The organism is Arthrobacter sp. MDT1-49-2 (assembly GCF_059090185.1).
In genome coordinates, this window is record NZ_JBNHFK010000004.1 from 56,076 (window position 1) to 286,761 (window position 230,686).

199 protein-coding genes, 3 tRNA genes, 1 pseudogene and 1 riboswitch (2 of these 204 only partly in view) are annotated in these 230,686 nt (G+C 65.8%); of the genes and pseudogenes, 56 read left to right on the forward strand and 147 right to left on the reverse strand.

Annotated elements, in window-relative coordinates:
- The 4 genes from AC5RTS_RS07040 to AC5RTS_RS07055 all read right to left on the reverse strand — a co-directional run.
- Window positions 1-769: the 5' portion of an FtsK/SpoIIIE family DNA translocase gene (locus AC5RTS_RS07040; RefSeq protein ID WP_493991357.1), read on the reverse strand. Its footprint begins 2,132 nt before the window's first position; only the first 769 of its 2,901 coding nucleotides appear in the window; the start codon lies at window positions 767-769; its stop codon lies off the left edge, out of view.
- Window positions 770-876: 107 nt separating this feature from the next.
- Complete coding sequence (locus tag AC5RTS_RS07045; RefSeq protein WP_493991358.1) at window positions 877-2,568, reverse strand: ribonuclease J; 1,692 nt, start codon at window positions 2,566-2,568, stop codon at window positions 877-879.
- Window positions 2,569-2,573: 5 nt separating this feature from the next.
- The gene (gene dapA / locus AC5RTS_RS07050; protein ID WP_493991359.1) at window positions 2,574-3,491 is read right to left on the reverse strand and encodes a 4-hydroxy-tetrahydrodipicolinate synthase; all 918 of its coding nucleotides are present in this window, start codon (window positions 3,489-3,491) and stop codon (window positions 2,574-2,576) included.
- An 89-nt stretch (window positions 3,492-3,580) separates the two neighbouring features.
- Window positions 3,581-4,390: a helix-turn-helix transcriptional regulator gene (locus tag AC5RTS_RS07055; protein WP_493991360.1), complete on the reverse strand. Its 810-nt coding sequence runs from the start codon at window positions 4,388-4,390 to the stop codon at window positions 3,581-3,583.
- An 85-nt stretch (window positions 4,391-4,475) separates the two neighbouring features.
- Here AC5RTS_RS07055 and AC5RTS_RS07060 point away from each other — a divergent pair, with 85 nt between their 5' ends.
- Both AC5RTS_RS07060 and AC5RTS_RS07065 read left to right on the forward strand, forming a co-directional pair.
- Window positions 4,476-5,141, forward strand: coding sequence for an SDR family NAD(P)-dependent oxidoreductase (locus AC5RTS_RS07060; protein ID WP_493991361.1), 666 nt, complete (start codon window positions 4,476-4,478; stop codon window positions 5,139-5,141).
- A gap of 61 nt (window positions 5,142-5,202) precedes the next feature.
- Window positions 5,203-6,405 carry a heparan-alpha-glucosaminide N-acetyltransferase domain-containing protein gene (locus AC5RTS_RS07065; protein WP_493991362.1) on the forward strand — a complete coding sequence of 401 codons (1,203 nt, stop codon included), beginning with the start codon at window positions 5,203-5,205 and terminating at the stop codon, window positions 6,403-6,405.
- 83 nt (window positions 6,406-6,488) lie between these two features.
- Here AC5RTS_RS07065 and AC5RTS_RS07070 read toward each other — a convergent pair whose 3' ends face one another.
- The 9 genes from AC5RTS_RS07070 to modA all read right to left on the reverse strand — a co-directional run bounded on the left by AC5RTS_RS07070 (window position 6,489) and on the right by modA (window position 13,859).
- The gene (locus AC5RTS_RS07070) at window positions 6,489-6,962 is read right to left on the reverse strand and encodes a hypothetical protein (protein WP_493991363.1); all 474 of its coding nucleotides are present in this window, start codon (window positions 6,960-6,962) and stop codon (window positions 6,489-6,491) included.
- Window positions 6,963-6,970: 8 nt separating this feature from the next.
- The gene (dapB, locus tag AC5RTS_RS07075) at window positions 6,971-7,729 is read right to left on the reverse strand and encodes a 4-hydroxy-tetrahydrodipicolinate reductase (RefSeq protein ID WP_493991364.1); all 759 of its coding nucleotides are present in this window, start codon (window positions 7,727-7,729) and stop codon (window positions 6,971-6,973) included.
- A gap of 20 nt (window positions 7,730-7,749) precedes the next feature.
- On the reverse strand, window positions 7,750-8,187 hold the full coding sequence (locus tag AC5RTS_RS07080) for a molybdenum cofactor biosynthesis protein MoaE (RefSeq protein ID WP_493991365.1): 438 nt from the start codon (window positions 8,185-8,187) through the stop codon (window positions 7,750-7,752).
- On the reverse strand, window positions 8,177-8,677 hold the full coding sequence (locus AC5RTS_RS07085; protein WP_493991366.1) for a MogA/MoaB family molybdenum cofactor biosynthesis protein: 501 nt from the start codon (window positions 8,675-8,677) through the stop codon (window positions 8,177-8,179). The genes AC5RTS_RS07080 and AC5RTS_RS07085 overlap by 11 nt, the downstream gene beginning before the upstream one ends.
- On the reverse strand, window positions 8,674-9,099 hold the full coding sequence (moaC, locus tag AC5RTS_RS07090; RefSeq protein WP_493991550.1) for a cyclic pyranopterin monophosphate synthase MoaC: 426 nt from the start codon (window positions 9,097-9,099) through the stop codon (window positions 8,674-8,676). The genes AC5RTS_RS07085 and moaC overlap by 4 nt, the downstream gene beginning before the upstream one ends.
- A 144-nt stretch (window positions 9,100-9,243) precedes the next feature.
- Complete coding sequence (locus AC5RTS_RS07095) at window positions 9,244-10,527, reverse strand: molybdopterin molybdotransferase MoeA (protein ID WP_493991367.1); 1,284 nt, start codon at window positions 10,525-10,527, stop codon at window positions 9,244-9,246.
- Window positions 10,528-10,571: 44 nt separating this feature from the next.
- Window positions 10,572-12,107 (reverse strand): molybdopterin-dependent oxidoreductase, encoded by a 1,536-nt coding sequence (locus AC5RTS_RS07100; protein WP_493991368.1) that lies wholly within the window; start codon window positions 12,105-12,107, stop codon window positions 10,572-10,574.
- 106 nt (window positions 12,108-12,213) lie between these two features.
- A complete protein-coding gene (gene modB, locus AC5RTS_RS07105) occupies window positions 12,214-13,092 on the reverse strand; it encodes a molybdate ABC transporter permease subunit (RefSeq protein ID WP_493991369.1) in 879 nt (292 codons plus the stop codon).
- Complete coding sequence (gene modA / locus AC5RTS_RS07110; RefSeq protein ID WP_493991370.1) at window positions 13,092-13,859, reverse strand: molybdate ABC transporter substrate-binding protein; 768 nt, start codon at window positions 13,857-13,859, stop codon at window positions 13,092-13,094. The genes modB and modA overlap by 1 nt, the downstream gene beginning before the upstream one ends.
- A 56-nt stretch (window positions 13,860-13,915) precedes the next feature.
- On the opposite strand from modA, the gene moaA reads away from it, so the two are divergent.
- Window positions 13,916-15,052: a GTP 3',8-cyclase MoaA gene (moaA, locus tag AC5RTS_RS07115; protein ID WP_493991551.1), complete on the forward strand. Its 1,137-nt coding sequence runs from the start codon at window positions 13,916-13,918 to the stop codon at window positions 15,050-15,052.
- Window positions 15,053-15,313, forward strand: coding sequence for a MoaD/ThiS family protein (locus AC5RTS_RS07120; protein WP_493991371.1), 261 nt, complete (start codon window positions 15,053-15,055; stop codon window positions 15,311-15,313).
- 9 nt (window positions 15,314-15,322) lie between these two features.
- On the opposite strand, the gene AC5RTS_RS07125 is transcribed toward AC5RTS_RS07120, so the two are convergent.
- From AC5RTS_RS07125 to truB, 8 genes are all read right to left on the reverse strand, one after another.
- Complete coding sequence (locus tag AC5RTS_RS07125; RefSeq protein WP_493991372.1) at window positions 15,323-16,720, reverse strand: M16 family metallopeptidase; 1,398 nt, start codon at window positions 16,718-16,720, stop codon at window positions 15,323-15,325.
- Window positions 16,721-18,946, reverse strand: coding sequence for a polyribonucleotide nucleotidyltransferase (locus AC5RTS_RS07130; RefSeq protein WP_493991373.1), 2,226 nt, complete (start codon window positions 18,944-18,946; stop codon window positions 16,721-16,723).
- A 344-nt stretch (window positions 18,947-19,290) separates the two neighbouring features.
- Complete coding sequence (rpsO, locus tag AC5RTS_RS07135) at window positions 19,291-19,560, reverse strand: 30S ribosomal protein S15 (protein WP_227904415.1); 270 nt, start codon at window positions 19,558-19,560, stop codon at window positions 19,291-19,293.
- 134 nt (window positions 19,561-19,694) lie between these two features.
- The gene (locus AC5RTS_RS07140) at window positions 19,695-20,678 is read right to left on the reverse strand and encodes a bifunctional riboflavin kinase/FAD synthetase (protein ID WP_493991374.1); all 984 of its coding nucleotides are present in this window, start codon (window positions 20,676-20,678) and stop codon (window positions 19,695-19,697) included.
- A 101-nt stretch (window positions 20,679-20,779) separates the two neighbouring features.
- Window positions 20,780-21,472, reverse strand: a complete 693-nt coding sequence (locus AC5RTS_RS07145) for a DUF4345 domain-containing protein (protein ID WP_493991375.1) — start codon at window positions 21,470-21,472, stop codon at window positions 20,780-20,782.
- 84 nt (window positions 21,473-21,556) lie between these two features.
- Window positions 21,557-22,042 (reverse strand): hypothetical protein, encoded by a 486-nt coding sequence (locus tag AC5RTS_RS07150; RefSeq protein WP_493991376.1) that lies wholly within the window; start codon window positions 22,040-22,042, stop codon window positions 21,557-21,559.
- Window positions 22,039-22,407 (reverse strand): hypothetical protein, encoded by a 369-nt coding sequence (locus tag AC5RTS_RS07155; RefSeq protein ID WP_493991377.1) that lies wholly within the window; start codon window positions 22,405-22,407, stop codon window positions 22,039-22,041. Before AC5RTS_RS07155 ends, AC5RTS_RS07150 begins: the two co-directional genes overlap by 4 nt.
- A 2-nt stretch (window positions 22,408-22,409) precedes the next feature.
- Window positions 22,410-23,318, reverse strand: coding sequence for a tRNA pseudouridine(55) synthase TruB (gene truB / locus AC5RTS_RS07160; RefSeq protein ID WP_493991378.1), 909 nt, complete (start codon window positions 23,316-23,318; stop codon window positions 22,410-22,412).
- A 72-nt stretch (window positions 23,319-23,390) separates the two neighbouring features.
- On the opposite strand from truB, the gene AC5RTS_RS07165 reads away from it, so the two are divergent.
- Entirely contained in the window at window positions 23,391-24,560 is a 1,170-nt protein-coding gene (locus AC5RTS_RS07165) for a pyridoxal phosphate-dependent aminotransferase (protein WP_493991379.1), read from the forward strand.
- Window positions 24,561-24,615: 55 nt separating this feature from the next.
- On the opposite strand, the gene rbfA is transcribed toward AC5RTS_RS07165, so the two are convergent.
- From rbfA to rimP, 5 genes are all read right to left on the reverse strand, one after another.
- Entirely contained in the window at window positions 24,616-25,089 is a 474-nt protein-coding gene (gene rbfA, locus AC5RTS_RS07170; RefSeq protein WP_493991380.1) for a 30S ribosome-binding factor RbfA, read from the reverse strand.
- Window positions 25,090-25,263: 174 nt separating this feature from the next.
- A complete protein-coding gene (infB, locus tag AC5RTS_RS07175) occupies window positions 25,264-28,182 on the reverse strand; it encodes a translation initiation factor IF-2 (RefSeq protein ID WP_493991381.1) in 2,919 nt (972 codons plus the stop codon).
- A 132-nt stretch (window positions 28,183-28,314) separates the two neighbouring features.
- Window positions 28,315-28,716, reverse strand: coding sequence for a YlxR family protein (locus AC5RTS_RS07180; RefSeq protein WP_493991382.1), 402 nt, complete (start codon window positions 28,714-28,716; stop codon window positions 28,315-28,317).
- A 49-nt stretch (window positions 28,717-28,765) separates the two neighbouring features.
- Entirely contained in the window at window positions 28,766-29,737 is a 972-nt protein-coding gene (nusA, locus tag AC5RTS_RS07185) for a transcription termination factor NusA (RefSeq protein ID WP_493991383.1), read from the reverse strand.
- A complete protein-coding gene (rimP, locus tag AC5RTS_RS07190) occupies window positions 29,738-30,307 on the reverse strand; it encodes a ribosome maturation factor RimP (RefSeq protein ID WP_493991552.1) in 570 nt (189 codons plus the stop codon).
- Window positions 30,308-30,493: 186 nt separating this feature from the next.
- On the opposite strand from rimP, the gene AC5RTS_RS07195 reads away from it, so the two are divergent.
- Both AC5RTS_RS07195 and AC5RTS_RS07200 read left to right on the forward strand, forming a co-directional pair.
- Window positions 30,494-31,654, forward strand: coding sequence for a DUF4439 domain-containing protein (locus AC5RTS_RS07195; protein WP_493991384.1), 1,161 nt, complete (start codon window positions 30,494-30,496; stop codon window positions 31,652-31,654).
- 30 nt (window positions 31,655-31,684) lie between these two features.
- Window positions 31,685-32,674 carry an aminoglycoside phosphotransferase family protein gene (locus tag AC5RTS_RS07200; RefSeq protein ID WP_493991385.1) on the forward strand — a complete coding sequence of 330 codons (990 nt, stop codon included), beginning with the start codon at window positions 31,685-31,687 and terminating at the stop codon, window positions 32,672-32,674.
- A gap of 28 nt (window positions 32,675-32,702) precedes the next feature.
- Here the strand turns inward: AC5RTS_RS07200 and AC5RTS_RS07205 are convergent, their stop codons facing one another.
- The 7 genes from AC5RTS_RS07205 to AC5RTS_RS07235 all read right to left on the reverse strand — a co-directional run bounded on the left by AC5RTS_RS07205 (window position 32,703) and on the right by AC5RTS_RS07235 (window position 38,952).
- Window positions 32,703-33,500, reverse strand: a complete 798-nt coding sequence (locus AC5RTS_RS07205) for a sulfite exporter TauE/SafE family protein (protein WP_493991386.1) — start codon at window positions 33,498-33,500, stop codon at window positions 32,703-32,705.
- Between the two features lie 5 nt (window positions 33,501-33,505).
- Entirely contained in the window at window positions 33,506-35,305 is a 1,800-nt protein-coding gene (locus AC5RTS_RS07210; protein WP_493991387.1) for a proline--tRNA ligase, read from the reverse strand.
- A 132-nt stretch (window positions 35,306-35,437) separates the two neighbouring features.
- Window positions 35,438-36,328, reverse strand: coding sequence for a GNAT family N-acetyltransferase (locus tag AC5RTS_RS07215; RefSeq protein ID WP_493991388.1), 891 nt, complete (start codon window positions 36,326-36,328; stop codon window positions 35,438-35,440).
- A complete protein-coding gene (gene ispG, locus AC5RTS_RS07220; protein WP_493991389.1) occupies window positions 36,303-37,469 on the reverse strand; it encodes a flavodoxin-dependent (E)-4-hydroxy-3-methylbut-2-enyl-diphosphate synthase in 1,167 nt (388 codons plus the stop codon). Before ispG ends, AC5RTS_RS07215 begins: the two co-directional genes overlap by 26 nt.
- Before the next feature lie 137 nt (window positions 37,470-37,606).
- Entirely contained in the window at window positions 37,607-37,897 is a 291-nt protein-coding gene (locus AC5RTS_RS07225) for a YciI family protein (RefSeq protein WP_493991390.1), read from the reverse strand.
- A gap of 45 nt (window positions 37,898-37,942) precedes the next feature.
- Complete coding sequence (locus AC5RTS_RS07230) at window positions 37,943-38,293, reverse strand: hypothetical protein (RefSeq protein WP_493991391.1); 351 nt, start codon at window positions 38,291-38,293, stop codon at window positions 37,943-37,945.
- A complete protein-coding gene (locus AC5RTS_RS07235; RefSeq protein WP_493991392.1) occupies window positions 38,290-38,952 on the reverse strand; it encodes a MarR family transcriptional regulator in 663 nt (220 codons plus the stop codon). The genes AC5RTS_RS07230 and AC5RTS_RS07235 overlap by 4 nt, the downstream gene beginning before the upstream one ends.
- 126 nt (window positions 38,953-39,078) lie before the next feature.
- On the opposite strand from AC5RTS_RS07235, the gene AC5RTS_RS07240 reads away from it, so the two are divergent.
- Together AC5RTS_RS07240 and AC5RTS_RS07245 are read left to right on the forward strand one after the other, a co-directional pair.
- Window positions 39,079-39,429 (forward strand): PadR family transcriptional regulator, encoded by a 351-nt coding sequence (locus tag AC5RTS_RS07240; RefSeq protein WP_493991393.1) that lies wholly within the window; start codon window positions 39,079-39,081, stop codon window positions 39,427-39,429.
- Window positions 39,422-39,964, forward strand: coding sequence for an HAAS signaling domain-containing protein (locus AC5RTS_RS07245; protein ID WP_493991394.1), 543 nt, complete (start codon window positions 39,422-39,424; stop codon window positions 39,962-39,964). Before AC5RTS_RS07240 ends, AC5RTS_RS07245 begins: the two co-directional genes overlap by 8 nt.
- Here AC5RTS_RS07245 and AC5RTS_RS07250 read toward each other — a convergent pair.
- The 10 genes from AC5RTS_RS07250 to AC5RTS_RS07295 form a co-directional block, all read right to left on the reverse strand.
- Window positions 39,961-41,310, reverse strand: coding sequence for a M50 family metallopeptidase (locus AC5RTS_RS07250; RefSeq protein ID WP_493991395.1), 1,350 nt, complete (start codon window positions 41,308-41,310; stop codon window positions 39,961-39,963). The two genes, AC5RTS_RS07245 and AC5RTS_RS07250, sit on opposite strands and share 4 nt — an antisense overlap.
- Window positions 41,311-41,370: 60 nt before the next feature.
- Window positions 41,371-42,648: a 1-deoxy-D-xylulose-5-phosphate reductoisomerase gene (gene dxr / locus AC5RTS_RS07255; protein ID WP_493991396.1), complete on the reverse strand. Its 1,278-nt coding sequence runs from the start codon at window positions 42,646-42,648 to the stop codon at window positions 41,371-41,373.
- Window positions 42,649-42,730: 82 nt separating this feature from the next.
- Window positions 42,731-43,408: an SDR family oxidoreductase gene (locus AC5RTS_RS07260; protein ID WP_493991397.1), complete on the reverse strand. Its 678-nt coding sequence runs from the start codon at window positions 43,406-43,408 to the stop codon at window positions 42,731-42,733.
- Window positions 43,409-43,472: 64 nt separating this feature from the next.
- Window positions 43,473-44,285 carry an HpcH/HpaI aldolase/citrate lyase family protein gene (locus tag AC5RTS_RS07265; RefSeq protein WP_493991398.1) on the reverse strand — a complete coding sequence of 271 codons (813 nt, stop codon included), beginning with the start codon at window positions 44,283-44,285 and terminating at the stop codon, window positions 43,473-43,475.
- 77 nt (window positions 44,286-44,362) lie between these two features.
- The gene (locus tag AC5RTS_RS07270) at window positions 44,363-44,911 is read right to left on the reverse strand and encodes a MaoC family dehydratase (protein WP_493991399.1); all 549 of its coding nucleotides are present in this window, start codon (window positions 44,909-44,911) and stop codon (window positions 44,363-44,365) included.
- Window positions 44,901-45,542, reverse strand: coding sequence for a CoA transferase subunit B (locus tag AC5RTS_RS07275; protein WP_493991400.1), 642 nt, complete (start codon window positions 45,540-45,542; stop codon window positions 44,901-44,903). Before AC5RTS_RS07275 ends, AC5RTS_RS07270 begins: the two co-directional genes overlap by 11 nt.
- 1 nt (window position 45,543) lies before the next feature.
- Window positions 45,544-46,311, reverse strand: a complete 768-nt coding sequence (locus AC5RTS_RS07280) for a CoA transferase subunit A (RefSeq protein WP_493991401.1) — start codon at window positions 46,309-46,311, stop codon at window positions 45,544-45,546.
- A gap of 28 nt (window positions 46,312-46,339) precedes the next feature.
- Window positions 46,340-47,503: an acyl-CoA dehydrogenase family protein gene (locus tag AC5RTS_RS07285; RefSeq protein ID WP_493991402.1), complete on the reverse strand. Its 1,164-nt coding sequence runs from the start codon at window positions 47,501-47,503 to the stop codon at window positions 46,340-46,342.
- On the reverse strand, window positions 47,490-49,637 hold the full coding sequence (locus tag AC5RTS_RS07290) for an acetyl/propionyl/methylcrotonyl-CoA carboxylase subunit alpha (RefSeq protein ID WP_493991403.1): 2,148 nt from the start codon (window positions 49,635-49,637) through the stop codon (window positions 47,490-47,492). Before AC5RTS_RS07290 ends, AC5RTS_RS07285 begins: the two co-directional genes overlap by 14 nt.
- A 6-nt stretch (window positions 49,638-49,643) precedes the next feature.
- A complete protein-coding gene (locus tag AC5RTS_RS07295; RefSeq protein ID WP_493991404.1) occupies window positions 49,644-51,248 on the reverse strand; it encodes a carboxyl transferase domain-containing protein in 1,605 nt (534 codons plus the stop codon).
- A 141-nt stretch (window positions 51,249-51,389) separates the two neighbouring features.
- Between AC5RTS_RS07295 and AC5RTS_RS07300 the strand changes: the two genes are divergently transcribed.
- Window positions 51,390-52,019: a TetR/AcrR family transcriptional regulator gene (locus AC5RTS_RS07300; protein WP_493991405.1), complete on the forward strand. Its 630-nt coding sequence runs from the start codon at window positions 51,390-51,392 to the stop codon at window positions 52,017-52,019.
- Between the two features lie 73 nt (window positions 52,020-52,092).
- Window positions 52,093-52,560 (forward strand): GNAT family N-acetyltransferase, encoded by a 468-nt coding sequence (locus AC5RTS_RS07305; RefSeq protein ID WP_493991406.1) that lies wholly within the window; start codon window positions 52,093-52,095, stop codon window positions 52,558-52,560.
- Between the two features lie 86 nt (window positions 52,561-52,646).
- On the opposite strand, the gene AC5RTS_RS07310 is transcribed toward AC5RTS_RS07305, so the two are convergent.
- From AC5RTS_RS07310 to pdhA, 3 genes are read right to left on the reverse strand one after another with little or no spacing between them, the layout of a single operon-like run.
- Entirely contained in the window at window positions 52,647-54,032 is a 1,386-nt protein-coding gene (locus tag AC5RTS_RS07310; protein ID WP_493991407.1) for a dihydrolipoamide acetyltransferase family protein, read from the reverse strand.
- Complete coding sequence (locus AC5RTS_RS07315; RefSeq protein ID WP_493991408.1) at window positions 54,032-55,057, reverse strand: alpha-ketoacid dehydrogenase subunit beta; 1,026 nt, start codon at window positions 55,055-55,057, stop codon at window positions 54,032-54,034. Before AC5RTS_RS07315 ends, AC5RTS_RS07310 begins: the two co-directional genes overlap by 1 nt.
- On the reverse strand, window positions 55,054-56,181 hold the full coding sequence (gene pdhA, locus AC5RTS_RS07320; protein ID WP_493991553.1) for a pyruvate dehydrogenase (acetyl-transferring) E1 component subunit alpha: 1,128 nt from the start codon (window positions 56,179-56,181) through the stop codon (window positions 55,054-55,056). Before pdhA ends, AC5RTS_RS07315 begins: the two co-directional genes overlap by 4 nt.
- A 182-nt stretch (window positions 56,182-56,363) precedes the next feature.
- Between pdhA and AC5RTS_RS07325 the strand changes: the two genes are divergently transcribed.
- The gene (locus AC5RTS_RS07325; protein ID WP_493991409.1) at window positions 56,364-56,831 is read left to right on the forward strand and encodes an Lrp/AsnC family transcriptional regulator; all 468 of its coding nucleotides are present in this window, start codon (window positions 56,364-56,366) and stop codon (window positions 56,829-56,831) included.
- 143 nt (window positions 56,832-56,974) lie between these two features.
- Here the strand turns inward: AC5RTS_RS07325 and AC5RTS_RS07330 are convergent, their stop codons facing one another.
- The 7 genes from AC5RTS_RS07330 to AC5RTS_RS07360 all read right to left on the reverse strand — a co-directional run bounded on the left by AC5RTS_RS07330 (window position 56,975) and on the right by AC5RTS_RS07360 (window position 67,064).
- Complete coding sequence (locus AC5RTS_RS07330; protein ID WP_493991410.1) at window positions 56,975-57,394, reverse strand: hypothetical protein; 420 nt, start codon at window positions 57,392-57,394, stop codon at window positions 56,975-56,977.
- A 39-nt stretch (window positions 57,395-57,433) separates the two neighbouring features.
- Window positions 57,434-57,778, reverse strand: coding sequence for a hypothetical protein (locus AC5RTS_RS07335; RefSeq protein WP_493991411.1), 345 nt, complete (start codon window positions 57,776-57,778; stop codon window positions 57,434-57,436).
- A 111-nt stretch (window positions 57,779-57,889) separates the two neighbouring features.
- Window positions 57,890-58,585 (reverse strand): hypothetical protein, encoded by a 696-nt coding sequence (locus tag AC5RTS_RS07340; RefSeq protein WP_493991412.1) that lies wholly within the window; start codon window positions 58,583-58,585, stop codon window positions 57,890-57,892.
- Window positions 58,586-58,673: 88 nt separating this feature from the next.
- Window positions 58,674-64,286 (reverse strand): DUF6531 domain-containing protein, encoded by a 5,613-nt coding sequence (locus tag AC5RTS_RS07345; RefSeq protein WP_493991413.1) that lies wholly within the window; start codon window positions 64,284-64,286, stop codon window positions 58,674-58,676.
- A gap of 219 nt (window positions 64,287-64,505) precedes the next feature.
- Complete coding sequence (locus AC5RTS_RS07350) at window positions 64,506-64,787, reverse strand: pyrophosphorylase (protein ID WP_493991414.1); 282 nt, start codon at window positions 64,785-64,787, stop codon at window positions 64,506-64,508.
- A gap of 283 nt (window positions 64,788-65,070) precedes the next feature.
- Complete coding sequence (locus AC5RTS_RS07355) at window positions 65,071-66,627, reverse strand: monocarboxylic acid transporter (RefSeq protein ID WP_493991554.1); 1,557 nt, start codon at window positions 66,625-66,627, stop codon at window positions 65,071-65,073.
- Between the two features lie 65 nt (window positions 66,628-66,692).
- Window positions 66,693-67,064: a DUF485 domain-containing protein gene (locus AC5RTS_RS07360; RefSeq protein ID WP_227904377.1), complete on the reverse strand. Its 372-nt coding sequence runs from the start codon at window positions 67,062-67,064 to the stop codon at window positions 66,693-66,695.
- Between the two features lie 209 nt (window positions 67,065-67,273).
- Between AC5RTS_RS07360 and AC5RTS_RS07365 the strand changes: the two genes are divergently transcribed.
- The 4 genes from AC5RTS_RS07365 to AC5RTS_RS07380 are packed head-to-tail and all read left to right on the forward strand — an operon-like array spanning window position 67,274 to window position 71,166.
- Entirely contained in the window at window positions 67,274-68,485 is a 1,212-nt protein-coding gene (locus tag AC5RTS_RS07365) for a sensor histidine kinase (protein ID WP_493991415.1), read from the forward strand.
- Between the two features lie 10 nt (window positions 68,486-68,495).
- Window positions 68,496-69,236, forward strand: coding sequence for a LytR/AlgR family response regulator transcription factor (locus tag AC5RTS_RS07370; RefSeq protein ID WP_493991416.1), 741 nt, complete (start codon window positions 68,496-68,498; stop codon window positions 69,234-69,236).
- Window positions 69,233-69,622 carry a DUF485 domain-containing protein gene (locus AC5RTS_RS07375; protein WP_493991417.1) on the forward strand — a complete coding sequence of 130 codons (390 nt, stop codon included), beginning with the start codon at window positions 69,233-69,235 and terminating at the stop codon, window positions 69,620-69,622. The genes AC5RTS_RS07370 and AC5RTS_RS07375 overlap by 4 nt, the downstream gene beginning before the upstream one ends.
- A gap of 32 nt (window positions 69,623-69,654) precedes the next feature.
- Entirely contained in the window at window positions 69,655-71,166 is a 1,512-nt protein-coding gene (locus AC5RTS_RS07380; protein WP_493991418.1) for a sodium/solute symporter, read from the forward strand.
- Here AC5RTS_RS07380 and AC5RTS_RS07385 read toward each other — a convergent pair.
- The 6 genes from AC5RTS_RS07385 to rpsB all read right to left on the reverse strand — a co-directional run bounded on the left by AC5RTS_RS07385 (window position 71,163) and on the right by rpsB (window position 76,378).
- Window positions 71,163-71,741: a DivIVA domain-containing protein gene (locus AC5RTS_RS07385; RefSeq protein WP_493991419.1), complete on the reverse strand. Its 579-nt coding sequence runs from the start codon at window positions 71,739-71,741 to the stop codon at window positions 71,163-71,165. The genes AC5RTS_RS07380 and AC5RTS_RS07385 overlap by 4 nt on opposite strands.
- Window positions 71,742-71,911: 170 nt before the next feature.
- On the reverse strand, window positions 71,912-72,889 hold the full coding sequence (locus AC5RTS_RS07390; protein ID WP_493991420.1) for a phosphatidate cytidylyltransferase: 978 nt from the start codon (window positions 72,887-72,889) through the stop codon (window positions 71,912-71,914).
- Complete coding sequence (frr, locus tag AC5RTS_RS07395; protein WP_227904371.1) at window positions 72,889-73,446, reverse strand: ribosome recycling factor; 558 nt, start codon at window positions 73,444-73,446, stop codon at window positions 72,889-72,891. Before frr ends, AC5RTS_RS07390 begins: the two co-directional genes overlap by 1 nt.
- A 228-nt stretch (window positions 73,447-73,674) precedes the next feature.
- Window positions 73,675-74,406: a UMP kinase gene (pyrH, locus tag AC5RTS_RS07400; RefSeq protein WP_493991421.1), complete on the reverse strand. Its 732-nt coding sequence runs from the start codon at window positions 74,404-74,406 to the stop codon at window positions 73,675-73,677.
- A 140-nt stretch (window positions 74,407-74,546) separates the two neighbouring features.
- Window positions 74,547-75,386, reverse strand: a complete 840-nt coding sequence (tsf, locus tag AC5RTS_RS07405; protein ID WP_227904369.1) for a translation elongation factor Ts — start codon at window positions 75,384-75,386, stop codon at window positions 74,547-74,549.
- Between the two features lie 131 nt (window positions 75,387-75,517).
- Entirely contained in the window at window positions 75,518-76,378 is an 861-nt protein-coding gene (gene rpsB / locus AC5RTS_RS07410; RefSeq protein WP_493991422.1) for a 30S ribosomal protein S2, read from the reverse strand.
- Between the two features lie 471 nt (window positions 76,379-76,849).
- Between rpsB and AC5RTS_RS07415 the strand changes: the two genes are divergently transcribed.
- Window positions 76,850-77,431 (forward strand): M23 family metallopeptidase, encoded by a 582-nt coding sequence (locus AC5RTS_RS07415; protein ID WP_493991423.1) that lies wholly within the window; start codon window positions 76,850-76,852, stop codon window positions 77,429-77,431.
- 72 nt (window positions 77,432-77,503) lie between these two features.
- Here AC5RTS_RS07415 and AC5RTS_RS07420 read toward each other — a convergent pair whose 3' ends face one another.
- From AC5RTS_RS07420 to dusB, 15 genes are all read right to left on the reverse strand, one after another.
- Complete coding sequence (locus tag AC5RTS_RS07420) at window positions 77,504-78,688, reverse strand: acyl-CoA dehydrogenase family protein (protein WP_493991424.1); 1,185 nt, start codon at window positions 78,686-78,688, stop codon at window positions 77,504-77,506.
- A gap of 185 nt (window positions 78,689-78,873) precedes the next feature.
- Window positions 78,874-78,947 (reverse strand) — tRNA-Ile (locus AC5RTS_RS07425).
- Between the two features lie 77 nt (window positions 78,948-79,024).
- Window positions 79,025-80,224: a glycosyltransferase gene (locus AC5RTS_RS07430; RefSeq protein WP_493991425.1), complete on the reverse strand. Its 1,200-nt coding sequence runs from the start codon at window positions 80,222-80,224 to the stop codon at window positions 79,025-79,027.
- Window positions 80,225-80,235: 11 nt separating this feature from the next.
- On the reverse strand, window positions 80,236-81,159 hold the full coding sequence (locus AC5RTS_RS07435; RefSeq protein WP_493991426.1) for a DMT family transporter: 924 nt from the start codon (window positions 81,157-81,159) through the stop codon (window positions 80,236-80,238).
- 63 nt (window positions 81,160-81,222) lie between these two features.
- On the reverse strand, window positions 81,223-81,864 hold the full coding sequence (locus tag AC5RTS_RS07440) for a CDP-alcohol phosphatidyltransferase family protein (RefSeq protein WP_493991427.1): 642 nt from the start codon (window positions 81,862-81,864) through the stop codon (window positions 81,223-81,225).
- 39 nt (window positions 81,865-81,903) lie between these two features.
- Window positions 81,904-82,689: a phage holin family protein gene (locus tag AC5RTS_RS07445; protein ID WP_493991428.1), complete on the reverse strand. Its 786-nt coding sequence runs from the start codon at window positions 82,687-82,689 to the stop codon at window positions 81,904-81,906.
- Window positions 82,690-82,790: 101 nt separating this feature from the next.
- A complete protein-coding gene (locus AC5RTS_RS07450) occupies window positions 82,791-84,227 on the reverse strand; it encodes a sugar porter family MFS transporter (protein WP_493991429.1) in 1,437 nt (478 codons plus the stop codon).
- A gap of 375 nt (window positions 84,228-84,602) precedes the next feature.
- Complete coding sequence (locus AC5RTS_RS07455) at window positions 84,603-85,793, reverse strand: NAD(P)-dependent malic enzyme (protein ID WP_493991555.1); 1,191 nt, start codon at window positions 85,791-85,793, stop codon at window positions 84,603-84,605.
- 297 nt (window positions 85,794-86,090) lie between these two features.
- The gene (locus tag AC5RTS_RS07460; RefSeq protein WP_493991430.1) at window positions 86,091-87,470 is read right to left on the reverse strand and encodes a cation:dicarboxylate symporter family transporter; all 1,380 of its coding nucleotides are present in this window, start codon (window positions 87,468-87,470) and stop codon (window positions 86,091-86,093) included.
- Between the two features lie 144 nt (window positions 87,471-87,614).
- Window positions 87,615-87,690: transfer RNA gene (locus tag AC5RTS_RS07465), tRNA-Asn, on the reverse strand.
- Between the two features lie 247 nt (window positions 87,691-87,937).
- Window positions 87,938-88,010, reverse strand: a tRNA-Asn gene (locus AC5RTS_RS07470).
- 72 nt (window positions 88,011-88,082) lie between these two features.
- A complete protein-coding gene (gene dnaG, locus AC5RTS_RS07475; RefSeq protein WP_493991431.1) occupies window positions 88,083-90,101 on the reverse strand; it encodes a DNA primase in 2,019 nt (672 codons plus the stop codon).
- 107 nt (window positions 90,102-90,208) lie between these two features.
- Entirely contained in the window at window positions 90,209-93,919 is a 3,711-nt protein-coding gene (locus tag AC5RTS_RS07480) for a thioester domain-containing protein (protein WP_493991432.1), read from the reverse strand.
- A gap of 156 nt (window positions 93,920-94,075) precedes the next feature.
- Complete coding sequence (locus AC5RTS_RS07485) at window positions 94,076-95,359, reverse strand: deoxyguanosinetriphosphate triphosphohydrolase (RefSeq protein WP_493991433.1); 1,284 nt, start codon at window positions 95,357-95,359, stop codon at window positions 94,076-94,078.
- An 8-nt stretch (window positions 95,360-95,367) separates the two neighbouring features.
- Complete coding sequence (dusB, locus tag AC5RTS_RS07490) at window positions 95,368-96,540, reverse strand: tRNA dihydrouridine synthase DusB (RefSeq protein WP_493991434.1); 1,173 nt, start codon at window positions 96,538-96,540, stop codon at window positions 95,368-95,370.
- Between the two features lie 234 nt (window positions 96,541-96,774).
- Between dusB and AC5RTS_RS07495 the strand changes: the two are divergent.
- The 4 genes and pseudogenes from AC5RTS_RS07495 to AC5RTS_RS07510 all read left to right on the forward strand — a co-directional run.
- Window positions 96,775-97,026, forward strand: a pseudogene (locus tag AC5RTS_RS07495) (TIGR00366 family protein); the annotation flags it as partial.
- 22 nt (window positions 97,027-97,048) lie between these two features.
- On the forward strand, window positions 97,049-98,164 hold the full coding sequence (locus AC5RTS_RS07500; RefSeq protein WP_493991435.1) for a TIGR00366 family protein: 1,116 nt from the start codon (window positions 97,049-97,051) through the stop codon (window positions 98,162-98,164).
- 127 nt (window positions 98,165-98,291) lie between these two features.
- Window positions 98,292-98,876, forward strand: a complete 585-nt coding sequence (locus AC5RTS_RS07505) for a TetR/AcrR family transcriptional regulator (RefSeq protein ID WP_493991436.1) — start codon at window positions 98,292-98,294, stop codon at window positions 98,874-98,876.
- 71 nt (window positions 98,877-98,947) lie between these two features.
- Window positions 98,948-99,928: a S41 family peptidase gene (locus tag AC5RTS_RS07510; RefSeq protein ID WP_493991437.1), complete on the forward strand. Its 981-nt coding sequence runs from the start codon at window positions 98,948-98,950 to the stop codon at window positions 99,926-99,928.
- Window positions 99,929-100,020: 92 nt separating this feature from the next.
- Here AC5RTS_RS07510 and AC5RTS_RS07515 read toward each other — a convergent pair whose 3' ends face one another.
- The 3 genes from AC5RTS_RS07515 to AC5RTS_RS07525 all read right to left on the reverse strand — a co-directional run bounded on the left by AC5RTS_RS07515 (window position 100,021) and on the right by AC5RTS_RS07525 (window position 103,501).
- Window positions 100,021-100,929, reverse strand: a complete 909-nt coding sequence (locus AC5RTS_RS07515; protein WP_493991438.1) for a GNAT family N-acetyltransferase — start codon at window positions 100,927-100,929, stop codon at window positions 100,021-100,023.
- Window positions 100,929-102,317, reverse strand: a complete 1,389-nt coding sequence (locus tag AC5RTS_RS07520) for a glycine--tRNA ligase (protein ID WP_227904353.1) — start codon at window positions 102,315-102,317, stop codon at window positions 100,929-100,931. The genes AC5RTS_RS07515 and AC5RTS_RS07520 overlap by 1 nt, the downstream gene beginning before the upstream one ends.
- 215 nt (window positions 102,318-102,532) lie before the next feature.
- On the reverse strand, window positions 102,533-103,501 hold the full coding sequence (locus AC5RTS_RS07525) for a DMT family transporter (protein ID WP_493991556.1): 969 nt from the start codon (window positions 103,499-103,501) through the stop codon (window positions 102,533-102,535).
- A 159-nt stretch (window positions 103,502-103,660) separates the two neighbouring features.
- On the opposite strand from AC5RTS_RS07525, the gene AC5RTS_RS07530 reads away from it, so the two are divergent.
- Window positions 103,661-103,891 (forward strand): RNA-binding S4 domain-containing protein, encoded by a 231-nt coding sequence (locus AC5RTS_RS07530; RefSeq protein ID WP_493991439.1) that lies wholly within the window; start codon window positions 103,661-103,663, stop codon window positions 103,889-103,891.
- A 21-nt stretch (window positions 103,892-103,912) separates the two neighbouring features.
- Here the strand turns inward: AC5RTS_RS07530 and AC5RTS_RS07535 are convergent, their stop codons facing one another.
- The gene (locus AC5RTS_RS07535; RefSeq protein WP_493991440.1) at window positions 103,913-104,560 is read right to left on the reverse strand and encodes an alpha/beta hydrolase; all 648 of its coding nucleotides are present in this window, start codon (window positions 104,558-104,560) and stop codon (window positions 103,913-103,915) included.
- 174 nt (window positions 104,561-104,734) lie between these two features.
- Between AC5RTS_RS07535 and AC5RTS_RS07540 the strand changes: the two genes are divergently transcribed.
- Window positions 104,735-105,514: an SGNH/GDSL hydrolase family protein gene (locus AC5RTS_RS07540; RefSeq protein WP_493991441.1), complete on the forward strand. Its 780-nt coding sequence runs from the start codon at window positions 104,735-104,737 to the stop codon at window positions 105,512-105,514.
- On the opposite strand, the gene AC5RTS_RS07545 is transcribed toward AC5RTS_RS07540, so the two are convergent.
- The 4 genes from AC5RTS_RS07545 to AC5RTS_RS07560 form a co-directional block, all read right to left on the reverse strand.
- Entirely contained in the window at window positions 105,511-105,864 is a 354-nt protein-coding gene (locus AC5RTS_RS07545; RefSeq protein WP_493991442.1) for a hypothetical protein, read from the reverse strand. The genes AC5RTS_RS07540 and AC5RTS_RS07545 overlap by 4 nt on opposite strands.
- Before the next feature lie 36 nt (window positions 105,865-105,900).
- Window positions 105,901-106,317 carry an SRPBCC family protein gene (locus tag AC5RTS_RS07550; RefSeq protein ID WP_493991443.1) on the reverse strand — a complete coding sequence of 139 codons (417 nt, stop codon included), beginning with the start codon at window positions 106,315-106,317 and terminating at the stop codon, window positions 105,901-105,903.
- Window positions 106,318-106,423: 106 nt separating this feature from the next.
- Entirely contained in the window at window positions 106,424-107,548 is a 1,125-nt protein-coding gene (gene metX, locus AC5RTS_RS07555; RefSeq protein ID WP_493991444.1) for a homoserine O-acetyltransferase MetX, read from the reverse strand.
- Between the two features lie 7 nt (window positions 107,549-107,555).
- Entirely contained in the window at window positions 107,556-108,872 is a 1,317-nt protein-coding gene (locus AC5RTS_RS07560; protein ID WP_493991445.1) for a bifunctional o-acetylhomoserine/o-acetylserine sulfhydrylase, read from the reverse strand.
- Window positions 108,873-108,951: 79 nt separating this feature from the next.
- A riboswitch (SAM riboswitch) is annotated at window positions 108,952-109,068 on the reverse strand.
- Between the two features lie 161 nt (window positions 109,069-109,229).
- Here AC5RTS_RS07560 and AC5RTS_RS07565 point away from each other — a divergent pair.
- Together AC5RTS_RS07565 and AC5RTS_RS07570 are read left to right on the forward strand one after the other, a co-directional pair.
- Entirely contained in the window at window positions 109,230-109,880 is a 651-nt protein-coding gene (locus AC5RTS_RS07565; protein ID WP_493991557.1) for a VOC family protein, read from the forward strand.
- Between the two features lie 262 nt (window positions 109,881-110,142).
- Window positions 110,143-111,090: a hypothetical protein gene (locus AC5RTS_RS07570; protein WP_493991446.1), complete on the forward strand. Its 948-nt coding sequence runs from the start codon at window positions 110,143-110,145 to the stop codon at window positions 111,088-111,090.
- Between the two features lie 145 nt (window positions 111,091-111,235).
- Here the strand turns inward: AC5RTS_RS07570 and AC5RTS_RS07575 are convergent, their stop codons facing one another.
- The 8 genes from AC5RTS_RS07575 to AC5RTS_RS07610 all read right to left on the reverse strand — a co-directional run bounded on the left by AC5RTS_RS07575 (window position 111,236) and on the right by AC5RTS_RS07610 (window position 121,941).
- On the reverse strand, window positions 111,236-113,095 hold the full coding sequence (locus AC5RTS_RS07575) for a glycoside hydrolase family 2 protein (RefSeq protein ID WP_493991558.1): 1,860 nt from the start codon (window positions 113,093-113,095) through the stop codon (window positions 111,236-111,238).
- Between the two features lie 5 nt (window positions 113,096-113,100).
- The gene (locus tag AC5RTS_RS07580) at window positions 113,101-114,498 is read right to left on the reverse strand and encodes an MFS transporter (protein WP_493991447.1); all 1,398 of its coding nucleotides are present in this window, start codon (window positions 114,496-114,498) and stop codon (window positions 113,101-113,103) included.
- Between the two features lie 72 nt (window positions 114,499-114,570).
- Window positions 114,571-115,359, reverse strand: coding sequence for a CPBP family intramembrane glutamic endopeptidase (locus AC5RTS_RS07585; protein WP_493991448.1), 789 nt, complete (start codon window positions 115,357-115,359; stop codon window positions 114,571-114,573).
- Between the two features lie 42 nt (window positions 115,360-115,401).
- Entirely contained in the window at window positions 115,402-116,628 is a 1,227-nt protein-coding gene (gene hutI, locus AC5RTS_RS07590; RefSeq protein ID WP_493991449.1) for an imidazolonepropionase, read from the reverse strand.
- On the reverse strand, window positions 116,625-118,034 hold the full coding sequence (locus AC5RTS_RS07595) for a formimidoylglutamate deiminase (RefSeq protein WP_493991450.1): 1,410 nt from the start codon (window positions 118,032-118,034) through the stop codon (window positions 116,625-116,627). The genes hutI and AC5RTS_RS07595 overlap by 4 nt, the downstream gene beginning before the upstream one ends.
- Window positions 118,031-119,242 carry an allantoate amidohydrolase gene (locus tag AC5RTS_RS07600; protein WP_493991451.1) on the reverse strand — a complete coding sequence of 404 codons (1,212 nt, stop codon included), beginning with the start codon at window positions 119,240-119,242 and terminating at the stop codon, window positions 118,031-118,033. Before AC5RTS_RS07600 ends, AC5RTS_RS07595 begins: the two co-directional genes overlap by 4 nt.
- A gap of 10 nt (window positions 119,243-119,252) precedes the next feature.
- Window positions 119,253-120,938 (reverse strand): urocanate hydratase, encoded by a 1,686-nt coding sequence (gene hutU, locus AC5RTS_RS07605; RefSeq protein WP_493991452.1) that lies wholly within the window; start codon window positions 120,936-120,938, stop codon window positions 119,253-119,255.
- 169 nt (window positions 120,939-121,107) lie between these two features.
- Window positions 121,108-121,941, reverse strand: a complete 834-nt coding sequence (locus AC5RTS_RS07610) for an IclR family transcriptional regulator (protein WP_493991453.1) — start codon at window positions 121,939-121,941, stop codon at window positions 121,108-121,110.
- A gap of 165 nt (window positions 121,942-122,106) precedes the next feature.
- On the opposite strand from AC5RTS_RS07610, the gene hutH reads away from it, so the two are divergent.
- Both hutH and AC5RTS_RS07620 read left to right on the forward strand, forming a co-directional pair.
- Window positions 122,107-123,678: a histidine ammonia-lyase gene (hutH, locus tag AC5RTS_RS07615; RefSeq protein ID WP_493991454.1), complete on the forward strand. Its 1,572-nt coding sequence runs from the start codon at window positions 122,107-122,109 to the stop codon at window positions 123,676-123,678.
- A 69-nt stretch (window positions 123,679-123,747) separates the two neighbouring features.
- On the forward strand, window positions 123,748-124,041 hold the full coding sequence (locus AC5RTS_RS07620) for an acylphosphatase (RefSeq protein ID WP_493991455.1): 294 nt from the start codon (window positions 123,748-123,750) through the stop codon (window positions 124,039-124,041).
- 223 nt (window positions 124,042-124,264) lie between these two features.
- On the opposite strand, the gene AC5RTS_RS07625 is transcribed toward AC5RTS_RS07620, so the two are convergent.
- The 9 genes from AC5RTS_RS07625 to AC5RTS_RS07665 form a co-directional block, all read right to left on the reverse strand.
- Window positions 124,265-125,170: a hypothetical protein gene (locus tag AC5RTS_RS07625; protein ID WP_493991456.1), complete on the reverse strand. Its 906-nt coding sequence runs from the start codon at window positions 125,168-125,170 to the stop codon at window positions 124,265-124,267.
- 185 nt (window positions 125,171-125,355) lie between these two features.
- Window positions 125,356-126,471: an NAD(P)/FAD-dependent oxidoreductase gene (locus AC5RTS_RS07630; RefSeq protein ID WP_493991457.1), complete on the reverse strand. Its 1,116-nt coding sequence runs from the start codon at window positions 126,469-126,471 to the stop codon at window positions 125,356-125,358.
- Window positions 126,468-127,268, reverse strand: a complete 801-nt coding sequence (locus tag AC5RTS_RS07635; RefSeq protein WP_493991458.1) for a hypothetical protein — start codon at window positions 127,266-127,268, stop codon at window positions 126,468-126,470. Before AC5RTS_RS07635 ends, AC5RTS_RS07630 begins: the two co-directional genes overlap by 4 nt.
- On the reverse strand, window positions 127,269-128,171 hold the full coding sequence (locus tag AC5RTS_RS07640) for an aminoglycoside phosphotransferase family protein (RefSeq protein ID WP_493991459.1): 903 nt from the start codon (window positions 128,169-128,171) through the stop codon (window positions 127,269-127,271).
- 80 nt (window positions 128,172-128,251) lie between these two features.
- The gene (locus AC5RTS_RS07645) at window positions 128,252-128,905 is read right to left on the reverse strand and encodes a bifunctional 4-hydroxy-2-oxoglutarate aldolase/2-dehydro-3-deoxy-phosphogluconate aldolase (protein ID WP_493991460.1); all 654 of its coding nucleotides are present in this window, start codon (window positions 128,903-128,905) and stop codon (window positions 128,252-128,254) included.
- Window positions 128,906-128,911: 6 nt separating this feature from the next.
- Window positions 128,912-130,057 carry a galactonate dehydratase gene (dgoD, locus tag AC5RTS_RS07650; protein ID WP_493991461.1) on the reverse strand — a complete coding sequence of 382 codons (1,146 nt, stop codon included), beginning with the start codon at window positions 130,055-130,057 and terminating at the stop codon, window positions 128,912-128,914.
- 3 nt (window positions 130,058-130,060) lie between these two features.
- Entirely contained in the window at window positions 130,061-130,936 is an 876-nt protein-coding gene (locus tag AC5RTS_RS07655; protein ID WP_493991462.1) for a carbohydrate ABC transporter permease, read from the reverse strand.
- Window positions 130,933-131,856 carry a carbohydrate ABC transporter permease gene (locus AC5RTS_RS07660; protein WP_493991463.1) on the reverse strand — a complete coding sequence of 308 codons (924 nt, stop codon included), beginning with the start codon at window positions 131,854-131,856 and terminating at the stop codon, window positions 130,933-130,935. The genes AC5RTS_RS07655 and AC5RTS_RS07660 overlap by 4 nt, the downstream gene beginning before the upstream one ends.
- Window positions 131,857-131,925: 69 nt before the next feature.
- Entirely contained in the window at window positions 131,926-133,212 is a 1,287-nt protein-coding gene (locus AC5RTS_RS07665; protein WP_493991464.1) for an ABC transporter substrate-binding protein, read from the reverse strand.
- A 135-nt stretch (window positions 133,213-133,347) separates the two neighbouring features.
- Between AC5RTS_RS07665 and AC5RTS_RS07670 the strand changes: the two genes are divergently transcribed.
- Window positions 133,348-134,115, forward strand: a complete 768-nt coding sequence (locus tag AC5RTS_RS07670; RefSeq protein ID WP_493991465.1) for a FadR/GntR family transcriptional regulator — start codon at window positions 133,348-133,350, stop codon at window positions 134,113-134,115.
- A gap of 50 nt (window positions 134,116-134,165) precedes the next feature.
- Here AC5RTS_RS07670 and gatB read toward each other — a convergent pair whose 3' ends face one another.
- The 7 genes from gatB to ligA form a co-directional block, all read right to left on the reverse strand.
- Window positions 134,166-135,683 carry an Asp-tRNA(Asn)/Glu-tRNA(Gln) amidotransferase subunit GatB gene (gene gatB, locus AC5RTS_RS07675; RefSeq protein WP_493991466.1) on the reverse strand — a complete coding sequence of 506 codons (1,518 nt, stop codon included), beginning with the start codon at window positions 135,681-135,683 and terminating at the stop codon, window positions 134,166-134,168.
- Complete coding sequence (gatA, locus tag AC5RTS_RS07680) at window positions 135,684-137,186, reverse strand: Asp-tRNA(Asn)/Glu-tRNA(Gln) amidotransferase subunit GatA (protein ID WP_493991467.1); 1,503 nt, start codon at window positions 137,184-137,186, stop codon at window positions 135,684-135,686. It lies immediately after the preceding gene.
- An 8-nt stretch (window positions 137,187-137,194) separates the two neighbouring features.
- Window positions 137,195-137,491, reverse strand: coding sequence for an Asp-tRNA(Asn)/Glu-tRNA(Gln) amidotransferase subunit GatC (gene gatC / locus AC5RTS_RS07685; RefSeq protein ID WP_146363477.1), 297 nt, complete (start codon window positions 137,489-137,491; stop codon window positions 137,195-137,197).
- 180 nt (window positions 137,492-137,671) lie between these two features.
- Window positions 137,672-138,166 carry a GNAT family N-acetyltransferase gene (locus AC5RTS_RS07690; protein ID WP_493991468.1) on the reverse strand — a complete coding sequence of 165 codons (495 nt, stop codon included), beginning with the start codon at window positions 138,164-138,166 and terminating at the stop codon, window positions 137,672-137,674.
- Window positions 138,167-138,283: 117 nt separating this feature from the next.
- Window positions 138,284-138,730 (reverse strand): TraR/DksA family transcriptional regulator, encoded by a 447-nt coding sequence (locus AC5RTS_RS07695; protein ID WP_493991469.1) that lies wholly within the window; start codon window positions 138,728-138,730, stop codon window positions 138,284-138,286.
- A 229-nt stretch (window positions 138,731-138,959) separates the two neighbouring features.
- On the reverse strand, window positions 138,960-139,754 hold the full coding sequence (locus tag AC5RTS_RS07700) for an inositol monophosphatase family protein (RefSeq protein WP_493991470.1): 795 nt from the start codon (window positions 139,752-139,754) through the stop codon (window positions 138,960-138,962).
- Window positions 139,751-141,991, reverse strand: coding sequence for an NAD-dependent DNA ligase LigA (gene ligA / locus AC5RTS_RS07705; protein WP_493991559.1), 2,241 nt, complete (start codon window positions 141,989-141,991; stop codon window positions 139,751-139,753). The genes AC5RTS_RS07700 and ligA overlap by 4 nt, the downstream gene beginning before the upstream one ends.
- A 333-nt stretch (window positions 141,992-142,324) precedes the next feature.
- Here ligA and AC5RTS_RS07710 point away from each other — a divergent pair, with 333 nt between their 5' ends.
- The gene (locus AC5RTS_RS07710; RefSeq protein WP_493991471.1) at window positions 142,325-144,667 is read left to right on the forward strand and encodes an FdhF/YdeP family oxidoreductase; all 2,343 of its coding nucleotides are present in this window, start codon (window positions 142,325-142,327) and stop codon (window positions 144,665-144,667) included.
- 8 nt (window positions 144,668-144,675) lie between these two features.
- On the opposite strand, the gene AC5RTS_RS07715 is transcribed toward AC5RTS_RS07710, so the two are convergent.
- From AC5RTS_RS07715 to AC5RTS_RS07740, 6 genes are all read right to left on the reverse strand, one after another.
- Window positions 144,676-144,996 (reverse strand): DUF6457 domain-containing protein, encoded by a 321-nt coding sequence (locus AC5RTS_RS07715; protein WP_493991472.1) that lies wholly within the window; start codon window positions 144,994-144,996, stop codon window positions 144,676-144,678.
- Window positions 144,997-145,059: 63 nt separating this feature from the next.
- Window positions 145,060-145,869: a PP2C family protein-serine/threonine phosphatase gene (locus AC5RTS_RS07720; RefSeq protein ID WP_493991473.1), complete on the reverse strand. Its 810-nt coding sequence runs from the start codon at window positions 145,867-145,869 to the stop codon at window positions 145,060-145,062.
- Window positions 145,870-145,996: 127 nt separating this feature from the next.
- A complete protein-coding gene (locus tag AC5RTS_RS07725) occupies window positions 145,997-147,046 on the reverse strand; it encodes an adenylate/guanylate cyclase domain-containing protein (RefSeq protein WP_493991560.1) in 1,050 nt (349 codons plus the stop codon).
- Between the two features lie 91 nt (window positions 147,047-147,137).
- A complete protein-coding gene (locus AC5RTS_RS07730) occupies window positions 147,138-147,707 on the reverse strand; it encodes a PH domain-containing protein (protein ID WP_493991474.1) in 570 nt (189 codons plus the stop codon).
- A gap of 51 nt (window positions 147,708-147,758) precedes the next feature.
- Window positions 147,759-148,643 (reverse strand): biotin--[acetyl-CoA-carboxylase] ligase, encoded by an 885-nt coding sequence (locus AC5RTS_RS07735; protein WP_493991475.1) that lies wholly within the window; start codon window positions 148,641-148,643, stop codon window positions 147,759-147,761.
- A 59-nt stretch (window positions 148,644-148,702) separates the two neighbouring features.
- Window positions 148,703-149,560 (reverse strand): SDR family oxidoreductase, encoded by an 858-nt coding sequence (locus AC5RTS_RS07740; RefSeq protein WP_493991476.1) that lies wholly within the window; start codon window positions 149,558-149,560, stop codon window positions 148,703-148,705.
- 250 nt (window positions 149,561-149,810) lie between these two features.
- Between AC5RTS_RS07740 and AC5RTS_RS07745 the strand changes: the two genes are divergently transcribed.
- The 5 genes from AC5RTS_RS07745 (at window position 149,811) to AC5RTS_RS07765 (ending at window position 155,825) form a co-directional block, all read left to right on the forward strand.
- Complete coding sequence (locus AC5RTS_RS07745) at window positions 149,811-151,406, forward strand: acyl-CoA carboxylase subunit beta (protein WP_493991477.1); 1,596 nt, start codon at window positions 149,811-149,813, stop codon at window positions 151,404-151,406.
- On the forward strand, window positions 151,403-151,639 hold the full coding sequence (locus AC5RTS_RS07750; RefSeq protein WP_493991478.1) for an acyl-CoA carboxylase epsilon subunit: 237 nt from the start codon (window positions 151,403-151,405) through the stop codon (window positions 151,637-151,639). The genes AC5RTS_RS07745 and AC5RTS_RS07750 overlap by 4 nt, the downstream gene beginning before the upstream one ends.
- Window positions 151,640-151,684: 45 nt before the next feature.
- The gene (locus tag AC5RTS_RS07755; protein ID WP_493991479.1) at window positions 151,685-153,412 is read left to right on the forward strand and encodes a DUF885 domain-containing protein; all 1,728 of its coding nucleotides are present in this window, start codon (window positions 151,685-151,687) and stop codon (window positions 153,410-153,412) included.
- Window positions 153,413-153,593: 181 nt separating this feature from the next.
- Window positions 153,594-155,021 carry a dicarboxylate/amino acid:cation symporter gene (locus tag AC5RTS_RS07760; protein ID WP_493991480.1) on the forward strand — a complete coding sequence of 476 codons (1,428 nt, stop codon included), beginning with the start codon at window positions 153,594-153,596 and terminating at the stop codon, window positions 155,019-155,021.
- Between the two features lie 168 nt (window positions 155,022-155,189).
- Window positions 155,190-155,825, forward strand: a complete 636-nt coding sequence (locus AC5RTS_RS07765; protein ID WP_493991481.1) for a Maf family protein — start codon at window positions 155,190-155,192, stop codon at window positions 155,823-155,825.
- Between the two features lie 114 nt (window positions 155,826-155,939).
- Here AC5RTS_RS07765 and AC5RTS_RS07770 read toward each other — a convergent pair whose 3' ends face one another.
- Window positions 155,940-156,509 (reverse strand): putative endonuclease domain-containing protein, encoded by a 570-nt coding sequence (locus AC5RTS_RS07770; protein ID WP_493991482.1) that lies wholly within the window; start codon window positions 156,507-156,509, stop codon window positions 155,940-155,942.
- A 706-nt stretch (window positions 156,510-157,215) separates the two neighbouring features.
- Between AC5RTS_RS07770 and AC5RTS_RS07775 the strand changes: the two genes are divergently transcribed.
- Window positions 157,216-159,024: an acetyl/propionyl/methylcrotonyl-CoA carboxylase subunit alpha gene (locus tag AC5RTS_RS07775; RefSeq protein WP_493991483.1), complete on the forward strand. Its 1,809-nt coding sequence runs from the start codon at window positions 157,216-157,218 to the stop codon at window positions 159,022-159,024.
- Between the two features lie 74 nt (window positions 159,025-159,098).
- On the opposite strand, the gene AC5RTS_RS07780 is transcribed toward AC5RTS_RS07775, so the two are convergent.
- On the reverse strand, window positions 159,099-160,517 hold the full coding sequence (locus tag AC5RTS_RS07780) for an MFS transporter (protein WP_493991484.1): 1,419 nt from the start codon (window positions 160,515-160,517) through the stop codon (window positions 159,099-159,101).
- Window positions 160,518-160,695: 178 nt separating this feature from the next.
- Window positions 160,696-162,102 (reverse strand): NAD(P)H-quinone dehydrogenase, encoded by a 1,407-nt coding sequence (locus tag AC5RTS_RS07785; RefSeq protein ID WP_493991485.1) that lies wholly within the window; start codon window positions 162,100-162,102, stop codon window positions 160,696-160,698.
- Between the two features lie 92 nt (window positions 162,103-162,194).
- Between AC5RTS_RS07785 and AC5RTS_RS07790 the strand changes: the two genes are divergently transcribed.
- Together AC5RTS_RS07790 and AC5RTS_RS07795 are read left to right on the forward strand one after the other, a co-directional pair.
- Window positions 162,195-162,995 (forward strand): purine-nucleoside phosphorylase, encoded by an 801-nt coding sequence (locus AC5RTS_RS07790; protein ID WP_493991486.1) that lies wholly within the window; start codon window positions 162,195-162,197, stop codon window positions 162,993-162,995.
- Between the two features lie 42 nt (window positions 162,996-163,037).
- A complete protein-coding gene (locus AC5RTS_RS07795) occupies window positions 163,038-164,801 on the forward strand; it encodes a phospho-sugar mutase (protein ID WP_493991487.1) in 1,764 nt (587 codons plus the stop codon).
- Between the two features lie 63 nt (window positions 164,802-164,864).
- On the opposite strand, the gene AC5RTS_RS07800 is transcribed toward AC5RTS_RS07795, so the two are convergent.
- The 3 genes from AC5RTS_RS07800 to AC5RTS_RS07810 form a co-directional block, all read right to left on the reverse strand.
- Window positions 164,865-166,439 carry a putative bifunctional diguanylate cyclase/phosphodiesterase gene (locus AC5RTS_RS07800; protein WP_493991488.1) on the reverse strand — a complete coding sequence of 525 codons (1,575 nt, stop codon included), beginning with the start codon at window positions 166,437-166,439 and terminating at the stop codon, window positions 164,865-164,867.
- The gene (locus AC5RTS_RS07805; RefSeq protein WP_493991489.1) at window positions 166,436-166,882 is read right to left on the reverse strand and encodes a DUF7793 family protein; all 447 of its coding nucleotides are present in this window, start codon (window positions 166,880-166,882) and stop codon (window positions 166,436-166,438) included. The genes AC5RTS_RS07800 and AC5RTS_RS07805 overlap by 4 nt, the downstream gene beginning before the upstream one ends.
- Before the next feature lie 157 nt (window positions 166,883-167,039).
- Window positions 167,040-168,068 carry a hypothetical protein gene (locus AC5RTS_RS07810; RefSeq protein WP_493991490.1) on the reverse strand — a complete coding sequence of 343 codons (1,029 nt, stop codon included), beginning with the start codon at window positions 168,066-168,068 and terminating at the stop codon, window positions 167,040-167,042.
- Between the two features lie 503 nt (window positions 168,069-168,571).
- Here AC5RTS_RS07810 and deoC point away from each other — a divergent pair.
- The 3 genes from deoC to AC5RTS_RS07825 all read left to right on the forward strand — a co-directional run bounded on the left by deoC (window position 168,572) and on the right by AC5RTS_RS07825 (window position 169,815).
- The gene (gene deoC, locus AC5RTS_RS07815; RefSeq protein ID WP_493991491.1) at window positions 168,572-169,246 is read left to right on the forward strand and encodes a deoxyribose-phosphate aldolase; all 675 of its coding nucleotides are present in this window, start codon (window positions 168,572-168,574) and stop codon (window positions 169,244-169,246) included.
- Window positions 169,247-169,286: 40 nt separating this feature from the next.
- Complete coding sequence (locus AC5RTS_RS07820) at window positions 169,287-169,538, forward strand: hypothetical protein (RefSeq protein WP_493991492.1); 252 nt, start codon at window positions 169,287-169,289, stop codon at window positions 169,536-169,538.
- A 139-nt stretch (window positions 169,539-169,677) separates the two neighbouring features.
- Window positions 169,678-169,815: a hypothetical protein gene (locus tag AC5RTS_RS07825; RefSeq protein ID WP_493991493.1), complete on the forward strand. Its 138-nt coding sequence runs from the start codon at window positions 169,678-169,680 to the stop codon at window positions 169,813-169,815.
- A gap of 33 nt (window positions 169,816-169,848) precedes the next feature.
- On the opposite strand, the gene mfd is transcribed toward AC5RTS_RS07825, so the two are convergent.
- Together mfd and AC5RTS_RS07835 are read right to left on the reverse strand one after the other, a co-directional pair.
- Complete coding sequence (gene mfd / locus AC5RTS_RS07830) at window positions 169,849-173,448, reverse strand: transcription-repair coupling factor (RefSeq protein WP_493991494.1); 3,600 nt, start codon at window positions 173,446-173,448, stop codon at window positions 169,849-169,851.
- A 196-nt stretch (window positions 173,449-173,644) separates the two neighbouring features.
- Window positions 173,645-175,318, reverse strand: a complete 1,674-nt coding sequence (locus AC5RTS_RS07835; RefSeq protein WP_493991495.1) for a M28 family metallopeptidase — start codon at window positions 175,316-175,318, stop codon at window positions 173,645-173,647.
- Between the two features lie 357 nt (window positions 175,319-175,675).
- Between AC5RTS_RS07835 and AC5RTS_RS07840 the strand changes: the two genes are divergently transcribed.
- From AC5RTS_RS07840 to nhaA, 4 genes are all read left to right on the forward strand, one after another.
- Entirely contained in the window at window positions 175,676-176,299 is a 624-nt protein-coding gene (locus AC5RTS_RS07840) for a hypothetical protein (RefSeq protein ID WP_493991496.1), read from the forward strand.
- Window positions 176,300-176,409: 110 nt separating this feature from the next.
- Window positions 176,410-176,913 carry a DUF2505 domain-containing protein gene (locus tag AC5RTS_RS07845; RefSeq protein ID WP_493991497.1) on the forward strand — a complete coding sequence of 168 codons (504 nt, stop codon included), beginning with the start codon at window positions 176,410-176,412 and terminating at the stop codon, window positions 176,911-176,913.
- Window positions 176,914-176,921: 8 nt separating this feature from the next.
- The gene (locus AC5RTS_RS07850; protein WP_493991498.1) at window positions 176,922-177,143 is read left to right on the forward strand and encodes an SCO4848 family membrane protein; all 222 of its coding nucleotides are present in this window, start codon (window positions 176,922-176,924) and stop codon (window positions 177,141-177,143) included.
- 187 nt (window positions 177,144-177,330) lie between these two features.
- Entirely contained in the window at window positions 177,331-178,704 is a 1,374-nt protein-coding gene (gene nhaA / locus AC5RTS_RS07855; protein WP_493991499.1) for a Na+/H+ antiporter NhaA, read from the forward strand.
- 19 nt (window positions 178,705-178,723) lie between these two features.
- Here nhaA and AC5RTS_RS07860 read toward each other — a convergent pair whose 3' ends face one another.
- The 5 genes from AC5RTS_RS07860 to AC5RTS_RS07880 all read right to left on the reverse strand — a co-directional run bounded on the left by AC5RTS_RS07860 (window position 178,724) and on the right by AC5RTS_RS07880 (window position 182,240).
- Window positions 178,724-179,356, reverse strand: a complete 633-nt coding sequence (locus AC5RTS_RS07860; protein ID WP_493991500.1) for a hypothetical protein — start codon at window positions 179,354-179,356, stop codon at window positions 178,724-178,726.
- Entirely contained in the window at window positions 179,349-180,263 is a 915-nt protein-coding gene (locus tag AC5RTS_RS07865; RefSeq protein WP_493991501.1) for a hypothetical protein, read from the reverse strand. Before AC5RTS_RS07865 ends, AC5RTS_RS07860 begins: the two co-directional genes overlap by 8 nt.
- Before the next feature lie 41 nt (window positions 180,264-180,304).
- Complete coding sequence (locus AC5RTS_RS07870; protein WP_493991502.1) at window positions 180,305-181,042, reverse strand: signal peptidase I; 738 nt, start codon at window positions 181,040-181,042, stop codon at window positions 180,305-180,307.
- 20 nt (window positions 181,043-181,062) lie between these two features.
- Window positions 181,063-181,623 (reverse strand): hypothetical protein, encoded by a 561-nt coding sequence (locus tag AC5RTS_RS07875; RefSeq protein ID WP_493991503.1) that lies wholly within the window; start codon window positions 181,621-181,623, stop codon window positions 181,063-181,065.
- Between the two features lie 86 nt (window positions 181,624-181,709).
- The gene (locus AC5RTS_RS07880) at window positions 181,710-182,240 is read right to left on the reverse strand and encodes an alternate-type signal peptide domain-containing protein (protein WP_493991504.1); all 531 of its coding nucleotides are present in this window, start codon (window positions 182,238-182,240) and stop codon (window positions 181,710-181,712) included.
- Window positions 182,241-182,461: 221 nt separating this feature from the next.
- Here AC5RTS_RS07880 and AC5RTS_RS07885 point away from each other — a divergent pair, with 221 nt between their 5' ends.
- The 4 genes from AC5RTS_RS07885 to AC5RTS_RS07900 all read left to right on the forward strand — a co-directional run bounded on the left by AC5RTS_RS07885 (window position 182,462) and on the right by AC5RTS_RS07900 (window position 185,888).
- Window positions 182,462-183,040 carry an arsenate reductase/protein-tyrosine-phosphatase family protein gene (locus AC5RTS_RS07885; protein WP_493991505.1) on the forward strand — a complete coding sequence of 193 codons (579 nt, stop codon included), beginning with the start codon at window positions 182,462-182,464 and terminating at the stop codon, window positions 183,038-183,040.
- Window positions 183,041-183,042: 2 nt separating this feature from the next.
- A complete protein-coding gene (locus AC5RTS_RS07890) occupies window positions 183,043-183,504 on the forward strand; it encodes a VanZ family protein (RefSeq protein WP_493991561.1) in 462 nt (153 codons plus the stop codon).
- A gap of 121 nt (window positions 183,505-183,625) precedes the next feature.
- Window positions 183,626-184,120 carry an Hpt domain-containing protein gene (locus AC5RTS_RS07895; protein ID WP_493991506.1) on the forward strand — a complete coding sequence of 165 codons (495 nt, stop codon included), beginning with the start codon at window positions 183,626-183,628 and terminating at the stop codon, window positions 184,118-184,120.
- 97 nt (window positions 184,121-184,217) lie between these two features.
- Complete coding sequence (locus AC5RTS_RS07900; RefSeq protein WP_493991507.1) at window positions 184,218-185,888, forward strand: ATP-binding protein; 1,671 nt, start codon at window positions 184,218-184,220, stop codon at window positions 185,886-185,888.
- A gap of 101 nt (window positions 185,889-185,989) precedes the next feature.
- On the opposite strand, the gene AC5RTS_RS07905 is transcribed toward AC5RTS_RS07900, so the two are convergent.
- Window positions 185,990-186,823, reverse strand: coding sequence for a response regulator transcription factor (locus tag AC5RTS_RS07905; protein WP_493991508.1), 834 nt, complete (start codon window positions 186,821-186,823; stop codon window positions 185,990-185,992).
- 158 nt (window positions 186,824-186,981) lie between these two features.
- On the opposite strand from AC5RTS_RS07905, the gene AC5RTS_RS07910 reads away from it, so the two are divergent.
- On the forward strand, window positions 186,982-188,616 hold the full coding sequence (locus AC5RTS_RS07910; protein WP_493991509.1) for a sensor histidine kinase: 1,635 nt from the start codon (window positions 186,982-186,984) through the stop codon (window positions 188,614-188,616).
- Between the two features lie 67 nt (window positions 188,617-188,683).
- Window positions 188,684-189,994: a UDP-glucose dehydrogenase family protein gene (locus AC5RTS_RS07915; protein ID WP_493991510.1), complete on the forward strand. Its 1,311-nt coding sequence runs from the start codon at window positions 188,684-188,686 to the stop codon at window positions 189,992-189,994.
- Window positions 189,995-190,044: 50 nt separating this feature from the next.
- Here the strand turns inward: AC5RTS_RS07915 and AC5RTS_RS07920 are convergent, their stop codons facing one another.
- From AC5RTS_RS07920 to AC5RTS_RS07935, 4 genes are all read right to left on the reverse strand, one after another.
- Window positions 190,045-191,043: a GDP-L-fucose synthase family protein gene (locus AC5RTS_RS07920; protein WP_493991511.1), complete on the reverse strand. Its 999-nt coding sequence runs from the start codon at window positions 191,041-191,043 to the stop codon at window positions 190,045-190,047.
- Window positions 191,036-192,064, reverse strand: coding sequence for a GDP-mannose 4,6-dehydratase (gmd, locus tag AC5RTS_RS07925; protein WP_493991512.1), 1,029 nt, complete (start codon window positions 192,062-192,064; stop codon window positions 191,036-191,038). The genes AC5RTS_RS07920 and gmd overlap by 8 nt, the downstream gene beginning before the upstream one ends.
- A 141-nt stretch (window positions 192,065-192,205) precedes the next feature.
- On the reverse strand, window positions 192,206-192,664 hold the full coding sequence (sufU, locus tag AC5RTS_RS07930; protein ID WP_493991513.1) for a Fe-S cluster assembly sulfur transfer protein SufU: 459 nt from the start codon (window positions 192,662-192,664) through the stop codon (window positions 192,206-192,208).
- The gene (locus tag AC5RTS_RS07935; RefSeq protein WP_493991514.1) at window positions 192,665-193,981 is read right to left on the reverse strand and encodes a cysteine desulfurase; all 1,317 of its coding nucleotides are present in this window, start codon (window positions 193,979-193,981) and stop codon (window positions 192,665-192,667) included. It lies immediately after the preceding gene.
- 304 nt (window positions 193,982-194,285) lie between these two features.
- Between AC5RTS_RS07935 and AC5RTS_RS07940 the strand changes: the two genes are divergently transcribed.
- Entirely contained in the window at window positions 194,286-196,532 is a 2,247-nt protein-coding gene (locus AC5RTS_RS07940; protein ID WP_493991515.1) for a LamG-like jellyroll fold domain-containing protein, read from the forward strand.
- A 138-nt stretch (window positions 196,533-196,670) separates the two neighbouring features.
- Complete coding sequence (locus tag AC5RTS_RS07945; RefSeq protein ID WP_493991516.1) at window positions 196,671-197,051, forward strand: VanZ family protein; 381 nt, start codon at window positions 196,671-196,673, stop codon at window positions 197,049-197,051.
- Here AC5RTS_RS07945 and AC5RTS_RS07950 read toward each other — a convergent pair.
- Window positions 197,048-198,532 (reverse strand): glycerophosphodiester phosphodiesterase, encoded by a 1,485-nt coding sequence (locus AC5RTS_RS07950; RefSeq protein ID WP_493991517.1) that lies wholly within the window; start codon window positions 198,530-198,532, stop codon window positions 197,048-197,050. The two genes, AC5RTS_RS07945 and AC5RTS_RS07950, sit on opposite strands and share 4 nt — an antisense overlap.
- Window positions 198,529-198,981, reverse strand: coding sequence for an FAD synthase family protein (locus tag AC5RTS_RS07955; RefSeq protein WP_493991518.1), 453 nt, complete (start codon window positions 198,979-198,981; stop codon window positions 198,529-198,531). The genes AC5RTS_RS07950 and AC5RTS_RS07955 overlap by 4 nt, the downstream gene beginning before the upstream one ends.
- 251 nt (window positions 198,982-199,232) lie before the next feature.
- Here AC5RTS_RS07955 and AC5RTS_RS07960 point away from each other — a divergent pair, with 251 nt between their 5' ends.
- The 3 genes from AC5RTS_RS07960 (at window position 199,233) to AC5RTS_RS07970 (ending at window position 204,591) form a co-directional block, all read left to right on the forward strand.
- Complete coding sequence (locus tag AC5RTS_RS07960; protein WP_493991519.1) at window positions 199,233-202,316, forward strand: CBM96 family carbohydrate-binding protein; 3,084 nt, start codon at window positions 199,233-199,235, stop codon at window positions 202,314-202,316.
- Window positions 202,317-202,375: 59 nt separating this feature from the next.
- Window positions 202,376-203,077 carry a hypothetical protein gene (locus AC5RTS_RS07965; protein ID WP_493991520.1) on the forward strand — a complete coding sequence of 234 codons (702 nt, stop codon included), beginning with the start codon at window positions 202,376-202,378 and terminating at the stop codon, window positions 203,075-203,077.
- A 68-nt stretch (window positions 203,078-203,145) separates the two neighbouring features.
- A complete protein-coding gene (locus AC5RTS_RS07970) occupies window positions 203,146-204,591 on the forward strand; it encodes a tyrosine-protein kinase domain-containing protein (protein WP_493991521.1) in 1,446 nt (481 codons plus the stop codon).
- Between the two features lie 126 nt (window positions 204,592-204,717).
- On the opposite strand, the gene AC5RTS_RS07975 is transcribed toward AC5RTS_RS07970, so the two are convergent.
- Genes AC5RTS_RS07975 through AC5RTS_RS07995 form a run of 5 tightly spaced genes read right to left on the reverse strand, consistent with a single transcriptional unit; the run spans window position 204,718 to window position 210,302 of the window.
- Window positions 204,718-205,950: an MATE family efflux transporter gene (locus AC5RTS_RS07975; protein WP_493991522.1), complete on the reverse strand. Its 1,233-nt coding sequence runs from the start codon at window positions 205,948-205,950 to the stop codon at window positions 204,718-204,720.
- Entirely contained in the window at window positions 205,951-206,799 is an 849-nt protein-coding gene (locus AC5RTS_RS07980) for a CDP-alcohol phosphatidyltransferase family protein (RefSeq protein WP_493991523.1), read from the reverse strand.
- Window positions 206,796-208,253 carry an O-antigen polymerase gene (locus AC5RTS_RS07985; RefSeq protein ID WP_493991524.1) on the reverse strand — a complete coding sequence of 486 codons (1,458 nt, stop codon included), beginning with the start codon at window positions 208,251-208,253 and terminating at the stop codon, window positions 206,796-206,798. The genes AC5RTS_RS07980 and AC5RTS_RS07985 overlap by 4 nt, the downstream gene beginning before the upstream one ends.
- Entirely contained in the window at window positions 208,250-209,467 is a 1,218-nt protein-coding gene (locus tag AC5RTS_RS07990) for a glycosyltransferase family 4 protein (RefSeq protein WP_493991525.1), read from the reverse strand. Before AC5RTS_RS07990 ends, AC5RTS_RS07985 begins: the two co-directional genes overlap by 4 nt.
- Entirely contained in the window at window positions 209,460-210,302 is an 843-nt protein-coding gene (locus AC5RTS_RS07995; protein WP_493991526.1) for a glycosyltransferase family 2 protein, read from the reverse strand. Before AC5RTS_RS07995 ends, AC5RTS_RS07990 begins: the two co-directional genes overlap by 8 nt.
- A 247-nt stretch (window positions 210,303-210,549) precedes the next feature.
- Between AC5RTS_RS07995 and AC5RTS_RS08000 the strand changes: the two genes are divergently transcribed.
- The gene (locus AC5RTS_RS08000) at window positions 210,550-211,158 is read left to right on the forward strand and encodes an SGNH/GDSL hydrolase family protein (protein ID WP_493991527.1); all 609 of its coding nucleotides are present in this window, start codon (window positions 210,550-210,552) and stop codon (window positions 211,156-211,158) included.
- A 29-nt stretch (window positions 211,159-211,187) separates the two neighbouring features.
- Here AC5RTS_RS08000 and AC5RTS_RS08005 read toward each other — a convergent pair whose 3' ends face one another.
- The 10 genes from AC5RTS_RS08005 to AC5RTS_RS08050 all read right to left on the reverse strand — a co-directional run.
- Window positions 211,188-211,709 (reverse strand): LbetaH domain-containing protein, encoded by a 522-nt coding sequence (locus tag AC5RTS_RS08005; protein WP_493991528.1) that lies wholly within the window; start codon window positions 211,707-211,709, stop codon window positions 211,188-211,190.
- Between the two features lie 194 nt (window positions 211,710-211,903).
- A complete protein-coding gene (locus AC5RTS_RS08010; RefSeq protein WP_493991529.1) occupies window positions 211,904-213,214 on the reverse strand; it encodes a glycosyltransferase in 1,311 nt (436 codons plus the stop codon).
- Between the two features lie 245 nt (window positions 213,215-213,459).
- The gene (locus AC5RTS_RS08015) at window positions 213,460-214,902 is read right to left on the reverse strand and encodes a sugar transferase (RefSeq protein ID WP_493991530.1); all 1,443 of its coding nucleotides are present in this window, start codon (window positions 214,900-214,902) and stop codon (window positions 213,460-213,462) included.
- Window positions 214,903-215,349: 447 nt separating this feature from the next.
- Window positions 215,350-218,088: a helix-turn-helix transcriptional regulator gene (locus AC5RTS_RS08020; protein WP_493991531.1), complete on the reverse strand. Its 2,739-nt coding sequence runs from the start codon at window positions 218,086-218,088 to the stop codon at window positions 215,350-215,352.
- Window positions 218,085-220,877 (reverse strand): helix-turn-helix transcriptional regulator, encoded by a 2,793-nt coding sequence (locus AC5RTS_RS08025; protein ID WP_493991532.1) that lies wholly within the window; start codon window positions 220,875-220,877, stop codon window positions 218,085-218,087. The genes AC5RTS_RS08020 and AC5RTS_RS08025 overlap by 4 nt, the downstream gene beginning before the upstream one ends.
- 286 nt (window positions 220,878-221,163) lie before the next feature.
- A complete protein-coding gene (locus AC5RTS_RS08030; RefSeq protein ID WP_493991533.1) occupies window positions 221,164-223,491 on the reverse strand; it encodes a LuxR C-terminal-related transcriptional regulator in 2,328 nt (775 codons plus the stop codon).
- Window positions 223,492-223,905: 414 nt separating this feature from the next.
- Window positions 223,906-226,605: a helix-turn-helix transcriptional regulator gene (locus AC5RTS_RS08035; RefSeq protein ID WP_493991534.1), complete on the reverse strand. Its 2,700-nt coding sequence runs from the start codon at window positions 226,603-226,605 to the stop codon at window positions 223,906-223,908.
- A 22-nt stretch (window positions 226,606-226,627) separates the two neighbouring features.
- On the reverse strand, window positions 226,628-229,240 hold the full coding sequence (locus tag AC5RTS_RS08040) for an AAA family ATPase (RefSeq protein ID WP_493991535.1): 2,613 nt from the start codon (window positions 229,238-229,240) through the stop codon (window positions 226,628-226,630).
- Between the two features lie 404 nt (window positions 229,241-229,644).
- Entirely contained in the window at window positions 229,645-230,229 is a 585-nt protein-coding gene (gene pth / locus AC5RTS_RS08045; RefSeq protein ID WP_493991536.1) for an aminoacyl-tRNA hydrolase, read from the reverse strand.
- A gap of 6 nt (window positions 230,230-230,235) precedes the next feature.
- Window positions 230,236-230,686 carry the 3' portion of a 50S ribosomal protein L25/general stress protein Ctc gene (locus AC5RTS_RS08050; RefSeq protein WP_493991537.1) on the reverse strand. 158 nt of this gene lie beyond the right edge of the window, so only the last 451 of its 609 coding nucleotides appear in the window; the start codon falls outside the window, past its right edge; the stop codon is at window positions 230,236-230,238.

Below are 230,686 nucleotides of genomic sequence, written 5' to 3' on the forward strand. Positions count from 1 at the left end.
CCGGCGCCAGGTCCTGGCCCATGAGGTGCTCGTAGAGGGCCCGCAGTCGCAGCGGGATGTGCCGGAAGGGAGTCGCAGTGACGATCAGGATGCTCACGAACACCAGGAAGGACAGCAGGATCACCACCGGCCAGGTGGTGAGGGCCGCCGACAGCGGCCCGGCCACAAGGAATCCGACAATGCCGCCCGAGGCCCACAGCCGGTCGAAGCCGTCCGAGAGGGCGGGCGAGCCCCCGACAATGTGGGTGATGCCGGCGCCGGCGAGCAGCATAATGACCAGGCCGATGCTGATCCTGCTGTTGGCGCGGTGGCGTTCAGGGTATCGGAACAGGCGGACCGCTCCGGTCAGGAGCATAAACGGAAGGACAAGGGCCATCCAGCCGAAGGTGCCGGCTGCCCCGGCGTGGATGACGTCGGCAACGGGTCCGCGCAGTGCCCACCATTCAACGGTGGCCACGGCCAGCGCCAGCAGGATCAGGAAGAACCCGGTGCCGTCGCGGCGGATGTCGCGCTCCGGGGAAACGTCGGTGCCGAGTTTCCGGATGCCGGCACCGGCGATCCGTGCCACTCCCATCCAGGCGCTTTCGATGGCGCGGAGCGGCAGGGGCAGCTGCTCCGGCGGCGGAGACTGGCGCGACGTCCCCCGGCCCCCGCTTCCGCCCCGCGGAGTGCCTTTGCCTGATGTCTTGCTGGTGCTGCCGCCGGTGCTGCGGGCCTTTGTGGGGCCGGAAGCACCGCTGCGTGCGGCAGGGGAAGTACGAGTCGCCATAAGAGCCACGCTACCTGATGGGCCGCTCGATCCCTTGAATTTACGCGGTCGGGCGGCACTTTTGCGGGCATTCTCCGCCGTATCCGCCCAGGTCGGCAGGTACCGGATCAGGCTTCGACGACTACCGGCACAATCATCGGCCGGCGCCGCAGCCGGCGGTTGACCCAGGTGCCGACCACGCGCCGGACCACCTGCTGGAGCTGATAGGTGGTGTGGTCGGTGTTGGACCGAACCGCCTCCTCCAGGGCCACGCTGATCTTGGGGATGATCTCGTCGAAGACCGCGTCTCCTTCCGCGAAACCGCGGGCATGGATCTCGGGCCCGGAGACGATGGTCCCGGTGCTGCGGTTCACCACGGAGATGATGGAGATGAAGCCTTCCTCGCTGAGGATCCGCCGGTCCTTCAAATCCGTATCGGTGATGGCTCCCACGCTGGAGCCGTCCACGTAGACGAATCCGCATTCGACCTCGCCGACCACGCGGGCCTTGCCCTCGCGCAGGTCCACGACAGTGCCGTCGTCGGCCAGGATGATGTTCTGTTCCGGGACGCCGGTGGCAGCGGCCAGCCGTCCGTTGGCAATCAGGTGCCGGGTTTCCCCGTGCACCGGCATGGCGTTCTTCGGCCGCAGGATGTTGTAGCAGTAGAGCAGTTCCCCCGCAGCAGCGTGGCCGGAAACGTGGATCTTCGCGTTGCCCTTGTGCACGACATCGGCGCCCAGGCGCATCAGTCCGTTGATCACGCGGAAAACAGCGTTCTCGTTACCCGGAATCAGGGATGAGGCGAGGATGACGGTATCCCCCTTCCCGATGCTGATCCGGTGGTCGCCGTTGGCCATCCTGGACAGGGCGGCCATGGGCTCGCCCTGCGATCCGGTGGACATCAGCACCACCTTGTCGTCGGGCAGCTCGTCCACGTTTTTCAGGTCCACCAGAATGCCCTCGGGCACGTTCAGGTACCCCAGCTTCTCGGCGATGGCCATGTTCCGCACCATGGAACGGCCCACGAAGCACACGTAGCGTCCGTGGGCGGCAGCGGCGTCGAGGACCTGCTGCACTCGGTGGATGTGGGAGGAGAAGGAGGCAACGATGATCCGCTTGCTGACTTTGCCGAAGAGTTCGTTCAGCACAGGGCCGATTTCGCGTTCGGCGGTGGTGAAGCCGGGGACGTCGGCATTGGTGGAGTCCGCCATGAACAGGTCCACGCCTTCCTCACCCAGCCGGGCGAAGGCGCGCAGGTCGGTGATCCGGCCGTCCAGCGGCAGCTGGTCCATCTTGAAGTCGCCGGTGTGCAGCACGGTGCCGGCTTCGGTGCGGATGAACACGGCCAGGGCGTCGGGGATGGAGTGGTTGACGGCCACGAATTCGCATTCGAACGGGCCGAGGTGTTCCACCTGCCCTTCCTTCACGGTCAGGGTGAAGGGCTTGATGCGGTGTTCCTGGAGCTTGGCTTCCACCAGGGCCAGGGTCAGCTGCGACCCGATCAGCGGAATGTCGTTCTTCAGCCGCAGCAGGTACGGCACGGCCCCGATGTGGTCCTCGTGGCCGTGGGTGAGCACAACACCGACCACGTCCTCCAGCCGGTCCTCGATGTAGGAGAAATCCGGAAGGATGAGGTCAACGCCGGGCTGGGTTTCCTCCGGGAAGAGCACCCCGCAGTCAACGATCAGCAGTTTGCCGTCAATCTCGAACACGGCCATGTTCCGGCCGATCTCCCCCAGTCCGCCCAGGGCGACAATCCGCAGGGTTCCCGGTTCCAGAGCCGGCGGGGTGAGCAGCGCGCTGCCCGGCGTGACGCTCATGTCCGCTACGCTCCGATCCGGGAGAAATCCATGCCGGCTTCGGCGAGGTCGGTGTAGACGGCCTCCATTTCGACGGCGTCCGGTGCCACCAGCGGCAGGCGGACGGCCGCGTTGGGGATGACCTTCTGCAGGGCGAGGATCTGCTTGGCGGAGACGGCGCCGGGGATATGCGTCATCACGGCGCGGATCAGCGGATCAAGTTCGAAATGGATCCGGCGGGCGGTGGCGAAGTCGCCCGCTGCCGCCGCGTCCACCAGCGCACGGAACTGTGCCGTGGCGATGTGTGCCGAGACGCTCACCACGCCCACGGCACCTGCCGCCATCCACGGCAGGGTCAGCCCGTCATCCCCGGCGTAAACATCCAGTGTGGTGTTGGCCAGCACACGGGTGATTCCCGCAAAGTCAGCCTTGGCGTCCTTCAGGGCGAGGATTTTGGGGTTATCCGCGAGCCGGATGAGGGTGGCGGTGCTCAGCGCGATGCCGGCGCGGCCGGGAATGTCGTAGATCATGACCGGCAGGTCCGTGGCTGCGGTCACGGCGTCGAAGTGGGCCAGGACTCCGGCCTGGGTGGGCTTGTTGTAATACGGAGTCACAACGAGCTGTCCGTCGGCGCCTGCGCGCTCGGCGCGGCGTGCCATCTCCACCGAGTGCGAGGTGTGGTTGGTTCCGGTGCCGGCAATGACCTTAGCCCGTCCACCCACGGTTTCGGCTACCACCCGGAACAGATCTTCCTTTTCGCTGTCCTCCAGGGTGGAGGTTTCACCGGTGGTGCCGGACACCACCAGGCCGTCGCAGCCGTCTTCGACGAGTTTGTTCGCCAGGTAGGCGGTGGCGTCAAAGTCCACCGCGCCGTCCTCGGTAAACGGGGTCACCATAGCGGTGACAAGGGTGCCGAAGGGAAGCATGCGGTTTAGTGAATCCATGGGTAAAACGTTACCCGCAACGCAGTGCAAAGGGACAACGCCCCCGTGGTCCGGATGTTGGCGCAGTCAGGTGACCCGGTGAGGTGCTCTCACGGACGTCGGGGTGCCTGCAGCGCCCTCAGTGCGGCACTCGACGGCGATCCCGGTTCAGCCCGGTACACCACCAGTTCCTGTCCCGGCGCGGACCGGACGTCAAAAGCCTGCAGGTGCAGGTCCAGGTCCCCGGCCAGCGGATGGCGGAAGCGCTTGCTGGTCAGGCGGCTCCCACGCATCTCGGCGCCGGTCCAAAGCGCCGCGAACCGGGGGTCGGCGGCCAGCAGATTTGAGCGGACCTCGGCAATCCGGGACTCCCGGGGCTGGGCGGCGTCCAACAGCCGGAAGCTGGCCACCATGCTGGCCGCCACTGTGTCCCAGTCCCGGTACAGCACGGCCGCGGCGGGGTCCAGGAACACGGATTCCAGCAGGTTGCGGGTGGGGCCGAAGCCCAGGAACAGGGCTTCGGCCAGCGGGTTGGCCGCGAGGACATCAAAAGCCTGGCCCAGCACCATGGCGGGGTGCTCCGGCCCTTCGTTCAGGAACGCCGCCAGCTGGGGGTCCACGGCGGCGGCGGTTGGGATGGTGCGCGGCGGAGTCAGCCCGGCCAGGCGGTACAGGTGGGGCAGCGCGTGTTCATCCAGTTGCAGGGCGGTCCCGATGGCTGCGGCAACCTGGGGCGACGGCGAGGTTTCGCGGCCCTGTTCCAGGCGCATGTAGTAGTCAACGCTTACATCCGCCAACTGGGCGACCTCCTCCCGGCGCAGGCCGGGCACGCGGCGCCGGCCGTTGCCGGTCAACCCCACATCGGCGGGCTGGAGGCGGGAACGGCGGAGGATAAGGAATTCTCCCAGCGGCGAGGGCACAGCAGCAGTGTAGCGAGGGTGGGTGCCGCGCACCCGGGAAAGGTAGGGCGTTCCCAGGCCGCCGACGGCGCGCCAGCATAAAACCATGGGCAACGAGCTGCACAAAACGCTAATGATCATCGGTGCCGGGCCCGGAATCGGGCTGTCGACTGCACGGCGGTTCACTGCTCCGGGAGCCGCGGTTGCCCTGGTGGCCCGCTCTGCGGAGCACCTGCGCAGTCTGGCGCAGACGCTGCAGGTGGAGGGCACAACGGTTCATTGGGAGGCGGCGGATGCTTCCGATCCCGCAGCACTGCAGCTGGCCCTGAAGCTGCTGATTGCGCGGGCCGGTCCCGTTGAGGTCATGTGCTTCTCCCCGCTGCCGGACCTGGACCTGATCCGCCCGGTATTGGAGACCGGGGCAGAGGAGTTCCTGACATCCCTTGCGCTCAACGTGGGCGGCGCCGCCACCGCGGTACGCGAAGTGGTGCCCGGCATGCTGGAACGGGGCAGGGGCAGCCTGCTCTTCACCACCGGCAGCGGTGCGGTGCACCCCTCACCGGAGCGTGCGGCCAGCGCCGTCACCACGGCAGCAGAGACGGCGTTCGTGGACCTGCTCCACCGCCGGCTCACACCGGCCGGGATCCGCGTGGCCCAGGTGGTGATATCCGGACCCGTAGGTCCCGGGCTCAGGCACGGGCCCGACGACGTGGCACAGGCCCTCTGGGCGGCGCACCGCGCGCCCGGCCCGGCTGTGACAGTCCTGGCGTAGCGCCGGGAATCAACCCAAGCCGGCACCGGACCGGCAGAGGCCGCACCGCGGGAGCGGTGCGATGCGTGAGACGATTCTGTCCATGACCCAACGCCGCCTCACCGGCATCGATGCTGCCCGCGGGATAGCCCTGCTGGGAATGATCGCCACCCACACCCTGCCGCTGTACAACCAGGAAACCGGCTACGGCACGTTCACGGGCCTGGTCTTCTCAGGCCGGTCCTCGGCCCTGTTCGCGGTGGTGGCCGGGGTCGGGCTGGCGCTGCTGACGGGCGGCAGTCAACCGCACGAAGGGAAGGCGGTGAACCGGGACCGCCGCGGAATCGCGGTCCGGGCACTGATCATTGCCCTCATCGGCCTGGCCCTGGGCGGGTTGGAGACCAACATCGCCGTCATCCTCTTCCACTACGCGGTGCTGTTCCTGCTGGCGCTGCCCTTCGTCGGGATGCCGCTGCGGCGCCTGGCCGTGTGGGCGGGGGCATGGTTGCTCGCCTCCCCCGTGCTCGCCTACGTGCTGCGCGGCTGGCTGCTGGAGAATCTCTCGCCCGCGGAGATCGATGGAAACATCACCTGGGATGCGTTCCTCTCCCCGGCAACCTTGGCCGCGGATGTGTTTGTGACCGGTTTCTACCCCGTCCTTCAATGGCTGAGCTACATCCTGCTGGGCCTGGTCATCGGCCGTTTGGCGCTGACCAACCTGCCGGTACAGGTGGGGCTGCTCGCAGGCGGCATTTTCGCCGCGGTCACCTCGAAATTCCTCTCCTATTACCTGCTGGGCTCACTCGGCGGGTTCGACGCCCTGGAGGCAACCGGGTCCGGTCAGCGGTGGCCGCTGGCCCGCATGCTGGAAGTGAATCTCAGCCCGGTGGAACAGACCGGCTCCTGGTGGTGGCTGGCGCTGGCCGGACCGCACTCCAATACGAGCCTGGACATGCTGCACGCCGGCGGCACCGCGGCCGCGGTACTGGGGGCCTGCCTGCTGCTCACCCGGGCACGTCCGAACCTGCTGCTGCCGCTCTCCGCGGCCGGCGCCATGACGCTGACGCTCTACAGCCTGCATGTGTGGGTCATGAGCGTGGTGGACCAGCAGGTTCCGCCGCTCGAACCGATGCCGGTGTTCTGGATCCAGGCCACGTTCTACGTGGTGCTGGCCATCCTGTTCCAGCGCATCGAGGCGCGCGGACCGCTGGAATTCCTAACCTCCGGCGCGTCCCGGCTGGCCCGTGGCAAAGCAGGGGCGGGCACCGCGGCACGCAAACGCTGAACCCTCCCCACCGGCTGTACAGCAGCCGCGAGCCGAGCCTGCGAGCTGCAGGCCGGCGAACTGCGGAAAGGATCCGGAGCGGGTCAGTTGCCCTTGGCGCCGAACAATTTCCCGGCCTGCCGCATGGCACGCCGCGCCCGGGTCCGGTCCCCCGCGGCGTCATACGCGCAGGAAAGCCGGAACCAGCTGCGCCAGTCCGCCGGGGCTGCTTCCGTTTCGGCCTTGTACTGCGGGAACTGCGCGTCGGCAGCGGCGCGCACAATCCTTCCGCCCGGAGTCCGGGGCAGGTCATCCACCGGGAGCCTGCCCTCCTCGGCCAGGATGGAGGCCATCTTCTCCGTCCGGGCGCCGAAGGTCAGTTCACGGATGAGGGCCCACGCGCCTACCACCGGCAATACGAGGTAGGCGGCACCCATGAGTTTGGCCGGGATTTCCGGGGAGGTCAGCAGCAGCCAGCCGCGCTGCGCCGAGACCACCAGGTAGAAAAGCAGCAGCAGGGTCACCAGGGCCACGCCAAGTTTGGCGCGGTTGGAAAAAAGGCCGGAGAAGAAAGACAACGTGTTCCTTAGTCGTTCAGGTTGAGGTAGCCGTCAAGTCCGACGGTCAGTCCGGGATGATCTGCCACCTGCCGCAGTCCCAGCAGCACGCCGGGCATAAAGGAGGCCCGGTCAAAGGAATCATGCCGGATGGTGAGCTGCTCGCCGGGACCGCCCAGGAGTACTTCCTGGTGGGCCACGAGCCCGCGCAGGCGGACCGAGTGCACATGGACACCGTCCACCTCGGCGCCGCGGGCACCGGGAAGGGCCTTGGTGGTGGCGTCCGGGGACGGTGCCAGCCCTGCCTCTTCGCGTGCCTGCGCGATCAGTGAGGCGGTGCGTACCGCGGTGCCCGACGGCGCGTCCACCTTGTCCGGGTGGTGCAGCTCGATCAGTTCCACTGATTCGAAGTAGCGTGCGGCCTTCGCTGCGAAAGCGGAGGCCAGCACCGACCCGAGGGCGAAGTTCGGGGCGATGAGCACACCGGTTCCCGGGGAGGCCTGCAGCAGGGTTTCCAGCCGGGACAGCCTGTCGGCGTCCCACCCGGTAGTGCCCACCACGGCGTGGATTCCATGTTCGACGGCGAACTGCACGTTGGCTTCGGTGCTGTCCGGCACGGTCAGGTCCACAATGTAGCGCGCGCCCGCGGAGACCAGCGTTTCCAGCGGATCAGTCCGGCCCAGGGCTGCCACGAGCTCCATGTCTTCTGCTGCCTCGACGGCGGCCACGGCTTCGGAGCCCATCCGGCCCGAGGCGCCGAGCACGGCTACGGCAAGTTTTTCCTTCATAGGCTCAAGATTACCGGTGCTCACGGCCGGTCGCTGACGCCCACCCACTCGGTGCTGCCGTCGGTGAAGCCCTGCTCCTTCCAGATGGGCACATTCGCCTTGACCGCGTCCACGAGGGCCGAACAGGCGGCGAACGCGGTGCCGCGGTGTGCGGAGGCGACGGCGGCGACGAGGGCGGCGTCACCGATGTCGAGGGCGCCGGTGCGGTGCCCCACCCAGATGCGCACGCCGTCGTACGCCGCAGCGATCTCCTCCGCCACCTGTGCGAGCACAGCGGCGGCCGTGGGGTGCGCGCTGTAGCCGAGGGAGGTGACCGTTTTGCCGTCGTCGTGGTTACGGACAATGCCGCTGAAGAGCACTACGGCACCGCATTCGGGTGACCAGGCCTGGCGTTCTGCGTCGGCGGTGCTCAGGGGTTCGTCGGAGACTGTGGCCCGCAGGACTTCGCTAGTGTTCACGTTTGCCTTCCAGCTGGCCGCAGATGTGGCCGATGATCGGTTCCAGCACGGCAAGCCCGTCCGCGACGGCGGAAGGGGACCCGGGCAGGTTCACAATGAAGGTGCTTCCGGCGGTTCCGGCGTATCCGCGGCTGATCGCTGCCATGGGCGTGGAAGCCAGTCCCTTGGCTCGGATGGCTTCCATGACCCCGGGCAGCTGCCGGTCCAGCAGCGGCTCGGTCAGATCCGGCGTGACGTCGTCGGGGCTCAGGCCGGTGCCTCCGCTGGTCAACAGGACCGACGGGGCCAGTGCCAGGATCCGCCGCAGGGACGCGGCGATCTCCTCGCCGTCGGGCACCACTTCGGCCAGCACCAGGTCATAGTCCAGGGCGTACAGCCAGTCGGCGATCAGCGGGCCGCATTCGTCTTCGTAGACGCCGGCCGCAGCCCGGGTGGAGGCAATCAGGACGGCGGCGGTACGGCGCGGAGCCGGGGTTGCGGGGGTGTTCACAGCGTCCAGTCTCCGCTCTTGCCGCCGGACTTGGCCAGCACCATGGTGTCGGTGATCCGGGCGTGCTTGTCCACCGCCTTGATCATGTCGTACAGGGTCAGGGCGGCCACCGAGGCAGCGGTAAGGGCCTCCATTTCGACGCCGGTAAGCCCCTTGGTCTTGACCGTGGCCTGCACCAGCACGTCCTGCTCCCGCGGAGTGAAATCCACCGTCACCTTGGTCAGCGGCAGCGGGTGGCAGAGCGGAATGATGCTTGAGGTCTGCTTCGCTGCCATGATCCCGGCCACCCTGGCGACGGCGAGGGCATCACCCTTGGGCAGGCCGCCCTCGGCAATCAGCCGGAGGACTTCGGCAGTGGTCACCAGCACGGCCTGTGCCGTGGCCTCCCGCGTGGTCTCGGCCTTGCCGGAGACATCCACCATGTGCGCGGAGCCGTCATCGCGGACATGGGTCAATCCGGCGGGCTGGAGGTTCTTCGAGTCGGCGCTCACGGGGGGCGTCCTTTCAGTGCACGGCACCCGGATGGGGGCGCCCTGGGGCGGTTCGGCTGCTAGTCCGGAAGCGATCTAGTCCAAAAGCAATACTGTCACTTCCGCGTCTTCGGGGAGGTTTTCGGTGCCAACGGGAACCGAGATGAGGGCATTGGATGAGGCCAGGGCGTGGATCAGGTGCGATCCCGGGCCGCCTACCGGCACCACCGAACCGTCCGTGTACCTGCCGCGGCGGATCTGCTGCTTCCCGGCCGGGCTCTGCAGCGGTTCTGCCAGCCGTGCGGTTACCTGGGCCCGCGGCCGGGGCGCACCCGTGACGGCTCCGAGGGCCGGGCGCAGAAACATTTCAAAGGACACCAGGGAGCTGACCGGGTTGCCGGGGAAAGCGAGGAAGGGCACCCCGTCCACGGTGCCGATCCCCTGCGGCCCGCCCGGTTGCATCGCCACGGACAGGAACTGAACGTCGGCAGCTGCCAGCGCCTGGCGCACCACCTCGTAGGCTCCCTTGCTGATCCCGCCCGAGCTCAGCACGAGGTCGGGTGCCTCCGCGGTGATGTCCGCCCGCAGCCGTTCAATGAACTCCGCCGGCGAGTCGGCCAGGATCCGCGAGCGAAGCACGCGGGCACCGGCGGCTTCCAGCGAGGAGCGGAGCAGGGTGGTGTTCGCGTCATGGATCTGCCCCGGGCCCAGCGGTTGGCCCGGTTCGCGGACTTCGTCACCGGTGGTCAGCAGCAGCACCCTGACCCGGGGGCGGACGCCAACGCGGTCCAGCCCCAGACCGGCGAGCAGGCCCAGCTGCAGCGGACCGAGAAGGGTCCCGCCGGCCAGGGCCAGGGCTCCCGCGGCAATGTCGCTGCCGGCCCGGCGGACAAACCGTCCCGCCGGGACGCCTGCGGGAAGCTGCACGCTGCCCCCGGTTCCCGACGGCAGGAAATAATCGGGATCGCAGGCTTCAATGGGGACGACGGCGTCCGCTCCCTCGGGCAGCATGGCCCCGGTCATCACGGGTGCGGCCGTCCCGGGCTGCAGCGGGGCCGGGGCGCTGCCGGCCGGAATATGCGCGGCTGTAGCCAGGCGGATCCGGGGTGCAGGGCCCGCCGGCCCGTCTGCCGCGGCGGGCTGGTGCCCGCCGGGCCCGGCCAGGTCTGCGGAGCGCACCGCGTATCCGTCCATCTGGGAGTTGGTGAACGGCGGCAGGTTCCCCGGCGCGTGCACATCGGCAGACAGGACCCGGCCTGCGGCCTCCGTCAGGGGCACCGTTTCAGCCGCCGGCGGGTGCTCCTCGAACCAGTGCCGCAGCAGCTCCGCTACGGCCTTTTGGTGGCCCGCAACGGTCTGCGGGCCGGGTTGTGCGGACATGGTGCTCCTTGCTGATGCGGTGCGCGGCCGGACGGTTTTATGTTTCACCGTACAGTCACCCGAAGTGTATGCAGTCCGGTGGCGCCGTCGGGCAGCACAGGGCGTTTTTCCTCCGCCTGCCTGTTGCCGTTGGCGTCCACGGCCCGGACAGTCAGATCATGTCCTCCCGGGGTCAGCTCCACCGGCAGTGAGTACTGCCGCCAGGTATCCGCTGAGATGCCCGGTGCCAGCTGCGCATCCTGCCACTCGCCGTCATCCACGCGGACCTGCACGGCGCTGATACCGGTGTGTTGCGCCCAGGCCACCCCGGCGACGGTGACGGTGCCGGCGGACACCGGGCTCCGTCCGGGGACGTCGATGCGCGAGGAGAGCTTGACCGGACCGCGCTCGCCCCAGCCGCGCTCCGTCCAGTACGCCGTTTCCTCGGCAAAGCGGGTCACACGCAGCTCGGTGACCCATTTGGTGGCGGAGACGTAGCCGTAGAGTCCCGGGACCACCAGACGGACCGGGAAACCGTGCTCCAGCGGGAGCGGGTTCCCGTTCATTCCCACGGCAAGCAGGGCGTCCCGGTTATCGGTCAGTGCTTCCAACGGCGTGGAGGCGCTCCACCCGTCCCTGCTGGTGGACAGGACCATGTCCGCGCCCGGCCGGATGCCCGCCTGCGCCAGGAGCTCGCGGACGGGCCAGCCCAGCCACCGGGCGTTGCCAATCAGGTTGCCGCCCACTTCATTGGAGACACAGGCCAGGGTGACGTAGCTTTCCTGCAGCGGCTTGGCCAGCAGGTCCGCGAACGTCAGCTCCACCTCGCGGTCCACCATTCCCGTGACCCGCAGCCGCCACTGCCCCGGATCGATGACCGGGACGCTGAGGGCAGTGTCAATGCGGTAGAAGTCCGCGGCCGGCGTCACCAGCGGCGGAAGCCCCTGCACGGCGAGTTCGGCACCGGCCGGGACAGGCGCTGCGGCGCGGGCCGGCACCGGCAGCCGCACGGCGTCGCGCAGGGCGAGCACCCCGGCCTGGCCGCCCCGTGCCACGGCTGAAAGCGCCGTGCCGAGCAGGGCCACTGCCGCTCCCCCGCCCACTGCGGCAAGAACGGCACGGCGTGCGGTACCGACGGCGTCGGGGGTCCGTGCGTCCGCCAGGCGACGGACGCGCGCGGTGAGGGCCCGCAGGATGAGGACGGCGAGGACGCCGGCCGCGACCGGGGGAAGCACCGCCAGGATCCCGCCCTGCGGCCGGGTGAGTACGGCGGCCAGCCCGGCAGCGCCGAAGGCCCCGAGGATCAGCGACCCGGCCGGCGGGCGGCGAAGCTCCAGCCATCCCGCGGCGACGGCTGCCACGGCAATAATCAGGGCCATGCCCGTCAGCAGCGCCGCTTTGTCGGCCGTGCCGAACAGGGCGATCGCAGCATCCTTCACGGGGCCGGGAACGGCGTCGATCACTGTAGAGCCGACGGCGGAGACCGGTGAGAGGGACGGGCTCAGGATCGCTGCCAGCTCTCCGCCGGCCACGCCCACCGCTGCGGCCACCAGCCCGGATGCCATGGCCCATCCCCGTATATGCCGCGGCGTCCGGGTCATGGCTGTTCCATTCCTTTGTGTACCGGCGTGCCCGGAGTGTTTCCGGAGCGGCACGGCTTCTGCGGCGTTGTTAGTGTCATCGCGGCTAGTGTCATCGCGGTTAATGTCATCGCGGCAGCAGCCGTCCGGTGCCCAGCCGTGCGAGCAGAAGCACCAGCAGGTACAGGGCAATCAGCATCAGGCAGATGCCCAGTGCCGCCTGCGGCTGGTTGGAGTTCAGGCTCAGTTCTATCTGCAGGGGCAGCGTCCGGGTGCGTCCCTCGATGCTGCCGGCAAAGGTGATGGTGGCGCCGTATTCACCCAAGGACCGGGCGAAGGCCAGCAGTGCCCCGGCTACGATGCCGGGCAGTGCCAGCGGCAGGGTGATGTGCCGGAGGATGGTGGTGGGTCCGGCTCCGGAGGTGGCCGCGGCCATCTCAATATCCTTGTCCACGGCCGAGAGGCTGTTCAGGGACGCCACGACAAAGAACGGCAGCGAGACGAACACCTGGACAATAACGACGGCGGCCGGCGAATAGCCGACATCCACGCCGGCTGAGCCCAGCAGTTTCCCGGCGATCCCCTGACGCCCCCAGAAGTAGAGCAGTGCGATGCCCGAGACCACCGGGGAGAGGACCAGCGGGATGAGCAGCCCTCCCCGCATTAGCTGGATCCAGGGCCCCTGCAGCTTGCTGAACAGGACGGCCAGCGGCAGCCCCAGCAGCACACAGATCAGCGTGGAGCACAGCGACGTGGCAAGCGAAAGTCCCAGTGCGGTACGTGCCGCCCCGGATTCCAGCAGCTCGGGCAGCGAGGTCCACGGCACGTTGAGCAGAAGCGCCGCGACGGGACCGGCGCACAGCAACAGTGCGATTCCGGCGGGAATCCATAGCCAGCCCGGGGTGGTGGCGCGTGCCTCCCGGGTGAGCGGGGCACCCTTCCCGGTGACCGTACGTGCGGGCATGCTTTTGCGGACCGCTTCGTCCCGCAACGGCTTCAGGGACATCAGGCACCGTCCCCGGCGGGCATAAACCCGGCCTCGTCGAGGATGGCCGCCGCTTCAGGACCCCTCAGCCATTCATAGAAGCCCGCCGCGGCATCATTGCCGGCGCCAGCGGATGTCAGGGCGGCCGGATACAGATTCGGTGCGGCATCGGGAAGAGGGAGATAGGTGACACCGGAGTCCGCCGCGGCCAGCGCATCGGTGCGGTAAACAAACCCGGCATCCGCCTGCCCGGTGGACACCTTGGTGAGCACCGAACGCACGCTGTCCTCAAGGCTCGGTCCGGCGAGCTGCAGATTCGCGGTTTCGAGCACGTGGTCCGCGGCCCGGCCGCAGGGAACCGCCGGGGCGCACAGCGCCGTCCGGACTCCGTCCGCCGACACATCCCGTAACACTGCTATGCCGGCGGGGTTGCCCGGCGCGAGGGCCAGGACGAGCTGATTGGCGGCTAAAACCGATTCCCTGGACAGCTCCGGGCGCACCGGGTCCAGAGCTTCGGTGTCCGCGGTAATAATGACGTCGGCACGCGCACCGGACTGGATCTGTGCCACGAGTTGGCTGCTGGAGCCCACGTTGATGCGGAGCCGGCCGCCGCCGTCGTAAGCGGCATCAAAGGCCTCCACCACATCGGTGAGCGAGGACGCGGCAAAGACCGTGATCCCGCCAGTCCCCTCTTCGGAGTGGCCCCCCGCACAGGCGGCGACCGTGGAAGCGAGCATCAGCGCGGCGCACGCGGCCATGGTCCGGCGGGGCCGGATGACAAAGCGCATTTATAGAGCCTAACTGTGAAAGGGCGTAACCTCGAGGGATGGGAATACAGCTGGGAATGCCTGCCGTCGGACCTTCCCGCCTGCCTGCGGGATCCCATCCCGCAGAAACCAGTACACCAGACAGCGCGCCTGCCTCCGCGCAGGGAGCATCCCCTGTGCTCTCCGCCGCGGACGGGCTGCTGGACCGTTACGGGCGGCGCGCCACCGATATGCGCCTGTCCCTGACGGATAAATGCAACCTGCGCTGCACGTACTGCATGCCGGCCGAAGGCCTGGACTGGCTCGCCCGGGACAAGGTCCTCTCCCGCGATGAGATTATTCGCCTGGTGCGTATCGGTGTGGACCGGCTGGGGGTGCGCGAGCTGCGCCTGACCGGCGGCGAACCCCTGGTGCGTGCCGATCTGGTGGAGATTGTGGCCGGGATCCGCGCCAACCATCCGGACCTGCCGGTTTCCCTGACCACCAACGGACTGGGGCTGGACAAAAAGGCGCAGGCACTCAAGGACGCGGGCCTGACCCGCATCAATGTTTCCCTCGACTCGCTGCATCCGGATACCTTTGCCCAGCTCACCCGCCGCCCGTTCCTGGACCGGGTGCTTCGCGGTGTGGAGGAAGCGGCCCGGGTGGGGCTGGGGCTGGTAAAAATCAACGCCGTCCTGATGCGCGGAATCAACGACGCCGAGGCGCCGGACCTGCTGGAATGGGCCGTCAGCCACGGCTTCGAACTGCGTTTTATCGAGCAGATGCCGCTCGACGCGGACCATGGCTGGACACGGGACGGAATGATCACCGCCGCCGAGATGCGGTCCCTGCTGGAACGCGACTTTGTCCTGACCCCGGATCCCCGGGAACGCAACGGTGCACCGGCCCGGCGCTGGGAGGTCCGCCGGCACGCGGACCCGGCCACCGTAGTCGGGACCGTGGGTATTATTGCCTCCGTCACCGAACCGTTCTGCGCCGAGTGTGTGCGCACCCGGATTACCGCCGAAGGCAAGGTCCGCAGCTGCCTCTTCTCCCACGAGGAAACTGACCTGCTGGCGCTGCTGCGCAGCGGCGTGGATGATGACGCCGTGGTGCGCCGCTGGCAGGAGGCAATGTGGGGCAAGCCCAAGGCCCACGGCATGGGCCACGCCGGGCTCGGGGACGCGGATTATGTACAACCGGAACGAACCATGAGCGCGATAGGCGGCTAGGTGCTGATCAGATACTTCGGCGCTGCGAAGGCAGCAGCCGGCATAGAAGAAGAAACCTTCAATGAAGGACCGCTGCAGCTCGGCGAACTGCTGGAGAAACTGGCGGCGGCACACCCGGATGCACCGGAGGGGACGCCTGTCCTGGCAACCGTCATAGGGCGCAGCACCTTTTTGGTCAATGAGGTGGCGGCACGGGACCGCTCACGCCTGCTCGGCCCGGAGGACGTAGTGGACGTCCTCCCGCCCTTCGCCGGCGGCTAGGACGCCCGGCTAGTAACCGAGTTCCGCCGCGGATTCGAACGGGCCCACCACGGTGATGGTCCGGGGCGCGGCAGCCAGCTCAGCGGCCAGCGCCTGAACCTGTTCAGCCGTCACGGACTGGATCCGGCGCAGCGACTCATCAATGTCGATGAACTCCCCGCTCACCAGTTCGGCGCGGCCGAGACGGGACATCCGTGAGCCGGAGTCCTCCAGACCCAGCACCATGCCGCCGGAGATCTGGCCCAGAGCCTTCGCAAGCTCGGCAGGTTCCACGCCGTCGGCGGCCAGACGCTCGAGTTCACTCCCGAGCAGGTCGATGACCTGGCGGGTCTTGGCCGGCGAGCAGCCGGCGTACATGCCGAAATAGCCGGCGTCGGCGTAGGAAGCCGAGAAGGAATAGGTGGAGTACACCAGGCCGCGCTTCTCCCGGATTTCCTGGAACAGGCGCGAGGACATGCCTCCGCCCAGGATGGTGTTGAGCACGCTCATGGCGAAGCGGCGGTCATCGGTGGCCGTCAGGGACGGGCAGCCCATCACAATGTTGGCCTGCTCCACCGGCCGGTTGAACACGTGCACGCCCGCGGTACCGGAGATCTGCGCCGGTTCGGTGTTGCGGCGCGGCGACGGAGTGGCGGCGGGGTCCAGTTCCCACCCGGCGGTGCGCAGGGCAGCCAGGACGAGGTCGCAGACCTGGTCATGGTCCAAGCCCCCGGCGGCGGTGATGACCAGCTCGTCGGGACGGTAGTAGCGCCGGTAGTGGTCCAGGACGGCCTCGCGGGACACGCTGCGGATCGCTTCCGGGGTGCCGCCGATGGGACGGCCCAGGGGGTGGTCCCCCAGCACGGCTTCGGAGAATTTTTCGTGGCAGAGATCAGCCGGGTCGTCATTGTCCATGGCGATCTCTTCAAGAATGACGTCGCGTTCCTGTTCCAGTTCTTCCGGATCCAGGACGGCGGAGGTGACCATGTCGGTAATAACGTCGATGGCCATGGGCAGATCGGTGTCCAGCACGCGTGCGTAGTAGCAGGTGCTTTCCTTGGCAGTGGCGGCATTGGACTCGCCGCCCACCTCGTCAAATGCCGAGGCGATATCCATCGCCGAACGGCGGGTGGTGCCCTTGAACAGCAGGTGTTCAAGGAAGTGTGTGGAGCCGTGCCGGCCCGCGGCTTCATCCCGCGAGCCGACACCAACCCAGAATCCGATGGCCGTGCTGCGCTGGCCCGGCATTTCCTCCGTCAGGACCCGGACGCCGCCGGGCAGCACGGATCGGCGCACAACGGCGCCTCCCGGCGTGCCGACTACCAGAGTCGGGTCGGAGGGCAGGGTGGTCAGCGGAAGCTGGACAACCGTCCCGTGCTCCTTCGAAGAAGGGGTCACGGGACGGTTTCCATCGGAAAAGTCCGGCATTTACTCTGCAGACTCGGTTTCTGCTGCCTCGGCGCCTTCGGCGTCCTCGGCAACGACCGGGGAGAGCGAAAGCTTTCCGCGGTCATCGATCTTGGTGATTTCCACCTGTACCTTCTGGCCCACGGAGACGACGTCGTCGACGTTGTCCACGCGCTTGCCGCCGGCGAGCTTACGCAGCTCGGAGATGTGCAGCAGGCCGTCCTTGCCCGGGGTCAGGGAGACGAAGGCACCGAACGTGGTGGTCTTGACTACCGTGCCGAGGTAACGCTCGCCGATCTCGGGGACCTGCGGGTTGGCGATCGCGTTGATCGCCGAGCGGGCAGCCTCGGCGGATCCGCCGTCGGTTGCGCCGATGAGGACGGTGCCGTCATCTTCGATGGAGATGTCAGCGCCGGTGTCCTCCTGGATCTGGTTGATCATCTTGCCCTTCGGGCCGATGACTTCGCCGATCTTGTCCACGGGGATCTTCACCGAGATGATGCGCGGAGCGAACTCGGAGAGTTCGTCCGGAGCGTCGATGGCAGCCTGCATAACATCCAGGATGTGCAGGCGTGCTTCGCGGGCCTGCTTCAGTGCTGCTGCCAGCACGGAAGCGGGGATGCCGTCGAGCTTGGTGTCCAGCTGGATGGCCGTGACGAACTCGGAGGTACCGGCAACCTTGAAGTCCATGTCGCCGAAGGCATCTTCGGCGCCGAGGATATCGGTCAGCGCGGCGTAACGGGTTTCGCCGTCAACCTGGTCGGAGACCAGGCCCATGGCGATACCGGCAACCGGAGCGCGCAGCGGCACACCTGCGTTGAGCATGGACAGCGTCGAGGCGCAGACCGAACCCATGGAGGTGGAGCCGTTGGAGCTCAGGGCTTCGGAGACCTGGCGGATGGCGTACGGGAATTCTTCACGCGAGGGCAGCACCGGAACCAGGGCGCGCTCGGCGAGGGCACCGTGGCCGATTTCGCGGCGCTTGGGCGAACCCACGCGGCCGGTCTCACCGGTGGAGTACGGCGGGAAGTTGTAGTTGTGCATGTAGCGCTTGCGCGTTACCGGGGACAGCGAATCGATCTGCTGTTCCATCTTCAGCATGTTCAGCGTGGTGACGCCCAGGATCTGGGTTTCGCCGCGCTCGAAGATGGCCGAGCCGTGCACGCGGGGCAGAACCTCAACCTCGGCGGTCAGCTGGCGGATGTCCGTCAGGCCGCGGCCGTCGATGCGTACCTGCTCCTTGAGGATGCGCTGGCGCACAACCTGCTTGGTGACGGAACGGAAGGCAGCGGAGATTTCGCCTTCGCGGCCTTCGAACTTCTCGGACAGCTCAGCCTTGACTTCGTCCTTGAGGACATCGGCGGCGGCGTCGCGCTCCTGCTTGTCGGCGATGGAGAAGACCTGGGCCAGCTTGTCAGCGGCTGCGGCTTCAACGGCCTCGTACACGTCATCCTGGTAATCCAGGAAGATCGGGAACTCGACGGTGGGCTTGGCGGCGCGTGCTGCCAGGTCCGACTGGGCGTCGCACAGGACCTTGATGAACGGCTTTGCCGCTTCCAGGCCCTCGGCAACGATCTCTTCGGTCGGGGCGGTGGCGCCCTCGTCCTTGATGAGGTTCCAGGCGTTGTCGGTGGCTTCGGCCTCGACCATCATGATGGCGACGTCGTCACCGGCAATGCGGCCGGCAACCACCATGGAGAAGACTGCGCGCTCCAGTTCGGAGTGCTTCGGGAAGGCAACCCACTGGCCGTCGACCAGGGCAACGCGGACGCCGCCGATCGGGCCGGAGAACGGCAGGCCGCTCAGCTGGGTGGACATGGAGGAAGCGTTGATCGCGACGACGTCGTAGAGCACGTCGGGGTTGATCGCCAGCACGGTCACGACAACCTGGACCTCGTTGCGCAGGCCCTTGACGAAGGCGGGGCGCAGCGGGCGGTCCATCAGGCGGCAGGCCAGGATGGCTTCGGTGGACGGACGGCCTTCGCGGCGGAAGAACGAGCCCGGGATGCGGCCGGCAGCGTACATACGCTCCTCGACGTCCACGGTCAGCGGGAAGAAGTCGAAACCTTCACGCGGGGACTTGCCGGCGGACGTGGCCGAGAGCAGGGCGGTGTCTTCGTCAATGTAGACCATGGCCGCGCCGGCTGCCTGCTGGGCAAGGCGGCCGGTTTCGAACCGGATGACGCGCTTGCCGTATTTGCCGTTGTCAATGACGGCTTCTGAGAACTGAATTTCGGGACCCTCCATATGAGAGCCACCTCCGTTTCTTCTGTGGGCGGAGGCACCCAGCACCGTTTCAAAACTTCCTTCCGCACGGCATGGGCCGTACGTTCAACACCCGGTCTTCGATCGAGGTCCACGGGCTGATATCTCCCGGAGACCACTACCGAGGACCGCGAATGCTGCGATGCTGGCTGACTCCTGTGGTGTTTTGCTGTACTTCGCTTTATTTCTTTGCGGGTCCCCGCAGCTTTACTGCAGGGACCGTTCGCGATTCAGACAGGTGCGCTTCCGGTTTTCCCGGTGTCCATGCCTGCCTGCGCAAAAGGCGGCTCCCCGTGCGGATGCACAGGTGCCGCCTTCCACAAAGACTATCGACGCAGGCCGAGGCGCTCGATGAGCGCACGGTAGCGGGCGATGTCGGTCTCGCGCAGGTAGGTCAGCATACGACGACGGCGACCAACCATGGCCATCAGGCCGCGGCGGGTGTGGTGGTCATGCTTGTGGGTCTTCAGGTGCTCGGTCAGGTCGAGGATGCGCCGTGACAGCACAGCAACCTGAACCTCGGGGGAACCGGTGTCCCCTTCAGCCCGAGCGAACTCCCGAATGATTTCCTGCTTGACGGCGGGATCGAGTGCCAATGTAACTCCTAGAGTTGTGCCGTGAGGCCCGAGTCAGCACTTCGCTGCCGGGAATCTTCGCGTTCCAAGGACGTACGTCCTCAAGACACAAAGAAATTCAGCCGCCACGGACCGCAGCCGAATTTGAATCCAGTTTACCCGGCCATGCCGCTTTCTGTCGAAAGGACTTCCCGGGTGCGTTCCACGTCCAGGCGCATCTGCTCCACCAGGGCCTCCGGTCCGGTGTAGGCCACCATGCCGCGCAGCCGGTCCACGAATTCCACCACCACATGCTGGCCGTAGAGGTCAAAGTCCTCGACCTGCTCTGCCGGGCGGTCAATGACGTGCGCCTCCACCTGCCGGCTCACGCCTTCAAACGTCGGATTGGAACCGACGGACACGGCAGCGGGCCAGCGTGCTCCGGACTCGTCCACCAGCCAGCCGGCGTAAATACCGTCAGCCGGGATCAGCCCGGAGGCATCGGTCGCGAGGTTGGCTGTGGGGAAGCCCAGTTCCCGGCCGCGTGCCGCGCCGTGGACCACTTCGCCGCGCATCCGGTGGGTGCGGCCCAGCAGGCGGGCGGCGGTCCTGACATCCCCTTCGCGGAGGGCTTCGCGGATCCAGGTGGAAGAGCAGCGCCGTCCGGACGCCGGCCCGTCCGGCAGGGCGCCGAAGTCATCCACGGCCTCCACGCCGAAGCCCAGTTCCCGGCCGAGTTCGCGCATGGTCTCCAGGTCTCCGGCGTTGCCCCGGCCGAACCGGACATCGTGGCCGATAACCACCGTTTTGACGTGCAGGACGTTCACGAGCACCTTCCGCACGAATTCCTCCGCGGTGAGGGCTGCCAGGTCCAGGGTGTAATGCATCATCAGCAGCCCGTCCAGGCCGGTGTCCGCCAGCGCCTGGACACGGTCCACGGTGCCCATGATCAGTTCCGGGGCACTCTCGGGGCGGTGGACCTGGGCGGGATGCGGGTCAAAGGAAATGGCTACCGCCGCGGCGTCCTGCTCGCGGGCGGCCTTCACGAGCCGGGCCAGGACATGCTGGTGGCCCAGGTGCACGCCGTCGAAGTTTCCGATGGTGATTACTGTCGGACCAATGCCGGCCGGTACCTCCGCCAGGTCATTCCAGTAGTACACGCAGGCTCCTTCAGAATTTTCCAGTGCCGGTCGAACGGCCGGTTCAGCCTCCGGGGCGTTGGCCGCGCCGGGACCTATCCATTATGTCCGATCAATCCCGGTCAGCGGGCACCGCTTCCGGTTCCGGGCTCGGCTCCCCCGGCATCCGCATTTCCCTGCCCGCTGTATTCACGGCGCAGTTCGCTCGTCTTGGCAATGAAACGGTGCCAGACCAGCAGGGCCGGCGGGAAGGCGAGTTCGACGATCATCAGCACAATGAAGGTGAAGTGGGGCGTGCCGGAGAAGGCCCAGGAGAGCACCCGGCCGATGCCGCCCAGGAAGACCATCAGACAGACCAGCCAGAGCATGTTGGCCCACTGGAACTTCACGGCAATGGCGACAAAGGCCGCGCCTACACCCACCATCATGGCGGAGAAGAACCGGAATTGGCTCTCCAGGGTCGGGTTGACCTCTCCCCCGCTGCCGTCCGGCAGTCCCGCTGTTCCGGTGATCAGGTTGTAGAGGCCGAAACCGGCCACCAGCACCCCGACGCCGATGACCACGGCGCGGAACACACCCCAGTCATCACTGGTTTTGTAGGGCTTGGGTGCTTTGGTGCGGCCGGGTGTCTTGCCGCCCGTGGTCCGGCCGGCGGACGCGGACCCCTGCCCGGCGGTTCCTCCGGCGTCCGCTTCCGGCGGGCGGGTGCCTGCGGATGCCGCGTCCCGGGACGGCGGCCGTTCTGCTCCCCTGCCGCCGGCCTGCGGGGTCTGGCGGCCCGGTGTTTCTCCGGGCGTTGGCGCTGCGTTGCTCATGGCTTCCCCTGACGAAATCGGCACTGCTGCTTGTTCCTGCCATCGTCTCACGCCGCCGCGCCAATCAGGTAAGCATGCTTATTTCTACTGCCGGGCGTCGCCCCGGTGCCGGTAGAGCCACCAGAGACCAATCGCCGGAAGCACCAGCGGCACATAGCCGTACCCGCTGCCGAACCCGGACCATACCGTGTCATCGGGCAGGGCGCCGGGATCGAGCAGACCCAGGAAGCCGACGGCGAGCACACCGGCCATCTCCACCCCCACGGCTGCTACTGACACCTTGTAGGCGGTGGGGCCGGAGCGGGCCAGGCCCACGGTGGCGACAATGTAGACCACCGCCGCGAAGGCGGAAAGCAGGTAGGCCAAGGGGGCATGGTCGAATTTGGTGGCGATCTGGAAGGCTGCCCGAGCGGTGGCCGCCAGGGCGAAAATCGCGTACACGGCTACCAGCAGGCGTCCCGGCCCGGCGTTGCGTGCTGCGGGGGCCGCTGAATCGCCGTTGCCGGCTTTTCCGGCGGCGCTGCCGCGGTTGGCGCCGGTGATACGGTTTGCCCCGGTTTTACGGTTCATAGCTGGTTTACTCCATCCCAGATCTGCTCCATGCGGAACAGCATGACAAAAACGGTGAGGCCCACGGCCGAGAGCACAATGTTGCTCCAGCGGCTGCGGTCCATCAGTGACCACCAGACCGCACCGACCGGAATGACCATGGCGGTCAAAAGGTAGCCCCAGAACTCCCAGGGTTCCCCGGCAATGCCCTGCCCGCCCGCAAGCCGGACCAGCGACACGACGCCGTAGACCAGCAGTAACAGTTCCACCGCGGCTGCCGAGAGGATCGTCAGGTCATTCGGTCCCTGCTTCAGGATGGCCGCCCCGAGGCACAGCACCACCGACACCAGGCAGACCAGCGAACCAATAATAAAAAGCGGATCCACGGCTACGCCTTCTCGTTCCCGGGAGCGAACACCAGCAGTGCCTTGGCTTGTTCACCCTTATCTTCGAGCAGGCCCACCACGTGGCCCTGCGGGTCCATTGCGGCAACCGGGGCGCTCACGTCGCTTCCGGTGGCGCTGATCCGGCGGCCGTGGGAGAGGTCATCCGCCTCGGCGGCGGTAAGGTGACGGACCGGGAAGAGGTCCGCCGCGGCGTCGTCGAGGTCCGTGACGCGAAGCTCTTCGGCCAGCTGGTCCAGCGTGGAGGCGGCATCGATGCCGAACGGACCCACCTGGGTGCGCCGCAGCGCCGTCAGGTGCCCGCCAACGCCCAGGTGGGCGCCCAGGTCCCGCGCCAGGGCACGGATATAAGTGCCGGAGGAACATTCCACCGTCACGTCGACGTCGCGCAGCTTGCCGCCGTTCTCCCGGCGGATGTCATGGATCTCGAACCGGGAGATGGTCACCGGCCTGGCCGGCAGGTTCACCTCGCCGCCGGCACGCACCTTGGCGTAGGAGCGTTCCCCGTTGACCTTGATGGCACTGACGCTGCTGGGCACCTGCTGGATCTCGCCGGTCAGGGTCAGTACAGCAGCCCGGATATCCTCATCGGTCACTGCTGCGGCGATGGTTTCGGCGGTCACATCGCCCTCGGCGTCATCGGTCACCGTGGACTGGCCCAGCCGGATGGTGGCTTCATAGGTCTTGGAGGTGCCCACAATATAGGTGAGCAGGCGGGTGGCCTTGTTGATCCCGACCACCAGCACTCCGGTGGCCATCGGGTCCAGGGTGCCGGCGTGCCCGACCTTCCGCGTACCGGCGAGCCTCCGCAGGCGTCCGACCACATCGTGGCTCGTCCATCCCTGCGGCTTGTCCACAATAATCAGTCCTGAACGGACCTGCCCTGAATTCACGCCTTTCAGTATATGTTGCGGCGCGCTGCCTCCGGGGCACGCCCGCCCGGGCCGCAGCGATAGCATTCGACTATGGCACAGCTTGCACCCCATGTCCGAAGCGTCCCGGCGAACCAGATCCGGGAGATCACCCAGGCGGCGTGGGCCCGGCCGGACTCCATTGTCCTGAGTATCGGCGAACCCGGCTTCCCTACCCCGGTCCACATCCTGGATGCGGCGCGGGCCACGCTGGACCGTGACGAAACGGGCTACACCCCCAATGCCGGCATTGCGCCGCTTCGGCAGGCCTTCGCCCGGCGTACAGGTGACGGCATCGGCCAGGACATTGACCCCGGCCGGGTCTTTGTCACCGCAGGGGCCCAGCAGGGACTGCACCTGGCCATGAGCGTGCTGCTGGATGCCGGTGACGAGATCCTGGTCCCCAACCCGGGATACCCCACCTTCGCCATGACTGCCGGTCTGCTGCACGCGGTCCCGGTGGAATACCCGCTTTATCCGGAACTCGGGTTCCAGCCGCGCATCGAGGACATTGAAGCGCTGCTCACGCCGCGCACGCGGGTGCTTCTGCTCAATTCCCCGTCCAATACCCTGGGGGCAGTGTTCAGTGCCGAGCTGACGCGGGATCTGGTGGCCCTCGCCCGGCGGCATGATCTGTGGATCATTTCCGACGAATGCTATGAAGCGTTCACCTTTGACGTGCCGCATGTGAGTCCGTTGGCGTTCGACGGCGCGGACGGGGAACGCGTGATCGCCTCGCTGACGCTGTCCAAGACATACGGACTGACCGGCCTGCGCATCGGCGCCCTGGTGCTTCCCGCGGGACTGGAGCCGGTGATGAACACCGTGATGGAATCCATCGTCTCCTGTGTCGCCTCGCCCTCGCAGTACGCGGCGCTGGCGGCCCTGACCGGTCCGCAGGATTACGTGGAGGAAGCGTCCGCCCATTACCGGGCCAACCGTGATGCCGCGGCCGCCGTGCTGGCGGCAAAAGGCATCCGGTTCCTGGAGGCTGAAGGTGCCTTCTACCTGTGGGCGGATGTCTCGCATGCCAGCGGCGGAAACGTGCGGGAGTGGACCTTCCGTTTCCTGGCGGAACAGGGCGTGGCGGTGGCGCCGGGAACGGCGTTCGGGTCCATTGGCGAGGGGTGGATCCGCATTGCCCTGTGCGGAGACCGCGGCGAGCTGATCCGCGGGCTCGGCCGCCTGCCGGAACCGGCCAGGATCGCCGAGGCGGCCGGTTAAACAATGGAGGGAACGGTTCCTTCCGGAACCGCTCCCTCTGGTACGCCTCTTGCAGTTATTTGGCGTCGGAATCTACCGAAGCGTCTGAGTCTTCATCGTCGTCCTCGAAGTCCTCGTCCTTGCGGTAGGGATCGGCGTCGCCGGCGTAGGCGGCACCCTGCTTCAGCGCTGCGAGTTCCTCGTCGCGCTTCTTGGCCTCCCGGATCAGTTCCTCGAGGTGGCTGGCGTTCACCGGGATCTCGTCAGCGACGAATTCCAGGGTCGGGGTGAGCCGGACGGTGATGTTCTTGCCAACCTCGGCGCGCAGGATTCCGCGGGCGGATTCCAGTGCGGCCTTAGTGTCGGCCTGCTGTGCCTCGTCCCCGAATACCGTGTAGTACAGGGTGGCGTGCTGCAGGTCATTGGTAACCCGGGCATCGGTGATGGTCACGAATCCCAGCCGGGGATCCTTGATCCGCCGCTCGAGCGCCTGGGCAACTACCACCTTGATGCGGTCAGCGAGTTTCGCAGCGCGTGCTGGATCTGCCATTACCTCTCCTTAGATAAAGATGTGGGTTCGCAACGAAGGCGGCCGGTGAGGGCCGCCGTCGTGCGCTGGTATGCCCCGAAGGCCAGCGGAATACTGCAATCTCTGACCGGGACGGAGCGGGCGGAAACGCCCGCAGGCAGGGGCCGCCGGTGACGGCGGCCCCTGGCCGGGGAGTTAGACCCGCGGCTTTTCGCGCATCTCGAAGGTCTCGATGATGTCGCCTTCCTTGACGTCATTGAACGAGCCCAGGCCGATACCACATTCGAAGTCGGTACGGACTTCGGTGGCGTCATCCTTGAAGCGCTTGAGCGAGTCCACGGTGAGGTTCTCACCGATGAGCTTGCCGTCGCGGGTAACCCGTGCCTTGGCGTTGCGTCGGATGACACCGGAGCGGACGATCGAGCCGGCGATGTTTCCGAACTTGGAGGAACGGAAGACTTCGCGGACCTCGGCGGTGCCGAGCTGGACTTCCTCGTACTCAGGCTTGAGCATGCCCTTGAGGGCGAGCTCAATGTCATCGATGGCTGCGTAGATGACCGAGTAGAAGCGCATGTCCACGCCTTCACGCTCGGCCAGGTCGGCAACGCGCTCAGCCGGCTTGACGTTGAAGCCGATGATGATCGCGTTGTCCACGGTCGCCAGGTTGACGTCGTTCTGCGTGATGGCACCAACGCCGCGGTGGATGACGCGCAGCTGCACGCCTTCGCCGACGTCGATCTTGAGCAGCGAGTCTTCCAGGGCTTCAACGGCACCGGACACGTCGCCCTTGAGGATGAGGTTGAGGGTGTCAACCTTGCCCTCGGCAACGGCCTTGTCGAAGTCTTCCAGGCTGATGCGCTTGCGGCGCTTGGCCAGGGCGGCGTTGCGGTCCGCAGCCTCACGCTTTTCAGCGATCTGGCGGGCGGTACGCTCGTCGTCGGTCACGAAGAAGGTGTCGCCGGCGCGGGGAACGTTGGACAGGCCGAGCACCTGGACCGGGCGTGAAGGCCCGGCTTCGGTGACGTTGTCGCCGTTCTCGTCGAACATGGCGCGGACGCGGCCGTGGGCCGTGCCTGCCACAATCGTGTCGCCGACCTTCAGCGTGCCGGACTGGACCAGCACGGTTGCCACCGCGCCGCGGCCCTTGTCCAGGTTGGCTTCGATGGCGATGCCGCGGGCATCCTTATCCGGGTTGGCGCGCATGTCCAGGGCAGCGTCTGCGGTGAGCAGCACGGCCTCGAGCAGGGCGTCGATGTTGAGGTTCTGGCGGGCCGAGACCTCAACGAACATGGTGTCGCCACCGTATTCTTCGGGAACCAGGCCGTATTCGGTCAGCTGGCCGCGGACCTTCTCCGGGTTGGCGCCTTCCTTATCGATCTTGTTCACTGCCACGACGATCGGCACGTTGGCCGCCTGTGCGTGGTTGAGTGCTTCAACCGTCTGCGGCATCACGCCGTCGTCGGCTGCGACAACCAGGACCGCAATATCGGTGACCTTCGCACCACGGGCACGCATGGCGGTGAACGCCTCGTGGCCCGGGGTATCGATGAAGGTGATGGCCCGCTCGGTACCCTCGTGATCGAAGTCGATCTGGTAGGCACCGATGTGCTGGGTAATGCCGCCGTGTTCGCCTTCAACAACGTTCGAGTTGCGGATGGCGTCGAGCAGGCGGGTCTTACCGTGGTCAACGTGACCCATCACGGTGACTACCGGAGGACGGGCTTCGAGTTCATCGTCGCCTTCGGCTTCCAGTTCGGCCTCGAAGTCGATGTCGAAGCTGCTCAGCAGTTCGCGCTCTTCGTCTTCGGGGGACACAACCTGGATCTTGTAGCCCAGCTCCTCGCCGAGAACACCGAAGGTCTCCTCGTCCAGGGACTGGGTGGCCGTTGCCATTTCACCGAGGTGGAAGAGCACGGTCACCAGTGCTGCCGGGTTTGCCTCAATCTTGTCGGCAAAGTCCGTGATGGACGCGCCGCGGCGCAGACGGACAACAGTGTTGCCGTCGCCGCGGGGTACCGAAACGCCGCCCAGCGACGGAGCTGACATCTGCTCCAGTTCCTGCCGCTTTGCCCGCTTCGACTTGCGCTGCTTGCCGCGGCCTGCGCCGCCCTTGCCGAAGGCACCGGCAGTGCCGCCGCGTCCGCGGCCACCCTTGCCGAAGCCGCCGCCAACGGGTGCACCGCCACCGGTACCCGGGGCTCCGCCCGGTCCGCGGCGGGGTCCGCCACCGGCACCCGGACGACCCGGGGCTGCCGGACGCTCGGTGCGGTTAGGCATCATGCCCGGCGTAGGCCGGGTTCCGCCGGCACCGGCCGGACGGGGTGCGCCACCCGGACGCGGTGCGCCCGGACGGGGTGCGCCGGGGCGGGGTGCTCCCGGACGGGGTGCGCCGGGACGGGGTCCACCTGCACCGGCAGCGGGACGGGGGCCTGCGGCACCGGGCATACCCGGGCGTTCGGTCTCGTCACGGCGTCCACCCGGACGCGGCATGCCCTGGGAGGTGGCAAACGGATTGTTGCCCGGACGCGGTGCGCCGGTTCCACGTTCGCCTTCGCCACGGCCGCGCGGCCGGGGCATGCCCTGGGAGGTGGCAAACGGGTTGTTGCCCGGACGGGGACCGCCGGCGCCGGGACGCGGAGCGTTTCCGGGACGGGGAGCCTGTGCGGCGGGCTTGTCGGCCTCTGCTGCGGGGGCTGCGGTTTCCGCGGCCGGAGCAGGTGCTGCCGGCGCGGCGGTTTCCGCGGCCGGAGCTGCGGGAGCCGGAGCTGCAGGTGCAGGGGCTGCCGGAGCGGGTGCTGCCGGGGTGCTTGCCTGCTCGGCTTCCGGTGCTGCGGGAGCGGGTGCTGCCGGAGCCGGCTTGCCGGGCTTGGGGGATGAAGATGCTGCGGGACGCGGCGTGGAATCGCCGGCTGCAGGCTTGGATTCGGTCGCCGTGGATGCGGCGGCCTTGTTCTCAGACGCCGGGAAGGCGCCTCGAAGCTTCTTTACTACCGGGGCCTCAATGGTGGAGGAAGCGGAACGGACGAATTCGCCCAGTTCCTGCAGTTTTGCAACTGCATCCTTTGAGGTAATGCCGAGCTCTTTAGCAAGCTCGTGTACGCGGACCTTGGCCACATTTCTCCTGTCTCGGTCCGCACCGAGCCAGGTACGAACCGTCTATTTGCTGCGGGCTTCCACTGCAGTTACAGCGGGGCCCATCACAGAGCACAACAAAGTACTCATCGCTGGGTACTCATCGGGTTTCCATCAGATTTCTGACCCGCTTTCAGGTTGGACGGTTTCGAGTCCGTTCCCGGTCGGAACGTTCTCAAGGGCCTTGAACCACCGTTCAACGTCCGTTATTCCCACCTGACCCTTGAAGGCCCGGGGAAATGCCGATCGTTTCACTGCCAGTCGCAGGCATGCTGGGTCGGGATGCAACCAGGCACCCCTGCCAGACACGCGGCGACGTTCATCGACACGGACGGCGGAAACGCCTTCCATGCTGACACGCGCCAGCCGCAGCAGAACAGCCTGATCACTCTTTTTCCTGCACCCGATGCATGTTCGCTGCGGAACGTGCGGGCGCCGGCGCTGTTCGGTTTCCGAGGCAGCGGCCGAAGCGGCTGCCGGTGCCTGAACGGCGGAAAGTGATCCGGCCTTATACATTCTAGCGCCTTTCCTGCCCGGCGCCGCATCGGCTTCCGGCACTGCCGGCCTAGGAGGCCTTGGCGTCGGAAACGATGTCGATCCGCCACCCGGTCAGCTTGGCGGCCAAACGGGCGTTCTGGCCTTCCTTACCGATGGCGAGGGAAAGCTGGTAGTCAGGGACCACCACACGGGCCGAACGCATGTCCTCGTCCGTGATGGTGACCGAGTTGACGCGCGACGGCGAAAGCGAGTTGGCGATGAACGTCGCCGGGTCCTCGCTGAAGTCGACAATGTCGATCTTCTCGTCGTGCAGTTCGTTCATGACCGCGCGGACACGCGACCCCATCTCGCCGATGCACGCGCCCTTGGCATTGATGCCGGGCACGTTGGCCTTGACCGCGATCTTCGTGCGGTGTCCGGCCTCGCGGGCCAGCGCCACAATTTCGACACTGCCGTCGGCAATCTCCGGAACTTCCAGTTCGAACAGCTTGCGCACCAGTCCCGGGTGGGAGCGGGAGAGTGTGATGGACGGGCCCTTGAAGCCGCGGCGCACGTCCACGACAAAGGCACGCAGGCGGGAGCCGTGGGTGTACTTCTCCCCCGGCACCTGCTCGGGCGGGGGCAGCAGCGCCTCCACGGATCCGAGGTTGACCTGGATCATGTGCGGGTTGTTGCCCTGCTGGATCTGGCCGGAGACCAGCTCCCCCTCACGGCCCTTGAACTCGCCGAGGATGGCGTCATCCTCAACATCGCGCAGGCGCTGCAGGATGATCTGGCGGGCGGTGCTGGCGGCAATGCGGCCGAAGCCGGCCGGGGTGTCGTCGAACTCCCCGACGGCGGTTCCGTCGTCGTCGACCTCCGTGGCCCAGATGGTCACGTGGCCGGTCTTGCGGTCCAGCTCAGCGCGTGCGGTGTCCTGCGCGCCGGTGGTCTTGTGGTAGGCAACCAGCAGAGCCTGCTCAATGGTCGGAATGAGCAGATCCAGGGGGATCTCCCGTTCACGTTCCAGCAGCCTCAGTGCACTCATATCTATATCCATCTAGGCCTCCTCAGCTGTGGTTTCATCATCCGGGGCGTCCTCGCCTGCCGGGTCGTCTTCAAGGTGGGCGAATTCAACCTCTACGCGCCCCTTGCGGATGTTGGCGAAGGGCAGGTGGACAGGGTCCCCCTGCTTGGCCTTCATCCCTTTCTTGACCGGAATTTCCGGTATCAACGTCACGCCGTCGTCATCGACGGAAACTATGCGGCCCATAACGTCGTCTCCGCGGCTTGCGGAGACGGAGACCATGCGTCCAACGTTCCGGCGCCAGTGGCGCGGTTCGGTCAGGGGCCGGGACACACCGGGGGACGAAACCTCCAGGCTGTACGGCCGGCCGTCGTCGTGGGGATCGTTGTCCATTGCGTCCGATACTGCCTGGGCTGCCACGGAAATCGCATCCAGGCTCACGCCGCCGGCCTGGTCCTCAGGAAGATCCACCACCACGTGGACCGTGCGGTGGGCACCGGCCATCTTGATTTCGATGTCTTCAAGGAAAAGGCCCTGCATCTGTACCGTGGGAGCCAGGTAAGTCTTGAGCCGCTGCGTCTCTGCGGCTACTTCCGCACGCATCGCGTTCTTACGGTAATCCGATGCCGTGTCTTTTTTGGGGTTGGGCCGAACCGCCATAGCTGCCTCCCACTAGATGTTGTTGTAGTACCTAGACTACCGACTTTCCGGGACCGGTTAGGCATCGATGCAGACCGGAGCGGCTTCGTGACATCATCAGGTGTTGTGAAAAAGCCTTTGGAAGACCCCGTGAACGAGCCGGGACACACCCGTACCCGGTCACGGGTGGGTGCCGTTCTGGGGCGCGCTGTGTTGTTTATCGCATTGGCTGCGGTGGTTCTCAGCTTCGGCATGGTGGCCGGAACACCGGGCTCCCGGGATATTCCCCGGACTTTCTCCGAGATTGCGCTTACGGAGGCCCGCGCCACCGCCCGCAGCCTCGCTGCCGAAGCCAGGGTGCTGGCCGAGGGTACGTCCGGCCGGACCGCGGCGGAACTGGAGGGGCAGGTGGATGTACTGCGCGAGCAGGCGGCACTGCTCACCGGGCCGGGCCGGACTGCGGGCGGCACCGGGTATCGCTCCAGTACCGAGGAACTGCTGTTTCCCTCCGAGGGCGCCTCCGACCCGGCCACGGAAAAGCCCGCGGCGGACGCACCGGACGCCGGCACGGAAGCCGCCGAACGGTATGTCCGCCAGCTCGCCGAATCAGCCCGGACCAGCCTGCATTCCGCCTGGCGGGCAGATGCCGAAACCGCGCGCCTCCTTGCCTCCACGGGGGCATCCCAGCAGGTCCTGGCCGAGCGGACAGCGGAACTTTATGACCTCCCGCCATCCGTCGCTGACGCCGGCGCCGGCACTTCCACGGTGCCGGACGGTACAGCGACCGCGTCTCCGGACGGGAAGAGCCGGACCGGCAGCCCGGCCGGAGAAGACTGCCCCGCCCCCTCCGGCACCGTTCAGGCGGCACCGGAGACGGTCGACGCCGCCGCTGCGCTGAACGCCGTGATCGATGCGGAACTGGGCACCGCCTACGCCTATGAGGTTGCTTTGGCCCAGGATCCGCGGGCCGCAGACTACGGCGCACAATGGCGCCGGCTTGCCGACGCCCACGAGGCAGGCGGCACGGCGGCGGTGCCCTTCCTGGCCGAGGTCTGCCTGCCCGTTGTCCCTCCGGTGGCGGCCTACCGGCTGGACGGGGATTTCCTGCTGGACCCCGCCGGCTCCCTGACTGCGCTGGAAGAGCGCCTGCCCTCCGTCTACGCTGACTTGGTGGCGTTGTCCGAGGGCACGCTGCGCGGCTGGGCCATCGAGCGGCTGGGCGCCGTCTCCGCTGACCTGTACCGTGATGCGGAAGCCGTTCCGGCCGCCCCCGGCCTGGCCGCCGTCCCCGATGATCTCCCGTGGAACTGATTTCCCGTCCCCAACTGCCAGGAGGCGCTTATGGCACCGGCCGTCGTCGTACCTGATGCCCTGCGGCAGCGCTATCTCGGAACCAGGGCCGGGCGCACCTGGCTTCAGGAGCTCCCGGACCGCGTCGAGGCGGGCCTGGCCGCATTCGGGCTTGTCCCGGATCCTGCCGCCGCCGGGCAGCCCTGGCACGGGCACGGCGCCCTCGTGCTTCCCGTGCGCTCCGCAGCCGGCAGCCCGGCGGTCCTCAAACTCCCGTTTCCCCATCCCGAGGCGGCGACCGAGGCAGCTGCCCTGCAGCTGTGGAACGGCCGCGGCGCCGTCCGGCTGCTGGACCAGGATGCCGCCGGGACCTGCCTGGTGCTCGAACGCCTTGATCCGGAGCGGACACTGCTGGATGTGGATCTGCCTGAAGCGGTGCGCGTATGGGGATCACTGATGCGGGTGCTGAGCGTGCCCGAAAGCGATTCACCGCACTGGGCTGCCATTCCCTCGCTGGCCGAACAGGCCGAACAGCTGTCCGACGAGCTTCCGGCGGAGTGGGAAGCCCTGGACCGGCCGTTTGAACGCTGGCTCCTGGAGGCCGCCCTGCAGGTGTGCCAGACCCGCGGCGCGGTGGGCAGGCGCTCCGCCCGGGATGTACTGGTGCATGCGGACCTGCACTACGCCAACGTACTGGCCAGACCCGGTACCGGCACCGACTACGCAGCCATTGACCCGCAGGCGGTGTACGGCGAGCCGGAATACGCCGTGGCACCGATGTTGTGGAACCGACTCCAGGATCTGGACCCCGAGGCACCCGAAGAGTCCCTGCTGGCGCGGCTGGAAGGGCTCTGCGCAGCCGCAGGCCTGGACCGGAGCGCGGCGGTGGACTGGAGCATCCTGCGTGAGGTCGCCAACGCCCTGGACTACGTCCGGCTCGGACTGGAGGGAGATGCCGCCCGCTCCGTGTGGGTGGCATCGGCGCTCACCGGCCGCCGGCATCCCGGCCTCCCCGCGGTTGGGGACCTGCCGGCGGCCTAGGGGCTTCCGGGGCGGGGGCCGCGAGGCATTACCCGCCCAGGTTCTCCACCCACACATCGTGGCCAAGCTTGATGATGAGTGCGCCCACCACCGCCAGGAAGACCACGCGGATGAACTTGCTGCCCTGCTTCACGGCCATCCGCGCGCCGATGTAGCCGCCGACCATATTGGCCAGGCCAAGCACCAGTCCCAGGCCCCACAGCACGGAGCCGTGCGGAAGGAAAAACGCCAGCGCACCGATATTGGTGGCCATGTTGACGATCTTGGCTTTGGCGCTGGCGGCGAGGAAGTTGTAGCCCAGGAGGGCAACCATGGCAATGATCAGGAAGGAACCGGTGCCGGGCCCGATCATGCCGTCGTAAAAGCCGATCACCAGCCCTATCGCCACCGCCGTCGCATAGTGGCGGCGCCCGGAGTGCCGGAGCTTCGTCAGCTCACCCACGGTGGGCTTGGTCGCGGTAAAGATGGCGACGGCGACCAGTGCCGCCACAATGATCGGTTTGAAGACCGAGGAGGGCAGCGACGCCGCCACCACGGCGCCTCCCATGCTTCCGGCCAGGGCAACGCCGGCCATGGGCAGGGCTGTCCGCAGATCCGGATGGGCGCGCCGGTAGTAGGTCACGGCACTGGTGGTGGTGCCGAACACCGACCCCATCTTGTTTGTTGCCAGCGCCTGGACCGGGCTGATGCCGGGCACCAGCAGGAGCGCCGGAAGCTGGATCAGCCCTCCCCCGCCCACCACGGCATCCACCCAGCCGGCCGCCAGGCCTGCCACCACCACGAGGGCGATGGTGGCAAGCGTGACGTCCTCGAGACCTGAAAGCACCGGGGTTACTGCGCGGCGGCGCGGCGCACGTACTCCACCGCTTCGGCCACCGGCACGTTTTCGGCAACGCCGGTGGCGCGGTCCTTGATCTCCACGACGCCGTCGGCCAGTCCGCGGCCGACCACCAGGATGGTCGGAACGCCGATCAGCTCGGCATCACCGAACTTCACGCCCGGAGAGACCTTGGGGCGGTCGTCGTAGATGACCTCCAGCCCGGCAGCCTCCAGCGCTTCGGAGAGTTCGGCAGCGGCGGTGAAGATTTCCTCGCCGCGGCCGGTGGCCACCACGTGGACGTCGGCCGGAGCCACGGAGCGGGGCCAGACAATGCCCTTCTCGTCGTGGTTGGACTCGGCCAGCGCGGCCACGGCGCGGGTGACGCCCACGCCGTAGGAACCCATGGTGACGGTCACCAGCTTGCCGTTCTTGTCCAGGACCTTCAGGCCCAGGGCCTCGGCGTACTTGCGTCCCAGCTGGAAGATGTGGCCCATCTCGATACCGCGGGCCGCTTCGAGGGCTCCGGATCCGTCGGGGGCTTCGTCGCCTTCGCGCACCTCAACGGCTTCGATGACGCCGTCCCAGGCGAAATCACGGCCGGCGACCAGGCCAATGACGTGCTTGCCGGGCTGGTTGGCGCCGGTGATCCAGCGGGTGCCTGAGACGACACGGGGATCCACCAGGTACAGCAGGCCGGTGGCCGATTCGGTGCCCAGCACCGGTTCGTCCACCGAGAGGCCCGGGCCGATGTACCCCTTGACCAGCCCGGGGTGCTTCTTGATGTCTTCGTCGGTGGCAGCTTCGACCTCCAGCTCCCCGCCGATCTCCACGTGCGCGGCAATGTTGGCTTCGATGCGCTTGAGGTCCACCGCACGGTCCCCGGGCACGCCGACGACGACGACGCGGCGTTCGCCGGTCGGCAAGGTCACGGCCAGGACCACGTTCTTGAGGGTGTCGGCGGCGGTCCATTCGCCGTCCTCCCGCGGGAAGCGGGCATTGACGTCGGCCACAAGGGTTTCGATGGTGGGGGTGTCCGGGGTGTCCACCACCTTTGCCTCGGGCGCGTTGGCGTAATCGATGGCGGCCGGAACAACGGTGGTGACCGCTTCAACGTTGGCAGCGTAGCCGCCGGCGGAACGGACATACGTATCCTCACCGACCGGAGTCGGGTGCAGGAATTCCTCGCTCTTGGAACCGCCCATGGCTCCCGAGACAGCGGAGACAACCACAATCTCCAGGCCGAGGCGCTCGAAAATGCGCAGGTAGGCGCCGCGGTGCGCCTGGTAGCTGGCTTCCAGACCCTCGTCGTCAATGTCGAAGGAGTAGGAATCCTTCATGATGAATTCGCGGCCGCGGAGCAGTCCGGCGCGGGGACGGGCCTCGTCGCGGTACTTGTTCTGGATCTGGAACAGGGAGACGGGCAGGTCCTTGTAGGAGCTGTACAGGTCCTTGACCAGCAGCGTGAACATTTCCTCGTGGGTGGGGGCCAGCAGGTAGTCGGCGCCCTTGCGGTCCTGCAGCCGGAACAGGTTGTCGCCGTATTCCGTCCAGCGGTTGGATGCTTCATAGGGTTCGCGCGGCAGTAGGGCCGGGAAGTGGACTTCCTGGGCGCCGATCGCAGCCATTTCCTCGCGGATGATGGTCTCGACCTTGCCCAGTACGCGCAGGCCCAGCGGCAGCCAGGAGTAGATGCCCGGAGCTGCCCGGCGGATGTAGCCGGCCCGGACCAGGAGCCGGTGGCTGGCGACGTCGGCGTCAGCCGGGTCTTCGCGCAGGGTGCGCAGGAAAAGGGTGGAAAGTCGAAGGACCACGCGAGGAATCCGTTTCTGCAGCGGTACGGCTGCATCTTCAGGGGATGTATTCCCTACTAATCTAGCGCGTGCCGCTGCCGGCTCCGGACAGATGAGGATAACGACACAGCCCTGTCCGGCTGCGGGCCGCGTTCAGAAGAGGATGGTGGCGAACGTCCCGACCTGGTCAAACCCCACGGCCTCGTAGGTGGCACGGGCGGGCGCGTTGTAGGAGTTCACGTAGAGGCTGGTGACGGGGGCGACGTCGAGGGCCGCGGACACCACTGCCGACATATAGGACCGGCTCAGTCCCTGGCCGCGGTATTCCGGGTTCATCCAGACACCCTGCACCTGCACTGCCTGGCGGGACACCGTCCCCAGCTCGGCTTTGAAGACCACCTGGCCGGCGGCGTCGAGGTCCAGCAGGGACTGGCTGCGCTCGATGAGGCCCTTGACCCGCTGGCGGTAGTGCCTGTCTCCGTTCGAGACCGGCGAGTAGCCGACTTCCTCCTCGAACATGGCCGTGCATGCAGGAAGCAGGACGTCCAGTTCTGCGGGGCGTGCGGGGCGGAGCCCCGGGGCCGGAGCAATCTGGGATGGCCCGGTCATCTGCAGCAGCGGTTGGTCCGGGCGGACGTCAAAGGGTTCGGCCGAGGAATGCCGCAGCTCGGACCAGATCGACAGGACCGCTTCGGACGGACCGAAGAGGGACGAAAAGCGGTTCCGCGACCGGGCAAGGTAGCGCCCCACTTCGGGGCCGGTCTCGGCATCAAGGCCCACGGGCACCACGTTGACCCCGAACCAGCAGGCACCGATCAGGGTACCGGCGTCGAACACGCCGACAACCCGTCCGCCGGCTGACGTGGGCGCGGCAGTTCGGGTCGTCTCCAAATGGGAGAGCATAAAAATATTGGCCACCGGGTCAGCGGCAGCCAGGTCCCACAGCGCGACAGTGTCTTCGTCGCGCAGGATCCGCAGCGCCGCACTGGAGGCGGCGCTGCGGATATCGCCCGCAGGCTTAGCTGACGGTAACCATGGGGCCACCCGTCCCAGCATCCTCACCTTCGGTTTCCCCCATCTCTTCCGCGATCCTCATCGCTTCTTCGATAAGGGTTTCCACAATCTGGTCCTCGGGGACGGTCTTGATGACCTCGCCCTTGACGAAAATCTGTCCCTTGCCGTTACCGGAGGCTACACCCAGATCGGCTTCGCGTGCTTCACCCGGTCCGTTTACTACGCAGCCCATCACGGCCACTCGCAGCGGGATGGTCATCCCCTCGAGGCCGGCCGTGACTTCTTCGGCGAGGGTGTACACGTCCACCTGGGCACGGCCGCAGGAGGGGCAGGACACGATTTCGAGCTTGCGGGGGCGCAGGTTCAGCGACTGCAGGATCTGGTTGCCCACCTTGATTTCCTCCACCGGCGGGGCGGAGAGGGACACGCGGATGGTGTCGCCGATGCCCTTGGAGAGCAGTGCGCCGAAAGCGGTGGCGGACTTGATGGTCCCCTGGAAGGCGGGCCCGGCCTCCGTGACGCCCAGGTGCAGGGGCCAGTCGCCGCGCTCAGCGAGCAGCTCGTAGGCACGGACCATGACCACCGGGTCATTGTGCTTGACGGAAATCTTGAAGTCGTGGAAGTCGTGTTCCTCGAACAGGGACGCTTCCCAGACGGCCGATTCCACCAGCGCCTCGGGCGTGGCCTTGCCGTACTTGGCCAGCAGGCGCGGATCCAGCGAACCGGCGTTGACGCCGATGCGGATGGACACACCTGCGTCCTTGGCCTCCCTGGCGATCTGCTTGACCTGGTCATCGAACTTGCGGATGTTGCCCGGGTTTACGCGGACACCGGCACAGCCGGCTTCGATCGCTGCATAAACGTACTTCGGCTGGAAGTGGATATCAGCGATGACCGGGATCTGCGACTTCTTGGCGATGATCGGCAGCGCGGCCGCGTCATCGGCGCTGGGGCAGGCAACCCGGACAATGTCGCAGCCCGACGCCGTTAGTTCGGCGATCTGCTGCAGCGTGGCGTTGATGTCCGTAGTGGGCGTGGTGGTCATGGACTGGACGCTGACGGGCGAGTCCGAGCCAACTCCTACCGATCCCACTTTGATCTGACGGGTTTTGCGTCGCGGCGCGAGAGTGGGCGGCGGTGCAGCTGGCATTCCAAGGTTGACCGAGGTCAAAACGTCCTCCATGTGCCGGTACGGCAGGTATTTGGCTGTGAAACGCGCGTAGAAAAACGCGCCCTTCCTATTATCACCCCGGCCCGGACCGGGACGGCGGTGCAGGGGTGAATATCACTCAGGGCTTAGCAGCCCGGTTAGGCGTGATCGGCAAAAGCACCGATCGCAGGCTTCCACGCAGTGGTCTTCATGCCGGAAATGGCACCCACGGTGGCAAACGGATCTTCCTTCAACAGGTCATGCAGGCCCGCTTCATCGGCGGCAACAACCAGCAGCAGCGCACCGGCACCGTCTTCGAAAGCACCGGCGGAGAGTACGCGGCCTTCGTCCGCCAGCCGCTTCAGCCACTCGCGGTGGGCGGGACGGTGCTCGTTCCGCAGCTCGGAGGAATCGGCGTCGTAGACATACTCAACTGCAAAAATACTCATGCTCACAAGCCTACGGGATGCCCGGACTGCAGCAGGCCAGGCTGTCTACAGCAGGTAGAGACGAACGGGCACTGCCACGGCGGCAGCCCAGAGCATGGAGGTGAGCGTGCCGATGATAAAACGCTCGGCCGCTGCGGGGGTTTCCTTCAGCTCCGCATAGCGCCCCAGACCCTTGACCGCTACAACATAGGCAATGGCCACCGGCTCGTTGGCCAGGACGGCGGCCGCCACGGCCAGGCGTTCAAGCATTCCGATGGCGAGACCGCCGCGAAGGACAGCGGGTGGCGGGGGCGGCGGGTTGCCGACGTCGCGGGCCAGCCGGAGCACGCCGGCAGTCACCGGCCAGCCAAGTACCGCTGCCGCCAGCAGTGCAAGTACCACCCACAGGAAAGTCACTGCCTGTCCGCCTTCGCATCCGTTCCGTCTCCTACCGGCCCCGTTGCCGAACCCGCTTCCGGGGCCGCGGCAAGCTCCTCCGCCCGCTGCAGGAGGACGGCGGCCGCCGGCCGGGCAGCCCATTCCTCCTGCCAGCCCGAGCGCGCTACTGCTTTGCTCACTGCCTGGGAGCTGATGCCGAGCATACGGGCGGCCGTGGTCTGAGCTCCCCATTTGCCGGGTTCGACGTGTTGCAGGATCCGCCATTCAGCCTCGGTACGCTCGGCCACAAGCCTGCCCAGCAGAACCAGCACCGCTTCCGCCTCCGGAGCGCCGGGAGAACCCTCCACCGCGACAGGCGGCCGGTCCCCTGTTTTCTTGGCCCGGTCGACGGCGCGCCGGGCGGCGACGAAGGCCGGGCCGCCCGCCTCACGGGGGCTGTGCGGCAGGGGTTCGTGCACCCTCCCAACGCCGATTCCGGCATACCAGTTCCCGTACCGCAGGACCCGGAGTACGGCGTCAACGGCGGTTTCGGCGCTGCTGCAGATACCTTGGATTTCATCACCGACCGACCGCTCGAAACCACGGACCATGGGCAGGTCCGCCAGGGCAGCCAAAAGCTCAGGGACACGGTCCCCGCTTCGCTGGCTGTTGCGCTGGTCAATCGTAAGGACAAACATTTTGCAACCGTAAGCGTATGCAATTCAAATTGCAACCTCTAAGGGGTTCATTTGTAGGTACAACCTACTGCTGCATATAGGCGAACAACCCTTGTGGACGCCCACTATTTATGTTTCATTACTACTATGTCCAGAATTCAGGCGCAGCAGGACGCCCAGCTCATCCGGGCGGCCCTCCCCCTGCTCACGCTCACCCTGATCAGCCAGGACGAGTCGTATGGCTACCAGCTCGTGGAACGGCTGGCCGATCACGGCCTGCAGGTCACCACAGGACTGGTTTATCCGCTGCTGAGCCGTCTTGAGCGGGACGGCCTGGTCAGCTCACGAATGGTTGCTTCCACCTCAGGACCGCCCCGGAAGTACTTTTCCCTCACGGCAAACGGAGAAGCTGCCAAGGCATCTGCCGAAGCCCAATGGCAGCTTGTGTCCGCCGTTGTCGGGGAAACCATTGCAAAGGAGCATCCCCGAAATGACTGACATCCTGCGGTCCGCCGCACCCTCCAAGCGTTCACTTTCCGGGCGCTGGCAAACGGAAATGTATCTCACCCGCCTGGAATGGCATTTGGAGGGAGTCCTGCCGGGAAAGGAACGCAGGGGGATCATTCGGGAACTGCGTCAGGCGCTCGCCGCTGATCCCCGGGATACCGCCGCAGCCCTGAGCGATCTGGGATCGCCCCGCTCCCTGGCACGGCAGTATGCCGAGGACGGTGCCCGCCGGCCCTTTTGGTCAGTTGGCGCCATCACCGCCGGCGCGGCCCTGCTGGTCTATTGGACGGTTTTCCTGGCATTTACGTTCGGAATGCTCGCCGCCGTCGAGTCGACCGGACAAGCCGAGGCACACGGCCGCTTCCTCTTTGTCGATGTGCTGGCGTTCTCCGGGGCGGACGGGACGGGCATCGGGTGGACCAGTGAATGGGCGTGGCTCGTTGTACCGGCCGCCATTGCCCTGGCAGCCTTCCTGCTGGGCGCCCGGGCCTGGCGCGGTGCAGGCGGACAGCGCACACGCACCTAGTTGAACAGGCTGACCGGCTTCACAATGTCGGCATAGATCAGCAGGGCACCCATACCCATCAGCAGCACCGCCACCGCGTAGGTCACGGGCAGCATCTTGGCCATGTCGAAGGGTCCCGGATCCGGCCGGCGGAACAGCTTGGCAACACGCCGGCGCAGGCCTTCCCAGAGCGCCCCCGCTACGTGCCCGCCGTCCAGGGGCAGCAGCGGAATCAGGTTGAACACAAACAGGGCAAGGTTCACGCTGCCGACCAGGCCGATCAGTGTCGCCACCCGGGATTCCACCGGAATAACGTCCTGCGAGGAGATTTCGCCGGCGATGCGTCCCACGCCCACCACGCTCATGGGCCCGTTCGGGTCCCGCTCCTCGGAGGAGAAGGCAGCCTGGGCCACGTCCACCAGCCGCTGCGGAAGGTTGATCACCACGCCGCCGATGTTGGCCAGGTTCTCCCCCACCGCCGGCAGCACGGCGCTGGCCGGCTGGTTCACCAGGGCCTGTTCCGCACCGACGCCGATGAACCCGACCTCCTGCGTGAGGTACTTGCCGTCCTCATCGGTCTGCACGGTGCCGTCCTCGCCCACCACCGGCCGCTCGGTAAGCAGCGGGGTGATGCTGGTCTGTTTTTCCTCACCGTCGCGAACGTACGTCAGCGGGACGCTGCGCCCGGCGGCGTCCCGGATCCAGGCGGAGAGCTCGTCCCAGGAGGTGACCTCCCTGCCGTCAAACACCGTGATGGTGTCCCCCGGGAGCAGGCCTGCCTCGTAGGCCGGGGCGGCGGGGTCTTCGGCGGTGCACTCGGTCTGCCCGGTGGCGGCCTGCTGCTCGGCGGAGATCACGCACTGGTTCACGGTGGCCAGGGTGGTGGTGGTCTGCGCGGTGCCGAAGCCCATCAGCAGCACCGCAAAGAGCACGACGCCGATCAGCAGGTTCATCAGCGGCCCGCCGAGCATAATGATGATGCGTTTGTAGATCGGCAGTTTGTAGAAGACCCGGTTTTCATCGCCTTCCACCAGCCGGTCCGTTTCAGCCTGGCGCGCTTCGGTGGCCAGCTGCTGGAACATGCCGGTGCTGGATTTGCGCACGGTCCCGTCGTTGGCCGTTTCCTTGTTGGGCGGGAACATCCCGACCATGGACACATAGCCGCCCAGCGGCAGCGCCTTGACGCCGTACTCAGTTTCCCCGCGGGTGCGGGAAAACACGGTCGGCCCGAAGCCGATCATGTACTGCGTGACCCGCACCTTGAAGGCCTTGGCCGGCAGCAGGTGTCCTACCTCGTGCAGGGCGATGGACACGGCGATGCCCGCCGCCACGAACAGTACGCCGAGGATGAAAAGCAGAATGGTCAACGGGCTTCCTTCATTTGAACTGCACCTGGTTCCAACGCATGCCGGGCGGTCAGGGACCCGCTATCTTCCACAACGAGCCCGTGCAGCACCGCGTGCCCACTTCTCCGCCGCCAGCAGCGATTCAAGGGTGAGCGGCCCGGAGTCCGGGGACTCTTCCAGCACGGCGGCGATCGTATCAACTATGTCTGTGAACCCGATGAGTCCGTCGTGGAACGCGTCCACGGCTTCCTCATTGGCCGCGTTGTAGACGGCCATACCGGTTCCGCCGGCTGCGGCGGCGCGTTTGGCCAGTGCGACGGCCGGGAACGCTTCCTCGTCCAACGGCTCGAACGTCCATTCCGTGGCTTTGGTCCAGTCGCAGGGAGTGGCTGCACCGGGCACGCGGTGCGGCCAGCCCATGCCCAGGGCAATCGGCAGCCGCATATCCGGCGGCGAGGCCTGGGCAATAGTGGATCCGTCTACAAACTGGACCATGGAGTGCACGATTGACTGCGGATGGACCACAACGTCGATCCGCTCCAGCGGGATATCAAAGAGCAGGTGCGCCTCGATGACCTCCAGCGCCTTGTTCACCATGGTGGCCGAGTTGGTGGTGACCATGCGGCCCATTTTCCAGGTCGGGTGCGCCAGTGCCTGCTCCGGAGTGACGTTGGCCAGGTCTGCGCGCCTAAGGCCGCGGAACGGGCCGCCCGAGGCCGTGACCACCAGCCGGTCCACCTCCTGGTAGGTGCCCGAGCGCAGCGCCTGGGCGAGGGCGGAATGTTCGGAGTCCACGGGGACGAGCTGGCCGGGAGCGGCGGCCGCCTTCACCAGCTCGCCGCCCACAATCAGGGATTCCTTGTTCGCCAGGGCAAGGAGGTGACCCGCGGCCAAAGCAGCCAGTGTGGGTTCCAGGCCGATGGATCCGGTGATGCCGTTCAGGACGACGTCTGCTTCGGGCCAGGCGGCAACAGCGGTGGCCGCGGACCCGCCGACGAAAAGTTCCGGGTCATACCCGGTGACGCCGTCGGCCGCAGCGGCCTCGCCGATATGCCGGCGCAGGGTAGGCAGGTCGACGGCGGCGCAGCCCACGGCTTCGGCCCGGGTATGGACGGCCTGCCGGGCCAGCAAATCCAGGTTGGATCCCCCGGCGGCCAGCGCCACAATGCGGAACCGCTCCGGCGCACCGTCTGCAACGTCGATGGCCTGCGTGCCGATGGATCCGGTGGATCCGAGCAGGACCACCCGTCGGGGCACTCCGGCGTCCGGCTCGGAGCGGTGGTCGAGAACATAGTCGTAGGCCGGGCTGCCGGCGCTGCTCGAGGGGGTGCTGGACGTGGTGCTGGGCGTCTGCTGCATGGTTCCAGTATCCCCCAGTGTGCCGGCCCGGGCGGGATACCGATGCCGCTGCGTCCGAGTCGCGCATCCGGCCCGGCCGGGGTTACCTGCCGGGCTGCAGTGCCTGTACGGCGTCAGGGATGGGTGTGGTTCCTGTGACCAGACCCAGTGCCTGGTGGACGCCGGCGCCGGTGCGCAGCAATTCAGCCAGGACGGCGGCGACGTCGTGGCGCGGGATCGATGCGTAGGGCACGTCCGGTGCCAGTTCCACCAGCCCCTCCCCTGCGTCATTGGTAAGGACCCCCGGGCGGACGATGGTCCAGTCCAGCTGGCTGCGTGCCATCAGGTCTTCTTCCGCGGCCAGTTTGGCCACCAGGTACGCGTACATCACCTCGTCCAGCTCCTCCGGCCGCCGGCCGTCCCGAACGGCGTCCAGCCCGGCTGAGGAGACCTGGAGGAAACGGCCGGCACCGGCCTGCTCGGCCGCTTCGGCCAGCAGCACGGCAGCGGCTCGGTCCACACTGTCCTTCCGGGCGGCACCGCTGCCGGGGCCCGCTCCGGCGGCAAACACCGCAGCGTCGGCGCCGGTGAGCACCTGCACCAGGTCTTCCAGGGTGCTGTTCTCCAGATCCAGCACAACCGGGGCAACCTGGTCGTGTTCCAGGTCCGCTGCCTGTTCCGGATTGCGGATCAGCCCGGCGACATCGTGGCCGTCTGCGGCCAGCAGGCGTCCGAGTTCGCGGGCGATTCTTCCGTGGGCTCCTGCTATGACTATGCGCATGTCAGCTCAACGGTTCCCGTCTGCGGATGATTCCCTTCGCCGGGAGCGGGCTGCCGGGCGCGCACTAGGAGCGGGCCCGCCGCAGCGTCTGCTCGGCCTGCTTCAGCAGCGGACCGTCGATCATGTTGCCGCGGAAGTTGAAGACTCCGCCGTGGTTTTTGGCTTCCGCGAGGACCTGCTCGGCGTAGGTCACGTCCGCCGGGTCCGGAGCGTAGGCGGCGCGTACCGCCGCCACCTGTCCCGGGTGGATGCAGGCCTTGGCCGCGAATCCCGAGGCAACGGCGTCCTTGGTCTCCAGTTCCAGCCCTTCGATATCGGGGATGTTTCCGTAGATCGAGTCGATGGCTCCCTTGCCGAAGGCTCCGGCGGCCAGCAGCACCGCGGACCGGGCCTGGACCGCAACGCTGCGGTAGGAACCGTCATCGCGGCGGCTGGATTCCCCGCCGAGGGACGCCAGCAGGTCCTCGGCGCCCCACATCAGCGCTGCCACGTTCTCCGCGGCGGCAATCTCCGCCGCCCGCACGACGCCGAGGGCGGTTTCCAGCAGTGCCACCACGCTGAAGCCTGCGAGCGCCTCGGCGACGGCAGCGGCGTCCTCCGTTTTGGCCAGCATCACGGTGCGGTACGGGGTTTCCTGCAGGACGGCAAGATCCTTGGCGAAGTCCTCCGTGCCCAGCGGGTTGACCCTCACGATGGTGGTTGCCGGGTCCAGCTCCGCGGCCAGCAGGTTCTTCCGGGCAGCGTCCTTATCCCTCGGGGCCACGGCGTCCTCCAGGTCCACGATGACGGCGTCAGCCCGCTCGGCGGCCTTGCCGAAACGTTCCGGCCGGTCCCCCGGGCAGAAGAGCAGTGCGGGTCCCATGGGGAAGGTGGTCATTGGCTGAACTCCTCGATATTCCGATTACCGGTTTTCCTGCACAGCAGTCACACCTGTCACTGCTGTGCGCTTACAACCTATCGCGGTCCGGCCGGCAGTTCCTGCGCGGCAAACCCTTCGGACGTCCACATCAGCGCGGTGCGCCGGAAGGTGGCCACCACCTCGCCCTCCTGGTTCCGGCCGGTGTGCTCGAACTCCGCGATCCCCTGCCCGGGCCGGGAGGCAGAGAGCCGGGTACCGGCCACGAGGGTTTCGCCGTACAGGGTGTCACCGTGGAACAGCGGATGCGGGAACCTGATGTCCGTCATACCCAGCTGGGCCACCAGGGTGCCCTGCGTCAGCTGTCCCACGGACTGCCCCACAATGGTGGAGAGCGTAAACATGGAGTTGACCAGCCGCTGCCCAAACGGCGCCGAGGCGCTGAAGGCGGCGTCCAGGTGCAGCCCCTGGTTGTTCATGGTCAGCGTGGTGAACAGGACATTGTCCGCCTCGGTGACCGTGCGGCCCGGCCGGTGCAGGTACACCGTTCCTGCTTCGAGCTCGTCCAGGAACAACCCCCGCTGGATGACCACCTTCGGTTCGGTGGTGACTCCGGTGCCTTCCCCGGCGGTTGACTCAGAGCGCATGGGTCACCTCCAGCGGGGCGCCCGTTGCCGCCACTACGTCCTCCACGCTGACGCCGGGGGCGGTCTCGCGCAGTACCAGCCCCTCCGGTCCCACCTCAATGACCGCCAGGTCCGTGACGATCAGGTCGACGCAGCCTTTGCCGGTCAGGGGCAGGGAGCAGTCGGTCACAATCTTGGGCTGTCCGGACCGGTCCACGTGTTCCATCATGACGATCACCCGTTTGGCGCCGAAGACAAGGTCCATGGCTCCGCCCATGCCCTTGACCATCTTGCCCGGAACCATCCAGTTGGCGAGGTCGCCGTTGGCCGCCACTTCCATGGCGCCGAGCACGGCCACATCCACGTGGCCGCCGCGCACCATACCGAAGGAAGCGCCTGAGTCGAAGAAGGAGGCACCGCGGTTCACGGTGACAGTCTCCTTGCCGGCATTGATCAGGTCCGGGTCCAGTGCCTCCTCGGAGGGATAGGGTCCGACGCCGAGGATGCCGTTTTCGGAGTGCAGCACCACTTCCACTCCGTCGGGGATGTAGTTGGGGATCAGGGTGGGCATGCCGATCCCCAGGTTGACGTATTCGCCGTCGTGCAGCTCGCGTGCCACCCGCGCGGCGAGTTCATGCCTGCTCAGTGCCATTTCAGGCCTCCTTGTTGGTCGGGGTGCTCACGGTGCGTTTCTCGATGCGCTTCTCCACGTCCGGTGCCAGCACCACGCGCTGCACGAAGATGCCCGGGACGTGCACGTGCTCCGGATCCAGTTCTCCGGGTTCCACCAGTTCCTCCACCTCGGCAATGGTGATCCTGCCGGCAGTGGCACACAGCGGGTTGAAGTTCATGGCCGTGGCGTGGAAGACCAGGTTCCCGTGCCGGTCCCCCTTGGCGGCATGCACCAGGGCGAAATCCGGGGTCAGGGATTCTTCGAGCACGTAGTCCGCGCCGTTGAAGCTGCGCACCTCCTTAGGTTCCGAGGCGAGCGCCACGAGGCCTTCGGCGTCGTACTTCTGCGGCAGGCCGCCTTCGGAAACCTGTGTGCCCACACCGGCCGGGGTATAAAAGGCCGGGATGCCCGCTCCCCCCGCTCGCAGCTTCTCCGCCAGCGTGCCCTGGGGCGTGAGCACCACTTCGAGTTCCCCGGACAGGAACTGACGGGCAAACTCCTTGTTCTCCCCCACGTAGGAACTGACGGTGCGGCGGATGCGGTGGTCCGCGAGCAGCCGGCCCAGGCCCCAGTCATCCACCCCGCAGTTGTTGCTCACCGTTTCCAGGTCCGTGGTGCCCTGGAGATGCAGTGCGTCGATCAGCGCCACCGGGATGCCGCACAGGCCGAAGCCGCCCACGGCGAGGGACGCCCCGTCGGGAATGTCCGCCACGGCGGCCGCCGCGCTGGGGTACACCTTGTCGATCATGACCTGTTCCCTTCCTTGTTCCTCATCCTCACAGGCCCATACTGCGGGCAATCAGCATCAGCTGCACCTCAGTAGTTCCTTCGCCGATTTCCAGGATCTTTGAATCCCGGTAGTGCCGGGCCACGGGGAAGTCGTTGATGAAGCCGTAGCCGCCGAAAATCTGGGTGGCGTCGCGGGCGTTGTCCATGGCCGCCTCGCCGGCGATCATCTTGGCCATGGCGGCCTGGGTCTTGAACGGTTTGCCGGCCAGCATCCGGGCGGCGGCGTCGTAGTAGGCCAGCCGGGCGGTGTGCGCGCGGGACTGCATCCGGGCGATCTTGAAGGAGATGGACTGATAGGTGCCGATGGGCGCTCCGAAGGCGGAGCGTTCCTTGGCATACTTCAGGGATTCCTCCACGCAGCCCTGTGCGGCACCCGTGGCGAGGGCCGCAATGGCGATGCGGCCTTCGTCGAGGATCTGCAGGAAGTTCGCGAACCCGCGGCCCGCGGCTCCCAGCAGGTTGGCCTCCGGCACCCGGACGTCGGTGAGGGTCAGCGGGTGGGTGTCCGAGGCGTTCCAGCCCACCTTGTTGTACGGCTTCTCGGCGGTGAAACCGGGCGTGTCCGTTGGCACCAGGATGGTGGAGATCTTTTTCCGGAAGGTGCCGTCCGCTTCCGTCACCGTGTCGGTGACGGCGGTAACGGTGACCAGGCGGGTGATGTCGGTGCCGGAGTTGGTGATGAACTCCTTGCTGCCGTTGATCACCCATTCCCCGTTTTCGAGCCGGGCGGTGGTTTTGGTGCCGCCGGCGTCGGACCCCGCTTCGCTTTCGGTCAGGCCGAAGCCGGCGAGCGCCTCGCCGCTGGCCAGCAGGGGCAGCCACTGCTGCTTCTGTGCCTCGTTGCCGAAGCGGTAGATGGGCATCGCGCCAAGCGATACACCTGCCTCCAGGGTGATGGCCACCGATTGGTCCACCCGGGCAATCTGCTCCAGGGCAAGCGCCAGTGCGAAGTAGTCGCCGTCCATGCCGCCGTACTCCTCCGGGAAGGGGAGCCCGAACAGGCCCATCTCGCCCATCTGGGCCACCACCTTGTAGGGGAAGCTGTGTTCGGCGTCGTGCTGGGCGGCGACGGGGGCGATGACCTCATCGGCGAAATCACGCACCGTGTCCGAGAGGTCCTGGTATTCCTCGCTGAGTTCAAAGTCGGGCATTGTCTGCTCCTTCGGGGGTTTCGGCCGTGGCAGGACCTGTGCTGGGTTCGGGGGTACCGGGGCCGGCACCGCCGGGCTCGGGGATGAGGGTGGCCAGGACCTGGTCCGCCTTGACCAGGTCCCCCGGAGCGAGGCTGAGGCTGACAACGCCGTCCATCGGGGCGCGCAGCTGGTGCTCCATCTTCATGGCTTCCACGCTCAGCAGCGGGTCCCCGGCGCTGACGCGGGTGCCGTCGGCCACGGCGACGGCCACTACCGTCCCAGGCATCGGCGAGCGCACCACCGGGTCAGCGGCACCGGCCTCCCGCCCTGCCTCGGCGAGCTGGCGTTCGAGCTGTTCACGGCGGGAGCGGAGGCGCAGGCGCACGGTGAACGGTCCGGTTTCTGCGTATCCGGCAAGCCAGAGCGCGCCGGAGCCGGGTTCGGCCGCCACCGTGAAGGTGTGCAGCACGCCGTCCAGGCTCAGCTGCACCCGGCTGCCTGAAGTGAAGGTGCGTCCGGTCAGTGGCGGCGGGTCCAGCAATGCGGCGCTGCGCACCGGGCCTCCGGCAATCCGGATGCGGGCCCCGGCCGCAGTGCCGGTGACGCCCACCTCGACATCCGTGCCTTCCGGCGAGGGCGCGGCGAAGGTGAGGGGCAGTTCAACGGCTCCGCCCACCCGCCATCCGTCGGCACGCTGCCAGGGTGAGGCAGGGCTGGCCAGGGAGTGCAGGTGCAGCAGTGCTGCCGCGGCCAGCTCCGGGTCCTGGGCGCTGCGGAAGCGGAGCTCCGGCAGCCTGCGCTGGATCAGCGTGGTGTCCAGCCGTCCGGCCCGCACGTCCGGGTCCGCCAGCAGCAGCCGCAGGTACTCCACATTGGTGCCGATGCCCAGAACGGCGGTTCCGGCCAGCGCCGAGTCCAGCCGCGCCAGTGCGGCGGCACGGTCCGGGCCCCAGGCAATGACCTTTGCCAGCATCGGGTCATAGCTGGAGGACACCGCCAGCCCGGGCAGCAGGGAGGAATCCACCCTGATGCCCTCACCGGAGGGTTCGCTGAGCCACTGCACGGAGCCCGAGGTCGGCAGGAAGTCCCGTGCGGGATCCTCCGCGTAGATGCGGGCCTCCACGGCGTGCCCGGTCAGGACCACGTCCTCCTGTTTGAGTGACAGCGGGCGCCCGGCGGCAATACTGATCTGCTCCGCGACCAGGTCCACCCCGGTGACCATTTCCGTCACGGGGTGTTCCACCTGCAGCCGGGTATTCATCTCCATAAAAAAGAACTCGTCCGGCGACGCGTCCGAGACCAGGAACTCGACGGTACCGGCCCCGGTGTAGTCCACGGAACGCGCGGCGTCGCAGGCGGCCTGGCCGATGCGTTCCCGGGTGGCGGCATCCAGCAGTACCGACGGTGCTTCCTCAATGACCTTTTGGTGCCGGCGCTGCAGCGAGCATTCCCGTTCACCCAGGTGGATGACGTTGCCGTGGGTATCCGCGAGGATCTGCACTTCAATGTGCCGGGGCGAGGAGACAAGGCGCTCCAGGAACAGCGTGTCGTCACCGAAGGCGGAGGCCGCCACCCGGCGGGCGGTCTGCAGTGCCGCCGGCAGGTCCCCTGGCTGCTCCACCGCCTGCATGCCTTTGCCTCCGCCGCCGGCCGAGGGCTTGATCAGGATTGGATACCCGACCTCGGCTGCCGCTGCCAGCAGCTGCTCATCGTCCAGCCCCGGCTCGGCGATGCCGGGAACCACCGGCACACCGTGCGCCTGGACGTGGTTCTTGGCCCGGATCTTGTCCCCCATCAGGTCCAGGGAGTGCACTCCCGGGCCGATGAAGGTAATGCCGGCCTCGGCCAGGGCCCGGGCGAAGTCTGCGTTTTCACTGAGGAATCCGTAGCCGGGGTGCACTGCCTGCGCCACGGTACTGCGGCAGGCGGCCAGGACGGCCTCCACGGACAGGTAGCTCTGCCTGGCAGGCGCCGGCCCCAGCCGGACCGCCGTGTCCGCCTCCCGGACGTGGCGGGCACCGGCGTCGTCATCGCTGTAGACCGCCACGGAGCGGATACCGAGCTGCCGCAGGGTGCGGATCACGCGGCAGGCGATTTCGCCGCGGTTGGCCACCAGGACCGTGTCGAAGAGCGGAGCGTCAAAGGTTCTCATAGGGACTCACATCCGGAACAGGCCGAAGGAGGTCTCCGGCAGCGGGGCGTTGGCGCAGACATCAAGGGCCAGGCCGAGGACGGTGCGGGTGTCAAGCGGATCGATAATGCCGTCGTCCCACAGCCGCGCAGTGGAGTAATACGGACTTCCCTGCGCCTCGTAGGTCTCCCGGATGGGCGCTTTGAAGGCTTCTTCCTCCTCCGCCGGCCACTCCTCGCCACGGGCCTCAAGCTGGTCGCGCTTGACCGTGGCCAGGACCGAAGAGGCCTGCGCCCCGCCCATCACGGAAATACGGGCGGCGGGCCACATCCACATGAAGCGCGGCGAGTAGGCCCGCCCGCACATGGAATAGTTGCCGGCCCCGAAGGAGCCGCCCACCACCACGGTCAGCTTCGGCACCCGGGCCGTGGCCACGGCGGTCACCATCTTGGCGCCGTTTTTGGCGATGCCGCCTGCCTCGTAATCCCGGCCGACCATAAACCCGGAAATGTTCTGCAGGAACACCAGGGGAATGCCGCGCTGGTCGCAGAGCTCGATGAAGTGCGCACCCTTGAGCGCAGATTCGCTGAAAAGCACCCCGTTGTTCGCCACAATTCCGATCCGGTGGCCGTGCAGCCGGGCGAACCCGGTGACCAGGGTGGTGCCGTATTCCTTCTTGAATTCGTGGAACTCGCTGGCATCCACCAGCCGGGCAATGAGTTCGCGGACATCGTAGGGTGTCTGCAGGTCGGTGGGGACCACACCGTAGATCTCGGCCGGGTCCTCGGCCGGCGGTCGGGTCTCAATGAGGTCCTCCGCGGGGCGCTGCTGCGGGAAGGTCTCCACAATGCTGCGGACAATTTCCAGCGCATGGGCATCGTTTTCGGCCAGATGGTCGGTGACGCCGCTGATGCGTGAATGCACGTCTCCGCCGCCGAGTTCCTCGGCCGTGACAATCTCGCCGATGGCCGCTTTGACCAGCGGGGGGCCGCCCAGGAAGATCGTGCCCTGGTTGCGCACAATCACGGTTTCATCGCTCATGGCCGGAACGTAGGCGCCGCCGGCGGTGCAGGAACCCAGCACGGCCGCAATCTGCGGAATCTTCCGGGCGGACATCTGTGCCTGGTTGAAGAAGATCCTGCCGAAGTGCTCCCGGTCCGGGAAGACCTCGTCCTGCCGGGGCAGGAACGCTCCGCCGGAGTCCACCAGGTAGATGCAGGGCAGCCGGTTCTCCAGGGCGATTTCCTGCGCGCGGAGGTGTTTCTTGACGGTCATCGGGTAGTAGGTGCCGCCCTTGACCGTGGCGTCGTTGGACAACACCATCACCTGCCTGCCGGAGACCCGGCCGATGCCCGCGATCAGCCCGGCACCGGGGCACTCACCGTCGTACATGTCTTCGGCGGCCAGCGGTGCGATCTCCAGGAAGGGGCTGCCGGGATCCAGCAGCCGCGTCACGCGGTCCCGGGGCAGCAGCTTGCCTCGCCCGGTATGGCGTTCCCGAGACCGCTGGGGGCCGCCCAGCGCTGCTGCCGCCAGCCGGGAACGAAGTTCCGCTGCCAGCTCCTGCTGTGCGGCGGCGTTTTTGGCGAAGCCGCTGCCTGCCGTGTCGAGCCCGGATTTCAGTGTCTCCATTGACGTCTTTCTGCCGAGTTGCGAGGGTCAAAAGACCTAAAGCCCAAGTTAATAACCACTAACCCAAGTTAGGTTATTGGTTATTAACTGGTCTGTCCACCAGAATGGAGAGAAATATGCGGTCCAATCGGAAGGGTGGGAATGGACGCAGCAAAACATGACACAGAAACGGAGGCTCCCCGGATTACCGGGCGCAGCCTCGCCAAGGCCTCACGACGGGCCGCCATGCTCGACGCGGCGGCTTCCCTGTTCGCGGAGCGCGGCTACAACGGCGTGTCCATCGAGGAGCTGGGCGCCGCGGCCGGTGTCAGCGGTCCCGCCGTGTACCGCCACTTCAGCGGCAAGCCCGCCGTCCTCTCCGCCCTGCTGGTAGGCGTGAGCCGGGACCTGCTCGAAGGCGGGAAGGCGGTGGTCGCGGAATCCGCGACACCGGAGATCGCCCTTCGCGGACTGGTCGAATTCCAGGTGGACTTCGCCCTTCGCCAGGCGGATGTCATCCGGGTCCAGGACCGTGATCTGGGCAGCCTGCCCGAAAACGATGAACGGACCGTCCGCTCCCTGCAGCGCCAGTACGTGGAAGTGTGGGTGGACGCGCTCTCGGCCCTGCACCCCGGCTCGGACCTGCCGCTGCTGCGTCACCGGGCGCAGGGCGTTTTCGGGCTGATCAATTCCACCTCCCACACCGTCCACGGCCGCACCAGTGCCCGCGAGACGGCAAAACTGCGCTCGCTCCTCGATAGGATGGCGTGGGCTGCCCTGAACGCCAAGTAGTTTTCCATTTGTCCGTTCCGGGCAAACCCTCCTTGTAGGCTGACAACAAATCCCCCGAGCAGAAAGACCTGCTGTGATCGAGCTTCGTGCCGTAGTTCCCGCCGACCTGGAGGAGTTTTTCTCCCACCAGCTGGACCCCAGCGCCAACCATATGGCGGCATTCACCGCCAAGAACCCGGCGGACCGCGGGGTCTTTGACCACCACTGGCAGAGCATCCTCAATGACGAGAGCATCACTGTCCGGACCATCGTGTCCGACGGCGAAGTAGTGGGCAGCATCCTTGCCTACCGGGACGGCGACATTCCCGAGATCAGCTACTGGATCGACAAGGCGCGGTGGGGCCAGGGCATCACCACGGCCGCCGTCGGCCTGTTCCTCGAGGAGTTCACGGAGCGTCCCATCCGCGCCCGCGCCGTTGCGGACAATGTCAGCTCCATCCGCATCCTCGAAAAATACGGCTTCACGGTCATCGGCGAGGCCCGCGGTTTCGCCAATGCCCGCGGCACCGTGGTCCGCGAACTCGAGCTCGAACTGAACTAGTTCGGGCGTTCCCAGGCAGTTGCCCGCCACGGCGAAGGGCCCGTTCCGCACCGGAACGGGCCCTTCGCCTTTGCCGTGCCGGCGGGTTACATCAGAGCCAGGGCCAGTGCCGGTTCGGCCAGCACCGCGCCTACGTCGCTGAGGAACCCTGCCCCCTGTTCCCCGTCCACCAGCCGGTGGTCGAAGGAGAGACTCAGCGTCATGACCTGCCGCAGCGCGATCTCTCCGTTGTACTCCCACGGCTGCCGCCGGACAGCCCCGAGGGCCAGGATCGCGGCCTCCCCGGGATTCAGGATCGGGGTTCCGGCATCCACGCCGAACACCCCCACGTTGGAGATGGAGATGGTTCCGCCGGTCAGCGCGGCAGGCGTTGTCTTTCCCTCCCGTGCCGTTTGTGCCAGCTCTGTCACCGCCGCGGCGAGTCCGTGCAGGCTGAGGGCCTGTGCGTCCTTGATGTTGGGAACCATCAGCCCCCGCGGTGTGGCAGCGGCAATGCCCAGGTTCACGTAGTTGTACCGGATGATCTCCCGGGCCGGCTCATCCCAGCGTGAGTTCAGCGCCGGGAAACGCTTCAGTCCCAGGCAGACGGCCTTGGCGGCAAGGGTGAGCGGGGAGAGCTTGACCCCGTCAAAGGCCGGCTGCTTACGGAGCCGGGCCAGCAGGTCCATGCTTGCGGTGACATCCACGGTCAGGAAAACCGTTGCGTGCGGGGCCGTGAAGGCACTGGCCACCATGGCGGCGGCGGTGTGCTTGCGGATACCCGAGACGGGGATCCGTTCCTCGCGGCCCGGGTCCGCTGCCGGTCCGGACACCGGCTCCACCGCCTCTGCCGCCATGATCTGCACCGCGTCGAGTGTGGCTGCCGGTGAGGCGGCGCGTACGACGTCGGCACGCACCACCAGCCCGCCGGGCCCCGTTCCGCGCACTTGGGTGAGGTCCACGGAAAGATCCCGGGCCAGCTTGCGGACCGGCGGGGTGGAGCGGGGACGTTCCTGCGCGGGTTCGGCAGGCCGGGGCGGTTCCGTGACGGAGATTGAAACCGGGGCGGCCGTCGGGACGGGCGGCACTTGGTCCTGGGGCACCCCGGCCGCCGGCTCCACCGGGACGGACCGCCGGCGCCGTGCCGGGCGCCCCGCGGCATCCGGCATCGCGCCGTAGCCCACCAGGTTCGGTTCCCGCTTGGCGGGCGCCTCACCGGCCGGACCGGCGTCCGCCTCTTCGGGGGCGTCACCGGACGGTACTTCGAAGGAGACAATCGGCGAGCCCACCTCCACCACGGTCCCGGGCTGTTCGTGCAGCCGTGCCACCACACCCGCATACGGCGAGGGCAGTTCGACCACCGCCTTGGCTGTCTCGACGTCGGCGATCACCTGGTTCAGCTGGACGCTGTCCCCCACGGCGACGTACCAGTTCACGATTTCGGACTCAGTGAGCCCCTCCCCCAGATCCGGGAGGCGGAATTCCCGCAGCATCAGCCCACCGCCGGCACAGCGGTGAGGATGGGGGCGGTGAGGGAACTGGGCCGGTCCAGCACACAGTCCACCCCGTCCAGGATCCGGTCCAGGTCCGGCAGATGGTGGGATTCGAGCCGTGCCGGCGGATACGGGATGTCGAAGCCGGTGACCCGTACCGGTGCGTGCTCGAGGTAGTTGAAGCAGCGCTCGGTGATGCTGGCGGCAATCTCTGCCCCCAGCCCGCCGGACTGCGCGGCTTCATGGGTGATCACCAGGCGGCCGGTCTTCCGGACGGAGGCCTCCACGGTGGCGAAGTCGATGGGCGCCAGCGAGCGCAGGTCGATGACCTCCACCGAGACGCCCTCGTCGGAAGCAGCCACGGCCGCGTCGCGTGCGGTGGGAACCAGCGGTCCGTAGGTCACCAGGGTGACGTCGGTGCCGGTGGTCAGCACCCGTGCCGAGCCCATGGACAGCTCCGGCTCCGCGGCCAGGTCCACCTCGCCCTTCACGTGGTAGCGGCGCTTCGGCTCGAAATAGAGCACCGGGTCATTGGAGGCGATGGCCTGCTGGATCATGGTGTAGGCGTCCTGCGGGTTGGACACACTGATGACACGCAGCCCCGAGGTGTGGGTGAAGTACGCTTCGGGTGATTCCGAGTGGTGTTCCGGTGAGCCGATGCCGCCGCCGAACGGCACGCGGATGGTCAGCGGCAGCGAGACGGCACCTCTGGTGCGGTAGTGCATTTTCGCTACCTGGGACACGATCTGGTCAAAGGCCGGGTAGATGAACCCGTCGAACTGGATCTCCACCACGGGGCGGTAGCCGCGGAACGCGAGTCCGACGGCGGTCCCCATGATGCCGGATTCGGCCAGCGGGGTGTCCACCACCCGCTGGGGCCCGAAGTCCTGCTGCAGCCCGTCGGTGATCCGGAAGACGCCTCCGAGTTTGCCGACGTCTTCGCCCATCACCAGGACCTTGGGATCCTTCTCCATCGCGCGCCGCAGACCGGCAGTGATGGCTTTGCCGAAAGTCATGGTGGTCATGGGCGGTTCTCCTCAGGCGCGAAACCGTTGAGGTAGCGCGAGTACTGCTCCTGCTGGCGGTCCAGCCAGGAGTTCGGTTCGGAATAGACGTGGGCGAAGACATCCGCGGGCACCGGGTCCGGCATGCCGAGGCACGCCGCACGTAGTTCGGCCGCTGCCGCGTCCGTCCGGGCGGCGACGTCGGCGGCGAAGTCGGCACCGAACAGTCCCATCTGCGTCAGCAGCGCCTCGATCCTGCTCAGCGGGTCCTTGGCCTTCCAGGCGTCCAGTTCGGCTGCGTCCCGGTAACGGGTGGGATCATCGGCCGTGGTGTGCGGGCCCATCCGGTAGGTGACGGCCTCAATGAAGGTCGGGCCGTGCCCGGAGCGGGCACGTTCCAGCGCTTCCCGGGTGGCGGCCATGACGGCCAGGACGTCATTGCCGTCTACCCGGGTGGAGGGGATCCCGAAGCCGGGCGCACGGTTGGCAATGGGCACCTGTGCCTGCAGGGTCACCGGTTCAGAGATGGCCCACTGGTTGTTCGTGCAGAAGAAAATGACCGGTGAGGTGTAGCTCGCCGCGAAGACCATGGCTTCATTGACGTCGCCCTGGCTGGTGGCGCCGTCACCGAAGTAGCTGATGGCGACGTCGTCGGTACCATCGCGGGTGATGCCCATGGCAAACCCGGCGGCGTGCAGGGCCTGGGCCCCGATGATCACCTGGGTGGGGGCCATATTCACGGCATACGGGTCCCAGCCGGCGGCGGCGTTGCCGCGCCACACGCGCATCAGGTCCTCCATGCCCACACCGCGGCAATACGCCACGCCGTTTTCGCGGTAGCTGGAGAACACAAAGTCCGAGGTGCGCAGCGCCCGGGCCGAGCCGATCTGGGCGGCTTCCTGCCCGAGCAGCGGCGGCCACAGGCCCAGCTCCCCCTGGCGCTGCAGGGCGGTGGCTTCGGTATCGATCCGCCGGATCACCGCCATGTCGAGATAGAGCTCGCGGAGCCGGGCGCCGTCGATGTCCTCGACCCAGCGGTCATAGATCGGATCGGGGACGCGGGTGCCGTCCGGTGCGACGAGCTGGACATAGGGATCGGTGGGGGAACTGCCGGAGTTTTCCGGGTGCCGCACCGGGGTATGCAGGGACACTGGGATTCGTATCCTTCCGGGTTGGGCCCCAGGGTTGGCGGGGCCGAACTGATCCCGGGCTCCATTGCCCGGGTAATGTGACCCTACTCACACCCGGCATGTGGCACAACCATTCCCCGAAAGACCGAGCATCCTGCCCTATAAAGCGGCCAGGGGGCGTGCTAGCGTTGCGCACTATGCTCCTCGACGCCACCGACCGCCGCCTGCTTCTGGCGCTGGCGGAAGATCCCCAGCGCACGGCGGTGGCGTTGGCGGCCGTACTGGGCCTGTCCCGCAACACTGTGCAGGCCCGGTTGGCGGGTCTGGAACGCAAGGGCGCGTTCCTGCCGTTCGAACGCCGGATCAACCCGGCTGCCCTCGGTTATCCGCTGATGGCGTTTGTCCACGTGCATGTCCATCAGCCGGCGCTTGCCCGGATCACCGCGGATCTGGCGGAACTTCCCGAAGTCACCGAAGCGCACGGACTCACCGGGGATGCCGACATCCTGCTGCGGGTGGTGGCCGCCGACGCCGAGGACCTGTTCCGGATCAACAAGCAGATACTGGCGGTGGACGGGGTGCAGCGCTGTGACACCAATCTGGCCATGGGTGAGCTGATCCCGCTGCGGGCCGCTCCCCTGCTGCAGCCGCGATCAGGGCGCTAATCTGGCCGAAAGTCCGGCATGTCCTCCCCGGATATCCGGGGAATGCGCATGCTGCCTCTCGCATGTGGTGAGCGCCCGGTTGTCGGGACAGCCTTCATTCGATGAGGAGATACAACCTTACAGCTTCACATCCGTATGAACGGCTAGGCCGCTAACACCCCTGCTTCAACCAGGATTGCATGCGCCATGGCCCACTGCGCCCCGACGAAGGCGAGGATCAGCACGGCTCCGAGGCTCGGCACCCTCACACGGGCGCCCTTGCTCAGGTGGTGTGCATCCGGCTTCTTCGTTGCCCTCCACAGGCCTGTAAGGACCAGGAAGACGGCAAGCATCGCGATGGGCATGGGAATCCCGTTCCGGCCGAACTGCCCGTTGTACGGCAATTTGGTATCCAGGGGGACGCTCGCAAAAACAAAAACCGCAATACCTGCGCAGACCGCAAGGGCAGCCAGGCACATGATTTCGATGACCCTGACCGTTTTCTTTCCCAGCAGGAGGTCCTCTTCGCTCAGCTCTCTGGCGGGGCGTTCAGGCCCGGGCGCCGGTTGCTTCTCAATTTTCACCGCTGGCCCCAAGTCCATGTATGTCGATCCCGTGGGTTTTTAGAATGCTCCACCTTCAATCAGTATCGACCGGGCCATCACCCACTGACCAATAACGCAGCCGGCCACCATTGCGCTTCCGAGGGTGTACACGCCAAAACGCGCCTTCCTGCCCATATGGTGCGCGTCCGGTTTCTTACCGGACCCCCACAGCCCAAAAAGGACCAGCAGCGTTGCCCCCATAGCGACGGGCCAGGGAATACCGCTCCGGCTGAACTGCCCGCTGTAAGGCATGCGTGTCCCGAGCGGAAGGCTGAATGCCACGAAGACAGCTATCCCCGTGCAGACCGCTATGGCGACCAGACACAGCAGGTCAAGATATCGGCTGGCCTTTTTGCCCAGCACTAGATCCTGCGGGGTCAAATGGCTCGGCGGTTCATCATTTTTGCGGGGCGTCCTGCCCAGGTGGTGGTCGCCCGATTTCCCCCGCCCGCGCCAGACATAGGATTTCACCCGCTAGCCGTACCGAAGGTCCAGCACGTCCTCCCCGGACACCCAGGAAAGGCGCGGATCCGGACCGCGGTAATGGAAGAAGCCGTGCAACGCCTGGCTGACGGTCTCGAGGTCAACCACGACGCCGCCTGGTGCAAAGGCAGGGCCGGAAGGCATCCGGATTTCCTTCTCGTCCCGGCGCGTCAGGCTGCCGAGTAGCTGCCAGCCGGCGTCGTCACGGTAGTCAGCGGTGCAGTGCACTATGAAACCTGTCGCCGCATTGCCCACGGCCTCAAACCGTCCGTTGTTGCGGCCGACAACAAACCTGCCACCCGTCCTGCTGTCCCAACGCGACAGCTCCCCGGTCGCAGAAGCCTCTGCCAACTCCGCGCTTTTTTCCTCGCGGCCGTTGATGACCCAGGCGTCCACAATCACCGGGCGACGCCTCACCGCACGCGCCTCGCTGAGTACCTGCCCTAGGAGTGCTCCACCACCGTTGGCAGGAATAATGAGGGCTGATAAGGACGACCAAGGTTCGGAGAGTTGCCCCAGGAGGACGTACTCCGCCACGACCAGGACAACAAGCACAGCCAGTCCCCTGCCGGCCGGCAGGCTTCCCGTCACCGCGGCGCCGCCTGCCAGCCCGACGGCAAGCAGGACCAGGGCCTCGCCCGGCGGGGGCCCGCCGACAGCGATCGAGATACTGGCCAGAAGTACCACTAAACCAAGGGCAACGAGCGTTAAGCGCGGCCATGCAAACGGGGCCACATTGCGCAGCCAGGCGGAGCCTTTCAAAGTTCTTATATCCTCAGTTCTGCGGTAGGAAGTGCTTTCCAATGTCTAGCATGTTTGTGGTTCCGGCACCCAGCCCGGCAGAGCGTACAAGGGCCGCGGCGTTTGGCCCCTGTCTCAGCAGACCTTCCCATGTGGACGGGTTTGTCCGCGCAGCTTGGGAAAGGGTGCTCGATGCGGTGGGACCCCCGCCCATATGGGTCAGGAAACCGCCGGTGACGCCCGACCAGCCCAGGTCCGAAGCAGTGATCTCCCCTCCGGTAACAGCCTTGTCCGTAACCATGCCGATAATCGAACCGCCGGCTCCGAACCCGGTGTGGCTCCAGAATGCCGGTGCTGTCTGTCGGGCGGTGCCGCTGGCAAGGGTGTACGCGGAGTGTCCGCCGGCCTTGGCCAGGGTGCCGCCGGCAGGTCCGGCCAGCCCGCCGATGGCGCTGCTGACTCCGCCGCCCAACATCGCTCCGGCAAGCCCCCGCCAGCTGCCGTTGCTTCCGTTTTTGATGCCGTAGGCGAGCCCGCCTGCTGCGGCACCCGTGGCTCCGTTCACCCCTGCGTTGACAGCTACATACCCGCCGAGCCTGGACAAGGATGAGGACGTGGCCATGGCCGTTCGGGACGCGACAAGTCCCGCCCCGCCAACCATGCCGGTCACGCCGATGGCTGCCGACTGGGCCCAGTTCACTTCTCCCGTCGTCGCCTTCTGAATCACGACATCGGCGCCGAAGCTCATCAGACCGGCGCCAACGACCTGACCTCCGGGGACGAACATCAAGACGGCCCCGCCGACAATTGCGGCACCGCCAATCAGGTAGTCCTTGTTCTCCTTGACGAAGTCCCACGCCGCCGCCAGCGCACCGCCGTTCGCCGCGTCGTAGGCCTTCAGATCCTCATCGGTGAGCGGGCGCAGACCCGTGGGATCAGTGGTGTTGAGCGGATTGTTGCCCGCATAGGAATACGGGTTGCCGTCCCAGCCCGCGCCCAGGACCGGTGCGAGCGGGTCCGTGGACAGGAAACCGCGCGTAGCGGGGTCATAGGCGCGGGCCCCCAGCCATTCCAGGCCCGCAATGTCCAGGCCGCCGTTGCCGGTCAGCCGGATCCCTGCGGACAGCTCCCCTGCCAGTCCGGGAGCCACACCGGCTGCACCAGCAGGTTCAGGGAGTACCGGACTTCCAAGGACCGCCCAGGGGTCGGCCTGGTCCGTGGGACGGGCCGCCCGCCAGCCGGCCACCGTCCACGCATCACCGATACCCGTGATCCCGCCGGGCAGGTTCAGCACCTGCTCGCCGTCGATTCCGGCCAAGGTGGGGACCGGGTTGGCGGTGTCCCACCACGCCTGGCATCCGTCCACGGAAGCCAGCTCACCCAGGGCATCCACCCACACCTCGTGCCGGGACGTCTCGGTCCCGTCACGATCCCGGTCAACTGCGGCCCGGAGGAACCCGGTGGGGCTCCAGGCGTACTCGGTCCAGGACCCGTCCGGACCGATCAGCCGGGACCGGCGGCCGAGCCCGTCATAGAGGTACTCGGTCCGTGACCCGTCCGGCTCCGTGACGGACGTCAGTTCCCCGGCGACGTCATAGGCATACGTCCGCGGACCGGCCGGGGTGATTTCCCGGATCAGGCGGCCGCCGGCGTCGTACTGCCATTCCGAGACCAGCGCACGGGCGGAGGCCCCCGCCCCCTCGCCGCGGGTGGTGGCGGCAGCTGCCAGCTGGCCGGCGTTGTCATAGGCGTAGCGGGTCACCGCTCCGGCCCGGGTGAGGCCGGTGATGCGTCCGTCTCCGTCGCGGCCGATCAGGGTGATGTCCGCGGAGGCGTCCGAAGCGGAGCCCATCCTGCGCGTGTGCTCGGTCAGATAGCCGTTGCGGTATTGCCATTCCTGGACCAGGGCACCCGCGGTGGCGGCAACCAGCCGTCCTGCCGGATCATAGGTGAACGCTGCCTCCCCCAGACGGGGGTTGTGGACGGTTTTCACGCGGCCGCCGGCGTCACGAACGTAAGTGGTGGTGGTACCGACGGTGTCGGTAAAGGACGTGCGGTGCCCGTCCGCGTCATAGCTCCAGGAGAGCCCCCGGTCGCCGCGGGTACGGGAAGTCAGCTGGCCCCGGCGGTTGAACCCGAGCTCATGCTCCACGGCCAGCCCGTCCTCGCCGGTGAAGTCCGCAATGACAACCCGCCGGGACAACGGGTCCCGGTCTATGCGGGCCAGCGGCCTGCCGTTGTACGAGGTGGCGAGCTGCGCTCCGGAGGGACCATAGGTCCAGCTGGTTGTGTTCCCGTCCGGGTCGGTCAGGGAGAGCTGCCGGCCGGCCGGGTCGTAGGTTGAGGTGGTGACCCGGCCCAGCGGGTCCCGAACCGACGCGACTCTGTCAGTGTCCGTGTACGTTCGTTCGGTGACGCCGCCCAACGGATCGGTGATCCGCACCAGGCGTCCCCGGACGTCGTACTCGAACCGGGTCCTCCCGCCCAAGCCGTTGACCGACTCGATAAGCTCGCCGGCCGTGTTGTATTTAAACCGGCGGGTGCCGTACCAGGAGTCCTGGGAGAAATTCAGCCGGCCGGCCTTGTCGTAGCCGTAGCGGGCTGCGCCGTTTCCGGGCGTGACGCGCAATGCCAGGCGCCCGGCGGCGTCGTACTCGAACATTTCGGCTTCGCCGGTGGGCAGGATCCGGGCTGCCACGCGCTGATCGGCGTCGTACACCAGTTCGGTGACCGCCCCCAGCGGGTCCGTCGCTTTCCACGGCCGGCCGCAGAGATCGTATTCGTACCGGGTCACCGCCCCTGAGGGCGAGGTGATGGAGGTGATCTTTCCGGAGAGATCCCGTCCCAGCAGGGTCAGCCCGCCTTCGCCGTCTACCAGTTCGACCGGGTTGCCGGCTGCGTCATAGGTGATGAGTTCCGCGGAGCCGTCGGGTGCTTCGGCCCTTACGGGGCGGCCGTACTCGTCGAAGCTGTAGGTGGACGTGGAGAACGCATCCGACAGAACAGCCGTGCCGGTTTTCCGGTCCGTACTCGCCTCCGAGCGGACTCCCGTCGGGTCGACGACGGCGGTGAGGTTGCCGATCCTGTCGTACTCCCGGATCCAGTCGTGCCCTGCCGGGTCGGTGATTCCGGTGATCCGGGAGAGGGTGTCGTGCGTGAAGCCCCAGCGGGCTCCGTCGGGCAGGATGGCTGCGGTGACGTTGCCGAGTTCGTCGAAAACCCGCTCAATGGCCCGGCCGAGCGGATCGATGGTGCGGACCAGTTCGCCGTTGGCCGCGTATTCCAGTTCGGTACGGCCCCCGTCCGGGGCAATGGACGCGGTGACCCGCCCCGCCGCGTCATGCTCAAAGGACCAGACCGCTCCGTCGGCGTCCTCGCGCCGGACCAGCAGCCCGGCAGCATTGTAGGTGAATCGGGTGGTGGCGCCCGAGGGGGTAATGGCTGCCACCGGTCGGCCGGCCGGGTCGCGGAGGACCCTTGCCGTGTCCCCGACGGCGTTGCGGGTGGCGATCAGGTCCCCATAGTCGTCGTAGTCGAACTCGACGGTCACCCCGGCCGGGTCGGTAACGCGGGTCAGCAGCCCCCGGTCCCAGGCCAGTTCGGTGCGCCCGCCCAGCGGATCGAGGATCACCGACGGGTCACGGGACAGATCATCGGCGTATTCATAGGTGATGACGGAGCCCGATTCAGTCACCAGCGTGGTGATCCGGTCCATCTCGTCCCACCCGTAGGTCAGGTCTGCGCCTTCGGGCGTCACGGTCCGGATCTTCCGGCCGCGGTCATCGTAGGCATGTACCGTGACGGACCCGTCACGTTCAGTGAAGGACACCAGGTTGCCGTACCGGTCATAGGCCATGGACTGGCGCTGATCATGGGAATCCAGCACGCCGACGAGACGGCCTTTGGCGTCGGCGATCCAGGAGTTGGACCGGGTGCCGTCCTCATCCGAAACCACGGTGACCCGCCCGGGCAGGTAGGCGAAGCGGGTGCGGCGGCCGTGCTGGGTCAGCTGCAGGATGACCCGGCCCTGCTCGTCGTACGTGTTCTCCGCTTCCAGCACACCGGCGGCGGAGTAGACGGCGTCGATCAACCCCTGCTCGTTCCAGCGGTACGTCCGCGTTCCGGTCTCCGTGGTGACGGAGACGAGCCGGCCGGCGTCGTCGTAGCCGTACTCGACCCGCCGACCGTCCGAGGCGTGCACTACCGCGGCACGGCCGTCGATGTAGTCCACGTCGATAAACCGGCCGCAGGCATGGGCGAGCTTGGACACCCGGGCGGAGGCGCCGTCGTCGTCGGCGCCGTCCGGCGCAGCCTCGTGGTGGACGGAGACGGTGCGGCCGGGTCCGCGCCCGGCGCCGAGCCACGCACCGGTGAGACTGTAGGCCCACCAGGCGCCCTGGTTGTCCCGGACCACCAGCAGTTCCGTGCTCCCCTCGGGCAGGGCCAGGCCCGACAGTGACGCAGCCGCTGCGGGTTCGCGGGTGATCCAATAGTTCTCTCCCACCGCACGTCCCCAGCCCTCGCCTTCGCGGGGGAAATCCACGGCGCGGCCGTCAGCCAGCACCCAGCGGCAGCCCTCATCCGAGAGCACCAGGTGCTGGTCCAGGACCGAGGCCCACCCGGGGCCGAACACACCGGGGGCCTCGAGTCCGGAGGGCAGTGAGTTGTACATCCGGGTCAGGGCCAGATTGGATGCCTTCCCGGCGAAGGCCAGGTCCGTTTCCGGTTCAATGAAGTTACCCGTGGCCGTGTTCACCGGATCATTGGCGTATCCGGTGGTCGGGATCGCCCCGGCAGCGGTGGGCGGGTCTATAGTCAGGGCGCTCCGGCTGGTGTCCACACCGGCTGCGGCCAGGGCAGCGGCCAGCGCTGCATCCGAAAGCGTTGAAACGTTCCCGTCTCCCCCGGCTGCGGCGAAGGCGTCCGCAACGGTGATGGCCCATCGGGCGTCGTTTTCGTTGGCGGTCAGATACGCGCGGTAGGCGCGCAGGACGCCCGCGGCGTCGATGGTTCCCCAGTTGCACTGAGCAGCGAACGTGGAGAGGTGGCTTTCCAGGCTGCCGGGGGCACCGACCAGCTCTGCGTCCAGGCCCCGGGCGCCCACCGCGAAACTTCGCAGGTTCGACGGCCGTGCCGAGGACGTCCCGCCGCCGTTGCCTCCGGCGTTGCCGGACGGCGGAGTCCTGCGGTTTCCGGTGACCGCGGTAGCCGGCGCGAAGGTAGGTGCCGGTCCCCGTTCCTGGTTGGGCCGCTCCCCTTCGCCCCAGATCCAGTCGCCGACTTCCTCCAGCCAGCTGCGGTTGTTGTGCCGCCAGACCCATTCATTGTTTTCCCTGCGCCTGGCATCTTCTTCCCGTGCCAGCGGGATCATCTCCCCGGCATATCGGGCGACCGTGCGAAGCGCCCCGGCCAGGTTCACGGCGTCCGCCGCTGCCGTCGCGGCATTCTCCTGGAAAATATCCGAGAACACGCCTTTGAAGTCCTCGATACCCGTGGACACAAACGATGCCCGGGAGCCTGCCTGTCCCTCGATCCGTGCCGCCGCGTTGTCAAACGCCCGCTTAAGCTCTTCAGCTACGGAGTAGACAAACCGTCCCTGCGCATCCTCCGGCAGTAACGGAACTTCGACAAACTTAGACTCGGACATAAATCAGGGTCCCCCACTGCAATAACTTGAAAAGAAAACTTCGACAACCTTGGCGTACCTGCGGGGACGAATCACCAGCGCCGGAACGTCAAGGGAAAAACTGATCAAAGCCGGGCGGCCCGTCGGCCGGCCGGAGCCTGAACGGATGCCCGGGCCAAAGCGCGTGACGGCCGGACAGCTTTCGGCTGCTGGGAAAGCTGTCCGGCCGAGACGGGCTGATTAAGCGCCGCCGCCTGCGGAGAAGATGTCCTGGGAGATCTTCTGGAGCTGGGTGCGCAGCTCCTCGAGTTCCTGGCGGGCCTTATCCAGGGCGGCCTTGGTCTCCGGCCACGTGGATCCGCGGAACTGGGCAGCCAGCGGACCGTCCCACACATTCGGGTCGGACAGGATCTTGCCCTGCGCATCCAGGGCCGAGATCTGGTCGGTGAAACCGCCGTTGATGATGGACTGCACCTGGTTGATAGCAGATTTGGCCTGCTCGGTGGACAACACGCGTGACATATGGATTTCCCCCTCTAGAGACAATGGCTCCGCCGCCGAATGAAATCCGTTGAACATTATCGTTGGCACGGATTCCGCTAACCTCTCGGGCAACGGGGCGATGAAGACAGTGGTAACAGACACACACAATACCAATACGGGACGCCGGATTCCCTTTTTTGCGTGGGCTTTTCAGCGGTTTTACCGGTGCCGGGCCGATCCGCCGGCCGGACACACTTTCAGGGCAAACAAAAAGGCAGGACCCGCGTAAACGGGCCCTGCCTTTTTCGTTGCTACAGCTGCCTTAGTGGTCGACAGCCTTTTCAGCGCCGACGCCGGTGAGCGAACGAACTTCCATTTCCGCCTGCTTGGTGGCGGATTCGGTGTTCTTATCCAGGACCGTGCCGAGCCAGCCCAGGAAGAAGGCCAGCGGGATGGACACCAGGCCCGGGTTGTTCAACGGGAACCAGGCGAAGTCCGCCCCGGCAATCATCGAGGTCTCGGCACCCGAGACAACGGGCGAGAAGGCAATCAGCAGGATCGCCGAGCCGAGGCCGCCGTACATGCTCCACACCGCACCCTGGGTGGAGAATTTCCGCCAGTACAGCGAGTAGATGATGGTCGGCAGGTTCGCGCTGGCTGCCACGGCAAAGGCCAGGGCCACCAGGAAGGCCACGTTCTGGCCCTGGGCGCCGATGCCGCCGAGGATCGAGACAATACCGATCACCACCACGGTGGTGCGGGCCACCTTGACTTCGCCGTCGGCGTCGACCTGGTCCTTGCGGATCACGCTGGCGTAGATGTCATGGGCAAAGGAGGCTGCTGCTGTGATGGTCAGGCCGGCCACCACAGCCAGGATGGTGGCGAACGCTACAGCGGAGATCAGGCCCAGCAGTACCGGCCCGCCGAGGGCGAAGGCCAGCAGCGGAGCGGCCGAGTTCACCCCGCCGGGGGCTGCCTTGATGGCGTCCGCACCGATGAGTGCTGCGGCACCGTAGCCCAGTACCAGGGTGAAGAGGTAGAACAGGCCAATCAGCCAGATGGCCCAGACCACGGACCGGCGGGCTTCCTTGGCCGTGGGCACAGTGTAGAAGCGCATCAGTACGTGCGGCAGTGCCGCGGTGCCCAGCACCAGTGCCAGGCCCAGGGAGACGAAGTCGAGCTTGGACGTCTCGGACTTGCCGTACTGCAGTCCCGGATCCAGGATCGCGGCGTTGCCGGAGGTTTCCACGGCGGCGCCCAGCAGTTCGGAGAGGTTGAAGCCGTGCAGGGCCAGGACCCAGACGGTCATGATGGCAGCACCGGCAATCAGCAGGCAGGCCTTGATGATCTGCACCCAGGTGGTGCCCTTCATGCCGCCGATCAGTACGTAAATGATCATCAGTCCGCCGACGACGGTGATCACCAGTGACTGCCCCACCTTGCCGTCGATGCCCATAAGCAGGGACACCAGTCCGCCGGCACCGGCCATCTGGGCCAGGAGGTAGAAGAAGCAGACCGCCAGGGTGGTGATGGCCGCGGCAATGCGGACCGGACGCTGCTTCAGGCGGAAGGAGAGCACATCGGCCATGGTGAATTTGCCGGTGTTGCGGAGCATTTCGGCAACCAGCAGCAGGGCTACCAGCCAGGCGACGAGGAAGCCGATCGAGTAGAGGAAGCCGTCGTAGCCGTTGATGGCAATGGCGCCGACAATGCCGAGGAAGGACGCGGCGGACAGGTAGTCCCCGGCAATGGCCGTGCCGTTTTGCGGTCCGGTGAAGGACCGGCCGGCGGCGTAGTAGTCAGCGGCGGTTTTGTTGTTGCGGCTGGCCCGCAGCACTACCACCAGTGTGACGGCCACGAACAGGCCGAAGATGATCATGTTCAGCAGGCCGGTGTCCTTGATGGAATCGGCCGTAACGTCGGCTGCAGCTATCTGCACAGTGTTCACTTGTTCTCCTCCGGACGGCTGACGCCCTTGGCCTCAAGTTCGGCGCGGATCTCCGCGGATATGGGGTCCAACCGGCGGTTGGCGTAGCTGACGTACCACATGGTGATGCCGAAGGTGCTGACAAACTGCAGCAGACCCAGGATCAGGCCGATGTTGATATTGCCGATCACCGGAGTGGACATGAAGTCATGCGCGTAGTCGGCCAGCAGTACGTATGCGAAGTACCAGACCAGGAAAACCACGGCCATGGGGAAAATAAAGCTGCGCTGGCGCTTGCGTAGTTCCTGGAACTCGGGTGAGCTCTGAACTTCCCGGAAGTCCACCTGGTCCGGGTGCGCAGCGTGTGAAACCGGCTGCTCTTCAGCCATCGTTCCTCCTCTGTTGGGGCCCGCCCTGCGCGCTGCGCCCACCCGGAAAAGGTCAGGACACGACGCCGTGCAAGCTGTGACGCTCATCACTTTCCTACACCCCGGCAGCCATGTCCGCACGACGCCCCGCAGCGTCGGTGAACGGTCAGTTCCGTGCGGTGAACGGCACCGCTCCGGTTCCGCTCCCCCCGTCCGGCTAGGGTGGTGCCATGCTCAGTCCCGCCGTTGATATTGCCCTGGTCTGCGCCGTTGCAGTCCTCACCATCGCCGGCGTGGGTGCCCTCGGCTTCCGGCTGACCCGCTCGCAGCGCGATCTGGGTTCCGACGCCGAACGGGCCACGTACGCCACCCTGCATACGGCCTCACTGGCCTCGGCACATTTGCGCGCCGGGCTGACGCCGTCCGGGGCGCGTAAGGCCAGCAGGCACCTCCGCGACCTGCTGGACTGCGACACCCTCGTGATCACAGATGCCTCGACAGTGCTTGCCTGGGAGGGCGCGGTGCCGGACACGGCCATGCGGCGCGAGAGGCTGCAGGCCGCGGCGGCGCTGGTCCTGGAATCCGGCCGCACCCGGGTGTTCCGCGGTGCCGCTCTCCGGGCTTTGGGCCTGGAGCACTCCGGGCGGGAACTGCTGGTGGCCCCGCTCCCGGTGAACGGGCAGACGGTGGGCACCGTGGCGGTTTTTGCTCCGACGGTGCGCGCGGGGCTGGTCCGTGCCGCGAACGAGGTGGCCGGCTGGCTCGCCACGCAGGTGGAACTGGCGGAGCTGGACACCTCCCGCGCCCAGCTGATGGAGGCCGAGGTACGGGCGCTGCGGGCACAGATCAGTCCGCATTTCATTTACAACTCGTTGAATGCGATTGCTTCCTACATCAACACGGATCCCGCACGTGCCCGGGAACTGGTGGTCGAGTTTGCCGACTTTACCCGTTACTCCTTCCGCCGGCACGGCAATTTCACCACCATCGCCGAGGAGCTGCAGTCCGTGGACCGGTACCTGCTGCTGGAGCGGGCACGCTTCGGTGAACGGTTGAAGGTCAGCCTGCAGATTGCCCCCGAAGTTCTGGGCACGGTAATCCCGTTCCTGTCCCTGCAGCCGCTGGTGGAGAATTCCGTCCGCCACGGGCTGGAGGCCAAGGACGGCCAGGGCCGGATCACCATTGCCGCCGTTGATGCCGGGGCCGAAGCAGTGATCACCATCGAGGACAACGGCGTGGGCATGGATCCTGGCTATCTGCGCTCCGTCCTGGCCGGACATGCCGAGGGCGATCACGTGGGACTGCGCAACGTGGACGTGCGGCTGCGCCAGGTGTACGGAGACTCGCACGGGCTGGTCATAGACACTGCGCCGGGCGCCGGAACCCTGATCACCATGCGGGTCCCCAAGTCGCAGCCGGAGAACCGGCCAACAAACGCGTAATCTGTCTCACATGCGTAAACCTGCCCGCCCCCTGACCGTTGTGGTGGTTGACGACGAAGCGCCCGCCGTTGAGGAACTGGCCTACCTGCTCGGGCTGGACGCCAGGATCGGCACCGTGCACCGTGCCGGCAGCGGAGCCCAGGCCCTGCAGGAGATAGAGTCACGCGACGTCGACGCCGTGTTTCTGGACATTCACATGCCTGCACTCTCCGGCCTGGATATCGCCAAGGCCCTGGCCCGCCGGGAACGTCCCCCGGCCGTGGTGTTCGTGACCGCGGACGAGGACCAGGCGCTGCGCGCCTTCGACCTTGCCGCTTTGGACTACCTGCTCAAACCGGTGCGTCCGGAGCGCCTCTCGGAGTCCGTGCGCCGGATCTGCGAGCTGGGCGCCGAAAGCGAAGCGGCCGATGCCGATGTCGTCACCGTTGTGCAGGGCGCGACGACGAAGATCATTCCCCGCGCCGACATCCGTTATGTCCAGGCTCAGGGCGATTATGCCCGGCTGCACACCGCCGAAGCGTCCTACCTCATCCGGGTTCCCCTGGCGGATCTGGAGGAGCAGTGGGCGGAGGCAGGTTTTGTCCGTATCCACCGCTCTTATCTGGTGGCCCGCAGCCATCTCCGCCAGGTGCGGCTCACCGCCGGCCGGGCCAGCGTGCGCCTGGGCGACGTGGACCTGCCGGTCAGCCGGCGCCACCTGCCCGCTGTCCGCAACACCCTGGAGGCCGGACGGGTCCGGCCGACATCGTGACGAACGATGACGCCCCGGCAGAGCAGGCACCACTTCGCGTCCGGGTCACGGCCACCGGGATCTCCGGCGGAGCAGCCCCGTTCCCGGTTTCCCGCGAGCTGGATGAACAATCGGAGGTGGGAGAGCTGGTGATCGGCTCGCTCATCCGCAGCCAGCTCCGCCTCGCGCTGGTGGTGGGGGGCGGCTTCCTCCTGATCCTTCTCAGCGTCCCGGTACTGCTGGCCTTCCTCCCCGTGATTGCGGACCTGACCATCTTCGGGGTTCCCGCACCGTGGATCCTCCTGGGCGTCGGGGTGTACCCCCTCGTTATCGGATGCGGGATGCTCTATGTCCTCAGCGCCCAGCGCAACGAGAACCGGTACCGCGACCTGGTGGACGGGCGGTAGGCGCCGGCGTGGATCTGACTTTGGACCCCGGCATGAGTCCGGGCATAGGCTATGCGGCCCTGGCCTTCGTGGCTGCCACCACCCTGCTGATCGGGTTCTACGGCCTGCGTATTTCCCGGACCACCAGTGACTTCTATGTCGCCTCCCGCACGGTCAAACCGTGGTGGAACGCCTCGGCTATCGGCGGTGAATACCTTTCGGCCGCGAGCTTCCTCGGCGTTGCAGGGCTCATCGTCGCCTCCGGTGTGGACGCCCTCTGGTTCCCGATCGGCTATACCGGCGGTTATCTGATGCTGCTGCTCTTCGTGGCCGCACCGCTGCGGCGCTCAGGGGCGTATACCGTCCCGGACTTTGCCCACGCCCGGCTGGAGTCCCTCCCCGTCCGGCGGCTCACCAGCCTCCTGGTGATCGCCGTCGGCTGGCTGTACATCGTCCCCCAGATGCATGGTGCCGCCCTGACCATGCATATCACCACCGGCCTGCCGGCCTGGATCGGCTGCCTGGTGGTCACCGGCGTCGTCTGCCTGAGCGTGGTGACAGGCGGGATGCGTTCCATTACCTTTGTGCAGGCCTTCCAGTACTGGCTGAAGCTGGTGGCCATTGGCGTCCCCGTACTGTTCATCCTTTTCCGGCTGGCCGGTGACGGACCGTCCGGTCCGGACGGGGCTCGGCTCCTGGCGGAGGCCCTGGACCCGGAGACCCATGCGCCGCTTTACCGCAATATATCCCTCAGCATTGCCCTGCTCTGCGGAACCCTTGGCCTGCCGCATGTGCTGGTGCGGTTCTACACGAATCCCGACGGCGCCTCGGCCCGGCGGACCACGCTGATTGTTCTCGGGCTGCTCTCCCTGTTTTACATCTTCCCGATCACGTACGGGGTCTTGGGCCGCATTTACGCACCCGATCTGGCCGCGGGCGGGAACGCTGATGCCACGGTGCTGCTGCTTCCGGGACGCGTTTTCGACGGCGCGTCCGGGGACCTGCTGGCCGCTTTGGTCACTGCCGGCGCCTTCGCTGCCTTCCTGTCCACGAGCAGCGGGCTGACGGTGTCGCTGGCGGGGGTCATCAGTCAGGAGTTCTTCCGCGGAAGCGTGCGCGGCTTCCGGCTTTCCGCCGTCCTTGCCGCCGTCGTCCCGCTGGTTATTGCCTTGCTGACCGAGTCATCGGCACTGGCCGGAAGCATCGGCATGGTTTTTGCCTTCACTGCATCCACGCTCTGTCCCCTGCTGGTACTGGGCATCTGGTGGCGGCCGCTGACTGCTGCCGGGGCCGGGGCGGGAATGCTCACCGGCGCCCTGCTCTGCGGCGGCGCAATGCTGGCAGGAGCGGCGCTTCCCCGGATGGGAGCCGTTATTCCCGCGTGGATTGAGCAGCCGGCCGCATGGACAGTGCCGGCCGCCTTTGCCGTCACAGTGCTCGTTTCCAAGCTGACGGCAGGTTCCCTGCCCGGCGGTGCGGCGAAATTCCTGGCTCGGCTGCACACACCGGAGCCGCTCGGGCGGCACCGTCCCGGCAAGGGGGCTCCGGCAGAGGAGAACCGTTAGTCGATGGACGCCATCAGCTCAACGACACGGTCCAGGAATGCATCCACCTGGGTCTCTTCGTAGCCGTCGGCACCCTGCGCCTCGCGGAACACGGCACGGCGCACCACATCCACGCTAAGCGGACGGTCATGCTCGAAGTAGCCAAGCAGTTCATTGCACAGCGCGTCAACGTCCTTGACGTTGTAGCTGGGGACACGCTTTTTCATGGGGCGGCGGAACCGCTCCCCCGGCTTGCGGTGCAGCCTGGCCCGAAGCACCGCTGACATCCGGCCGATCTGCAGCAGCCAGGCTTCCTCGCCGCGTTCGGTGATCATCTCGTCACGCTCACGCTGGGCGAAAACGTCTTCCAGGCGGTCCAGGGCCGCGTCCACCGCCTGCGGTTCGTAGCCGCCCTTGGCCGGGTCGAAGGCCATGGAGCGGACATCCGCACTGGTAACGGCCTTCGCTGTCCTGGTTTCCGAGTTGTAGTAGTTCCGTGCCTTGGTCAGGAACTCATCGACCTGGCGGATGTTGTAGCCGTAGTCCCGTCGTCCCACGCGCTCGAAAGGGGCACTGGCCTGCCGCTCATCGTCCATGAATGTACTGTTCCTCTGTGGTTATTGCCTCGACAGCTGTTGTACGCAGAGGCGGTGTTGGCACCGGGCCCTACGCGTACAACGTCTGAAAAACTCTGAAACATCTTATGACGGCACTGCGGCGGCCCGGTTCAGGCGCACCGGACGTTGCCGGACCGTTACGCTTCCGGTCAGGACACTGCCGACAGCAGTACCGAGAGGAGGAAGACCACCGGGGAGGCAAAGACCACCGAGTCCAGGCGGTCCATCACCCCGCCGTGTCCTGGCAGCAGGTTGGACATATCTTTGACGCCGAGCTCCCGCTTCACCATGGATTCGGAGAAGTCCCCCGCCGTTGCCGCAGCAACGGTTGCGACGGCCAGCACCACGCCGAACCACCAGGGTTGGTCCAGGAACAATACAGCTGCTCCCACACCCACCAGGGCTGCTCCGGCGGCCGAACCGGCGAAACCCTCCCAGGATTTCTTCGGGCTGATCTTCGGGGCCATGGGGTGCTTTCCGAAGAACGCGCCCACCAGGTACCCAAAGGTGTCATTGGCTACCACCAGCAGCAGCAGCACCGCCACCTGGATCTGCCCGTCCGGCTCACGCAGCAGCAGCAGAGCGAAGCTGAGCAGGAACGGAACCCAGAGCACCACGAAGATGCCGGCGAGGATGCTTTGGACCGCCTCCGCAGCGGTATCGATACTGCGCCAGAGCAGGATCGCGACTGCCGTGGCAACGGTTGCGAAAGCCAGCGCCTCTGTACCGCCGAAATAGGCGGCAAAGGGCAGGCCCACGGATCCCACGAGCACGGGCACCAGGGGCACCTTCATGCCGCGCACCTCCAGTGCCCGGCTGACTTCCCAGACACCGACCGCAGCGAAGGCCACGGCAATCACCACAATGGCGAACGGCAGGAACAGCAGGCCCACGAGCAGGGACCCCAGGAGGATAACGCCGACGGCGATGGCCGCCGGAAGGTTCCGGCCGGCCCGGGACACTTTGGCCGGTTTGGCCGGTTGGGCCGCTGCACCGCGCCGGCTGCGGTCGCGGCGACCGCCGACCTGGTTGGAGTCCGGTGCGCTCATGTCCTGGGCCTTTGCTGCCGGAACTGTCTCGACGGACGGTGACCCGCCAGCCTGGGTGGAAGGCTGGGCGTCACTCATCAGACCTCGAGAAGCTCGGCTTCCTTGCGCTTGAGGAGCTCGTCGATGGAATCGGTGTGTGCCTTCGTCAGTGCGTCGAGATCCTTCTCGGCGCGGGCACCGTCATCCTCACCGACTTCGCTGTCCTTCACCAGACGGTCGATCCCGTCCTTGGCCTTGCGGCGGATGTTCCGGACCGAAACCTTGGCGTCTTCGGCCTTGCCGCGGACAATCTTGACGTATTCCTTGCGGCGGTCCTGGGTGAGTTCGGGCATGATGACCCGGATGACCTTGCCGTCGTTGGACGGGTTGGCGCCCACCTCGGAGTCGCTGAGGGCACGTTCGATGGCACGCAGTGCGGTCACATCGTACGGCGTGATCAGCAGCGTGCGCGCGTCCGGCGTCGCGAAGGATGCCAGCTGCTGAAGCTGCGTCGGGGATCCGTAGTAATCCACCAGCACCCGGGAAAACAGTGCCGGGTTGGCGCGGCCGGTCCGGACGGAGGAGAAGTCTTCCTTAGCGACTTCCACCGCCTTGTCCATCTTGTCGGCGGCCTCTTTCAAGGTGTCTTCGATCACGGTCTCTCCTCATAAAACGGTGTCCACGGAGCTCTCTCGCTCAGTGGCCGGACTCTAATATCATCCTAAGCCAAGGCGGCGGGTTCCCTGCACCGGGCGTGGCGGGCCGGTTCGCAGAAGAACCCGGAGGGATCTGGAGGAAGGCGGCTTTAAATCCCGGAGGCCGCCTGCGGCCGAGGGGATTTCGTTGCCGCCGTTCCAGGTCCCGCAGAGCCCCGCCTCGCCTGCTTAGTTGGAAACGATGGTGCCGATCTTCTCGCCGCGGATGGCGCGGGTCACGTTGCCTTCGCCCTCCATGCCGAACACCACCATGTCCAGGTCATTGTCCTTGCACATGGTCATGGCGGTCTGGTCCATGACGCGGATGTCCTGGCGCAGGGCGTCGTCGTAGGTCAGCGTCTCAAGGCGCCGCGCGCTGGGATCCTTGTTGGGGTCTGCCGTGTAGACACCGTCCACGCCGCTCTTGGCCATCAGGACCTCGTCTGCGTGGACCTCCAGCGCGCGCTGGGCGGCCACCGTGTCGGTGGAGAAGTAGGGCAGGCCGGCACCGGCGCCGAAAATGACGACGCGGCCCTTTTCCAGGTGCCGGATGGCACGCCGCGGGATGTAGGCCTCGGCCACCTGGCCCATGGTGATGGCGCTCTGCACGCGGGTCTCCACGCCGGCCTGTTCCAGGAAGTCCTGCAGTGCGAGGCAGTTCATCACGGTGCCCAGCATGCCCATGTAGTCAGCGCGGGAGCGGTCCATGCCGCTGGTGGAGAGTTCGGCGCCGCGGAAGAAGTTACCGCCGCCGACGACGATCGCCACTTCCACTTCGCCGACAGTTGCAGCGATCTGCTTGGCCACAGCACGCACCGTGTCGGGGTCCACGCCGAGCTTACCGCCGCCGAACACCTCACCCGAGAGCTTGAGCAGGACGCGGCGTCGCGGGGAATCGGATTCTTTGAGTACGTGGGCCATTGTGCCTCCCGGGCATAGGTACTGGTGCTGCTTTTAAAGACTAGTGAGGTGATCTGGACAGGCAAAAGGGGTGGTCACCCGCGGTGACCACCCCCTCTGTCATGATGACGTATTCGTCGAAACCGTTTGGCCCTAAGTTATTAGGCGCCTACGCGGAAGCGGGCGAAGCCAACCGGTGCAACACCGGCTTCTTCGAGCACCTTGCCGACGGTCTTCTTGGCGTCCTTGGCGAACGGCTGGTCCAGCAGGACGATTTCCTTGAAGAAACCGGTCAGGCGGCCTTCGACGATCTTGGTCAGCGCGCCTTCGGGCTTGCCTTCCGCACGTGCGGTCTCGTCTGCAATGCGGCGTTCGTTCTCGACGGTTTCTGCCGGAACTTCGTCGCGGGTCAGGTACGTCGGAGCGTAGGCAGCGGTGTGGACGGCGACGTCGTGGGCGGCGGTGGCAGCGTCTGCGCCTTCGCCGTCAACAGCGAACAGCACGCCGACCTGTGCCGGAAGATCCTTGGAGGTCTTGTGCAGGTAGGCATCAACGGTCTTGCCTTCGATGCGTGCCACGCGGCGGACGACAACCTTCTCGCCCAGGATGGCGCCTTCCTCGACAACAACCTCGGACAGCGGCTTGCCGTCGACGTTGTAGGCGAGAAGGGTCTCGGCGTCGGCAGCAGCGGACTCAACAGCGGCGGCCAGCACCTTGTCGGCCAGTTCGATGAACTTGGCGGACTTGGCAACGAAGTCGGTTTCGCAGTTCAGTTCGATCATGACGCCGACGGTGCCGTCGATGACCTTGGCAGCAACGAGGCCCTCAGCGGTGGAACGGCCTTCACGCTTGGTTGCGCCTTTGAGGCCCTTGATGCGGATGAGCTCCATGGCCTTGTCGGCATCGCCGTTGGCCTCGTCCAGAGCTTTCTTTACATCCATCATGCCGGCGCCGGTGCGCTCGCGCAGTGCCTTGATATCAGCAGCGGTGTAGTTCGCCATTTGGACTCCAGTCCTCCCGTTATAAGTATTGGTGCGGTTCCGCCAGTGCGGCTGGTCGGGAATCCCGGCCAGCCGCACCAACAGATACCCGGTCCCGGTGTTAGATCACCCGGACCAAGGAAATTCGTTCTTTACTTCTCAGTTGTCTCGGCGGCCGGAGCGTCCACGATGGCGTCGACTGCTTCAGCGGCGGGGGCCTCTGCAGCGGCTTCGGCTGCGGGGGTCTCAGCGGCACCTTCGAGCAGTTCGCGCTCCCACTCGGCCAGCGGCTCGGCCGCGGCTTCGGTGTTGCCGGACTTGTTGTGACGGACCATCAGGCCTTCAGCAACGGCGTCGGCGATAACGCGGGTCAGCAGGTTCACGGAGCGGATGGCGTCGTCGTTGCCCGGGATCGGGAAGTCGACATCGTCCGGATCGCAGTTGCTGTCCAGGATGGCAACAACGGGGATGTTCAGCTTCTTGGCCTCGTCAATGGCGAGGTGTTCCTTCGGGGTGTCAACAACCCAGAGCACGGACGGTGCCTTGGTCAGGTTGCGGATACCGCCGAGGTTGTTCTGCAGCTTGGTCAGTTCACGCTTGAGGAGCAGGAGCTCCTTCTTGGTGTGGCCGGAGGAAGCAACGTCCTCGAAGTTGATCTCTTCGAGTTCCTTCATGCGCTGGATACGCTTGGCAACGGTCTGGAAGTTGGTGAGCATGCCACCGAGCCAGCGCTGGTTGACGTACGGCTGGCCAACACGGGTGGCCTGCTCGGCGATGGCTTCCTGAGCCTGCTTCTTGGTACCGACGAACAGCACGGTTCCGCCGTGGGCAACGGTGGCCTTGACGAACTCGTAGGCACGGTCGATGTAGGACAGCGACTGCTGCAGATCGATGATGTAGATGCCGTTGCGCTCGGTGAAGATGAAGCGCTTCATCTTCGGGTTCCAACGGCGGGTCTGGTGACCAAAGTGAACGCCGCTGTCGAGCAGCTGGCGCATGGTAACGACGGGCATGTCGTCACTCCTTCCGGCAGCAGCCGTGCGCGCGGCGCACTGGTCCTACTGCCTATTGACGGTTTTAGCTGTACACCCGGGCGGGCGAAGCTCCTGGTATCCATCAGCCGGCGTCTTCGAAAGGCTCCGGCGCGCCGCCCCTGCCGGCATGTGCCGGACCGTTGGAGAGGCGCCCCCTGAACGGGGATAATTGGGATACGCGTAGTCAGATTCCTGTGCCGTTGGTGCTGCCCGGATCATGATCCGGAGAGCGGGCGGACTGAAACGGACGAGTCCGTTGGTTTCAAACCGTGGGTTTCAATTCGTGCAGGCCGCATGGCACAGCAAGCTGCTCCGTCAAGTGTACTACAGCAGAGGGGACCCAACGCACGGCCCCCGAACCATTCCTCCCCACGGCAACGGCAACCCCGCGCGGTCCACAAGGAGGCGATTCCGACGACGCCGCGGGTACCCGGCCCGCAGGCTGGCCGCATGAGGATTTTCCCGGCCCGGCCGGTCGCCGCACTGCTTCTGGCGGGAGCTGTTTTGATTACCCCTCCTGTTCCGGTGCCGGCCGGGCCCGCCACCCGCCCTGTTTCCGAGGCGCCGGCGGCCGGTGCCCGGTTTGCCGCGCCGTGGACGTGGCCGCTGAGTCCGCCACCTGCGCCTATTCGATACTTCGATAAACCGGCTCAGCCGTGGCTTGCCGGGCACCGGGGTGTCGACCTGGCAACGACGCCGGCCGCCCCGGTTTTGGCTCCTGCGGACGGTTACGTCGTTTTCGCCGGCGTGGTGGTGAACCGTCCGGTGCTCACCCTTGACCACGGCAGCGGACTGAAATCCAGTTTTGAATCGGTGACCTCACCCCTCGCCACCGGGACCTTCGTGGCGCGGGGAAACGAGGTGGGCACGGTGGTGTCCAGTCCGGACGTGCACTGCAGCGGGGACTGCCTCCACTGGGGTGTGCGGCTGGGGAAGGAGTACGTCAATCCCCTGGACTATGTGATGGACCGGCGTCCGTCCGTACTGCTGCCGGTGGGCGGTTCCGCTGCGGGGCCGGCCAGGGCGCCTTAAACGTCCCGGCCGGGTCCCATGCGGGACCCGGCCGGGGTTCTTTACTGGTCCCGCTGACGGGATAGCGCGTTGCTAGACGAACGCAGCTACGCCCGTGATCGCACGGCCGGTAACCAGAGTATTGATCTCGTACGTGCCTTCATACGAGTAGATTGCTTCGGCATCGGCGAAGATCTTGGCCATGCCGTAGTCGGTGACGATGCCGTTGCCGCCCAGGATGCTCCGGCCAAGGGCAACGGATTCACGCATGCGGGCGGTGGTGAAGGCCTTGGCCAGGGCGGACTGTTCATCCTTGGCCTGGCCGAGGTCTTCCAGCTGGGCCAGGCGGACCATCATGCCCAGAGAGCTGACCGTGTTGCCCAGGATCTTCACCAGCTGTTCCTGCACGAGCTGGAAGGAGGCCAGCGGCTTGCCGAACTGGTGGCGTTCCACGGCGTACTTGCGGGCAACGTCAAAGGCCGCCATCTGCTGGCCCACGGCCTGCCAGGCAACGGCAAGGCGCGTCACCTTCAGCACCTTGTTGGTGTCACGGAAGCTGTTGGCGCCCTTGAGGTGGAAGTCATCGCTGATGACTACGTTGTCCAGCACGATGTCCGCGTTCTGCACGGTGCGGAGGGCGATCTTGTTTTCGATCTTCGTTGCGGAGTAGCCGGGGGTCTTGGTGTCCACGAGGAAACCCTTGACCTGGTTGTCTTCGACATCGCGGGCATAAATGACAACCCAGTCGGAGAACGTGGCGTTACCGATCCAGCGCTTTTCGCCGTTGAGGATCCAGTTGTCTCCGTCGCGGCGCGCGGTGGTGCGGGTGCCGCCGGCGACGTCGGAACCGCCGAGGGGCTCGGTCAGACCGAAGGCGCCGATCTTCTTCATGGCGTAAATGTCCGGCAGCCAGGCAGCCTTCTGCTCCTCGGAAGCCAGGGCTTCGATGGAGCCGGTGAACAGGCCGTCGTGCACGCCCAGGAACGTGGCGAACGAGGTATCCGCGCGGGTGACCTCTGCATGGCAGAGCCCGGCGAAGAGGTTGGAGTAACCCTGGCGGTAGACCGGGCTCATCACGTCGAGCTCGGCGATCTTGGGGATCATGTGGTGCGGGAATTCACCGGCATTCCACCAGTCAGCGGCGTGCGGTTTGACCTCCGCGGCAAGCCAGGTCCGGATTTCGTGCAGACGGTCGCGCTCCTTGTCAGTGAGCAGGTCCTCGAATGCGTAGAAGTCGCCGTCCGGGTACGGAAGGTTGTCGACGTCGATAGTTGCCATGGAAATATCCTTCGCTGCTGATCATCGGTGATCTGCCGGCCCCGTAGGGAACCCGCGGAACCAATGTTACCCATCAGTAACAAAGATCACAACGTCGGTTAAATCGAAAACGCCCCGGTCCGAAGACCGGGGCGTTTCCGCGGCAATCCGGCGCGTCATGCAATGACTTGTCGCATTGCCACCGGTAGGGCTGGTGGGGCTTGAACCCACGACCCACGGATTATGAGTCCGCTGCTCTGACCAGCTGAGCTACAGCCCCTCAGGTACCGGTGCGCCCTACGGGCAACGTTGCCATCCTAGTGTGTACGAGCGCCGCGGAACCAATTCCGGCGTTTGTCACCGGGCGGGGATGCCTTCGACGGGCACACCACGGTACAGGCCTTCGAACGTCTCCAGCGTGGCTTCCAGGCTGTGCCGGTCCACCATCTCTCTGCTGAAGCGACCCATTGCATGCCGGTCCTCCGGTGCAAGTTCCAGGATTTCCGTGATGCGTCCGGCCAGTTCCTGACTGTCTCCGGGCGTAAACAGGTACCCGTTGCGCCCCTTCTCCACCAGATGCGGCAGCGCCATGGCATCGGCCAGCAGCACGGGTTTGGAAGCGGACATGGCCTCCAGCGTGACCAGAGACTGCAGTTCCGCGGTGCCCGGCTGGCAGAACAGGTCTGCCCTGAGGTACGCCTCGCGCAGTTCCTCATCGGAGACCAGGCCGCGGAATACCACCCGGTCCCCCAGTCCCAGCCGTTCAGCCTGCGCCTGCAGGGCGGGTTTGACTTCCCCGCCGCCGACAATTTCCGCGCGTACGCCCAGCTCCGGCGGAGTCTTGGCAACGGCATCGATCAGCACGTCCACATGCTTTTCCTCGGCCAGCCGGCCGACAAAAAGCACGGTGGGCGCCGGGTGCGGCTCAATCTGCTCCCCGGGGTGCAATTCGTAGACTGAGGCGTCAATGCCGTTGGAGAGCGGCATGACGTCATGCAGGAAGGCGTGGCGGTGCATGGCCTCGGCGGCCAGCGGCGTGGGTGTGGTGACCACCTGAGCCTGCCCCATCACCTTGCCCATGTCCTTCCAGGAGTTCTTCGCCACAATCCGTTTGACCCACTTGGGGAAGGGCAGGAAAGGGTCCAGGTTCTCGGGCATGAAATGGTTGGTGGCGATGACGCGGATCCCGCGTTTGCGGGCTTCATAGAGCGTGTACTCCCCCACCATGTAGTGGCACTGGATGTGGACCACGTCCGGCTGCACCCGGTCAAAGAGCAGCGCGATTTCCTTCTTGATCTCCCAAGGCAGGCAAATACGCCAGTAGTCGTGGGTCGGGACGCCGTGCGAACGGAGGCGGTGTACCGCCCAGTCGCCGTCAAGATCGGTGCGGCTGCCGCCGTCGACGTCGTTCGGGGCCAGGACATGCACATTGTGGCCGCGACCGTGCATGCCGCGCGCCAGCCGGTAGCCGAACTGTGCGGCGCCGTTCAGATGCGGAGGATAGGTGTCACAGGCAATCAGGATCGTCAGCGGTTTTTCTACCGGCTTTTCGGTCACGTTGGAGGTCCTTATCGGTGTTTCGGATTCTTTGAGGCCAGCTTCTGCCGCCTCCGCTCTTCATTCCGCCGCTGGATGACATCAGGGTGGTACCTCGAGAGGGCTATGACCCCAACAATAGCAATCAGGGCTGCAACAGCCATGGCGACGGCGGCTACGGCGGGTACATCGGGGCGCAATTCATGCAGCACGGAGATGCCAATGGCGATTCCCACCATGGGATCAACAACTGTCAGGCCCGCAATCACCAGGTCCGGGGGGCCGCTGGAATACGCGTTCTGCACGAACCATGAGCCCAGGGCGCCGGCCGCAGCGATGGCCACAATCGTGTACCACGGAACGTTCAGCAGGAACCTGCCGTTGGGGTTGAGCAGGTCCCCGGCAATGATCTTGGTCAGCACGGCGACAAAGCCGAACAGGATGCCCGCACCGAGGATGTGGGCGATGGCACCGAGCCGCTTGCCGAACACCAGGTTCAAGGTGCCGAAGAACGCCACGACGACGGCGAGGATCAGCACGATCGTCACTTCCTGGGCCGGTTCCACCTGCTGTTGGGAGCGGGTAACCAGAATGGCGAGCGACACAAACAGCATGCTGCCGGCGACACAGGCAGTGATGGCGGCGACGGTGATGCGGTTCATCCGCAGTCCCTGGTCGCGGGAATTCACCACCGTGGTGATCACCAGGGCAATCGAGCCGATCGGCTGCACCACGGTGAGCGGAGCCATGGACAGTGCCGCTACGTTCAGGGCCATGCCCGTGCCCAGCAGCAGCAGCCCGAAGAGCCATCGCGGATTGCGCAGCAGCCTGCTGAGCTGGGAAGAATTCAGGGCCAGTCCGCCGGTATCCGCGCTGACGGCGCTGCCCTGGCGTTGGGCACCAAAGGCGAGGAAGAATGCGCTGGCCAGTGCACACGCGACGGCGATCCCTACCATCGGAGGCATCCTGCCACGGCGCCGGAGAGGGAAGCGCACATTCCTCCGGGTACCCGGATGGTGCTATGGAACATGGCCGGCTCCGGTTCCGGCCGGGATCTGTTCCCGCAGATGCTGGTGCTTCCGCCAGGCGGCAGCGAGATACCCGGCGGCCGCTGCAACGTGTCCGAGGCAGCCCAGTACCAGCACAATGGTTCCGGCTGCAGCGCGCCCGGGCGAGTCGAATCCGGGGACCTTGTTCAGCAGCAGCAAAGGCGCGCCTACCAGCAGAAGGGCGGTTCGGATCTTACCCACGGTACTTACCTGAAGGTTCGGGCTGCCGCGGAAGAGCACCAACGCGTTGAGGATCAGGACGGCGTCCGGAATGGCAATGCTGAGGATAAGCCAGGCAGGGGCGATGCCGTCCACCACAAACGTGGCCGAGACAATGATCAGGGCCAGCCTGTCAGCCACCGGATCAAGCCACTGACCGGCCGCGGAGACCTGGTTCAGCCGGCGGGCCAGATAACCGTCGATCCAGTCGGTGGACCCCACGATGACCAGCGTGAGGAAGGCACTGCCGTAGCGGTCCTGGGCAATGAAGTACACGAACAGCGGAATGCCCAGAAAACGAAGGACCGTGATCAGATTCGGTATCGTCCAGAACCGGTCCGACACGGTCAGTTCCATGTCGGGACGTGCTCCGGCACCGATGAGTCTGATCACGGTCCGTTCCCCTCGTTCATAAAGATGTACGAGTACAGCTTACTTTTGGGCGAGCCTGCGGAACATAATGACCATCGCGAGCAGCGAAGCGCCCATCACCGCCAGCGGCTGCCAGCGTTCCTTGATCATGGCCAGCACGTCATCTGCCGGACCGGATCCGGCGCCGGTTTTGCTGGAACGGGAGCCTGCAGAGCGGCGGGATTTCAGCTCCTGGATACGGGCCTTGACATCGGCCTTCTCACCCAGTCCGTCACGGACGGCGGCAAGGTGTTCGCGGCGCTGACGCGCCCGGGTACGCAGTTCCTCAGGGGTCGGCTGCTTCGGTCCTTCAGGCTTGTCAGCCTTCTCCGCCTTTTTGTCCTTCTTTTCCTTCGGTTCCTTGGGCTTGTCCAAAGTGGCCGGATCGAAGCGGCGTCCTTCCTTCAGGACGCCGACGTCGTAGCGCAGTCCGCGGATGGCCTCTTCGGGCAGCAGCGGCAGGGTCTTCTTGAAGCGGCTGAAGCCGATCAGGCCTGCAATTGCTGCAATGATGAGGAAAAATGCGGCGACCAGGAGTGCCGCCAGCCAGCCCGGCATGACCAGCGACAGTGCAAGGATGCCTGCCACCAGAAGCGAGATGGCCAGGGCAGCAAGCAGCACGAGTGCCACCACCATGAGGGCCGCGGCAATGCCGGCCTTGATGCCCTTCTGCTTCATTTCCGCAGTGGCGAGGGCAAACTCGTCATTAAGCTGGCGCGGTGTCAGGCGAGCCATGACCTTTGCCAGCCCCACCAGCGAAGAGCTCCCCGCCGTTCGCTGTGTCCGAGTGCTAGCAGAGCGGTTCATGCGCCCAGCCTCCGTCCCCTGTTCAGTGTTCACCGTAGCCATAACCCCAAATTACCATTCTCCTCAGTGTTCTCAGCCTGCTCATCTGTATCAGCGGCCGGTCAGGACGCTTCGAGGCCCTCACGGTCCTCAAGCTCGCGGCCGGAGAGTTCGGGAAGCTTGGTTTTCACGAACCAGAACGACAGCACCGCGAACGCGGTGAAGATGCCGTACATGATCCACACCCCGAAGTTATCGCTTACCCACGGGAAGGCAAGGGTGACGATGAAGTTGAAGATCCAGTTGACCATTGCCCCAAGCCCAAGGGCGAGCGAGCGGATGTTATTCGGGAACACTTCGCCCAGGGTCACCCACATGACCGGTCCCCAGGTGGCGGCAAAGAAGACCACGAACAGGTTCGCGCCGACCAGGGCCACCGGCCCCCAGATGCCCGGCAGCGAGACTTCCCCGGCGACGTCCTCTGCCTGGAAGAAGGACACGGTTGCGGCGAGCAGGCCAACGAACATGCCGGCAGAACCGATCATCAGGAGCTTGCGCCGTCCGATGCGGTCCACAAAGGCGATGGCCACCAGGGTCATCACCACATTCACCACGGAGGTGATGACCGACGTCGTAAATGAATCGCTTTCGCTGAAGCCCACGGACTTCCACAGCGTTGTGGAGTAGTAGAAGATCGCGTTGATGCCCAACAGCTGCTGGAAGGCGGCAATGGCCATGCCCACCCAGAGAATCGGCTGCAGGCCGAACTTCGGGCCGCGCAGGTCGTGGAAGGTCGGTTTGGGGCTCTTGAAGCTGTCCCGGATTTCGCTGATCTTCCGGTCGGTGTCAGTCACACCTGAGATGCTGCTGAGCACCGTTGCGGCCTCGGCGTCCCGGTTGCGGCGGACCAGGAACTGCGGGGATTCGGGGATGGTCAGCGCCAGCACACCGTAGACAATCGCGGGGATAACGCCAACCAGCAGCATCCAGCGCCAGGCGGCCAGTCCCCACCACAGTTCCCCGAGGGCGCTGCCGGCGCTGTTGGCCAGGAACGCGTCGGAAAGCAGTGCTGCGAAGATACCGATAGTGATGGCCAGCTGCTGCACGGACCCCAAAGCGCCCCGCCACTTGGCCGGGGCCACCTCTGCGATGTAGCCCGGCGCAATAACGGATGCGGTACCGATGGCCAGGCCGCCGATCAGGCGCCAGAGCATCAGGTCCCACTCGGAGAAGGCGAAGGCCGAACCCACGGAGTTGGCTGCGAACAGCACAGCGGCGCCCACCATGACCAGTTTGCGCCCGAGCCGGTCCGCGAGCTGTCCGGCGAACCATGCGCCGACGGCACAGCCCAGCAGCGTGATGGCCACCGTGAAGCCAAGGATGCCGGGGCTGAGGGTGAATTCTTCACCGATGGCATCCACCGCACCGTTGATTACGGCCGTATCGAATCCGAAGAGCAGACCGCCCACGGCAGCAGCGACGGTTACGCCGATCACCTTTCCGGGGTGGGCTATCCGTTCGGATCCGCCCTTGTTAGGTCCTGGCTGAGTCGCGCCCATCGACCGATCCTCGTTTTCTATCCAATTGCTGCGTACATGTGACTGGTGTCAAAACACTTAAGCCTACGCATAACCCTAAGCATGCTTGTTCATGCACGGTAGCCGGAGCGGGGGTTCAGCGGCTCATCGGCGCCAACGATCCGCCCGCTTTCGGGTGTTTGGCCCGTAAAGACGGGTATTTTTGTCTCTGAACGGGCAGGGCGCCGGGCACCGAAAGCGATCCGGATCACATGTCCGGCCGGCTCCCGGGCAACCGGACACAACAGAGAATCCCGCCGGTCAAGGGACCGGCGGGATTCTGCGGAGTATTGGTTCCGGTGCCGCCGCTGCGTTCAGGGGCGCCGGGGCTTCAGGAAGGTGAAGGGCGGGTCGCCCTCAGGCGGAGGCCGCGGCCGCGACAGCCGAGGCGACGGCGGAGGCCACCCGGGGATCCAGCGGGCTGGGGACAATATAGTCCGCGCTGAGGTCCTCCCCCACGAGGTCCGCGATGGCCGTGGCGGCCGCCACCTTCATGGCAGCGGTGATCCTGCGGGCACCGCTGTCCAGTGCTCCGCGGAACACGCCGGGGAAAGCCAGGACGTTGTTGATCTGGTTCGGAAAGTCGCTGCGGCCGGTCGCAACGACGGCGGCGTAGCGACGCGCGGTTTCCGGATGCACTTCCGGGTCCGGGTTCGATAGGGCAAAGATCACTGCGTCAGGGGCCATCCTGGCCAGGATCTCTTCCCCGATGGTTCCCGAGGAAACACCGATGAACACGTCTGCGTCCTGCAGCGCATCAGCGGCTCCCCCGGCTACCCCGCGAGGATTGGTGCGCGCGGCAAGATCTGCCTTGACGCTGGTCAGGTCGCTGCGGTCCTGACCCACGATGCCCTTGGAATCGAGCACCACCACATCCCTGATGCCCGCCTCGAGCAGGATGTTGGCACAGGCAACACCCGCGGCACCAGCACCGGAAATCACCACGCGCAGTCCGGCGAGCTCCCGGCCGGTCACCCGTGCGGCGTTGCGCAGCGCAGCGAGCACCACAATGGCGGTGCCGTGCTGGTCATCGTGCATCACCGGGCAATCCAGTGCCTCGATCAGCCGTTCTTCCAGTTCGAAGCAGCGCGGTGCCGAGATGTCTTCCAGATTCACCGCCCCGTAGCTGGGCCGCAGCCGAACCAGGGTCTCAATGATTTCATCCACGTTGGTGGTGTCCAACACCAACGGAATGGAGTTCAGGCCGCCGAAGGTACGGAACAGCGCGGACTTGCCCTCCATGACGGGCAGCGAAGCGGCCGGACCAATGTTGCCCAGACCCAGCACCGCCGTGCCGTCGCTGACCACAACCACCAGTCGCGAGGCCCAGGTATGGGACGCGGCGAGATCCGGTTCAGCTGCGATGGCGCGGCTGACCTGCGCCACGCCGGGAGTGTAGGCAATGGAGAGTGCCCGCTTGGAGTCCAACGGCATCCGGGTCTCCACCGACAGCTTTCCGCCTTCGTGCGCCGAGAAGATTTCTTCGGTACTGATCGGGTCTGTGTTCGCCGTCTGGCCGTTGAGTGTAGGGAAGTCGTTGCCGTCCATCATGGTGGGGGCCGTTTCAGTAGTAGACATAGCGGTGCTCCTGCTGTTGGTTCCTATGGAAAGTCCGTCGGCCGCCCTTCGGATACAGGGGCATGCTCACAACGGATACCGGAAGCCGTGGGGGCTCCGGGCCAGAGGCAACAGGATGGGATGCCTGATCCACCCGGGGAGGCGGAGGTCCGGTGATGCCGGGACCGCCCAGCCGGGCGCGATTAGTGCCAGTGTAAGCGCACGGCACGGCCTGCGGGCAAGTCCGCCACGCATGGACCTGCCCGCAGACGCGCGTGCGTCGAAGCGTTACGACCGCTTAGCGGAAACGGCGACGTCCTCCTCTGGTGCCTCTCCACCATCTGCTGGGAGACCGTGCGGGCTCTCCTGCGCCGCGGCGCCGCGTCCGGCGAATGCCTCCAGCATGACCTCGCGGTCCAGCTGCCCCTCCCACTTCGCCACGACAAACGTCGCCACGCAGTTTCCCAGCAGGTTTACCACCACCCGCATGGAATCCATCAGCCGGTCCGCGCCCAGCAGCAGGGCGACACCGGCCACAGGGAACAGGCCCAGGGCCGCTGCAGTGGCTGACAGGGCCAGGAACGAGGACCCGGGAACGCCCGCCATGCCTTTGGACGTCAGCAGCAAAATCCCCAGTGCGCCCAGCTGCTGTTCGAAACTGAGGTCGATGTTGAAGGCCTGCGCCAGGAACACGACTGAAATGGACAGATAGATAGCCGCGCCGTCCAGATTGAAGGAGTATCCGGTGGGGATGACCAGGCCGGTGGTCGCGCGCGAGCATCCGGCGTTGGTCAGTTTGGTCATGATCCGGGGCATCACAGATTCCGTGGATGCGGTCCCGAGGGCAAGGAGGAACTCTTCCCGGGTGTACTTAATGAACTGCCAGAGCGGCACGCGGGCGAAGAACCGGGCGATCACGAACAGGACACCGATAAAAAGCAGCGCAGCGCCGTAGCAGGCTGCGATCAGTTTGGCGTAGGTGCCGAGTGTGGAGAGCCCGTACTGGCCGATGATGAAGGCCATCGCACCAAAGGCACCTATGGGAGCCAGCCGCATGATCCAGGACATGACCTTGAAAATAATCTCCAGGGTTCCTTCCATCACCCGCAGGACGGGTTCGCAGGTTTCGCGCCCGATCACCACGGCTGCCGCGCCGAAAAAGACGGAGAAGAAAAGAACCTGCAGCAGGGAATTCGAGGCGAAAGCGTCAAAGACGCTGACCGGAATGATGTTGAGGATGAATTCGGCAGGCGATGCCACTTCCGCTGAGGTTTTTGCATCCAGGTCCGACGTGTCCAGGCCGGACGGATCAATGTTCAGTCCCGCGCCCGGCCGCACCACATTGCCCACCACCATTCCGAAGAGCAGGGCAAAGCTGGAGGCGGCCAGGAAATAGGCAAGTGCCTTCACGCCGACCCGGCCCACGGCCTTCACATCGCTGATCCGGGCGATGCCGGTAACAATCACCAGGAAGATCAACGGGGCAATGATCATTTTGATCAGCCGGATAAAGCCGTCGCCCAGGACTTTGAATGCAGCACCGACCTCGGGCCAGACATACCCCACGACGACGCCCAGGATCACGGCAACGAGCAACTGTGCGAAGAGGGACTTATAAATCCTGGAGCGGGCAGATTTTGGGCGTTTGGGACTTATCGGCTCTGTCATGGCTCCACCCTAGGAAGGGTGGGTTTCGCGGGTGTTTCCGCTGTGCAACACCTGGCTACACGTAGCGGCGGCCGGATCCCGGGGCCTGCCCGGCCCAACAAAAAAGGGCCCGCGTCCGACAGAAATCGGATGCAGGCCCTTCACTGGCTCCCCCGACTGGACTCGAACCAGTAACCCTTCGATTAACAGTCGAATGCTCTGCCAATTGAGCTACGGGGGAAAGCGGCGTCCTCAACTATACAGGAAGTTTGGGGTGCTCACGAACCGGTATCGCCACCGCCGAGGCTGCTCGTTGTGACGGCCTGGCGCAGCCTGCTCCGGCGCCGTGGCTGCCTGAGGAACGGATCCCGAATACCGCGGCCCGCATCCACCCTCCGGCGGGCCGCGGGACCTCGCAGCAGGCACCCGTCCGGGCATAAAAAGAAGCCCCTGACCTGCAGTGATGCAGGTCAGGGGCTTCCTGTTTGCTCCCCCGACTGGACTCGAACCAGTAACCCTTCGATTAACAGTCGAATGCTCTGCCAATTGAGCTACGGGGGAAAGCGGCAGGTTTTACTTTACAGAGATTTCCCGCCGAAACGAAATCGGCGGGTTACCGCGGCGCCTGCAGGGCTACTGGTCTCCCCGCAGGGCCCGGCGCTGCATCTCCAGCTCCATCAGTTCCCGGTTCAGCTGGTGGAAAAGCTCCGGGTCGGCGTTTGGATCCAGCCGCTGCAGCTGGCCGAGCTTCTCCGCCTTCAGATGTGTCACCTGCAGCTCGAAGAGCCGGTTCAGGATGTCCCTGCAGTACAGGAACAAAGCGTCCGCATCGCGCGCGGGCAGCGGCGTCACGGCGAGCTCGCTCACGAATCCCCGCAAGGCGTCCGGCAGCTCTTCCCGGACCCGCTCCACCCAGGCAGCCGGAGCGGTTCCGGCATCGCCGGCGGCACGAATGGCATCGTGGACGGCGACATAGGCCGGCACCGTGAATCGGGCCGCCTTGAACCGCTCCCACTGCCCGGCGTCGAGCAGGCCGGGCTGCTGCAGAGCCACTTCCAACGCCTGGCGTTCCATCCGGGCGGCGGGGTCGTTGGGGTCCGGGCGGCTGTACGCGGGCGGGGCAGCTTCGGGGACGGGTTCCTGCCGGCCGTAATCCTGCTGCCCATACTCCTGCCGGCCGTATTGCTGCTGCGGGCTGCGCTGGTGGCCCTGCTGCCGGTCCTGCGGCTGCCCGTACTGCTGCCGGCCCTGCTGCGGCCCGTCCTGGCGGCGCGCACCTGATGCCGGTTGTCCGGCAGGACCGCCGCTGGCGTTGTGCTGGCGCTTGGACGCCGCATTGACCGCCCGCGTGACGTCGTCGACGTCGGTCCCCAGCCAGCCCGCCAATTCGCGGGCGTAGGCCGGACGCATCGCGGGGTCGCGGATATCCGCCACCACCGGGGCGGCTGCCCGCAGCGCGGAAATCCGGCCTTCCACGGTGTTCAGGTCGAATTTGCGCAGCGTGGAGCGGATGGCGAACTCGAACAGCGGCCGGCGGGAGTGAATCAGCTCGGCCACGGCGGCGTCCCCGTGGGTCTGGCGGATGTCACAGGGGTCCATGCCGTTGGGGTCCACCGCCACATAGGTTTGTGCCGTAAAGCGCTGGTCCTCCTCGAAGGCACGCAGGGCCGCCTTCTGCCCGGCTGCGTCGCCGTCGAAGGTGAAGATGACCTCTCCCCCGGTGCCGTCGTCGGAGAGCAGGCGCCGGGCGATTTTGATGTGGTCGGTGCCGAATGCGGTGCCGCAGGTCGCCACGGCCGTGGTGATCCCCGCCAAGTGGCAGGCCATGACATCGGTGTAGCCCTCCACCACCACGATCTGCCGGGTCTTCGCGATGTCCCGTTTGGCCAGATCGATGCCGTACAGCACCTGGGATTTCTTGTAGAGCGGGGTTTCGGGGGTGTTCAGGTATTTCGGCCCCTGGTCATCCTCATAGAGCTTGCGGGCACCGAAGCCGATAACCGACCCGGTGAGGTCCCGGATGGGCCAGATGAGCCGGCCGCGGAACCGGTCATAGAACCGGGAGGCATCCGATCCGGTGGAGAACATACCGGTCTCGGCCAACTCGGCACGGGTGAAGCCCTTGCCCGTGAGGTGCTTCAGCAGCGAGTCCCAGCCCTGCGGGGCGTATCCCACGCCGAAGTGTTCGGCAGCGGCCGGGTCGAAGCCGCGCTCCTGCAGGAAGCTGCGCGCCGCTGCGGCACCCTGCGTGCCCAACTGGCTGCGGAAGAACTCTGCGGCGACCTTGTGCGCGTCCAGGAGCCGCTGCCGCTTGCCCACGTCCTCGCGCCGGGGGCCCGTGCCGCCGTCCTCGTAGTGCAGCTCGTAGCCCAGCCGGGCCGCGAGCTTTTCCACCGTTTCCGAGAAGGAACCGTGATCCATTTTCTGCACGAAGGAGATGACGTCGCCGCTCTCGCCGCAGCCGAAGCAGTGGTAGGTGCCCACCTGGGGCCGTACGTGGAAGGACGGCGAGCGCTCGTCATGGAAGGGGCAGAGCCCTTTGAAGGACCCCAGCCCAGCCGATTTGAGGGTTACGTAACCGTCGACCACGGCTTTGATGTCTGTGCGCAGCCGCACTTCATCGATGTCTTCACGCTTGATCAGTCCGGCCATACCTCCCAGTCTATTCTTCCCGCCGACGCCCCACTGTCGGGGTGTGCACAGAGAGGATCCCGTGCGGCCTGGGGCCGCACGGGATCCTTAGGGGCAGCTACTCCCCGCTACACCTGGGGACTGCCCTCATCCTCCGGGCTTCCTTGCCGACGGCGGCTGGCTGCCATCACAAGCCCTCCAGCCAGCAGCAGTCCGGCACCGGCGTAGAGCCAGCCGAGGGCCCCGTTGGCGCCGGTGGACGGGAGGTTGGGGCGGTCCGGTCCTGCCGGAGCGGGAGCCGGCTCGGGTTTCGGCTGCACCACGGGAGCGTAGGTATTGGTAACCGTGGCTTCGGCCCCGCCGCCGGCCGGAATGACGACCGGTTCCGGCAGGTCCGCCACCACACTGACGGTGCTGCTTTCCCCTCCCGCTGTTTCGGTGACGGTGCATTCGGTTCCGGTGGGCAGGCCCTCAAAACCGGTGCTGACGCTGCCCTCCGTTCCTGCGGGAATGCTTACCGTCTCATCCAGGACCGTTCCATCCGGACCGCACCGGACCTGGAGCACGACCTCACCCTGCCTGCCGGCTGCCTCACCGGTGATCACCTTGGTCACCACCAGGGTTCCCGGGGTGAAGGAGTAGGTGTTGGTGACGGTAGCGGTGACGGTTTCGGCACTGAGGACCGTGACCGGTTCGGCTGGTTCCGTGGCCACGGAGACTTCGGTGGTTGCTCCGCTGGCGGTTTCAGTGACCACGCATTCCGTGCCTGCCGGCAGGTCCTCGAAGGTAGTGGTCACATTATCTTCGGTGCCAGCGGGGATGGTCACCGTCTCATTCAGGTCCGAGCCGTCCGGCCCGCAGGTGACCTGCAGGATCACCTCTCCCTGCTGGCCCGCCGCCTCACCGGCGATGGCCTTCGTCACCGCCAGAGTGCCCGGCGCAAACGTGTAGGTGTTGCTTACGGTGGCTTCCGCCCCCTGCCCCGCAGGGATGGTCACCGGGTCCGGCAGGACCGTGCTGACCAGGACCGTGTCCGTGGCACCGCTGGTCGGTTCCGTGACGGTGCATTCGGTACCGGCCGGCAGATCCTCGAACGTGGCCGGTTCGGGCGTGGTGGTACCGGCCTCAATGGTGACCGTTTCATCAAGTACTGATCCGTCGGGACCGCAGCTGACCCGGAGGACGATCTCTCCGTGTTCGAAGGCAGCCTCACCCTCGATGATCTTGGTGACGCTCAGCGTGCCGGGAGCGAAGGTGTAGGTGTTGGTCAGCGATGAATCGACGGTGCTTCCGGCAACAATAGTTGCCGGGTCGGGTAAGACAGTTTCCACCAGGACTGTCTCGGTGGCTCCGCTTACCGGTTCCGTGACCGCACACGATGCCCCGGCCGGAATGTTGGTATACCGCGCTGGGATTTGCCCGGTGGCTCCGGCCGGTGCCTGGAATACCTCATCCAGTTCGGTGACGCCGCCGAAGGTGCAGATCACACGGACCTCGATGGCGTCCTGGTTGCCGGCCGCTTCGCCGTCGATGACTTTCGTGACTACCAGTGTCCCGGGCTTGAGGGTGTAGGTGTTCGTGACGGTTGCTGTGGAGGACTCTCCGGCGGCGATGACCACCGCGGTGGGAAGATCCACGGAAACGTCGATTTCGGCGGTCTCACCGGTAACGGGTTCCGTAACGGCGCAGGAGCTGCCCTCGGGAATCCCGGTCACAGTGGCACTGGCGGTGCCGGTGGCCTCCGCCTCGACGATGAGCGTTTGTTCCGCGGTCACGGTGCCGTCCAGGGTGCACGTGACAACAACTTCCACCTGGCCCTGTTGGCCGGCGGCAGCGCCCGTGATCACCTTGTTCAGGACCAGTTCCCCTGGATTGACCGTGTACGTGTCGGTAACGGTCACTTCCACACCGTCACCTGCCGGAACGGTGACCGTCCCGCCGGCAGGGTTGAACGCGGTGGTGACGCTGACCTCCGTATTGGCTCCGGTGGTCGGCTCCGTCACCGTGCAGCTTGTTCCGGCGGGCAGGTCCCCATACTCTTCCGTGACCGGATCGACCGTTCCCGCCGGAATGGGGATGGAAGCAGTGAACCCGTTGCTGCAGGTGAGCTGCAGCACCACATCTCCCTGGCGTCCGGCGCCCTCCCCGGCAAAATCCTTACGGACTGCAACGACACCGGGGTTGAAATCGTAGGTGTTCGTGACAACTGCTTCGGCGCTGCTTCCCGCCGGAATGGTTACCGTTCCGCCGCCGGTTACCGTGACGCCCACGGATGTAGTGGAACCGTCAGCTGTTTCCGTGACCACACATTCGGTGCCCGCGGGAAGGTTCGGGAATTCACTGGTCTGCTCTTCGGTTTCGCCCGCTGCGACGGAGACGGTGGTGTTCAGCACCTCGACGCCGGCAGAGGTGCAGACGACGGTCAGTTGCACTGCGCCCTGCGCACCGGCCGCCGGGCCGGCGATGACTTTGCGCACCGCAAGGGTGCCGGGCGTGAAGGTGTAGGTGTCGGTGACAGTAGCCGTTGCCGTGGTACCCGCGACGATGGTCTGAGGTCCTGGCAGGTTGGTGAGCACGGAGACGCTGGTGCTGGCACCGTTGGTCGGCTCGGTGATGGTGCAGACGGTATCTACCGGGATGCCGGTGAAGCTCTCCGACGTCACCGATCCGCTGCTCCCGGCCGGAACAGTAAAACTGAACTGATAGCCGGCTCCGCAGTCGATGCTGATGACCACGTCGCCCTGGCTTCCCGCAGCGGCGCCGGCGACGACCTTAGTAACCTGCAGGGCGCCCGTCTCGAAGAATTCCGCGGTTGCGGTGGCATTTGCGCTGATCTCCTCGGTGGCGGCGAGGATCAGCTTTTGGGCTGCGGTGACGCCACTGGTGGCACCGTCATAGAGGAAAACGTTGCCTGTGGGGACGGTGACCACGGCCCTTGCAGTGATGGTCGCGGGCCCTGTGCCGCCGGTGTCGCTGCGCACCCAAACCTGGGTACCGCTGGGAACAGTCTCATCGAGCGGTACCGTTCCCGCCGCATCGGAGTACAGGCTGAAGCCGTCATCCACCACTACCGTGACCTCCGCAGCGTTTTCCGCGGCCACCGTGTAGGGCCCGGTCACGCCGTCCACCGGCCCCTCGGCGGTGGCAGGGGTAATTGTCACATCCGGGGCGGCCGGTTCGGGTTGTGGCCCCAATCGGATGACGTTATTGACGATCGCGGCAACGGTCGCGTACTGGGGACTGCGCGGATTCACCACATAGCCGTCGGTGAAGAACCAGATAGCAGCCTGCACGGCGGCGGCTTTGCGGTTATCGTCCACGCCTGCCGGCAGATTCGTGTTCGGATAGTAGGTATTGAGGATGCGCTCTACATAGCCGATGTTCGGGACGTTTGACTCGTCCCAGGTGCCGTTCACGTACCCGATGCCGACCCGGGTGGAAGTCCGGAGATCGATGCAGTACATCTGGGCGGTGTTTTCGCCGGTGACGTCCTGGGTATTGATAATGCCGGCAAAAGCGACATCCTCTCGCTCATAGCCCGAGGGGATTGAGGTCGGGTATTGCGCGACCGACCAGCTTGTCCCTGCCGGCGGCAGGGCGCCCGAGACTGCTTCGCCGTCGCCCAGCGAGCTGATGGAGATGTCAGTGATCTCGGAGGTAGCTCCGCCCCGCACCGGCCCACCCCCGGGGGTCAGCGTCGCACCGGCCGGCACGGCCAGCGGAGCCACCAAGAGTACCGGCGCCAGCAGCAGCCCGGCCCAGGCCCGCAGCTGGGACAGCCTTCGAGAACGCTCTCGGCGCGAGCGATGGAAACGGGAAAGGCGTGGCTGGTCGCTCATGAGGGTCCCCCGTGGGAGTTGTCCGGCAGAGGTGCTCCTGCGGCCAGTGGTAACCGGAGGGATGGGTGATGCACCTCAGAGCCGAAAGACTATGGACCCCTGGCTGGCTCCGCCAGAGTCATTGCCAGTATTCGATGCGGAATCTCTTTAAGAGGTTTACCAGAGCGCCGGAACCGGTCCCACGAGCCGTTCGTGGAGGGCAAGTGCCGAACCGTCCGTGAGCGAGGCCACCTGGTCGACAACGACGCGCAGCCGGGCGCCGTCGTCGGCCGCCGCCCGCCAGTCGGCGGCGAACATCGGTTCCAAGTGCCGGTCTCCGGTGGCGGACAGCTGGGCGACCAGGGCCGTGAGGATTTCGCGCTGGCGTTCGTAGAGCGGCTGGCGCTGGTCGGTGGTCATCACGAAGGTGGTGGCCAGGCCCTTCATCACCGCGATTTCCAGCTCAGTGTCCGAGGGGACGACCATTTCGGCGTTGTACCGGGTCAGCGGGTCGGTGCCGTAGATGTCGCGGGTGGCTTCCAGCGCACTGTTGCAGAACCGGCCGATCAGCTGGCTGGTCATATCCTTCAGAGCGGCCATGGACTTGCGGCTGCCGTCGGACTCACGCACCCACACGGCCGTGGCCTCAAGGCGGGCAAGGGCTGCTTCGATGGCGGCCGCTTCAACGCCGGGCAGGTACCACTGCTGGGTGTAGCCCACCACGCGAGCCCGCTGGTCCGGGTTGTCCAGCCACTTGAGCTGTACGTGGCCGGCCACAATGGCGTCTTCGACGTCGTGCACCGAGTAGGAAATGTCATCGGCCAGGTCCATGACCTGGGCTTCGAGGCAGGACCGTCCGGCCGGGGCGCCGTCGCGCAGCCAGGTGAAGACCGGCAGGTCGTCCTCGTAGACGCCGAATTTGGTGGTACGGTGCCCGTTCACCAGCGGGGCGTCCGTGATGGACCAGGGGTATTTGCAGGCAGCGTCCAGGCTCGCGCGGGTGAGGTTCAGACCTGCCGGCGTTCCGTCCGCTGCGATGATCTTCGGTTCCAGCCGGGTGAGCAGCCGCAGCGTCTGGGCATTGCCCTCGAAGCCGCCGATCGCGTGGGCGATGTCATTCAGGGCGGTTTCGCCGTTATGGCCGAAGGGCGGGTGCCCCAGGTCATGGGAGAGGCAGGCGGCGTCGACGACGTCGGGATCGCAGCCCAGCGCGTTGCCGAGTTCCCGCCCCACCTGGGCCACCTCCAGGCTGTGCGTCAGGCGGGTGCGGACGAAGTCATCCGTGTCCGGGGCAACCACCTGCGTTTTGGCGCCCAGCCGTCGCAGTGCGGAGGAATGCAGCACCCGGGCACGGTCACGGCCGAACTGGGTCCGGTTGGTGTTTTTCGCCGGTTCCGTAACCCAGCGTGCCAGATCGACTTCGGTATAGCCTGCGGTGGAGACTGCCTGCGGGAAACTCATGGGTTGCTTTAGCCGCCTGATACGTCGAGTTCGGCTGCCGAAATGATGGCTTTCTGGGCGGCGTTCAGTTCCCGCCCGTCCAGCCAGCCTTCCGGCAGAGCTGTCTTTTTCGGTGTGCCGGCCCGTCCGCGCGGCCCCTCGGCGTCTGTGCCGGGGTACGGAGCTTCGGGATCCAGCTGGTCCAGCAGTTCACGGAGCACCGCCAGGGACGGCACCGTGGCCAGTTTAGCGCGGAGGTCTCCCCCGACTACGTAGCCCTTGAAGTACCACGCCATATGCTTGCGGATGTCCCGCAGGGCAATCACTTCGTCCCCGAAGGTTTCCACCAGCAGCTCGGCGTGCCGGTACACGCTGTCCGATACCTGCCTCAGTCCGGGGCGGTGGCGTTCCGCATTTCCCTCGAAGGCAGCCTCGAGGTCGCCGAACAGCCACGGGCGGCCCTGGCAGCCGCGGCCGATGACGACGCCGTCCACACCGGTTTCGCGCACCATGCGGATGGCGTCCTCGGCGGACCAGATGTCACCGTTGCCCAGCACGGGCATGTCCGGCAGGGCTTCGCGCAGTTCGGCGATGGCGGACCAGTCAGCCTTGCCGGAGTAGAACTGCGAGGCGGTGCGGCCGTGGAGGGTCACCGCGGCCACGCCGGAGTCGCGGGCAATCTTCCCGGCGTCCAGGAAGGTCAGGTGGTCCTCATCAATGCCCTTTCGCATCTTGATGGTCAGCGGGACGTTGCCGCGGGAGGCTTCCTTCACGGCGGTCTGCACAATGGCCGTGAACAGGTCCAGCTTCCAGGGCAGGGCAGAGCCGCCGCCCTTGCGGGTGACCTTGGGTACGGGGCAGCCGAAGTTCAGGTCAATGTGGTCGGCGCGGTCCTCCTCCACCAGCAGGCGGACGGCGGCACCGACGGTCTTGGGGTCCACACCGTAGAGCTGGACCGAGCGGACCTTTTCGTCGTCGTCGTGCTTGATGATCCGCATCGATTCGGGCGAACGCTCCACCAGCGCGCGGGACGTGACCATTTCGGTCACGTACAGGCCGCCGCCGTATTCACGGCAGAGCCGGCGGAACGCCTTGTTGGTAATGCCGGCCATGGGAGCCAGGATCACAGGCGTGTCCACGGTGATCGGGCCTAGTTGCAGCGGGGGAAGCTCGAGCTTGAGTTCCGGAGATAAAACAGTCACCTGTCTATTCTCGCAAGCCGGTGCAAATCCTGTCCTGCCCCGGCCCGTGGCGGAAATTGACACTGCCGCCGCCCACGCCTAGCGTGCAGGTGATCTGCATCACTTTTCGGCATTCACTCCGCCGTCCCCATCGGTTTCACTGTCGCAACCGAAGATACGAGGTTTCCCATGACCACTGCTGCTCCGAGTACTGCTGTCCCTTCAGAGAAGGGACTGGCCCGTGTCGCCCAGATGATGGCGCGCTGGACGGAAAAATGGTTTCCGGACGCCTACGTTTTTGCGCTGGGAGGCGTGGTTCTTGTCGCGCTCGCGGCACTGCTGAATGGCTCCTCCCCGCAGGCGGTGGTTGATTCCTTCGGCAACGGATTCTGGGATCTGACCGCGTTCACACTGCAGATGGCCATGGTGGTGCTCACCGGCTACACGGTGGCCACCTCCCCGCCGGTGGCACGGCTGATCGCCCGGCTTGCCCTGGTTCCGCAAACCGCCGCCACGGCGGTGAGTTTTGTTGCATTCCTGTCCATGTCCGTCTCGTTCCTCAACTGGGGGGCTCAGCCTTGTCTTTGGCGGGCTGCTGGCCCGGGCCATTGCCCGCAGGCAGGATCTGCGGGTGGACTACCGGGCACTGGGCGCTGCGGCGTTTATGGGGCTCGGCGCAGTATGGGCGCTGGGACTCTCCTCTTCGGCGGCCCAACTGCAGGCGACGGCGGCGTCGATCCCGCCGGCCCTGCTGCAGGTCACCGGTGTGCTGGACTTCGGCAAGACCATCTTCACCTGGCAGTCCCTGCTCACCTGCGCCATCCTGATAGCGCTCACCACCCTGATTGCCCATTTCTCGGCTCCGCGGGGGCTGGCCATCCGCACGGCGCAGGACCTGGACGTGGACCTCAATGACGCTCCGGAGCCTGCAGCCGAGCGGGAGCGCCCGGGTGAATGGCTGGAATACAGCCGGATCCTGCCCGCGTTCCTGGGCCTGCTGACCGTCGGCTGGCTGATCTCGCAGTTCCTCAGCAAACCGTTCCTGAGCGTCATCTCAAGCCTGAACGGATACCTGTTGGTTTTCCTGGTGCTGGGCCTGGTGCTGCACGGGACTCCGCGCAAATTTCTGCAGGCCGTCACCAAGGCTGTTCCAGCCACCGCCGGCATCCTGGTGCAGTTCCCGCTGTACGCTGCCATGGCCGCCATCCTCACCAAGGCCGAGGGCTCCAACGGGATGACCATCTCCTCGCACCTGGCCGAGTTCTTCACCAGCATCGGTTCCGGCGGCGGCTTTGCCGTGATCATCGCCATCTACACCGCAATCCTGGGCATTTTTGTACCCTCCGGGGGCGGGAAATGGCTGGTTGAGGCGCCCTACGTGATGCAGTCCGCCACCGACGTGCAAATGAATCTCGGCTGGACAGTGCAGATCTACAACGTTGCCGAGGCACTGCCGAACCTGATCAACCCGTTCTTTATGCTCCCCCTGCTGGCGGTATTGAAGCTGCGGGCACGGGACCTGGTGGGATTCACCTTCCTGCAGTTCACCATTCACCTGCCCGTGGTGCTGTTGCTGGTTTGGCTGCTCGGGATGACCTTCACCTTCGAACCGCCCGTCATCCCGGCGGAAGCACCCGCTCCCTGACCGGAGGTCCCATCACCGGGCGCCGGGACCTGTCGGACGCCGGGACCTGCCGGGCGCCGGGACCTGTCGGGCGGACAACTAAGATCAGAGGGAGAACATTTCATCGGATCAAAGGACGTATTGCCGCATGCCACGCGAATCCGGCACCAAGCGCGCCATCCTGGACGCTGCGCTGGAGCTTGCAGCCGCCAACGGCATCTCCGGCACCACCATGGATGACGTTGCAGAACGTGCCGGGGTGGCCAAAGGCAGCCTGTACTACAACTTTTCCGCGAAGGACAAACTCTTCGAAACCCTCCTGCTGGAGGGCGTGGGCGCGCTGACCGAATGCCTGCGCACGGCACGCAGCGGCGTGGAAGGGTGGGCCGCCATTGAGTCCATGGTGCGGGCCCTGCTGGAACTGCTCTCCGAGAACCGGGCACTGGCCAAGCTGATGGCCGCGGAAATCCTGCGGACCGACCGCACGTGGCAGCACTCCCTGCATCTGCTCCGCCAGGAGGCACTGGCAGAGTTTGTCGAGCCGATCCGGCAGACCGGCGGCTGGAATGCCTCCGACGCCGGCGGGCCGGACAGCCTGACCCTGATTGCCGGCAGCGTGTTCGGGGCAACCCTGATGGGCGCCCTGGACTGGCTGGTCTTTGATCCGGAACGGTCCGTCTCGGATGTGGCCTCGTCAGTGCTTTATGCACTGTCCGGGCGGCTCAACACCTGATCCGGGCGGCCAGCCCATCCCCGACGCGTTGTAATGGACGTTGCTGCTGATCAGCCACGTAGCATGGCCGCGTGACATCCAAAAGAACCTGGCCTCCAAAGGCAGCCACCTTCCTCTTGGTTCTTTTCCTCATGCTGTTCGTTGGGCCGGCGGTCCAGCTGAAGGAGCAGGAACGTGCAGAAGAGAGATATGTGCTGGAGGTGCTGGCTCGTCTGGATACCGGAATCCGAGCCGACAGCGCTCAATGGAAACAGGCACGGGCAGACGCGATAACCGATGCTAAGGATCTTGAGGGCATGGATGAGGCATATGCCCTCCTGGACCGTCTTGCCCGCATCGCCGGCGGCGGACACAGTTCATTCTCCCCGCCCGAGCAAACACGGGCTTATCGGTCAGCCACGGGCACCTATGCCCTGCCCGGAGTCGAGTCCCGAGACGGGATTGGTCTGATCACGCTGCCAGGATTGGCAAGCGACAACCTCGAAACGCTGCAAGTGTACACGGATGCCGGCATCAAGGGAATATCGGACGTCGCTCCTACCGCCCCGTGCGGATGGATCCTCGATCTGAGGAACCACTCAGGCGGAAACGTTTTTCCCATCCTCGGCGCCGTAACGCCCCTGATCGACGACGGCGAAGTGCTGTCATTTGCCTATCCGAACGGACACGTTGCCCGTTTCAGGTTCGAAGGCCCCCGGATATTTGCACCGGACGGCAGTGTCTGGTCGGATTCCGCCGTTCCCTTTCCCCGGATCGGTTCTCCACATATCGCGGTGCTTCAGGATAGGGGGACCGTCAGCGCCGGGGAAGCGATCATTCTGGCATTGGAGGGGCAGGATGGCGTCAGGACGTTCGGGCGGGAGACCCGCGGTTACACGTCATTCAACGATCTAATCCAGATGGAAGATGGCGCCATCCTCGCCATAACGGTCGCTCGCAACCAAGACCGCTCAGGGACAGTCCACGACGGGCCGATCCCACCCGATGAACATATCCGGTCCTACACCGACGACATTGCCTCAGCAACGACCTGGCTCCTGGCCCAGTGTTGATCGACGTGCCGAATGGTCCGACGGCGCGATACTGACATGGCAGAGGCGGCCCCTGCATCACGAGGGACCGCCTCTGCGGTGTTCACACCTTTTTAGTCGCTGAGGATCAACGTCTCGCTGCCCACCTGCCGGGCCGCGCCCGCCTTCATCAGCGGTCCCAGCGCCCGGACCACGGCGGTCATGGATTCGTCCACTTCCAGCTGCACGGGGTACTGGTAGGCCAGCATGGCGAGGAGGGATTCCACCGCGGCCTGCGCCTCGGCGTCATCCAGCCCGGTGTCATAGCCCACCAGCACGTCAGCCGGCTCATCGGTGCGTTCCTGGGTGTAGCTCACCGCGAAGGCGGCAATCTTTCCGCCGTTCTTCTTCGGCTGGTCCCGGAGCACCACGGCCCCGGAGGCACCGGTGGCGTCATTGAGCAGCATCTGCTGGGCCTTGCCCAGGCTCATTTCGGAGCGGTCCCAGCCTTCGTGCACGGAGTTGTAGAACGCCGTGACGGCGGAGGTGAGTTCCACCGATCCGGTGGCAGCCTCGTCCAGCTGGGGGCCGTCGTCGTTGAACACGGGAAGCTTCAGCCGGCCCGGTTCCACCACGATCACCGCGGACCGCTGGATGGGCCGCAGCCCGGCAGCCTCGGCGAAGGCAGCGGCCGGGGTGCCCGGTTCCACCTTCGCACGCAGCTTGGTGACGCCCGACGGCGCCGACTCGGCTTCCTTGCGCAGCATGTCCAGCAGGGTGGTCCCGAGGCCGGTGCGCCGGTTTTCCCGGGCCACCTCCACATAGGCCCAGAGCCGGTCCGGGTGCAGGCTGGTCTCGTAGACCACCCCCGCCGCTACCGGAATCCCGTCATCTTCGGCCACTATGCAGCGGCTCCACGGCTCGTCCGAGGAGGGACGCAGGACGGCACGGAACTGCCCTGCCTGCGCACCCTCGGGATCACCCCAGAGCTGGTTCAGCTTGAGGTCATCGTCTTCGCGCCATTCGCGGAACGTCAAAGCCATTACGCGCCGATCAGCCTTTCCGCGAGGTAGCCCTCGACCTTGTCCAGGCTCACCCGCTCCTGGGCCATCGTGTCGCGTTCGCGCACGGTGACGGCCTGGTCTTCGAGGGTGTCGAAGTCCACGGTGATGCAGAACGGGGTGCCGATCTCGTCCTGGCGGCGGTAGCGGCGGCCAATGGCACCGGCGTCGTCGAAGTCGATGTTCCAGTTCCGTCGCAGCTGCGCGGCGAGGTCCTTGGCCTTGGGCGAGAGGTCCTCGTTGCGGCTCAGCGGCAGCACGGCGGCCTTGACCGGGGCCAGGCGCGGATCCAGCTTCAGGACGGTGCGCTTGTCCACGCCGCCCTTCGCGTTGGGAGCCTCGTCCTCGGTGTAGGAGTCCACCAGGAACGCCATGAAGGAACGGGTCAGGCCCGCGGCGGGCTCGATCACGTACGGGGTGAAGCGCTCGTTGGTGGCCTGGTTGAAGTAGCTCAGGTCCGTGCCGGAGTGCTTGGAATGCGTACCGAGGTCAAAGTCGGTGCGGTTGGCGATGCCTTCCAGCTCGCCCCACTCGCTGCCCTGGAAGCCGAAGCGGTACTCCACGTCGGTGGTGCCCTTGGAGTAGTGGCTGAGCTTTTCCAGCGGGTGTTCGAAGAGGCGCAGGTTCTCCGGGTCGATGCCCAGGTTCACGTACCAGTTGAAGCGGTTTTCAATCCAGTACTTGTGCCATTCCTCGTCCGTGCCCGGCTCGACGAAGAATTCCATTTCCATCTGCTCGAACTCGCGGGTGCGGAAGATGAAGTTGCCCGGGGTGATTTCGTTGCGGAAGCTCTTGCCGATCTGGCCGATGCCGAACGGCGGCTTCTTGCGCGAAGTGGTGAGCACGTTGTTGAAGTTCACGAAGATGCCCTGCGCGGTTTCCGGGCGCAGGTAGTGCATGCCTTCCTCGTTGGCCACCGGGCCCAGGAAGGTCTTGAGCAGGCCGGAGAATTCCTGCGGCTCGGTCCACTGTCCCTTGGTGCCGCAGTTGGCGCAGGCAATGTCGGCCAGGCCGTTCTCGGGGGCGTGGCCCTTCTTTTCCTCGTACGCCTCTTCAAGGTGGTCCGCACGGTAACGCTTGTGGCAGCTCAGGCACTCCACCAGGGGGTCGGAGAAGACCTCCACGTGGCCCGAGGCCTCCCAGACCTGGCGCGGCAGGATGACGGCGGAATCCAGCCCGACGACGTCGTCGCGGCCGCGGACCATGTGCTGCCACCACTGCTTCTTGATGTTTTCCTTGAGTTCGACACCCAGGGGGCCGTAATCCCATGCGGACCGCGACCCGCCGTAAATCTCACCCGACTGGAAAACAAACCCCCTGCGCTTGGCCAGGGAGATGATGGGATCCAGCTTGGATTTGGTCGAAGCCATGGAATGGTACCGCCGTTCTTTTCGTGTCGCGCAGGCCGCTGGGTGCGGTCCGCTTCTGATCCCGGCCACGCGTGACCCCGGTCGAATGTCCGTCCGGGAGCCCGTGGAGGGCAAAACCTATAGATACCAGCTTAAGGTCACTACCGGAAAAGCCCGCTACCGGTATGTGTATGCCGGAACCGGCGCTTCAGCAGCGGCTCCAGCCCGGCACATCGCTACCGCCGCGTCCGGGCCCGCCACGGGCGAGCGCCGGGTGTGTTCCACGGCAGAGTTGCCACCACTATGGCCAGCAGCGTGAGCAGCGTCCCCAGCACGGTGGCCGCCACAACGACGGAGCCGGGCGCCGGGAACACGAGGTCCAGCAGGAGGGAACCGATCAGCTGGCCGCCGATAAGGCCCAGGCTGGTCAGCAGCACACCCAGGCTGCGCACCAGCAACGCACCCACGCCGATGAAGACACAGCCCAGCGGCCCGCCCAGATAGAGCCACCACTCGGTGGGCAGCGGGTTGCCCAGCCCGGAGACCGCTACTTTGATGCCCCAGAGCACGGCCAGCAGGACGGTGCCGGAGATGAAGTTCACCAAGGTGGCGGTGATGGGCGTGCCGTAGTGCATTCCGGTGGTGCCGTTCATGGCCTGCTGGAAACTCATCAGCATGCCGGCGGTCAGGGGCAGCAGCACCGGCAGCAGCCATTCGGAGGGATCTCCCCCGGCACCCAGTTTCGGACTGACGGCCCATGCCACGGCGGCAATGGTCAGCACCGCGCCCACCACCCGCATGATGGTCAGCGCCTTCTTGCCGGCCGGGCCGATCCCGAGCCGGTCCACCACGAGTCCGGTCAGGGTCTGTCCGGCCACGGTGGCCACCGTAAACACGGCCACGCCGAGGACTGCCACGGTCAGGGTCTGGGACAGGACGAAATAGCCGCCGATCATGCCGGCGAGCACGTAGTAGCGCGGGAAGCGCCGTTCCCGCAGCGCGGGAATCAGCTGGCCTGCTCCGGCACGGCCGCGCGGCAGGGCAGCACTGATCACCGCCATCACCACCAGTCCGACGACAAAGCTGATGAGGGCGGCACCCAGGCCGTCGCCGAGGCGTTCGCCCAGGGCGCCGTTGACACGGGCCTGGGAGGGAATGGCGACACCGGCAAGCAGGGACAGGGGCAGACCGATCAGCGGGGACATCCGCACAGCATTTGGCACCCGATTACCCTACCGCTGTGTCCCGCCGTCGCCCGCGTCGCCATGCCGCAGCCGGCGCACCGGCGCCGGACGGGAGGAATGCAGCGCCGGACGGCAGGGGTGCTGCGCCCGGCGGCAGCCGATGTCGGGCAGAATGGAGGCATGAGTTCTACCGAGGCCCAAGACCTGCCCATCCGCGACGAAATGATCCGCCTGGGCCAACTGCTCAAGCTCGCCAACCTGGCCGAGGACGGTATCCACGCCAAACAGCTCATCGAAGACGGGCTGGTGAAGGTCAACGGTGAGATTGAAGAGCGCCGCGGCCGCCAGCTGCACGCCGGGGACGAAGTCTCCGTGAACGGCGAGACCGTCCGGATTATCCGCGAGGGCTGACGCGCCGCGCGGACCCTTCGGTCAGGCCGCGTCCCGCAGCACCGTGTGCGCCAGGAACTCCTTCACATGGCCCAGTTCCTGCATGTTGATGCCGTGGCCCATGTTTGAGTAGAGAATCTTGGTCAGTGCCGTGTGGCCGTTGAGCCAGGCATGTGTGTATTCGATCCGCTGCGGATCAATGACCGGGTCAGCCTGGTCCCGGCCCCAGAAGAACGGCACCTTGTGCTGCGCCAGTTCCTCGTCATGGAAAAAGGGGTTGTCCTGGGACGGCACCACAAAGCCGGAGAGCCCGACGACGGCGGCGAAGTCCCGCGGGCGGTGCCGCATGAGGGTGGTGGCCACGGCCATACCCATGGAAAAGCCCAGCAGACTGACACTGGAATGGACGCCGCTGACGCCGTCGAGCCAGGCCGAGACATCCGCGACGGAGTCCACCACGGATTCCACGCTGTACTCGGCGTCGCTCATCAGCGGGAACCAGGTGTATCCCGGTCCCATGGCCTGCGGAGCGCGCATCGAGGCGATGGTGAAGTCCCCCGGCAGGTAATCGGCCAAACCCATGAGGTCTTCTTCGTTGGCCAGATACCCGTGGAACAGCACAAGGAGCGGGGTGCCGGCACGTTCGGCTTCGGGCTTGGACCAGAGGACAACGGGATTCGGTTCAGTCATTCCCTTATTCTGGCATTTCCAGCCCCGCCGGCCGGAATGCCCAACTTACGGTCGCGTAGCCCTCACCCCGTTTGCGAGTATTGACCGGTGAGTACAAAATCGACACCGCATACCACGACTCTCCCGGCCGAAACGTCCGCACCGGATGTCCCTCCTCATCCTTGGAACCGGTTCGTGGCACTGGGAGATTCCTTCACGGAGGGCATCGGCGATCCGAACCCTGACAGCCCCGGCGGGAACCGCGGCTGGGCGGACCGCGTGGCTGAGGAACTCGCCGCCGGCCACCCGGATTTCGCCTACGCCAACCTGGCTATCCGCGGCCGGCTGCTCAACCAGATCATCGACGAGCAGTTGGAACCGGCACTGTCCCTCAAACCGGACCTCATCACCATCTGCGCCGGGGGCAATGACGTCATCCGGCCCGGCGGGGATCCGGACAAGCTCGCCGAACGCATGGACGGCGCCATCGCCCGGCTGCGCGGCACCGGGGCCACCGTGGTGCTGTTCACCGGCCCGGATCTGGGCAGCACTCCGGTGATCGGCAGCGTGCGCGGACGGGTTGCCATTTACAACGAGAACCTGCGCACGGTGGCCGCCCGGCATGATGCGGTGATTGCCGATATGTGGGCTCTTCGTGAACTGAGCGAGGCACAGATGTGGGCACCTGACCGGCTGCACTTCTCGCCGCTGGGACATCACACCGTTGCCGCCATGGTGCTGGATACACTCAACGTGCCGCATTCGCTGCAGCCGCTGGAGAACAAACCGCTGCCGCCCAAGAACTGGCGAACGGCCCGGTCCGAGGACCTGGTCTGGGCCCGCGAGTTCCTGTTCCCGTGGGTGGTCCGCCGGGTACGGCATAAGTCTTCCGGTGACGGCATTTCAGCCAAGCGGCCGGAAGCCGGGCCCATGTTCGGTGCCCCCATGCCTTTGGGCTCCCACACGGAGGATTAACCCCGCGGCGCCGGGTCCGGCCGCCGAATGCCGCGGCGGTGCCCGCCCCGCCGGCCCAGCCGGAACCCGCCCCAGAATGCGGCGGCCAGCAGGCCCGCAATCACCAGCAGGTAGCCCAGCTGCATTTTGCCGGTGAGCATCAGCAGGCTCCCCGGTCCGGGGGCCGGCTCCAGCGTGCCTTCCTGCAGCGGAGCGTAGGAGAACCAGCCGAAGGACTCCGTGGTGCCGGTCGCCGCCAGCACGGCTCCGGCCACCACCAGCACACCGGCCGCCAGCGGAACCACCAATGCCCTAAGGATCCGCACTGCCCGGCTCGGGCCGCGGTTGGGCGCATCCGCTGTTTCACTCATGGCGCCAAGGCTAACCCGCCCGCGCCTGATTCACGTTTACTTCTCCGCCTGCTCTATCAGGTTCGCCAGATGGAACGCCCAGCCTTCACGGTGTGCCTCGGACAGTTCGGGCCCGGATCTCAGCCCGGAGAACCCGCTTTCGGTGACGGCGATGTCCGTCGCCAGCCCGCCGTCGTCGTCGGCCGGCATCAGTTCAAAGCTCACTACGGTGTGCGCTTCCCAGTCGGGGGCCGTCCAGCGGAAGGAGAGCAGCTTCTCCGGGGCCACGGCCAGGACGGTCCCGCGGGCAACGTGTTCCACGCCGTCCTCCATCCAGCGCTCGTGAAGCGGGGCGCCGGGATGGGGTGCGAAATCCATGTCCGGCCACCAGGCGGCACGGTTATCCACGAGCGTGTGCCAGAGTTCCTGCGGCGAACACCGGGCACGTCCGGATAGGTGAATGCGGTCTGTCATGGGAAGAGTTTTCGCCCGGGCGGGGCCGGTTGGCAAGAGGAGTTCCGGTGACGTGCGCCCGCGGCTGGGATTGCCGCGGGCGGTCCCGCACCTACCTTCGTTTCCGCTAGGCGAAGAACGCTGCCCGCAGCGGGCCGGCGATCTCGCGCACGCTGGTCAGGAAACCGTCGTGCCCGATCGGCGCACGGATCAGATGCACCTGTGTCCCCCGCGGCAGTGCCGCCGCGAGGTCCGCGGACTGCTGCGGAAAGTAGAGGCGGTCCGACTCCACCGCAGCCACAAAGAACTCGGCCGTTGTCCGCGCCAGTGCCTGGCGCAGCGACCCGCGTCCGCGGGCGACGTCGTGCCCCATCAGGGCCTCGGTCAGGACCAGGTAGGTGTTGGCATCGAAACGGCCCACCAGCTTGTCGGCCTGGTGGTCGAGGTAGCTTTCGACGGCGTATCGGCCCCGTTCCGCGGGCAGGACCGCCCCGAAGGGATCCTCGTGCTCCTGCGGGCTGCGACCGAACCGGTATTCCAGCTCCGGTTCGGACCGGTAGGTGATGTGGGCTATCCGCCGGGCCAGGCCCAGACCGGCCAGCGGCGGGGTGCCGTTGTAGTAGTCACCCCCGCTGAAGTCCGGATCCAGCCGGATGGCTGCAACCTGGGCCTGGGCAAAGGCAATCTGCTCGGCAGTGCTGGCCGGGGTCGCCGCAATCACGGCGCACCGCTGCACCCGGTCCGGTTCGGTGGCTGCCCATTCCAGGGCCCGCGCCCCGCCCAGGGAACCGCCCAGCACGGCGTGCCAGGCGGGGATGCCCAGGTGGTCGGCCAGCCGTGCCTCGGCGCGCACGGCGTCGCGGATGGTGACCAGCGGGAACCGCGAACCCCAGGGCAGGCCCTGCGGGTCCAGTGAGGACGGGCCGGTGGAACCGTAGCAGCCGCCGATCATGTTCGCCGCCACCACAAAGAAGCGGTTCGTATCCACGGTCCGCCCCGGCCCTACCAGTTCATCCCACCAGCCGGGCTCCTCCGTGTGCCCGCGGGCCACATGGGTGCTTCCGGTGAGGGCATGGGCCACGAACACGGCGTTGCTCGCGTCCGCGTTCAGCTCACCCCACGTCTCATAACCGAGGACGACGTCGGGCAGGTAGCCGCCGGTTTCCAGTTTCAGTCCGCCGATGGAGGCGAACCGCAGCACCCCGTCCACGGCGGTGGCGGGGTGCTGCGGTGCAGAGTGCCGGATAGTCACGATGCGGCTACGCGCCCTTGGCGGCCCGGAAGCCGGCCTCGAGATCCGCGAGGATGTCGGCAATGTGCTCAATGCCCACGGACAGGCGCACAAGCCCGGGGCTGACACCGGCGGCGAGCTGCGCTTCGGCACCGAGCTGGCTGTGCGTGGTGGAGGCCGGATGGATCACCAGCGAGCGAACATCGCCCACGTTGGCCACATGGGAATGCAGCTCCAGCCCGTCCACGAAGCGCTTGCCCGCTTCCACTCCCCCGGCGATTTCGAAGGACACAATGGCCCCGGTTCCGCGCGGGCCGTACTTGCGTCCGCGTTCGAACCACGGGCTCGACTCCAGGCCGGCGTACGCAACGGAAAGGACGTCGTCGTGCGCTTCGAGCCAGGTGGCGACCTCGACGGCGTTGGCTACGTGCCGCTCCACCCGCAGGCTCAGGGTTTCCAGGCCCTGGGCGATGAGGAATGCGTTGAACGGGGAGACTGCCGAGCCGAGGTCGCGCAGCAGTTGCACCCGTGCCTTCAGGATGTAGGCCAGATTGGCACCCAGCGGGCTTCCGACGCCCAGGTCGCGGGCGTAGACCAGGCCGTTGTAGCTCTCATCGGGGGTGTTGAAGCCGGGGAACTTCTCCGGGTCCGCGGCGAAGTCGAAGTTGCCCGAGTCCACGATCACCCCGGCAATGGAGGTGCCGTGTCCGCCAAGGTACTTGGTGGCCGAATGCACCACAATGTCCGCGCCCCACTCAATCGGCCGGATCAGGTACGGCGTCGAGAGCGTGTTGTCCACGATCAGGGGAACGCCGGCGTCGTGGGCGACGGCGCTGATCCCTTCCAGATCCAGCACGTCCTGGCGGGGGTTGGAGACCACTTCGCCGAAGAAGGCCTTGGTGTTGGGCTGGACCGCGGCGCGCCACTGCTCCAGGTCATCCGGGTCCTGCACGAAGGTGGTGTCGATGCCGAACTTCTTCAGCGTGTGCTTCAACAGGTTGTACGTTCCGCCGTACAGGCTCGGGCTGGCCACAATGTGGTCGCCGGCCTGCGCCACGTTGAGCAGTGCGAAGGTTTCGGCGGCCTGTCCCGAGGCCAGCAGGAGTGCGCCGACGCCGCCCTCCAGGGAAGCGATCCGGTTCTCCACGGCTTCCTGCGTGGGGTTGCCGATCCGGGTGTAGATGGGTTCCAGTTCGGCCAGGGCAAACCGGTTTGCGGCTGCCTCCGCGCTGGGAAAAACAAAGGACGATGTCTGGAAGATGGGCAGGGCGCGGGCGCCGGTAACGGCGTCGGGCTCCTGTCCTACGTGGATCTGACGGGTTTCAAATGACCAATCTGCACTCATGATGCTCCCTCATGCCAGGGGCCGCACACTGCCTCCGCGGGAACATCCGGGTACGCCGGATGTCCGGTGGGGTTTGTGGGACCCGCGCTTGCCGGACGCCCGTTTGGCGTACGGCCAGGTCTTCACCCGGGGCACCCCACCGCGGTTGGAGGGTTGCCGGCCAGCAAGCCGGGGCTATCTGCTGGCACTCATGACCTGCACCCATAAAAACTGATCCCCGCAAGATGCGCAACCTTCGTGACTTTTCGTGAAAAACCCGCGGGCCGTGGATGTGGATTTCGTGTCCTCAGGCAACGGATTTCCTTCTTAGGCTTCCCTTAGTCGAGACGGGCATCACAACGTGCCACAATGAGCCGCATGCGCTTGGACCATGTTTCTTATGCCTGTGAATCCGACGGTCTTTTGGCCACCACCGAGAGAATCGCTGCTGCTCTCGGAGCCGACTTCGTAAAGGGTGGTGTCCACCCCCGATTCGGTACCCGCAATATGATCCTGCCCCTGGCAAACAACCAGTATGTGGAAGTTGTCGAGGTGCTCAACCACCCTGCCTCGGACAAGGCTCCCTTCGGCCAGGCCGTCCGCCAGCGCTCCGAATGCGGCGGCGGCTGGATGGGCTGGTGCGTAGCGGTCGATGACCTCTCGCCGTTCGAAGAACGCCTTGGCCGTCCCTCTGTGCCGGGCAACCGCAAGTTCCCCGATGGCCAGGAACTGACCTGGCGCCAGATCGGCATCAACGGGCTGATTGCCGACCCGCAGGTGCCCTACCTGCTGCGCTGGGATGACGGCAGCGAGGCCCTGCACCCCTCCAACGCCCTGCCCGGGATGCCCGGCTCGGTAAAGCTGAAGTCGCTGACCATCGCCGGTTCGGCTGCACGGGTCACTGACTGGCTGGGCCACCCGGTGGAGGCACCGCTGGACGGCGTCGACGTCACCTGGATCGCTCCCGCCGGGACACCGGGCATCATGTCCGTCACCTTCGACACCGCCAACGGTCCGGTGGAGATCTAGCTCCGGGGTTTTTGACCGGTTTGGGTTTTTGCTGCCGGTTGGGGTTTTTTCGACCGGTTCGGGATTTTTCTACCGGTTAGAACCGGCCGGAACGCCGCTAACCGGTCGAATTCCCACGCCAGCGACAGTTGTCCACCCTGCGCCGGCGACCGTTGTCCACCCCGCGCCGGCGACCGTTGTCCACCCTGCGCCAGCGTCCGTTGTCCACATCCGGTTGCGCCACGCTGACGGGTGGCCTGCTGCTGCCGTAGGCCTGTGGCGCATGGCATTGTTTTTCGCTGCCGACGGCGCCTCCGACCCGGGTAAACCGCTGGCACGGCGCTGTGCCGCAGGGGAACTGGTACGGGTTCGGCGCGGCGTGTATGTTTCCGCTGCTGAATGGAACACGCTGCCGCGATGGGAGCGGGACCGGCTGCGTATCACCGCGGCCGTAGAAACGGGGAGCGGGTCCCGGGTGCTCGTGCAGCAATCTGCGGCCGTGATGTGGGGCATTCCCGTCATCGGCGTGCCCGCGGAGATACTTCTGCTCAGCTCTTCCGCCACGGGCGGGCGGCGCCGCGGTGACCTGAGATGGACCGAGCGGAAGCTCTTGGACTCCGTGGCTCAGTGGGACGGAATCGCCCTCACCTCACGGGCCCAGACGGTTATCGATATGGCTGCCTATCTTCCCTTCCGGCAAGCCGTCCCTGCCATGGACCATGTACTGCGCCCGGACCCGGCCAGAGGATTGGCACCCCTCAGCAAGGAGAATCTATACGCCGTTGCGGAGGGGCTGCCTGACCGGGCCAAGCACCGGAGGGCGGTACGGGTTATTGATTTTGCTGACGCACGCGCGGAGTCCCCGGGCGAATCCCTGTCACGCGCTGTGCTTCACCACTATGGATTTACTGCCCCGGAGCTTCAGCAGGACTTCCATTCTGCCGGTGGACGCTTCCTTGGCCGTACGGATTTCTATTGGCATGAGCCGGGGATTGTGGGGGAATTTGACGGCGCGGTGAAATATGGCCGGGGCGCCGCGGGGTCCGTTGCAGGCACGGCCCCGACGTGGGAAACACTCACCCGGGAAAAACGTCGTGAGGACGCGATCCGGGCAACCGGCGTGGGTTTTGTCCGCTGGTCCTGGGCCGACCTCACCGGCTCACCCCAGAATCCTGACGGTTTGGTCCAAAGGCTCGTCCGCGCGGGGGTCCCCAGAAACCGGCGCCGCTGATTCTGCGTCCGGTTCAGAGTTCTTCGACCGGTTTACGCGTTTTCGGCCCCTCCTAACCGGTCGAAGAAGTGCAAACCGGTCGATTCTCCCAGTGCGCAGCGGCAAACCGGTCGATTCTCCCGGTGCGCAGCGGAAAACCGGTCGCTTATCCCCCGGCAGCGCGGATCAGCCGGGCGTTGACCTCCCGCAGCACCCCGGCGTCGATCTTCAGCACCGCCCGGTCATAGGTGAGCAGCCCATTGACCTCGTCCTCGACGTCGGTGAGCTGGGTATAGACGGTCGCCGCGAGGCCGCGCGCCACGGCCGGTTCGATCTGCCGGGTATGCAGCCGGCGGTAGGCACGCTGCAGTGCCTGCCGGGTCTTATAGCTCCGGTACCCGAATTCCTTGGCATTGAACGTGTGTCCGGGGATGCGCAGGCTGTAGCCGCCGTACTCGGACAGGACGACGGCGCGTTCCCCGCGGAGCCAGCTCTTCCGCAGCCGGAACGGAAGAAAGTAGACGTGCACGCTTTTCAGGTCGCCGCCGCCCTGGTCATGCCAGCCGCTGGCATGGTCGATGCTGCGGGTGGGATCCAGCCCACGCAGCTCCGCCGTGACCGCGTTCGCGTCGAACTGGCCCCAGGCTTCGTTGAACGGGACCCAGACGGCCAGGCTGACAGTGTTGCGGAGCAGCTCGACGGTTTCGCGCATCTCCGCCAGGAATTCTTCCCGGCCGGCTTCGTCGTCACGGCCGAAGGCCAAATAGGCATCATCGCGCCGGTGCGTGCCGGCCACGGCCGGAGCGGTGACCACGGAATGCCGGTAGGTGGTGCCGCCGTTGACCAGATCCTGCCACACCAGGATGCCCAGCCGGTCGCAGTGGTAGTACCAGCGCAGCGGTTCGATCTTGATGTGCTTGCGCAGCATGGTGAAGCCCAGGTCCCGTGCCCGTTCAATATCGGAGGCGAGCGCGGCGTCCGACGGCGCGGTGTACAGCCCGTCCGGCCAGTAACCCTGGTCCAGCAGTCCGGCGTGGAAATAGGGCCGCCCGTTGAGCAGCAGCCGCTGCCGTCCGGCGGCGTCCGGACCCATGCCGAAGGTCCGCAGCCCGGTGTAGCTCTGCACCCGGTCCACTTCACGCCCGCCGTCCAACAGCCGCACCTGAACGTCGTAGAGGAACGGGTCCTCCGGGGTCCACAAATGCGGCTGGGGAATCGGAAGGCGCAGCGGAACCCCGGGCACGACGGCGGCGCTCGCCACGGTCTGTCCGGCGGCGGAAACGGTGATCTCGGCGCTCAGATCCGGTCCGCTTGCCGGCGTTCCGGCGATTCCTGCCGCTGCGGAGCTGTTGCCGTCGCCGTCAGCGGGGCCGGTGGCCATGCTGCTCCCGGTTGCACCCGGGTCACTGACCTGCACGGTAACCGTCACCGAGTCCAGATCCGGCACGAGCGCCAACCCGCCAATGGATGTCCGCGGCACCGATTCGAGCCACACGGTCTGCCAGATGCCGGACTGCGCCGTGTACCAGATTCCGCCCCGGTCCAGTTTCTGCTTGCCGCGGCTGTGATAGCCGGTGTCGCTGATGTCCCGGACCCGGACGGTGATCTCCTGTTCCTCCCCCGCCCCGGCCAGGGCGTCAGTGACATCCAGGCTGAACGGCAGGTAGCCGCCGTCGTGCCCGCCCACCGGAACCCCGTTGACGGTGACGGTGCAGCTCTGGTCCACGGCACCGAAGTGCAGCAGCACCCGCTCCCCCGCGAAGCCGTCGGGCAGGGTGATGCTGCGCCGGTACCAGAGAGCCTCGGCGGGCTGAAGCTGACGGCCGACGCCGGAGAGCGGCGCCTCCGGGGAGAACGGCACCAGGATCTGCCCGTCCCACGCCTCCGGCGCCGCCGCCCGGCTGTCGGGCGTGATGGCATACGCCCAGTAGCCGTTGAGGTTCAGATAGCTGTCGCGCACGAGCTGGGGCCGGGGGTATTCCTGCAGCACGGCTGCCGGATCCAGATCTGTTCCCCACGCGGTCATCAGTGTCACAGAGCTGTGTTCTCCTTCTTATCGACGGCCCTGGCGCCAGGGTCCGAACCCGGGGCGGGCGGGTGCAGGATGTTGAGCCGATGCAGTAAATACACCGGGACTATTGTCAGCACGGCTACCCCGGCCGCTGCGAGGAAGATCCACGGGGTGGGGACCTGACGGAGCACCCCGAGATCCAGATAGGTTTCGTTGGCTCCGATGATCACTGCCGAACCGATGAACGGCCCCACCACCATGGGGATCATCACGGCGAAGATCATCCGCAGGCCCTGCACATTACCCGCCCGCCCGGGCGGAGTGAAATCCCGGACCGAAGCCATCACTGCGGCGGTGGACAGCAGGAACCCGGCCATCATGACCGTCCCGGTAAGCATGACCGTCACTTGCCCGCGGGCAAAGAACATACCGGCCGCGCCGAGCACCATCACCCCGGACGCCGGAAGGATGGAGCGGATCTTCCCGACCCGGTCGATCAGCCGCCCGCCCGCCACGCTGGCAACCGATGCCGCCACCAGCACCACAGCCAGGGGCAGCGCGTAATTCTCGATCCGCAGGAAACGCTGCAGGTAGATGATCAGATAGGGCAGGAAGATCTGGGCGGCGGTGCCCAGCACCCCGGCGGCCACCAGCACCAGGTACAGGCCCGGCGATTGCCTCACCGCCGACGGACGCAGCCCGTGGAGAAGGGAACGGACATACCCCTGGGCACGAGGTCCGGCGTCCGCACGCGGGACAGCATCCTGACGCTCGCGGACCAGGAACCAGGACAGCACCCCCACTGCCGCTGTTGTCAGACCGATAATGGCGAAGAACTCCTGCCACATGCCGGCCCGGGTCATCCCGTCGAGGGCACCGAAGACCACCAGCATGGACAGCAACGGCATGATTGAGAGCACCGAATCCACGCGGCCCCGGTTGGACGGCACGGTGGAGTCGGTGACCCAGGCGTTGAACGCGGCGTCATTTGCGCCGGAGCCGAAAAAGGAGAGCAGGCAGTCCAGGGCTACGACGGCGACGACGGTCAGGACCACGGCATCCCTCGCCGGCCCCAGCGCCGCGGCGGCGTCCACGGAGATAAACCCGAACGCGGCGGTGCAGGCACCCCAGAGCACGTAGCCGGTGGCGATGAAAATCCGCCGTCGGCGCAGCCGGTCCGAGGCCGAGCCGATCAGCAGCGAAGCAACCGTGGCGGTCACGGCGCTGGCGGCGACCATCCCCGCCAGCACGGCCGGGTTGTCGGTGACGGTGTTGTAGACGAACACGTTGAGGTACATGTTCTCCACGGTCCAGGCCAGCTGTCCGGTCAGCCCCAGGATCACCAGCGCGGTCCACGTCCGTCCGCCCAGGGCCGCCGTCGGACCGTCCGTTTCCGTGCGGGGGCGAAGCTCTGGCATGGGACTCCTCGTCGGCGGGTTGTGCTGCACCCTACCAGCAGCCCTGCCCGTTGCCCGGAAGGTTCCGCCGCGTCAGTTCCCGATGCCGATGGCCGGGCCAAAGAGGGCAAAGCCAACGAATCCGGTGATGTCCACCAGCGCGTGGGCAATCACCAGCGGCATCACCCGTTTGGTTTTCAGATACACGAAACCGAAGATCAGTCCCATCAGGAAGTTGCCGATCCCGGGACCGATGCCCTGGTACAGGTGGTAGCTGGCACGGATCAGGGCGCTGGTGAGGATGATCGCCGGTGCGCTCCAGCCCAGGTGCCGCAGGCGCAGGAACAGGTAGCCCACCACAATCACTTCTTCGAGCACCGCGTGCCGCAGCGCGGAGAGGATCAGGACCGGCAGCGTCCACCAGTAGGTGTCCAGTGCGGCGGGAACCAACGCCGTCGTGATGCCCAGGGCACGGCCCGCGGCGTAGACGCCCAGGGTCCCGACGCAGATCAGCGCCGCCAGCCCGGCCCCCAGCAGGAAGTCGTGCACGGGCCGGGCGAAGGTGAAGCCGATCCGCCGGAAGGCCGATTTCCCGGGTTCGGTCAGCAGGTACAGGACCAGCGCCACGGGAAGCAGGGAGAAAAAGATGCCCAGCAGCTGGTAGGTGAGGTCGAACCACGGCTGGTCGTCCAGCACCGGGTTCAGCGTGGTGGTCTGGGACCCGAGGGGCGCTTCGGTCGCCTTTTCGATCAGCTCGACGACGGCGTAGACACCGGAGCGGCCCAGGGACAGCCCCAGCACAATCAGGATCTCGAAGACCAGCATTCGGCGGGCCCGGGCATCCGGTTGACCGTCCGTTCCGGCAGTGAAGGCAGCGCGCATGGACTCCATTGTGCCGGACGGCACGGGCCCGAGGACCCCGGTTTACCGGACGGGGCGTCCGGCTTGGAACACCCGCCAGGTCAGCGGCATTCCCGGCCGATAGGCCAGGTGTGCTGCCGAGGGGGCGTTCAGCAGCTGCAGATCCGCGCGGTGCCCGACGGCGAGGGAGCCCACGGCCCGTGCCCCGTCCCGGTCCTGTCCGGTGTGCCGGCGCAGGGACAGGGCGCCGCCGAAGGTCGCCGCGCGGATGGCTTCGGCCACGGTGAGTCCCATCTGCAGCACCGCCGTCGTTACACAGAAATTCATGGAACTCGTATAGGAGGTGCCCGGATTGCAGTTGGAGGCCAACGCGACCGGCACGCCGGCGTCCAGCAGCCGGCGGGCCGGGGCCAGCGGGGCGCGGGTGGACAGGTCGCAGGCCGGCAGGCAGGTCGCCACCGTGCCGGGGGTGCCGGTGCCGGCCGCGCCGTCCCATGCGGTCCAGGTGTCGGCGAGCGCTGCCACGTCGGTGTCGGCGAGGTGGTTGACGTGGTCCACGCTGGCTGCACCGAACTCTGCTGCCAGGGCAGCCCCGGCGCCGGGACCCAGCTGGTTGCCGTGGACCCGCAGTCCCAGCCCGGCCGCCTGTCCGGCGGCCAGGACGCGGCGGGACTGGTCGGCGGTGAAGGCGCCTTCCTCGCAGAACACATCGATCCACTGCACGTAGGGGCGCACGGCCGTGAGCATCGGGCCGCAGACCAGGTCCGTGTACTCCTCGGGGTCGGCGCCGGGCGGAACCAGGTGTGCGCCGAGGAACGTGACCGTGTCCGCCACGGTGGACGCGATCCGCGCGCTGCGTGCCTCCTCATCCACGGTCAGTCCGTATCCGGTCTTGGTTTCCAGATAGGTGGTGCCGCCGGCGGCCGCTTCCGCCGTCCGGGCCAGCAGCAGCCGGGTCAGGTCATAGTCCGAGGCAGCACGGGTGGCTTTTGTGGTCACGGCGATCCCCCCGGCTGCGTAGGGCTCCCCTGCCATCCGGGCCTCGAACTCCGCCCCGCGGTCCCCGGCGAATACCAGATGGGTGTGGGAGTCCACCCAGCCCGGCAGTCCGACCCTGCCGCCGGCGTCGAGTACCTCGTCCGCTGCCGGGGCCTGCGCTGCGGAGCCGATCCAGCTGATCCGCTCGCCCTCGAACACTATGGCGGCATTGCGGAGCACGGGCTCCTCGCGGCGGTAGTCCTGGGTAGTCAGCTCGCCGATGTTGGTAACGAGTTGTGAGGCCGGTATCACGGGCAGGCACGTCCTTGCGGGTCGGGTATCGAATCGACCGACGCCAGGGCGCCGGCCAGCAGGGCTCCCGGATCCCTCAGCACGGCGTGGTGTCCGTTCCGGGCGAGGATCCGCCCCGCAACCACGACTGTACGCACATCGGCAGCCGTGGCCGTCAGCGCCAGCTGCTCCGCCCGGCTGCCGGCGGTGCGGGTCGAGGCCGGGTCCGTCACCATGAGGTCACAGGCGTTTCCGACGGCGAGTCCCGGCACCGGTCTCCCCTGCGCCCTGGCACCGGCGTCGGAGACGGCCCGGTGCAGCAGTGCCGGGGCAAACCTGCCGCGCTCCCCGGAGGCGATCCGCTCCCCGTATTCCAGGGCACGCATCTCCTGCCACGGATCGACGACGGCGTGCTGGTCGGTCCCCAGCGCAATCCGAGCTCCGGCGTCGCGCAGCCGGGCCGCGGGGCCGATGCCGTCCGCCAGGTCCGCCTCCGTGGTGGGGCACAGCACCACGGTGGCTCCGGCCCCGCCGAGGATGCCGATGTCCTGCCCGGTGAGGTGGGTGGCGTGGACCGCCGAGAGCCGTGGGGTGACCAACCCGTATTTGTGCAGCAGCCCGGCGGGGGTCCGGCCGGTAGCGCCCAGGCAGGCCTCGTTCTCCGCCGGCTGCTCCGAGAGGTGGATGTGCAGGGGCAGGTCGGGATCCAGCCCGGCTGCCACCTCGGCCAGTGCCTCCTCCGGCACGCCGCGGACCGAGTGCAGGGCCGCGCCCACGCTGACCTGCGCCGGATCGAACTCGTCGGCCAAGGCCGCCCGCAGCGACGCCAGCCGGAGAAGCCAGTCTTCAACGCCGGCGTCTCCGAAGCGGAGCTGTTCGGCGGACAGGGCCGTGCCGAACCCGCCGGCGAGGTAACAGGTGTCCAGGAGGGTGAGCCGGATGCCGGCGGCGACGGCGGCGCGGGCCAGGGCCCGTTCCATCGCATGCGCCGGGGCGTAGGGGGTTCCGCCGGGGCCGTGGTGGAGATAGTGGAACTCGGCCACCGATGTCCAGCCGGTCACTACCATCTCGGTGAACACCGCTGTGGCGAGCTCCTCGTACAGCGCCGGTGTCAGCGTGGCGGCCGCCGCGTACATCTGCTCCCGCCAGGTCCAGAAGCTGCCCGGGCCGCCGGTGTGCGTGCGTCCGCGCAGGATCCGGTGAAAGGCGTGGGAGTGGGCGTTGGACGCGGCAGGGAAGGCCACCCCGGGCAGCAGCGTGTCACCGTCCCGGGCTGGCGTACCGGTGGCGACGGCGGTGACGTACCCGGCGCCGTCGACCTCCGCCCGCACGCCCGGATAGATCCGCCCGTCCAGCATCGCCTGTTCACACCAGAGCGAGCGCTCCGGGGAAACGTCGGCCCACGCCCCGGCAACTTTGCCGCTCACAGCAGGTCCGCGAGCACGTCGGCCAGGGCTGCGGCGCCTGCCTCAGCGTCAGCGGCCTCCACATACTCCTCCGGTGAATGAGAGATGCCGGTCGGGTTGCGGACAAACAGCATCCCGGCGGGCACATGCCCGGCCAGAATGCCGGCGTCGTGTCCGGCGCCGGTTGCCAGGACCGGTGCCCCGGGCACCGAATGTGCCAGGCTGCGCCGCAGAACGGCATCAAACTCCGTGGTCCCGGTCCACGACTCACGGGACAGCTTCACGGTGCAGCCCTCGAAGGCGGCGATCTTCTGCGCTTTGCCGTGGATGGTTTCCACCAGGCCCAGGACGGCGGCGTCGCTCGGATGCCGGGCATCCAGCCACAGGTCCACACGGGAGGCAATGACGTTGGTGCCGCCGGGTACGGGTGAAATCCGGCCCACGGTGGCCCGGGCGCCGTCGACGTCGGCGTCGGCGGCTGCCTGCTGCACGGCCACAATGATGTGCGCGGCAGCAACCATGGCATCGGCCCGGTCAGCCATTGAGGTGGTGCCCGCGTGGTTGCCCTGCCCGGCAACGCTCAGCCGCCAGCGGCCGTGGCCCAGGACGGAACCGCCGACGGCGACCGCCGGCCCGGCATCGCCCAGTCCCCGGCCCTGCTCCACGTGCAGCTCCACAAAATCGCCGATCCGCGCCAGCGCCTCATCGTCGCGTCCGAGCCGGTCCGGGTCCAGGCCGCGAGCGCGGGCAGCTTCGGCGAAGGTGGTTCCGTCAGCGTCACGCAGGTTCCGGACCTTGTCCGCGTCGATGTCTCCGGTGAGCAGACGGGATCCCAGGCAGGCGACACCAAAACGGGAGCCTTCCTCCTCCGGAAAGACGGCAATGGCCAGGGAGCGGCGGGGCCCGACGCCGCGGGCCCGCAGCAGGTCCACCGCGGCAAGCGCGGACGCGACCCCCAGCGGACCGTCAAAGGCACCCCCGCCGGGCACGGAATCGAGGTGGCTTCCGGTGACCAGAGCACCGGCCTGCGGCGGCCCCCACCAGGCCCACAGAATCCCGTTGCGGTCGGTCTCCACGTCAACGCCGCGGCGCTGCGCCTCGGCGGTGAACCAGCTGCGCAGGTCCAGTTCGGCGGTGGAAAACACCGGCCGGGAGTAGCCCCCGCGCCGCTGGTCACGGCCGGTGTCCTCAATGGCGGCGAGAAGGGATGCAACTCCTGGACGGTCCATGGTGCGCCCCCTACTCGTTCATCGGGATACGGATGCCGCGCTCTGCGGCGACTTCGCGTGCCCGCTCGTATCCGGCGTCGGCGTGGCGCATTACCCCGGTGCCGGGATCATTGGTGAGCAGCGTTTCCAGTTTGCGGGCGGCCAGCTCCGTACCGTCCGCCACCCCCACCTGGCCGGCATGGATGGACCGGCCGATACCCACCCCGCCGCCGTGATGCAGCGAGACCCAGGTGGCGCCGGACGCCGTGTTAAGCAGGGCGTTGAGCAAGGGCCAGTCCGCCACGGCATCCGAACCGTCGGCCATCGCCTCGGTTTCCCGGTACGGGGAGGCCACCGACCCGGAGTCCAGATGGTCGCGCCCGATGACGATGGGCGCGCTGACCTTGCCCTCCGCCACGAGCCGGTTGAACAGCAGGCCGGCCTTCGCCCGGTCCCCGTAGCCCAGCCAGCAGATCCGTGCCGGCAGTCCCTCGAACTCCACGTGTTCAGCGGCGGCGTCGATCCAACGGTGCAGCCGGGTGTTCTCCGGAAACAGTTCCTTGATGGCGGCATCGGTAACCGCAATGTCCTGCGGGTCGCCGGAGAGTGCCACCCAGCGGAACGGCCCCATTCCCTCGCAGAACAGCGGCCGGATGTACGCGGGGACAAAACCGGGGAAGTCGAAGGCGCGGGCGTAACCGGCCTGGCGGGCCTCATCGCGGATGGAGTTGCCGTAATCGAAGACCTCCGCGCCGGCATCCTGGAACCCCACCATGGCGGCGACCTGCCGGGCCATGGATTCGCGCGCCTGTTTGGTGAAACCTTCCGGATCGGCAGCGGCTTCGATGTGCCACCGGTCCACCGGAATGCCGACCGGCAGGTAGCTCAGCGGGTCATGGGCAGAGGTTTGGTCGGTGACAATGTCCACCACGATGTCCCCGGCGTGCTGGCGCCGCAGCAGTTCCTCGAACACCTCGGCGGCGTTGCCCACCACTCCCACGGACAGGGCCCGCTTCTCGGTCCGGGCGGCCATAACGCGGGCGACGGCGGTGTCCAGGTCCGGTGCCACCTCGTCCAGGTAGCGTTTTGCTGCACGTCTGCGGAGCCGGATTTCATCCACGTCCACAATCAGCACCGCCCCGCCGTTCAGGGTCACCGCAAGCGGCTGCGCGCCGCCCATGCCGCCGCACCCGCCGGTCAGGGTCAGCGTGCCGGCCAGGGTGGCATTCCCGTCGCCGAAAAGCTTGCGGGCCACGGCGCCGAACGTTTCGTAGGTGCCCTGCAGGATTCCCTGGGTCCCGATGTAGATCCAGGACCCGGCGGTCATCTGCCCGTACATCATGAGGCCCTCCGCTTCCAGCCGGCGGAACTCGGGCCAGGTGGCCCAGTCCCCCACCAGGTTGGAATTGGCGATCAGCACCCGCGGGGCCCATTCGTGCGTGCGGAAGACGCCGACAGGCTTGCCGGACTGGACCAGCAGGGTCTCGTTTTCGGCCAGGGTGGCCAGGGTCTCGATGATGGCGTCATAGGCTTCCCAGCTGCGGGCTGCGCGTCCGGTGCCGCCGTAGACCACCAGGTCCGCGGGCCGTTCGGCCACCTCGGGGTCGAGGTTGTTCATCAGCATCCGCAGCGGCGCTTCGGTCTGCCAGCTTTTCGCCGTGAGGCGGGTGCCCCGGGGTGCACTGATCTGCCGGTTCGGATCTGAGGTGGTTGCCATAGCCAGACCGTAACGGGCAGGCTCTCCCCTGCCGCCGCCGTCGCCGTCGTATTCTGGGATACCAGACAGCACTCACGCTTTTCCGGGTTCGGCGCTGTTGCCTTCCGGAGTCAGGTGTCCGCCGGAGGCTGCCTGCAGTTCAGCCCGGGGTCCGGCCAGGGGCCCACCGTCACGGACGGGCAGGCGCACCGAGCCGCCGGGAGATTTCTGCGGCACAGCGGGCCAGTTCCGGCAGGTAGTCCTCTGCCAGGGCCTCGACGGCGGTCCGCGCGCGGGCAGCCTGGCCGTTTCGGCCGGCGCCTGCTCCAGGGCCGGGCACGGCATTCCGGGTGGGCACCGTAACCGTGACACTGGCTACCGCATGGCCGGCGCGGTCCAGGACAGGTACGGCCAGGGAGGAGAACCCGTCGGTGACCTCATCCTCTTCCCACGCGTAGCCGCGCTCCCTGACCTGCTCCAGCAGTACGCTCAGGGACGGGCCGGCGGCACGGGAGGACCGCATCACGTTTGCGTCCGGGTACAGGGCCCGCAGCTGCGCCTGCTTCATCAGGGCCAGCAAAGCCCGCCCGCTGGCGGTGCGGTGGGCCGGAAGGCGCACCCCGGCGTCGGTCACCAGTGCCGGCTGGCGCGGTGCGCGTTCTTCGATCACGTAAATAACGTCGGCCCCCTGCAGCACGGCCAGATGTGCGGTGGCCCGGGTGCGGGTCACCAGCTTCCGCAGCGGAAACCTGCCGATGCGCTGCAGGGGTGCCTGGCGGGCGTATCCGGTGCCCAGTTCATGGGCGGTGGCGCCAAGCGCATATCTGCTTTCCTCGGGCAGGTGCACGGCGAAGCCGTCGGCAACCAGCGCGGCCAGCAGATGGTAGGTGGTGGAACGGGGCAGGGACAGATCCCGGGCCACGGCACCGGCACTGACCGGTCCGGCCTGGCGGCCAAGGTAGCGGAGGATGGCGAGGACCTGGGCGGCCGCCGGGACCTGGACGTGCGAATAACTGGCGGACATGGGCAGAGTCTAGGGCACTGTCTGGTATCCCAGAAACGGAATGCGCCCGGAACGTAGGTTTGCTGCCGGTCCGGTGGTGAGATGGAAGCCGGCGGCATACCCGCCGGAACTGCGCCGGCTGGGCGGCATGACGACGGAGAGTTTTCTCCGCGAGGACGGAGAGCAATGCACGTTGAACAGGGCCTGCAGGCAGTCGAGTTGGGGACCGGTCCGTTGGCAGCGCCGGAGATTGTGGCAGTGGCCCGGCACGGTGCGCGGGTGAAGCTGGCTTCCGGCGCGTTGGCCGCCATGGCCTCCTCACGCAGTGTCATCGAGAATCTTGCCGCGGATGCCAAACCGCACTACGGCGTCTCCACCGGGTTCGGCGCCCTCGCCGTCAAGCAGATCCCGCCCGACCAGCGGACCCAGCTGCAGCGTTCCCTGATCCGCAGCCACGCGGCGTCGTCCGGCGCGGAAGTGGACCGCGAAGTGGTGCGTGCGCTGATGCTCAACCGCCTCTCCACCCTTGCTACCGGCCGCACGGGCGTCCACCCGGAGATCGGCGTTGCCTATGCCGGAATGCTGAACGCCGGCATCACGCCCGTCATTGGTGAATACGGTTCGCTGGGCTGTTCCGGCGATCTGGCACCCCTGTCCCACTGTGCCCTGGCCCTGATGGGCGAGGGCGAGGTACGGACCGCTGACGGCCGGAAGCTTCCGGCCGCGGAAGCACTCACGGAAGCCGGACTCGTCCCCGTGCAGCTGAGGGAGAAGGAGGGGCTGGCCCTGATCAACGGTACGGACGGCATGCTCGGCATGCTGACGTTGGCCATCGCGGACCTGCACCGGCTGCTGTCCACGGCCGATCTGGCCGCGGCCATGAGCGTTGAGGGGCTGCTGGGCAGCGACTCGGTGTTCGCCGAGGACCTCCAGGCGCTGCGGCCGCAGTACGGGCAGGCCGAATCCGCAGCCAATATCCGCTCCGTTCTGGCCGGTTCGGCGCTGATCGAGGAACAGAAGACCGGCGGCTTTACCCGGGTCCAGGATGCGTATTCGCTGCGCTGCGCACCCCAGGTGCACGGTGCGGCCCGCTCCACCCTGGCGCATGCGGAGAGTGTGGCTGCCGCCGAGCGTGCCTCCGCCGTCGATAATCCGGTGGTGACCCTGGACGGGCGGCTGGAATCCAACGGCAACTTCCACGGCGCACCGGTGGGTTACGTCCTGGATTTCCTGGCCATTGCCGTGGCTGACGTGGCGTCCATGAGCGAGCGCCGCACCGACAGGTTCCTTGACCGATCCCGCAGCCACGGACTCAATGCCTTCCTGGCCCATGATCCCGGTGTGGACTCCGGACACATGATCGCCCAATACACCCAGGCGGGAATCGTGTCCGAACTCAAGCGGCTGGCCGTCCCGGCGTCGGTGGATTCCATCCCGTCCTCCGCCATGCAGGAGGACCACGTCTCCATGGGCTGGGCCGCGGGGCTGAAGCTCCGCCGCGCGTTGGACGGACTCACCCGGGTGCTTGCCATCGAGCTGCTGACCGCCGCCAGGGCGTTGGATATGCGCGACGGCGGACTGGCCGGCTCCCGCAGTGCCCCCGCCGCTGCTGCGGCGCGGGCGGCGATCCGGGAGGTCGTTGCCGGCCCGGGGCCTGACCGGTATCTCGCCCCGGAGATCGAGGCGGTACGGGTTCTCGTGGACACCGGTGCCGTGCTGGCCGCGGCGGAGGACCAGCTGGGAGTCCGGCTGTACTGATTTCTCCGGCCGGCTCCCGGGCACTGATTCCCCGGGACACCCGCCGTTTGCCCGCGCTAGGCTTTGCGGATGAATACGCATTCGGAAAGGGGTGAGCGCCGGCTGACAGCCAGTGTCAGCGGAGAGGTGCAGGGCGTGGGATTCCGGTACCGGACCCAGCGGCGTGCCGTGCAACTCGGCCTCACCGGAGTGGTCTCCAATATGTCCGACGGATCCGTCCGGGTGGTCGCCGAGGGCAGGGAACCCGCCCTGGACGGGCTCCGGGAGTTCCTGCGCGGTCCGGAAGCTCCGGGTGTGGTCACCGGCGTCGAGGAATCCTTTGGCCCGGCCACCGGGGAATTTCCGGACTTCCGGGCGGAGTAGACCGCCAGACGGGCGAGACTGGTTAAAAGGAAAACGCCGGCAGACTATGGGCTGGTTGGGGGAAACAACCCTAGTCTGCCGGCGCCGGACCGGTCACTACTCGGTCCATTCATCACTCGCACCCTTATGAGGTACTAACTACGATAAGCGGCCCGTCTGGGTAGGTGCTGAAGACAACCTGACAACTACCTGAGTATTGGGGGGACCTTGCCTGCCAGGCAGGTTAGGCGGCGGCCAGCTCACGGTCAGGCTGGCGGACGGCGGACGCAGTGCGGACCGGTCCCAACGGGAAACCGCAGGACGGGGCACCCTCCAGACGCGGCAGAACATCCTGCTGCGCGGTGCGGATACCGGGAACTCCCATCACCGCTGCCGGGGCGGAGGAGGCAGGACCGGTGCCGGATGCCCCTTCCGGTTCCCCTTTGCCCGCATCGGCAGCCACGCGGCCCGCCGGGGTTTTGTTCCCCGCGGCGCCCGCACCCTTGTTTGCGGAACCGGGTTTCTTCCCGCCCGAGGTCTTCTTCGGAGTGGTGTTCGCCGAGGTGCCGGCCGTCCGCGAAGCGCTGTTCGTGGCGGGTCGCGACTTGCTGCCCTGTGCCTTCTGTGCCGGACGCTTGGCACCAGCCTTCTTTTTGGTGGCCGATTTATTTACAGGCGACTTGGTTTTCGACGGCGTAACCATCGCGGCGGAGGCGGCAGCCTGCTTCTCCGCTGCGGCGGCGGCGGTCAGGACCGCCGTCCGGGCAGCCAGAGCGGCCGCTACATCCAGTGCATCCACCGTCTGCGGCATCCGCACGGCAACGCTGGCACGGCCGGACGGCGAGGCAGGACGCAGAGCCGCCAGGATTTCTTCCGTAGCGGAGCGGGTCGTGTCCACAAACACGGCCGCAGCGCCGCCTTCCGGCTTGGTTTCCACCCGCTGGCGTGCGCCCCGTGAAACGTAACGGTAGATTGCCGAGACCACTACCAGCAGGGCTGCGCCCGTGCCGTAAAGAAGTACCAGCGAAAGGGCCAGGGAGGTAGTTCCGCCGGAAAAGAAACCTACGCCGATAATGGCCAGAATCAGCCACAACGTGCTGAGAACTGTGAGGATCGAACGGACCCGGATGTAAAGGGGACGCTGCTGCACGCCAACAACTTTTGGCGGCAAGAAATCTGGCACTGAGACTGACCTTTCGGGCACTGAATTTTCGATGCGTAGGTGTTTTCGCCGGACGGGCTTGATACCTACAACTCTAGGCATCTCTTGGTGTCCTAACGACCATACGGGCGGCCCTTGGCTGATTCGTTACAGCGTAAACAGTGAGATCTTGGTCACACTGTCATCCGGGCTGGGCTCAGCGCCTTGCGGAGCGGGTTTTCCGCTTCGGTTCCCTGCAGGATTCCGGCGGCGAGTTCGGCAATCCCGGAGGAGGTCTGGAACCCGTAACCACCCTGACCTGCCAGCCAGAAGAACCCCTGCACGACGGGATCCGGCCCCACCACGGGCAGCCCGTCACGGGTTTCGGTGCGCAGTCCGGTCCATGCCCGGGACACCCCGGTAATACCCATGGTGGTGACGCTGTTAACCAGTTCCACCAGCGCCTGCACATCGGCCGGCCGGGGACGGGCATCCTCCGGCACGCTTGGTTCGCTTTCGGACGGCGAGATCAGCACCTGCCGGCCTTCGGGGCGGTAGTAGAAACGGTCCTGCGCGTCGGCGACCATCGGCGCTCCGTCCGTCAGGGGCCGCTCGACGTTGACGACGGCGGCTGTCCGGCGGTATGGCGTCAGCCCCAGCGGGCGGGCCCCAAAAATTTCGGCGAGGTTGTCCGCCCAGGCGCCGGCGGCGTTGACCACCGTGCGGGCGAGGAACCGGTTTCCCTGCGCCGTAACCTCCCACGTTTCCTGTCCCGGACCTGCCACCCGGCGGGCCTGCCCCACCCGGTGTCCGGTCAGGATGCGCCCGCCGGCGGAGCGGAGCCGCTGCTGGTGGTATTCGAGCAGTGCGTCCGTGTCGCAGGCCACCGAGGTGGTGTCCAGCCCGGCGGCGCTGAAAGCTGTTGCCTGCAGCTCCGGGGCCAGCCCGAGAGCTTCCGCCGGCATCACCGGATGCATGTGCGCACTGGCCCGGTCCCGTACCGACTCTTCGTCACCGATCAGCAGGAAACTGCGGGGCGTCAGGATAGGTGCCGGCAGCTCCGCTTCCGCCCGGCGGATCAAGGCAAGCGTTCGCAGGGTCAGATCCTGCACGGGCGGCGGTCCGTAGCTGGGGATCAGCTGGCGGGCGGACCGGGAGGAGGTGTGATAGGCCAGCGTCTGCTCGGCTTCCGCCAGCACCACGTCCGCGCCGTGGGAGACCGCCAGTTCGGCGGCCAGGGACAGACCGGCAATCCCGCCGCCGATCACCAGAACATCGCAGGAAACCGGAGTGTTCTGCGCATCGGTCATGAGGAGGTCCTTTCGACGGTGAGGAGGGTGGCGTCGTCCGCGCTTTCACCGGTTTCCGTTTGCACTGTGCGCAATGACAGCAGCATCTGCTGGGCAGCCAGCGGGGACCGTGCCGCGTCCAGGAACTCAGCCGGTCCCTGCACAATTCCCAGCTCCACGGCCCGCCAGGCTCCGTCGGAGGCCAGCACCATTCTTCGGGGAGTTCCCAGACGGACCGTGCGGGCCTGGTAGGCGGCTTCCACCTCGCGCCGGGCAACCCACAACCGTCCGGGTATGTTGCGCAGTTCCCTGTCCCGGATCCGCAGCTCCCGTTCCCGCACCGGGTCCTCCTCCGGGGCAATCCGGATGTCCGCCGGTTCGTGCGTGACGTGGACCAGTGTCCCGTCCTCCAATTCCACCACTGCATGGCAGTCTGCCAATGCCAGAACGTCCACCCCCTCGCCGGTCAGCTGGGCAAGGCACATTGCGGCGGACGGGAACCGGACTCGTTCCCCGCCGACCAAGGTGGCGGCGAGCTCATCCATTCGTCCCAGGGCATCTGCAAGCACCGCCTGTGCACCAGGGACCCCGCCCGCCGTGCCCGCGGACACGACGGCGGCGTCTGTGAGCAACCGGTCCAATTGCCGTGCATACCAGGCCGGGTCGGAGGGGCCGGGCAGTCCCAGCGGGGGAAGCAGCGCGCTGGCACCATCCAGCACCCAGGCGGTGGCCCCTGCATAGCCGCACTCGTCCTCCTGGACATGCCCGTCCCCTTCGATGGAGATCCGGACCGAGTGTTTCCAGCTGCCGATCCCCACCTAGACCGTCCCTTCCATGTCATTCGTGAGGATTTCCATGAGGGTTTCGGACCCCAGCAGGTTCAGGTCCGGAGCGTCATCGGAGTTGGCCAGCAGGACCGTCGCCAGACACACAGCCCAGCCGCGGGCTCGCTGCCAGATATACGGGTCGGCGTCATACTGCGGCCCCAGCGCGGCGCGGAACGCGTTCCGGCCCGCGGCGTCGAACACCAGCCAGGCAGCAGCCAGATCGGTGGCCGGATCCCCGGCAGTCAGGTCACCGAAATCGATCACTGCCTGAAGGGCCTGGTCCCGGGAGACCAGGTTCGCGGCGTGCAGGTCACCGTGCAGCCAGAGCGGCGGCCCGGGCCAGCCGGGCGCTTCCCGCGCTTCCGACCACACCTCGCGGACCCGGACGGCGTGCGGGACCATGCCGGTGTCCAGCCGCTCCTGCACCGATTTGTCCCGATCCGGCAACGGCCCGCCCCGGAACGGATTCCGCGGATAATCCGGCGGCGCAGGCCGGTGGAAGGCATTCAGGAACGCAGCAAGGCCCTCCGCCAACGCTACGTTGCGGTCCCTGGGCTGCAGGGAAACATCCTGCCCGTCGAACCAGCGTGTGATGCTCCACGGCCACGGGTAGAGCTCGCAGGGCGATCCGGAGAACAGCGGAGCGGATGTCGGAACCGGCACATTGGCAGTGAGCTGCGGCAGCCAGCGCTGTTCATTGGCCGTGAGCCCCGCTGCGGACCGGCGGCGCGGCAGGCGGACTGCATACTCGGTGCCCAGCCGGTAAATGTGGTTGTCCCACCCGCTGCCGGCTACGTGCAGGTCAAGGCCGGCCAGCTCCGGCCGGTGTTCACGCACCAGCTGGCGCACCAGGGCGGGGTCGGCGGAGATCTCGGCAGCGGGAAGGTTGGCCATTTCGAAAGACTACCGTCAGGCCCTGCCGGCCGTCTGCCGGAAGTCGGAGATGACGCAGCCGGAGATGGCGCCGGTGCGCGCTAGGCCGGCGCGTCCGCCCGGTCCGGGCCGGCGAGCTCGACAAACTTCCGCGCCCGCACCCGCATGGCGGCCAAATCCCCCGCCGGGGTCGCGGCGTCCCCTACCAGCGGTCCGCCCAGGCCCAGTGCCACGGCGCCGGCCCGGAAGTATTCCGGCGCGTCCCCCAACCCCACTCCCCCGACCGCAATAAAGGGAATGTCCGGCAAGGGGTCCCGCAGGGCCTTCAGGTACCCCGGCCCGCCGGCAGACGCCGGGAAAAGCTTCACCGCGGCTGCCCCCTTCGCCATGGCTGCCACGGCTTCCGTGGCCGTGTAGGCTCCCGCGAGCACCGGCAGGCCCAGCCGGGCGGCTGCTGCTACCGAATCCGTCACTCCGGGCGTCACCGTAAAGCGGGCCCCGGCCGCCGCCGCGTCGCGGGCCTGCGCCGGGGTAATCACGGACCCGGCGCCTATCCAGTGCCCTGGGGCGGCTTCGCTGCGGAGGGTCTCGATGGCCTGCAGCGCCCCCGGCGTTGTCAGGGTGATCTCCACGCAGGAGATGCCCTCCTCGAACAGTGCCCGGGCGGCGGCGACGGCGGCGGTGCCGTCGGTCCCCCGGATAATCGCCACCAGCCGCCCCCGGAGCAGGGCGGGCAGGAATTCGTCAGTTGTCATCTCTGCCTACCATTCCGCGAAGGAGCCGTCGCTGTGCCGCCAGATGGGTCCGCGCCAGGCGTGCCCGCTCTTGTCCGCGGACCGCACCGCCTGTTCGTCCACTTCGATCCCCAGGCCCGGGCCCGTCATTCGTTCGATGTGCCCGTCGGTGAAGGCAAACGGAGCCTTGTCCACCACGTAATCGAGCACCTCGGCCCCCTGGTTGTAGTGGATGCCGATGCTCTGTTCCTGGATCAGGAAGTTCGGGGTGGCGAACCCCACCTGCAGGCAGGCTGCCAGTGCCAGCGGCCCCAGCGGACAGTGCGGTGCCAGCTGGACGTCGTAGATCTCGGCCAGGGAAGCGATCCGGCGCACCTCCGTGATGCCTCCCGCGTGGGAGAGGTCCGGTTGCGCCACGGCAATTCCGGCCTGGAGAACCGGAAGGAATTCCTGCCGGCTGTAGAGCCGTTCACCGGTGGACACGGGAATACTGGTGGCGGCGGTGACGGACTGCAGCAGGTGCGGGTTTTCGGGCAGCACCGGTTCCTCCAGGAAGAACGGCCGGTAGGGTTCCAGCAGTGGTGCCACCCGGCGGACATTCGCCACCGAAAAACGGCCGTGGAAGTCCACAGCCACGTCCCGGTGGTCGCCAAGGACCTCACGTGCGGCTGCCACCCGGCGGACGACGGCGTCCAGTTCCGCCACGGTGGCCACGGCACCCATCCTGCCGCTGGCATTCATTTTGACGGCAGTCAGTCCGGCCTCCACCTGTGCACTGATGTGGTCTGCAACCTCGCCGGGGTCATCACCTCCCACCCAGCCGTACATTCGGATCCTGTCCCGGACGTGACCCCCCAGCAACTGATGTACCGGTGTGCCGAAGTGTTTGCCGGCAATGTCCCAGAGCGCCTGGTCCAGGCCGGAGACCGCGCTGGCCAGGATCGGCCCGCCCCGGTAGAAGGATCCCTTGGTCAGCACCTGCCAGTTGTCCTCGATCCGCAGGGGGTCCCGGCCGACCAGGAGTTCGGCCAGCTGTTCCACGGCGGTCCGGACCGTTTCGGACCGGCCCTCGCAGGTGGCCTCGCCCCAGCCGACAATGCCTGAATCGGTTTCCACCCGGACAAACAGCCAGCGGGGCGGCACCATAAACGTTTCTATCCGGTCAACCCGCATGAGCTATCCCTTCGTGGCCCCGGCCGTCAGGCCGCTGACCACATATTTCTGCGTGAACAGGGCAATGACCATGATGGGAATCGTGACGACTGTGGCTGCTGCCATCAACCCGCCCCAGTCGATGCTGGCGTAGGAGACAAAGTCGAAAATGGCCACCGGCAGGGTCTTGGTGGACGCTCCGGAAAGCACCAGGGCAAACATGAAGTTGTTCCACGAGAAAATGAACGCGAGGATCCCGGCCGTCATGATGCCCGGCAGGGACAGGGGCAGCGTAATCAGCCGGAACGCCCCGATGGGTGAGAGGCCGTCCACCTGCGCCGACTCTTCCAGCTCCACCGGCAGCGAGTCGAAGTAACTCATCATGATGTAGACGATCAGCGGCAGCGCCACGAACATGTGGCTGAGGATCAGCACGCTGAAGCCACCCACCATCCGCAGGTTGGAAAACACGTAGTACCAGGGCACCAGCAGGCTCACGCCCGGGATGATCCGGGCCATCAGGACCACCAGTGCCGAGCGCTGCATACTAAACCTGCTCATGGCATAAGCCGCCGGTACCCCCAGGATCAGGGAAAGCAGGGTGGAGGCGAAGGCCACCCAGAAGCTGTTGAAGATGAAGACGAAATAGTTGTTGCGCTGCAGCACGTTGGAGTAGTTCTCGAACGTGGGGGTGAAGACCAGCGATTTGGCCGCGTCATAGATGTCCACGTTGGTCTTAAAGGAGGCGAGCACCATCCATGCGAGGGGTGCCAGCAGGGCCAGGATGACCACCGTCAGGGCGCTGACGCGAAAGACCTTGTAGGCGCGGCTGCGCAGCGGCTTCCGGCGCCGGGCCAGCACGGGGGCAAAGGACTCTGGAAGCTCGGTGACGGTACTCATGGGGTGCCCTTCCGGCGGCGGGTCAAAAGGAACATGATGCTGACGATGATCAGGAAGAACAGGATCAGCACCGTGGATGACAGCCCGTACTTGTTGTAGTCGAAGCTCAACCCGTAGGCGTAGATGTTCAGGGTTTCCACTTCGTTGAAGGAACCTCCGCCCTTGCCCTTGGTGGCGTACAGGATGTCGAAGGTCTTCAAGGCATCGATGCTTCGCAGCAGCACCGCGACGATGACGGTCGGCATCATCAGCGGCAGGGTCACGTACCAAAACCGCTGCCAGGCGTTGGCCCCGTCAATCCGGGCGGCCTCATCGGGCTCTTCGGAGAGCGAGGTCAGCCCGGCAAGCAGGATCAGCACGATCATCGGTGTCCACTGCCAGATATCGATGAAAATGGTGGTCGGCAGGGCACTCTCGACGCCGGACAGCCAGGGCTGCGGCGGGATGCCCACCCAGCCCAGCATTTGGTTGGCGAATCCGATGTTGGGGTCGAAAATCAGCCGCCACATCATGCCCACTGCTACCGGGGTAGCCACCAGCGGCAGCAGAATGGCCACCCGGACCCACTTTTCACCCCGAAACGGACGCCACAGCAGCAGGGCGATGCACATGCCCAGCACCATTTCCACCGCGAGGGCCGTGATCGTGAAGTAGGCAGTGCGGCCGGCGGCCGGCCAGAACCGGTCGGTATCCGTGAGGACGGTCAGGTAGTTCTCCAGGCCGATGAAATCGGAATCGGCGCGGACGGATCCCGAGGCATCGGTCAGGCTCAGGTAGACGGTCCAGGCGACGGGAAAGATGATGAGGATCCCGACGAAGATCATCGCCGGTGCTGCGAACAGCCATTTGCGGTGGACGTTCGCCCAGTCGGAGAAGGACTGCCCCGCGGTTTTCCTGGCCGGGGCGGTGGCAACGGACATGTTTTCGCCTTTGAAAGCAGGTACGGGAGGAAGGAACCGGGGCTGCCGGGCGGACCGGCAGCCCCGGGCTTACTGCTCGCCCTCGAGGAACTTCCCGAAGGCTTCGTGGGCGGCATCCGCTTCTGCATCGGAATCCGCTCCGGTGATGGCGGCCACGATGGGAGCACCGACAATTTCACGTGCCTCACCCACCGACTTCACCAGCGGCCGGTCGTGGCCGACGCCGTTTTCTGCGCTGATGCTGATCGCCTCGGCCAGATCCTCCGGGTAGGTGGAGGTTCCGCCTTCGTCCGCCCACACGGAGGCACGGGGTCCGGGGACACCGCCCTGCTGGATCTGCATGGTCATGTCCTTGCTGGTGGCCCATTCAATGAACTTCCAGGCGTTGTCCTGGTTCTGCGACGCCTCGTTGATGGCCAGGCTCCAGGACGGAATGTTGTACGGCTTCGAGCCCGCCGGTCCGGCCGGCAGAGGTGCGAAACCGACGGTGTCAGCCACCTTGGACTTCGCCGGGTCAGTTGCGTTCTTGTAAAGCGAATCGGCCTCCGTGTAGAAGGCCGCACCGCCCTGCGTAAAGATGGCCATGGCCTCGGACCAGCTCATGTCGGTGCTGACGTTTTCAGGCCCGTAGTTATTGATGAGCCCGCCGTAGAAGGCATACGCTTCCTTGGCCTCGTCGCTGGAAACGGCCGACTCGCCGTCCTCGATGAAGTCACCGCCGAAGCTGAAGAGGAAGCTGGAGAACTGGGTGACTGCTGCGGACTTACCGGTGCGGGCCACAAAGCCGGCCGTGCCGGGGTTAGCCTCGGAGATGGTTTTCGCAGCCGCTTCCAGCTCCTCCATGGTGCCCGGGACTTCCAGACCGGCCGCCTCAAGCAGGTCCTTGCGGTAGTACAGCACCTCACGCTCGGTGATGATCGGGACACCTACCACCTTGTCCTCGAAGGTGGTTGCGGTCACCGGGCCTTCCTGGAAGTCGCTCCATTCCCAGTCCTCGTTGCCTTCAACCCGGTCAGTCAGGTCCGCCAGATAGCCGTTGTCCGCGAACAGCCGCCCCTCCTGAAGGGGCCGGTACATCATGACGTCAATCTCGTCCGACCCCGCATTGAGTTTTACGTTGTACTGGTCCGAGAGCTGGTCCTCGCCCAGCTGGGTCAGTTCCACCTTCAGCCCGGTTTCCTTTTCGAACTCGGGAATGGCTTCCTTGATGGTGTCCGTCCACACATGGTTGGCCACCGTGACCCGCACTGTGTCCGAACCCTCGGTTCCCCCGTCGTCTCCGCTGCCGCAGGCGGTCAGTCCCAAAGCCAGAGCTGTCAGCACTGCTGCGGTCCGTGAAAGTTCTTTGCGCCCCACGCCGTCTCCGTCCGTCCGGGGCCGCCTCTGGCGAGGAACCCCCGCGCGGATGCCTCGTTGCTTCCGCGGTGAGCAGAGTCTAAGACGCTAAATCATACTTAATCAATGGTTTTTTTAAAGCCGTATGATTCAACGATGACGACGCCGTCGAACCGCCGCACCCCCGGCTCTCCGACTCCCGCAGCGGGGACTGCCCCGGGCCTGCATGCCCGTGTCCTGGAGGATCTGGGGCTGGCCATTTGCGAGGGGCGCCTGACAGCCGGAGAGATCCTGCGCACCGAGCAGTTTGAGGAGAGGCTTGCTGTCTCCCGGTCAGTTATCCGCGAGGTGCTGCGGGTGCTCTCGGCCATGGGCATGGTGGCCCCGCGCCGCAGGGTCGGGGTGCAGATACTTCCGGTGCAGTCCTGGAACCTCTTTGACCCGCTGGTTATCCGGTGGCGGTTGGCCACCTCGGAGCGGCTGAACCAGCTGCGCTCACTCGCCGAGCTGCGTACCGCCGTCGAACCGCAGGCTGCCCGGCTGGCCGCCGGACGCGCCGCGCCCGAACAGGCCGCGGAACTGCTGCGGCTGTCCGGAGGCATGTGGGCTGCCGGAAAAACCGGAAATGCCGCAGAGTTCCTTCGCCTGGATGTGCAGTTCCATCAGTTGCTGCTGACGGCCTCCGGCAATGACATGTTTGCCCAGCTGCAGCGGCTGGTGGCGGAAGTCCTGACCGGCCGTACGCAGTACGGCCTGGTCCCGGACGTGCCCCACGAGGAAGCGCTGCAGCTGCACATGGACATTGCCCTGGCCGTGCAGGCCGGCAATGCCGCGTCGGCGCAGGCAGCAATGGAGAGGATCGTCGAGCGGAGCATGGAGGAAACCACCGATTACTGGGCGCGGCACGCCGAACCGGAGCCTTAACGCGAAGACCGGCCCCGGATGCCCCGGGGCCGGTCTTCAGCACCAGCTGCCTAGCCCTGAACGCCCAGGCGTTCCAGAATCAGCTCGCGCACGCGGCCGGCGTCGGCCTGGCCGCGGGTGGCCTTCATGACGCCGCCCACGATGGCGCCGACGGCCTGGACCTTTCCGCCGCGGATCTTGTCCGCAACGTCCGGCTGTGCGGCAAGGGCTGCGTCGATTGCCTCGAGCAGGGGGCCGTCATCGGAGACCACGGCCAGGCCGCGCTTTTCAATCACTTCCTCCGGGGTACCTTCGCCGGCGAGGACGCCGTCGAGGACCTGGCGGGCCAGCTTGTCGTTGATCTTGCCGGCCTGCACCAGGCGGTCCAGCTCCACGATCAGCTCAGGTGTAACGCCCACGTCCACCGGATCAACTTCGGCTTCCTTGGCACGGCGGGCAACCTCACCCATCCACCACTTGCGGGCCACCTGGGCGGAGGCACCGGCGGCAATGGTTTCCTCGATGGCTTCCATGACGCCGGCGTTGACCACGTCGCGGAACTCAGCGTCGGAGTAGCCCCAGTCTTCCTTGAGCCGCTTGCGGCGCTCAGCCGGGGGCTCGGGCAGCTGGGCGCGCAGCTCCTCGATCCATTCCTTCGAGGTGACCACGGGAACCAGGTCAGGTTCGGGGAAGTACCGGTAGTCATCGGCGTCGGACTTCGGCCGGCCCGAGGTGGTGGAACGGGTGTCCTCGTGCCAGTGCCGGGTTTCCTGGACAATCGTGTTGCCGGAGTCCAGAACGGCCGCATGGCGCTGGATTTCGAAGCGGACGGCGCGTTCGACCGCGCGCAGCGAGTTCACGTTCTTCGTCTCCGAACGGGTGCCGAACTTTTCCTGGCCGTGCGGGCGCAGCGAAACGTTCGCGTCGCAGCGCACGTTGCCGCGTTCCATCTTCGCGTCGGAGACACCGAGGTTCTTCACAATTTCCCGGATGGCGGCCACGTAGGCCTTGGCGAGTTCGGGAGCACGGGAGCCGGCGCCTTCGATGGGCTTGGTGACAATCTCCACCAGCGGCACGCCGGCACGGTTGTAGTCCACCAGGGAGAAGTCGGCGCCCTGGATGCGGCCTGTTGCGCCGCCCATGTGGGTGAGCTTGCCGGCGTCCTCTTCCATGTGGGCACGCTCAATCTCGACCCGGAAGACGGTGCCGTCTTCCAGTTCGATGTCGAGGTAGCCGTCGTACGCAATCGGATCTTCGTACTGGGAGGTCTGGAAGTTCTTGGGCGTGTCCGGGTAGAAGTACTGCTTCCGGGCGAAGGTGCAGGATTCGGCGATCTTGCAGTTCAGGGCCAGGCCGATGAGGATCGAGTACTCCACGGCTTTTTTGTTCACCACCGGCAGGACGCCGGGCATGCCCAGGTCCACCGGGGTGACGGCGGTGTTGGGCTCGTCGCCGAAGATGTTCGGTGCGTCGGAGAACATCTTGGTTTTGGTGTTCAGCTCCACGTGGACCTCGAACCCCAGCACCGGGTCATACTTCTCCATGGCCTCGTCGAAGGACAGGGTTTCATCCTGGATGTGGACGGACATTTACTTCACTCCTCCGAGTACGGGTGCCGAGGCCAGCAGCGGGCCGCCCCACTTCTGCTCCAGCATGCCCTCCAGGGCGGCGCCGGCGCGGTAGAGGCGGATGTCTTCACGGGCCGGGGCCAGGAACTGGATGCCGACGGGCAGTCCGTCGGCCAGGCCGCCGGGAATCGAGATGCCCGGGACGCCGGCCATGTTGGCCGGGATGGTGGCGATGTCGTTCAGGTACATGGCCAGCGGATCGTCCAGCTTCTCCCCCAGCTTGAACGCGGTGTTCGGCGAGGTCGGGGAAATCAGCACGTCGGCCTGTGCGAACGCGGCGTCGAAGTCGCGCTGGATCAGGGTGCGCACCTTCTGGGCCGAGCCGTAGTAGGCGTCGTAGTAGCCGGCTGACAGGGCGTAGGTGCCCAGGATGATGCGGCGCTTGACCTCGTCACCGAAGCCGGCGGCGCGGGTGGCGCCCATGACGCGTTCGATGGTCAGCGGCGGCTCGGCGGGCAGCTCGCGCATGCCGTACCGGACGCCGTCGTACTTGGCCAGGTTCGAGGAAGCCTCGGACGGCATGATCAGGTAGTAGGCGCCGAGGGCGTACTTGAAGTTGGGGCAGGAGACCTCGACGATCTCCGCGCCGGCATCCCGGAGCATTTCAACCGACTCGTTGAAGCGCGCCTGCACACCGGCTTCGTAGCCTTCGCCCTGCAGTTCCTTCACGATGCCGATGCGCATGCCCGCCACGTTGCCGTTGCGGGCGGCGTCGGCCAGCGAGCCCACCGGATCCGTCAGGGAGGTGGAGTCGCGCGGATCGTGGCCGCCGATGACTTCCTGCAGCAGGGCCGCGTCCAGCACGGTGCGGGAGACCGGGCCGATCTGGTCCAGCGAGGAGGCCATGGCGATGGCGCCGTAGCGGGAGACGCCGCCGTAGGTGGGCTTTACGCCCACGGAACCGGTGACGGCGGCAGGCTGGCGGATGGAGCCGCCGGTGTCGGTGCCCAGTGCCAGCGGAGCCTCGAAGGCGGCGACGGCGGCAGCGGACCCGCCGCCGGACCCGCCGGGGATGCGGTCCAGGTCCCACGGGTTGCGGGTGGGGCCGTAGGCGGAGTGCTCCGTGGACGAGCCCATGGCGAACTCGTCCAGGTTGGTCTTGCCCAGCATCGGCATACGGGCGGCACGGATCTTGGAGATGACCGTGGCGTCGTAGGGGCTCATCCAGCCTTCGAGCATCTTGGAGCCGGCCGTGGTGGGCTGGCCCTTGGTGACGATAAGGTCCTTGATGGCGATGGGCACGCCGGCCAGTTCGTGCAGCTGCTCGCCTGCGGCGCGGGCCTTGTCGACGTCGGCGGCTACCTGCAACGCTTCATCGGTGTTGACGTGCAGGAAGGCGTTGACGGCGCCGTCAACTTCGCTGATGCGGTCCAAGTGGGCCTGGGTCACTTCGACGGCGGTGACCTCGCGGGCAGCCATCTTGGCAGCCAGCTGCGCGGCGCTTGATGTAATCAGTTCACTCATGGAAGCTTTTACTCCTCATCCAGGATGGCAGGGACCTTGAAGCGGCCGGCGGCATTGTCGGGCGCACCGGACAGGGCTTCCTCGTTGGTCAGCGTCTGCCCCACAACGTCCTCTCGGAAGACGTTGGTCAGCGGGATGGGGTGGGAGGTGGCCGGGATGTCCTCGCCGGCAACTTCGCTTACGGATTTGATCGAATCCACGATGACATCGAGCTCGCCGGCCATTTTGTCCAGCTCGTCGTTGGTCATCTCAATGTGGGCCAGCCGCGCCAGGTGCGCCACAGCCTCACGATTGATCTCAGACATGAGTCTCCCATGCGTCTTATATAGGAACGTTTTCGGTAGGTAACCGGTATCCGTTCCAGTCTACGGCGTTCGCGGGCCGCCCATGGAGGCCGCCGCCACACACTGTCAGGACCCGGAGGTGCGAAAGCCGTCCCGCCGCCGTCGGGCACCGGGACGGCTATTGCCGATGGAAAGGCAGGCTTAGACGGCCTTGCGGAAGACCCAGAGAATGTAGTCTTCGCCGGGAACCGTCCAGTCGCGCTCCGGCACCCGGACAAATCCCAGTGACAGGTAGAGGGCGTGGGCGTTGAGCATGGTGGTCATGCTGGTGAGGCTGACCGCCTCGATGCCGTCCTTGTCGCGTGCGTAGTCGATGATGGCGTTCACCAGCGCGCGGCCCACTCCCCCGCGCTGCACGGCCGGGTCCACGGCAAGCATGCGGAATTCCAGCTCACCCTCAATGGCAATGTCCGTGTAGGGCTGGCCGGCGTAGGTGATGGCGGCGGAGGCGGCCACCTTCCCGTCCAATTCCGCAACCCACAGCTCAGTGTGCTTGGCCCGGTCCTCGACGTTTTCGAGTTCCTTCACGTAGGGATTCTCGGCTTCAATGTGCTTTCCGTGCAGATAGGCCTCACGGGTAATCCGGCGGATATCTTCAAAATCAGCCTCGGTGGCAAGCCGGATGGTGATGCTCATGCGTGTTACGAATCCTTACGGTCAGGTTGAAGTGCACGTAGATTCTATCCCTCCGCCCGGCCCGCATGAGGACCGGGGTGAGGGGGCACACATTCGCCCGCGGGATGGACCTCTCCGCTACCTGCGGCGGGCCGCCGCGCAGGTGACGCAGAAACGGGTTTCAGGCCGGATTTCAAGCCTGGCAGCGGGAATGGGCTGCCCGCACTGTTCGCAGATGCCGTAGGCACCGGCGTCGAGCCGTTCCCGCGCTTCCACCAGTTCGATCATCGAGTTTTCCGCTGCGGCAAGCATGGCCACCTCATTGGCCCGTTCGACGGACACGGTGGTGCCTTCGGGATCATGTTCATCATCCGCGGGGATGTCCTTGGCTGCCAGCGTGACTTCGCGGATCAGATCGGTCAGCATCACAATCTGTTCACGGGTCTTCTCGATCCGCTCATCAATCAGGCCGGCGAAGTAGGCGGCGTCCAGTTCCGGCGGCGTCTGGGCCGCTGGTGCGGCCGGGCCGGTTTCGGGAGCCGTTCGTACGGTTTTCCGCGGCGCGGTAGTTGCTTTACGGGGCATGCCTGTACCTCCTGTGAGTCAATGCTGCACGGGATGCAATTATCCGCCGCGCGGCTGGAAAACAGGCCCGGGAAGGGCGGTCTTCCCTCAGGGCGTAATCCGGGTAGGCTTCCTCCTGAATCCGGGCGGACAAGGGAAGACATGGTTGACGCGCACTATAACGAGCCGCGCCTGGTGGCGCTGTATGACGAGGACAATGCCGGCCGCTGGGATACGGACTTTTACGCTACTACCCCAAAAGCACTGCCCCGGCCGTCGTAAAAGCCGCCTCGCGTTCGGCGTCGTCCCGCGGCGTTCCGGGACGCTGCACCGGTACTCCGGCCTCCTCGGCAATGAGTGCACCGGCGGCATAGTCGTATTCGTTCAGGCCGCGTTCCGTGTACGCATCGAGCGTCCCGTCGGCGACCATGCACAGGTCCAGCGCGGCCGAGCCGAGCCGGCGTATGTCGGCGAACTGTCCGGCCAGTGCGGGCAGGGCGGCGTACTGCTCCTCGCGTACTGCGGCGTTGTAGGAAAACCCCGTCCCCAGCAGCTTCCCGCCCCGCTCCGGATCCGGCCCGGTAAGCCTGCGGACGCTGCCGTGCGCTGAAAGCCACGCCCCGTGGCCGCGGGCAGCCGAATACACGCGTACCAGCGCCGGAGCGTGGACGACGCCGGCCAGCCACTCGCCGTCGTCGTTCACGGCTGCCACGGAGGTGGCGTAGTAGACGATGTCGCGGATGAAGTTGGTGGTGCCGTCCAGCGGGTCGATGGACCAGCGGATGCCGGACGGATTGGGCGGGGTGGCCGCCTCCAGCTCCTCCCCGGTCACGACGTCGTGCGGGCGCAGCCTGGCAAGAACCTCCCGCACGGCAATCTCGGCAGCTGTGTCGAAATCGGTGACCCAGTCACCGGCGGCGCTCTTGTTCACCGCATTCAGGCCGCCGGCGGACCGCCCCGCCAGCACCGCGGCGCCGGCAGCGGCGGCTTCACGGGCTACTTCAAGAAGTTCCAGCGGATCGGTGGCGTCCGGCAGCGGGCTCATTCGGTACCTTCCTCCAGTACGTCTTCCACGGGTTCACCCTCGCCTCCGTCGCCGTCACGCGGCACCGACCCTTCGGCCAGCAGCGTCCGGAAACCGTCTTCATCAATGACGCGGACGCCCAGGGCCTCGGCCTTCTCCAGCTTGGTCCCGGCGTTCTCTCCGGCCACCACGTAGTCGGTCTTTTTCGACACCGAGCCGGACGCCTTGCCGCCGCGCGAGAGAATGGCTTCCTTGGCCTCGTCACGGCTGAAGTTCGGCAGGGTACCCGTGACGACGACGGTCAGGCCTTCGAGCGTGCGCGGCATGGATTCGTCCCGTTCATCGGCCATCCGCACCCCTGCGGCGGCCCAGGCGTCGACGATCTCACGGTGCCAATCCTCGGCGAACCATTCCTTCAAGGCCGCGGCAATGGTGGGGCCGACGCCGTCGACGTGCGCCAGCTGCTCTTCGGTTGCTGCGCGGATGGCCTCCATGGAGCCGAACGCGCCGGCGAGGGCGCGCGCCGCCGTCGGGCCCACATGCCGGATGGACAGCGCCACCAGCACCCGCCACAGCGGCTGGGACTTGGCCTTCTCCAGTTCGTCAAAAAGCTTCCGGGTATTGGCAGAGGGAACCGAGGGCTTTTTGGCGGTGCCCTTGGTGTAGAAGTACGGGACCAGTTCGGTGCCGTCCACCACGCCCTTAACGCGCTTCGGCCGTTCGATCCGTACGTCGGCCAGGTCCTCGACCTTGAGGTCGAACAGGCGTGCCTCGCTGGTCAGCGGCGGGTTCTCCGGTTCGGCCGGCGAGGTGAGGGCAATCGCTGCCTCCCAGCCGAGCGCCTCGATGTCGAAGGCTCCGCGGCCGGCCAGGTGGAAGACCCGTTCACGCAGCTGCGAGGGGCAGGATTTGGCGTTGGGGCAGCGGATGTCCACGTCCCCTTCCTTTGCCGGTTTCAGTTCCGTGCCGCAGGAGGGGCAGTGCGTGGGCATCACGAAGTCGCGTTCAGTGCCGTCGCGGAGGGCGACGACGGGGCCCACGATTTCGGGGATCACGTCACCGGCCTTGCGCAGCACCACCGTGTCGCCGATCTTCACGCCCTTGGCCTTGACCACGTCCTGGTTGTGCAGGGTGGCCATCTCCACCGTGGAGCCCGAGACCAGCACCGGCGTCATGATCCCGTACGGGGTGACGCGTCCGGTGCGGCCCACGTTCACCCGGATGTCCAGCAGCTTGGTGTTCACTTCCTCCGGCGGGTACTTGTACGCCACGGACCAGCGCGGCACCCGGGACGTGTTGCCCAGTGCCCGTTGCAGGCCGAAATCGTCCACCTTGACCACAATGCCGTCGATTTCGTGGGACAGGTCGTGCCGGTGCTCACCGTTGTCGGCGATGTACTTCAGCACTTCTTCGTACGTGTCCAGCACCTTGTAATAGGGCGACGTCGGCAGTCCCCACTGCTGGAGCAGCTCGTAGGTTTCGGACTGGCTGGCCACGTTGAGACCTTCGCGGGCGCCGATGCCGTGCACGTACATGCTCAGCGGCCGGCGCGCGGTGACTTCGGGGTCCTTCTGCCGCAGGGAGCCGGCAGCAGCATTGCGCGGGTTGGCGAACGGGGCCTTGCCGGCTTCCACCATGGTTTCGTTGAGCTGCGCGAAGTCCTTGGAGGGGATAAAGACCTCGCCGCGGATTTCCATTTCCGCGGGCAGGTTTTCACCCTTCAGCGTGCGCGGGATGGACCCGATGGTGAGCACATTGTGGGTAATGTCCTCGCCCGTGGTGCCGTCACCACGGGTGGCGGCCCGGACCAGTTCCCCGTTGCGGTAGAGAAGGTTTACCGCCAGTCCGTCGATCTTCAGTTCGGTGAGCCACTTGATCTTCGCGCCGGGCGCAATGTTGGCCACGGAGCCCTCGGTCTTGCGCACCCAGGCATCCAGCTCGTCGAGGGAGAACACATCCTCGAGGCTATACATCCGCTGCAGGTGTTCCACCGGGGCGAAGGCCGCTGAGACCTCGCCGCCGACTTCCTGGGTGGGTGAGTCGTTGGTGACCAGTTCGGGGTGCAGCGCCTCGATCTCTTCGAGCCGGCGGTAGAGCGTATCGAATTCCGCATCCGACACCAGGGGTGCGTCCTCGTTGTAATACGCGAAACGGTAGCGGCGCACCTGGTCCGCGAGCGCGTCATATTCCTCGCGCAGGTCCCCGGCGGGCGGGGTGTCCGTGCTGACCGATTCAACGGCCGCTTCAGTGTCCGTGATTTCCGGGGATGTCTTGGCTGTGCTCACCTAACCAATCTTGCCGCATAGCGCGCGCTTGCGGGAGCGGTGCACCGCTGCCGTACCCCGACGGCGGCTCTGCGGCACCGGCCCTTCACATGTTGGAAGCAAGACACCGCCTTGCCTGATGCACGGAAACGGTCGCCGGGAGCCGCATGCCCAGAGCCTTGTTCAGCCATGCCCGGAGCGGCGCGCATCGGTCCTGCGCGGCCTTGGTGCTTGCGGCGGACCCCCGGGACTGCTAGGCCTGATGCTAGGCAACTATGTTCGCGGGCCAGGACGGACGCGCAGCTAAGCGATGAAGGGAAGTGCGGCGTGGCCAGGAAAGAACCCCGGATAGAGGACGTCAACGAAAAGGACATCCAGGTCGCATCGCGGCCCAAGGAGTGGGCCGCCGGGCTGCCGGCCGTCTATCACTCCATGAAACCGGCCATCGAACAGATGGGTCTGGCCCGCGCCCTGGGCACTACCTTCCGGATGAACCAGAAGCACGGCTTCGACTGCCCCAGCTGTGCCTGGCCGGACCCCAAGGACCGCAGCCCGTTCGAATACTGCGAGGAAGGGGTCAAAGCCGTCACGTGGGAAGCCACGCCGGTGGTCATTTCTTCCGATTTCTGGGCCGAACACAGCCTTACGGAGCTGCGTGAACGGACCGAGTACTGGCTCGGCATGCAGGGCCGGCTCACGGAACCCCTCTACAAACCCGCCGGTGAGGACCACTACCGCCCCGTGGGTTGGGACGAGGCACTGGACATCGTGGCGCAGCGGCTCAAGAGCCTGGATTCCCCGGACGAAGCCGCGTTCTACACAAGCGGACGCACCTCCAACGAAGCGGCGTTCCTCTACCAGTTGTTTGTTCGGGCCTACGGCACCAACAACCTGCCCGACTGCTCCAACATGTGCCACGAGTCCTCCGGCTGGGCCATGGGCCAGACCATTGGCATCGGCAAGGCAACGGTGACCTATGAGGACTTCGGCCAGGCGGACCTGATCATCCTGATGGGCCAGAACCCCGGCACCAACCATCCGCGCATGCTGACGGCGCTGGAGAACTGCAAGCGCAACGGCGGCAGCATCGTGGCCGTGAATCCCCTCCCCGAAGCCGGCTTGAAGCGGTACAAGAACCCGCAGAAGCCCCGCGGCATTGCGGGAAAGGGCACCGAGCTCGCAGACCAGTTCCTGCAGATCCGGCTGGGCGGGGACATGGCACTGCTGCAGGCCATTTCCAAGCGGGTGTTTGAAGCCGAGGAAAAGAATCCGGGGACCGTCCTGGACCACGAGTTCCTTGAGAAACACTGCGAAGGTCTCGAAGACCTCAAGGAGCACCTCGCCTTCCTCGACGACGATGAGGTGCTGGAAGCCACCGGGCTGCGTGCCGAGGAAATAGATGAGCTGGCTGAGCGCTACCTGAACGCCGAGAAAGTCATCATCACCTGGGCCATGGGCATCACCCAGCAGAAAAAGGGCGTTGCCACCATCAAGGAAATCATCAACCTGCTGCTGCTGCGGGGAAACATTGGCAAGCCCGGTGCCGGTGCCGCACCCATTCGCGGGCACAGCAATGTGCAGGGTGACCGGACCATGGGCATCTGGGAGCAGATGCCCGGCACTTTCCTGGACTCCCTGGGCAAGGAATTCAGCTTCGATCCGCCGCGGGAGCACGGCGCCGATGCGGTTGAAACCTTTCACCGGATGCAGGACGGGCGGATCAAGTTCTTTATGGCACTGGGCGGCAACCTGATCTCCGCCATTTCGGACACCCGGCTCGCTGAGGCGGCGATGGAAAAGACCGACATGTCGGTGCAGATCTCCATCAAGCTCAACCGCTCGCATTTGGTCACGGGCAAGGAAGCCCTGATCCTCCCGGTCCTGGGCCGTACCGAAATAGACGTCCAGGAGACTGGCCGGCAGTTCGTGTCCGTAGAGGACACCGTCTGCGTGGTGCATGCCTCACACGGCGGGGTGGAGCCGGTCTCCCCCAATCTGCTGTCCGAACCTGCCCTGGTTGCCCGGCTCGGGGCCCGGGTTATCGGGGACCGGATCGACGCAGACTGGGCCGGCTTCGAAAAGGACTATGACCTGATCCGCGACTCCATTTCCCGGGTGGTGGAAGGCTGCGAGGACTACAACGAGCGAATCCGGCATGAGGGCGGATTCGTCCTGCCCAACGGTCCGCGGGATTCGAGGACCTTCCACACGCCCACCGGCAAGGCCATCCTGACCGTCAATGACCTGGAAGCGGTCCAGCGGCCTGAGGGCACCCTGCTGCTGCAGAGCATGCGCTCACATGACCAGTGGAACACCACCATCTACGGGCACAATGACCGCTACCGCGGCATCAAGGGCGGCCGGCACGTGCTCTTTATGAACACCTCTGACATTACGGAGCTGGGGCTGGCGGACGGCCAGTACGTGGACATCCACGGCGTCCACCACGACGGGGTGGAGCGGGTGCTGCGCAGTTTCCGTGTGGTGTCCTATCCCACGCCCAAGGGATGCGTGGCGGCCTACTATCCGGAAGCCAATGTGCTGGTGCCAATGGATCACGTGGCGGAAGGAAGCAACACCCCGGTGTCCAAGACGGTCCTGGTCCGGGTGGAGCCTGCGGTCAGCGCCGGCGCCGAAGACAAGATGCGCCGTACCCCGGCGCCGGCGTAAGGGCAGTACTACTGCGCGGATCCCTTCCAGCCTGGCTGGTCCGGCCCCTCCAGGCCGGTCTCAGCCAGCTGGAAGACGGTATCCGCTGCTTTCTTCACGGCTTCCTCCGCCGATTTCCGTCCGCTGGTGGTGGTCAACCCTGCGGCATAACCCACCATGAATGCACTCACCACGCCCGCGTTGGGGGCCACCGTGCTGCCGGATTTTTCGCCGAGCTCCACGAGCATGGCCGGGTCTACCTCGAGGTCCAGGATCTGCAGCGCCTGGGTCAGCCGCCGGCTCCAGTCATTCAGGCGGCGGATTTCCATTTCGTCCGGTTGGGTGCTCATCGGGGGCTCCTTCGTAGATAGGCGGAATTCGCAGAGGTGCAGTGCTCACGGAAGCGGGGCAGTTTATCCCGCCCCGCCGGTGAGCGTAACGGCCGCGGGCTCGGACTCGGGGCCGACTGCGCCGCCCTCGGTGTCGACCACCAGTGCAGTGATGTTATCCCGGCCGCCGGACCGCAGGGCTGCCTGGACCAGAGCGGAACAGGCGTCCTGGGGATTCGCCACCGAAGCCAGGATGTCCTGGATGCGGTTGTCGGATACCTCTCCGGTCAGGCCGTCCGAGCACACCAGCAGCCGGTCCCCGGGTCCCGCCGGCACCAGCCGGACGTCCGCTTCCGAATCGTTGCCGGTGCCCAAGGCCCGGGTGACGACATGGCGGCGGGGATGCACCAGCGCTTCGTCCGGGGTGATCTGGCCCAGGTCCACCAGCTCCTGCACCTCACTGTGGTCCACGGTTATCTGTTCCAGCACTCCGGCGCTCAGCCGGTAGGTGCGGGAATCGCCCACATTGAACACCAGCCAATGGGGTTTGCCGCCCTCGCTGACCAGCACTCCGCCGGTGAGGGTCGTGCCGGCCCGGCCACCGGTGGCGTCGCGGATCCGGCGGTCTGCCTCCACCAGCAGGTCCTTGAGCTGTTCCGCGGAAAACTCGGGCAGGTGCTGTCCCACTATCGGGGAATCGCCCAGCGTGCGGACGCAGATGCTGCTGGCCACCTCCCCCGCTTCGTGTCCCCCCATGCCGTCGGCTACGGCAAAGACCGGATCGGCGGCGATCAGCGAGTCTTCATTCAACTCGCGCCGCAGGCCGCGGTCGGATGCATAACCAAACACTGCATGCAGGTCGGTATCCGGGGATGTCGTTTCGTCGGAGTTCATTCACGCCCTGTCCGGAAAGCTGTTCGTTCACTAGGTGATCCGTCTTACAGTATCTCTCCATACACTAACCGACGGCAGGCACCCTGCGGTCCGGCGGAAATGGCGCGTCGGCCATTGGGCGTCCCGGCTAGTCGAGGACCAGCCCGGAACCGGTACCCCGTGCCAAGGTGACCGGATGGATTTCACCGAAGCCACGCACGTTGCGCGGCTGATGGGGAATCAGCACAAACCGAGGATTGTCCTTCAACGCGGCGGCAGTGGATGCATCGGTCAGGACCGTTCCGGGTTCGGCCAGGGACGTCAGCCGGGAGGCCAGGTTCACGGTGGGACCGTAAATGTCGCCCAGGCGTGAGAGCACCCGCCCCCAGACCAGGGAAACCCGGGCGGAGGGGAGCAGTTCGTCCTCGGTGAAGGCCTTCGCGAGGGCGAGGGAGATTTCCGCTCCGGCCTCGGGCGTTTCGGCGTTAAAGAGGACTTCGTCGCCGATGGTCTTGACCAGCCGGCCGCCGCCCACCGAGATGATCTCGGCACATTTGTGCTCAAATCGCTGGACCATCTGCGCCAGGGTCTTTTCGTTCATTTGGCGGGACAGGCTGGTGTAGGAGACCAGGTCAGCGAAACCGACGGCGCGTGCCAGCGGCAGCGGTGCGTCGTCCGAGGCGCTCCCGTCATGGCTGGCCAGCCCGGCTTCCGCGCGCAGCGCCAGCCGCTGGATGGCAGCGTTGAGCTGGCGTTTCCATGCATAGACCAGGGTTTTTTCCAGCGGTTCAATCAGGTCCGGCAGCGCCGCAACCAGGTTCCTGCGGGCTTCAGCATCGGAGATGCCGCGGGTGGATACCATTTCCTCTACGAGGGCCTCAACCTGCCAGACAACCATTCGATCGGTCATCTGGCCGATGGACCGCATGATGGAAATCGCGGCTTCCTCGGTGAGCTGCTCGTCGCGCACCAGCTCGATCACGGTGCTGAGGGCCTCACGGTCCTGCTCCGTAAAGAAGACCGCGTCATCATCCAGGTTGGGGAATCCCATGGCCCGCCAGAGCTTGCGGGCCGAAAGCAGGGACACCCCGGCTTCGGCAGCCGCCTCCCGGCGCTTCAGGGTTCGGGGCCCGCCGATCAGCTGCGCTTCCAGCCGGCGGACGTCCTCACGGTCTATCTCGGTTCCGGTGTCCGCCATCGAATAGTCCGGCCGGGGCGTTTTGACCGCCGGCATGGACAGGGTCATCGGTTCGGGGTGGCTCGCGGGTCCGGACTCACCGTGGCCTGCGTCAGTCATAGTCCCTCCCTTCATAGTCGTATCCCCCGTCTCCCTCAATATCTACACCATCAAACATGGCAGTCAGCGGCAGTTGGCCTATGGCGGAAACCACAATGGAACGGAAACGGTGCACCTCCGGCACCGCCGGGTACTGCATAATCCGGCCATGGCCCAGGTCAAGCACGAGGGTGCCGCTGCCCTGCATCCGGTCTGTGACGGTCTGCCTGATTTCGAGCTGGTAGATCGCGGCCAGGGCAATTTCATGTTCCCGGCGCAGCAGCACGCCCTGCCGGCGGATGAGCCTGCGGTCGGTCAGGATGATCCTGCCGGTAAACCAGCGAAGGACGGAGGGCAGGCAGTAGCGCAGCAGCACCAGCAATGCCAGCGCCACGACGGCCGGCTGCAGGTACGGGCTCCAGTCCGCCAGTTGTCCGGGCAGGGTATCCCGCCCCAGCCAGCCCAGCGCATACCCGGCTGCCGCGCCCGTTACCCCGGCCAGTGTGAGCGGTTTCCAAAGCGAACGCGCGTGCGGACGGCCGGCGGCAATAATGAACTCTCCCGGAGACAGCCTCAAGCGCATGAGGCTTCCCTCCCGGCCGGGGGCAGCAGTACCGGGCTCATGAAGCCGGCCTCATACCGGCTCGGCACGCAGGTGCACCACGTCCGCAGCGGAGACAGTGTGCGGTGCGCCGGTACCGTCGACGATGACCAGCGCACCGGTAGCGGCCAGCGCCACGGCCCGGCCGGTCAGGACAGCTCCGCCGGGGAGCTGGGCACGGACATCCCGGCCCAGCGTGGACAGGCGCGCGGTGATTTGCGCCCGCAGCGACGCCTGCCCGGCCGGCGCGGCCTCCGGATCTCCGTCCACGGAGCAGAAGGCACGGTACTTTTCGGCCAGCGCCTGCAGGTAATCCTGCAGCAGGACGTTGCGGTCGGTGGTGGAGGCATACTCCATGAGCAGGCTGGTTGCCGTGGGCACCGGCAGGTCTTCATCGGTGAGGCTGACGTTCAGGCCCGCACCGACTACTGCTGCCGGCGGCGAGCCGTCGGAAAAGGGAACAAGCTGGGCCAGGACACCTGCCAGTTTGCGGTTGTCCACCATGACGTCGTTCGGCCACTTCAACCGGGCTTCGACGCCGGTGCGGGCGGCCACGCTTTCAGCCATGGCCAGGGCGGCGATCAGGGAAAGCCAGCCGTAGGAGGAGGTTGGCAGCGGGCGCCCTTCGGCATTCACCGGCCGGAACAGCACGCTGACAAACAGGGAGGACCGCTCGGGAGCCACCCAGCTTCGGTCCAGGCGCCCCTTGCCCGCAGTCTGCAGTTCGGCGGTGAGGACCGTCAGGTCCAATGCTGCCGACGGGCGGAGGCGGGCGGAGTCTGCCAGATCGGCGTTGGTGGACCCGGTTTCCTGCACCACGTCCAGCGCGGCGTAAGGCCCGTTGGGGGCCACCAGCGCCGCCCTGAGGCGGTCCGGGTCCAGGCCCGGTCTTTCCATGCTGGAGTAGTGCAGTTGCATGCCTTTGATCTTACGCGGGCGCCCGGACATTCCCGGGCGCCCGGTTCAGGACAGAGCGTTTAGAGGAAGAAGTCCTGCATCAGCTTCTCCGGGGGCACGCCGGGTGCGTAGCGGTCGAAGTCGGTCACGCCCTCCTGGCGCAGCACCTCTTCATCGGTGAAGAAGTTGCCGGTTGACGAGCGGCTGGGCCGGGTAAGGATGGCGTGGGCGGCATCTGCCATGATGTCGGCGCTGCGTGAGGCCGCTGCCAGCTTGTCGCCGCCGGGCATGTTACGGATGGCGGCGGTGTCAATGCCGGTGACCGGCCACAGGGAGTTCACCGCCACGCCGTCGTTCTTCAGTTCCTCGGCCAGACCCAGGGTGGTCAGGGACATGCCGTACTTGGCCATGGTGTACGCCAGGTAGTTGCCGGCCCACTTCGGGTCCAGGTTCAGCGGCGGGGACAGGGTGAGGATGTGCGGGTTATCAGACCGGCGCAGGGCCTCCAGCGAGAACTTCGAGAGCATAAAGGTGCCCCGGGTGTTGATGCCCGCCATGAGGTCATAGCTCTTCATGGTCACGGCGTCGGTGCCGGAAAGGTCAATGGCGGAGGCGTTGTTCAGGACAATGTCGATCCCGCCGAACTGCTTCACCGTTTCTTCCACGGCACGGGCAACGTCTTCGTCGCGGCGCACGTCGCCAATGATGGGCAGGGCCTTGCCGCCGGCGGCCTCGAGCTGCTCGGCCGCCGTGTAGACAGTACCTTCCAGCTTCGGGTGGGGCTCTGCCGTCTTCGCCAGCATGGCGATGTTGGCGCCGTCGGCCGCTGCGCGCAGCGCGATGGCGAGTCCGATACCGCGGCTGCCGCCGGACATCAGGATGGTGCGCCCGGCCAGGGACCGCGACGCCGTTTCCGGGGTGTTGTTGGGGATGCTCATAGCATGAGGGTAATGCACCTCACGTCGAGGTTACTAGTGAGTAACATCGACGCCTCCGTGTCCGCACGGCCCCGGTCCGACCAACCACCGTGGATACAAATTGTAGGTTTTCTACACTCACTCCCGGTGGACCGGCTCACTAGACTGGGTGAACCGCCACATCCTTTGTGCGGAACCTACTTAACGCCCTGCACGGCCGCCCTCCACGGAAAGCCGAACAGAGTCTGAACCTGCGCACCGGAGGCCACCTTTGAGTATTGATCAGGACCTGTTCCTGCACACGACGGCAGGGAAGATCGCCGAGTTCCGCCGCCGGCAGGCGGAAGCCGAGGTGCCCTCCGGGCCCGCCGCCGTCGAGAAGCAGCATGCCCGCGGCAAGCACACGGCCCGCGAGCGCATCGATCTGCTGGTGGATGCCGGGTCCTTCGTGGAATTCGATGCCCTGGCCGTGCACCGGTCCACCGCGTTCGGCATGGAAAAGAAAAAGCCACTGGGCGACGGCCTGGTCTCGGGCTACGCCACGGTGGACGGCCGGCCGGTGGCGGTCTATGCCCAGGACTTCACTGTGTACGGCGGCTCGCTCAGCCAGGTCAACGGCGAGAAGATCGTCAAGGTCCAGGAGTTCGCACTGCGCAACGGCTGCCCGGTGGTCGGCATCCTCGACGGCGGCGGTGCCCGCATCCAGGAAGGTGTCGCCTCGCTGGCCATGTTCGCCGATATCTTCCGCAACAATGTCCATGCCTCCGGCGTCGTCCCCCAGATCTCCCTGATCATGGGCCCCTCGGCCGGCGGGGCCGCCTACTCCCCCGCGCTCACGGACTATGTGGTCATGGTGGACAAGACCTCGCACATGTTCATCACCGGACCCGACGTCATCAAGACGGTCACCGGCGAAGACGTGGACATGGAAACCCTGGGCGGGGCCCGTCAGCACAACGCCACCACCGGCACCTCCACCTACCTCGCCTCCGACGAAGAGGACGCCATCGAATTTGTCCGGGAGCTGCTGGACTTCCTGCCCTCGAACAACCTGGCCGAGGCGCCGCTGACCGCCTTCGATCCGGAGCCGGAGCTCACGGACGCGGATCTGGCGCTGGACGAGCTGATCCCGGATTCGGCCAACCAGCCCTACGACATCCGTGCCGTGATCGAGAATGTCCTCGATGACGGGCATTTCCTGGAGATGCAGGCCCTCTACGCACCCAACGTCATCATCGGCTACGGCCGGGTCGAAGGGCACACCGTGGGCATCGTGGCCAACCAGCCGATGCAGTTTGCCGGCACGCTGGACATTGCCGCATCCGAGAAGGCCGCCCGCTTTGTGCGCAACTGCGACGCGTTCAACATCCCCATCCTGACCTTCGTCGACGTTCCGGGTTTCCTGCCGGGCAAGGACCAGGAGTTCAACGGCATCATCCGCCGCGGCGCCAAGCTTCTGTACGCCTACGCCGAGGCCACCGTGCCCAAGCTGACGGTCATCACGCGCAAGGCCTACGGCGGCGCGTACATCGTGATGGGCTCCAAGAAGCTCGGCGCGGACATCAACCTGGCCTGGCCCACCGCGCAGATAGGCGTCATGGGTGCCCAGGGTGCCGTGAACATCCTTTACCGCGCCCCGCTGAAGGCAGCCGCCGACGCCGGCGAAGACGTTGATGAGGTTCGGCGCCACTACATCGAGCAGTATGAAGACGAACTGCTCAACCCGTACCAGGCTGCGGAGCTGGGTTATGTGGACGCTGTCATCGCCCCGTCCGACACCCGCCTGCAGCTGGTCCGCGGACTGCGGGCGCTGCGGGACAAGCGGGCTTCGCTGCCCGCCAAGAAGCATGGGAACATGCCGCTGTGAGTGTCGAAGGCACACCCCTGGAACCGGCAGCGGCGGCTGAACCGCTGCTCTCGGTCCTGTCCGGCAACCCTACGGCCGAAGAGCTGGCCGCCCTGGCGGCCGTTGTTGCAGGGCTTGGCACACCGGCCCCGGCCCCTGCGGCCCGGCAGCCGTACCGCGCCTGGGCCCGGCGGAGGATGCTCAGCCTGGCTCCCACGCCGGGCCCGGGAGCCTGGCGGCGCAGTTTCCGCTGACATGAATTAGGCCCCGGCACCGGGTGTGCGGTTAGGCTACCGTCTGTGACCCACCAGACATCATCTTCCGAGTCCCTGCCCGCCGCTGGCCATGTTCCGGTCCGCCAGCCGACCGCCATCGACGCCGTTGCCGATGCGTTCACCAATACCCTCCTGCAGTTGGATCCGTCCTTCGCTACTTCCCTGGGCATCCCGGGAAGGGAGACGGAGTACGCCGATTATTCTCCCGCGGGGCTGGAGTCCTTAGCCGAAGCCATCCGGGAAACCCTCGGCCGGCTGGACGGGCTGGAACCGGCCGACGACGTTGACCGGGTGACACTGGACGCCATGCACGAACGGCTGGGCCTGGACCTGGAGATCCACGAGTCCGGCTGGGATCTTGCCGATCTGAACAACATTGCCTCCCCGGCACAGGGAATCCGCAGCATCTTCGACCTGATGCCCACGGAAACCGAAGAGCAGTGGCGGCACATCGCCGGCCGGCTGAACAACGTTGACGACGCCGTCGCCGGGTACATCACCAGCCTGCGCAGCGGCATGGAACGTTCCCTCGTCGCCGCCCGCCGGCAGGTGAAGATCGTCATTGAGCAGGCTTCCGCCTACGCCGAGGACGGCGGATACTTCGATGCCCTGGCGGAGAACGCCGCCCTGTCCGATGGTGCGGCCCTGCCGGAGGCGCTGCGCACGGAACTGCGTGCCGGCGCCGAATCCGCCCGCCGTGCCTACCTCAACCTGGCCACCTTCCTTGAAGACGAGCTGCTTCCGGCCGCTCCGGAAAAGGACGCCGTGGGCGCTGAACGGTATGCCCTCTTTTCCCGCCAGTTCCTCGGCTCTGCCGTTGATCTGGAGGAAACCTACCGGTGGGGCGTGGAGGAGCTGGACCGCATCATCGCCGAGCAGGAAGCGGTGGCCGAACAGATCCGCCCCGGTGCGACGGTGGAGGAAGCCGTGGCCATCCTCAATGAGGATCCGGCGCGCCAGCTCCACGGCACCGAGGAATTGCGTGCCTGGATGCAGGGGCTGGCGGACCGCGCCGTCGAGGACCTGGCCGGCTCGCACTTCGACATCAGTGAACCCATGCGCCGGATCGAATGCATGATCGCCCCTACCCAGGAAGGCGGGATCTACTACACCGGGCCCAGTGAAGACTTCGCCCGTCCCGGGCGTATGTGGTGGTCCGTCCCCGCGGGTGAGGACACCTTCACCACGTGGGCCGAAACCACCACGGTTTACCACGAGGGCGTGCCCGGCCACCACCTGCAGATTGCGACGGCGACAGCGGCCCGCGGCCTGCTCAACGCCTGGCGCCGCAACGTCTGCTGGGTCTCCGGACACGGCGAAGGCTGGGCGCTCTACGCCGAGCGGCTGATGGACCAGCTGGGCTACCTGAGCGATCCCGGCGACAAAATGGGCATGCTGGACGCGCAGCGGATGCGCGCCGCCCGTGTGGTTTTCGATATCGGCGTCCATTTGGAGCTGGAAATCCCGGAACGCTGGGGCGAAGGCACCTGGACGGCTGAAAAGGGCTACGACTTCCTGCGGCAGAACATGTCCATCAGCGAAGGCCAGCTGAACTTCGAGTTCACCCGCTACCTCGGCTGGCCCGGACAGGCGCCGTCCTACAAGCTCGGCCAGCGCCTCTGGGAGCAGATCCGGGACGAAGTCCGCACCCGTGAAGGGGACGCCTTTGACCTGAAGGCCTTCCACACCCGGGCCCTCCAGCTGGGCTCGGTGGGACTGGACACCCTCCGCAGGGCACTCCTGGGCGACTAAGCGCAGAGGCCAGACAGCGACATTGGTCACAGCGGCCCGGGGAATAACCCGGGCCGCTCGCTCCCTGCCCCGATCCGGCGCGGAATTTGCCATCTTCCGGCTGATTGGACCGCGGATTACCGACGTAATATTTCGCAACTTTCACAACCGTCTGATAAAGGCCTGCGGCTAGAGTCTTTCCGTGACCTCACAGACCTCCTCCCCTGAAACCCCCGCCCGGCGGCTGCCCCGATGGGTAACGTCCTTCGGACCGCAGATCATCGCCGCCCTCATCGTGGGCCTGGCGCTGGGCCTGCTGGCCAAGTCGATGGGCACCGTTGACGATGAGCCGAACTGGCTCGCCACCACCCTGAGCACCATCGGCACCAGCTACGTCTCGCTGCTCAAGGCCGCCGTCGTTCCGCTGATCTTCACGGCTGTCGTCAGCTCCATTGCCAACCTGCGCGCCGTGTCCAACGCGGCCCGGCTGGCCTGGCAGACGCTGCTCTGGTTCGCCATCACCGCACTGATCAGCGTTGTCATCGGCATCCTGCTCGGCGTCCTGCTGCAGCCGGGCAACAACGCCGACGTCGCCGCGGCTGACGGGGAGTACACCGGCAGCCAGGGCAGCTGGCTCGGGTTCCTCACCGGACTGATCCCCGCAAACTTCCTGGGCCTCGGCGCCAGCTCCAAGATGGCCGAATCCGGCGCCCTGACCACCAGCGTCAGCTTCAACGTGCTGCAGATCCTGGTCATCGCGATCGCCGTCGGCATTGCCGCCCTTAAGGTCGGCAAGCCCGCCGAACCCTTCCTGGCACTGAACGCCTCCGCACTGGCCGTAATCCAGAAGGTGCTCTGGTGGATCATCCGCCTCGCTCCGGTGGGCACTGTCGGCCTGATCGGCACGGCCGTTGCCACGTACGGCTGGGACACCATCGGCTCGCTGGGTATGTTCACCCTGACCGTCTACATCGGTCTGGCCCTCGTCGTCTTCGGCGTCTACCCGGCACTGATCAAGGCGCACGGCCTCTCCGTCCGCCAGTGGTTCTCCGGCGCCTGGCCTGCCATCCAGCTGGCCTTCGTCTCCCGCTCCTCCGTGGGCACCCTGCCGCTGACCCAGCGCGTCACCGAGCGCAACCTCGGCGTCCCCCGCGCCTACGCCTCCTTCGCCGTGCCGCTGGGCGCCACCACCAAGATGGACGGCTGCGCCTCCATTTACCCGGCCGTCTCCGCGATCTTCGTGGCGCAGTTCTTCGGCATTGACCTGAGCTTCACGGACTACCTGCTGATTGCGCTGGTTTCCGTGCTGGGTTCGGCCGCCACTGCCGGAACCACCGGCGCCGTCGTGATGCTGACCTTGACGCTCTCCACCCTGGGCCTGCCGCTGGCCGGCGTCGGCCTGCTGCTGGCCATCGATCCGATCCTGGACATGGGCCGGACCGCCGTGAACGTGGCCGGACAGACCGTGGTTCCCACCCTGGTGGCCAAGCGCAACGGGCTGCTCGACGCAGGTCTCTACGGCGCCAAGCGCCAGGGCGATCCCTTCGCCGACGACTCCGAGCAGATCGAGGTCCCGCTGGTAGACGTAGCGCAGGACACGGCTCCCCGGGCTGCTGAATCCCGGAGCTGATCCTTCCCGACCACACGCCGGGCCGCCCCTTCCGGGCGGCCCGGCGTGTTTCGTTATGTGCCGTGTTCTTGCTGCGACCGGGCCGGGTTCATGCAGTCCCTCGCGATATTCGGGTCCCCGTACCCCGCGGTTACCGTGCCGGGCGGCGCCCGCACTAGGCTTGTTGCCGTGACCAACCCGAACCTGAGCCTCATTCTGGCCTCCGCCTCCCCCGCCCGTACCAAGCTGCTGACCGACGCCGGCATCTCCCACTCGGTGCTCGTCTCCGACGTGGATGAAGACGCCGTCACCGCCCGCTACGGCCTGACCGATCCGCATGACACCGCTCTGCTGCTCGCCCGCGCCAAGGCCGAGGCCGTGGCCGCGCTCCCGGACGCCGAGGGTGCCCTGGTGATCGGCTGCGATTCCGTCTTCGAGTTCGACGGCGAGGCGCACGGCAAACCGTGGGAGGCCGACGTCGCCCGCGAGCGTATCCGCCGCATGAGCGGATCCTCCGGGGTACTGCACACCGGGCACTGGCTGGTGGACTGCCGGGATACCGATGACGACGGCTCGGGGGCCACCCTCGGTGCAGTGTCTTCTGCCGAGGTGCACTTCGCCAAGCTCACCGAGGATGAAATCGAGGCCTACATCGCCACGGGTGAGCCCCTGCAGGTGGCGGGTTCCTTCACCATCGATTCCCTGGGCGGCGCGTTCATCGAGCGTGTCGACGGGGATCCGCACGCCGTCGTCGGGCTCTCCGTTTCCACGCTGCGCCAGCTGCTGGCCAGCGCCGGGGTGCGGATCATCGACCTCTGGAAGTAGCCCCCGCTTTCCTCCGCCGAAAGTACAGATAATCCGCCGAAAGTACAGATAACGGGCTTATCCGGAACCCAAAAGCCCGTTATCTGTACTATCGACGCCGGCCGGGACGGCTAATCAGATGTGGCCGCTGGGCGGTGTCCACCCGGCCAGAACCAGGCCCCGGCGGACCTTCGCCCTGACGCAACGCGGCCCCTGGTGGAAATCGACTTTGCTGATCTTGACCTGCACCCATCCCAGCTCCGCGGTCTTCAAATCCCGGTAGTGATCGCGAGCCTGCTGTTCGGGCGTCAGGTGGTGCATGCCCTCATACTCAAGACAGGTTCGAAACTCTCTGCAGCCTAGGTCCGTCCAGACCTGGGGCTTCCCCCGCGGGTCGCAGACGGCGACATTGGGCAGGAACTCCGGCAGCTCGGGATCATCCTGCAGCATCAGCCGAAGCAGGGTCTCCGGCGGGGAGTCCACCCCGACCCGCACACGCTGCAAAGCCTCCCTGCACCTGCGAATATGTGCGGCCCGGGCCTTTCCGTCGACATAGTCCCGCAGGAGGCCGAGCGGGAGCAGGGCCGTACGCGGTGGCCCAAAGCTGCGGTGGTGCTCACTGACTATCTGGTCTGCCATCACTATGAGTTCATTCCGGGTCAGCATTCCGGCGCAGTCCAACCAGGTGCGGGCGACTGCGGTCACGGGTATCCCCTGCACTTGCACCACGTCCTGCCCTGGCAGGTCCAATCGGTGCCCCACCACGTTTCGCCTCCTGGGTATCCCTTGCCCCGGGCATCTGCTCAGATGCAGCACCGCTTCCTCCGCCAAACGCCGGGGCAGCACCAGGCCATGCAGCCGCGCCGCCGTGGAATGGCTCACGACGGCATCAGGGGTCAGCTCGATGTACGGCCGGCAGCTGGCCGCAAGACGAAATGGCCCGCCCGCAGGCACCCGGATGGATCGACTGGGAACGCGGAGATCCGAAGCCCGCAGCCTCTCGCGGCTCAATCCGTGCGCTTCAGCGGCTGGCAGGGTGAAGGGTACCCCTCGCAGGGACGGGGGCAGCGGGTCGGGGTGTCTCATGAAGCCATTGCATGCATCCGTCCACCCAAAGAGCCGGTTCCGGAGTGCGTCTGCGGACAACCGCCCCCGAGGGCCCTGCAGGGGAGGAGCAGTCCGCCCAGCACGGCCACCAGCCCCGCCGTCAGGCCGCCGACGCAGCAGTGACCGGCCCGGCCGACACCCACACCGGCACCCGGCACCCCTTCGCGCAGGCTCACCGACGACGCCACCTTTGTAGAATCCCCACAACGAACGGCTGTTCCCCACGCAGAAACAGCACGGATTATGGCCCGAGACCACAAAACCGCGCTAGGCTCCGAACAGATCAAAAGGAGCCAGTGCACCAATGAGCCAGAACACCCCCGAGCCTTCCGCGACGCCCGCAAAGGCACTCACCAAAATCCTCATTGCCAACCGCGGCGAGATTGCCGTGCGGGTTATCCGCGCCGCGCGCGACGAGGGCATTGCGGCAGTTGCCGTCTACGCGGATCCGGACCGCGACGCCCTGCACGTCCGCCTCGCTGATGAGGCCTACGCACTGGGCGGCAGCACCGCTGCCGAGTCCTACCTGGACATGGACAAGATCCTCGAGGCCGCTGCCAGGTCCGGTGCCGACGCCATCCACCCCGGCTACGGCTTCCTCTCCGAGAACGCTGAATTCGCCCAGCGTGTCATCGACGCCGGATTGACCTGGATCGGCCCCTCCCCCAGCGCCATTTCCTCCCTCGGCGATAAGGTCCAGGCCCGCCACATTGCCGCCAAGGTGGGCGCCCCGCTGGTCCCCGGCACGCCGGACCCGGTCGAATCCGCCCAGGACGTCCTGGACTTCGCGGACCGGCACGGCCTGCCCCTGGCCATCAAGGCAGCATTCGGCGGCGGCGGCCGCGGCATCAAGGTGGCCCGCAGCCGCGAGGAAATCCCCGAAATGTTCGAATCGGCAGTCCGCGAGGCCACGGCCGCCTTCGGCCGCGGCGAATGCTTCATCGAGCGCTTCCTCGATGCTCCCCGGCATGTGGAAACCCAGTGCCTGGCCGACGCCTATGGCAACGTCGTGGTGGTTTCCACCCGCGACTGCTCCCTGCAGCGGCGCAACCAGAAACTGGTCGAGGAAGCCCCCGCGCCCTTCCTCACAGAGGAGCAGAACGCCAGCCTGTACGCGGCGTCGAAAGCCATCCTCAAGGAGGCCGGCTACCAGGGTGCCGGAACCTGCGAATTCCTCGTGGGCACGGACGGCACCATATCCTTCCTCGAGGTCAACACGCGCCTGCAGGTGGAGCACCCGGTGTCCGAAGAGGTCACGGGCCTGGACCTGGTCCGGGAGCAGTTCCGCATCGCACGCGGCGAAGCCCTGGGCTACAACGACCCCGAAATCCGCGGCCATGCCTTCGAATTCCGCATCAACGGCGAGGATCCCGGGCGCAACTTCATGCCCGCGCCGGGCACCGTCACGGCCTTCAAGCTGCCCACCGGCCCCGGCGTGCGCGTGGACTCCGGTATTGAAGCAGGCGAAACGGTGGGCGGAAACTTCGATTCCATGCTTGCCAAGCTCATTGTCACCGGTGCCACCCGCGGGCAGGCGCTGCAGCGTGCCCGCCGCGCGCTGGCGGAAATGGACGTCGCCGGCCTCCCCACCGTGCTGCCCTTCCACCGCGCCGTTGCCGCACACCCGGCGTTTACCGCCGAAGACGCTTTCGGTGTCCACACCCGCTGGATCGAGACGGATTTTGCCAACACCATTCCGGTCTGGGACGGCGAAGCAGGCATGACCAACGACGACGACGAGCGCCGCCGCGTGACTGTGGAAGTGGGCGGAAAACGCCTCGAGGTGGTGCTGCCGGCAGGTCTGGGCGCGCCGGCAGCAGCCTCCAACGGTTCCCGCAACGGCACCAATGGCAAGGGCCGGAAGCGCTCCCGCGGCGGGGCGTCGAACGCAGCAGCGGGTGACGATCTCACCTCCCCCATGCAGGGAACCATCGTCAAGGTAGCCGTGGAAGACGGGGCTGCGGTCCGTGAGGGCGACCTCGTCGTGGTGCTGGAGGCCATGAAGATGGAACAGCCCATCACTGCCCACAAATCCGGCACCGTGACCGGACTGACCGCAGCTCCCGGGGCCACGGTCTCCGCCGGCGCCGTCATCGCCTCCATCCAGGGCTAGGCACCCGGCGGCGGCCAACGTGAAAAGGCCCGGCTCCCCCATTCGGGAGCCGGGCCTTTTCGTACCAACCGAACTTAGCGAGTCTTCACGGTTTCGCTCGAGTTGTTCTCGTAGTCGACGTCGCGGGTTTCCTTGCTGACGAACAGGGCAATCAGGGTCAGCACCGCCATGGAGCTGAGGTAGATGCCCACCAGCCACGGGCTGCCATCCGCTGCCTGCCACAGGGCGACGGCGATGAACGGTGCCACTGCTGCACCCAGGATGGAGGAGACGTTATAGGCAATGGCTGATCCGGTGTACCGGACGTTGGTCGGGAAGAGCTCCGGCAGCATGGCGCCCATGGGTCCGAAGGTCAGGCCCATCAGGGTGAAGCCAATGATCAGCAGGGTCATCACCCCGGCGGTGCCGCCGTCGAACAGCGGGGCGAAGCTGAACCCGAAGAGGAAGATGGCGGCGGTGACGGCGAGCAGCGTCTTGCGGCGGCCGAACTTCTCTGCCAGCGGCCCGGACACCATCGTGAAGATGCCGAAGAACACCACACCCACAATCAGCATGATCAGGAAGTCGTTGCGGGCGTAGCCGAGGCCGGGGGCGAAGGAGTCGGGATCGAAGACCTTGCCGGCGTTTTCAGCGGCGGCGCGGGCAGCCTCCTCGGACTTGGCGGCCGTGCCGTAGGAGAGCGTGAACGTGGTCATCAGGTAGAAGAGCACGTACGTGGCCAGCATGATGAACGTGCCGGCAATCATGGCGCGCCAGCTGAAACGGAACACCCGGCCCAGGGGCAGCTTGCTGACCTCGCCGGAGTCCACTGCCTTCTGGAAGGCCGGAGTTTCCACCAGCTTCATGCGCACGTACAGGCCGATGATGACCATTACCGCGCTGGCGAGGAACGGAACGCGCCAGCCCCAGGAATCGAACTGCTCGTTGTCCAGGTTCATGCTGAGGATCAGGAACAGGCCGTTGGCCAGGATGAAGCCGATGGGAGCGCCCAGCTGCGGGAAGGTTCCCCATACAGCGCGCTTGTTGGCCGGAGCGTTCTCGGTGGCCAGCAGCGCCGCCCCGCTCCATTCGCCGCCGAGCGCCAGGCCCTGGGCGAAGCGCATGACCACCAGCAGTGCCGGCGCCCAGAAGGACCAGCCGGACATCTCGGCGGTGGGCAGGCACCCGATGAGGAAGGTGGCGATGCCCATGGTCAGCAGGGAGGCGACCAGGGTCCCCTTGCGTCCGACCTTGTCACCGAAATGTCCAAAGATAATCGACCCGAGCGGACGGGCAATGAAGGCAACACCGAAGACGGCGAAGGAGCTCAGCAGCGCCGTGGCACCTTCCGCGTTGGGGAAGAACAGCCGGGGGAAGACCAGGACGGCGGCGGTCGCATAGACGTAAAAGTCGTAGAACTCGATGGAGGTGCCGACAAGGCTGGCAACCACCACCCGGCTCTTGGAATTGGCCTTTGCCGGCGCCGTCGCCGTGGAGGGATTCGTTGTAGACATTTGGTGGTCTTTCGCAAGAGGAATTGAAGTATCCACATCGTAAAAGCATGCGTCCGTTATCTGAGACTTGTGTCCACATAGTGGACACATATTTCGCTGCGGTTTGTCCGGGGCAGAAAAAATCCCGCGCCCGAAACGGATAATCCGTCCCGGACGCGGGATAAACAAGCGTAAAAAGTTACATGTGGACGTGCAGGCGCCGTGCAGCCTCGGAGATGGAGCCGGTCAGGGACGGGTACACCGTGAAGGTATTCGCCAGGTCGTCCACGTGCAGCTTCTGCGAAACGGCAATGGCGATCGGGAAGATGAGCTCGGAAGCACGCGGTCCCACCACGACGCCGCCAATGACCGTACCGGAACCCTTCCGCGAAATGATCTTCACGAAGCCCTCCTGCACATCCATCATCTTGGCCCTCGCGTTAGTGTGCAGCGAGAGCTTGATGACGTCGCCCTGGTAGCGGCCCTCTGCGACGTCGGCCTCACTGACACCCACCGAGGCGATTTCCGGCGAGGTGAAGATGTTGGAGGCAACCTGCTTCAGCTTCAGCGGTTTCACGCCGTCGCCCATCAGGTGGGCCACGGCTATGCGCCCCTGCATGGCTGCCACGGAGGCAAGGTTGAACACGCCGGTGCAGTCACCTGCGGCGTAGACGTTGGGCGCGGTGGTGCGGGAGACGCCGTCGACCTTGATCTGGCCGCGGTCATCCAACTGGATTCCCGCTTCTTCCAGCCCGATTCCGGCGGTGTTGGGGATGGCACCCACGGCCACCAGGCAGTGGCTGCCTTCCACCGTGCGGCCGTCGGACAGCGTGACGAGCACGCCCTGTCCCGTGTTCTTCACCGAGTCTGCGCGCGAACGGCTCAGGACGGTCATACCGCGGGCCTGGAACACGTCCTCGAGTACGACGGCGGCATCCGCGTCCTCGCCCGGCAGCACGCGGTCGCGGCTGGAGATCAGCGTGACCTTGGTACCCAGCCCGTTGTACGCCGAGGCAAACTCGGCACCCGTGACACCGGAACCGATAACGATCAGGTGCTCCGGCACCTCGGTCAGGTTGTAAATCTGCTTCCAGGTGAAGATGCGTTCGCCGTCGGGCATCGAGGTCTCCAGCTCGCGCGGGTTCGCACCCGTGGCGATAAGCAGCGCCTCCGCTTCCACGGTTTCCACTGAGCCGTCCGCGGCGGTGACCTCGATGGTGTGGTTATCCAGCAGCCGGCCGTCGCCGATTTTGACCTTCACACCCACCCGCTCCAGGGTGCGGCGGATGTCATTGGACTGTTCCTTGGCCAGCGCCAGCAGGCGGTGGTTGACGACCTTCAGGTCTGCGTACACCGGGGACTCGACGTCGCCGAATTCCACTCCGAGGTTTCGTGCAGCGGTCAGTCGTGTCATCACGTCCGCCGTCGCAATCAGCGTTTTGGAGGGGACGACGTCGGTCAGCACCGCGGAGCCGCCCAGGCCCTGCCGCTCTACAACGGTTACGTCCGCCCCGAGGGAAGCCGCTACCAGAGCGGCTTCGTAGCCGCCGGGGCCTCCTCCAAGAATCGCAATTTTCCGGGCAGTAAAATCTAGTTGGCTCGTCACAAGGCTCTATTCTGTCCCATCCCGTGACGGCGCTCAAACGGTGCACTTCGGCAGCGCACTCAGTCCCCGCGCATACACGGTAGGTTTGTTAAGTGACTAACGACCCATTTGAACTTGCCCAGCAGGCCGCCGACTACATTGCCGAGCACACTGGCGTGCCCTCCCATGACATCGCCCTGGTCCTCGGCAGCGGCTGGGGTGAAGCGGCCGAACTGATCGGCGAAACCACCGCCACGCTCTCCGCCGCCGACATTCCCGGCTTCTCCGCCCCGGCGGTGCAGGGCCACGTGGGCACCATCCGCTCCGTCCTCACCACCGACGGCAAGCGCGCGCTGGTGCTTGGCGCCCGCACCCACTACTACGAGGGCAAGGGCGTCCGCGCCGTCGTCCACGGCGTCCGGACAGCAGCAGCTGCCGGCGCCAAGGTGATGGTCCTGACCAACGGCTGCGGCGGGCTGAACCCGGAGTGGCAGCCGGGCACCCCGGTGCTGATCAGCGACCACCTGAACCTCACGGCAACGTCGCCGCTTGAGGGTGCCACGTTCGTGGATCTGACGGATCTTTACTCGTCCCGCCTGCGCGAGGTTGCCCGCAGCGTGGATCCGACCCTGGACGAGGGCGTTTACGCCCAGTTCACCGGCCCGCACTACGAGACGCCGGCAGAAGTCCGCTACGCCAAGACCATCGGGGCAGACCTCGTCGGAATGTCCACCGCGCTGGAAGCCATCGCAGCCCGGCACGCCGGGATGGAGGTTTTCGGCATTTCCCTGGTGACCAACCTGGCGGCCGGCATCAGCCCGGTGGCACTGAGCCACCAGGAAGTGCTGGAGGCCGGCCAGGCTGCCGGTCCCCGCATTTCCAAGCTGCTCGCCGAGATCATCAACCGCATCTAGCCGGCAGTCTTCACCCGGTCACTCCAATCGTAGGTACACATCATGACTAGCAACCCCGCTGAACTGGACGCACTCACCGCCGCTGCGCGGACTTGGGCTGACAGCGACCCCGACCCGGATACCGCCCGCGAGCTGCGCTCACTCCTGCGCACCCTCGGTGAGGCTACGGAGGAAGAAGCCGCCGCAGCCGCCTTGGACCTGGCAGACAGGTTCGCCGGCACACTGGAATTCGGCACCGCCGGGCTCCGGGCCGCCCTTGGCGCCGGTCCGCGCCGGATGAACCGCGTGGTGGTGCGCCGCACGGCTGCGGGCATCGCCTCCTTCCTGCAGGAGACTGCTGGAGACAACTGGACCCCCAGCGCCGTCATTGGATACGACGCCCGGCACAAGTCCAAGGATTTCGCGCTGGAAACGGCTGCCGTCTTTGGTGCGGCAGGCATCGAGACCTTCCTGCTGCCCTGCACGCTGCCCACCCCGCTGCTGGCCTACGCCGTCCGCGCCCTGGATACGGACGCCGGTGTGATGGTCACGGCCAGCCACAACCCTGCGCTGGACAACGGGTACAAGGTCTACCTTGGCGGCCGCACAGTGAAGGGTCCGGGCCGCGGCGCGCAGATCGTGACCCCCTACGACGCCGAGATAGCGGCACGGATCGATTATTCGACGCCGCTGAGCTCCATCGAACTGGCACCGGACGGCTACACCGAGGTGTCCGAATCCCTGATTGCGGACTACATCGGAGCAGTGGACCGGCTGATGCATGCCGAAGGCTACCCGGAACGGGACCTGGACATTGTCCTCACACCGATGCACGGCGTCGGCGGAGAAACCATGTCCGCCGTGCTGCGCGGCGCCGGGTTCACCAAGGTGAAGCTGGTGCCGGAGCAGGCTCTCCCGGATCCCGACTTCCCCACCGTCGCCTTCCCCAACCCGGAAGAGCCCGGCGCATTGGACCTGGCCCTGAAGCTGTCCGTGGAACGCAATGCGGATCTGGTGCTGGCCAATGATCCCGATGCGGACCGTGCTGCCGTCGCGGCGGAGGACCCCTCCTCGGGTGAGTGGCGGATGTTGCGCGGGGACGAGGTAGGTGCCCTGCTGGGCCGCCACATTGCGCGCAGGATTGCCGCCGGGCGCTGGAAGGTCCGAGGCGAAAAGACCCGCTCCAACGTGGTGTTCGCGAACTCGATTGTCTCCTCCCGTCTTTTGGCGCGGATTGCCGAGTCGAACGGGTTCGCCCATCAGGAAACCCTCACCGGCTTCAAATGGATTTCACGGGTGCCCAAGCTGACCTATGGATATGAGGAGGCCTTGGGCTACTGTGTGGCCCCGGGCCTGGTCCGTGACAAAGACGGGATCTCTGCCGGTGTCCTTCTGGCGGAGCTGGCAGCATCACTGAAGGCCGCCGGGCGGACGCTTTTCGATGAGCTCGATGACCTGGCACTGGAGCACGGGCTGCACCAGAGCGACCAGCTCTCGGTGCGGGTGGACAATCTGGGGCTGCTCACGGAAATGATGGACCGGCTGCGTGCCAACCCGCCCGCCTCCTTCGCCGGTTCGCCGGTGGAAACCGCCGTCGATCTCTCCGAGGGTGCGGACGGCCTGCCGCCCACCGACGGACTGCGGTACATCACCCGCAACGGCACCCGGGTCATCATCCGGCCCAGCGGGACCGAGCCGAAGCTGAAGTGCTATCTGGAAGTCATTGAACCGGTGGGATCGGCAGACGAGCTGCCGGCCGCGCGGTCCAAGGCACGGGCAACACTGGATGCCGTGCTGGCGGATGTCAGGTCGTCCCTGGGACTGTAACCAGGCTGCAGGCCGGCGCGATTCATGGCGCCGGCCTGCACTGTCTGCGGCGGAGCCGGCCGCCTAGGCAACCAATTCCGTTGCCAGCGGCAGCCGGCTGCCGCTGGCAAGCAGGGTGCCCACCTGATCTGCGGAGATGGGCCGGCTGAAGTAGTAGCCCTGCCCGCTGCAGCATCCCATGTCGCGCAGCTTGCCGGCCTGCTGCTCGGTCTCAATACCTTCGAACACCGCTTCCATGCCGGCCGCCCGAATCAGCTGATGCACGGCGTCCACGAACTTCAGCTGCCCCTCATCGCCGCAGATGTCCGCGATCAGTGTCCGGTCCACCTTGACCGTGTGTACCGGCAGGCGGCGCAGGTAACTGATGGAGGAATATCCGGTGCCGAAATCGTCAATTTCCAGGCGCACGCCGAGGGCTTTCAGCGACCGCATGGAGTAGGTTTCCACGTCACCGCTGCCCACGAAGGCGCTCTCGGTGATTTCCAGGACCAGCTCCTGAGGTGAGGCACCCGTCTCGCGCAGGACGGAGCGGACGTAGTCCACCAGATCCATCGCCTGCAGCTCGGCCGCACTGACGTTGACCCGGACGTGGAAGTCGTCCCGGCCCTCCGCGCTTTTGCGCCAGATCGCCAGCTGTTCCAGCGCCTTTCGCAGCACCCAGCGTCCGATTTGCAGAATCGCACCGCTTTCCTCGGCAAGCGGGATGAACATATCCGGCATGACCATTCCCTGGGCGGGGTGCTCCCACCGGACAAGGACTTCCACACCCTGCATGTGCCCGGTCACCAGATCAACGATGGGCTGGTACACCAGACGCAGTTCATCGCGCTCTACCGCGCTGCGCAGCTCGGAGGCCATTTCCCGTCGCAGTTGACGGGCATACAGCATGACCGGTTCAAAGGAGCGGACCAGCCCCGGGCCCTCTTCCTTGGCGACATACATGGCTGTGTCGGCGCAGAGCAGCAGGTCTTCTGCGGTCTGGCCCTGCTCCGCCACGTGGACGCCGATGCTGGCGCGCGGCCATACGTCCAGTTCCTCTATCTTGGTGCGGATTCCCAACGAGTTCTGGATCTGTTCGGCCACTCCCCGCGCGGAAAGGCGCCCGACGGCGGGAACCAGCACAGCGAACTCGTCACCGCCCAGCCGCGCAACCGAGCTACCTTCCGGGACGGAGGCAAGCAGGCGTGCAGCCACCTCCTGCAGCACCACGTCTCCGGCGTGGTGCCCGAAGCTGTCATTGATTTCCTTGAAGCCATCCAGATCGATCATCAGCACACCCGGTGCCGATGCACCGCCGTCCCAGTTCATCAATGCCTGCTGCACGTGCTGCATTAGAGCGATGCGGTTGCCCAGCCCGGTCAACGGATCGGAGAGGGCCATGCGCTGCATCTGCCTGTGCGCTTCGCGGAGTTCCAGGGTCCGGGTTTCCACCCGTTTTTCCATGTCCTGGTAGATGTCATCGAGCTCCGAGGCAAGCAGGTTAATGCCGGTGCTGACGGCATCGATCTGGTCCCGTGCAGGGGACACCGGGATCCTGGAGGTCAGGTTTCCGGCAGCGATGCTGACAATCCCCTCGACAATCCGATCCAGGCGCGGATCCTCCGGCAGTCGGCCGGACTCCGTTGGAGCGTCTGTCACGGCGCGTGCCGTTTCAGCCAGGCCCGGGCGTCTTCCTCGCGGGAGAAGTAGCGGGTAGGACAGGGTTGGACTTCGCCGCCCAACAGAAAATTGGCTATAACCCGGTCCACGGGTGAGATGCCGATAACCGCGACGGCGGAGAGGGAACGGGCAGCACTGAAAATGTCCCGGGCGGTCCGGGTAATCGATTCGACGCCTGTCAGAGTGAGCAGCAGCGGCAGGCGGCGCACACCGGCCCGGCCCTCAATCTCCTCGGCTGCTTCCGCCGCCATGGCACCGGTAACCACCTCGCCGGGAGGCAGCACGAGCGTCAGCTGACCGTCCGCAGTCATGCCCACCCGGGCACTCACTGCGGGCGGGGCTTTACGCATCCCGTCTGCGGACTCCAGGCGCTCCGGTCGGTCCTGTGTACTGCTTTGCTGCACCATATTCTGTCTTGCCATAGCTCCCCCAAGTCGCCGCGCAGGACCTCAATGCAGCGGATTTGCCATAGTAGGTCTGGAGGACGGATTAGTGCTTGCCTGACCAGACCTGTAACGCTGTTTGTATTGTGCGCCTTCGATGCTTAAATATCGAGTTATTGCCGGCACGTGTCTCGCGTTAACGAGCCGGCTCTTCGAAGCTGTCTAAGATCTTCCGCGATTCGGCTGCCAACACCTCGGCACCCACCTCGGTAAAGATCCGTTCACTTTTCTCTGCACATTCCACAGCATCTGACCCGCGCCCCAACGCGTAGAGGGCGCGGGCGCGCAACTGGAGCGTACGACCGAGAAGGAAGGGATAGGGCCCGGCCACTTTGGCCTCTATGGGTTCAAGTGACTCGTTGGCTCTTTCAGGGTTCCCGGTCTCGAGCTCCCACCAGGCCCGCGTGATGGTGATCTCGTAGCCGTCGATTTCAGTTACTTGTACGACTTCGTACGCCACTTCCGCACGCTCAATGCATTCGACGGTCTCCTGTGTAACTAAGCCTGCGGTCAACCGCATATGCGCGGATGCTTTGTTGAATAGCCCCCAAAGGCTGACGTCGTTGATCATCGCCAGTGATTCCGCCGCTAACCGGTGATAATTCAATCCGGCATCGATCCGGCCGGACATGAACCCCGCGTTTCCTATGGCCCAATAGGCCATTCCCGCGACGCGGGGCAGCGGTTCGTCCTCCAACATTGCGGCCAGGCGAACGGCCTCATCCCACGCCGACTCCGTGTCGCCTTCCTCTGCCAAGGCCGCCACGAGCACATGCTGGACGCTCAAGCGCCCTTCTGAGGACAAGCCCTGCGTAGGCATTCGCGACACCTCTCGCGCGGACGCGAGGGCATCTCCCATCTGGCCTCGGTTATGCATCGCCCGAGTGACGAGAACCTTCGCACGTGACTCATAATCCGGGTACTGTTTTATCGCATCAGTCTCGAATAGATCCGCGCAGATCGCGATGCAGTCATCCATAAGACCAAGCGCGAGCTGCAGCTCCGCCGCATTGATCGTCATGCGACAGAATCCCCAGCTATCATCTGCTTCAGCCGCCTTCTCAGCCGCCGCAACAGAATACTCAATCGCAGAAGCGTAGTCCTTGCGTTCTTCGGCTTGTCGAGCACGGTATTCGTTCAAGATGAACGCTGTATTGCTATCCATTGCCCGGCACTTTCTCGCTGTAATAACCATCGATAACCTGAACTGTAGCCTCAGGTACGTTCCCACGCGGCGATAAACGGAAGTTTCCGGGAGTCGGGCGTGACCAACGTAGATCAACTTGTCCTCAGTTTTTCTACAAGTCCTCAGCTTACGATATTCGGGTGACCGCCTATATAGCTATACTTCGAGAGTCGTAGTTACTCATTAGATAGATTTTTAGGGGTAGAGAATGAAGAAACTTGGTGCAGCACTTGTACTGGCCGCCGTTATTGCAGGAGCGGGAGTAGCGGCGCCGGCAACGGCCGCTGCGGCTCCGCTTTCTCCGTCCAATAACGTGGTAAAGCCTTTCGGCATGTGGCCGAACGGCTAATGAGTTATCAGCAATGGCCCGGATTCCCCTCACCGTGGAGGGAATCCGGGCCATTGCTGTTTCCGGCGTGCGGACCACTTCCCCGGCAAACTCCGCAGCGGATATCCTCGCTGCCCTATGGCAAAATGGATTCATGCCTACCCCTATTGCCTCTTACATTGACCACACGCTCCTGAAGCCGGAGGCCAGCCGGGAGGACATCCTCAAGGTCTGCGCCGAGGCAGCGGAATACGGTTTCAAGTCCGTCTGCGTGAATCCCCTGTGGGTCGGCACCGTCCGGACTGCCCTGAAGGGCAGCGGCGTGCTCACCTGCTCCGTCATCGGATTCCCCCTCGGGGCGACCACCACGGAGGTCAAGGTATTCGAAGCGCAGGGCGCACTCCAGGACGGCGCGGACGAGATCGACATGGTCATCGACATTTCCGCCGCCCGCCGGAATGACAAAACCGCACTGGTCCGCGACATTGCCGCCGTTGCCGATGCAGTGCATGCCGCTGGCGGCATCCTGAAGGTCATTATCGAAACGTCGCTGCTCACTGATGATCAGAAGGTCCTTGCCTGCGAAGCATCGGTCGAGGCGGGAGCCGATTTCGTGAAGACCTCCACCGGCTTCAACGGCGGCGGGGCCACCGTTGAGGACGTTGCCCTGATGCGCCGCACCGTCGGCCCGGAGCTCGGAGTCAAGGCTTCCGGCGGGGTGCGTTCGCGCGAAGACGCCCAGGCGATGATCGACGCCGGAGCCACGCGTATCGGAGCGAGCTCAGGAATCGCTATTGTTAAGGGAAGCAAAGCCACGTCGGACTACTGACCCGCATAGCTTTAGAACACTTTTTGAAACGGAGAACTCCATGGTTGGAACACGGTCGAAGCAGCCGACGCACTCGGGTGAGGGCCATCTGGTCAGCAACCTCATCACCTTTACCGTACTTTTCGCGCTGTTCTGCGCCGGTATGTACTCGCTGAACTGGCTGACCCTGGGCAACGTCTGGCCCATGGCAATCCTGCTGGTAGTCGGCACTGCCGTGTACCTGGTGGCCTTCAGCATCGGCCGTTCAGACACCACCACTGAGCTGGCCAAGGGTTACTCGCACAACGAGTAAGGCAGCACTTACGTAACCACTGATGCACCCGGCCGAGGCGGTCCGGGTGCATCAGTCGTTAAGCACTAAGTAGTGCCCGGCGGCAGGCAGGTAGGTCCTACTCTTCGCGCGGCACACGATCTCTCCCTAGATTCTGCATATGACTACCACGATGACCCGTAGGGAATGGCGCCGGGACAGGGCCCGGCAGCAGCGCATCACGTTTGTCGGTTACGCGGTACTCGCTTCCTGTGTGGTGGCTGCCGCCGTGGTTTTAGTCGTTGCCCTTAGCGGCTAGCCCGCATTCCGCCCCGGGCGACACCCCGGCGCGCTACTCCTTGAAGATCGCCTCCAGCACCTGTTTGGCCCAGGCCAGGATTTCGGCATCCACCAGATCCCTGCCGCCAATGCGGGCAGTCTTTGGCTTGGGCACAAGGACGGCGTTGAGTGCCGGCTTTACCTGGGCGCCGGGATACATCCGCTGCAGGCGCATGGTCCGGGATTCAGGCAGTTCCGCCGGCGCAAACTTAATGAAGTTGCCCTGGAGGGCGACGTCGGTGAGGCCGGCCGCCCGGGCATCCACCCGGAAGCGGGCCACATCGATCAGGTTCTTCACTTCCTGCGGCGGCTCACCATAGCGGTCCACCAGTTCGGCCAGGACCTCATCGATGGCTTCATTGGTGATGGCCGAGGCGAGTTTCCGGTAGGCCTCCAGCCGCAGCCGCTCCCCCGGTACGTACTCGTGCGGCAGATGGGCGTTGACGGGCAGCTCGATCTTCATTTCTGCGGCCTTTTCCTCGGCTTCGCCGCGGTAGTCTGCCACCGCCTCGCCCACCAGACGGATGTACAGGTCAAAGCCCACACCGGCAATGTGGCCTGACTGCTCTCCGCCCAGCAGGTTGCCCGCGCCGCGGATTTCCAGGTCCTTCATGGCCAGCTGCATGCCGGCGCCGAGCTCATTGTGGGTCGCCACCGCTTTCAGCCGTTCCAGCGCCACCTCGCCCAGCGGCTTTTCCGAGGGGTAGAGGAAATAAGCGTAGGCCCGTTCCCGGCCACGCCCCACACGTCCGCGCAGCTGGTGCAGCTGGGAGAGGCCGAAGTGGTCCGCCCGGTCCACAATCAGGGTGTTGGCGTTGGAGATGTCCAGGCCGGTCTCAATGATGGTGGTGCACACCAATACGTCGAAGCGCTTCTCCCAGAAATCGACAATGATCTGTTCGAGCTTGGACTCACTCATCTGTCCGTGGGCGACGGCGATCCTCGCCTCGGGGACCAGTTCCTGCAGATGCGCGGCGGTCCGGTCAATCGACGAGACCCGATTGTGCACAAAGAACACCTGGCCCTCGCGCATCAGCTCCCGGCGGATGGCCGCAGAGGCCTGCTTGTCCGTGTACGGGCCCACGTAGGTCAGCACCGGGTGGCGTTCCTCCGGCGGCGTGGCCAGCGTGGAAGTCTCCCGGATCCCGGTCAGGGACATTTCCAGGGTACGCGGAATCGGGGTGGCACTCATGGCCAGGACATCGACGTTGGTGCGCATTTTCTTCAGCGCTTCCTTGTGTTCCACGCCGAAACGCTGTTCCTCGTCCACAATGACCAGGCCAAGGTCCTTGAACTGGACTTCGTTGGAGAGCAGCCGGTGGGTACCGATCACCACGTCCACCGAACCGTTCTTCACCCCTTCGATGGTGGCTTTGGCCTGCTTCGATGTCTGGAACCGGGAGAGCGAATCCACCCGCACCGGAAACCCGGAGAACCGTTCAGAGAAGGTCTCCATGTGCTGCTGCGCCAGCAGGGTGGTGGGCACCAGCACGGCCACCTGCTTACCGTCCTGCACGGCCTTGAAGGCGGCCCGGACGGCGATCTCGGTTTTGCCGTAGCCGACGTCGCCGGAGACCAGGCGGTCCATGGGCACTTCACGCTCCATGTCCGCCTTCACCTCATTAATGGTGGTGAGCTGGTCGGGGGTCTCCACATAGGGGAAGGCTTCCTCCAGTTCCCGCTGCCACGGGGTGTCCGTGGCGAAGGCATGGCCCTTGGACGCCATCCGCGCCGAGTACAGCCGGATCAGCTCCCCGGCAATCTCCTTGACCGCCTTGCGGGCCCGGCTCTTGGTCTTGGCCCAGTCGGAGCCGCCCATCTTGGACAAGACCGGGGTCTCCCCGCCCACATACCGGGTGATCTGGTCCAGCTGGTCGGTGGGAACAAACAGCCGGTCGCCGGGGGCGCCGCGTTTGGACGGTGCATATTCGAGCACAAGATACTCGCGCACCGTCTTGTTGGCGCCCGCACCGGTGGAGCGCTGGATCAGTTCAATGAACTTGCCGACGCCGTGCTGCTCATGCACCACGAAGTCGCCTTCCTGCAGCTGCAGGGGATCCACCGCGTTGCGCCGTTTGGAGGGCATCCTGCGCATGTCCTTGGTGGAGTACGCGCTGGCACGGCCCAGCAGGTCCGCCTCCGTGAGCAGGCCGGTCTTCAGCGTGTCGAAGACGTAGCCGCGGCCTGCGCTGGCCGTCGTGACGGCAATGACCCCCGGTTGCGGTTCACTGTCCACGGAGTCCACCAGCGCAGCCGGTATGTCATTTTCGCGGAACAGCTCCGCCAGCCGGGACGCGGGTCCCGGGCCTTCGGTCACGACGACGACGCGCCACATGTCGCGGACCCGCCCGCCGATGAATTCCATCATCTCGGCCACGTCGCCGCGGTACCCGCGCGGCTCACGGGCGTTGATGGTCAAGGTGTCGATGTCCAGCACTGTCTCGTCGTCGGGGTTGAACGAGGTGATGGACCACCAGGCAACCTTGTTGGCGTGCGCGGCAGTGCGGGTCTCGGCAAGCGACCGGAAGCTCGCAGCATCAAGGTCCGCGGTGAGCCCGGCGGAGAGATCCAGCGGCGCCGAACCGCCGTCGGACGCCGTGGCCCACGCAGCGGCCAGGAATTCCTCGTTCGTGGCCGCCAGATCGTGGGCGCGCGCCCGGACCTTTTCCGGCTCGACCACCACGGCAATGGATCCTGCGGGCAGCTCCCCCATCAGCGGAACCATGGAATCCACGAGCACCGGTGCCAGGGATTCCATGCCCTCGACAGCTATCCCGCCGGCGATCTTCTCCAGCATGTCCGCCGCAGCCGGCATCTGGTCCCTGAGCTTGGCGGCGCGACTCATCACGGAAGGGGTGATCAGGATTTCCCGGCAGGGCGGGGCATACAGCTCGGTGGGGTGCTCCACATGCTCCCCGGTGAGGGTCCGCTGGTCCGCCACGGCAAACCAGCGCATGGAGTCCACCTCGTCCCCGAAGAAATCGATGCGGATGGGGTGGTCATCGGTGGGCGGGAATACGTCGAGGATGCCGCCGCGGACGGCGAATTCGCCGCGGTGGGAGACCATGTCCACGCGTGCGTAAGCAGCTTCGGCCAGGGCGGACACCACAGCGTCAAAGGGTTGCTCCTGTCCCACTTTCAGGGACACCGGCTTCAGCTCGCCGAGCCCGGCCACCAGCGGCTGGACGACGGCGCGCACCGGGGCCACCACGATCTGCACCGGGGATGTCTCCGGGTGCGCCAGCCGGCGCAGCACGGAGAGGCGGCGGCCCACCGTGTCCGAGCGCGGGGAAAGCCGCTCGTGCGGCAGCGTTTCCCAGCTGGGGAACTCTTCGATGCCGGCCAGCGGCAGGTAGCTGCGCAACGCAGCGGCCAGGTCCTCCGCCTCCCGTCCGGTGGCGGTCACGGCCAAAACCACCGGTGGAACTCCGTCGCCGGTTCCGGCTCCCGCCAGCCCGTCCACCATTTCGGCCAGAAGTGCCGCCCGCATGCCCTGCGGGGCTCCGATCTGCAGGTCCTCGCTACGCCTCTCCGGGGCGCGGGAGGAAAGGGTTTTCACCCTGGCATAGGACGGATCCTCGGCGAGCGCGGCACGCAGTCCGTTCAGGCTCATGGGGCTGTTTTCTCCTTCACGACGCAACGCAAATACCCGAAGTTCACAAACGGAACCCCGGGGTTTTCTTCCACCCTACCCGTTGCCGGCAGCCGGGAAGACCGCTCCCGCTCAGAGCGGAAAACGCACGACGGCGGGAGGCCGCAGGCGCAGCCCCCCGCCGTGTGTCCGCCGCTCCCGGCAGGATCCGGTGGCGTTATTTGAGCAGTTGGTGTCCGCGGTATTGACCCTGTTCCGGGATGGCCTGCTGCCGCGCCTGGGCACCACCGGAGCGCAGGTCCGCGTCCGTCTGTGCAAAGGTCAGCACCGAATGGGCCACGGCATCGGACATCTGGTCCAGGACAGTACGGTCCACATTGGTGATGTCGTCACATTCGGCGTGGTAGCAGGCGTCATACGGAGCTCCGGCAGTACCGCCGAAGAGCGCCGCCTCTTCGGCGGTCTTCAGGCCCTCGGCCCCGGTGAACAGACCGCCGGCAGGAATGTGGTTGGCAATAAATGCCGCGTAGTCGGAGCGTCCGCTGAACTCAGTGGGCGCGGTAGTGAGGTTCTGCGAGGCAAAGTAGTCCTCGAACACTTCCTCGATGACGGCGGACCCGGTGGGGCCGCTCAGATCGAACGCGTCGCCGTCGCCGTCGTAAATGAACCGGCCGAAGTTCGGTGAACCCACCATGTCGAAGTTCAGGTTCAGCAGCGTTCCGGCAAGTCCCGCTTCGTCCAGCTGCGAGACGTAATGGTCTGAGCCCACAAGACCGTCCTCCTCTCCGCCCCAGAAGGCGAACCGGACCCGGTTTTCCACCCGGCTCTTGCTCTTTGCCAGCTGGATGGCGGTTTCCAGGGTGGCCGCGGAGCCGCTGCCGTTGTCATTGATGCCGGGGCCTTCCGCCACTGAATCCAGATGCGCGCCCACCACCACGGTCCGGTTCGGGTCCCCGCCGCGCGTATCCGCCAGGATATTGAAGGACTCGATGACCCGCACGTCCGAGTCGACCATCAGGTGCAGCGTGGCCCCCGGCGTGCCTGCCAGTTCTTCGCCCAGGGCAAAGGTGGCACTGACGGCGGGGATCGCCGAAAGCTGCGCACCCACCGTCCCGTTGATTAGCCCGAGGCGGTCATCACCGGGCACGTCGTCCCCTTGGTTGAAGACCACTGCCGCCGCGGCACCGGCCGCTGCCGCGTTCTGTACCTTGATTTCGAAGCTGCAGACGCCGCGCTGCAGCAGGGCGATGTTGCCGGGGGTGAAACCGGCGAAGTCCTCCGGCTCGCAGCCGCTGGTCGCGGCGCGGTTTCCGGTCAGATTGATATCAACGGGGGTGACCGCCGCGGTGACATCGCCGGGTCCGGAATAGCTCATGGTGCTGTAATCGGTGCCGGCCGTGTAGGTCCGGGCATTCGGGCTCACCTGCTCCAGGCTTTCCCCGGAAAGCTCGAACTGCTCGTAGGAGAATGGCTGGCGCACAGGCTGATATCCGGCTCTGCGCAGCTGCCGCTCAATGTACTGTCCGGAGGCTTCGTAACCCGGCGAGCCGGCAGCACGGTTTCCGCCGTTCGCGTCCGCCGCTTCCTGCAGCGCTTCCAAATGCCGAAGGACGTTCTTGACCGTGACCTTCTTGCGCAACTGTTCGCTGGCGTCGGGTTTCCCATGGCCTTTGCCCGGGTGTCCCTTCCCTGGGTGGCCCTTCCCCGGGTTGCCCTTCCCCGGGTGGCCCTTGCCGGGATGCCCCTTGGCAGCAGCCGTATCGCTTGCTTTCTGCGTGCTGTCCATCCCGCCCCTGGTGTTGTCCGCCGCCATGGCCGGGGCTGCACCCGCTGTCGCCAGCAGGACAGCTGCTGCGAACGCCGTCGTCCGCAGTGTCTTTCTCGTGTTCATGTCTCCCCTAAAGAGTGAAGGTTCGCGTAGTGATCCGGTGCCGCGTCCGGCGGCGCCGTGAGCCGAAGCTACGTCACACCCGGCGGCGCCGGAACGCAGTGCAGGCGCCCTCCGCCAAAGTCGGCGGCAATTGCCCGCCCGCGCGGCAGTTCCGCTGTTCTTTGGGCCGGCCACACCCTACTGTGGGTCGGTTCCGCTGCAGGTCGGTTCCGCGGCACCGGATCCGTGCCGGTGAGTTCGGCGGGCCCGCCCCTGACACCCGGCAGCCCGTCTGGTTTTTCACCGGTACGCCTGCCACGCTGGAAGTTCCCTCGCGACGGTCCTGCTTTCGGTTTCACGGCAACGGAGGAACAGCCCATGGCACGCAGAGCATCTTTTCCCGCCCTCCTGGCCTCCGGTGTTGCGCTATCTGCCCTGCTGCTCAGCGGATGTGCCGGCGGAGATGACGGAGGCACGGAATCCGGGTCGGCAACCCCCTCGGAGTCCGGCACGGCGGGCCTCCCGGTGGAAACCGTGACCCCGGACAGGTGCGGCGGTGATGCCACCCCCGGCCCCGACGGCCTGATCGAGGGCACCTTCGGCTCCTACTGCGACGGCGCCGTCGCCAGCACCTACAACACCGCACTGATCCCCGATGATGCCGAGGCCATCCTCACGGTGTCCGAAACCGCGGCGGATACCACCGTGAAACTGCAGGCGCAGGGGTTCACTCCGAATGCCACGTACACCGGCCGGCTGCATCAGAAGGCCTGCGGGGCCAGCCCGTCCGCTGCCGGGGACGAGGAACTCGATCCGCAGGATCCCGCCAACGGCGGTCTCGCACTGGACTTCACCACGGATACCTCGGGTAACGCCACGGTGAGCAGCACGGCGCCCTGGACCGTGCCCGACGACGGCGACGGCGAGTCCATCCTCCTCTACGAGGTCACGGGCACCGGCGAGCGGGGCAACGCCGCGGGATGCATAAACCTGGGCCGCTAGCCGCGCCGTTTCGGGGCCGCCGTGTGCTCGGTTTAGGATGAGGGTTGGCCGGTAGGCGGGCTGTCTGCCCGCAGTATTCATCCGGCGTCACGCCCACATCTGGAGGACCCATGGCCCTGAACGCATCAACCATCCTGCCCTACGACGTCGTCACCGTGACGGATACGTTTGCTGACGAGGGGTTCCTGCGCAGCATCAGCGAGCATGTGGGCGGCTCCCTGGTCTCGGCCACGGTGGAAGGAAACACCGCAGGCGCATTTGTACTCACCGCCGTGCGCACCATGCCCACCGACCGGCTGCCGGACATAGCCAAGAAGTTTGTCGGTGCAACCCTCACGGTGACCCAGAAGGAAGAATGGGCAGCGCCGGCTGCCGACGGGTCCCGCGAGGCAAACGTTGAGCTTTCCGTCGGCGGCGTGCCCCTGAAGGTCAACGCCGTCCAGCGTCTGGTCACCGTCGCCGAAGGTACCCGCGTGGATGTGGACGGCAAAGTCGGTTCCTCCATCCCGTTCCTCGGGGACAAGATTGCCAAGGCTGCAGAACCGATGATCGGCAAGGCGCTGACCATCCAGGCCGGCCAGGCCGGCAAGTGGATCGAAAGCCGGCAGGGCTAAGCACTGCTATGAGCCTTCCCGCACCTCTTGCCATCATCCTGATTATTGCCGGCCTCTGGTCTCTGCTGGTCTGGCCGTCCTTCCTCAAGGACGTGCTCAAGTCCCCCAAAGCCCGCGATGAAAACGGTGCCGCCACCCGGTACATGACAACGAACCTGATGAAAATCAGCACCGCAATGGTCTTTGGCCTCGCGACCATCGTGATCGGCGTACGCGCCCTGATTGGCTAATCAGCCCGCTTCACAACGCCCCGTCGGGATTTCCTGCCGGGGCGTTCTGCTGCCCGGCCCCGGTCGCGTCCAGCCGTCGGGCTCCGTTCACATGTTCCCTATGAGAGCGGGTAGAGTGGTCTGCGGTGCGCCGGGAAGTCTGGTCGGCAATTGTTTGCCGTACCCGAATCCGTAAGGAACCTGATTCATGGCCTCTGATTCCCAGAACCTGCCCTCCAAGCCGCCGAGCCCGCGAACCGTCCTCGGCCGGTCCAGTTACGGTGAGACCCTGCGCATCGGCGAGATCCTCCGCAAGGAGACCGTCGGCGGCGTGCTCCTTCTCCTGGCCACCGTTGCCGCCCTGATCTGGGCCAACTCCCCCGCCTCGGACACCTATTTTGCGGTCCGTGACTATGAATTCGGCTACGAGCCGTGGCATCTGGAACTGAGTATCGGCACCTGGGCGGCCGACGGCCTGCTGGCCATCTTTTTCTTCCTGGTCGGTCTGGAGCTGAAGAAGGAATTCGTCGCCGGCGACCTCAGGGACATGCGCCGGGCCATCGTGCCGATTGCCGCCGCGTTCGGCGGCGTCGTTGTTCCGGCCCTTATTTATGTGGCGGTCAACCTGATTGCCGGTTCCGACGGCCTGCGCGGCTGGGCCATTCCCACTGCTACGGATATTGCCTTTGCCCTGGCTGTACTGGCAGTCATCAGTTCCCACCTGCCCAGCGCCCTGCGGATCTTCCTGCTGACCCTGGCCGTGGTGGATGACCTGATCGCAATCACCATCATTGCCCTGTTCTACTCCGACAACGTCCAACCCCTGTACCTGCTGTGGATGCTGGTGCCGCTGGCTGTCTTTACGGTTCTGGTCCAGCGCGCACCCCGATTCTTCGGTACCCGCCGCTGGCCGGCCTGGGTCATCCTGCTGCCGCTGGCCCTGGCCACGTGGGCGCTGATGCATGCCTCCGGCGTGCACGCCACCGTTGCCGGCGTGCTTCTGGGCTTTGCCGTCCCCGTGCTGCGCCGCGGTCCGGACCGGAAAAAGCTCCCCGCCAGCCCGGAGGCACCCGGGCTCTCGGAGATCTTCGAGCACCGGTTCCGTCCCATCTCCACCGGCATCGCGGTGCCGATTTTCGCGTTCTTTTCCGCCGGCGTCGCCATTGGCGGCTGGGACGGGCTCAGCCGTGTGCTGGCCGATCCGGTTGCCATCGGCATCATTATTGCCCTTGTGCTGGGCAAGCCGATCGGCATCCTGCTCACCACCTGGGGCATCACCGCCGGCACCAAAGCCAGGCTGGATCCGGACCTGCGCTGGGTCGACCTGCTGGGCATCGGCATCCTGGCCGGTATTGGCTTCACCGTCTCCCTGCTGGTCAATGACCTCAGCTTCGCTGTCGGGTCAGCGCACAACGACGACGCCAAGGTGGGCATCCTCGCTGCCTCGGTGCTGGCGGCGCTCATCGCGTCGGTGCTGCTGACGGTTCGCAACCGCCGCTACCGGGCCATCGAGGCCGAGGAGCGCCGCGATGATGACCGGGACGGCATTCCGGATGTGTATCAGGAGGGCGAAGCCGGCTAGCGGCAGGGGCTGCTAAATGCTAAGAACAGGGATAATTTCCCCATACGCCTGCGGAGTAGTAGCCCATTCGTGGTGATCCACTCGGGGCAGATGCCCGATAGATATCCGACTCCTTTATCAGGACCGGATTCTTGCCGACGGGCACAGACACGATACCGGAACGTAGGGTCACCGTGAGCTCCACAGGTTTGATAATCGACCCCGAATCCCCGAATGTCCTAAACAGATCCGCAAGGTTGGTCGGCTCGACACTGTGGCGGTTGTTGTTGTTGACCGGGGCGCCCGTGCTTACGGCGTAGGAAACCGGCGTGCCCTTCATGCTCGCCAACTCAAAGGTCAGGATGTACACAGCTTCGGGATCCGCACCCGTCATCTTTGCCCATTCGACGCGGTTAGGTGTGCCGGCTCTGCAGGCCGGACTGCTTGGCGTCGGCAAGACGGGGGCCGCAGTCGTACCGGTGATCAACCCCGAGGTGGAGGCACTCCACCAGGCGTAAGCGGCCGGTCCACCCGCACCCAGCGCCACGGTCAGGAAAAACGCAACGGCAGCGGTGCGGAATCCCGGCTGTGCGCGCAGCCGGGTAAACCAACCGGATTGTTTGGGTGAGACCGGTTCGTGCTCCGGCGCAGCCCCCAACTGCTTCTTATCCATGCCGCCGACCTTCCCTCAGCCGAAGTACCACTGCAGCGGCCAAAGCGACCGACATTGCTATCAGGAGAGTACCGGACAGGGAGCGGATGACTGGTTCCACCGTACTCTGGAAGCCTGCTGCTTCCACGTCCGGCCGGGGCACCTTTGCCTCCGGGGCAGTACCCTTTGGCGTGGCTTGGTCCGCGCCGGCCCTCTCGGGCGCAGCGGCCTGGGCAACGAAACCGGAGGAAGTGGCCGCCGCACCCTGCGTTCCTGGCACAGTCACCAGATCGATGACTCGCCGGTCGCTATCGTTCTGCCGCACTGCGGTATCGGCAACATCGGCACCGTCCCCGGTACCCCCGGTCAGCGGATTGCCTGTCCCACCGGGTTCACCGGGAGTGCTGCCAAGTGCCGCGCACACGGACCGGGGACCGGTTCCCGCGGCACCGGACTCGAGTACAAAGACGATATCGAATTCTGCCGAGCGGTTGCGGGTCTCATTCGGTGCTTCCAGAGCGAGATCCGCTATGAAATCCAGCTTCACGTTTCCGCCGGCCTCTATGTTCCAAGACCGGCCGACGTCGGTGCAGCTCCCTTGCCCGCCGAGGACGGCACGGGATGCAGGATCCGGCTGCAGCCCCGTTTGGAGGCCAAGATAACCCGCGAGTTCCGGATCGGACCGGACCATCACCGCAGCGGAGGATAACGCGGCCGGTTCCGGACTGTTGTTGCGTACCCACAGTGCAGCCGAAGATGTGGAGCCGGGCACGTAAACGAAGGATTCGGCAAAAACGGGGCTCGCGAGTGTTGTTTCGAACTGCTGACCGTCCAGGCTGAACTGGAGGTTGTCGCCTGCCGCGGACGCGGCCGGGGCACCGGCAAGGGACAGCGCAGCGAGCACGGATCCGGCAGCAGTTACACCCAACCACCGCCCCCATTGTGCCCTGCGTGGTGCTGGAGAGTTCATTAGACGGTCGCGTGCTTTCGGGTCTCGATCAGGTGACGGTGCCGCCGGGGGTGCTCACAGGTTTCGCAGTCATCAAGGCGGGGATCATCGTGCTCCAACGGGTCCATCGGATCTTCGCTGCCGTAGCCGGGGAAATCGGGGTCGGAATTGTCGCCGGATTCCTGGCCCGAGTTGTCTTCGGAGTCCTTGCCGCGCTTCTTGGCCAGGATGCCGCTGACAAGGCTCACGACGCCGTAGCCCATGAGCGCCACGGCGCCCCACTGTGCGGCCGTGCCGCGGTCAGAGTTGCCCAGGGTGTTAGCTACGAAACCGACGTACGGCACGGCGTAGAACAGTTTGCCGCGTACCTGCAGTTCGGTCACGGGCCGTTCGTCTTCAATATCGTTATTGTCGCCTTTGGTGATGAACTGACGTTCACCGGTCTGGGTGGCGCTAATGGAGCTGATTCGGTGGGTGATGACGGCTGGTTTGCCCGATTCAATCTGGTACGTAATGACGTCGCCGACGCGCAGCTCTTCAAAGGGCACGGGCTTCACCACCAGGAAAGTGCCCGGAGCGTACTTGGGGGCCATCGAGCTGGTGAGGACACTGTAGGTCTGCGAACCGGTCACCATGGGAACAATCACCAAGGCGAGTGCGGCAAGTACCGTGAGGCAGAGGGCAATGTAGCTCACGCCGGCGCCGATAAGCCCCAGCACACTGGAAGGCTTCTCTGCTTTGCGGTTCGTGGATGACATTGCGGTTTCCTATCCTCGGTCTACTTCTGGGCTACCGGCGTCTGGGCGACGGTCACGGTTACTGGGATGGTGATGGGCTTCCCCATGTGAGCTGCAGCAGTATCCGCAGCCAGTTCAACCTTGAAACAAAGAGTCTGCGGAGCATCTTTCGTAACGACCATGGGCCCGGACGGAGCTGCTACGGGGTAGGCAACTGTCTTGCAGTCCGCTGTCGCTGCTACCCGTGCTGTCTTGACGGTCAGTTTCCCGCCAAAGTTGTCCACGGGTGTAAGCCCAGCTACGGACGCCTGGAGAACCAGAGGTGAATCGGGTGTCACGTTCACCTTGTTGGCGATCTCAATTTTCGTATACTTCGCGTTCGCCGGTCCCCGGCCCAACTGACCAATCTCGAGCTGGTTGATCTGCGCTGCCGGCATCGGCGATCCGTTGACCAGGACGTTGAAATCTGCTGCCTGCAATGTGCCGGCATTGGATGGAACTACTTTGTTCCAGAGCGCATAGGTTCCCTGGACCGTCATCAACCCAAGTACCACTGCAGTGAGGATCAGTCCCGCCGCTTTCAGTACTCGAAGGCTCTTCATTAGCTGTGTCTCCAGGGAACAGGTTGTGCGCGGAGCCGGCGCGCCGCACACAACCGGGGGTTAGAACAAGATTGCCGGAGCAGGTGCTACTTGCTAACGGGCATCTGGTCCAGCTTGTAGAAGACGCTCGAAAGATCTGCCGTGGCTCCAACGCTGCTGAGTGCATCAGCATCGAACTTGAAGGAGACGGATGCGGTGACGGTCTGCGGAGCTCCGGTCTTGGTGGGGGTAAGTACGGTATTGGGGAGGACCTTATTGGAGGCTGCGTCCTTAAGGGTGGGTGCCTGGACCAACTCGAGGTCCCCTGACTTGAAGTTGCCCGTAAGGACTTTCGACGTGTCCACCGTGAGGTTGGCCCGCATCTTGTCACCCTTCAGATCCACAGTGAGGTCCTGGCGGTAGGAGAGAGTCTCACCCGGGACGATCTTGTAGGCGTTGATGTCGGCGATATCAACACCGTTGGAGGACCAGATTCCATCTCCGGGGGTCAGATCCAAGGTACCGGCTGCGATCGTGCCGGCATTGGCCTTCTCGGTCTCGTTCCAGACTGCCAGGGTGCCGCCACCGCCAAGGAGAAGAGCTACGCCTACGCCGGTTGCCAGTGCGCCTTTTGCCATCTTGTTCATTGTGTTCCCCTTGTTCGAAAGTCTTTGGCAGTGGAAGGTTTTCCCCGCCGTTGGGTATTACTTTGCTGCCCTCCCCTCAAGAAACAACGCCGCCCAAACACAGTGTTCGTGAAACATTCCGGCAAAGCTCAAGCGCCACACAAGGTAACCTCAACACCAGCTAAACCGGCCGCTTCCGGGCCGGAAACCGGCCCCGACCGAAGCCTGGTGACATGAGAACAAGCACCGAACCGTTCCGCATCCTGACCGTCTGCACCGGCAACATCTGCCGTTCCCCCCTGGCTGAACGCCTGCTCCAAGCCGGACTGGACCAGATGGCCCCGGGTGAGTTTGAGGTCAGCAGTGCAGGAACGGGCGCACTTGTTGGCGCCGGAATCGAACCGCATGTGGCCGGTTTCGTGAATATCTTCGGCGGCGATGCCGCCGGTTTCGCCGCCCGGCAACTCACCGCGGAGATGCTTCCGGAACAGGACCTCGTTCTGGCTTTGACCCGGGGGCACCGGAGCAATGTTGTGGAACTGTCGCCCGGGCTGCTGCGCCGCACCTTCACCCTGCGCGAATTGGCCCGCCTGCTGCCGCTTGTCGATGCCGATCCCGGCACCCCCGCTCGGGAGCGCTGGCAGGATGCGCTGACCCGGGCGCTGAGGCTGCGCGGCGTGCACCCTTCGGGACCCGAGGAAGATGATGTGGTTGACCCCTATCGCCGCAGCGACGCTGTCTACCAGCAAATGCTCCGCCAGCTCACGCCCGCAGTGAATGAGCTCCTCGCCTGGGAGCGCCGTCACCGGTGACCATGTTCATCTCCAATACGGGACGCCGCCGGCGCCTCACCCTCTGTGCCCTGTTCTATGCAGGCGCCCTCACCCTTATCGCCTTCTGGCCCTCCCCCGTGGACGCCGGATCTGCGGGCATGATCCGTCAGACCCTGAGTGCCCTGCATTCCCTGGGCATCCCGGAGTGGTTCGACTACGCCCTGGTGGAATGGACGGCGAATGTTGGGTTGTTTGTTCCCTTTGGTCTGTTCTGCGCCGCATGCATCACCCGGCGTTTCGCCTGGCTCGCCGCCGTCGCCGGCCTGGTTGCATCCTGTTCCATCGAAACCGTGCAGTTTCTCCTCCTGCCCGGTCGGTATGCCACCGTCCAAGACGTGCTTGCCAATTCGCTGGGCGCCGCCCTGGGTGCCCTGACCGTATATGGGGTGCGGCGACGGCGACACGGCGGCAAGCGGCGGGCTGCAATATTGCCTCGATCTTGAGCGTTGCAGACAAGTTTTCCTGAGGTTGGGGTGAGACCGTGTGGGTATCGGCCGGAACCACTCGGCCGGTTTTGACCAGGATCCGGACGCCCCGCGGCGGCCCCACCCTCCAAAGGATATTTTGTTTGTCTCCCCCTCCCCCGCAGTCTCCACCGGACGGGTATCCGCACCTGCCCGCCGCTGCACCGGCAACGCTGCAGAAGCCGGTCGCTGCCGTCCGCCATCCCCGGACCGCCAGCTAATGGCACCCCTGGACCACCTCGAGGCCCAGCTGATTTCCCTGGACAAGATCCGCGGGCTAAGCGATCAGGTCGGCGCCGAGTCATGCCACCGGTTTGTCTCCAACTTCGTGGCCATGTGGGACAGCCGGCTTGCCCGCCTGCAGCAGGCCGTCCAGCGCCCGGACTTCGACGCCGCCATGGATGTGGTCCTCAGCATCAAGATTTCCAGTCATATGGCCGGGGCCGTCCGGCTCTCCGCACTCGCAGCCGCGGCGCAGGAGCTCGTCGTCCGCCGCGACGTCGCCGCTTTGGCGGAAATGGTAGCCGCAGTTGATGCCTGCGGTGTTGAAACCATGGCCTGCCTGAGTGAGCCCGGGCTGTTTTCCCCCGCCTGACCGTTGCCGGCACTGCACGGTCCGCTGAAAGCCATGTCATCCCGGGTGTCTTCGTCCCGGTATCGTTAGACCCTGTTGTGCTTACAGGGGGTTACGCATGTCGAAGTTGTCGCAGTCGACGCTAAAGTTTTTCGGCATCAGCTCCCAGTTCCATGAATTGCCGTTGCGCTACCGCACGGCAGTCAGCCAGGCACCCCTGGTCATTGTTGTGGGACTGATCTGCGCCCTTGCCGCCTGGCAGTTACCGGAGGTCTTCCAGAGCACGGAGTTTGTTTCCGGACTGGTCACCCTGGCCGTAGCGACGCTCGCCTGCATCGCCATCCCGTGGAACCGGATCTGGTATCCGTCCTACTGGCTCATTCCCCTGCTCGACTTCGTTGCCATCGCGCAGCTTCATCACGGCAGCGCCGGGATCCTGACCGGGCTAAGCCTCCTGCACGTCTTCCCTGTATTTTGGATGTCCTGGTCCAGGGTCTCTCCCGTGACTGCCCGCTACCTGAGCTTCATCTGCCCCCTGCTCTCGGTGTGGCACCCGTTTCTTCTGGGCGGAGTCGGCGAGGTCGACGGCGGCAGCCTGACCGCTCCGCTTCTGGTTCCCCTGGTCAGCCTTGGCGTCGCGGTGACCGTGTCCGTGCTGCGTGAGGACATCCGCTCCCAGCGTGAGACCTTGGAGAATAAGGACCGGCTGCTCGAAGAGGCACTCGCCGAAAGCAAACGAAAGTCGCAGCAGCTGGATGACGTTATGAACGCCATCGACGTCGGCATCCTCCTCGTCGATGAAGACGGCATACCCCGGCATATGAACCGCCGCCAGCAGCTGCTGCAACAGCAGGCTCTGCCGGCAGGGATCGCCGAGCCGCACGAACGCGATCTGTTCCTCTATACCCTCGACGGCGCCCCGCTGCCCCCGGACCAGCGCCCGGTTGCCCGTTCCCTGCTCGGCTCCGATTTCCGCGATGCCCAGTTGTGGCTGGGGCCTCCCGGCAGCCAGATCGCCATGAATACCTCAGCTCAGGTGATGCGGGACGGCGACGGCGGGTTCAACGGTGCGGTGATCGTCTTCTCCGACGTCACGGCCCTGGCCGATGCCCTGGCTGCGAAGGACAATTTCGTGGCCAGCGTCTCGCACGAGCTGCGTACTCCGCTCACGTCCATCATGGGCTACCTCGAACTTGCGCTTGACGAAGCCGAGGACACCTGCTTGCAAGGCAGCATCCCGGTATCCCTGCGGGTGGCGCTGCGTAACAGTGAGCGCCTTCTCCGGCTCGTCTCCGATCTTCTGACCGTGGCATCCGGGAAGGTATCCTTGGAACTCGAGCCCATGTGTCTGGCGGACCTTATCCGCAACGGCATCAGCACCGTTCAAACCGGGGCGCGCGAGGCCGGCGTAGACCTGGTCAACGCTGCTCCCGAGACGCTGCCGATCATCGGAGATCCGCAGCGCATTGCACAGGTCCTGGATAATCTGCTGTCCAATGCCATCAAGTACTCTCCCGACGGCGGGATTATCACGGTGACAGCCTGGCAGGACGTCCGCCGGGTGTGCTTCCGGGTAGCGGACACCGGCATGGGCATGGCCGCCGAAGACGTAGGCGGGGTCTTTGAAAAATTCTTCCGCACCGGTGCGGTCCGGCGGGCCGGTATCCCTGGCGTGGGACTCGGCATGGCAATCAGTAGGGATATCGTCGAAGCGCATGGCGGCAGCATCCGAGTGGAAAGTATCTTGGGGAAAGGTACTCAGTTCACGGTGGAGCTTCCTGCCGCCTGACCCGGAACCCTCCGGGCCATGTGGCTAATCTGCCGCGGCCAGGGCTGCGGCAGGGTCAGGACCCGTTCCGGCCGCACCGCAAGGAACTCTTCCGCGGCAGCTCAGCCCTGGGGTGCCAGCCGGTAGCCAACACCGCGGACGGTTTCAAGCCAGCGGGGCGCCTTTGAGTCATCCCCCAGCTTTCGCCGGAGGTTACCTACATGCACCTCCACGGTCCGCTCATCCGCATCGCTGATGAAGGTGCCGGTGTCGTATTCCTCTCCCCGCAGCCGGCGGACCAGGTCCGTCTTCGTGCGCACCAGCCGGCCGCCTTCAAGGAGGGCGTGAAGAAGGTCAAATTCGGTGCGGGTCAGCTCCACATTCAGGCCGTCGATCTCCGTGGTGCGTGTGCCGGGGTTCAAGGTCAGGCCGTTATGGGCCAGCGTGCCCGGGGCGGGTGCCGAGGCTGAAACCGGCGCGGAGGCGAAGGGGGCCGCCGAGACAGGAGCCGCCGGGGCGGCAGGAGCGCCGGAAGTACTGGGGGAAGAGGTGCCGGAGTCCGCAGGTTCGGCAGCGGACGCTTCGCCACGGGGCCGGCGGAGCATGGCGGAGATGCGGGCACGCAGCTCCCGCGGGCGGAAGGGCTTGGTGATGTAGTCGTCTGCGCCGGCTTCAAGACCCATGAGGGTGTCGAGCTCCTCCGCACGGGCTGTGAGCATCACGATGTACGCATCGCTGAACTGCCGCAACTGCCGGATGACTTCAAAACCGTCAATATCCGGCAGGCCCAGGTCCAAGGTGACCACGCTGGGATTGTGCAGCCTGACGGCTTCAACGCCCGCGGAGCCGTTGGGGGCGGTAAAGACTTTGAATCCTGACTGCTGGAGCACCGCATTAAGCAGGTCGCGGATATCCGCATCGTCCTCGATGATGACGGCTACGCGTTGAATTTCCATGTTGTATTTTTTCCTGTCCTGCGAGACCTTCTGATTCCCCGCTCCCCTAGCTCGGTATTCTACAGGAGCACCCCTATAATCTGAGCTATCTCTATAGGAATCCGGGGGTTTCCTTTTTCATGTCCAGTCTCAAAGACCAAGTGGCAACCCTGACGGGCATGACCTCGCAGTTTAACCAGCTCAGCCTGCGGTACCGGTTGTTGGTGAGCCAGCTGCCGCTTGTGATCGCAGTTGCCGTGGCGCTCCTCATTACGGCAGTGGTTGACCCCTCCCTGTTTGGGAATACCGGCTTCCATTTCGCCGTGGCACTTCTCGCCGTTCTGACGGTGGCGTGTGTTGCCGTTCCCTGGGAAAAATACCCGCCGCTGGCCTATTGGTGTATTCCTGTGCTGGATTTCGCGGTGGTCGGAGGGTTGTACTACGAGGGCAGAAACTCTGTGATCGGTTTGAGTTTCCTCGCCGTTTTTCCCGTTTTTTGGATGGCCTGGTCCGGGGCAGCGCCGCTTTTGGCATGGGTACTCAGTTATATGTGCACCACGCTGGTGTTGTGGGCCCCGCTGTTTTTCCAGGCCGGAGGATTCCCGGGAGCGGATACTCTGGCCGCGCCGCTGCTGATTCCCTTCGTGATGCTGGGCATCTGTGTGGTGGCCTCGTCCATGGAGACCGACACCACCTCCCAGCAGAAACGCCTGATTGCCATCGAATCCGAGCTCCAGGCCAGCCTGCAGGAAACCCGGCGGCGGTCCCAGCTGCTGGACGCGGTGCTCGAGACGGTGGACGTGGGCGTTATGGCCGTGGACGCCGCCGGCCGGACCATTCTCATGAACAGCAGGCAGCGCACAAACCACGCCCTGGCCGGACTCTTACACGCCGGAGACACGGACAGCGATGCCAGGATTTTCGGGTTGGACCAGATCACACCCTTATCCCTGGACCTGCGCCCCTCCCAGCGGGCAATGCGCGAGGAAGCCTTTTCCGACGTCGTGATCTGGGTGGGAACAGGCGACCGCCAGCGCGCCCTGGCTGTCTGTGCCCGACCCATGCGGGAAGGCGGCAGGTTCACCGGCTCTGTCCTGGCCTACAGCGACGTTACCGAGATGGTCAACGCATTGAATGCCCGGGAGGACTTTGTCTCCAGCGTCTCCCATGAACTGCGGACCCCTCTGACCTCGATCATCGGCTATCTGGACCTGGTGCTTGACGACGAGGCGCTCCCCGGCATCCCGCCCCGTCTGCAAAGTGCGCTGCAGGTGGCCCAACGCAACGCGGAGCGCCTGCTGCTGCTGGTCGCGGACCTGCTGACCACGGCCTCCGGAACACTGCACCTGCACCCCGCCATGACGGACGTTGCCGAGCTGGTACGTGTAGCCCTGGATTCCGCGGGGCCCCGGGCCGCTGCCGTCGGCGTGGACCTCGACTGTGACTGCGCCGAGGACCTGGTGGCCACGGTGGATCCGGCCCGGATCTCCCAGGTGCTGGACAACCTGCTCTCCAACGCCATCAAGTACTCCCCCGACGGCGGCACGGTCACCGTGCGTTCCCGTTCGGAAGGAGGGAACCTGGTGCTGGAGGTCGAGGACACCGGCATAGGCATGAGCGAGGCTGATCAGCGGGAGGTCTTCACTAAGTTCTTCCGAACCGGTCAGGTCAAGAAAGCCGCAATTCCCGGCGTGGGCCTGGGTCTCGTGATCACCAAATCGATTGTGGAAGCTCATGGCGGACGCATCTCCTTTAGCTCAAAAATCGGCGTTGGCACCACCTTCCGGGTGGAGCTGCCTCCCCACCTGCCCTGACCATCCGGCGCAGCACGCAGGATATGGTTGACGAGGCCTGCATAAGCGCGATGAACATAGGGGAACAGTGCATATTTCCGTTATTGGGTGCGGTTATCTGGGTGCCGTCCACGCAGTCTCCATGGCCCGGCTGGGCCATGACGTGGTGGGGATCGACGTCGACGCCACCAGGATCGCGGACCTCGCGGCCGGACGGGCACCCTTTTTCGAACCCAGGCTGCCCGAACTGCTTGCCGAAGCCCTCGAGAGCGGACGCCTGCGCTTCAGCACCGACACGGCCGCCGCCGCCGGTGCCGACGTCCATTTTGTGTGTGTCGGCACGCCCCAGCGTAAGGGCGAGTACGCGGCAGACCTGCGGTATGTCGATGCCGCCGTCGACGGCCTGGTGCCCCATTTGAAGCCGGGCAGCGTGGTGGTAGGTAAATCCACGGTTCCGGTAGGTACCGCTGCACGCCTGGCAGATCAGCTTTCCGAAGAGGCCCCGGGCGCCGTCCTCATCTGGAATCCCGAGTTCCTGCGCGAGGGCCATGCTGTCCAGGACACCCTCGATCCGGACCGCTTCGTCTACGGAGTTCCCGGCACCGGTGCGGACGCCGCCGTCGCCGCCCTGGACCGGGTCTATTCCATTCCACTGTCCACAGGCACCCCGCGGATGGTGGTGGACTATGCCACCGCGGAACTCGTCAAAACCGCGGCGAACTCGTTTCTCGCCACCAAGATCAGCTTTATCAATGCCATGGCGGAGGTCTGCGAGGCATCAGGGGCGGACGTCACGGCCCTGGCCGACGCCATCGGCATGGACGAACGGATCGGGCGGAGCTTCCTTAACGCAGGCGTGGGCTTCGGGGGCGGCTGCCTGCCAAAGGACATTCGTGCCTTCATGGCCCGGGCCGGGGAATTGGGTGCGGACCAGGCGCTGACCTTCCTTCGGGAGGTCGACGCCATCAACATGCGCCGCCGCTCCAAGGTGGTGGAGATGACCCGCGAGATCTGCGGCGGATCCCTGTTGGGCAAGCGGATCACCATTCTGGGTGCTGCTTTCAAACCCGAAAGCGACGATGTGCGGGACTCCCCCGCGCTCAGCGCAGCGGCCCAAATGCAGCTCCAGGGTGCCACCGTCACGGTGACTGACCCCGAAGCGCTGCAGAACGCCAAGGGCCGTTTCCCCGAGCTGAACTACGAACCGGATACGGACAACGCCCTCCGCAATGCCCACGCGGTGGTGCTGCTGACGGAGTGGAAGGAGTACCGCAGCCTGGATCCCGGGTCCACGGCCGCCCTGGTGTCGGAGAAGAACATCATCGATGGACGGAACATTCTGGACCCGGCAGCGTGGCGGGCGGTCGGGTGGACCTACCGCAGCATGGGCCGCCCCTGAGCCGAGCGAGTTAGGCCGCAGCCACCGTCCTGTCCGTCCCCGGGGGGACACTAGCTTCGAACCGCCGCCAGATGGTTCCGGAACCAGGACACCGTGTCCCGGATGCCGTCCTGCAAGCTGATCTGCGCCGTCCACCCGGCATCGGACAGCTTGGAGACGTCGAGGAGTTTCTGCGGCGTGCCGTCAGGTTTTGAGCTGTCCCACTCGATGTCCCCGGTATAGCCCACGGCTTCCGCCACCAGGTCGGCGAGCTCCCTGATGGTGATGTCGGTCCCCGTTCCCACATTGACCTGCCGGGGTCCGTCATAGTGCTCAAGCAGATGCAGGCAGGCAGCGGCCATGTCGTCCACATGCAGGAATTCACGCCGGGGTGTACCCGTTCCCCAGTTGGTCACGCTACCCAGTCCCTGGCGTGCGGCCTCGTCATAGCGGCGGATGAGTGCCGGCAGAACGTGGGATCCTTCGGGTGAGAAGTTGTCACCGGGTCCGTAAAGGTTGGTGGGCATGGCCGAGATCCAGGGCAGTCCGTACTGGCGCCGAACGGCCTGGACCTGCATGATGCCGGCAATCTTTGCTACCGCGTACGCGTCGTTGGTTTCCTCCAGGTGCCCGGTAAGCAGCGACTCCTCGCGAATGGGCTGCTCAGCAAACTTCGGGTAGATGCAGGATGAACCCAGGAAAAGAAGGCGTTCCACACCGTGTTCCCGGGCGGCATCCATGACATTGAGCTGAATCTGCAGGTTCTCGGTTAGAAAGTCCACCGGATACGTTGCGTTGGCCAGAATGCCGCCGACCTTTGCCGCGGCCAGGACCACGTAGCGGGGCCGGGCGTTGGCAAAGTATTCGAAGACGGCGGCCCGGTCCCGCAGGTCAAGTTCGGCAGAAGTCCTGCCGGTCAGACGGGAGAAACCCTCGGATTCGAGCTTGCGCCAAATAGCCGAGCCGACGAGTCCGCGGTGGCCCGCGACATAGAAGGGCGCATCGCGATCGAGGACGGCCGGCTGAAAGACCGTATCGTCCATGGCCCGAACCGGCGCTCTGTCAGCCATTCCAGGCGTCCAGGTTCACGGTATCGATCCAGTTGCGGCCGGAATTCCTGAGCATCTCGATATCCGCGTCCACCATTATGCGGGCCAGATCGGGAGTATGCACCGTGGCTTTCCACCCGAGCTGTTCCTGCGCCTTGGAGGCATCTCCGACAAGTGCGTCGACCTCCGTTGGACGAAGGTACCGCTCGTCGAACTTCACGTGTTCCTCCCAGTCGAGACCGGCATGTTCAAAGGCGATGGTGAGGAAATCACGCACGGTGTACCTGCCGCCCGTGGCCAGCACATAGTCATCGGGCTCATCGGCCTGCAGCATGCGCCACATCCCCTCCACATACTCAGCCGCGTAACCCCAGTCGCGGACGGCATCCAGATTGCCCATGTAGAGGTACTGCTGCTGCCCTGCCTTGATCGCAGCTACCGCCCGCGTTATTTTCCGGGTCACGAAGGTTTCCCCGCGCCGAGGGGATTCATGGTTGAAAAGGATCCCGTTCACGGCGAATATGCCGTACGCCTCGCGATAATTCCTGGTAATCCAGTAGCTGTATACCTTCGCGGCACCGTAGGGCGATCTGGGGTAGAAAGGCGTCGACTCGTTCTGCGGCGGCGGCGTAGCACCGAACATTTCAGACGATGAGGCCTGATAGAACCTGGTGTCGATGCCCGCCAGCCGGACGGCTTCCAGCAGCCGCACCGTGCCCATGCCCGTGGTATCCGTTGTGTGTTCGGGCTCGTCGAAGGAGACACGCACGTGGGACTGGGCGGCGAGGTTGTAGACCTCGTCCGGCTGCAGGCCCGCAAGCATCGTCACCAGGCGCGAACCGTCGCTGAGATCCCCGTAGTGCAGGAACAGCTTTGCATTGGGGTCATGCGGGTCCACGTAGAGGTGCTCCACCCGCGATGTGTTGAACGTGGAGGCACGCCGGATTAGACCGTGGACTTCATAACCCTTCCTCAGCAGGAGTTCGGCAAGGTAGGAGCCGTCCTGGCCCGTGATACCCGTAATCACTGCACGCTTAGGCAAATTGTCCCCCCGAGAGAATGAGGCCGGCCCTTCTGGGAACGGGCGGCGAGATACCTGAAGCCAATCCCAGGTCCGGCCTTCTCGGAAGAGTGTTAGGTACCTGCCTCGCCGGTCCCAATACCTACAGGGGCAGGCCGCACGCTAGGCTGCCGGGACAGCCTTGTCCAGCGCATCCTCCAGCGCCACCCAGGCGAGCATGGCGCACTTGACCCGCGCCGGGTAGCGGGCCACACCGGCAAAAGCGGCAGCGTCACCCAGCACTTCCTCGTCCGGTTCAACACTGCCGCGCGAACGCATCAGCGTCCTGAACTCCTCGACCAGTTCCGCTGCCTGTCCGCGGTCCAAGCCGGTCATCATCCCGGTCAGCACGGAGGCCGAGGCCATCGAGATCGAGCAGCCCTGCCCTTCCCAGCTGATCCCGTCCACTGTGGATCCGTCCACCGTGGCGCGCAGGGTGATCTCGTCGCCGCAGGTGGGGTTGAGCTGGTGGGATTCCCCGACCGCGGTTCCGTCCGGAGCCTCGACCAGACCGTCGCCACGGCGCTGCTTGGCATGTTCCAGGATGATCTGCTGGTAAAGCTGCTGCAGGTCCGAACTCATTTACTTCACTCCAAAGAAGGGACGGACGCCGGCAACCGCGGCCAGGAATGCATCGACGTCGTCGGTGGTGTTGTAGAGGTAGGTACTGGCACGCGTTGTGGAGACCAGTCCAAGCCGGCGGTGCAGCGGCTGGGCGCAGTGGTGGCCCACACGGACGGCGATGCCCTGGTCGTCCAGGAACTGTCCGACGTCGTGGGAGTGGACCCCGTCGACGTCGAACGCCGCCAACCCGATCCGCTCCTGCCCTGCCTTGGGTCCCAGGACCCGGATGCCGTCGATCTGTTCCAGGCCGGAGACAAGACGCTGGCCCAGCGCCGACTCCCAGGCATGGATACGGTCCATGCCTGTCTCGGTGAGGTAGTTGGCCGCCGCCCCCAGGGCCATGGCCTGGGAGATGCGCTGCGTGCCTGCCTCAAACCGCTGCGGAGCCGGCAGGTATTCGGCCCGTTCCATCGTCACGGTGGTGATCATGGAACCGCCGGTCAGGAAGGGAGGCATGGCGTTCAGCAGCTCGGCCTTTCCGTACAGCGCACCGATGCCGGTGGGGCCGAGCATCTTGTGTCCGGAAAAGGCCATGAAGTCCACGTCGAGGGCCTTTACATCCACCGGCAGGTGCGGCACGGACTGACAGGCATCCAGCACCACCAAGGCTCCGTTCCGCCGGGCCATGGCAACCAGCACCTCCACCGGGTTGATGGTGCCCAGCACGTTCGAGGCATGCGAGAAGGCCAGGATGCGGGTGCGCGGACCGATGACGGCCTCGGCTTCTTCGAGCCGCAGGGCACCGTCGTCGTCCACCGGGATGTAGCGCAGCACAGCGCCGGTGCGGGCCGCGAGTTCCTGCCACGGAATGAGGTTTGCGTGGTGCTCCATCTCCGTCACCACGATTTCGTCTCCGGCGCCCAGCGCGAAGCGGCGGGCAGCGTCCCCGCCGCGGCCGAGCGTTGCGTTGGAGAAGGAATACGCGAGCAGGTTCAGCGCCTCGGTGGCGTTGGACGTCCACACCAGTTCCTCCGGGCGGGCGTTGACGAAGCCCGCCACGGTTTCGCGTGCCGCCTCGTAGACATCGGTGGCGGCGACCGCAAGGCTGTGGGCACCGCGGTGGACGGCGGAATTCCGCTGTTCATAGAACTCCTGTTCCGCCTCGATCACGCTGAGCGGATTCTGCGAGGTGGCACCCGAATCCAGGTACACCAGCCGGTGGCCGTTGACCTCCTGGTCCAGGATCGGAAAATCGTTGCGGATCCGCTGCGCTTCGGCGTTATCGATGGGGCCGGTGGCCGGCTTGAGGGTGTCGGGGGTGGAAATCACAGGCACGGAAGAATCTCCTTGGCTGGCCGTTGGATCGCGCGTCCAGGTGATGTGCACCATTACGCAACGTAAGTCTGCGCTAATCATCCCACTGCAGGCCACGGAGCGCATCTGAGCCGGGCCTTAGTTTACGGACGACGGCGGCCGCGGTGCGGGCACGGAACGACGACGGCGTCTGAACGCGCCACCGGGTAGGTTCCGTATGAAAACGGGTAGTCCGCACCCGTTACGCGCTGAAGCAAAGGGGTCTAGCTTCCTTACCGGGCGCACCTTCCACGGCGCCGTTGGGACCAAAGACCGGGGTTTCGAAATGGTCAAGAGAATCGTTGCTGTCCTGGGAGCATTTGTGCTCGCCGTCACGTCACTGATCGGCGTGGCCGCACCGTCAGCCGCCCTGTCCCCTGGAGTGTCGTTTGCTGCCTCGAACCTGCCCACCTGGCAGACCAACGGCATTGTCTGGACACTGGCTGAGTCCAACGGGGTGATGTATGTCGGTGGCACGTTCACCGCCATCCGTCCGCCCGGCGTCGGCGCCGGCGGTGCAGGATCGAGGAGCGCCGTGAACTTTGCCGCCCTCGACGCGTACACCGGCAACCCCGTGCAGTGTTCCCTCTCCGTTACCGGCGGCAGCGCCACCGTCCGCGCCATGGACGTTTCCCCCGATGGACGAACCCTGTACATCGGCGGCAGCTTCGGCACGGTCAACGGTGTCAACACCACCCGCATCGCGGCCATCAACCTGCCCGGCTGCACCGTGAACACCAACTTCAGGCCTGCGGCCGTCTCCGCCACCGTGCGAGCCATCGAGGCAACAAGCTCAGGGGTGTACTTCGGCGGGGACTTCCGAACGGTCGGCAGTTCAGCGCGAAACCGCCTGGCCGCGGTCAGTTCCACCGGCACGCTGCTGCCCTGGGCACCGGCAGCCGACGAGCCGGTGCGGGCACTGCATGTTCCGGCCGGACGGAATATTGTGCTCGCCGGCGGTGATTTCCTGACCATGAACGGCGCGGATTCCAAGGCCCTGGCCGTCCTGAACAACACCACCGGCGCCAATATCCGCACCTATCCCAACTTCTTTATTCCAAAAACCTCCACGGTAAAGTCCATTGACTCCGACGCCACCAGCTTCTATATCGGCAACGAGGGCACCGGCGGCGGGGTCTTCGACGGCCGTGCCCGGCTGGACCTGAACACCTATAACCAGGTCTGGCGGGACACCTGTCTCGGTGCCACCCAGGCAGTTTCGGTGTATGCCTCAACTCTCTACGCAGCACACCACGCCCACGACTGCTCCAGCATGAACTCCTTTCCCGACGGACCGCGGGTACACCTCAGCGCGCAGAGCATCATCGGGCCCTCGCCCATGTACCAATGGAATCCCATCACCAATGACGGCCAGGGAGAGCAAATCGGCCCGCGTGCACTGGCGCACACCACCGCTGGCAGCGGCAGGGACGTCCTCTGGACCGGTGGCGAATTCACTACCGTGAACGGAGCCGCGCAACAGAGCCTGACGCGCTTCGGTCCCGGTCCAGGCACCGCGGGTCCCGGCGCCCCCCGGTTTGTCAGCGCTGAGTCGCGGGCGGGCGGCCAGAACACCATCCGGTGGCAGTCCACCTCCGACCCCGACGATTCCGAGCTCACCTACCGCGTCTACCGCAACGGTTCCGCCACGCCGCTGGCAACCGTCAATTCCTCGTCGCGCTGGTGGGACCTTCCGCAGGCGTCCTTCACCGATACCACTGCGGTGCCGGGCACTGCGTACACCTACCGGGTGCAGGCCACCGATCCGAGCGGGCGGTCCGGCGCTTTGTCCGCACAGGTGCAGATCACCACGGCAACCTCGGCGGCCCCGTACCCAGCCATGGTGCGGGACGACGGAGCCACCACCTACTGGCGGCTGGGAGATTCCCAGGCCGCGGCAGCCGATTCCTCCAACGGCAACAAGATGGGCCTGCCCAATCTGGGGGCAGCACTTTCCGGATCTGCCGGCGCCCTGCGCAGCGACGGCAACCGCGCGGCCAGCTTCGACGGCGTTGATGACATGATCTACGGTCAGCAGCGCGTCAACGCCCCGACAGTGTTCAGCGCGGAAGCCTGGTTCAAGACTGATACGACCACCGGCGGGAAGATCCTGGGCTTCGGCAACGCGCAGCCCCGCCGCAATGGAACCCTCCTCGGCTACAGCAACGTCTATGACCGTCACGTGTATATGAGCAACGCCGGGAACCTCGTGTTCGGCACCTGGTCCGGCACCCGGGTGGTTGTCACCTCCCCCGCCAGATACAACGACAACGCCTGGCACCACGTGGTGGCCACCCAGGGGCCCGCCGGCATGGTGCTCTATGTAGACGGAGCAGCGGTGGCCTCGAATACGGTTTCCGCGAACACCGTCAGCCTGGGGTCCTGGCGGATCGGTGGAGACTCGATCCCGTCCACCTGGCCCAATGCTCCCACCAGCCGGCACTTCAGGGGCGCCATTGACGAATTCGCCGTCTATCCCACCGCCCTGACGGCTGCGCAGGTTGCCGCGCACAACCAGCAGGGACGCAGGTAGTCCGTGCCGGCAGGACCACCAGGGTTACGGGAGGGTCAGCGTCGGGCAGCCGGCGGCGCACGGCACGCGGCGGACAGACGCCCGCGGTGGGTCCGCCGGGTGGTGCTTCTACTGTCGACCGCTGGTGTCCTGATCGCCATGGGCGCTGTGCTTCTGGCCCCCGGGCCCGTGGACCGGCCCGTCTACGGGACGGTGCTGCGCACCATCCGCCGGCTGCAGGAACACGGACTCCCAGACTGGGTGGACTACGCTGCCGCGGAAGCAGCGGCCAATGTGCTGCTCTTTATACCTTTAGGGCTCCTCGCTGCACTCCTGCTTAAACCGCGGCTCTGGTGGGCGGCGCTGCTGATGTGCATCGGCATCGCCGGAGGCGTCGAAATCTTCCAGGACCTGTTCCTCCCCCAGCGGCAAGGCGATATGCAGGACGTACTGAACAACGGAGTCGGAGCCGCGCTGGGCGTGGGGTTAGCAACTGCAGGACGCGGACTAGCTGCAGGGATACGGCGGATCCGTGCCTAGGTAACCTCAACGCTGCGGAATTCCACCGGACTGTCATCCGAATAGTTGCGGGTAAGGCTGAAGTATCCGCCGCGGTACTTGCGCGTTGAGGTGCTGCCCGACCAGCCGGCGCCGTCGAGCCGCGAATATCGGATGCTGTCCGGGTCAATGTCGATCTTGAACGACATCCACTCTCCAACCTTGACCGGCTGCGTATCCACCATGCCCAGGCGCAGTCCGCCGGACTCACCCGGGCTGCGCAGCAGCAGCGTCATCTCCCCGGTCAACCGCACCACCAGGTGGTAGCCGCCCACCTCGCTTGGTATCAGGACCCGGTAGGCGCGGTCATCGTCCTGTCCAAAGGCGATACCGGCGTGTAGAGCGTCATCGGGGGGCAGCGTCCGGGGCCAGCGCATGTCAAACCGGATACTGTAAATCTGCCTTTGCACCGGCCCCAGGGAACCCATCCGGTAGCTGCTGTTGGCGGCGGCGGACATCAGGAGGGTTCCTTCGGCAGTCTTCAATTCTGGCTGGAAGCCCCACCCCTGGCTCACCATCCACGGGAGGTCTCCGGCTGCCCGGGTCCCGTCAGCGAAACTGTCGGAGGTAGCAATCGGCTCGTCCGTGGAGAGATAGGGAAGGTTTGCGCACATAAGCCCGGACACCCCCAGTGCCAGGAGACGGTCGCGGAGTTCCCGCGTATGCACCTCCCAGCAGATCACAGGCTTACCGGTGGCCACCACCTCCGCCAGGGCGGTGTCGGAGGCCGCATGGTGCACACCAAGGAAGGTGAACCTGTCGGCGAGTTTCGGTACGAGGTCCAGTTGTTCCGCGGTGAAGTACCCCCAGCTGGAGTATCCGCGCTTGGATACGGCATCGATCTGCGCTGCTTCCGCCGATTGCTTCCAGATGAAATGGCTGCGAGATTCCGGATAGGTGTCCATAAGGTCCAGCAAAGCCGTGGCGTTGGTGCCTTGCTTGTCATCGATGAAGATCACGTGGGTGGCGGCGAAGGCATCCAGAACGTCTTTGAGCAGCGGGATTTTCTCTGTTGCCGTCTTGGGACCCAACCAGGCGCGGGCATCGACCCGCAGTTCCGACACCTCTGCGTAGGTGGAGTCCTTGATCACCAGCGTTCGCCCGGTAGTGCGTTCGGTGCTGAGGTCATGGTGGCAGACCAGCTGTCCGTCCGAGGTGGCGCTGACCGATACTTCGAGAGCCACCGCGCCGGCGTTGACCGATTCGCGGTACGCCGTCATGGTGTGTTCGGGCCAGTTGTCCCAGGATCCTCGGTGGGCCACCAGAAACGGGGTGGCGGCCAGCATGGACTCAATGGTGTGAACGGGCGCGGGCGCAGGTGTGCCGGTCAGCTCGTCGTCCGCTTCAACCCTTCCGGAGCAGCCGGCAAGGACAAGTCCCGCAGCGCCCAGAGTGAGTACTTCACGGCGGGTCAGTCCGGAGACCGGCAGCAGCCCCTGCCCGGGATCGCGCCGCGGATTCACGCGTTCAGGACTGCGTCCCCGGAACGACCGCCCTCCAATAGGGTCAGGGCTCGGCGCAGTACGGTGGAGGAGGTGGCCACTGTGTAGGGGAAATACACGACTTCAACCCCTATTCGAGCCATGTCCCGTTCCAATCGGTTTCCCTTGTCGGTGCCCCGCCAGTCATCGCCTTTGAAAAACACGTTGAAACCGACTTCCCGCCAGGTGTCCGCCTTATTCAGGTGCTCATCAACCACTACGCCGTCGACGTAGCGGACACTGCGCACGATCTCCAACCGCTCGGCAAGGGGGATAACCGGTGTGGTTCCCTTGAGCCGTCTGGTCATGTCGGTGGAGGCAACCCCTGCAATCAGGTAGTCGCACTGACTGCGGGCATGCTTCAACAGGTTCAGATGGCCGATGTGAAAGAGGTCGTAAACACCCGAGGCATAGCCGATCCGAACTGTCATTTTTGTACAACCCCCAGGCATGGTGTCAGTGAAGTATGGGTTTCATCTTTGACCCATTTCCTGAGGCCGGTAAAGCGAATTAATGACAATCGCGTAGGGGGCCGGCAAACACGAGTAAAGGCACCATAAGCCCGGGTACTCATGGCGCCGATTCGCGTAAACGCCACCGTGTGACGCGCAGAATCCCAAGGCTAGGCTTCCAAAGAGTTTCGGGCCTCAGGCCCGTCCCCAGTCCATGAGGCGGTACAACCGTGCGTAAGAAAATTGCGGCTATTTGTTCGGCTGCGGCAGTGGCAGCCGCGACGTTGATCGGCATGGCCGCTCCGGCCACCGCCCTGTCCCCGGGTGTGGCTTTTGCCGCGGTTGCCCTGCCCACGTGGCAGACCAACGGCATCGCCTGGGCCATGGCGGAAGCCAATGGCGTGATGTACGTGGGCGGTACGTTCACCCAGGTGCGGCCCCCGGGCACAGCCGCCGGCAACAGCCAGTCCCGGAGCGCAGTCAATTTCGCCGCCTTTGATGCCTACACAGGTACGCCCACCTCATGCTCCTTGTCCTTCACCGGCGGAACGGGAGCCACGGTGCGGGCCATGGATGTCTCCCCGGACGGCCGCCGGCTTTACGTCGGCGGGAATTTCACTACCGTCAACGGCGTCGCAGCGAACCGGCTGGCCGCCATCAACCTGCCCAACTGCACGGTGGACACCTCCTTCCGGCCCGGCACGGTGAGCAGCACGGTGAGGACTATCTCCGCAACTGCCGACGCCGTGTATTTCGGCGGAGACTTCACCACGGTCAATGGCAGCAGCCGCGCCCGCTTTGCTGCCGTCGGCACTTCGGGCACGCTGCTTCCGTGGGCGCCGGCGGCCGACGGCGTGGGCCGTGCCCTGGACGTCCCCGCAGGCCGGAACGTCGTCCTGATTTCCGGGGACTTCAGCACTGTCAACGGCGCCGATTCCCGGGCGATGGCGGTGGTGGACCGGGCCGCCGGCGCCAATGTGCGCACCTATCCATCAGCCGGCTACATTCCTGCCACGGCCGTGATCAAGGACGTCACCAGCGACGGCACCAGCTTCTACGTTGCAGGCGAGGGCATGGGCGGAAGATCCTTCGACGGACGGGCCCGGCTTTCCCTGGACAACAATTACGAGCAGATCTGGAAGGACACCTGCCAAGGCGCCACGCAGGCGGTGCTGCCCTATAAGGATGTCCTCTACTCCGGGCATCATGTCCACGACTGCTCCAGCATGGGCGGCTTTCCCGACGGCACCCGCAGGCACCTCTCCGCACAGGACATCGACAATCCGTATCCGTTCCTCGGCTGGAGTCCCGACACCAATGACGGCACCGGAGAGGGCCTGGGCCCGCGGGCATTGGAAACCACCAGCAGGGGCAGCGGCGATGTCCTGTGGGTCGCCGGCGAATTCACGACCGCCAACGGCACCGCGCAGCAGAGCCTGACCCGCTTCGGTCCCGGCCCGGCGTCCGCCGCGCCAGGCGCCCCGGCCAACGTCAGCGCGGTCAGCTTCACCGCCGGCCAGAACCAGGTTCGCTGGACGCAAAGCGTGGACAATGACGACTCCGCCCTCACGTACAGCATTTACCGCAACGGGAGCAGCACCGCTCTCGGCACCGTGACCGGCAGCTCCACCTGGTTCGATACACCCCAACTGTCCTTCACCGACCGCACGGCGGTGCCCGGCACCGCCTATACCTACCGGGTGCGGGCAAGCGACGGCGCCACTACCAGTGCGCTCTCCGCGCAGGTCGCCGTAACCACAGCCACGGCTACCCAGCCCTATCCTGCTGCAGTGCTCCGCGACGGCGCCTCCACCTACTGGCGGCTTGACGACAGCCGCGCCACTGCCCCTGCAGACACCTCTGCAGGCAACAACCGGGGCATCACCTTCGGCGGCCCTCTTCTGGCCGGCACAGAGGGCGCAGTTCCCGGCAGCACCGCAGGCGTGTTTGACGGCGTGGACGACCAGGTGTCCGGACAGCAGCGCTACGCGGCTCCCGCCACGTACACCGCCGAAGCCTGGTTCAAGACCGACACCGTCCGCGGCGGCAAGATCTTTGGCTTCGCTTCCGGCCAGCCCAACCGCCATGGCGATCGCAATTCCAGCGGCATGGTCGACCGTCACCTGTACATGACCACAGCCGGGACCCTGGCCTTCGGCGTCCTTAACGCGGCCAACACCCCGGTCAGCGTCAGCACCGCCAAGACCTACAACGACAACGCGTGGCACTACGCGGCGGCGGTGCAGACTGCTTCCGGCTTCACCCTCTATGTGGACGGCGCTGCCGTTGCCAACAGCCCCACACCGGCCGGACAAACCTACACCGGTTCCTGGCGGGTGGGCGGCGACAGCCTGACCACCTGGCCGGAACGTCCCGCCAGCAATTATCTGGCCGGGGCCATCGACGAATTCGCGGCATACCCCGTAGCGCTCAGTGCCGCCCAGGTGACGGCGCATTACACCGCCGGCGGAGGAAGTCCCGCCGAGCCGGAACCGGTGCCGGATACCACGGCGCCCAGCACCGTGTCCGGCCTGTCAGCCACGGTCAGCGGCAACGCGGCCGCACTCACTTGGAATGCCGCCTCCGACGACGTGGGCGTCACCGGGTACCGGGTTTTCCGCTCGGTAACGGGAGGTTTCACACCGTCGGACAGCAGCCTGCTGACTACTGCCCCGGGTTCCGCACTCTCCTACAGCGATGCGGATCTGGAGCCGGGCACCTATTACTACCGGGTTATCGCCGTCGATGCAGCGGGGAATACGGGTGGGGCGTCCGGCGAGGCAAGGGCCACTGTTGCCGGTCCCCCTCCCACCGAACCTGTGACCCTGTCCCTGTCCCCGGCCGCCGATACCTATGTGAACCAGGGTGCTCCCAATGCGGCGTATGGAACCTCTGCCTCCATGGCGTCGCGGGGATCGCTGGCCTACACCTCGTACCTGCGGTTCACGCCAGGCACCGGCGTTCCGTCAGGCATGCGGCTGCTGTCGGCCACCCTGCGGGTGTACACGACCTCCGACCCCTTGAGCAATTCCGTTGACCGTCACAGCATCCAGGCGGTGAACGGAGACTGGACGGAAACGGGTACCACCTACAACACCCGTCCGGCATTGGGCAGCACGGTCCTGGGCACCGTTTCGCCGACGGCAGCGAACACCGCCTACACCGTGGACCTGGACCCGGCAGCTGTCTCGGCGGCCCTGTCCGGGTCCGTTGACCTGGCTATCACCAGCGCAGGCACCGACAATGCCTGGTTCTACACCAAGGAAGCGTCCTCCACCCGCCGGCCGGTCCTGACATTGGTCTTCGGCCCCTAACCGTGCCCCCAAAGGGGCAGCACCCGTACTGCAGGTTTCTTCGAAAGAAAGCGCATTCCATGAAAACCGGTCTCAAACCATCCCTCCTGGTACTGCTGCTGTTGCCGGCACTGACTATGTCAGGATGCAGTTCTTCCGATCCTTCCCCCGAAGCGGCACCGTCGGTTTCGTCGTCGTCGTCGCCCGCTAAGGGAACCGGCGCTACCCCGACTCGCGCACCCGAAACGACCACGGCCGATGGCACCCCGGCAGCTCCGGACGCAGTAGTGGTGCAGTCGCCCCAGCCGGCACCGGAACCATCATTCGAGGCAAAGCAGGAGCAATATCTTCAGGACAAAGTGCCCGAAGGCACTGACCCCAACGCCGTGCTGCAGGTAGGCCAGGAACGCTGTGACCGGCTGCTGAGTGCCCGGGCGATTGATGAAGAGTCAGTTATCAGTGAACTCATCATCAGCCCGACGCCGGACACAGCGGATGCCGTCGCCGCGTTGTGCCCTGAGCTGCAGCCAACCTTGGAAAGGGCCGGCCTGGGCTTCCCCGATGGAGTTTTCTCTGTGGGAGAAGCTGCACCCCACGGCAAAGATCCCTCTATCGCCTCTGGAAGCTACCGCGTATACGGGCAGCCTGAGGGATGCCTCCTTACTGTCTACGCAGGCTCCGGGGAGCTCCTCCATTCTCATGACGGGTCCGCTCCGGTCACCATCGGCGCCGACGCTGCACGGGTGGAATCGGACCAGTGCTACACCTGGTTCCGTTCATGACTTTCACCTGCAGCTCCTATTTCAATTTCCGCCATCTGCCTATCCACGGGAAGGGGTAACCAATGGATATGCGCGAACAAATACTCATCCTTCGCCGCAATTGGATGCTCATAGTCTCATTTGCACTCATCGGGCTCATCACAGCCGGAACTATTTCCATGCTGATGCCCAAAACCTATACCGCCACCAGCAATCTGTTTGTCTCCACCCAGAATGTTCAAACCTCCGCCGAACTCCAGCAGGGCAGCGTCTTCTCCCTGAACCGGGTCGGGTCCTACGTGGAATTGGTAAGGATGCCCCAGGTCCTGAACCCGGTCATCGAAAACCTCGATTTGGACATGACCGCCCAGGAACTGGCTGACAAGGTGAAAGCAGGGACCTCGAAAAATACCGTGCTGATCGAAATCCAGGCGGTGGATTCCTCCCCCCAACGTGCGGCGGACATCGCCAACGGCGTGGTGGCCAGCCTGATCTCCTCAGTCGCCGATCTGGAGCGGCCCACCAACGGGCTGCCCTCCCCCATGCGCCTCACCTCTGTGGATACGGCCCAGCCGCCGGCATCCGCGTCCAGTCCCAAGATTCCGCTGAACCTGGCATTGGGACTGCTGTATGGACTCGCCCTCGGGCTGGTGGTGGCAGTTCTCCGCCATGTTCTTGACCGCCATGTGCGCACGGAGAGTGATCTGCGCAAGTCCACAGATCTGCCGCTACTGGGCGGGATTACCGAATCCGCGCGGCACACAGGTATGCCAGCCATCTTGGGGGGTTCCGGAACCGATGCCTTCCGGCAGCTGCGGACCAACCTTGAGTTTGCCGCCGTCGGACAGCAAATGAAGTCGCTGGTGGTTACGTCCTCACAGGCGGGCGAGGGCAAAAGCACGGTTGCCCTGAATCTCGCCCTGAGCATTGCGCAAAGCGGCCAGCGCGTGATCCTGGTTGACGCTGATCTGCGGCTTCCCTCGCTATCCGGCGCTACCGGCTTGGAAGGCAGCGTTGGCCTCACCACAGTGCTGATCGGACGCACCAGCTTGGCGGAAGCAACCCAGCATTGGGGTACCGGTGGCCTGTCCGTACTGACCTCAGGACCGCTGCCGCCAAACCCCACCGAGCTGCTCGGGTCTGATGCCATGCAGAAACTCATAGAACAACTCGAAGCAGAATACGACACGATCATTCTGGACGCTCCACCGGTGCTGCCTGTCGCCGATACTGCGATCCTCACCCGCCATACCGACGGCATCCTTCTTGTCGTCGGAGCCACCCGAGTCAGCCAGCACAACCTCTCCAAGACCGTCGAGCAGCTGAGTCTGGTGAACGCGAACGTGGTGGGAATGGTTCTGAACCGGATTCCGAGGTCCGGCCCCGATGCCAACTCGGCCTATCTGTCGGATTACGGCATAGCACCGCTGCCCGTTATGCGCGGCAAAGGCGGCGACCCGGCCTCCCCCGTGGCTGAAGCTGAAGCGGCCATTGTGCGGGACAGCCAGGGCAACAAAGCGTTCAGCAAGGGATAGAGCACCACTGACCGGTCCCGGGCCGGCCCGTTTAGGGCTCCGGGGCTGACCTGCCAGCGAAAAGGCCTTCCGGGCGGTGCGCAGATGGTAAAGCGCATCAACGGAAGGCCTTTTGCGTGCCCGCGGCTATTCCGCGGGCACGAAAGCGTCCGCGGCACGGCGGGAACGGACCCGCCCCGCTCGTACGGCAGCCAGGCCGCACGCTGCTGCAACTGCGACCGAACCGGTAAAGCCCCACGCCGAGGCGGCAGTGGATCCGCCCAGTGCCAGCGCCAGCGGCAATACAAGAGTCAGGGCAGCCAGCACCCCGCGCATCAGCGTGGACAACCGGTTGAGCTGGGCGGCCCGGAAATAGGCAAGAAGGACCGTGTACGGGACCATGGCCAGGTACTGGACCGCGTACGGCCAGCGCAGCTCCGAGGCGTTGCGCCAGGTATCTCCCAGCACGAACTCGCCGGCCGCTGCCGGGAGCATCAACACGGCAGCACCCCACCCCAGGCACAAAACCAGTACCAGGACGAAGGTCTCGAGCAGCCTGCTGCGGAACGCACCGGTCCCCCGGGTCCGGACCAACTCGGGAATGACTGCCGTCTTGATCGCGCCGAACACCGTATTCAGGGGCGAAAAAAGCAGTTGCGCCGCCCTGAGCGCACCCACCCCCGCTGCTCCCAGCGGAAACACGAGAAAATACAGCACACCAAACGTGGAGGCGTTAAGCGCCGCAAATTCGGCAAGGTAACGGAAAGCGAAGTCCCTGTTGAGCAGCAGCCAGCGGACACCGGCAGGAACAGCCGGGACGCTGCGTGCCAGGATCAGGCCGGCCGCGAACGCCGTCGCTGCACCTGCACCCCACCACGCCAGGACCACCCACAGCGCACTGCCGGACCGGGCAGCCACCAGCATTGCGGTGATGGACCCAACCGCCCACAGTCCGTCGACCAGCAATGCCAGCGCCGGCCGCCCCTGGCAGATGAACAGGTACCTGATGCTGTCCTGCAGCAGCACAAACGGTGATGCCGCGGCCATCACCAGCCACAGGAGGGAAGTCTCTGTGCCGGAGAGCACCGCTCCGGCCAGCAAAAGCGCCATGGTGGGAACAGCTACGAGCAGGCTGGCGCCCAAGCTTGCCGAGGCAACGTCCCGGGTCAGTCTGCCGGTCTGGGAATACCGCACGAGCAGTGTCTCCCCCACCAGGGCCCGCTGGGCGCCCAGGAACAACAACAGTCCGGCATAGGCCAGCGAGAACTGACCGAATTCGGCTGCGCCTGCCACATTGGCCGCAACCGCCACCGCCACAAAGTTGGAAACGCTGGAGACGCCCTGGTCCGCGAAGGTGACCAGCCGGCGGAATCCCCCCACCTAACCCAGCGCCAGTAGCTCGGAACGCCACTTCGGCAGGAACGCCGCACACATCAGCACATGTGCGGCCGCCAGTACCAGATATGCCGTCAGGAACGCCCGGGGCCAGGGCAGCAGCAGAAAAATAAGACAGGTTATCCCGTAATCCACCGGCAGCGTTACGGCCGACCGCAGCAACATCCGGCGGCTGCCCGTCCGGGCTGCGTCCCCGGCTGGCTCCCGGCCGACGGCGACGGGCGCCGGTGCAGGCGCCGCAGGTGCAGCCGCGGCGCCCGAAGGCGCTTGGGTCCCCGAATGCGATCCGGCAGCCTTCCGTGCATGCGTATTTTTCCGCAGCTGGTCCAGCAGGGCACCGCCGAAGAAAATGCAGGAACTGGCAAGCATGAACAGTCCGCACGCAGCGGCCAGCAGAACGTGGTCGTAGTCCGTGGTGCGGGCGAGGAAGCAAAACGCCGCCACATGCATGACGGTAATCCTGCCGTTGTCCAACGCATGGTCGAGCCACTCGCCGAAGGCGGAGCTGGTTCCCTGCAGACGTGCCAGCTGCCCGTCAGCCGAATCAAGGACATACCCCAGCGCCAGCAGCACGCCGGCCAATGCCGACGAGACGTGGTCCCCGGCGCCGAAAGCCAGCCAGATCAGGGAGCCGTAGGTGAGCACCGCGCCGGCGAAGGTGACGTGGTTGGGTGTCACCTGCGTATGCCTCAGTGCCGCTGCCACGGCCCGCCCGGCCGGCCGGTTGACGTACAGCAGGTACAGGGGAACACCCTTGCGGGTTTTCTGCGCCTGCTTGAGCTGGTTGAACGAGTCGCGGAAGGTGGCCCGGGTCTGCGGGAGGGTTTGACTCATGGTTGGAGCCTTTCTCGCCGGTTGGAGACAGCTGTAAGGATCAGGATTGAAAGTAAGAGGATCATCAGCCTGCCCATGGACTGGAGCAGCGATCCGCGCAGGAGAATGAAGAGATATCCGGAAAAAATGGAAATGCCCAGGTATCCGACCGATCCCTTGCTCAGGATCTCCGCCCTGAACCCCGAATCCAAGCGCCGCGAGAGCATGCCGAGCCCGGCGAATACCAGGATCACTCCCGCCAACCCGAAGTTGATCCATGCTTCGGCCCACAGTGGTGCCGAAAGGTTGAGGTTGACGCTGTTCATCCATTGGCCCACTTCAACGCCGGTGTCCAGCGGTTTGCCGGGCCAGACGACGCGCGGCACCCAGAACAGCAGTGGTCCCAGTGCCTGCATGCCCCAGGACAGACCGTGGCCATCGGTGTAGGCCAGGGTGTTGGCGAGCATGGTGAACTGGTCGTAATCCTTGGTGGCGATGGTCATCCACACCGAGTCCAGGTTCACCGGAATGCCCTGTCCATCCGCCCGGCGGGTAATGTCCGACAAAGGAAAAACGACGATGGACACTATGATTCCCCCGATTACCGCAGCGTTGAATAATCCCTTCCGCCCGCGGATCAGTGGCAGCATCAGGCCGAAGAGCACCGCGAGAGCCCAGTAACGGGAATTCGATATGGGGTTGTTGACCACAATGTTCATCACCACCAGGGCAGCCATAAGGAGACCGTCCACCGCGGCCAGTCTGCGGTCCCGGGTACGCCAGATATGAAGATAGAAGATCAGCGCGGTCAGGCACCCCACCGAACCGGCAGAGGAAATGATGGCGCGCAGGGCGTGCCCACTGTCCGGACTGATGTCCCCGAGCGCTTCGCCCGTTTCCTGCCGGCTGAGGAAAAACACCGACGGACCGCCCGCTTGGACGATGTACACCAGTGCCGCCATCACCGCCGCTACCGAGAAGACACGCAGAACGTCCATGCTGCGCAGCGTCCGGAACCGCAGATGCGGTTCGCGTCCGCTCGCCCGCAGCCGTAGGTGGTAGGCCAGATCAAAACAAATGCATCCCGTCAGCGTGATCAGGCTGGCTGTCGTGAGCGCAGCTTCGTCCACCTGCACGGCCACTGCTGTGGAACGGCCGGTGGTCAGTTGGGCCAGCGGTGCAAGTCCCATGCCGGTGTAAACGAAAATCCAAAACACTCCGGCGACAGGGCGTATGTCGCTATGCCATAACAACAGGGCCAGTTTCACAGCCGCATACAGTGCCACCGCGTAGCGGATCAGGAAATCGGTGTCGTCGAAGTAGACCGCGCGGGCGTCCCGGATCTCCAAGGGAAAGACCACGGCGAACAATAGGAAGGCCACCAGAGCGACGGCGGAACGGACACCGGGCCGCATCTCGCCCCCGGGGTCTTTGGCGGCCGGGGCACCCCGCCGCGCCGCCGGAGCTATCCTCATGACCGCCCCGCGTTTGGCTGAATGGGGACAGCGGGCTTACGGGTTTCGAAACGGCGTTCTGCCGTGAGTACCTCCAGGCAGAGTTTGCGGAGTTCCTCGGCCAGCCGCTCGGCCGACCACAGCCGCTCATGCAGCCGGCGTGCATTGGCTCCCAGCTCAGCCCGGCGGTCCGCATCGGCGGCGACACTGAGCATGGCCTGGCAAAAGGCGCCTACCGTGGGTTCTGCCAGCACGGCTGCATCCCCCTCGTAAAGATCATCCGCGAGGCCGCACTCGGAGGTGACGATCAGCGGGGTTCCCAACGCCGCTGCCTCAATGACCGCCATGGGATACGGCTCTTTCAGGGCCGGCAGCACAAACGCCGTGCAGGCGGTCATGGCCTCCTGCACCTGCTCCGGAGACAGTTCCCCTGACAGTTCGAACCGGTCCGCATGCGCCGAATCGGCGATCATGCTCCGGACCCGGGCAGCCTCACCCTGGTCGGGGCCGGCAAGGACAAAGCGGGCGTCCAGGCCGCGGTCAAGCGCCTCCAAAGCTGCCTGGACAAACACCGCGGGTTGTTTCCGGGGAGCCAGCCTCGCAGCGAATAGAAACACCTGCTGCTCCTGATCCGCCCAGCTGCGGCCGGACGTGATCGTTGCATTGACTACCCGGCGCATGCGCACCGGATCAACGCCCAGTTGTTGCAGGCCGCGCTCCTCCTCCTCGGTCAACGTCAGCCAGAGGCGGGGGATGCGGATCAGCCAACGCGTGACGGCGGCGTCGTAGATCCGGACCGGCAGCGAGCGCGATGGCGCCAGCATTCCGTGGGACTGCGCAATCACCGGAGTGTCGCTCCTGCGGAGCAGGACCGTAGCGGCGGTGGTGATGAAATCACGGCACAGATGCACCTGGACCACGTCGGCAGAGACGGCGCGTGCCGCAACGTAGCGGGGCAGACGCAGACTTACCAGTCCACGCAGCCGGGCTCCCGGGAACGGCCGCCGTACCCGGAACAGTGTCACCGGGTTCCCGCCGTTCGCCGTCTTATCGGCCTGGGGTACCTTGCCGAGCCATCCGCCCACCAGGTCGACGGTTTCGCCAAGGCCAGCCAGGGCTGCCCTCTGGGTCCGGGCAACCGCCCAGACGCCACCCGCAGCTGCCCCCGGACCGGCCAGCCCGCCGACCTGCAGGATGTTGAGGCCGCTGTGACGCCTGCCTTCCGCGTTATCCATGGTTCGCAGCCTGCTCGCGCTGCAGTTCACGGGACTTCAGTCCAATCTGCCAGTAGTACATGGACAAACCCAGCGCATAGTCGAAGCCTGCCCTGCCGTCCAGGAAGCCCCGGCGAACCACGTAGCTGTAGAGGAAGAACACCAGCGGCTTCAGCGGGAGTGCATCAAATCGGCGCCCCTGGCTGCTTTTGGACGCGCGAACGCTGCTCCGGGTTTCAGCATGGGTACGGATCGAGGCTTCCCAATCCGAATAGAGATTGTGCCGGTCGAACCAGGTCCTGACCGGATCGAGGTCGTTGTGGGCCAGCTTGCCGGTGGTCCTTCCGACGGGGCCGTGCGCTTCCGGCTGGTAGTGCGCCTCCAGTTCACCCATGCCGGGAAAATGCAGCAGGTCTATGTCAGGGTAGGAGTTCATTCCCCGCCGGAGGAAAGTCCGTTTCACTACGCGGTGACCATGCTTCAGCTCCGCACCCGCAAAGTGGTAGGCCACGGGCACGTCAAAGGCGACCCGGGGTTCGGCAGGGTCTTCGGCTATGGACCGGAGTTCGGCGGCCAGTTCCGGCGTAGGGAATTCGTCTGCGTCCATCACGAGCAACCACTCGTTGCGGGTGTCCACTTGGCTGATCATCCACTGTTTTTTCTGCGGGAACCGGCCATCCCACGTGAAGTTTATGACCGAAGCACCGGCTTCCTTGGCAAGTTCAGCGGTGCGGTCGGTGCTGTTGGAATCAACAACGATAACCTCATCGAATTCTGTAAGTCCGGCCAAGCAGCTGACAATTCCGTTTTCCTCGTTTTTTGTTTGAATCAAGACAGTAACGGGTATTTTCTTCACGTAGTTTCCCCCCTGAAATAAGTATTATGTTGTTTACGGAAGCGTTTATTCCGGGACGCCGCTCGACTAACCTTTAGGAATGCCGACCCGACGCGAGCACCACCGAATCACACCTTTCATTCGCAGGTGGCCCCGAATTCTTGGCTTTCTGGTCCTCGTCACCGCCGCGGGGGTGCTGACGTTTTATTCGCTGTCCCAGTCGCCGGAGGCCAGTGGCAGCCCGCGACCCGCCGGCACTGCGCAGCCCGTGACGGAGCAGGTTCCCCAGGTCGATATCCTCGGTGACTCCTACGTGGGCGGCTCCGCCGAGGGCGGCACCGGAGCCGCCAACTGGACCCGGCTGGTCGGCAGTCGCTTTTACGACCAGGGCGACCGGATCGAGCTGAATGTGATCGCGCAGCCCGGGTCCGGTTATCTCGCCCGCGGCACCACTGGCCTGGTTTTCCGCGAGGCGGCCACGCTTCGGCTGCGCCCCACCGCCGATGTCGTGTTGGTCTTCGGCAGCCGCAACGACGGCCGGCAGGACGGGGACGCCATGTACAGCGCCGCACAGTCCCTCTATGCCGATATCCACGAACTTGCCCCGGAGGCGAAGATTGTTGTTGTCGGACCCGTGTGGGTGGACGGCAACGTTCCCGACTTCATCACTACCAACAATGAGGCGATGGCCCGGGCCGCTTCCGAAGCGGACGTCGTCTATATCAACGCCCTCGCTGAGGGCTGGTTTGCCGGCCCTGAAGAGGGGCTGATCGGCATGGACGGGATCCATCCCACCGACCAGGGCCATGCCTACCTTGCCTCGAAAATCTTCCCGCTTCTCAAGGGCCTTATCCAGGACTCTGCACAGGCCGGGTAGGCACGTTTGCTGAGCACCCTCCGCGCCGTTCATGCGCGTTCCAAGGAGTCGGGTTCACCGGCATCTGCTCTGCCGGCAGAGGTCACACGGGGATCCGCCACGGGAGGGAACCGGTCCCCCAGTTCCTCCGGCCGCAGCGGTGTTCCGAAGACACGGTTGGCACCCACCTCACCCTTGACCACCGTCATCGGCTGCACAACGGCGGATTCGCCGATACTGGCACCGCCGAGCACGATGCAGCGAGAGGTGATCCAGGCGCCATCGCCGATCCGGATCGGACTGGTAATCAGTCCCATGTCGCTGCGAACGCGGTGGCTGCCCGTGGTGAGGAACGTTTCCTGGGAAATCACGGCGTCGGCGCCTACGTAAATGTGGTCCTGATTGTGGAACCAGACGCCGTCACCGATCCAGCTGCGCTGACCGATATGCAGTTTCCAGGGTGACTTGACCCGTGTCCGCGGACGGAAGATGACGCCGTCGGCGATGTCTGCGCCGAAGGCCCGCAGCACCGCTATTCGCAGGCGTGAGCTGACCTGCCAGGGGTTCGACACGAATAACAGTTCACAGGCAGACCAGAGGTACACCACTGCCCGCGGCCGGTCCCACGATTCACCGCTGCCAGGTGCCCGGGACAGGTCAATCACCCGGGGACGTCGACGCGGCGGCGGTGCTTTCCCGTCCGCCCCGGGCTCCTGCCCGTCCTGCCGCCGCCGGTCCGCCTGGGGCCCCCGGGAATCCGGCAACATCAGGAAACCTTCCGCAGGAAGCCCCGCGGGGAGGCCGCATGCGCCGGTCGGAGCCGCGGCGCGGCACCGTTCCCCGCATCTGCATCCGCTGGCTCCGGGATTCCGGGAACCGTGGTCCGCAGCACGGCTTCGAACCGATCAGTGATGGGCCTGATTCCAAACCGGGTTTCCGCCAAACCGCGCCCTTTGGCTCCGGCAGCCCGGGCGGCCTCCGGATTCCCGTTCAGCTGGCGCAGCCATCCCACCGCCCCGGCAATCCCGAAGTCAGTGGGCGGACCGACAAACCCGTCTGCGGCCCGGATGTCAGCGGCAGCGGGGTTGTCTTCAGGCATCAGGCCCAGCACGGGCCGGCCCGCCGCCAGGGAGGAGAGCACCTTGCTGGGAATGGAGAACCGGGAGGCCCCCGGCTCCAGGATGGTTACCAGCACGTCAGCAGATCCCAACATATCCGGCAGCTCTGCTGCGGGCTGGAACGGCAGCAGAGTGACCGGAAGCTGCGGTGCCCGGCCCACGTCTTCCCTCAGCATCTCGATGCCGTCCCCTTCCGAGGCCACGATCAGCCGCACCGGCAGGCCGGCGGCCAGTGCCGACCGCAGCAGCCCGGTCAGCAGTAACGGATTGTGTTTGCGGCCCAGCGTTCCTGCGTACAGCAGCCGCAGTTCCGGCCCGTCCGGAAGATGCTGTGCCGCCCAGGCGTTTTTCCGCGGACGGGGCGTGATCTCGTCCAGGGGCGCCCAGTTCGGGATTACCGTCACGTGGTCCGTGGCGAGACCCCAGAGCCGGTACGCCTGACGGAACTCCTCGCCGATCGCCACTACCTGCGTAGCTGACCGCACCACTGCGGCTTCCATGCGCCGCACAAGGCCACGGCCGGCAAGGGCTGCGGGTCCCGGCAGCCGCCGGCTAAGCTCCTCGGCAATGGCGTTGCTGAAGAGATCCTGGTGCCAGAGCAGCCAAGGCTGTTTGCGGCGGGATGCGGCGCGGCGGAAGGCGTCCAGGGTGAAGAGCGGCATATTGCAGGCCACAACGCAGTCGGGGGCTGTAGCCCGAACGTGTTCCTGCCACGCCTGCGCATAGGACCGTTCGAAGCGGATCCGTCCCAGCGGACTGTATTTACGGAACGGCTGCCCTGCGGTCAGCGGTGAAAATGTCAGCCGGTCCGAATCATCCGCTGTCCGTTCCAGCTTCCCCTTCCCGCTGGCATACTGCGTTGAGTACACGTGGTCGACAAAGTGCCCCCGGGCCACCAGCTCGCGCGAGAGCTCTGCGGGGAAGAGATGGCCGGAAAAATCGTGCATCTGGATACGCATAGCTAACCCCTTTGCTTGTTGGCACGTTCCTGAACCCACATGCAGAACCACTCCGGCCCACGGGCCGGTGCGGTCAGGGGCTGCCGGCGCTGACGGGATGGCAGAGCCGCGGCAGACTGCGCCGCTATCCTTCGCGGATCCCGCCGATACTGGTGGCGGCCGCTGATGACGCCGTCACCGGGAACTGGTGATGTCTGCATGGATTCAGCTTTCTTAGCGGTGAGACCAGCCGAAGCCGGAAGGATTTAGTAGGCGCCCACTGGTTTGCGAAGCATCTGTACTGTGCGCCAGAGAATGATGAGGTCACCGGCGAGCGACCAGTTTTCGACGTAGTACAGATCCAGCCGCACCCCGTCCTTCCAATTGAGCTCCGACCGGCCGTTGATCTGCCACATGCCGGTGAGCCCGGGCTTGATGTAGAGGCGCCGATGGACGCGGTTGCCGTACTGGGCCACCTCACGCGGCAACGGGGGCCGCGGGCCGACCAGGGACATGTGGCCCAGAAAGACGTTCCACAGCTGCGGAAGTTCATCGAGCGAATATTTACGCATCCAGCGGCCCACCCGGGTGACGCGCGGATCGTGCTGCATTTTGAACAACACTCCCGAACCCTCGTTCCGGTCCAGCAGGCCGGCCAGGTCATCTTCGGCCGTCTGCACCATGGAACGGAACTTGAGCATCTCGAACACTTCGCCACCGCGGCCTACCCGCTCCTGCCGGAAAATCACCGGTCCGGGGCTGTCCCGGCGCACCAGCACGGCAAGGGTGAGGAATACCGGCACAAGGGCGATCAGGGCCGCGCCGGAAAGCACCACGTCCAGCCCTCGTTTTAGCGTGTGCCGGGCCCCGGAATACTGCGGCAGTTCAACGTGCATCAGCGGCAGGCCCTCAACCGGCCGGGAATGGATTCTAGGGCCTGCAACATTGGTCAGGCCGGTGGTCAGGATGAGCTGCGTCGATGACTCTTCCAGCTCCCAGCCGAGTTCCTGGACATAACGGCTTCCGCCCTTGGTCGGCCCGGCCACAATCACCGCATCAGCCTGAAGCCTGGACACGGCGTCGACCACGGTCTGATCGTCAGAGACCACCGGCAGGCGCGTCCCGTCCACGTCGAGCCATGCCCGTGGCTTCCCGGTCAACGCGACGCCCACCACCTGATAGGCGGCACGGGATTTGGCGTTTATCTGATGGACGACGTACCTCACGTCCCGGGCGCGTCCGAGCACCACCACTTTGAACAGGTAACGCCCCCGCTGCCGCTGAGCCTGCAGCCATTGGCGCAGAAGCCATCGGGAAGAGACCAGGCCGCCGACCCCTGCCAGGAAAACCAGCCCGATGTAGCCCCTGGACACATCAAACTGGAAAACCACCGAGACCAGGGCCAGGACACCCAGGAGGACGACACTGGCATTGATGACGCGCTTGTATTCATCGCTGCCGATGCCGGTAATCCGGGAATCGCGGCTTCTGTAGACGTGCAGGGCCAGCATCCAGGCGCAGCCGACCACGAGGGAAACCACCGGGTATGTGGTCATGAGTGAACCTATGTACAGCGGAGCGGGTGACTGGCCGAACCAGACGAGGTGTCCGGCCAGGGCCGCCCCGAACACCACTACGGCATCCATTGCGGTGATGATGCGGGAGTACTTGCGGTTCCACTCCACGGCGGCGCTGCGCGGTTGCCCCACGCCGCTGAAGGCCCGCCGCGTGGTGAAACTGGGAAAGACGAACGATTCCGCCGGCAATGCAGCCGGGCCCCCGCTGCGGACCTCTGCGCCCCCCGGTGCCGGCGAGTGTGTGCGGAAGTGCCCGGCAACCGGGCTGCCCTTCCGCCGGGGCGGAGCCCGCCGTGTGCCGGCGGAATCTGCACCAGCTGAGGAAGCCAGTGCTTCCAATGCCGGGGCACCCGGCAACAGCCGGGGCTGCATATCAGCACCCATTTCGAGACCGTCATTCCTTCATCTGCGCCAACAGTTATCCAACGGGCATCAATCTAGGAGGAGCGCTGACGCGGGGCACGAGTAACGGGTACTCGGTTGGACCGAGGGCCGTGCCCTGAACTGCTGGCCGTCTACCTGTATTCCTACCCACGTAACGGCATCACCGAGGGGATACCGCGTCGCGGTGGCAAAAGGCTAGAGCAGGGACGCCGTCCGGTGCCCGGGTTCCAGGGCACGGTAAGCCGATTCAAGGTCCGCCCGGCGGCTGATGCCCAGTTTCACGTAGATCCGGTAGACATGCCCCTCCACCGTCCGTTGGGAGAGCGTGAAGTGGCTGGCAATGTCCTTGGTGGTAGCGCCGGACAGCAGGAGGGAGACGATCTCGTGCTCACGTCGGGTGAGTCGGACCAGATGCAGGGACGGACTCAGATACGAAACCGTCACGCCTGCCAGCTCTTCCCGCCGTCGCCGCAGCTGCTGAATCAGCGCACGCTGCCGCCGCAGGTTTCCGTGGTTGCCGTAGAAACGGATGGCATGCCCGATGCTCTCCACCGCTACAAGGTATTTCTGTGCCCGGATCGCATCCTCGGCAGCTGCGACCATCCGGTCCGGGTTGCCGGAGGCGACGGCGACGGCATAGGCGTGCAAGGCCCGGGCTTCGCCGCCGTCAAAATCGGCGGTCAGTTCGGCCAGGCGTTCCACTTGGGTCAGATCGCCAACAGCAAGGCACAGTTCCAGAATGTCCTTCTCTGTGCTGTGCAGTCCGGCGGCCCTGGCCTCCGCGGCGAGTGCGGCAAGCCGGCCCGAGGGTGGAGCCTCGGTCGATTGGGAGGCTTCTGCTGCGGCCGCGTACGCTTGCGCCGTGAGCCACAAATGGCGTGGACCGGTGTATCCGACTTTCCCGACCTCGCTTCCGAAGCCCATCGCGGGGGTTCCGTCAGCCACCACGGTTGCCGCGTAGCCGGCCAGGCCGAGCGCATATGGAAGCAACCTTTCCGGATCGTTTTCCCGCAGGGCTTCGACCGCCGGCCGCAGCTTCCGCAACCCGTCATGGAGCCTGCCGCGGTGAATTTCGAGGGCCGCTTCGAATACGCCCACGCTGCCGCCGAGCAGGGTCAACTGGTGCTGGGGGGCGGTATGCATCCGTGCCAACAGCTGTTCCAGCTGGTTAAACCGGCCGCCATGCAGCATTGCCTGTGCCTGACGGACAAACACGAACCCTGCGTACCCCTGCAGTCCTCCACCGCCCGCATCCAGCATGGCGGCGGCAGCACCGGCCTGCTGAAGGGCCGGCCCCACATCCCCGCACGCGGCCAGGACCTCGGCATAAAGACCGTGGACCAGTACCGCGAGTTCCCCGGAACCCTGCGGGGAATCGTCGCCCGGGAGCGCCGCAAGACGGGTACAGGCCTGTTCGTAATTGCCGTCGAGGATTAGTGCTGACGCGTTGAGGACCTCGGCCGACACCCGTACCTGATCCGCGGCAGCCGGATCGTCCTCGGCCATGGCTGCGGATGCCTTCCATGTGTCCACCAGGGCAGTCAGCCCTTCCCCATTACCGGTGGTCTGGCTAAGCATCAGTGCGCTGGCAAACACCGCCCGGTGATGGGTCAGCCGGTCCAATGCAGCCGTATTGTCTGCGCTCATCCGCTTACCCAAAGCATCGAGGTGGGCACCGGCCAGGCCAAAATTACCCTGTTTGGCGTAGGCAACGGCGAGCTCCACTTCGGCCGCCGCACGGAAGGGCTGGGCGGTTACGGCAGCCGCGAAGCGCTGGGCCCTGGCTGCGTCGCCCATCCCGTTTGCCGCCCGGGCAGCAGCCAGAAGATCCTCCCCGGGCAGGCGTTCACCTCCGTCCAATGCCCATTCAGTCTGCCGAAGCATCGTGCTGATGTCCGCCGGATCCATGGAGCTGTCAGGAGAGCCCAGGGTGTAGCGGTTCAGGACCCTCGCCCGGATTTCCGCGCTGCGGGCGGCCGGCACCAGGCTGCGGATAATTTCCTCATGCAGTGGCTGTACCAAATGGGCGGATTCAGCCCGGTCCGGCAGGATTTCAACGATGCCGTCGATCACCAACGAGCGGACGGCTTCGTCATCGGCCACCGTTGACAGGACGGCGCGGGGCAACCGTTCGGCCAGCGCCAGGGTTTCAAGGACGTTCCTTTCAGCCGGAGTCCGGGACGAGAGCATGCTCTTCACGAGATCGACGAGGGAAGTGTCCAGACAGTCAGGCCTGCCCCTCAGGAACCATGCTCCGTGAGATTCGATCAACCGCTGCTGCCGCTGCGCGCGGGCCAGCAGCTCCTTGATGTACAGCGGATTGCCTCCGGAGATCCGGTTCAACAGCGTGGTGGATGCCTGCAGTACCGGACCACCAAGCACGCTGACGCAGAACTCGTGAACTGCCTCGTGAGACAGTGGGCCCAGATCAATTCGGGACAGCAGTCCGTCCCGGGCCAGGGACAACAGCTCGTGGATCCGTGGGGCCCGTGCCCGGGAAATCACCATGAGCCGGAGCTCGCCGGACATGGCAAGCTGGGTGAGAAGATGGGCGCTTGCTTCATCCAAGTACTGCGCGTTGTCCACCACCAGCAGTGTCTGCAGCCCGTTGGCTTCGGTCAGCCGCTGGAACTGTGCCCTTACGGTCCGCAGCACCGTCAGCGGGGATTCCATCTCCGCCGGGCTGGCTTGGCCGAGATACGTGGACAGAATGCCGTACGGCATCTTGGACAGCACGGGGCTGCCGCAGACGTAGTAAGGAACCAGGATGGATGAGAGGCTTTCGGCTGCCTGCTCGGCAAGGGAGGACTTGCCGATGCCTTCGGCGCCGAGGAGCACGACGCCGCGCAGCCCGGGGTCCAGCAGCCGTCCGGTAATGTCGGCGAGTTCGCGCTCACGTCCGAACAACTGACGATTCTGACCCCAGATTGTCATTTCTTTGCTCCTGCCTGTTCCGCAATGGTGCGCGCCAGTTCCCGCCTGCTGCCAACATGGAGTTTGGAATAGACCTGGTAAAGGTGCCCCTCGACAGTCCTGACCGAGATACCCAGCTCTTCCGCAATTTTTTTATTGCTCGTGCCGCCTGCCGCCTTGCGGGCGATGGACCGTTCCCTGGCCGTGAGCGCCCCGAGGATTTCGTCGGCGGCTTCGGCGGCCGTTTCGGGGCCCGTGGCCCTGCGGCTGCGGTGGATGAAACGGACGGTGGCGCGGTCCCCCGCGCCCGAGGCGATCCCCAGGGCGTGTTCGGAAATTTCCCTGGCCAGCAGCTGATGGCCGGAGGCGCCGGCCATTTCAGAGGCGCGAAGGAGCAGTTGGGCATCCGCGTTGCCCAAGCCCTTCGCATAGCTTTCGCAGAGCGCGGCGAAGTCTCCCTGCAGGCTTGCTGCCACGGTCAGCACCTCATCGAGGCTGTCCGCATCACCCAACCTCATGGCTGTCAGGCGGGCAAGAAGCTCATACGCATACGCGCTCCGCTTGTGATCCTGCGCTGCGAGGAGAGCGAAGCGCCTGCTTGGTGTTTCCGCCCCCAGTGCTGCCTCGGCAAGAGCAGCGAAGTGTCTGGCACCGCGCCGCACTGTCCACGGACCGCCGTCGGCCGCGCCGCGTTGTATCTGCAGGAACTGGCGTGCCTCCTCGAACCGCCCTTCCACAGCGTGGCAGTAGGCTGCTGCCGCTGCCGCCAGGGGCAGGAACGCTGCGGGGCCGCCCACGGCCAGCTGGTCCACTGCCGGAAGCAGAGCGGCGAGCGCCGGTTCGGGCCGGCCGGCGAAAGCGTGCAGCAAGCCCTGTCCCAACTCGGTATACGCGCCCTCCATCCCTGCTGCGGCGGCGGAATCCAGCAACCGTTCGCAGGCGTGCAGCTCCCCGGTAATCAGATAGGTATGCAGCAGCTTGCCCGCCACCCGGGCGTAGGTCCCGGAACTGAGGCCGGCGCCTGGCAACAGCCGCTCCACCTGTCCGGCGAGTTCCACGGCGTCGTCCTGCCGGTTGGTCATGCCCCATGCCTCGCACAGCCAGGCTGAACGGAGGATGCGGAATTCAAAATCCGGGGCGGCAGACTGGACATCCTCGGCATCCAGATAAACCGCATTGTCCAGGAAACGTCCATGAGCGGAGTGGCATTCGGCCCGTGCCAGGATCAGCTCGCGCCTCAGCTCTGTGACGTCACTGCCAGGCTCCAGCCCCAGTGCGGCAACCTCGTTTTCCACTTGGGAGAGCAGGTCTGTGTGGCGCATCCGCGCCGGCTCCGCGGGTGCTGCTGCGGTCCGGGGATCCCGGAGCCCGGTGGCCTCGATGCAGAGCACCCGGCATTCGGCCAGCAGCAGGCGAATCCTGTCCCCGGCGTCGGGAGCTGTCTCGCTCCCCCGGTGACGGGACAGGATACCCAGCGCCGCGCCGTACTCTCCCTGCTCGGTTCGGGCCCGGGCGAGTTCAACCACGGCACCGGTGTTTTCCTCCGTACTGAATGCGGCTGATAACACCCGGACCGCAGTCCCGGGGTTTCCCTCCGTCGTGGCCCGCCGGGCTGCCCGCACTGCCAGTTGCGCCGGCGGCATCTCACCGATGGCCTCGAGCCAGCGTGCCAGGAGCACATCGTCGAGGACGAATCCCTCCACCGTGTTCAGGAAAGGTGCCAGCTCTTCGAAAAGCTGGCGCTGCCTGGCCGGTCCCAGACCGGACCGTAGAGAACTGGCCATAACCGGGCTGCTGATTCTGACGTCGGGTACCGGACGAATATCCAGGGCGACCAGGCTGTGTTCCTGCAGCTCGTCCAGCTCGCTACTGTCCAGCTGCGCCAGGACCACCGGCAGCGGCAGGGATCCTGCCAGGGACAGCAACTGAAGCAGCTGGGTCTGGGCTGCCGTCAAGCCGCTCACGCTGTTGAGCACCGACGACGCAACACGTCCGCCGCGGATGTCCTCACCCGCCACCACAACCCAGCTGCCGTTGTGCATACGCAACCGCCCGGAGTCTTGGAAGTCGGCGGCGGCCAGGGCGAGCAGCTGGGGGTTGCCCCCGGCATAGCCGTGAATCGCCGCGGCGGCGGCCCGGGACATCTTTCCTCCCAGCAGCGAACTGAGGTACGCGGCTGTCTCGAGGATTGTCAGCGGCTCCAGATCCACCCGGGTCAGGATGCCATCCCTCCACAAACCGGTGAATTCCCCGGGAGCCGAGCTGAAGTCCCGAAACGCGACGAGCATGCCGGCGCTGCGGTTGAGGACCATCTGCGTGAGCACCATGGCGGAAAACTCGTCGAGTTCCTCGGCGTTGTCGACCGCCAGGAGTACGGGACGGCCATCGGCACGTTCCTTGATCAGGTCCGTGAGGCCCCGGAGAATCATTACCGGGTGGTTGGAGAGTTCGGGCTCCAGGTCCGAGAGAAGGAACGTCAATGCGCCAAACGGCGTGCGGGCGGCGAACTCGGAACCGCGGACCTGGACCACGAAGGTCCCGTCACCGAGGAACCGCAACGCATGCTGCATCACGGCCGTCTTGCCGATACCGCTTTCCCCCACGAGCACGCATCCGGCACCCTGTGCTGTGCCGGCGAGGGACTGCAGCACTTCTTCGAGCACCCCTTCCCGGCCGACAACGGCGGCACCCGGCGCCGCCGTGGGTGGTGCGTCATAAAGAGTGGAGCCGGCGGCCTCCTGGGGCCCTCCCGGGAGCGGATCAGCGCTCGCGCGGCGGTTACGGGACTGGTGATCGTCATGTAGCTGCACTGTGAGACCTGCTTCTATCGAATGTCGGTGGTGTCCGGTTTCGTCAAATCAGTTCTGCCGGTGAATCACCGGATGGCCGCTGCTACCTGTTGCCGCCCTGCGGACGGGTACAGGCGATGGTGTCCGGCACCAGCGTATTAAGGCATCTGTGGGAGTACATGAGTAGCCGCCCCTAGTTGCACTACTCGGTTACTTGGGAATGGTGTTCCGGGTCCGTGCCGAATTACGTAGGTCCAGAGCATCGATCACCTGGTATGCGGCTGTTCCTCGCACGCCCGCGTACGTATCAGGCCTGCTGCCGATCCGTTTCCAAGCATTCACGCAGTTCCGTGCGTCCGGATACACGTAGCTTTTGGAAGATTCGGCCCAGATGCCAGTCAACAGTCCGTGGCGACAGGTGCAGTGCGATACCCAGATGCGCGCTGCTCCGGCCCGCAGCAGCGCCGAGTGCGAGTTCCCGTTCGAACTCCGAAAGCTCCATCATGCGGTCGGTTACCGAGTTGGCGGCCAGCAGCATCCGGTAGCTGGCATTTTCTATCCGCCGTGCAGCGCGCAGCCCGGCGCGGTCAGAGTGCGCGCGGGCAAGCCGGGCCGACCCACCGGCCGCCTCGTAGGAAACCAGGAACTGGCCCAGCGCCCGTGCCGTTTCCGCAGCGCTCAGCATGCAGGAGGCATCGGATTCGAGAAGACCACAGGCAAGGTCGAGGTACATACTTGCCGCTGCCCCGGTGCACCGGCCCGCTTCCTCTCGAAGCATTTCTGCTGCGCCGCTGCGACCGTGCAACGCGGCCGCCGCCAACGCCGGCAGCCGCACCGCCGTCTCTTCCGCTCCCGGCGGCGGGCAGGCGCGCTGGCTGTCAGGATCCGGTACGCCCGCTGCTTCGTCGGCCATCGACGGCGAACCCTTGGGCGGAACACGTGGTGCGCCCGGATCTTTTGGCACACCACGGGCGCTGCAAAGCCCGGCGAAGCACCGGGTGAGCTTGGCTTCGGCACCGGAACGGTCCTCAGCGGCCGGGGCTTCGCCGGCTGCTGCAGCATCGAGGTACTCCAGCGCCGTCTGCCGGTCCTGCAGCAGGACACACGCGTAGGCCGCAGCAGTTGCTGCCAGCTGTGCCAGTCCGGGCGTTTGCCCCTGGCCGAGTTGGGCGAGCGCCCGCTGCAGGTAATCCAGGGCACGGTCTGCCCGGCCCCCCAGCACATGGAGCATCCCCTCACACAGGTCATTGCTGCCCAGAATCTCCATACCTGCGATGAATGAATCGGTGTGCGCCAGGAGGTCGGCGCCCCGACGCAGTTCACCGCAGCTTAGGAAGACATAGAACACCTCTGAGAGCATGCGTTGCTGCAGTCCGGGGGCTGCACCGTTGATTGCCACCGTGTCCATGCACAGAGAAGCCGCTTCGAGTGCCTCGGACCATTGTCCGCAGTCCGCGAGCTCGCCCGCCGACCGCAGCACAGCCGTGAAACGCGGCCCACCTGGCGGAAATCCCCGGGTCCGCCGTTCAGCGCTGCCCGTTCCGGGCGCTGCCCAGTCTCCCTCGGCGGGTGTTCCGCCACTTCCCCGGGAGGCGGCGGCAGCGGCGAGCCGGGCGCGGATCTGAGCAGCCCGCCGGTGGGGCACCAACGCAGCTGCGGCTTCTGCCAACAGTGGATCCTTCAGCCGCAGCTCGCCCACAGGCCCCCGTGCTTCGATCAGCGCGCTGTCCTCGAGCCGCTCAACCGCTGCCGGGTCAGCCAGGCGCAGCAACAGGTCCAGGGACAGCCCGCCCGTCAGCGCCAGGGTCTCGACCGCCTGCCGTTCAGCGGTGCCCAGCGTGCCGGTTTCCGATTCGACCCGCTCCGTCAACGTTCCGGCGTACGAGACGGTGCCCGTCCATACCCAGATCCCCCGCCGTTTCAGGACTGTCTGAGCCAGGAGCTGTTCTTCGAAAAAGAGGGTGCCCAGCCGCGGGTTCCCCAGGGTGCGTGCCTGCACTTCCATCAGGAGGCGGCTGGAAACCGGTGCGCCGGCGAGGCTCTCGAGCAACAAACGGGTACCGCTTGGCCGCAGCGGTCTCAGATCTTCACGGTGCACGGAATCTGCGGCCCACCAGCGTACGAATTCTTCCGGGCATGCGGACAAGTTGCCGACCGTTGCCAGCATCTGAGCGCGTCCTGCACGGCAAAGCTGCAACAGGATGGCCATGCTCACGGGGTCCAGGTCCTCAGCATGTTCGATCGCCACAACAAGCCGGCGGCCGGCGGCTTTTTCTCCCAGTACACCGCGGACGAACTGGAGCACATAGACAGGGTTTGACAGTGCTTCCGGAGGCAGCTCACTCAGCAGCCAAAAAAGACCGGCGAACGGTTTTTGCGCCATGGACGCGGCTCCGCGCAGGCGCAGGACTGAGTATTCTTCACTGAGTTGCGCCAGGACGCGCGCCAGAGCCGTGGATTTCCCGGTTCCGGCTGCCCCTGCGATCACCACGCTTTTGCCCTGTGTCAGGGCATCCCCGGCTGCTGCGGCAGCACTCTTGATCTGCGGCAGCTGCAGAGAAGGTAACTGCGGAATGGGCATGGTTCGGCTGTCGCGGGTAGCAGTGCGGGCCAGGGGGCGGCCGGCAAGATCCATCGGTGGGCTCCATCTGTCCGCCGGGCCTGAATAGCGCCGGACGCATGTCCGGTTCTAAGCGCTCACGTGGCGATGTATGACACAGCAATACGGAAAACGAACGTCGGAAGAAGAGACAGAAGGAGCCGGCGGCGGCTGGGGGGACGCCCCGGTCTCAGAGGGCATCGACGCCGCCGGCTCCGTATATGGGACTCGGGACACCGGAACGATCTAGCGGTACGGCCTGGCACTGTCTTGCCGTGACTTTCACGGAGCCGTGACATCCGCTGATACCCCCCGACCGCGGATGTTCTTCAAGACCCTGCAGGCAGAACCGATCGGACCGCACCGGCTGAACCCCGAGTAACACTGCCAACCCTATGAAGCGCCCAATAGCTCCGCCCGAGTAAAACCTACTGGTGTTTCCCCGGCAAACTACTCGGGCTGTGACCGGGGCCGCCAGTCTGCCGCGGTCTCCGCCAGGGAAGGAAACCGTGCCTTAAGCTCCTCCCGCCGGCTGATCCCCAGCTTCTCGTATGTCCGGTAGATGTGTCCCTCCACTGTCCTCACGGAAAGATTCAGCTGCCGGGCAATCTCCGCATTGCGGTGGCCCGACGCAACCAGGGCAGCAACGTCGCGTTCGCGGCGGGTCAGTTCGGGCAGCGGGGTGCGTCCGCCGCCCTGCCTGCCAATCTGTCGTTGGATGCGATTCAGCATCGCCCGATCATTACCCTTCCGCGCCAGCCGCAGCGCCTCATACAGACACTGCCGGATCAGCAGCAAATCCATTTCCGCATCCGGGTCTGAAGCTGACGCCAGATCCACGAGGGCAGCGACATCCTGATCGACGACGGCGCGCGCCACTTTGTTCAGTGCGGGAGCCTGGGGTCCTTCCAAACCTTCGGAGACTTTCAGCAGTCGGGCTGCCTCGGAGAAATCACCGATCCGGAAAGAAAGATGCCGCAGGGTAAATTCGACGGCACTGCAGGAGCGGTCCTGCGCCGCATCCGCAGCATCCCGCAGCCGCTGCGTGGAAGCATCGTCTGCAGTCTGTGCTGCCGAGGCGCCGGCGACCATGCCTTCGGCCAGCAGTTGGTATTGAATCGGTCCACGGGGAGGTGAGTTTTCCGCGCTTTCAAGCAACCGCGCCGCGAGCTCCCGCTGTCCAAGCGACCCGGCCGCGAATGACCCGAGAGCCTGTGAGAGACGGAGCAGCCCCTCGGTATCGTGTACCTGTGCTGCCTCGGCTGCTGCGGCAAAGTGCTTGAGGGCCGCGTCCATTGCATTGGTGCGCAATCGAGACATCCCCAGGGCAAAGTCTGCAATTCCAGCCAAATGCAGCAGTGTCTGCTGCACCGGAGAATCTGCCGAGGCTACGCACTCCCGGATTTCCTCCCATTCACCGAGCCAGAGCAGGGCGGCCAGATGGCGGTGCAGGACAAAGGGGGCACAGAGCAGTGAACCGGACGCTTCGGTCTGCAGCAAGGCCACCGCTTCCCTGCTGTGCTCCAGTGCGGACCTGGACCGTCCGGTTGCAATGAGGACCTCCGCGGTCAGCGCCTCAAGGAAAAGAACACTCTCTTGTGCTCCGCCGTCGCGCGCGTGCTGCAGTGCCCCCGCCAGTTCAAGTTCCGCCTCCGCGTAGGCACCGTCCCTGACTTTGCCAAGCAGCAGGAGCATGTCCGCTCCGTCGCGTGCATGGCGGACCTTTTCGGCCGCGGGAATTCCCGGCAAATGTGCAACGGCACGCGTCCATCGGTCCGCCAGACCCGGGATCCAACCGTTTCCTGCGGCAGATCCCATACAAAGAACCGCTGCCACCATCACCGCCTGTTTCAGGCTTTCCAGATCCGGCGCGTTGTCCAGAGTTCCCTCTGCGGCCGTTGCAGCCGCCTCCGTGTCTCCGAGCTGCAGCAGGGCGCGTGACTTCTGGATGCGGGCGTGGACCCGTTGCGGGCCCCCGTCAGCGGCGTCGGCCATCCGCAGGGCCAGGCGCGGGTTGGAGCGGTTATTTGCCGCCTCCGCAGCTCGAAGCAGCACCTCCGCCGGAACCGGCGCACCCAGATCCAGGGACCAGGCGACCCAGCGGAGCAGGCCCTCTGTTCCCGCACACACTCCGGGGAGCGCTCCCTGCAGCTGTTTGTGCAACCGCAGGCTGCGGGCTGCCGGAACCATGCGGCGGATCACCTCGCCGTAAAGCGGATGCATCGGCCTGAGTGCCGTGCGGCCGTCCTCTTCCGTGGCCACCTGAATCAGAAGCAACCCCGCAAGCGTGTCTACGGAACTGTGCATTTTCATTTCAAAGGCGACGGACAAAGGCAGCGGTTCAGCGAGACAAATGAATTCCAGGGCCGTGCGGTCCTCGGGCGACAAACCCCGCAGCTGCGCCTTGACCAGGTCCCCCACCCGTCCCCCCAGGGGAAGCGCGGCGTCCGCCAGAACCCAGATTCCGTGCCGCTGCAGGAGCAGACCGCTGCGCACCGATTCCTCGACCAACGCCAGCAGATACATCGGATTTCCGCCGGTCAGGCGGGCGAATTCAATGGCAGCAGTGGCACTGACCTGCCCTTGGAGTTCCTGTTCGCAAAGCTGCTGCGTTTCAGCTTCGGTGAGTGCCGGCAGCCGGTGACGGCTGAGCTGCCCGTCCCACATGTGCGGCAGTGCCGCGGACACGTCCGCGAAAGCCCGGGTGAGGATGAGCAGGCGGACACGTCCGGCATCCAGCAGCTGGGCAAAGAGATCAAGGCTCGGGCCGTCAATATCGTGGGCATCGTCCACGATGACCACGGGTACTGTGACTCCCGGAGGCTGGCCCGGTTGGCGACGAATACCTAGTTTGCCTGTCAGGGCGCGCATAACGGCGAGCGACGATCCGGTCTGTTCCGGCGCAAGATCTGGCAGCAGGGCAGCGAGCGCACCATAGGGCACGTTCTTAAGAGCCGGGCTGGAGTAGACCCAGTACACAGGGGTTTCGATCTCCAGCACACGCGCAACAGCAGCACCGACGGCGGTCTTGCCCAGGCCTGTTTCGGCCGCGATAACGGCGCCGTGGCCACCCGGCCGGCGGAGGCTCTGGAGCACGGCAGCAAGAACATCGTTCCTGCCTGCCAGTGACCGCGGGTTCGACCCGTGCATTCCTATTCCCCCATCGTCAGGTTCAGGCCAGAACCTCGGCGAGCTCTGCACGCCCGGAGACGTGGAGCTTGGCAAAGATCTTGCCCAGATGCCACTCGATGGTTCGAGGAGACAGGTTAAGCTCCCGGGCTATTTGCGAAGTGGTCGCCATGGTAACCGCACGATGCGCAAGATCAGCTTCAAATTCGCTCAATTCCGCCAGAGTTTCCGCCCGCCCCCCGGCATATTCCATCCGGCGGAGGCTCGAATTCATCAGGTTTCGTGCGGCCCGTGCCAGCCTGCGGTCCTCATCCGAGCTGCCCTCGGACAACAGTTCCGCTGCCGTCCGAGCAGCTGCCAGGCACAGCTCATGCTGCCCCAGACCGCCCAGGCCCCGCGCTGCTGCGGCTAGACGGACCGGATCGGCGTCAAGGAGGCCCGCTGCATATTCTCCCAGCAGCGTGCCGAAACGCCCGTGGATGTGCCGCAGCAGCGGGAGGATGGCCCGTGCTGCCTCCCGGTCACCCGACCGCAACGCTGCAGACAGGAAAATCAGTGCCTGCGCGGTTTGCCCGTTTGCCGAGGCCTGGAGTGCCTCCTCTCGCAGCAACCTGCAGCGGGTGTCATTGTCGAGGTCCTCGGCAAGAATGGTGAAGTACGTGATCTGAAAGCGCCGGAAACCACCGGGCAGGAGTTTTTGCCGGCGTGACTGAGCCAGCTCCCCGGCTGCAGCGGAGTTCTGTCCTCGTTGCCGGTGAATCCACGCGGTCAGTGTTCTCGCCAGCGGCATCATGTCCCGGGGATCACGGACGGCAAGCTGACCGACGCTGCCCGGGAGTGCTTCCTCAGCAGCTGCGCTCTGGCCTTTCCATGCCGCCAGAAGCGCTTGGGCCAGTTCACCGGCGCTGCCCTGATATGAGGGCCGGATACCGGTCTCGGTGAAGGTCCGAACGAATTCGGTGGCCCGCTCGAGCTCACCCGCAAGAAGATATGTGTCGAAGATGCGTGTACAGACGTCCTCGGATGTCCTGGCGGTCACCGGATACTCCAACGGGCTGCCAAGCCCATCCACGATCTCCAGCGCGTCATGGAATTGGCCGGACATTGCCAAGGCATTGGCTTGAAGTGCCCGCGTCTGAATCCGGGTCAGCGGACCAAGCCGGCGGTCTGCGGACAGTGCCGCCAGTTCCGCATGGACCCGGTCGGGGTTTCCCCGGTCGACGGCCAGCCCGGTCTTTACCAGCACTACCGCTGCGTGTTCATCCGCGGTATCTCCTTCATCCGGACGTGTCTCCTCGATTTTTTCCAGTACCGGCGCAGGGTCCCCTGCGCCGGGCAGCCTGGACAGCGCGATGGCGTGCAGCAGCAGAAGCCGGATGTAGCTGCTCCGTCCGGCGGGATCGAGCCGCCGTTCAAACCCGAAGAACACACGTACCGCTTCCTCCAGGTCACCGATGAGGTGCAGGGCACGGATCTCCTCCAGCACCAGTTCCTGGCTGCGGATCCCGGCCGGTACCGTCCGGGCAAACCCGAGGGCTGACCGGCCATCGGCGTTGTTGTTGGCCTCATATGCGGCCCGCAGGGCGTCCTCCGGTGCAGGCAGCTCACCGCAGGACACGGTCCATGCGACGTAGGACACCAGTTCAGCCGGCTCCATGGTTGAGGTGTCCATCAGGCCCGAGACTTCCGTCCACAGATAATGTTTCCGGCCCGGAGGCATGCTCTCGGCAATAACGCCCGCGCCGGTTCCGGCAGTGAGGACAACCCGCGGAGTGCTGCCACCCACCTCAATAATCTGATGCTCTTCGAGGAGGTCGATGACGCCGGCCGGAACCAGTTCCAGCGCCGTGGTCATCGGCATCCCGGAACACAGCGCCAGGATTTCCACGAACCGCCGTTCCTGGGCATCGAGCCGGTTGAGGACCGTGTCCACTACTTCGCTGACGTCTCCCGTCCGAATAAACGGCGCGGTGCGAACCCACACACCGTCCCGGCACACCAAGGTTCCAAAACGGACCTGCTGTTCCGTCATCAGCCGGACGTAGCGGGGGCTCCCCTCCCCGTCCCGCCACATTGTCACAGCGGCCAGGGAAGAGACCGTTCCGCCGAGTATGTGCTGCATCAGCTGCTTGGTCTGCCGCTCCGACAGGGCTTCGAGCTCCAGCCGCTCCAGCAGACCCTCGCGCCACAAATCCAGCAGTTCATCGCCGGCTTGCCGCTCCAGGGAGGCCGTTGCCAGGACCGCGATGCTTCCCCGCCGCAGCAGCTGGGAAAGCACCATGCATGTGGACCGGTCCAACCGGTCCGCGTTGTCCACCGCCAGCAGGACCCGCTGGCCCCGGGCACGCGCGCTCAGGCTCCGGCTGAGCTCCTGCAGCAGCCGCAGGGGGTTGTCCGCCGCGGCGTCCGGAAGCTCGCTTATCAGGAAGGAAAGCGCACCGTAGGGGGTCTGGGCAGCGATCGCACTCCCGCGTACGTAGACGGTGTGGAAATCCGTGTTCAGGCGCTCCACGGCAGCCTTGAGGAGCGTGGTCTTGCCAACACCTGCGCGGCCCAGGATGATGGCGCCGGCACCGCCTGCAGAGAGGCTTTCGCAGAGCGCATCCAAGGTTTCGGCGCGACCCACTAGTTCAGCGACATTCGACGCATTCTTCATGGGTCAGCCCCAGCCCCCAAGCACGCTCGCGAGACATCCGGATCACGGATACAACAGCTATCGGCGACTACTCATCGGTATGAGCAGTGGGTTGGAGCATACGCCTGGCCCCGTGTTACGTCTAGATACAAACGCATATTGTCCGCGGCGATCTGCTCCGCTCTGCGGAAACCGGGACTGGTTCCCGGGTGGAGGCGGCATTCAAAGCCGATGTGAAAGGGACCGGCGCCGGGATGGGGGTGGCCCAGTCTCGGAGGCCTCCCGACGCCGGCCCCGCTTTGGGAGCCCTAACGGCTGCTTCCATGGTAGGCCCCGCCGCAGAAGCGAAACAATGGTTTGCAGGACTTCCGGGCGCTGGAAAACTACCCCATTCTCGGCTGCCGGCTACCTACACCGCGACAGCGTCAGGCGCTGGTGTGAAACTTCTGCTGGGCGGCGGTCAGCCCTTCGGAAAGGAGCAGCTCAACTGCGTCCGCAGCGTCGCCTACCAGGAAGGGAAGTTCCTTTGCCTCCGTGCCGGAGAAATCCTTGAGGACATAGTCGGCAGTGTCCATGCGTCCCGGCGGGCGGCCGACGCCCACACGGACCCGCAGGTAATCCTTGGTACCCAGGGCTTTGCTCATGTCGCGCAGTCCGTTGTGTCCGCCCTCGCCGCCGCCGCGCTTGAGCTTGATGGTGTTGAACGGAATGTCTATCTCGTCATGGACTGCGACAATCTGTTCCGGATCAATGTCGAAGAACTTTGACAGGGCGGAGACCGGTCCGCCGGAGAGATTCATATACGTCAGCGGCTTGGCCAGGACCACCCGCGGGCCGCCGATCCCCAGCCTGCCTTCAAGAATCTGGGCACGTGACTTGTGGGATTTGAACCTGCCACCCATGCGTGCGGCCAGTTCATCCAGAACCATCTGACCGACATTGTGCCGGTTACGGCTGTAGCCGGGCCCGGGGTTCCCGAGCCCGGCTACAAGCCAGGCGTTGCTGCTCACGCGGTATTAGTTCTCGACAACTTCCGGAGCCACGTCGCCCTCGGCCGGGGCGTCAGCGGACTCGCCCAGATCCTGGACGGTGGACTCGGAGATGTTGATGACCATGGTCTCCGGATCAAGCAGCAGCTCGACGCCGGAGGGCAGCTGGAGGTCCTTGGCGTAGATGTGCTCGCCGGCGGTGCGGCCTTCGATGCTGACGACGATGGTCTCCGGCAGGTTGGTGGCGTCTGCTGCAACCAGGACGGTGTTGGCTTCCTGGTTGAAGACGGCGGAGCCCGGGGCAAGTTCGCCTTCAACGTGGACGTTGACCTCAACCTCAACCTTTTCGCCCTTGCGGACGGTCAGGAGGTCGATGTGCTCGATGATCTGCTTGATCGGATCGCGCTGGATGTCCTTGGCCAGGGCCAGGTGGGACTCGCCGTCGACGTCGATCTCGAGCAGGGCGTTGGCGGTGCGG

Coding starts and splice junctions, on each gene's coding strand:
- AC5RTS_RS07045 (WP_493991358.1), bottom strand. CDS start 2,568: ATGAGCGTCACGCCGGGCAGCGCGCTGCTCACCCCGCCGGCTCTGGAA.
- dapA (WP_493991359.1), bottom strand. CDS start 3,491: ATGGATTCACTAAACCGCATGCTTCCCTTCGGCACCCTTGTCACCGCT.
- AC5RTS_RS07060 (WP_493991361.1), top strand. CDS start 4,476: ATGGGCAACGAGCTGCACAAAACGCTAATGATCATCGGTGCCGGGCCC.
- AC5RTS_RS07065 (WP_493991362.1), top strand. CDS start 5,203: ATGCGTGAGACGATTCTGTCCATGACCCAACGCCGCCTCACCGGCATC.
- dapB (WP_493991364.1), bottom strand. CDS start 7,729: ATGAAGGAAAAACTTGCCGTAGCCGTGCTCGGCGCCTCGGGCCGGATG.
- moaC (WP_493991550.1), bottom strand. CDS start 9,099: ATGGTGGATGTCTCCGGCAAGGCCGAGACCACGCGGGAGGCCACGGCA.
- AC5RTS_RS07095 (WP_493991367.1), bottom strand. CDS start 10,527: ATGTCCGCACAACCCGGCCCGCAGACCGTTGCGGGCCACCAAAAGGCC.
- AC5RTS_RS07100 (WP_493991368.1), bottom strand. CDS start 12,107: ATGACCCGGACGCCGCGGCATATACGGGGATGGGCCATGGCATCCGGG.
- modB (WP_493991369.1), bottom strand. CDS start 13,092: ATGTCCCTGAAGCCGTTGCGGGACGAAGCGGTCCGCAAAAGCATGCCC.
- modA (WP_493991370.1), bottom strand. CDS start 13,859: ATGCGCTTTGTCATCCGGCCCCGCCGGACCATGGCCGCGTGCGCCGCG.
- moaA (WP_493991551.1), top strand. CDS start 13,916: ATGCCTGCCGTCGGACCTTCCCGCCTGCCTGCGGGATCCCATCCCGCA.
- AC5RTS_RS07125 (WP_493991372.1), bottom strand. CDS start 16,720: ATGCCGGACTTTTCCGATGGAAACCGTCCCGTGACCCCTTCTTCGAAG.
- AC5RTS_RS07130 (WP_493991373.1), bottom strand. CDS start 18,946: ATGGAGGGTCCCGAAATTCAGTTCTCAGAAGCCGTCATTGACAACGGC.
- AC5RTS_RS07145 (WP_493991375.1), bottom strand. CDS start 21,472: ATGAGCAACGCAGCGCCAACGCCCGGAGAAACACCGGGCCGCCAGACC.
- AC5RTS_RS07150 (WP_493991376.1), bottom strand. CDS start 22,042: ATGAACCGTAAAACCGGGGCAAACCGTATCACCGGCGCCAACCGCGGC.
- AC5RTS_RS07165 (WP_493991379.1), top strand. CDS start 23,391: ATGGCACAGCTTGCACCCCATGTCCGAAGCGTCCCGGCGAACCAGATC.
- rbfA (WP_493991380.1), bottom strand. CDS start 25,089: ATGGCAGATCCAGCACGCGCTGCGAAACTCGCTGACCGCATCAAGGTG.
- AC5RTS_RS07180 (WP_493991382.1), bottom strand. CDS start 28,716: ATGTATAAGGCCGGATCACTTTCCGCCGTTCAGGCACCGGCAGCCGCT.
- nusA (WP_493991383.1), bottom strand. CDS start 29,737: ATGGATATAGATATGAGTGCACTGAGGCTGCTGGAACGTGAACGGGAG.
- rimP (WP_493991552.1), bottom strand. CDS start 30,307: ATGCGTGCGGAAGTAGCCGCAGAGACGCAGCGGCTCAAGACTTACCTG.
- AC5RTS_RS07200 (WP_493991385.1), top strand. CDS start 31,685: ATGGCACCGGCCGTCGTCGTACCTGATGCCCTGCGGCAGCGCTATCTC.
- AC5RTS_RS07225 (WP_493991390.1), bottom strand. CDS start 37,897: ATGAGTATTTTTGCAGTTGAGTATGTCTACGACGCCGATTCCTCCGAG.
- AC5RTS_RS07235 (WP_493991392.1), bottom strand. CDS start 38,952: ATGTTTGTCCTTACGATTGACCAGCGCAACAGCCAGCGAAGCGGGGAC.
- AC5RTS_RS07240 (WP_493991393.1), top strand. CDS start 39,079: ATGTCCAGAATTCAGGCGCAGCAGGACGCCCAGCTCATCCGGGCGGCC.
- AC5RTS_RS07245 (WP_493991394.1), top strand. CDS start 39,422: ATGACTGACATCCTGCGGTCCGCCGCACCCTCCAAGCGTTCACTTTCC.
- dxr (WP_493991396.1), bottom strand. CDS start 42,648: ATGCAGCAGACGCCCAGCACCACGTCCAGCACCCCCTCGAGCAGCGCC.
- AC5RTS_RS07260 (WP_493991397.1), bottom strand. CDS start 43,408: ATGCGCATAGTCATAGCAGGAGCCCACGGAAGAATCGCCCGCGAACTC.
- AC5RTS_RS07265 (WP_493991398.1), bottom strand. CDS start 44,285: ATGACCACCTTCCCCATGGGACCCGCACTGCTCTTCTGCCCGGGGGAC.
- AC5RTS_RS07270 (WP_493991399.1), bottom strand. CDS start 44,911: ATGCGCTCTGAGTCAACCGCCGGGGAAGGCACCGGAGTCACCACCGAA.
- AC5RTS_RS07275 (WP_493991400.1), bottom strand. CDS start 45,542: ATGGCACTGAGCAGGCATGAACTCGCCGCGCGGGTGGCACGCGAGCTG.
- AC5RTS_RS07280 (WP_493991401.1), bottom strand. CDS start 46,311: ATGATCGACAAGGTGTACCCCAGCGCGGCGGCCGCCGTGGCGGACATT.
- AC5RTS_RS07285 (WP_493991402.1), bottom strand. CDS start 47,503: ATGCCCGACTTTGAACTCAGCGAGGAATACCAGGACCTCTCGGACACG.
- AC5RTS_RS07290 (WP_493991403.1), bottom strand. CDS start 49,637: ATGAGAACCTTTGACGCTCCGCTCTTCGACACGGTCCTGGTGGCCAAC.
- AC5RTS_RS07295 (WP_493991404.1), bottom strand. CDS start 51,248: ATGGAGACACTGAAATCCGGGCTCGACACGGCAGGCAGCGGCTTCGCC.
- AC5RTS_RS07300 (WP_493991405.1), top strand. CDS start 51,390: ATGGACGCAGCAAAACATGACACAGAAACGGAGGCTCCCCGGATTACC.
- AC5RTS_RS07310 (WP_493991407.1), bottom strand. CDS start 54,032: ATGCTGCGGGAATTCCGCCTCCCGGATCTGGGGGAGGGGCTCACTGAG.
- AC5RTS_RS07315 (WP_493991408.1), bottom strand. CDS start 55,057: ATGACCACCATGACTTTCGGCAAAGCCATCACTGCCGGTCTGCGGCGC.
- AC5RTS_RS07325 (WP_493991409.1), top strand. CDS start 56,364: ATGCTCCTCGACGCCACCGACCGCCGCCTGCTTCTGGCGCTGGCGGAA.
- AC5RTS_RS07345 (WP_493991413.1), bottom strand. CDS start 64,286: ATGTCCGAGTCTAAGTTTGTCGAAGTTCCGTTACTGCCGGAGGATGCG.
- AC5RTS_RS07350 (WP_493991414.1), bottom strand. CDS start 64,787: ATGTCACGCGTGTTGTCCACCGAGCAGGCCAAATCTGCTATCAACCAG.
- AC5RTS_RS07355 (WP_493991554.1), bottom strand. CDS start 66,627: ATGATCATCTTCGGCCTGTTCGTGGCCGTCACACTGGTGGTAGTGCTG.
- AC5RTS_RS07360 (WP_227904377.1), bottom strand. CDS start 67,064: ATGGCTGAAGAGCAGCCGGTTTCACACGCTGCGCACCCGGACCAGGTG.
- AC5RTS_RS07365 (WP_493991415.1), top strand. CDS start 67,274: ATGCTCAGTCCCGCCGTTGATATTGCCCTGGTCTGCGCCGTTGCAGTC.
- AC5RTS_RS07370 (WP_493991416.1), top strand. CDS start 68,496: ATGCGTAAACCTGCCCGCCCCCTGACCGTTGTGGTGGTTGACGACGAA.
- AC5RTS_RS07380 (WP_493991418.1), top strand. CDS start 69,655: ATGAGTCCGGGCATAGGCTATGCGGCCCTGGCCTTCGTGGCTGCCACC.
- AC5RTS_RS07385 (WP_493991419.1), bottom strand. CDS start 71,741: ATGGACGATGAGCGGCAGGCCAGTGCCCCTTTCGAGCGCGTGGGACGA.
- AC5RTS_RS07390 (WP_493991420.1), bottom strand. CDS start 72,889: ATGAGTGACGCCCAGCCTTCCACCCAGGCTGGCGGGTCACCGTCCGTC.
- pyrH (WP_493991421.1), bottom strand. CDS start 74,406: ATGGCCCACGTACTCAAAGAATCCGATTCCCCGCGACGCCGCGTCCTG.
- tsf (WP_227904369.1), bottom strand. CDS start 75,386: ATGGCGAACTACACCGCTGCTGATATCAAGGCACTGCGCGAGCGCACC.
- rpsB (WP_493991422.1), bottom strand. CDS start 76,378: ATGCCCGTCGTTACCATGCGCCAGCTGCTCGACAGCGGCGTTCACTTT.
- AC5RTS_RS07415 (WP_493991423.1), top strand. CDS start 76,850: ATGAGGATTTTCCCGGCCCGGCCGGTCGCCGCACTGCTTCTGGCGGGA.
- AC5RTS_RS07420 (WP_493991424.1), bottom strand. CDS start 78,688: ATGGCAACTATCGACGTCGACAACCTTCCGTACCCGGACGGCGACTTC.
- AC5RTS_RS07435 (WP_493991426.1), bottom strand. CDS start 81,159: ATGGTAGGGATCGCCGTCGCGTGTGCACTGGCCAGCGCATTCTTCCTC.
- AC5RTS_RS07445 (WP_493991428.1), bottom strand. CDS start 82,689: ATGAACCGCTCTGCTAGCACTCGGACACAGCGAACGGCGGGGAGCTCT.
- AC5RTS_RS07450 (WP_493991429.1), bottom strand. CDS start 84,227: ATGGGCGCGACTCAGCCAGGACCTAACAAGGGCGGATCCGAACGGATA.
- AC5RTS_RS07455 (WP_493991555.1), bottom strand. CDS start 85,793: ATGGACGGCAACGACTTCCCTACACTCAACGGCCAGACGGCGAACACA.
- AC5RTS_RS07460 (WP_493991430.1), bottom strand. CDS start 87,470: ATGACAGAGCCGATAAGTCCCAAACGCCCAAAATCTGCCCGCTCCAGG.
- dnaG (WP_493991431.1), bottom strand. CDS start 90,101: ATGGCCGGACTGATCAAGCGTGAAGACATCGATGAAGTGCGGCTGCGC.
- AC5RTS_RS07480 (WP_493991432.1), bottom strand. CDS start 93,919: ATGAGCGACCAGCCACGCCTTTCCCGTTTCCATCGCTCGCGCCGAGAG.
- AC5RTS_RS07485 (WP_493991433.1), bottom strand. CDS start 95,359: ATGAGTTTCCCGCAGGCAGTCTCCACCGCAGGCTATACCGAAGTCGAT.
- AC5RTS_RS07505 (WP_493991436.1), top strand. CDS start 98,292: ATGCCACGCGAATCCGGCACCAAGCGCGCCATCCTGGACGCTGCGCTG.
- AC5RTS_RS07515 (WP_493991438.1), bottom strand. CDS start 100,929: ATGGCTTTGACGTTCCGCGAATGGCGCGAAGACGATGACCTCAAGCTG.
- AC5RTS_RS07520 (WP_227904353.1), bottom strand. CDS start 102,317: ATGGCTTCGACCAAATCCAAGCTGGATCCCATCATCTCCCTGGCCAAG.
- AC5RTS_RS07525 (WP_493991556.1), bottom strand. CDS start 103,501: ATGTCCCCGCTGATCGGTCTGCCCCTGTCCCTGCTTGCCGGTGTCGCC.
- AC5RTS_RS07530 (WP_493991439.1), top strand. CDS start 103,661: ATGAGTTCTACCGAGGCCCAAGACCTGCCCATCCGCGACGAAATGATC.
- AC5RTS_RS07535 (WP_493991440.1), bottom strand. CDS start 104,560: ATGACTGAACCGAATCCCGTTGTCCTCTGGTCCAAGCCCGAAGCCGAA.
- AC5RTS_RS07545 (WP_493991442.1), bottom strand. CDS start 105,864: ATGAGTGAAACAGCGGATGCGCCCAACCGCGGCCCGAGCCGGGCAGTG.
- AC5RTS_RS07550 (WP_493991443.1), bottom strand. CDS start 106,317: ATGACAGACCGCATTCACCTATCCGGACGTGCCCGGTGTTCGCCGCAG.
- AC5RTS_RS07560 (WP_493991445.1), bottom strand. CDS start 108,872: ATGAGTGCAGATTGGTCATTTGAAACCCGTCAGATCCACGTAGGACAG.
- AC5RTS_RS07565 (WP_493991557.1), top strand. CDS start 109,230: ATGCGCTTGGACCATGTTTCTTATGCCTGTGAATCCGACGGTCTTTTG.
- AC5RTS_RS07570 (WP_493991446.1), top strand. CDS start 110,143: ATGGCATTGTTTTTCGCTGCCGACGGCGCCTCCGACCCGGGTAAACCG.
- AC5RTS_RS07575 (WP_493991558.1), bottom strand. CDS start 113,095: ATGACCGCGTGGGGAACAGATCTGGATCCGGCAGCCGTGCTGCAGGAA.
- AC5RTS_RS07580 (WP_493991447.1), bottom strand. CDS start 114,498: ATGCCAGAGCTTCGCCCCCGCACGGAAACGGACGGTCCGACGGCGGCC.
- AC5RTS_RS07585 (WP_493991448.1), bottom strand. CDS start 115,359: ATGCGCGCTGCCTTCACTGCCGGAACGGACGGTCAACCGGATGCCCGG.
- AC5RTS_RS07600 (WP_493991451.1), bottom strand. CDS start 119,242: ATGGACCGTCCAGGAGTTGCATCCCTTCTCGCCGCCATTGAGGACACC.
- hutU (WP_493991452.1), bottom strand. CDS start 120,938: ATGGCAACCACCTCAGATCCGAACCGGCAGATCAGTGCACCCCGGGGC.
- AC5RTS_RS07610 (WP_493991453.1), bottom strand. CDS start 121,941: ATGTCCGCCAGTTATTCGCACGTCCAGGTCCCGGCGGCCGCCCAGGTC.
- hutH (WP_493991454.1), top strand. CDS start 122,107: ATGCACGTTGAACAGGGCCTGCAGGCAGTCGAGTTGGGGACCGGTCCG.
- AC5RTS_RS07620 (WP_493991455.1), top strand. CDS start 123,748: ATGAATACGCATTCGGAAAGGGGTGAGCGCCGGCTGACAGCCAGTGTC.
- AC5RTS_RS07630 (WP_493991457.1), bottom strand. CDS start 126,471: ATGACCGATGCGCAGAACACTCCGGTTTCCTGCGATGTTCTGGTGATC.
- AC5RTS_RS07640 (WP_493991459.1), bottom strand. CDS start 128,171: ATGGCCAACCTTCCCGCTGCCGAGATCTCCGCCGACCCCGCCCTGGTG.
- AC5RTS_RS07645 (WP_493991460.1), bottom strand. CDS start 128,905: ATGACAACTGACGAATTCCTGCCCGCCCTGCTCCGGGGGCGGCTGGTG.
- dgoD (WP_493991461.1), bottom strand. CDS start 130,057: ATGCGGGTTGACCGGATAGAAACGTTTATGGTGCCGCCCCGCTGGCTG.
- AC5RTS_RS07655 (WP_493991462.1), bottom strand. CDS start 130,936: ATGAGTACCGTCACCGAGCTTCCAGAGTCCTTTGCCCCCGTGCTGGCC.
- AC5RTS_RS07660 (WP_493991463.1), bottom strand. CDS start 131,856: ATGTCCGTTGCCACCGCCCCGGCCAGGAAAACCGCGGGGCAGTCCTTC.
- AC5RTS_RS07670 (WP_493991465.1), top strand. CDS start 133,348: ATGACGACGCCGTCGAACCGCCGCACCCCCGGCTCTCCGACTCCCGCA.
- gatB (WP_493991466.1), bottom strand. CDS start 135,683: ATGTCCGTCCACATCCAGGATGAAACCCTGTCCTTCGACGAGGCCATG.
- gatA (WP_493991467.1), bottom strand. CDS start 137,186: ATGAGTGAACTGATTACATCAAGCGCCGCGCAGCTGGCTGCCAAGATG.
- gatC (WP_146363477.1), bottom strand. CDS start 137,491: ATGTCTGAGATCAATCGTGAGGCTGTGGCGCACCTGGCGCGGCTGGCC.
- AC5RTS_RS07690 (WP_493991468.1), bottom strand. CDS start 138,166: ATGAGCATCACCATCCGGCTTGCCACCGAGGCTGATTTTGAAGATATC.
- AC5RTS_RS07695 (WP_493991469.1), bottom strand. CDS start 138,730: ATGCCCCGTAAAGCAACTACCGCGCCGCGGAAAACCGTACGAACGGCT.
- AC5RTS_RS07700 (WP_493991470.1), bottom strand. CDS start 139,754: ATGAGCCCGCTGCCGGACGCCACCGATCCGCTGGAACTTCTTGAAGTA.
- AC5RTS_RS07715 (WP_493991472.1), bottom strand. CDS start 144,996: ATGAGCACCCAACCGGACGAAATGGAAATCCGCCGCCTGAATGACTGG.
- AC5RTS_RS07720 (WP_493991473.1), bottom strand. CDS start 145,869: ATGAACTCCGACGAAACGACATCCCCGGATACCGACCTGCATGCAGTG.
- AC5RTS_RS07725 (WP_493991560.1), bottom strand. CDS start 147,046: ATGGCGGACACCGGAACCGAGATAGACCGTGAGGACGTCCGCCGGCTG.
- AC5RTS_RS07730 (WP_493991474.1), bottom strand. CDS start 147,707: ATGCGCTTGAGGCTGTCTCCGGGAGAGTTCATTATTGCCGCCGGCCGT.
- AC5RTS_RS07735 (WP_493991475.1), bottom strand. CDS start 148,643: ATGCAACTGCACTACTCCAGCATGGAAAGACCGGGCCTGGACCCGGAC.
- AC5RTS_RS07740 (WP_493991476.1), bottom strand. CDS start 149,560: ATGAGCATCCCCAACAACACCCCGGAAACGGCGTCGCGGTCCCTGGCC.
- AC5RTS_RS07775 (WP_493991483.1), top strand. CDS start 157,216: ATGAGCCAGAACACCCCCGAGCCTTCCGCGACGCCCGCAAAGGCACTC.
- AC5RTS_RS07780 (WP_493991484.1), bottom strand. CDS start 160,517: ATGTCTACAACGAATCCCTCCACGGCGACGGCGCCGGCAAAGGCCAAT.
- AC5RTS_RS07795 (WP_493991487.1), top strand. CDS start 163,038: ATGACTAGCAACCCCGCTGAACTGGACGCACTCACCGCCGCTGCGCGG.
- AC5RTS_RS07805 (WP_493991489.1), bottom strand. CDS start 166,882: ATGGCAAGACAGAATATGGTGCAGCAAAGCAGTACACAGGACCGACCG.
- AC5RTS_RS07810 (WP_493991490.1), bottom strand. CDS start 168,068: ATGGATAGCAATACAGCGTTCATCTTGAACGAATACCGTGCTCGACAA.
- deoC (WP_493991491.1), top strand. CDS start 168,572: ATGCCTACCCCTATTGCCTCTTACATTGACCACACGCTCCTGAAGCCG.
- AC5RTS_RS07820 (WP_493991492.1), top strand. CDS start 169,287: ATGGTTGGAACACGGTCGAAGCAGCCGACGCACTCGGGTGAGGGCCAT.
- AC5RTS_RS07825 (WP_493991493.1), top strand. CDS start 169,678: ATGACTACCACGATGACCCGTAGGGAATGGCGCCGGGACAGGGCCCGG.
- mfd (WP_493991494.1), bottom strand. CDS start 173,448: ATGAGCCTGAACGGACTGCGTGCCGCGCTCGCCGAGGATCCGTCCTAT.
- AC5RTS_RS07835 (WP_493991495.1), bottom strand. CDS start 175,318: ATGAACACGAGAAAGACACTGCGGACGACGGCGTTCGCAGCAGCTGTC.
- AC5RTS_RS07840 (WP_493991496.1), top strand. CDS start 175,676: ATGGCACGCAGAGCATCTTTTCCCGCCCTCCTGGCCTCCGGTGTTGCG.
- AC5RTS_RS07845 (WP_493991497.1), top strand. CDS start 176,410: ATGGCCCTGAACGCATCAACCATCCTGCCCTACGACGTCGTCACCGTG.
- AC5RTS_RS07850 (WP_493991498.1), top strand. CDS start 176,922: ATGAGCCTTCCCGCACCTCTTGCCATCATCCTGATTATTGCCGGCCTC.
- nhaA (WP_493991499.1), top strand. CDS start 177,331: ATGGCCTCTGATTCCCAGAACCTGCCCTCCAAGCCGCCGAGCCCGCGA.
- AC5RTS_RS07860 (WP_493991500.1), bottom strand. CDS start 179,356: ATGGATAAGAAGCAGTTGGGGGCTGCGCCGGAGCACGAACCGGTCTCA.
- AC5RTS_RS07870 (WP_493991502.1), bottom strand. CDS start 181,042: ATGTCATCCACGAACCGCAAAGCAGAGAAGCCTTCCAGTGTGCTGGGG.
- AC5RTS_RS07875 (WP_493991503.1), bottom strand. CDS start 181,623: ATGAAGAGCCTTCGAGTACTGAAAGCGGCGGGACTGATCCTCACTGCA.
- AC5RTS_RS07880 (WP_493991504.1), bottom strand. CDS start 182,240: ATGGCAAAAGGCGCACTGGCAACCGGCGTAGGCGTAGCTCTTCTCCTT.
- AC5RTS_RS07885 (WP_493991505.1), top strand. CDS start 182,462: ATGAGAACAAGCACCGAACCGTTCCGCATCCTGACCGTCTGCACCGGC.
- AC5RTS_RS07890 (WP_493991561.1), top strand. CDS start 183,043: ATGTTCATCTCCAATACGGGACGCCGCCGGCGCCTCACCCTCTGTGCC.
- AC5RTS_RS07900 (WP_493991507.1), top strand. CDS start 184,218: ATGTCGAAGTTGTCGCAGTCGACGCTAAAGTTTTTCGGCATCAGCTCC.
- AC5RTS_RS07905 (WP_493991508.1), bottom strand. CDS start 186,823: ATGGAAATTCAACGCGTAGCCGTCATCATCGAGGACGATGCGGATATC.
- AC5RTS_RS07910 (WP_493991509.1), top strand. CDS start 186,982: ATGACCTCGCAGTTTAACCAGCTCAGCCTGCGGTACCGGTTGTTGGTG.
- AC5RTS_RS07920 (WP_493991511.1), bottom strand. CDS start 191,043: ATGGCTGACAGAGCGCCGGTTCGGGCCATGGACGATACGGTCTTTCAG.
- sufU (WP_493991513.1), bottom strand. CDS start 192,664: ATGAGTTCGGACCTGCAGCAGCTTTACCAGCAGATCATCCTGGAACAT.
- AC5RTS_RS07940 (WP_493991515.1), top strand. CDS start 194,286: ATGGTCAAGAGAATCGTTGCTGTCCTGGGAGCATTTGTGCTCGCCGTC.
- AC5RTS_RS07945 (WP_493991516.1), top strand. CDS start 196,671: ATGGGCGCTGTGCTTCTGGCCCCCGGGCCCGTGGACCGGCCCGTCTAC.
- AC5RTS_RS07955 (WP_493991518.1), bottom strand. CDS start 198,981: ATGACAGTTCGGATCGGCTATGCCTCGGGTGTTTACGACCTCTTTCAC.
- AC5RTS_RS07965 (WP_493991520.1), top strand. CDS start 202,376: ATGAAAACCGGTCTCAAACCATCCCTCCTGGTACTGCTGCTGTTGCCG.
- AC5RTS_RS07970 (WP_493991521.1), top strand. CDS start 203,146: ATGCGCGAACAAATACTCATCCTTCGCCGCAATTGGATGCTCATAGTC.
- AC5RTS_RS07980 (WP_493991523.1), bottom strand. CDS start 206,799: ATGAGTCAAACCCTCCCGCAGACCCGGGCCACCTTCCGCGACTCGTTC.
- AC5RTS_RS07985 (WP_493991524.1), bottom strand. CDS start 208,253: ATGAGGATAGCTCCGGCGGCGCGGCGGGGTGCCCCGGCCGCCAAAGAC.
- AC5RTS_RS07990 (WP_493991525.1), bottom strand. CDS start 209,467: ATGGATAACGCGGAAGGCAGGCGTCACAGCGGCCTCAACATCCTGCAG.
- AC5RTS_RS08010 (WP_493991529.1), bottom strand. CDS start 213,214: ATGCGTATCCAGATGCACGATTTTTCCGGCCATCTCTTCCCCGCAGAG.
- AC5RTS_RS08020 (WP_493991531.1), bottom strand. CDS start 218,088: ATGACAATCTGGGGTCAGAATCGTCAGTTGTTCGGACGTGAGCGCGAA.
- AC5RTS_RS08030 (WP_493991533.1), bottom strand. CDS start 223,491: ATGGATCTTGCCGGCCGCCCCCTGGCCCGCACTGCTACCCGCGACAGC.
- AC5RTS_RS08035 (WP_493991534.1), bottom strand. CDS start 226,605: ATGCACGGGTCGAACCCGCGGTCACTGGCAGGCAGGAACGATGTTCTT.
- AC5RTS_RS08040 (WP_493991535.1), bottom strand. CDS start 229,240: ATGAAGAATGCGTCGAATGTCGCTGAACTAGTGGGTCGCGCCGAAACC.